This window comes from Hydrogenovibrio sp. JE_KL2 (assembly GCF_009296185.1).
GTDB lineage: Bacteria > Pseudomonadota > Gammaproteobacteria > Thiomicrospirales > Thiomicrospiraceae > Hydrogenovibrio.
Map to the genome: position 1 here is coordinate 1 of NZ_WBJR01000004.1, position 230,686 is coordinate 230,686.

Here is a 230,686-nt window from a genome sequence, read left to right on the forward strand (position 1 = left end):
TCGCGCTAAATGACCGGCGAAAAATCTAGCGCATTGAGGTGCATGGCAAAATCTGCCAGGTTGGGGTTATTGAGGTCGTTTGGAAAAGCTAAAGGCGGGAATAAAAAAAACGGCAAGCCATTTCTGGACAATGCCGTTAACACACAAGGGAAACCTTGAGAATAATGCTGTAAAGGTTACAGCTATCTTTTATTCAAAATCTTTCATCTGAATATTGAATGCATTTAAAAACACATTTACTTTACTTCTAAAGCAAAAGAACTAAGGTAGATATGTTTTATAAAGAGATAAGCCAAGGCTGTTGCCCTGGCTTAAGACTTCACTTATCGAAGTAAGCTTAGTACGTTTTGTTGCGATTGGTTCGCTTGAGACAACATACTCATACCTGCTTGTTGTAGGATCTGAGTTCTTGCCAAGTTCGCACTTTCAGTCGCAAAGTCTGCATCTTCAATTCGGCTTCTTGCCGCCATGATGTTTTCGTTTACGTTCTGCAAGTTAGATACGGTGTAGTCCAAACGGTTTTGTACCGCACCGTACTTCGCACGAATCTTCGCGATTGAGTTAAGAGCATCATCAACCTGAGACATTACACCTAGTGCAGATGCCGCTGTTTGAATTGTTCCTGTTACACCCAATGCAGATGCGTTCATAGTTTTAAGTGAGATTTTAACTGTGTTTTGAGAAGCAGTTTCCCAACCAGCTTGGATGGAAACAGTCTTACTAGACGCCATCAACTTAACACCGTTAAATTTAGTGGTTGAAGCGATACGGTTAATCTCGACTCTCAACTGAGAAACTTCGATGTTCATTTGTGAACGTTGTGCTGAACTGTAGGTATCGTTGGATGCCTGAACCGCTAGCTCACGAACACGATAAAGCATGTTTACCGTTTCTTCCGCTGCACCATCCACGGTTTGTACCAATGAGATACCGTCGTTCGCGTTACGAATGGCTTGAGTAGTACCTGTGATTTGTGATGTCATAGACATTACAACCGCTTTACCTGCCGCGTCATCCGCTGTTTTGTTGATACGTAGACCAGAAGTCAAACGTTCCATAGAGGTAGACATATCTTTTTGAGATTTGTCCAACAAACGTACCGCATTTTCAGCAGCGATATTTGTGTTGATTACCATAGCCATAATACTTACTCCCAAGTGGTTACTTTAGATATAGCTAAATTTGCTATGTTCTAAACACTTCACGCTAATTCAGTATTTAAAACATTTTCCTTTCAGTTTAGTTATCGGGTAAGAAATTAAAAACTTGAAGTAGAATTGAGAAAAAAACCGAAAAAAATATATTTATGTATAAATATCAACAACTTATATTTTATCTTTTTATTGCTAGTTTTAGCCTATCTTCTTTAAAATCAAGGTTTAAAGCAGCATAAATAACTATGGCACACTGGAAAAAAGGTCATCTATCATTGGTGTAACAAAGTGGTCAAGCACCATACTAGGGTCAAACAACCAAACGCCAGAAACAAAAAACGCAGAGAATTTTCGTTCTCTGCGTTCTTTAGTGAAAAGGACAAACTTATATAATCAAGCGGATTCGCTAATAATGTTCCCTATAGCGCTTGAAACACTACTCGAATCTGTTGCGCTACTTAAAGGCTTGGATGAATGCACGCGATCTAAGTATTCCGTCAAACGCCTTGCGACTTGCAAAAAGTCTTCAGACGGATACTGCTTGATGACTTTATGGGTCGTGGAATCAATCAGCGAAAAATAAGTTAATCCGCTCACTTTGTCCTTTTTAAATTGCATTTGGTTATTCAACTGCGACAACTTGTTGTTCAATATCTCCATTGCCAGCTTATTGTCCTCCTTATTAGAAGAACTGCTATTGGACGTAGGAGTCGACGAAGCCTGCGGCTGCTTTGAATGCGTAGAAGATATTGCCGCATTGATCGCTACCTGCTGCGCGCTGACAGACGTTGTCACGTTTTTAGTGCTAGCGCCACTAACTTTTGCGGCATCCTGGGTTGCACCAGAAGATGCTGCTGTTTGAGCACTAACATCAATACTTTTATATTGCGTATCCGCAGATATAGAGTTTTGTAGAGTGTTCATGACTCTCACCTTCACCTAGTAATGTAGCGACTTTCGTTAACATCTTTGACAATTATCTTAACAAAATCCATATGTTATGTCACAAATTCCATTTTTGGCTAACTGGCCGTTACGCTTAATTTATTTGTCCTCAACATCGTTAACGGCGGGTATTTATATATCTTTAGAAAAAAAACTTCATTTTTTTTCAATTATTTTTGGCATACTTCCTGTTATCACCGTGAAAGCCTTTAAATTAAAGGATTCTTACCCAAAAAATTTCATGGAAAATTTTTTAAAAAAAGAGCAAGTGATTTACATATGAATAGCATTGATACCTCAAAACTCTATACGAACGCTTTTGGAGACAACTATTTCCAGGAAATAAACCAAAACGCTTTTGATACAGTCGGTGCCACTTCGACCTTCAATAAGGTTTTCAGTAAAACCCTTGATGTGGACAATATGCTATTCATTGTCGTCGGCTCTGATTCGGGACTGCTTATTCCCTACCTCCAACAATTCCATAAAGACCGAGGCCGCCGTTACATTATTATGGAACGCCCGGAAATCATCGACTACATACAGGATCACTTTGAAATCGATGACGAGATGATTGACCTGCAACCAATGGATATGGATTTTGGTGAGCTGCACGACTTATACACAGATTACGTTTCCCACAACCGATATATGTTGTTACGTTCTCTTGCCGTTATTGATGGTAAGAATGAAACCTACACCACCCACTGGGATCAGGCATTAGATAGATACAACATTTTCGCATCTTCGGAAAGCGGTTATGCCATCAACAATATCTTCATCGACAGCCAACTCAGAAACCTAGCATCCAATAATATGCCGCTGGCCAACCTTGGTCGTGCATTGGAAGGCACCACCTCGGTTATCATGGGTGGCGGCCCCTCTTTGGATGACAGCATCAGCTGGATTAAGGAAAACCAAGACAGACTGGTTATTTTCGCCGCAGCCCGTATTGCCAACCGTTTGAAAAAAGAAGGCATTCAACCGGACTTTTTTGTATCGGTGGACCCGCATGACGTGAGCTACGACAATAGTAAACAAATTCTACAGTTTGGTGATACCGCGATATTGGTCCACTCCAACAACGTCAATAGCAAACTCGTTGCTGAATGGACAGGGCTTCATGCTTATTTGGGGCTGATGTTCCCTTGGCGAGATTCAGTGCATGAACAACCTGAAAACCTCACCACCGTTGGTCCCACCGTAACCAATACCATGGCGTCGGTTGCAGGGTATTTAGGGTCCGAGCAGATCATCTTCTCGGGTGTTGATTTCTGTTATGGCGAAAACGGCAAAAGCTACGAGTCCGAAAGTCTTGAGTCGAAAACCGGTAAATACCTAGATACGGCAACCAACCGCGTCAAGACCTATTCCGGACGCATTGCGGAAACCACGCCAAGCTTTGCCAACGCTCGACAAGGAATGGAAGAACTGGTTGCCCACGCCATTGAATTCTTCGGCAACAAGTTCTTTACGCTCAGCCCGGAAACGGCATTGATGGAAAATGTCGCCTATAGCCGTCCAGAAGAGATTGTGTTGCCAGAGACTCAAAAAGCCGATGCCGTTCAACAAATGAAAGACATTCTGAACTTTGATCTAAACGACTATAAAAAACACCTGGACCACGCCAAAGCCTATTGCCAAGAAATGCGCGATATTTGTAAAGATGCGGTCAAAGAAGCGAAAAACGGTAAGAAAATCGCGAAGAAACTGTTCGTCAATCTTGACGAAACTGACAAACTGACCCAAGAAATCATCTTGTCTCAGCAAAACACCACACACATTATGGGCGAGCATTCGGAGTTTATCTTCAACTACTCTATCAAAGCTTACAAAGAGTTTATGAACCCGAGTATCAAAGAAGACAATATGACTCGTGATGACATCAAAAACTCTTTCATCCATTATTTCAACGGCATCGTCAACTCTGCGATTCCGCTTCGTAAATCCATTGAAACGGCAATTACCCGCCTCAATCATCGCATCAACGAAACCAAAGGCACCAAATCTTTTGCCAAGTTGATTGAAAAATGGCAGGAATACCACGAAGAAGGTCGTCCGCTTGTTTGGTTGAAAATGAATGACCTTTCAATCGAGGATTTGACTGAAGAACAACAAAGCACACTCAAAGCGGTGTTGGATGCATTTAACGAAGAGCTGCATCGTACTGAAACCAAACTCAGCCAACAGTTAAAGTCTCAGGGTGACAATATCGGCGCGCTTTACGAGCGTATCAAACGTTACTTCTCGGAAAACAGACCTTATGAGTTGGAAGAGCTGATCAACTACATCGCGGAAAAAGACCTGCCCTACTCCGAAGACCTTTGTCATATCGGAACCGGTTATCTTTATGAGTTAAAAGATATGCCGGATGATGCCGTGGATCGCTTCATCCAAATCAAAGACAACAAGCTTTTGCTAGAAGGTCTGAAACGCGTCCTTAACATTCTGCTGATGAAGAAAGATTATGATAATGCGCTCAATACGTTGGAAGTGCTGACGCATTATTCCGACGAGTTCTTTGTCTCTTATGCCGATATGTTAGCGGCGATGGGTGACGGCGCCAGTGCTGTGGAAATCTATTTCCACTACTTGCAACAGCATGCAGAAGACACTGCTACCTGGATTAAGGTCGCCAAGCTGCTGATTCACTTGAATATTCAAGAAGAAGCAATTGCGGCCATCAATAAGATCAAAGCACTTGAACCGAACAATTCCGTTTCCGACGAATTGATGGCACTCGCCACTCAACCAAAACAGTAACACACAAAAAAGCCGACATAATGTCGGCTTTTTCTTTGCAATCACAACAGAACCTAACTATTTAAAATAGACCTCATAGTCTGCCTGGGCTTGTTCATAGTCAGGAATATGTCCGATGTCCATCCAATATTCAGTCAATGGGAATCCCCCTGAATTTTGACCGTCCGCAATCACGTCATCAACCAATGTCGGCATATCAAAAAACGCATTATCAGGAATTCTGCCCAACGCACCCGGAGACAAACAATAAATGCCGGCATTCACAAAATAACGGTAAACCGGTTTCTCGACCAGTTGATTGATATAGGGTCCATTCATTTCAATCACACCATAAGGCACTTGATGTGAGTACTCTCTGACACAAGTTGTGACCGTATTCTTATGCTCTTGGTGAAACTCCAGCAACGAACGGAAGTCCACCTTTGTCAGCAAGTCACCATTCATCACAATCAAAGGTTCATCTACGGACTTTGCTGTCTCTGGCAGTAAGCTCAATGCGCCTGCCGTGCCTAAAGGTTTGGTTTCCTCAATGTAGGTGATATGAATCCCCCACTGCTTTCCATCGCCAAAATATTGGCGAATCTTGTCACCCAGATAATTGATGCAGAAATAGAATTCGGTAAACCCTTGATCGGCAATGTGCTTGACGATGGTTTCCAAAATCGGTTGATTACCGACTGGCAACATCGGCTTTGGAATCGTCTCGGTTAAAGGTCTCAAGCGCATTCCCAAACCACCCAGCATCAACACCACCGGATTGTTGCGTCGTGGCGTAGATTGGGTTTTGTGATAATAAAGCGCAACAATTTGTTTGTTGTCATTCAAAATCGGCAAGTGTCGCAACGAACGACGTTTGATGTGCTGACGCCAGACAATCTCGGTTTCCGACTCATAACCTACTGTCGGATTCTTGTTCGCCACACTGGTGATCAGGCTGTCCAGCGTTTCACCACGTAGCAAACCACGGCGGATATCTCCATCCGTGACAGTCCCTTTCAATTGCTGGTGTTCGTCCACTACCAAAATAATTTGCATCGCTTGTTGGTCAAGCACGGTCAATGCTTCACGAACGGTTGCGTTTTCATCAACTGCAATCATCTGCCAATCAAACAAATCCATCGCACCGCCCTCTTATTTAAGCTGCATCTGACGCATTTTCAACAAGGCTTCAACTTGGAATACGTCTGTCAAATCGTCGATATCGACACCGGAAATACAATCCATCACAAACAGTTCAGACTCCCTTTCTCCGGTAAACTCACCTTTTTCCCGCAACCATTGCGGTGTCACGATATAAATAGCGCCGTTGATGACATAATAGTCATTGGTGTAATCCTGACGGCGAGAAACGAACTTCTCAGGCTTGGCAAGATATTGCCACTCACCATCTTGTTGCTGGATACATTTAAACGGATGCTCCTTCATCGGCTGAACACTGACCAACGATTGCTTGTCGCTCGCCAGAAACTGCTCAATGGCATCGTCCATTTCCTCTACGGTTCTCAATGGAGACGTCGGCTGAAGCAGGATGATCGCATCCGGCAACTCGTTTCTTTCTTCCAGCCAATCCAAGGCATGCAACACCGCTTCGGCGGTGGTGGTGTGGTCTTCCGCAAGTGATGCTGGGCGAACATAGTCTACCTTCACGCCAAGGCTTTCTGCATAACGGTTGATCTCCGCGTCTTCACTCGACATCATCAACTGAGTGATATGACGGCTTTTCTGTGCTTCATCAATGGTGTATTGCAATAGCGGTTTGTCTAAAATCGGATAAAGATTCTTTCCGATCAATCCTTTAGAGCCACCTCTTGCTGGAATCAAGGCTAAGATATTTGCCTGTTGTGTCATCCGTATTCCCTTAGTGTGTCATTGTTTTTTTATCTGTCTTGCTTTGAGCAAAAATCCGACCAAATCTTATTCACCAGAATATTTATCGACTCGCTTGCACTTGGTAAATGTGCTTTGGCTTGTCGCCACAATCGTTGCTGTACGGGTTGTGTCAGTCCTTGCTCAAAAACTTCTAGCATCTGCTCTTCTTTATCGACCGACAGCAGCAAATCTTCACTTATCAACGGCATTTCTTGCAGATGACTGTACTCCTGCCACCAAGCAATCAACTCCGGCTCAAACCAAAGATATACGCTGCTGTTAAAAGCTTGCGGCGCCATTTCATTCAAATACAAATTATCAAACCCGCACGTGGAGAACGCGCTCAATACCAAATCACATACCACCAGACTGTCTTTGATGTCATTGAAGTTGTCCAAGAACACATCGTCACCAAACGCTTCCTGAAACAAACTGAGGGTTTTGTGGCGTAGCTCGTCGGATTCTTTAGGGTGTGGGCGGTACATCAGTTTGAAAGGTCTTTGCCATTTGGACAGTTGACGGGTCAAGGCTTCAATCGTGGCGAAATAACCGGGAATCTCCAAAATCGGTTGTCCATAAAACCCTAAAACCACCGGTTCATTTCCAGTGTTCTTTTCATTTGAAAAATCTACCAGGTTGGGTCTATGGCTGGCTCGCGCCAATATTGGATCGTAATATTGATAGTCGATATGCTTGATGGAACCGATGGCTATGCTTTCCACTTGCGGATAGCGTCTTTGCGTGATTCTCATCGCTTCATCATCCAGCACAAAAGCGGTATCCGGTATCGCGCCGGAGGCTTGGTTCATATCGCCCCAAAAGCTTTGTAGTGCGTAGCTGTCGATGCCGTGTTCGCGTGCATAGTGCAAAACCGCCTCATCCACACCGGTATCTGGTCCGGAGATGCCGGTTAACACCGCATCAGGCGCAAACTCGGTAAACTGATTTCGGAGAAAATCATCTTCAATCACTTGTGTGAATTCATCTGCCGGCATTTCCACCAACGTCAAAGGCTTGGCGGCGGAAGCATAGGCTTCTACAAGTGGCGCAAAAATCTGGCAGGCTGGCGGTTGGCAAAGTACGCGGATGGTAAAACGGTCATCCGACATCAGGGTGGGAATCAATCTTTCAAAAGATACGGCGGTGGCTGGGTCTCTGGCTGTAATGAGTAGTTTCATAAACGTTGATGACAACCCAGTTCCATAACGCTTCAAGTTCGCGTCGTGTAGGGTTGCGTAATATTCTCAAGCTCCGTTCGGTGTCGTTCAGCTAGATTATATAGAAAAACAAACTTTTTCCACTCTGAATTTGTCACCGACTGCCGTTTCAACGTTAATTCCGCCAATAACAACATGGCACGTATCGCCAGTGCCTGTATCAAATCCACAAATCTTTGCGAGGAAACAACCCTTGAAGGGTAAGCTTCAAAATAGGCATCCAGCAAGGCATGCGTGTGCGACTTAAGTTGCTCTTCTTCATGCACGGTGAGCACAAAACGCTCAATGATAAACGCCAAATCCTTTAAAGGGTCGAACCATGCCGTCAAACTGTCTTCAAAATCCAGAAAGGCGACGTCCCCTGTTTCTAAAAACAGAATATTCCCCACATTCAAATCGCCATGTACCATCTGCGCCTGCTCGGTCAAATGCCACAACCACTCAGGATTGTGTGAAGACAAAATAGCTTGCGCTTCTTCCGGCAAAGAAGTCATTTGCTCCGCGTGCTGCTGCAAACTCTGCCAACGCGTCACCAGCATCTGATGGCGCTTCTCACCGGCTTGTTGAACAGAATCGCGCTGAGGATAACTCGCCAGCGTTTGATGCAGCTTACCAACCGCTCGCCCGAGTTGTTTTAAATCTGCCTCATCATAATTCGTCAAACGCCCTTGCCAAAAAGGATAAGCAAAAGCCGTCACATCGTCCGCCAACACCAAAGGAAACCCATCAATCAACGGTGGCGAAACAACGCCATGACGAGAAACATAGTCCGCGACACTTTGCGCCACCATTAATCTTTCAGCTTGAGAAGGCTCAACCAGTTTGACAAACCAATCTATCTGCTCAGTTTGTTGTGACGTGATAACACCTTGAAAACGATAAAAGCCATAAGGCTGAGGATGGTGTGTGTCCAACCGATGGACAGTCGGCATGCTCTCAAAAAGTGCCGTTAAAATCTGCCAGGTTGGGGATAGATAGGCTAGCGAGTGGTCATCTAAAAAGTAGGGCTTCCATTCCAATTCCGGTGGTCTCAGCCCCAGAAATGCAGGTTCAGAAGGTAGCCAAGTCATGCCTCAAACGCCTGCAATCAGTCGTCTTTGAATTCGACATCCGACCAACGGATGACTTGACCCGCGGCAATCGGATTTTTCAGCACGTGCCCTTCCACTTCTGACCAATATTCAGCTTTAATACCCTGCGCCGGAAAAGCGAAATGCACACTTTCCAAAGTCAAAGTGTCTTGTGCTTTCAAGTCGGTTTTCGCCACCATCCCCATGCGGGAAACATACTTGTCGCGCTGGCGAGGTAAAACACGAATGCCATCGCCCATGGCATCGGCAATGTTATGAATTTTCTGCAAGACTTCGGCAACTTGACCGATTGGCAAGGCATGACCACCATCCTGCTCATCCCCCATATCGTCGTGGCAAACGCCTTTCTCTAACACGACAGCACCCATCGCCGTTGCGGCATACAACATTTCTTCCCCGCCATGATGGTCAGACAAGCCATATGGCAACCCAACGGCATTGCCTAAAGTTTGCATGAATTTCAGGTTTTGTTGATTCACAGGGTTTGGCGGGCCTTTCGGGCTATGCTCCACCACCAAATCCGGCTTTTCATTGCCGGAAGCATCCTGAATCCAGTTAACCGTTCTCGCCATTTCTTCCAGCGTGGAGTGCCCTGTGTCGATAATCATCGGCACGCCCATACGCGCAACATATTCAATCAGCGGTTGATGGGTGATGTTTGAAGAAGCGATTTTAATGGCTTTGCAGCCAATTTCTTTGGCGAAATCCGCCCCCTCAAAATCATAGACGGAAACGATGACCTCCATGCCCTTTTGTTTGGCATAGTCGAACAGTTCTTCATAGGCACTTAATGGCAAGACTTTACGTTCAATCAAAGCGCGGTAGTTTTCTTCAACCACTTGACCTGTCTTGTGTCCCCAGAACTTTTCATTACCGGATAATTCGGCATCCAGACAGACATCGGCATTTTGCAGAATCTCACCCTTAACCGTGGTGACACCGGCTGCTGCCAAGGCATCAATCATACCTTTCGCTTCATCCATATTTTGGTTGAAGTAAGTGCCTATGTCGGGTAAAAACAATGGGCGCTTTGAGTCTTGAATCTGTTGCCAATAACCTGCCATCTGCTTCTCCAATAACGCCTTCAATTTGGACTCATACCTTCAAAAAGGCTTCAATTAATTTCAATCCCATCTCACCCGATTTTTCCGGGTGGAACTGGCAGCCCATGCGATTATCCTGCTGCACTGCCGCAGTAATGGCATGACCGCCGAAATCAAATACCGCCAACTGATCCGCTTCATTCGCCACTTCGGCAAAATAAGAGTGCACAAAATAGAAGGCATTGGCTTCCGGTACGGATGCCAATAAGCTGCTTTGCCAAGCAGTTTTGTTCGGTCTGATTTGCGCCCACCCCATGTGAGGAATTGTCATAACTTCGCCCGAAACACTGGTTTCCGGTAATTTTCTGACTTTACCGGGCAAAAGTTTTAAACCTTCGGTGGTACCGAATTCTTCACTTTCCTCCAGCATCATCTGCATGCCCAAGCAAATCCCCAAAAAGGGTTTTTGCTCGGCAGCGATCTGAATGGCTTCGACCAGATTTTGTGTTTTCAGTTGTTGCATGGCTTCAGGAAACGCCCCCACACCCGGGAATACCAAACGTTCGGCTTGCTCAACTTGCTCTGGAGTGGTGGCGATTTCGGTTTGCGCGCCTTGATGTTCAAATGCACGCTGCACATTCAGCAGGTTACCTGCACCGTAATCGATAATGGTGACCTTTGCACTCGTAGATTTGCTCATTATGATGCCGCCTCCAAAATCGCCTGTGGAGGACGTACCTCTAAACCATTGTCCAAACAGACCTGACGAATACCGCCTACCGTATCACGGTCATAATGCAGAATATCCGCCATCGCAATGGCATCCGCTCCAGCTTTCACCGCATCCACACCATGCATGGCTTCACCCATACCGCCGGATGCGATGACCGGTACATTCACCGCAGAGGTTACCGCCCTAACCAAATCCAAATCATAGCCTTTACGCCCGCCTTCGTGGTCAACAGAGGTCAGCAATATTTCACCCGCGCCTCTCTCCACCGCTTGCGTTACCCACTCGACCACATCCAATCCTGTGTGTTCACGACCGTTATCGGTAAACGCCAACCACTTGCCATCTGCTTGTTTGATAGCTTCTACCGACAGCACCACACATTGCTCACCAAAGGTTTTCGCCATCTCATTAATCAAATCAGGGCGTTGAACGGCTGCGGTATTGATGGCCACTTTATCCGCACCGGAACGCAGGATTTCACGGGCATCCGCCACCGAGCGAATCCCGCCACCAACAGTAATCGGAATAAACACCGACTTCACGGTTTCTTTGATGATTTCAGTCAAATTGTTACGACCATAAAGCGAAGCCACTGCATCCATATAAAGCAGTTCATCCGCTCCTTGCTCGTAATAGCGGCGGGCATATTCATTCGGGTTACCAATTTTACGCAACCCTTCCAACTTCACCCCTTTAATCAGGTGAGAGGATTTAATATCAAGACGGGGAATTAGACGGATCATATTCTTCGATGGTTCTTATAAGTTTTTTTGTGTATATATATTTATCCTGAGAAGTGCCTTTTATTCTATTTAATTCGTCTTCTAAGAAAGTCGAGTTATCACTCAACTCAATAAGTCCGGCATTAATCTCTAACCCACCTATATCCTTCAAAATCATCAACATAAGGTCAAAGGTACCATAGTAGTACGAATCAAATTCATCAAAGTTAATACCAACTTTTTTTTCTTTGTCCACAGTATCCCAAAAGTGCTTAGCTATAAGCCTATAAGCATCTCCGGCACCTATTTTTTTAACTCCTGCAAAAAAAAGACCCATAACTACCTTCAGAACATAAGGATTTTGTTCCATTAGTGCTAGAAGATACTCATTTTTAAACCTATGAAGCTTTGAAGAATTATTCCCGCCTTCTTCATTTGAAAGAAAAAGTGTTTGCAATGAATTTTGAGTATTACTATTTAGCTTCTCAAGTTTCTCCAAATGGTGACTTGTTTTTTGGGAATGAAAATCGAAACTTTCTGTTAAGGTTTCAATTTTTTGCGCTAAATTACTCAGACTTGTTAAATCACCACCTAGTGCACTTTTTGAAGCCCTCAGCTCATCAACAACTTCTTTAACCCTTCCCATTTGTTCAGAAACAAACTCAGACTTTCTTTCGTGAGAACCACTCTGTACAAAGCCATAAATTATTGCTAAAACAGCAAGAATAATTGAAGTTATCGTCCCTGCAAATGACACATATCCTAGGGCACTTAAACTATTTGAGTTTTCCAAAGCCGCATAGAATACAAATCCCTCAATAATCATTAAAATAGCAATTAGCATCCACCACTTGGTGGCGTCCCATGGTTGCTTGACGTTTTCTGACATTACTCACCCCAAACCGTATGACGTTGCACCCAAACCCCATTTTCTTTTTTCCATAAATGCGGTGAACGGAAGGTATCTGCCAATAGGTCAAAATACTCTCTGTCCATAATCGGTTGCTCGAACATTTTGGAGGCGATTGGGAATTCTTTTTCTGGAATGCTCAGGTATTGGAAAATCTCTTCGGCAAAACGTTCAGGGAATTCCATATCAAAACGTTTCACTAGCGCCACACCTTCTTCGCGGTCAATATCGCCGGAACGAATCTCTTGCGCGGCATCATAGGTTGCACGCCCGATACCGAACTTCACACCCGTTGTGTAGTAATGGAAGTCATCGATTTTGTCATCAATGGAGTTGTACTTGGAATAGGTGCCCGGCGTTCTCTCAGGAGAGGCTTCAAACCCACCATGCTCGTGGGCATAGTAATAGCAGCTTTGTGGATGCCATTTCAGGTAGTAACCCAAGTAATGGACTTCCACACCGGTTTCTTTCAACTTCTCAGGGTCTGCCGGCATATAAGGGTCTAGGTCGGACTTTTCCAACCCGAAATCTTCTTTTAGGGACTTGATAGACACACCGCCGATATTGATGTCCGCTTCATCGGTCATGGTGAAATATTGCCAGTCACGTTGTGCCTTGTCGGTATCGCCTTTTGGATTACCGTATTCGGCTTCGTTTTCTCCGAAGAATACCAAGGGGATATTCATCATCGCCGCCATTTTCGGTGCCAAGGCTTTTTGCCCGATCATAAAGGCTTGAAACGGGTGGAACAGCTTCTCTACCGACAAACGAGTCAACAAACGATGGACACGACCGTTTGGCGTCATCAGTTGGTTATCGAAACCAGCATGAATCCAACGTTGGAAGTTACGCCATCCCCATTCGGTATAGATATGCGGTGCCCAAGTCACGGTAAATGGGTGCATGCCGTATTTTTCTTTCAGGATATGCGAAGCGTAGAAACTGTCTTTTCCACCCGAACCCGGCAATAAACAATCGTAAGAACCGTCTTTAGAGCGGTGCTTGTCGCACAATGCCATCAACTCTTCTTCACGCATACCCCAGTCAATCGTATGTTCTTTTTCTTCCGCCACACGACACGCATCACACACACCCTCTTCATCAAAATTGATGGTGGCTTTTTTGGAGTCTTTGGTGTGCTTGTACTCGACTGCAGAGTTAGGTCGTTGGTTGGAAATGGTACATTTTTTACAGAACTTCACATCATGCGGCAGACCGTATTTGGTAGCGAGCTGGTCTTCTGGAAGTTCAAATTGAGAAAGATCGACAGGTGTTGGTTTTGGAATTAGAAATGACATTTAAACGTACTTCCCCTGATTGTTTTCATTGTTTTATGTTTTATCGGCAAGTTATAGCAAAAATCGACCCTAAATTGCACCTTTCATCTAATTTCTAGCCGGCAATTTATTTTTTTACCCTTTCATCCGCCAACCGTTTCGATTTTATGCGCATTTTTTGTGAAATAGGCGAAGGTGTTTTTCGATAATTCTTGCTGCCGTTTTTGCTGCTCTTCAATTGTGGTTTGCAACTGATTGTAACTTGCTGGTGCATCCTGCTGCGCTTGTGTTGCTAAGGTTGAATGCTTTAAACGCCAAGACAGAAAACGGTGCGGTTTATCATGCTGCAACCAAAGCCTTGCCAAGGCTTCAAAATCATTGTCAGCTTCCAGCTCTTGCAATAAAAACTGCCCTTTTTCCTGCGACTGCTGAACGATAGCAATCAACTGCTCCGCCGAATCACGATAAGCCTCAAACAACGTCTGAAAATACTGACTCGTCAAAGCTTGGTTGTTGGGTTCCTGATCCAGCTGTTCTGCCAACTGAATCAAGGATGTGAAAAACCTGAAACCGACTCGTTGGATAAAGGCATCTTCGCTGTGAGTTAACTTCTTCAGTTTTTTATCCGCTTTTGCATACTTTTGTATCAGAACCTCATCCAACTGATAAGACGAAGAAGCCGAAAGCGCCTTGATGCAAAGTTGTTTAATGTCTCGGTACTTTCTTTGCAAGGAGTGCAGTTCTGTCAGAAGGTGTTTGATAGCCGTTTTCACTGAAGCGCTTTCAACAGACAACTTTGTTTGCAGATCATTAATAGACGGCTTGTGGGCAGATGGTAGCTTAAGGTTTGTGATGTCTACCGACTTCACGCCATCAATTCTGGCGGCTTTAGGGTTAAGGTTCCACAACTCAAAATCATTTGGCAAACCATAGCGCTGAACAAGTGTCTGTAACTGCTCAGGCAAAGCCTCTATCGCACTTTTGAATTCTGGGGTTGTCTCACAAATTTCACCCAGATAGTTTTCTACCTGCTCACTTTGTTGATAGCGATGAGGTTGATTGGACTCAATGCTCCCCTTAAGGTGGGTTTCACCAGATGACGGAAAACAAAAGTCGAACCCAGCCAGGTAAACCCTTTTACACCCCATACCCAAAGCCGATACCACGGCAAGGTTGGCAACCGTACCACCTGAGACTTCCACATTCTTTTCTTGCCCGAAGTCTTTACTTTCCTGAGGCCACTTTGGCCCCCAATAAAGTGTGCTGCCGCCCCAACGTTCCAACATTGCTGGTTGGGTGTAGTGTTGTGCCACCAAAATACTCTTACCCTGCAATCGCTCCATGTCTTGTGCGTGCGCCAGGGAAGCATCGGTGGGATCTGATGCAACGAGAAAATCAGGATGAATCTCCTCTTCCAATAGTTTTTTCGCAAGCCTTGCGACAGCGAAAATAACTAACTTTTCCTGATGTTGCTTCACCCAAAGCAATCGCTTTTCAAGTGAAGGTGCTGCGCCAAGAACCACGGCAGTTTTGCCTTCATAAGCATCGGAAAACTCAATAATCGGATGATTGAGGTCATAAACATTCAGAAAGGCATTTTTGACGTAAAAAGGATAATCAGCCCGAAGCTTGAAATATCTCAGTGCTTCGAGCGCTTGAGGTAGTTGTTGCATCAAATCCAATGCCAAGGCATTCTGTTTCGACAAAACAATCGCTTCCAGTTCCCGCGCTTCTAACAACTCATAGAAAGGTAACAGCGTGGTTTGCAAATCGGTTTGATAGCCAATCCTGTGTAATTGCGCAGGTAATTTGCGACTAGCGGTCTTTGCGTTTTCGGTATCGATTAGAAGGTAATTATCAGATTCAGCGCTTTGAATTCGGGCATAAAGCTCAGCGTTCAGTTCGTCTAACGTGCCAATTAAAACGACAATGTGATGGGTACCTCCACTAGGATTGAACGTCATAAGGGATGTCGTAAAACCGCTTAGGCAGTAAGGTGTCAAAATCTGTTTTTTCAAGCGCTTGGAGTATCTGTTGCGCGGTGTCACCTTTACCATAAAGGCTGGTGACGTCGACTGTCGATAACTTCATGGCTTGTTGTATGGCCTTGATAATGGCATCTGCAGATTCATCACATTGGATAATGGAGTCCGCCATCAGCCTGCCTTTTTGACGCTCGCCGATGTTCACTGTCGGTGTGCCGACAGCAGGTGCTTCGATAATGCCGCTAGAGGAATTCCCAACAACGACATCGCACAAGCCCATCAAGCTCAAATACCGCTGTGAGCCTAGCGAAGTGACAAACTCGGCATTCACTTCCGTTTCCACCACCCATTGCTGGATACGCTGATTCAAAGCGTGTCCACCGACATCCGTGTTAGACGCCGTCCATATGATCGACATATCCGGATAATCTGTTTTCAGGGATTCAAAGGCATTAAACAAGTTTTCCAGTGCCTGTTGCCCTTGTGTCTCCCCCCAGGAAACCGGGTGATAGGTCACCAGAAAAACCGGGGAATGAATCGACATCTCCAAAAAGGTTTCAATCTCAGTCAGAGGCAGTTTGTCGATTTGATGAATCACATCCAAACCGGGTGCGCCAACATTGAACACCGTATCTGGTTGTTCTCCCATCTGAATCACTCTTTGGCGATAAGGTTCAGCGGCAACGAAATGTAAGGAGGCCATTTTGGTGACTGCATGGCGAATAGCGTCATCCACCGCACCTTCTGTCACCTCTCCACCATGGAGATGGAAAATAGGGATATTCGCCAACAAGGCTGCCGAACAGATACCGAGCAACTCATAACGGTCGCCCAATACAAAAACGGCATCAGGACGATGTTGTTCAAAAACCGAAGCGAACCCTTCCAGTGCTTTCGCAGTGGTTTTGGAAATACCGAATGGTGTGTCTAGCTCTGAATGGGTCAAAATGGGCACTTCTGCCGCAATGGGATGACCATCCTGACGGATACGTTCAACAGTATAGCCCTGCTCGTCAGACAAGTGTCCACCAGTAACATACAACTGCAACTCAAAATCAGGGTGTTTTTCCAACAAACCAATCAAATGCGACAGTAAGCCGTACTCGGCACGGGTTGCCGTCACCACAGCGATTTTGCGTCGATTTTGCGTTTGTTGAAATTGTTTAGTCGAGGCGGTCGTCAAGGCTATACTCCATCATCAACATCAATGCCTACATCCATGCCAATATCAATACCATCATCCACTTCGTAGTCCAACTGCGCCGTTTGCCCGATAATTCTATCCCACTCGGTCGCCAAGGCGCCTTTTTCCGAACGCTTGAGAGTGACATTGTCTTCACTCAAAATCATACCCGCTTCAATCGGCTGTTTGGCAACAATGCGCTTGCGCACCAAAGATTTGTGCCCGCTTTCAGAGGTTGAGGTAACTTTTTCACCCGACCCCAGAGCCAACTCGATATGGCGAATGGCGCTCACCATTGCCTTTAATTCCTGCGGTTCAAGACTGGCTTGATGGTCTGGCCCCGGTAGAGTTTTATCCAAGGTGAAGTGCTTTTCAATCACCGCAGCGCCTAACGCCACTGCTGCCGTTGGCACTTCAATGCCTAGAGAGTGATCCGACAAACCAACGGCCACCTGAAAAGTCTCCGCCAGTGTCAGCATGGCTCTTAAATTAACGTCTTCAAAAGGCGTGGGATAGGCCGTGTTTGCGTGCAGAATGGTTAAGTGTTGTTTACTCAAACCAGCTTTCAACAGGGTATCGACCGCTAAATGCACTTCGGCAAGATTGCCCATGCCGGTTGAGAGAATGGTTGGTTCATCAAACGCGGCGATTTTGCGTAAATAAGGAATGGACAGTAATTCGCCGGATGGAATTTTCCAACGGCGCATACCGAGAGTTTTCAAGAAGTCGATACTGTCATCGTCAAACGGCGTTGACATGAATTCGATATTTTTATCGTTACAGTAATCAAACAATTCTTTGTGTGCGGCATCAGAAAGCTCAAGTGATTTGAGCAGCTCATACTGGGTTTGCGTTTGCCCGGTATTTTTTTCCTGATAAGCCGCTTGCGCCAGACTTTTGGACACCAAGCTGTCCGCCTTGAAAGTCTGGAATTTGACGGCATCCGCGCCCGCCGCTACTGCGGCATCGACCAAGGCAAAGGCTCGCCCTAAATCGCCATTGTGGTTCACACCTGCTTCGGCAATAACAAAGACAGCAGACATCAGTTATCCCCCAAATGATCATCACGCGAAATCGCACGAGGCTTTTTCAACACAGCCGGACAACCGACGTAAACTCCGGGCGTTTGCAAGTGGTGTGTCACCACCGCACCGGCACCAATCAACGAGTTTTCAGGAATCATTACGCCTTGAACCAACACCGCGCCGCTGCCAATAAAGCAGTCGTCAGACACTTCAACATCGCCATTGAGCGTCGCATTGGTAGAAATATGACAATGTTTGCCTACCAAAGCGCCATGCTCAACCAGTGCTTTATGATTGATAATGCTGTTGTCTCCGATGCTGGCAAAGTGATTGACGATGGCGTGGTGCATCACCACAACCCCTTCCCCCAACCTGGCAGATCTTGCAACTCTCGCCAGCGGTGAAACAATGCACGGCATTTGGCCGCCCAGTTTTTTCACCTTGGCGAATAAAGACTTTCTGACAACCGCATGCTCAATTTGCCCGACAGTAATCACACAATTTGGTGTGGTTTTGAGTAGCTCGCTTAATTGGTCATCCGTGCCAATCACAGGATAATCCAGTAAAGAGCTGGTCTCCGCCCCCGGCGCTTCAACAATGCCGACAATCTCAAAACGGCCGTTGGCCTCAATAACATCAATGACCGATGCACAATGACCGCCGCCGCCAATCAAGAGCAAAGGCGTCTTCATAGCCCACTCTCCGTCACTGGCGGGCAAACCACACCACTTGGAACATTCACGACGCGCTCGGCAAAAAATTCGGTATGCGTCATATCACCACACAATTCATTTTGATAAATATCAAGACGATGCATCGGTGTCCACAAAGGTCTGGTTTGTAAATTAGCACCATTGAAATCGGATAAGAAGGCATCTCTGTCTTCACATGAATTCAGTACACAAGCGTTCAGCCAGTAGTTTGGTAGATTGTCAGGAAAGTTTTGACGATAATCCGCGCCAAAATCTACTAGGTTGGGGGTATCAGAAGTTTGTGTACCCTCAATCCACTCTTGATATTGCAACGCCAATTGATGTTTTTCAGCCAAGAAACTTGGCAGCTTTTTCATCTGTGCCACGCCCAGTGCGGCATTGAGGTTTGGCATACGCAGGTTGTAACCGATTTCATCATGCTCAAACAACCATTGATGCGGAATTTTTGCCGTGGTGCTGAGGTGCTTGGCGTGCGTGGCAACATCAGGTTTATTGGTCACCAGCATGCCACCACCACCAGTGGTAATGACTTTATTGCCGTTGAAGCTGAACACGCCGACATCGCCAAACGTGCCGGTATGCATGCCGTTGACGAATGAGCCCAGGCTTTCGGCAGCGTCTTCAACCACCTTAATGCCATGTTCGTGACAGAGCGAAACGACTTGCTCTATCTCCATGGGAAAGCCCAGGGTATGCATCGGCGCACAAGCGGAAATAAGGCGATGCGAAGCCTTATGAAAACATTTACCGTTTTTTTGGTAGGTTTGCGTGTTGAGAAACGCTGCCAGAGCGTCTGCGCTCAACCCCATGGTTTTGGGAGAAACATCGACAAACACAGGATCAGCGCCCAACATTTTAATGGCATTCGGCGTGGCGACAAAGGTCAGTGATTGCGTCAGCACCAAGTCTCCCGCTTTCACCCCTACTACTTTTAGACCAAGAAACAATCCCATGGTGCCATTAACGACAGCTACCGCATGTTTGGCACCAGTAAAGTCGGCAATCTGTTCTTCAAACGCACCGACAAACTCGCCCACCGACGATACAAAAGTGGAATCGATGCAGGCGTTGAGCAGTTCTTTTTCGGTTTTATCAAAGCACGGCGCGTGTAATGGAACGAAATCGGACTCGGCAACCTGATAATGGTTGCGAATGGCATTGGCAAGACTTTGCCAGGTGTCAGACTGAACTTCAGACCGAGCTTTTGAAGTGTCATTTTTCAAATTGTCCGCCGTCATAAATTTTGCCACTCACCTATTTCTAGTCTAAAACCAGAGTTAGACATTATAGATATCGGCTTTGTAGCGCTTAAGATTAGTTGGATCAGTGAACCAGTCGATGGTTTGCTGCAAGCCTGCACGAATATCCGTGACAGGTTCAAACCCTGTCAACTCGCGAATCATCGTGTTATCACACCAAAGACGGAAAACCTCCGAATCTTTGGGGCGGATACGTTGTTCGTCCTGCACAAACACCACATCACTGCCCATGAGTTCTTTAATCAACTCCAGCGTATCTTGAACCGAAATCTCGTAGTTGGAACCGATATTCACGGTTTCACCAATGGTTTTTTCAGATTGGGCAATCGCCATCATGCCACGGCAGGTATCGGTCACGAAGTTGAAATCACGTGTTGGAGACGTGTCGCCCAACTTGATTTCCTTCATGCCATTGGCAATTTGCGTGATGATGGTTGGAATCACCGCTCTCGCCGATTGTCTTGGTCCATAGGTGTTGAATGGACGGGCAATAGAAACGGGAAACTCAAAGGCATTGAAATAGGACATCACCATCGCATCTGCACCGATTTTACTGGCACTGTAAGGTGACTGAGGTTGTAACGGGTGCTTTTCATCAATCGGCACATACTGCGCTGTGCCGTAAACTTCCGAGGTAGAGGTATGCATAAAACGTTGCACGCCATTTTCCATGGCCGCCTGCACCATGTTCAAAGAGCCGTTGACATTGGTTTCGACATAAGAGTTTGGGGCGACATAAGAATACGGGATGGCAATCAAGGCTGCTAAGTGGAAAACTGTGTGGCAATCCTTGGTAATTTGCTTACACAGGAACGGATCACGGACATCGCCGCTCACCACTTCAACTTGGTTCAATACCGGAGATTGTTCGAGCCAACCCCAGTCGTTAAAAGAGTTGTATAGCGCCAGCGCTCTGACTTTAGCGCCTGCATTGACCAGTGCTTCCACCAAATGAGAACCGATAAACCCATCTGCTCCCGTTACCAAAACCTGTTTGCCCTGCCAATATGGCTGCATCTCGATATCCTTTTTGTCCTTAACGATTTGGAGATGACTTAAGCATCATCCAATAATGCTTTATAACGGCTTTCGGCACGCAAAACTTTATCCAAATAACGACGCGTTTCATCCGATTGATGTTGATAACGCAAGGTACGATAAACCTGTTTTGGATTCAGTCGATTCAAGCGTGCAATGGCTTTGTCCGGCGTTTTACCAAACAAACCGAGTACCGTCTTAATGCCCCCATTATAAGAAGAAATGGTGACCATTTGCTTGATTTTGTCATTGCGAATATCGGAAAGATAGTCGTGCTTCAACAAGCTGAGGTAAGCGATGCCCATGCGAATATTCTTTTCCGAGTCGAACAAATCCCACTTGGAAGGCTGCCCCGGTTTTTGGTCGATATACTGATAGACATCTTTTCCGGCAGTATCTGGCTTTAATTGCATCAAACCAATCGCGTTTGAAGAACTCACCGCTTTCGGGTTAAAGCCACTCTCGGTTTCCATCACTGCATAAACCAGTGCCGGGTTAATATCGAACTTACTGGCATAGGTATTCACGATGGCCCGGTACGTCTTCGCAGGGCCTTTCAGCCCGCTTTCGTGAAGCGGAATATGAACCTCAACAAACTCACCGTCTTCGTCTTTTACCTCTTCCACCGAAGCGTTCATCAGGTAGTTGATGTAATCGTATGCTTGTTTCGGATAACGGATGGGCTGTTTGTTTTCATCCAACACTTTACGGTAAAAATAGGGACGATTTGTATAATCAAGATGTTTGTCCGACAACAAATTGCCATCTCTGACCAAATGATGCGACAGCAAAAGTCTTGTCACTGCTTTTTTGATGTTTTGCGTGGTGGCAATTGCCTTTGGAAACTCTACAACCAATTCGTCCTGATAGATAACGAACGAAGGCGTGAGTTTTGACGCATGATTATGAGACAGTGTATTTTTCTGCGGTTTTTCAATTGTCAAAACCGCTGGCCTTGCCGAAAAGGAAGCTGGCGTATCTGAAGCTTGAACCAAATCTAATCTTTCAGGCTGAGGGGTACTGTATGTCTTGATGACAGGGTTCGGCATACTCGAAACCCGAGTGGCAACATTGGTGGTGATATGTGTTTTAACGACTTGTGGTGCCGGTGATTCTGAAGTCTCTACTGTATCCGCTTTGGTATTGGGTGATTTATTCTCGGCATCTTTATTGTCCCAAGCGGTACTCAACATGACACGATGCGATTGAACAGGCGCAGATGCGACTTGTAGGGTGTTTTGTGTTGAGGAGCGCGGGATGATGGATTCGATGACCGATACGGCATTTGGCGACTCTTTGACGACCCAATGCTGGAAAGACACGAACAGGCTACCACTCACCACCATCAACATGGTAGAGGCAATAATCAAATAGACCCAGATTCTCGTGTTCGACATGGCTTTCTCTGTCAAAGTTCCAACAAATTTCAATTAACGTCAAGAATACAGCAAAATAAAAGCCAACTTTCCATAATAAAAAAGCCGACATCTGTCGGCTTTCTGTTTGATAGATTGTGCATCACGCCAAGTTCGATATTGCCTAGCCGATACCCAATATTATTTGATGTAATCAAATAATGACATACCTTGCACTTTTGCAAACACTTGCTGTGCAATCTGCAAGGAGTTTTGCTTGGTCGTCAGATCCGTGACACCTTGAACCATATCCATGTCTTGAAGGTTGGACAAACGCTGCTTCAAAGCAATGGTGAAAGTATCGCCCGCAGTACTTTGCGCATCAATACGGTTTTGACGTCCACCAATTTCAGCAAGTGATGACCCCAGTTGCTTGATGCCTGTTTCCAAATCTGTCGCAATGCTTGCCGGTGGCGCCAAACCCTGGTCGAGGTTGTCTTTCAATGTCACCAAAACATTCAAAAGACTCGGGTCAACTCCAGCAGGCAAAGACGTTGCACCGCCCGACAAATTGAACACAGACGCACCATTATCAGTAATTCTCACGCGACTTGAATCCCCTTTGTCGTTGGGGTTCAGTGTATTGTCAGAATCAAAACCGATCTGAACGAATCTGGCACCATAGTTTGATTGGGAATCAACCGGGGTACCACCGTTTGAGTTGTTACTACCGATATAAGCATAGTATTGGTTGCCACGGGCAGTCATTGCCGCAGTAGTGTTACCATTTGCATCTGGAATGAAAGCAGCCGTCGCATTGACGCTGTTTCCAGCAAACAACAGCTCTCCTTGAGAGTTTTTGCTGTTCATCAAGCTTCTCATATGGTCAATAATCTGACCGATTTCTTTTGCTGTCGCTTGTCTATCGGTTGCCGAATAGGTTCCGTTACTCATTTGCAACGCCAACTCGCGTGCGCGCTGGATAGAGTTAGTGACTGAATCCAACTGCGTTTCTTCCAAAGACAATTGAGAAGACGCAAAATCGCCATTTTTCTTGAACTGCGCCAAACTGTTAATGGTTTTATTCAACAAGTTAATTTGCGGATTCGCAGAAGGATCATCACTCGGCTTGTTGACTCTTTTGCCTGAAGCAATCTGCTCTTGCAGGTTGAGAACCGCATTCTGATTATCCTGAATAGCAGAGTAACTTTTTGTGTAAAACTGCATTGTTGAGACTCGCATAACCTTCTCCTTCTATCCTATCGGATTGCGCCAATCAACGTATCAAACAAGGTTCTTGACGCCTGAATGATTTGAGCAGACGCTTGATAGGCTTGCTGAAATTTTATCAAGTTTGCCGCCTCTTCGTCCAAACTTACGCCAGACATACTTTCACGTCTGTCTGAAATCTGCTTATAAACGTTTGTTTGCGCCACCGATTGTGTTTGCGTTGCCTGAACATACGCTCCCACATGCGTAGACATAAGTGAATAACCACCCAAAAGTGTCTGAGCGGGGTTACCGGATGCATCATTGAACAATAATTTTTTATCTGACAAGCTCGCCAGGTTTGCAATATTGGTGTTGTCACCGATTGCTGCAGCGGTTGGTGCGACATCAGCCGGATCAGGACTTTGACCGCGAGTTGCCAACTTGTTAGGGTCAGAGATTTCCGTTTTGAAATTATCCAGCATCCCTTGGTTAGGCTGAATCAAAAACTTATCGCCTGCCTGAACCGTACCTGCTGCAACTGAAGAAAAATCAAAGTTCCATCCATCCACTTGCCCGGAAGAACCAAATGCAACCGTCCCCAAAACAGTGGTTGGATTGTTTCGATCATAAACTTCAAAGTTACCGCCAGAGTTAACCTTAACGATGTAATCTTTTGGTTGCAAGTTACCGATAGCCGCATTCGCTGTTGCCAAATCAGTTTGCTTTGCAGTATAAGTGGCAGGTTGAGTTGCTGGCGTGTATGGCGGCTGGTTACCCGCGATTGCCGGCTTGAAGCTGACAACGATGTTTGACCCATCTTCCGTTCCAACGTTTTTGACACTCTTATCCGCAGTCAAATTCAGCGGTGTGTAAACATTACCGCCAGCATCGCCATTCTCATCATAGCCTTGATAATGCTGCCAGTTCACACCGGCTACCAAACCATTCAACATCACACCCAAGTCATTGACGGTTTTGTCTAACATATTAGAACGAAAATCCAGTACCGCTCCCAGTTGCCCGCTCTTAATTTGGCTGGACACCATCGTTTTCTGACCACTAACGTCCATATAGACTTCTGTGCGACCTTCATCGGTAAACTCTGATGAGCTGGCTTGAAGGTGGTTAACGGTGTTGCTCGTTACCAATGGGTACTTACCATTCCCGGTATAAACAACCATTTCTCCATCAGACTGTGTATAGGTTTTGATGTCCATATACTTACTCAATTCAAGAATGGCTTGATCACGTTGATCCAACAATTCATTTGGCGACTGTGCACCACTACTTTGAGCAACCGACACCTGTTTGTTGATTTGATAAATCGTATCAAGACGGTTATTGATTTCAGTCGTCAGACCGCTGATTTGGTCATTCACTTGTTTTTGTGTATCTTTCAAAACACCAGAAAGGTTACCCACCATTGTTTGGAGGTTATTGGACTGATCAATGACTTGCTGACGACTACTGGTATCTGTTGGATTGTTTGCCAAGTTTTGGAAAGAGTCGAACAGGTTTTGCATGAAATTCTGGATACTGCCATCATTACTCGCAACCACCCCTTCCACTTGCTGTGCAAGCGAAAGCTGCTCATCATAACGAGACTTCAAACTGTTGGCACTGACCAGTTGGGTTTGGATATAACTCGCATAAATGCGCTGAACGGATTCAACAGTGGAGCCGCCGCCTGTATAAGCGTTTCCAACCAAACCTGCTGAATTACTGATGATTTCGGCTCTTTGACGGTTGTAGCCTGGGGTCGATACGTTGGCAGTGTTATTACCAGTTACCTCAATTGCTTTTTGGAAGGTACTGGCTGCACTAATGCCTATCGTAAGTAAGTTCGCCATAGTTTATTTCCTTTCTGGTCTTAGTCAGCACTAGCGCTATTTTTATTGATTGGTCTTGATGCCAAATTACTTGCTGTCGTCATTGTCTGAACAGCTTGTCCTTCTTTACCTGTCAACGCATTCAGTGCGTTCCCTTCCTGATGGAAGTTCGCTTTCAGGTCTGTTGGTTTCAGCGAAGGATTCTTTGGCGCCAGTTGCTTAACTATCATATCGGCCAAACCAAGACTTCCTTTAGTCGAAAGCTCTTGAGCAATTTGCTGGTTATACCAATCTTTATAAAAATCCGCTTGGCCACCGTCCAGCCAACCGTTATCAAATTTAACTTTACTCGCTTCTTTTAGGATTTGCGATAAAAACAGTGCTTCAAACTGCTGGGCGACAGGTTTCAACGCCGCCTGCTGGTTCTTTTTGGCTTCAAGCTTCAGCTCGTTTAAGTTATTCGGGCTCGAATAAATTTGCTGATAGGCTTTCAAATCTGAAGATGGTGCAATCATATCCGCCATAACACTGTCCTCTTATTCTTAAATAACCATCAAGTCGGCTTGCAAAGCACCGGCTTGTTTTAAGGCTTCCAAGATCGCAATCAAATCACTTGGCGCTGCGCCGACTTTGTTCACCGCTTGAACAATATCGTCCAAGGTTACACCTTTTGGAAACCTCATCATCTGATTGGTTCCTAGGTTTTGAATACTTAATTGCGAAGACTGTGTCACTGCCGTCTGACCACCCGCCAAAGCATTGGGTTGCGAGACCTTAGGTGCTTCGGACACCTTGACCACTAAATTACCGTGCGTCACTGCGGCGGCAGAGACTTTGACATCCGCACCGATAACAACCGTACCCGTACGGGAGTTGATAATCACTCGCGCCGCTTCAACGCCCGGCTTGACTTGAATGTTCTCAATCATGGACAGGAATGCAACACGTTGATTCGGCATTCTTGGTGCCATCACTTCAACGGAATCCCCATCCATTGCCGAAGCCGTTCCTGACCCAAGTTTTTGATTGATGGCATTCACCAAATTCGTCGCGGTGGTGAAATCTGAATTTTTCAGGTTAAGCGTAATGGTGTTGCCTAAATCAAACCCTGTGTTGACCGTTTTTTCAACCATGGCACCATTAGGGATACGACCGACACTTGGAATATTGATGGTGATTTTAGACCCGTCCGCTCCAGTTGCATTCAAACCACCTACCACCAAGCTGCCTTGCGCCAGTGCATAGACATTGCCGTCCACCCCTTTCAACGGGGTGAGCAATAGCGTTCCGCCACGTAAACTTTTGGCGTTACCCAGTGAGGAAACCGTCACGTCAATACGTTGTCCAGATTTGGCAAATGCAGGCAAATCAGCATGAACCGCAACCGCTGCAATGTTTTTTGAGTTGGTCTTTGTTCCTGCCGGCAAATTGATACCAAATTTATTCAACATGCTCATCAAGCTTTGGTCTGCATAAGCGGTTTTATCACCGGTACCGTCCAGGCCAACAACCAAGCCGTAACCGATTAATTGGTTGCTTCGCACGCCTGCAATATTAGCCAAATCTTTGACACGAGCCGCTTGCGCAAAGCTACTCCAAAGAATCATAGCCGTCATGAAAATGGCGATTTTTCTGGTAAACATGGTCAAACTCCTATCTTTCAGGATTTCTATTATTATCTTTAGAAAGAATTAAGCATCAGATATGCCATTTATACAAAAAAATGAGAAAAAAATTAAAGTTTTCGAGAATTTGCCGAACGACAATTTTCAGATAAAAAAATGGGGCGAATAATCGCCCCCAAAGACCAGAAAAAAACCGGTAGATATGTATTAAAAATCTGCCAGGTTGGGGTATCCCGCCCCGGCAGTAGACACTAAATTAAATTATTAAAATTGCTTTGTGACAGGCCTTATTAATCGCACCTTACAAAGGCCAGTATTTATGCAACCACTGCGTCACCGCACTTGGTTTTGTCATGTCGCCAGCGACGCCGGTATCTTTGTAGATCAGACGTACGTCTGCCACTTTGGTGGAGTCAATCGTATTGTCTGGGCGAATATCTTGCGGACGGATAATGCCGGCAAAACGAATCACTTCTTCTCCGTCATGAATCGTCAGCCATTTTTCGCCTCGAATCACGAGGTTTCCATTTGGAATCACCTCAACAACAGTAACGGCAATCGCCCCCGTCAAGCTCGAGTTTTGTTTTACATCAGACTTACCATTAAAAGCTCCGTCAGAGCCGTAGCCTATCCCCAACCCGGTTTTCCCACCTAAAGTACTACCAAATGCAGTTGCATTAGACCCCACGGTACCCGAACCGTTCAGACCGAAGTTTTGGGTATTGGTTTTATTGTATTTGGCTTCATCTTTTTTCTTGGCGTCAAACTTCTCATCCAACTGAATGGTGATAATATCCCCGACCTTATGGGCACGAGAATCATCAAATAGCGTCATGCTATCGCCAGTTTGATATAAGGAACCGTTTGTCGGTATACTTTTGGTCGGAATATTCGTTGGATAATTTGGCTCGTAGCTGAATTTATCCATACGTTCAGGCGTTGCTGAGCAACCGACTAATAGCGCCGGCATCACTGCCGCAGCAATGGCCAACTTCACAAGGGTATTCAACGATTTTTTTGTTTTTGTGTGTGTTTTTCTGGTCATGGTTCTACCCTCCTTATCGTTAGGAGCTTTCAGATGTTTAATTCATTAAACATTATTGTTCAGGTATTTCATCATGCCGTCAGCCGCACTTACGACTTTCGAGTTCATTTCATACGTTCGCTGAGCTTCAATCATGCTCACCAACTCTTCAACGGTATTAACGTTAGAAGACTCCAACGCACCTTGCAAAATGCTTCCAGCCTCATCGGTTTCAGGGTTTTTGTCTTGAGGCGTACCACTCGCCAGAGTTTCTTTGTAGAAGTTCTGACCGACTGACTCCAACCCGGCCGGATTGATGAAAGTAGACAATTCCAACTGACCCAAAACGGTTGGTTGAGTGTTGCCCGGCTCTTGCCCTGAAACCTGTCCATCACTGGAGATGGTGATCTCAGTGACGTTTTGTGGAATATTGATGTTCGGATCAATCAAATAGCCCGAAGAGGTCACCAAGTCACCGTTTTGGTTGACCTGTAGCGAACCGTCACGGGTATAAAGGACGTTTCCGTTTTGATCCAATGCTCTTAAAAAACCTTTCCCCTGAATCATCACATCCAGTTGGTTGTTGGTAATCATTGCATTACCTTCAGTAAAGATTTTTTGGACACCAATGGCTTTTACCCCTGTCCCCAGCTGTAAACCGGAAGGAAGCGTATTGGCTTCATCCTGCGTGGCTTGTGCGCCTGGTTGACGTACGTTTTGGTACATCAAGTCTTCAAATTCTGCACGGCCTGACTTAAAACCATAGGTGTTGGCGTTAGCAATGTTGTTAGAAATAGCAGCTAATCGGAATGACTGACCTTCTAACCCCGTTTTGGCGACATAAAGTGCTCTTTCCATTGTTCTCTCCTATTCCTAACTTAAGCTCAACAAGCTATCGGATTTTTGCGCATGCGCTTTTGATGTATTCATCATCTTCACTTGCATTTCATATTTTCTGGATAATTCGATCATGTTTGTCAGTGCTTCCACTGTATTCACGTTACTGCTTTCCAAAGCCCCACTGGTAACCTTGATAGTTGCTTGATCCAAATTACCACCCGTATTGCGGATATAACCATCCAACCCTTTTTGCAGGTTTTTGATATCCGGTTCCACCAGTCTTAATTGATCTGCAGTTACCATAATGTTGGTTTGAGAATCTGCCGGTAAAAACGAAATGGTTCCATCGGAAGCAATCGATATTTTTTTAGCAGGTGGAATATTGATTGGAGAGCCGCCTTCGTTAAGAACCGGATCACCCCTAACATCAACCAAATCTCCTTCTGGAGTAACATGCATGGATGCAGAGCGCACCAATGCCTCAGAACCGTCAGGTGCCTGAACAGCCATAAAGCCGTTATCCTTCGTTACGACATCCAGATCTCGCCCCGTGACCTTAATTGGTCCAGGAGTGAAATCGGTACCAGAACGTTCATCCAAAGCATAGGCTCTGGAGTCCCAACCAGGACCTTCCACATGCATGGCACGAAATTGGTTGAAGTCCTGTTTGAACCCATCTGTTGTCGCATTTGCCAAATTGTTTGCGTTGTTGGCTTGAGAAAGAGCAACTTCCTTCGCACCACTCATCGCAATATATAACATACGATCCATCTGACAGTTCCTTGCAATTTTTATCCAGTCAAAAAATCTGAACCAAGGCAGCAAACTCATGCTGCCCTAGTTCAAACGATGAAACACTTTTTAAATTGACTCTGACGGTCTCGGTTTCATTTCCTTGTGTGTTAACGTTCTATTGCCAAAAAGCTGACGTCTTTATTCATCAGTTTAGTAAAAGCATTCAACGTGCCAACATCGTATAAAATTTTAATTAAAGCTTTTAGAAAACGGCCGATAACCTGTTTAGCGGCAAAACAAACAAAAAAGCCGGCAAAAGTTGCCGGCTTTCCATGCAATGGACACAGCTTATAGCTGAAGGATTCTTTGCATCAACGTTTGAGAAGTTGACAATACCTGTGTACTCGCTTGATAAGTACGCTGGGTTTGAATCATCTTAACCAGCTCACCCGCAGTATCAACGTTTGAATACTCCAATGAACCGGCGTTAATTTTCCCAAATCCGTTATTGTTTGCAATCCCAATTTGGGCTGTACCTGAACCATAAGACTCTGCATAGGTTTGCCCCCCCAGCTTCGTCAGTGCATTCTTATCAGTAAAGTTCCCTAGAGCGATTTGTGCAATCGGTACTGCTCGTCCGTTTGAGTAGTTAGCCTGGATAACACCATCCAAACCGGTTTTCAAACCAACCAAGTCACCAATTGCATAACCGTTCTGAGAAACACCACGAAGGTTATTCGAGCCTGCAAACTGCGTCATATCCGTAAAATCAGCTGAAATATTAATGGATGCACTGGTTGGATTCCCAAGTGGATCGTTTGCACCTGTCAATGGTGAATCCACAACCCAGTTCAACGCCGCACTTTTGTTGGTTACTTGTGTCCAACTCGCTGCTGGCAGTTCACCATTGGTGGTGTTGGTTCCCACTGGCGCGTTTAGTGAGTTTGGCTGTTGAACATCAACCAAATTACCATCCGTATCAAATCGTAATTCGAAAATTTGACCATCCAACAAATCCGTACCCGCAGGGGCAGGAACAGTCGCTACCGCAGCACCCGTGCTATCGACAAGCTGACCCGCGGCGTTTGATACGTGACCACTTGTCACCCATTTACCGTTAGCGTCCTTGTCTTCCATAGTGTACTGAACGATCCAACTCGTGTATTTATCGTTAGTACCGTCACCATTGTAATCCTGTGTCGAGTTCGCAACCGACACCACATCACGTTTATAGTAGTTAGCGGTCAGACGGTGCTCACCCCCCAAAGAATCATAAACCGTTTTAGGATACGAAAAATCAGGAGAACCTGCATAAGGGTCTTTTGAACCACCGGTTGCATCGTTGAAATCCACCAGACGTTGAAAGTTTGTTCTTGCTGGCGCACCTGTCGTTGTGGTCGAACCAACGCCATTACCATTTGGGTCAACGTTATTAGCCGTATCACCGTTCACATTGATGTTGTAGGTCATTTCATCTGTTGCTTTCGGCGTTTTATTCAACTTATTCAGGTCAATTGAGTCCATCGTAGTTTCAAAAACAGGATTCGTTTCGGTTGAAAGCGTGGTGTTCAACAAATACCCTTGTAACTTGTTACCGTTCTGGTCAGTAATAAAACCGTCCTGATCCAGTTTGAATGAACCATTACGAGTATAAATATTAGGATATTTTCCTGTTTGATCATCTAGAACGAAAAAACCTTCACCATCGATTGCCATATCCAAGTCACGCCCCGTACTGTTTAGCGTTCCTTGTGTGAAATCCTGAGTGATTGCGTTAACACGGGTACCGCCACCAGGAGAGGTTTGCGCGCCAGTAAACATATCCGCAAACTCAGCACGTGAGCTTTTGAAACCAACGGTTTCTGAGTTAGCCAAGTTGTTGGAAATAACCGACAACCCTGTTGATGCTGCATTAATTCCACTTAACGCATTTAAATCATAAGACGACATAATCCACCTCTCTCTTATTGACCAATTTCACGAACCGCATCCATTGCAACCTGTTCACCGGTTGCAAGGGTCAGTTTCATTTTGCCATCCGTCCCGACGGCAACACTATTAACTTTAGTACCCACGACAGTGTTTATTTGTTGGATATCACCATTAGCATCCTTTCCATAAGCAGTCAATTTATAAGTACCACTCGCTAGGGCGTTGCCGTTATCATCGGTTCCGTCCCAGTTGATTGTTTGATCCGCGGCCAAATCGCCGACCGAAATATTTTTAACTGCCTCGCCATCTTTGGAGACAACCACCTTAACGTCCGTCAATGCTTGGTCAGTTTTCGCTGTCAAGCGGAACTGAGCATCCTGACCTTGGGTGTAAGCCAAGTCCTCGCCACTAGCTTGCACAGACTTACCAATAATGCTGGCTGCTTGCAGGGTTTGTAACCCTTGGAAGCCAGACAACATAGCCGTCATGGATGTATTCAAATCCTGAGTCGACTGCAACTGGCTCATTTGCGTCAAGTTTGTGACGAAATCTTTTGGATCCATCGGTTTGTTTGGGTCCTGATTTTGCAACTGAGTCGTTAACAATCTTAAGAAATCCGCTTGACCAAGCTGTTGATTCGGAGCAGATGCTGCCGTATCAGACGACTGCTGAAGCGCTTTAATATAATCACTAGAAGTTGATGATACTGTTGACATAACCTACTCCTTATTTACCCATCTGAATCGTTCTAAGCAGCAATTGCTTAGAGGTATTCATCACTTGGATATTGGTTTCATAAGAACGAGAGGCATCCAACATGTTTGCCATCTCTTCCACCGGATTAACATTTGGACGGAAAATATAACCATCTTTATTTGCCATCGGGTTATTCGGTGCATACTCCATTTTCAACGGAGCCTTGCTTTCAACGATTTTGTCAACTTCAACACCACCTTCCGGTAGCCCTGTTTCGTTATCCATAATCGTTTTGAAAACCGGTTGTTTGGAACGATACGTCTCAGCCGAGTTAGAGCTGATACTATCCGCATTCGCCATGTTCGAGGCAATCGTATTCAAACGAATCGTCTGCGCGCTCATGGCTGTCGCAGAAATATCTAGAGTCGGAAATACTGACATTTATCTTAGCCTCCACCTGTTAATGCGGTACGTATACCGGAAATCTTGCCATTAATAAATTCAAGCGATGCTTGGTACTGAATGGCGTTTTCCATAAATTTGGCTTTCTCAATATGCGCTTCAACCGTGTTGCCATCCAAAGAAGGCTGAGTCGGAACGCGATATTTCAAATAGTCATCGGTTGTCATATCACCAAAGGCTTCGATATGACGACTATTTGTCATCTCCAAGTCTGGGGCAAATTTTTTGGCATCCATTTGATCTTGAGCGTTTTTAATTTCTTTACGCCAGTCAATGTCTCTGGCCTTGAAATTTGGTGTATCCGCATTGGCAAGGTTATTTGCCAAAATACTTTCACGTTCTTTGCGAATCAGCAAAGCCTGCTCATGTATTCCAAAAATCGATTCCATAACCTAATTCCTTAATTTAATCTGGTCGTAACGGAACGCACTAAGTGTCAATTTTTTATTATGGTTTTTCCGTCATGTAGCTTTTAGCAACCAGAGTGCCAAAATTGAAAAAAATTTCTAAAGTTACGAAAAAACGGGCGTTTATCGGCAGGGCTTAAAAAAACTTGAGGGAGAAAAGTTAAAAAAACACAAAGTTTCGGCAAATATTGCCGATAGTGACAAAGCGTTGATTAATACAATCAAAATCTACCAGGTTGGGGGTGGAGAAAAGAAGATAGAAACAAGCCGCCTTTTTAGAAAAAGGCGACTTTAAAAATTACCAGGAACGGACTTCATCCCCTACTTGGATAAGTCCTTTTTCGGCTGTCACTTTTGCCACAGCGAATTTGGATTGAATACGCTCAATTTTCAAGAAACCGGCAGGTACCGAATCAAAGCCAAGGTTTTGCCCCTGATATTGAACACTGCTGCCAAACTGATGATAAACCGCTAGTTCATCCCCCACTTTGGCGCCGGACTCTTCAGAGAGGTAAAGAATATATTCACCGTTACGAATATCGATAATGCGTGTTTTTAAAGGCTGACAATGCAAGTAACGATAAGCATCTCGTGATTGTTGTTGCAACATGGCATGAAATGCCATCCCGGTATTGGTGGCAAAAAACGCATTGGTTCCGAAAGGTCTGTCACGCCCCACCGTTACCTTGCCCTTAATATCAAACCCATAACGCTTTTGGAAAACGATTTGGAAAGTCGTCAAGTCGATAATATAAGAATCCGCTTCGATATAACGCGCATTAGGCTTTACTTCTAAATCATAGTAGCCTTTGATTTTGTTCCAAACCGCAGGGTCGGTGTTATGTCTTGATAGCGAGCGCAACACCGTCATCATCAGATATTGCGCCCCCGTGGTTTCACGAATAGGCTGTAACACATCTCTTGAGAGGTTTGGGGCCACCATGCTTGGCGACTCCGTCAATTGACTACCGGTTTCCAGCATTGTCTCATTCAAATAGCCTAAATCACGAATTCGACGGTTTAATTCCAACTGGTAACCAGACAACAAATTAGAAATATCTCTAGCGCCGTAACCATCTGTTGTCACCACTTGGGCGATCGCCAGTTTTGGCTGATATTGGTTACCTGGATAATTGCTACATGCCAGTGGATCTTCAGTCAAACAGACTTTCAGTGTCACTTGATAGGTTTTGGAACGCGTGTCTTTTAAAGGTTTGCCGTCCTTATCGAACTGCTCATCAAAAGGCAATTCTTTAAAACCTTCTTTGACAACTTTAAATCCTGACACTTTAGAATGGGTTGTGAAACGCGTGACATCATTGGATAAGGCAAAGTCTTTGACTTCTTGCGCACTGGAGACCCGTAAATTGCTTTGCATGCTTGCCAACTTCAAAGCATCACGAATCGCCATTTTTCTGGCATAGGCTTCTGTCACACCATCAGTAGATGCCGTTCCGGTAGCGGTCACACATTTTGTAGGATAAGGGGTTGCAGAGTTGCTTTGAGGTGTCTGTTGAGATAAATCACGTTGTTGATAGGCAGCTTGTTCGGCAAAACTTTGAAAAGACGCTGTCAGACCAAAAGCCAGCCCCAAGGCCATTAACCAAAATTTTGTCATAGAAACAAACCCTGAACTTTGCAAAATCAACCGCCTTGTATCAACTCTTATCAACGCCAAACAAGTCAAACATTAAACTTAAATTTAAGCGGACTTTTCAATCTGAGACTTTACTTCATCAATGCGATCGATAATCGCTTGTGCCAACTCTTCAGGATGCCATTTCGACATAAACTTGTTTGCACCGACCTTCTCGGTCAAAGAAGCATTGAACCCACCACTCAAGGAAGAACTCAACACCACATAAATATCGTTCAAACGAGGGTCTTTGCGGATATTGGTGGTTAGGGTATAACCATCCATCTCCGGCATCTCAATATCTGAAATCACCATCAATACGCGTTGCCCTACAGGATCGGAAATACCTTTATCAGCGTCATCAGCCCACTTCTTCAAGAAGTCCAATGCAATACGACCATTGGTAACAATCTTATTGGCAATACCCAGCTTATCAAGCGTGACTTTCAACTGATTACGTGCCACCGCCGAGTCATCCGCCCCCAGTACGAAGAAGTTGTGCCCTGCGGTCTTATCTTGGTTAGCATGCAAGAACTCGTCTGACATTTCTTCTTGACGACCCGATACTTCTGCCAAGACTTTTTCAACATCGACAATTTCGACGATTCGATCTTGAGCACGGGTGATACCTGTCAGATAGTTGACGTTCTGTAAAGAGTCCGGCGGCGGCAAAATATCTTCCCAACGAAGATGCACAATACGGTCAACATCTTCCACCAAGAACCCCTGAACAGAGCTGTTAAACTCTGTCACAATGGTCAGGGAATCGCTGTATTTATCCTGCGGAATTGAAGGGAGATCCAAAGCTTTTGCCAGATCAATCATCGGCATTGTCTGCCCACGAATATCCGCTACGCCGACAACACGAGGGTCAGCTTTAGGAACAGGTGAAATAAAAGGTGTACGAATGACTTCGCGGACTTTAAACACGTTTATTCCAAATAACTGTTCACCTTGAATCTTAAACAACAACAACTCCATACGGTTCATCCCCGCAAGAGACGTTCTTTGGTCAACCCCTTTTAGAAAACTAGACATGTAAAGCCACCTTTATTATCTACCTTAGAAAGCAATCTCCCTTCTCACCGTGCCGCAACGGACAACAATGAAAAGCGAGAAAATTGATTTCAATTCAGTTAATATAACTGAAATTTTCTATGCAATCAAAACGAAACCCAACACTGGATTAGAGTGCATTTTGACACATTATCCCACTTATTATTTATTCAATCTGTTTTCCGGCTCTGCATTTAATCGGTTCTTCGCCATAATCCTATGGACAATTTTGCCGTTTTCCATCGCACATGCCGATTCAAGCACGGATAAAAGCGTTTATCAGTCGACGGAAAGCCTTGAAAAACAGGTTTACGACTTCGTAAAGCAAAAAGTCGACCAACATTTAAGAAATCCGAAAATCGACATCAGTCCAATCAGCTCTAGGCTTCAATTGGGTGTATGTAAACAAGCCGTCGATCTTGAAGATAAAACCCCCGATAAAGTCGCTGGGCGCATGAGTTTTCGTCTCAGTTGTGATGATCCTGACTGGACGTTATATGTCATTGCAGCCGTGGATGGCGAAGTGCCTGTCATTATTTCGACAAGAGGTATTCTAAGAGGCGCGACCATCAAACCATCCGATATTCAGCTCGCTTATGTACCTTATAGACAAGCTAAACGAAACTCGATGACTCATCTGAAGAACGTTACTGGCATGCGGGCAAAACAAGGGATTGGCCCTAACAGCATCATTACCGTAAAAATGTTGCAGCCCCCCTATTTAGTTTTCAAAAATCAGCCGATAAAGATTGTGACTTATGTCGGAAGCGTAAGAGTAGAAACTGAAGGCATTGCTCTGGAAAGCGGAACGGAACGGCAACAAATACCCGTCCGCAACGCCAATTCCAAAAAAGAGCTAAAAGGCATAGTTATTGCTCCGAACACTGTATTAGTACCATAAACATATATAAAAAGTGATATTTCTGCTTATTTTTTACTAAAGTTATTCTATGTCTGCCGATAAAAAGACTAGAAAACAGAATATTACTTCATTTAGAATGACACATACATCGGTAGGGAAAAGCCATGGATATTAAAAGATTAGCAACTGGAGGACTGGATAGTCGGCTGACAGATCCGTCTTCTGGCAACACAGCAGGAAAAGCATCAGCAAACAACGCAAAATCTGCGTCGACATCTGCTGATACTGTCACTTTGTCTTCACTAAAAGACATTAAATCACTAGAACAGAAAGCACAAACTTCTTCTGTAGATAACAGTGCGCGTATTGAAGAATTGAAGCAAAAAATTCAAGACGGTACTTACCGTGTGAACCCTGATCAAGTTGCAACGAAATTAATGGCAACTGAACTACTTCTATCAGGAAACAACGGGTAACGTGAGCCTATTGGAATGATGCTTAAAGCGGTTGATTTAGACAAACTTTCCCTACAGCTAAATCAACTGCTTGATTCCCTCAACGCCTTTGAAACCATCCTAGATAAAGAAGCTGAAACACTAAAAGCTTCTGATATATCCCCCCTGACCGATATTGTCGACCAAAAAAGAACTGCCTCCGAGAGCATCGCAATACAATACGATTCTCTAATGGAATCTCTATCTGATACCCCCGTTTCTCTCAAAGAATTTATGTTATTGGACGACTTTACTAGCTTACCAAAGCCTATCCAAAAGCAATTTGAAGAACTGACACAGCAAATCATAAGTTGTAATGAGAAAAACACGGCAAACGGTTTAAGCGTACAGGCACTTAACTCTTTGAATGAAACCTTGATTCAGATTTTCAAAGGTCAAGACCTACAAAGTAAAACCTACACAGCTTCCGGCAATGCTTCAACGCCGCCTACCCCGACCAATCCACTAGGCAAAGCCTAAGTAATTTTTTTGCACTACTCATAAAAATAAAAATGTTTGGCGTAATTAATGCTTTCATTTAGGCAATTAATTTGTAAACTTAGTAAATCTAATTTTAAGAGAATGTCGTATGAGCACGCAAAACAACCGCTCTTTTTTCCGAATTGATGTCATGCTACCTTGTAGTTATCACGTTATATCTGAAGAAGAAAGCATTGAAAACCCTTTACCGACGTCGCCTGATGTCAGTTATATTGAAAAATATTTCTTGCAGGACTTACAGGGTTTAGACGAGCAGATCACTGGTATTATCGAGCAGATCAACCAGAAAAGTAGTCTACTTGCTAGAGCACTGACTGCCATGAACAGCAAGATCAATTTCGTGCTACAAACAATTGATCAAAAACAACTGTCTCGTACTATTCCACAACGTATGGTAAACATCAGTGCTGGTGGATTAGCGTTTAAAGTACATGAGTCGGTCAATGATACCGATAAAGTCGATATTTTGATTCAACCTATTGCCGAAGAATCGCCAGTATTGGCGCGTTGTAACATCGTCAAAATCATTCCTGAATCAGATGGCAATACCACTATCGCCTTGGAGTACCAAGGACTGAATGAAGATGATCGTCGTAAGTTGGTTTATTTCATCCAGACCAAAGAAATCGAAGCGGCCAATCAACAACGTAACGAAGCGGCTAAACAGTAGCCCACCTAGAAAACCATCTCTCTCATATCAAAGAAGTGAGATGGTTGAAGTCACAACCCCCCAAATCACCACATCCGATTCTTCTCGAATCAATATCGGTGGATAATGATCATTTTCAGGCACCAACCAAGTTCCAGTAGACTTGATTGAAAGGCGTTTAACGGTCAGTTCACCGTCGACCGCAGCAATAACAATCTTGCCATCCGAAGGTGTCAAACTTTTATCGACTACCAGGATATCACCGTCCTTAATGCCGATTTTTTTCATCGAATCGCCCTGAACCGTCAATAAAAAAGTCGCTGCCTTATTGCGCACCAATTTTTCATTGAGATCCAACACCATTTCCACATAGTCGTCTGCCGGGCTTGGAAAGCCAGCAACCACTTTATGGCTGTATAGCGGTAACAGCACTTCGCTGCTTGCTGCGGGTATCTGAACCTTAGCCTTGCCCTTTGCGACACGTTGTAGCGCATCAAGTTCTGCTACTTGCTGTTCGCTACCTGAAACTTCTTCAAGCCAATCTTTTATCACACTGACCTTAGATTCGGGCACACGCATAACTTTGGTCGGTTCGCCGTAAGTACCGCTCCCTTTTTTTCTGCCTGCACCTTCACGTGCGCCGCCATGGGTATTGCTATTTTTTGACGTCGGCTTGGCCGACTTGATGGTTTTAGTTGTGCGTGTCGTCATATCAGACCTTTTTAAGCTTTTAAACGCCTATTTCAAAAAAATGATTTGCTCTTCGGTGAGTCTTATTCTTAAAATAGTGTAACACTTTTCAAGTTTCCTTCTTTTAAATTTTTGTGAAACCTAACGTTTGGAACCCCTATGTCAATGTTCGCCCTGATTGATGGCAATAACTTCTATGCTTCTTGTGAAATGGCATTCAACCCCGCGTTATGGAATCGCCCGGTTGTCGTACTCTCCAACAACGACGGCTGCATTGTCTCTGCCAATGCACTTGCCAAGAAAATTGATTTTTCCGAACACGCCCATCATCTACGCCTAGGGGTTCATGGGTTTCGTTCCGCCAAAGCCAACAGCATGATGTTTCAGCCTTACTTCAAGGTTAAAAGCCTGCTGGAAAAACATCATACTGCCGTTTTTAGCTCGAATTATGAACTTTATGCGGATATGTCCAACCGTATGCATGCAGTGACGGCGCAGTTTGCTCCCTATCAGGAAATCTATTCCATTGATGAAAGCTTTTTGAACCTCTCAGGCATGACCGACATCAACCTCAACGACTTGGCAAATGACATCCGACATACCGTATTTCAATGGCTACACCTGCCCGTTGCCGTGGGAATCGCGCCCACTAAAACCTTGGCAAAGCTGGCAAACCACTGGGCGAAGCAATATGCAGACAATCAGGGCGTTCTAAACCTTGCAGACTTATCAGAGGCGACCAAAACACATCTATTTCAAAAAACCGATGTCGGCAAAATATGGGGGGTTGGTAGCCGACTTGCCAATCAATTGAAGACGAAAGGCATTCATACTGTTGAAGACTTGAGAACCCTGCCACTCAGCCAAGTGCGAAAAAACTTTTCCATCACCTTGGAGCGTACGGTCAGAGAACTCAATGGCGAATCCTGTTTGAAAACCCGTGACAACGATGACAAAAAACAAATTATTTCCTCTCGTTCTTTCGGCAATCTTGTCACCAGCCCAAAGGATATGGAGCAAGCCTTGATTTCGCATGTTGCCATCGCTTCGCGTAAGTTACGCAAGCAGAAGTCTACTTGCCAATTACTCACCGTTTATTTTAAGACCAGTCCTTTTAACAAACCGAGCCATAGCTACTGTCCGGCCATGACAATACCGCTAGACTACCCAACTGATAACACGATTTTACTAGCAAAATCTGCCAGGTTGGGGCTCAAGAAAATATGGCGTGCCGGTTATGCTTACCATAAAGCCGGTATCGTCCTGTCTGAAATCACCAACAATCTGTCTTATCAGGCAGATTTATTCCTACCTCAGATTGATGAAGCCTATCAACAAAAAGTTACACGAATGGTCTCGCTTTCAGATGAGCTCAACCATAAACTCGGCAAAAACAGCCTTTATCTTCTCTCTGAAGGTATTAAAAACAAAACCGCCTGGCAAATGAAACGCCAACTAATGTCTTCGCGTTATACCACTCATTGGGACGAGCTTTTGACCCTTCATGTCTGAAAATTTTGTTCTCAATATGATAGTTTCGAGACAATCTGCTTTCCGTTCTTGATTTTTGCCTAGCAGTTGTTTAACTTAAAGGAGAATACTGCTGTTTCTGCCTTTTATAGCAGGCAATGGCATTGTGTGGACAACGAGGTTCACCCCGTTCATCAGCAATCAAAAAAATCATCACAACCTTTCAAAAAGACAGTTGAGAATTATGAAAATCGAACCTCCCGCTCGCCAGATCTATATCGAAAACCTTTGCTTTATCTTGCCTTTATCTCCGCTTAGAAATACGCCAAATGTCCAGTTCTTCAGCATCAACAACGTGCTGGAAGACCTCTCCGGTATTGACCTCGTCATACACGGCAAGGATGGTCGTAGCCCGCTAATTGACGGTGATGATACTTGGTACTGGTATATGCATACCGACCAGGAAGATAAGCTGGTGGTGCATCAAGGCAAACGCGTTGTCGAACTCTACTCGCAACAACACGGACAAGTGGAAACCTTTGAAGTCACCACCGATGCCATCTATCACAACGGCGAGAAAATTCATGATGGCGCGGCAATTCTAGGTTGGGATCCTTATGTCTTCCACCGAGTGCATTCTCCAGAAGGGAGTATTTCCACCAACTATGCCAGACGATTGAAACACTTTGATTTGGATACCAACTTCAATATCTATCAACTGGACACGGAAACGGGAAGCTATGAAGTCGCGCGTATTGGCTCATTGGATCAACCAAAAGCATCGTAACAAAACGTAATAACCACAGTTAACACCTGACTGGACTAGACGCGACATTCGAGTTGCACTAAACTTACTGCTCTTTTACCCTCGGCAATTGCCGGGGATGCCCACCACTAATCCGGGAAAATCCGAATGTCACACCTGACAGCAAAATACCTGGCACCACGATTGGGTGCATTGGTCGCTTTAACGCCTTTTTCGGTCGACACCTATCTGCCGGCCATGCCCGCCATTTCCTCACAAATGGAAGCGACGCTCAATCAAGTCAGCATTACCGTTCCCCTGTTTTTGATCGGCTTTGCTTTGGGTCAACTCCTAGGCGGTCCTTTATCCGATAGATTTGGCAGAAAACCCATTGCCATCATCGGTCTGAGCATATTTTTTGTCGCCTCAATCTTAATGACATTTGCCGATCACATCGACCAACTATACTGGATTCGTGCGCTACAGGCAGTCGGCGGCGGGTTTGCCACCGTTGTTGCCTCCGCAACGGTCAGAGATTTATTTTCCGGTAAAGACAGCGCTCGCGTATTTTCCATGATTGCGCTAGTGATGTTGATTGCCCCGTTAATTGCGCCCGGCATCGGTTCACTTATCTTGCATTTCAGTCACTGGCATAGCATCTTTTTGTTTTTGGCGTTTTACGCGGCCCTACTCTTTGCTCTTGTAAAATTCACCCTGCCGGAAACCATCACCCCGGAGCGTAAACAACAAACCCGACAACAACCTTTAAGTCGCTTGTTAAGCAACTACAAATCGGTTCTCACCCATAAACGCGCTATCGGATTTCTACTGGCACAAGGTTTTGCCAGCAGCATTCTGTTTATCTATATTTCCGAGTCGCCGTTTATCTATATGGAACTATTTAAGATTCGTCCAGAAAGCTTTCCATTTTATTTCGGGCTGGTCGTTTTGGGTGTCATCTTCTTTAATCGCGTCAATATCGGTTTGCTAAAACGTTATGAACCCAGACAAATCGTGCTTGGCGTCCTTATCGCTCAGTCATTTTTCTCTTTTGTACTCATCGGCTACGAATGGCTGTTCACCCCAAATGTCTTTGTCATCCTGCTATTGATGTTCTTCGTCATCGGATTATTGGGCGCGATCACCCCAAATATTCTGGCAAGTTACATGGACTTCTTCCCGCACATATCGGGCACCGCAAACGCGCTGATCGGTTCCAGTATTTTCGCTTTTGGCGGCGTGATGGGGGTTGTGATGAGTGAGTTGCATGACGGCACTTTGCAACGCGTTTCCAGCTTTACGCTATTGATGAGTTTAATCAGTCTGTTCAGTTTGTTATTGCTGGCAAAAGTTCGTCAGCCGATTAATATCCCGGATTAAACCAGATCGGTCTGATGGTTTAAGTTCAAGAACGGAGTTTCGCCACCTGCGTTGTCCTCATAGCGGCTCTGGCGGTAATCCGTCTTGTCCGAAAACTGCGCCAACCACCCCTTGATAGAACGCTCCCCGCTATTCAAATAGACGGTCATGTCCGACAACAGTTCTCCAGGTAATGACAGATTGGCAAAATGGTAGCGTTCATTGGCCTGCCAAACGCCTAAGCTGTCGGCTTCAACTGATGCCATTTGATACAAGTAATCGGAAGGCACTTCAGGCGAATCAACCGGATAGGTTATCCAACGTTCAATGTCAGGGTTATTGTATTTTGCAGCCAACATTACTGATTCAACACCAGACAAAGGCCCACAAAATCCTTGCCGTTTATCACTCACCACAGGGTAACCCAGCGTCAAATAATCCTCTAAATTGCGATTGGCGCTAATAAAAATATCTCGTCTGAACTGCCCAAATCGGCAAAGCTCACGATACTGTTCAGTCAAAGCGTCCAATACCTGACGTACAAACGGTTTTTGCTGATAAAGGCACCAACCTTTATCGACACCGTCCATACGCTTACCTTCTCCACCGGAAAGCAGGATGATCCCTATTCTTGGTAACTTACTTAGCGATTTACTTTGCACAATCGTATGCCCAGTATTCAACTGAGGTGCCCTCGTGATAATCGACATTCGGTAACAGTCGAATAAAACCACTCGCTCCGGACAAAACGCTTAACTGACTGGCAGATACATTTGGCATCGGCAATACCCCCAGTTCCGTTTTCATGACTTGAATCCACCTTGCCTTATCTAAATGAGTCGGCATCGCAGAGAGTAGTCTCTGACTGGTGGGTTTTCGCTGCCAAGGAACTTGACCAGACAGTTTTGCCAATGCCTCAAATGCAAATAACTGAAAACTCATAAACGCCGCCAACGGGTTTCCCGGCAATGCCAGAACCCATGCGCCCTTGTGCTGACGCGCCATTGCAAAAGGTTTTGCGGGTTTCATCGACAGCTTCCAAAACCAAGATTCTTCATAGGATGCCATCACTGTCTTGATAAAGTCCTTTTGTCCTGCCGATGCGCCGCCCAATGTCAGCACCACGTCTACTTGTTGCGACCAAGTATTCAAAGCGTTGGAAACACTTTCAACATCATCAAACAACCGCACACAAGCCACCACCTCGACCGGCAAAGTCGCACACAAAGCTGCAATCTGATAACTGTTGGCATCATAGGTTTTTCCCAGACGGTAAGCTTCACCCGGCACTAACAACTCATCTCCCGATGCCAAAATAGCCACTCTGACTTTACGAAACACCTTCACTTGATGAATGCCGACAGATGCGATCAAGCCAATATCTCTGGTAGATATCTTATGTCCTTTTGCCAACAAAACCTGTCCTTGCTGGACATCTGATCCAACTGGTTTAACATGCCACCCTACCGCCAAATGGGCTGGTTTCAGCAATTTTTCAGTATGCTCAAAGTTTGAGTCAGACTGAACCATTGCTTCTTCAAACGGCACCACCGTGTCTAAACCTTTGGGCAATAAAGCGCCTGTCATAATTCTCACGGCAACATTACCAGCCACTTGCTTAGGTGGTTCACCAGCATACAGACAATCGACTACTGGCAAAAAACCACCCTTTGCCTGACTGGAAAAGGCATAACCGTCCATCGCACTTTGCGGCCAACTCGGCAAACTCAAAGGAGATGCTATGTCTTCCGCCAATACACGCCCAACCAAATCCTGCAACGGCAACATTTCCGTTTCCTGCAACGCCAGGAACTGTGCGTGAACAAATGCCTTCACTTCCTCGTACTGACTCAAGTTGTTTGGATTTTTCTGCAACATACAAACACCTACATTAAATACTATTGAATACCGCTAAAAATCTGCCAGGTTGGGGTACGCATCAATGCACCACAACTTAGTCATTTCGCTTTTGCCAAAACTGTTTCGCTTGCACGACTGCTTCATCAATGGATACATCTTTCATCAACATCAATGCTGAAGCCGCGCTGGCAATCACCGCACCTTCGCCATAAACATCCTCGGCTTCCCCACGCCATAAACGCATCACATCATCCGGTTCCCAAGTTTTCGGGCGGGTTTGACGCTCAATAATGCCTTTAAACGCAATGGATTCAGGCACTTCGCTCGGATGCAAAGCTTGAGAAACAAACAAATTCGTCAATGCATCTGGACGAATTTCCGCCTCTCCGCCTTCCCCTTTGAAAACCAAATTTTTCGGCGTTGCCAACGCTTGCGCGGCGGCATGGTGTAAATTTTCCACACCCTTGTGGAAAATACCTTGGATTGCACAAGGCGCATTCAGTGGGTTCAACAACTTCACCGCCGTGTTGAATACGGTTCTCACCCCCAACTCCGACTTTAAATGCAAAATCTCACGCAACTGCGGGGCATAAGCCGATAAGGGTAAATACACCAACGCACCTTGTGCAATATGTTGCTTGGCATCCGCCACACTGGTCGCCTCGTAAGCTCCCAAATCTTCTAAAAACGCCTGTGCATAATGACGGTTGCTAAACTGACCGTCATCACCGTGCAAACAAACTCGAAAGCCGTTTTGCACCAACAGCTTCACACTCAACAGATAGTAAGGCGGATAACGCCATTTCCCTGCATAAGACGACCAATCCAAATCAGCACTCGGCGCATCACCTTCCAACCCCAAAGCACTTCTCAAGCCTTTGACGAACCCTATCAACTCCGATGGCGTTTCGCCGTTGGCACGCATCAGCAACAGAAATGCGCCCAGCTGTTTATCGGTCACCTCTCCTGCCAATATCATTGCCAAAGCCTCCACGGCCTCCTCTTCGGTCAAAGGACGACGACTTTTCGGGCCTTTGCCTAGAATACGAAGATAGTGACTGAATGGATGATCGCTTACTGTCATCTTTAAACCGCTATCTTATGAAGAGGCATGCTTTGCTCTGTCTGTTGCACAAAACGCTTAGCATTCTGGATGCGCTCACGCACCTTGACGACTTCCCCCACCACCAACAGTGCCGGTGGTTTAATCGCTTGCTTGGCGATGGTTTCCGTCAACTTACCAAGAGAACTCACCGTCACCTTCTGATCAACACGCGTACCACGTTCGATAATCGCTGCTGGCGTATCTGGATTCATGCCGTGCGCAATCAAACCTGCTTGGATTTTTGGTGCATTCTTGATTCCCATATAGAAAACCATGGTGTCACCAGAATGTGCCAATCGACCATAATCTATAGCACCTCCCCCTTCTTGCTGATGCCCGGTCACCAACGCCACTGACTGCGAAAACTCACGATGCGTCAAAGGGAAATCCGCATAGGCAGCACACCCTGCCGCCGCAGTAATGCCGGGCACCACTTGATAAGCCACCCCAGCTTTCGCCAAAACTTCGATCTCTTCTCCGCCGCGCCCGAAGATATAAGGGTCTCCCCCTTTCAAACGCGCCACCTTTTTGCCTTGCTTGGCATACTCAACCAACATGCGGCAAATGTCTTCTTGCGGTACTGCGTGATGTTTGGATTTTTTACCGACATAAACGCGCTCAGCTTCTCGACGCGCCATGTCAACAATCTCTGGAGAAACCAAACGGTCATACAACACCACATCCGCCTGTTGCAACAATCTCTGTGCCTTGAAGGTCATTAATTCAGGATCCCCCGGCCCTGCACCGATCACATAGACTTCACCCGCCGCAGCCTCTTCAAAGCTGTCTGCCTGCTCAAGTTTTTTCTCCAGCATAGCTTCTGCCTCACCGTCTAATCCATGCACGGCTTTATCGATAAACAAGCCATCCAGCAAACTTTCCCAAAATACCTTACGACCCTCAATGGAAGCTATCGCAGCTTTAACCTTGCCGCGATAACGTCCGACTAAATCTGTCAATCGACCAAACCCATGAGGAATCATCGCTTCCAATTTGGCTTTCATCACTCTCGCCAACACCGGAGAACGACCGCCGGTTGAAATCGCAATGGTCATCGGCGCTCTATCGACAATCGCCGGTAGAATGAAGTCGCAGTATTCAGTTTGATCCGCCACATTCACGGGAATACCGGTTGCCTGACAATACTCATAAACCGCAATATTCACCGCTTGATTATCGGTTGCGGAAATCACCAGTTTCGGCAACTGCGCACCGAACACTTCTGCCATCACCTTCGGACTAAAAACACCTTGATGCCAAGTCACTTTGTTTTGGTTCAAAAAAGACTGCATCTCAGACTTTAAGGTTGGCGCAATCACCGTTACCTGTGCACCGGATTGAATAAACAAATCCGCTTTGCGCGCTGCCACCACACCACCACCAACAATCAGGCAAGGCTGCTGTTTAATATTCATGAAAATCGGTAAGTAATCCATATCACACCTCCAACGACCGGTTAAACCAACTCGGTCACTTCCATTAAAGTTTCTTGTAAAATTTCTTGTAGTTCAGGCACACAACTGCCGCAGTTGGTTCCCGCTTTTAATGCCTGACCAATGGCTTCCACCGAGGTCAGATGATCGTTTTGTATGGCTTCGACAATGGTGTTGAAACCGACACTGAAGCAAGAGCAGATAATCTTGCCGACATCCTTCGCACCACTGGCTTTTCCTGCCAGTAGACTTCTTCTTGCCATTGATGCCAGTTCCTCCTGCTCGAACAACATGCCCAACCAATCGCGACTTAGCAACGGCCAAGGTTTACCCGTTGAGGCGCTTTCCTTATCCACCGGCGCAATAAACATCACCGCTTGCAGACGGTTGTCCGACAAACACGCCAGACGGATTTGCTTACGGTTGGCATCTTCATATTCCATCCAATCCAACTCGTCGATTTGTTTGTCATGGCTCAGTTCGGACTGCATCAAAAGAGCTTGAAAAGCCTGCAAATTACTTTGCAAATCAAAGTTACCCGCCAACTCGTAGCGATAGAATTCCTGCCCCTTGATCTTCACCCAGTAAAGTTCGTCACAAGCATTGGTTGCTCGCATCAACTGGGCAGTGATCTCTGACATATCCATGGCGACTCGGCTTAATACCACTGCCTGCCAACGGGTGTCGAACGCTTCAACTTTTACCACTGAATGCTTGGATTCAGGTTGGCCGGACATGGGGTCGACGTTCGGCGCCACCAGGATATCGACCTTGCCATGACTGGTGTATTGATTGGTCCAGTGCATTGGCGCAAACACTTCTTTTGGTCTTTGCGCATCGTTGATTTCTACACGCCCGATAAACACACCCAGCTCGTTGGATGCTCTTACCAGTCCATCCTTTTGCAAACCAAGTGCCTGTGCATCCATGGGGTTCAAAGACAAGTAGGGTTCATCTCGGTGAGCCATCAATTTTCCGGTTTTGGCGGTACGGGTCATGGTGTGCCATTGGTCACGAATACGCCCGGTATTGAAGACAAAAGGCTTGTCTTTAGTTGGCAGACTCTTTGGCGGCATTGGCGTAATCGGAATCAAGCGCGCTTTACGGTTTGGAGTAAAAAATAAACCGTCTTCAAACATTCTTTTGGTGCCTTGAGGATTGCCTTGTGCATCTTTCGTCACCACAGGCCACTGGATAGGATTCAAATCAAGGTAATCTTCTTCGCTTAAACCCACCAAAGCAGACAAGTTAAAATCACGTAAAGATTGTCCTGCACCAGACCCATTTTCAAAGGCCGATAAACGTGCATGCTCATCAAAGATGTCTGCCGGAGAGGCATAATCGAACGCTGAGGCGAAGCCCATACGTTTTGCCACTTCGCAAATCAACCACCAATCGGCTCTTGCCAAGTCTGGACCTTGCATGAATTGACGTTGAATAGAGATGGTACGGTCTGAGTTGGTAACGGAACCTGATGTTTCCCCCCAAGTCAGTGCCGGCAGCAGAATATCGGCAACCTCGGTGGTATCGGTACTTTGCATACAATCTGAGACCACCACCGTTTCGCAAGCTTGAAGTGCCGCCTTGACCGCATCGGCGTTCGGCATGGAAACGGCTGGGTTGGTGTTCATAATCCAAATCGCTTTAATCTTGCCGTCCGCCACGGCTTGGAACATATCCACCGCTTTCAGGCCTTCTCGCTTCGCCATGTTCGACGCCTGCCAAAACCGAGCAACACGGTCGGCGTTTTCAGCCTGAGTGAAATCCATATGCGCCGCCATCTGATTTGCCAAACCACCGACTTCACGCCCACCCATCGCATTCGGTTGCCCAGTAATGGAAAAAGGCCCTGCCCCTTCATAACCTATTTTGCCGCCCGCCAAATGACAGTTGATGATGGCATTGGATTTATCCACCCCACTGCTGGATTGATTCACGCCTTGCGAATAAAACGTCACCACCTTGCGATTCTCTGCAAACCAAACAAACCATTGCGCCAAATCCTGTTCACTGACATCACACTGCTCGGCAACTGAAGCAATACCGTTTTGTTCGCTGGCTGCCGCCAACGCCTCCTCAAAACCTTCTGTGAAGTGCTTGATATAATCGGCATCCACTGCGTCAGTGGACACCAGATAATTCAACAAACCATTGAACAAAGCGGCATCCGTCCCCGGACGTACAGCCAAGTGAATATCGGCAATGTCACAAGTCGCGGTACGACGTGGATCAACCACCACCACTTTCATATCTGGGTTGGCTTTTTTCGCCGCGGCGATGCGTTGATAGACAATGGGGTGCGCCCAAGCGGCATTGGAGCCGACCAGCGTAATCACATCTGCCTGCTCCAAATCTTCATAACTACATGGCACCGTATCCGAACCGAATGCACGCTTATAACCCACCACAGCAGACGCCATGCACAAGCGGGAATTGGTGTCGATGTTTGAGGTGCCGATAAAGCCTTTCATCAACTTATTGGCAACGTAGTAATCCTCGGTCAGCAACTGCCCTGAAACATAAAACGCCACGCTGTCAGGGCCATGCTCGGCAATTGTCTTTTGAAAACGTGAGGCCACTTCTGTCAAAGCGGTTTCCCAATCGACCACTTCACCGTTAATTTGCGGTGCCAGCATTCTGCCTTCAAAGTCCAGCGTTTCGCCCGTGGCCGAACCTTTGACACACAAGCGCCCAAAGTTGGCAGGGTGCAGCTTGTCGCCAACGACTTTCACTTTGCCCAGTGTCGATGTCGGCGTGACATCAATGCCGCAACCAACGCCACAATAAGGGCAGGTGGTTTTGATGGTGTTTGGCTTTTGTTCAGCGGATTGCATTGTTCAAATTTTCCTTTGGCATCCGTTCCGCGCCTCTTTTCAAAATTTCAGAAGCCCTAAAACGCAAAAAGGCCCACCTGGCCTTTCGACCAAGTGAGCCTCATAACTCAACTATTAACTATGTTTAATATTAGCTGGATGTATTCCAGTTACAGACAAACACTTTACTTTCAATAATTTAGCGTATTTTTCATACTAAATAGCGTTGCCTTTTTAAGTCGCAAAAATCCCCAAAATACAACTTTTGCACCAAGTCAGCGCTCATTTTGATAACAATCAACTGACGGCGACTTCTACTGTTTCACCCACCACTCTCGCAGGATAGACTGAAATCGCAATCCCTTCCTTGTCCAAACATTGACCGCTTATCAAGCTGTAATGCTCTTTGTGCAGGGGAGATGCTACCGTCAACTCGCCTTGGCGGTCACCTGTCATACCACGAGACATGACATTGGCTTGCCCCAAAGGGTCATAGTTATCAATGGCATAAACTTGCCCGTCGATATAGAACAATGCGACTTGCTTGTTATTCACCAATGCCGCAACACCGGCATCCTTCACCAAGTCGTTTACCGAACATACTTGTAAAAACTCGCTCATTTCTTATTCCTATACTTTGCTGTTTCGCACCCCCAACCTGGTAGATTTTGAGGCTTTGTCACAAAAATCTGCCAGGTTGGGTAATGGGTCTTAAACCAGTTCTTTGACTTGAACGGCGATACCTTCCAATTTGTCCGCTTCGTTTGCAGGGCGGATTTGGCCGCGCTCAAGGACAAACAACTGCTCCGCTTTCTCTTCACTATTGACGAAAGAACGGAATCGCTTGCGATACTCATCCGACTCAATGGCACGTTTCCAGTCACACTCATAGGTGTCTCTGATACCTGCCATTTGCGCTTCCAAAGCAGCCCCAATGCCCAATGAATCTTCAATCACCACTTTACGCAGATAATCCAAGCCACCTTCCAGATTTTCCATCCAAACTGAGGTACGTTGCAGTCTGTCCGCTGTTTTGACGTAGAACATCAATAAACGATCGACATACTTGAAGACGTCTTCTTTGCTCAAATCCGTTGCGAACAAGCCGGCGTGACGAGGTTTCATGCCGCCGTTTCCACAGACATACAGATTCCAACCATTTTCGGTCGCGATCACACCAATATCCTTCGCCTGAGCTTCGGCACACTCACGGGTACAGCCTGAAACGCCCATCTTGATTTTGTGCGGCGAGCGTAATCCTTTGTAACGATTTTCCATATCAATCGCCATGGTGACAGAATCATCCACCCCAAAACGACACCAAGTCGAACCGACACAAGACTTCACCGTACGCAAAGCTTTTGCATAGGCTTGCCCAGACTCGAATCCGGCATCTATCAGAGTTTTCCAGATATCCGGTAAATCGTTCATCTGCGCACCGAACAACACGATGCGCTGACCGCCGTTGACCTTGGTGTATAGCTTGTATTGCTTTGCAACTTCGCCCAACACAATCAATTTGTCAGGGGTGATTTCCCCGCCCGGTACACGCGGAATCACCGAGTAGGTACCGTCTTTTTGCATGTTGCCTAGGTAGTTGTCATTGGTATCCTGAAGAGGAATCTTGTCAGACTCCAATGCATAGCTGTTCCATAGCGAGGCAAAGATGCTACCCGCCGCTTGTTTACAAACCGGACAACCATGCCCTTTACCATGCTTTGTTAGCAAGGTATCGAAACTGTGGATTTCCTCTACCTGACACAAGTGATACAACTCTTGTCGGGTATAGGCAAAGTGCTCACAAATATCGGTATTCACTTCAACACCGCGTTTGGTCAATTCGGCATTCAAGACATTGGTGACCAACTGGGTACAACCGCCACACCCGGTACAGGCTTGGGTGGATGATTTGATATCTGCCAGCGTTTGACAACCGGCATCCACGGCTTGAATAACATCGCCTTTGCTGACGGCATAGCAGGAGCAAAGCTGTGCAGTTTCCGGCAAGGCATCCGGGCCAAACAGTTCAGAGGCACTGCCATCACGGTTCGGCAGTATCAATGCATCTGGGTGTTCGGGTAGCGCCATGTCGTTCAACATCAGCTGCAGCAGATTACCGAAGTCTTCAGCATCCCCTACCAACACCGCACCCAATAGTTTTTTGCCATCCGGCGTGACGACGATTTTCTTATAGATTTCTTCAGGTCCATTTTCGTAAAGATAAGACAAGGCATTTTCGTCATTACCATGCGGATCACCAATAGAAGCGACATCCACGCCCATCAATTTCAATTTGGTACTCATGTCCGCGCCGGTAAAGGCGTTTTGCTTGAGATTCAATTGATCGACCACCACTTGCGCCATGGCATAGCCCGGTGCCACCAAACCGTAAATCATGCCTTCGTGTAACGCGCATTCGCCAATGGCATAAATCAACGGGTCAGACGTCTGGCAAAGGTCATTGATGACAATCCCGCCGCGAGCGCCCATTTCCAAACCACATTGTTTCGCCAATTCATCACGTGGACGAATCCCAGCCGAGAACAACACAATATCCGTTTCCAAAGATTCGCCATCAGCGAACTCCATGCGGTTCAAAGCTTCTTCACCATCCACAATCTGCTGAGTCGCTTTACTGGTATGAACTTTCACACCCAGATTTTCAATCTTTCGCTTAAGTAATGCCGCGCCCCCTTCATCCAACTGCACTGGCATCAAACGAGGGGCGAACTCGACAACATGGGTTTCCAGTCCTAAATCTTTAAGTGCTTTAGCGGCTTCCAATCCAAGCAGACCACCGCCGACGACAACACCTGTTTTGCTCTTTGACGCCATGGATTGAATCGCATCCAAATCTTCAATGGTACGGTAGACCAGACAACCGTCGCGGTTATTGCCATCAATCGGCGGTACAAAAGGATAAGACCCGGTTGCCAATACCAAACGGTCATAAGACAGAGTTTGGCCTTTTTCAGAGGTCACCGTTTTCGCTTCTCTATCAATGCCGACAATCTTGTCGCCCAAGATGATGTTCACACCATGTTCTTCATAGAAACCGGCAGGTACCAAGCAAAGGTCTTCTGCCGTTTTGCCAGAAAAATAGGAAGACAAATAAACACGGTCATACGCCAATCGGCTCTCTTCACCAAACACCGTCACGTCGTAGTTTTGATAGGCTTCGCTTTTCACCAGTTTCTCTATGAAACTGTGGCCTACCATGCCGTTTCCGACCACGATTACTTTGGTTTTATTTGCATTATTCATCTCTACAACGCTCATCTGCACACCCCTTACTCATAGCCCTGACCGAAAATCAGGGTATCTCTTAAATTGCTAATATCCACTTGGGCTTTAAGTTTGTCGAATAGCCAGTTGGCATCCGTGACATCACCGAATAACAACGCCCCCACCAGCTTGTTGTTCTGTAATACGAGCTTCCGATAGATTTGCTGAGCTTTATCACGAAAAACGATAATCTCTTTTTCACTCTCACCATCTTTACTAGCTTGATCGGCAATCCCTTTGAAATCCCCTGCGGAAAACAGGTTAATCCCTGTCACCTTCAACATGGTTGAGGTCCGTGATCCTTGGTAGTCTGCCTGACAATCCATCAACACTTGCGCCAGTACTTCCGCCTGCTCGTAAAGTGGTGCCACCAACCCGTAAGTCTCGCCACGGTGCTCGTTACATTCCCCCAAGGCATAAACATTGCCATTGGACGTTTGTAACTGATCATTCACCAAAATGCCTTTATTCACATCCAAACCGGCTTTGCTTGCCAATTCGATGTTTGGGCGAATACCCACCGCCATCACCACCAAATCGGCAGAGATTTGCGTGCCGTCATCAAACTGAACCGCTTCGACTTTGCAATTACCCAAAATTGCTACCGTATTGGCACCCATCTTGAAATTCATTGCGGGAATCTCATCATTCCCCGTTTCGAGTTTTGCTCTGAGAAGCTCACCGGCTTCTTCATCCATCTGCATGTTCATCAACACCTGACTACGATGCACAACCGTGACCGTCATGCCACGTTTGAGTAGCCCGTAGGCAGCTTCCAATCCCAACAAACCACCACCAATCACCACCACATGCTGCTGGGTCTGTGCAACGGAAATCATGGCTTCCACATCACGAATATCGCGAAAGCTGACCACACCCGGCAACTCAGCTCCAGGAATCGGCAACATAAAAGGCTTTGACCCGGTGGCAATCACCAACTTGTCGTAAAAATAGGTTTCACCACAAAAGGTGGTCAGCCTTTTTGCACGAATATCTATCGCCGAAATTTGTTTACCGATATGGATATGAATGCCATGGGCTTCAAACCAATCTTCATCATGCGTCATGATGTCCGATACGGTTTTTTCACCCGCCAATACCGGTGACAGCATGATGCGGTTATAGCCGCCGACAGGTTCTTCATTGAACACTTCGATTTCGTAGGCAGGTGTTTTAATACCCTCTCTAGAGGTCTCTTGCTCTAGCTTGAGCAAATGCTCCAGAAAACGCGTTCCCGCCATACCTGCGCCGATTAAAATTAACTTCTGCGTCATTTCAACCCCCGGTTAATTCAATAGGTGAACCTTAGTGTTCAACCTTGCGTTGCTTCTCATACAAGAAGCGCAATACTTCCGAACGATAATGGTTATATTGCGGGTCATCCGCCAGCGCTAAGCGGTCACGAGGATGCTCCAACTCAACATGTAAAATCTCGCCGATGGTGGCTGCCGGCCCGTTGGTCATCATCACGATACGGTCAGACAGCAACACGGCTTCATCAACATCATGGGTAATCATGATGACGGTGTTGTTCAAATCCTTCTGGATCTCCATCAACGAATCCTGAAGATGCGCACGGGTCAAAGCATCCAACGCACCGAACGGTTCATCCATCAGCATGATTTTCGGTTGCATCGCCAAAGCACGCGCAATCCCCACACGTTGTTTCATCCCACCGGAAATCTCATCCGGGCGTTTGTGCATGGCGTGATCCATGTGCACCAACTTCAAATTGTGTTCGATCCATTCTTTCTTTTCCGCTGCAGACTTGGTTCTTTTGAATACCTGATCCACCGCCAACTCAACGTTTTCATACGCCGTTAACCAAGGTAATAACGAATGGTTTTGAAATACTACCGCTCTTTCCGGACCTGGAGAGTTGACTTCTTTACCGTCCAACAGCACGCCGCCCTCAGTCGCTTCATACAAACCGGCTACGATATTCAGTACCGTTGATTTACCGCATCCTGAGTGCCCGATAAGGGAAATAAACTCGCCTTGTTCAATTTTCAGGTTCACATCCTGCAAAGCTCTAAACGGCCCTTTCGGTGTGGGAAACTCGATGCCGACATTGGTGAGTTCTAAGTGAACTTCTGACATATTTTTCTCCTTTAAACTCTATGGACGCTTAACGCAACGCAACCGATTTATCCCAAGACACCGCACGCTGAATCATCAACATACCTCTGTCGAGAATAAACCCAACAATACCGATGACAATCACCGCCACCATGATGCGTCCTAAAGAGTTGGTGCTCCCGTTTTGGAACTCATCCCATACAAATTTGCCAAGCCCAGGGTTCTGCGCCAACATTTCCGCGGCAATCAATACCATCCAGGCAATCCCTAATGAAATACGAAGCCCTGTGAACATCATTGGAATCGAGCATGGCAACACGATTTTTCGAACATGCGTCCACCAGCTCAGTTGCAACACCTGACTGACGTTTTTCAAATCCTGCGTCACAGTCGCCACACCGGCTGCGGTGTTGATGATGGTCGGCCATAGACAACATAACAACACGGTAAACATCGAGTTTAAGAAGGCCTTGTCGAACATCGGATCGTTGGAGGTATAGACAGCGGAAACCACCATCGTCACCAAAGGTAACCATGCGAGAGGTGAAACAGGCTTGAAAATCTGAATCAACGGATTCATCGCCGAATAAGCGTTAGAACTCAGCCCGATGATGATACCGATAGGAATCGCAATCAAAGATGCCAAGATGAAACCGCTCATCACCGTAATCAAACTACGACCGATTTGATCAAAAAATGTTGGTGGACCGACATAATCACGGATGCGAACTTTCGCATCTGGATTCTTTTCCAGACGTTTGGCATTGCGTTCTTCTTGTCGCTGATAAAACGCTTTTTCTTTTTGCGCCTCAGCTTTTGCCTCGTCTTCCAACGCGACAAATTGTTGATAGGTTTGAACAGGTCCTGGGAACTGTCCTAATGAGGTGTGAATGTGGGAAGAGGCACCCTGCCAAAGCAGAAGGAAAACTAATATCCCGGCAAGCGGCAACCCGATGCTACGAATCATCGTGTTGATCTGACCTCTGCGGTCCTCTCCGATAATGAGCTTGTATAGCGGCTCAATAAAAGACCATTTAAGTGGATTCATAAGCATTCACCTTTGAATAAAAAGGACATTGACCGGTTCTTCGCGTTACGAGAGGTTAGCCGACAGTAGTAGCAATTAATCGGATCACCCAATCGATAAGGAAGCGAATGGCGTCTTCGCAACGCTCCCAGTCAATGTCAAAGTTGTTGTTAAAGTTAGTGTTATTAAGTTATTACGATTACGGTTGTTGCTTGTCTTTCAAACCGATTTTCAAGCTATCGATGTAGGCATTCGGTTTTTTCGCATCGTATGGGATGTGATCCATGAAATCGTCACGCACACCTCGGTAACCATCGGTTGTGAAAACCGCTGGATCGAAGTCAGACTTCTTCATTTCACCGTCAGCAATCAAAGACTCAACCGCTTTCTTGTAGATGTCAGGACGATAGACTTTTTTCGCCATGTCCTGATACCAGCTATCTGGTTTATAGGTCGGAATCTGTCCCCAACGACGCATTTGCGTCATGTACCAGATGGCATCCGAATAATAAGGATAGGTTGCGTTATAACGAAAGAACACGTTGAAATCCGGCTCTGAACGCTTATCCCCTTTTTCATACTCGAAAGTGCCGGTCATCGAGTTGGCAATAACCTTGTAATCCGCACCGACATAGTTCGGTTGAGATAGGATTTTCACCGCCGCAGGACGATTCTTGTTGTTCTGTTCATCCAACCAGTAAGCTGCACGAATCATTGCCTTCACGATACGGATGGTGGTGTTTGGATACTTTTCATAGAAGTCTTCTCTCAAACCGAAGACTTTTTCCGGGTTGTTGGTTTCGATGGAGTTATCGGAAATCACCGGCACCCCAATGCCTTTGAATACGGCTTGCTGGTTCCAAGGTTCACCCACACAGTAACCTTCAATGGTTCCGGCTTCCATGGTGGCTGGCATTTGAGGGGGTGGCGTAACCGATAGCAAAACATCCGCCCCGATGGTGCCCGAAGTATCACCTTTTTGTGGCGCATACAAACCTGGGTTTAAACCACCGGCTGCCAACCAATAACGCAACTCATAGTTATGCGTCGAGACCGGGAATACCATCCCCATCTTGAATGGTTTACCTGCGTCTTTATAGGATTTCACCACTGGCTTCAAGGCGGCGGCACTGATTGGATGAACTGGCTTACCGTCTTTCATTGGCACATACTTTTTCATCGCTGCCCAGGTTTTGTTGGAAACCGTAATCGCGTTTCCGTTCAAATCCATTGAGAGAGGCGTGATGATATGAGCTTTGGTTCCGTAACCGATAGTTGCAGCGATTGGTTGACCCGCCAACATATGCGCACCGTCCAACTCACCGTCAATCACGCGGTCCAACAATACTTTCCAGTTAGCTTGCGCTTCCAAGTTGACATAAAGCCCTTCATCTTCAAAGTAGCCTTTTTCATAAGCGATCGCCAAAGGCGCCATATCTGTCAGTTTGATAAATCCGAATTTCAAATCTTCTTTTTCCGGTGCGCCCAACTTATCCGCAGCATAAGAAAGCGGTGAGTAGGCAACTCCTGACAAAGACATTGCCGTTGCTACGGCAAGCGTTGTTCTCTTCAAAAAATTTCTGCGACTCAACTTTTTCGATGTCATGTTCATTTTTGTCATTTCCATTTCCTTTAGGGTTGTTCCACATGTCTTGCCTGATTCGCCTATAAGACGCCGCTGTCTTACGCTCGTCCGTTTTCATTAATTCAGAGCATTCAAACCATGAAAAAAAACCAAAAAAAAACGCCCACAGAATCCGTCAATGTTCCATAACGAGATTCTGTGAGCGTCTATACTCTAAATTAATTTTGATTCTTAATTAGAAAGCTTCAAGCCAAACTAAAATATTCACAACATTTACAACAACTTAACCAAAATTAACGCTAACATCCTGTGTGAATTTACTCCCCATATTTCAGCAATTGCACCTAAACATGCACCAAAATAAATCATGTCTATCGAGAGAAATAAGCGATGTTGATGCTGAGTCGATACTACTTAATCAACAAATACAGCGTTGATAAAAAGAGCACAAACGAAACCCCTTTCCAAAAAAGGACAGGGTTACGTTCCATTAAAGGTGCTCGCGTTTTGTTTAAAAATGCCAGGTTGGGGTGTCGTAAATCGAAGATGAATTCCGATATTTCACGGTATCTTTTCAATGGGTCTGGTTGTAGTGCTTTGCGCAAAGCTTCATCTATCCAAACAGGGGTATCACGATCTTCTTCCAGCACGGAACGATAGCTCAGTTTTCGCTGGTCAGCTCGAGTACGAATCTTCGCAACCTGCGTACCATAAGGCAAGCGCCCTGAAAGCAATTGATAAGCAATAACCGCCAGAGAAAATTGATCGGACCTTGTAGACCCCGTTTCACCAACAAAATATTCCGGCGCAGTGTATTGTGCAGTACCCAACAAATCTGGCTGATTCAAAGGGTTGGCAATTTCCGTTAGACCTGCGACACGTGTCGAACCAAAGTCGATGATTTTCACCGTACCACTTTGGTCAATCATGATGTTGTTGGGGCGAATATCCTGATGCAGCATTTCCAAACGATGAAATGCCCGCAATCCCTTAGCGATTTGTTCGATGATTTTGCGCACCGTTTCGACATCCGGCTTAGGGTTGTCCAACATCCACTGAGCAAGCGTTTGCCCTTCGATATACTCGGTGGTGATATAAAGGTAATGTCGTTTGCGGCTTTGAACACTGGGCTTTAAGACATTTGCATGGTCAATACGCCGCGCAATCCACTCTTCCAGCAAAAAACGTTGCAAGTAAGCGGCATCTTCACGCAAATCTATCGACGGGACTTTTAACACGACCTGTTGCTGAGTTTCCAAGTCTCGCGCCAGGTAAACATGGCTACGGCTGCTGTTATGAATATCGCGGAGGATTTCATAGCCGTCAAACTGCATTCTCGCTTCCAACCTTGGCGGAAACGGCAATGCCGTCATTTGCTGGTAGACTTCGCTCTCATCATAGTCCGGCAAGGTTTCTACTCGAAGCAGTTGCACCGTGAGATTGTCGTCACTGCCCTGATGGTAGGCTTCGTCTGCGATGGCTTTTGCGGCTATATCCAAGTCGGCGACATATTGTCGAATCAACTCGACCATCTTGGTTTCATTCACAAATTCGTAAATGCCGTCTGTCGCCAGCACAAAGACATCTCCAATATCCAAGCGATGGGTTTGATAATCGACTTCCAACTGGTCGTTCACACCCAATGCACGGCTGAGAAAACTTTCTTCTTTTGACAACCAAGTGCGATGGTCTTCGGTCAGTTGTTCGAGGCGGTTTTGTGATGCAGCAATGCGATAGATGCGGCTGTCTCCGGCATGAAAGAGATGAGCGGTCGTTGATTTGAGCACCACACTGCTGAAGGTGCAGACATAACCTTTATCTTTGTTGTAACGATATTGGCTACGGCGGGTTTGTGCAAACAGCCAGGAGTTGACCGCCAGCAAGACACTTTGCGCTGAGGTTTTCACACTCCAAGCTTCAGACGTACTGAAGTAATCGGTTAAAAATCCTTTAACAGCGGTCTCGCTCGCAACCTGGCTCACTTGACTGCTACTGATACCATCTGCCAAGGCAATGGCAATACCTTTGGAACTTAATAAGGGTTCTTCAGGAATCAAACTTCCATAAAAATCCTGATTAAGTGCCTTCCGACCTTTGTCAGAATATTGTCCGATAGAAACGTTTAGTTGCTTTGTCATACAAAAAGTAAGACCGCCCCTGTATGGGAGCGGCCATCCCGTCGCGTTAAAACGCTTAGCCTAGCTTACGCTCAGGGCTTGTTTTAACGTGTGTGTAGTACAAAGGTAGACCAACAAACAAGAAACCACCTACCAAGTTACCCAGTGCCGTTGGCAATTCGTTCCATAGTAGGTAATCAGTCACAGTGAACCCGCCACCCATAATCATTGAGAATGGGAACAAGAACATGTTTACGATTGAGTGCTCAAAGCCCATGAAAAAGAACAGCATGATAGGCATCCACATCGCAATGATCTTACTGGTTGCAGAAGTTGAAATCATCGCTGCGACAACCCCCATTGAAACCATCCAGTTACATAGCATGCCGCGCATGAAGATAGTCAACCAACCTTCAAGCCCATGCTCTTTGTAACCCAAGGTTCTGGCTTCACCGATATGTCCAACTTTTTGTCCAATCACACCTGGGTCAACGGAATAACCAAAAGTCAGTACAAACGACATGATAAATGCCACCGTCAACGCGCCCCCTAAGTTACCAAGAAAAACCAATCCCCAGTTGCGCAACAGTTGCGTCATGTCCGCCCCCGGACGTTTGTCGATAACCGCAAGCGGTACCAACATGAATACCCCTGTCAACAGGTCGAACTTCATCAGATAGAGCATGATGAAGCCCACCGGGAACAACAGCGCACCGATTAACGGCGAACCTGTTTTGGTGGCAACGGTAATGGCGAACATCGCCGCCAATGCCAAAATCGCACCCGCCATAAACGCACGGATCAATGTATCTTTTGTGGACATGAAAATCTTTGACTCACCGGAATCAACCATTTTTGTCACAAATTCACTCGGTTCTAAGTAAGACATAGAGAACTCCTCAATAAAACTATGTAATCATGAAATACACCTCAGTCTGTTGGTGTTAACGTCCTTGCTTTGCCCCAACATAACTAGAGAACCAGTTCGAGTGATGGATGTTCTAAAAAATCCAAAAAAAAACGCCCACAGAATCACCGCGGAAAACCCGAGGCGTTCTGTGAGCGTCTACACTCTAAACTAATTTCAAAGTATTAAGAAACTATTAAGCCAATGGAAATTTAGCTATACATTTCATCTACTTAGTACTTTTCCACCCCCCAACCTGGTAGATTTTGTGCGCTTTAGGCGAGCAAAGACTTTCAGTTCTGCACCAAAATAAAACGGTCTTCGCCAATCTCAACGCCATCCAGCAGCCAAGGTTCGGCATGCACCCCTTCTGCTTTGCGATTCACCGAAGGCAACGCCACGCCTAGCTTGGAGACCACCGAACGATAGACATCCGTGAGGTACACTTCTTCTGCCATAGCTTGAATATCCACCTCTTCGGGAATCTGATGCCAACGCTTCATCTGGGTCAGTATCCACTCGGCATGCGACTGCCAAGGAAAGTTGGCGAGATGTTTAAAAGGGGAAAAGAAATTCGGAATATTGCGGCAGGTCGAGCAACTTGGGTTACACACTTCACCGTAAAACGCATTTTTGATGGACTCTCTCGGCGCACCAACATATTGTGGTGATGACAGATAATCACTCAAGGTTTCGCGATTCTCGACCTGATCCAACCACTCGCTGGCGCGATACAAAGCGCGGATAATCTTTTCATGAGTTTCGGCATTTTGCTCTGCCCAGTCTTTACGAACACCCAGCACTTTGTCTGGCGCGTTGTTCCAAATCTCATAACCGGTAATCAGGGTCACACCTACTTTACGCTTTACGGCATGCGTGTTCCAAGGCTCGCCGACACAGTAGGCATCTATCAGATTCTCTTCCAACGCTTGCACCATGCTTGGTGGTGGCACTACGGTAAGATGAACATCTTTATCGGCATCAATGCCGCCTTCCGCAAGCCAATATCGCAACAGATATTGATGCATGGAAAACGGAAACACCACCGCAAAACGCAGTTTTGGCAATCCTTTCTCCGCTCTGGCATTAATCACCTTTTTCAAAACACAAGCGCTCTTCTCAGGCTTCAAGACCAGTTGAGATTCATATTCACTCATTTCATCATAGAGCGCATTGGAAACACTGATGGCGTTACCATTCACCGCAAAAGAATAGGCTGTTACCAACGGACGTTTGATGCCGCCCAACCCAAGCGTGGAAGACATGAGCATGGGGGCCAACATGTGCGCGGCATCGTACTCGCCAAACACCAGCTTGTCACGGATGTTCGACCAGGACACTTCCCGCTGTAGTTCAACGTTCAAGCCCTGTTCTTCAAAAAAACCTTGTTCCTTGGCAACAATCAATGAGGCACAATCATTCAGTGGTATAAATCCGATCTTTATCTTATCCATTCTTCTTCCTCATTCCCTATTCCAGCACACTGATAATCGTTTCAGCCACTTCATATAATTTCTGATTACTGTCCATTGAGCGTTTGCGTATCGCTTCATAAGCCTCTTGTTCGGTCACGCCTTTTTGCTGCATCAACAAGCGTTTCGCCTTGTCGATCAACTTGTTCTGTTCCAACTCGGACTTGGTTTGTTTCAACTCGTCTTTCAGCGCCTGATACTCTCTGAAACGTGCAATCGCCACACTCATGATTGGCTTTACACGCTCCATATCCACACCTTTGACGATGTAACCACTCACCCCTGACTTAATCGCTTCCTGAATGACGGTTTCATTGTCTTCGTCGGCGAACATTACCACCGGCAAGGGGTTGTGCTCATTGAGTAGATACATACTTTCGAGAATATCCCGATCCGGCGATTCGGTGTCAATCACAATCATATCCGGCATAATCTGCGCAACCTTCGCCAGCAGGCTTGGGCCGGGTTCGACACGAGCGATCACCTCATAGCCATGATCCAACAACGCCTGCGACAAGAGTGCAGAACGCCCAGAGTCGTTATCCACGAGCATCACTTTGATGGTTTCAAACTTGGTCTTAGGCATCTTCTCTTCGTCTGCTTAAATCGTTTTTCACGTTATTCATTTCCAATTCGGTTTTATCGTGTGCTGTTCACCAATAAAAAAAGCCCACCCATTTCCTCCATCATAAAGAAAACGGCATGAGCATCTCTACTAAATTATCTTGGAAATAGAAACAACCAAACCAACCGTAAAATTATGTTTCAAAAACAAACAATTATGTACATTTGTTTACTTTTTAAACGCCATAAAAGATGCCTGTATTCGAGGGCTTAGGTTTCATTTTGGTGCAAGCCAACACCATTTAGAAAATAAGCAATGCCTTATTTTCTACCCAAAAACCACTAAACGTTTGATTTATATAACGTTACCTATCTATGGTTTGGAAATTTCTTTAACTAATCTATGTTTGAGTAAAGACGCTCACAAAAAGCTCCCTCCTTTTTTAGCGAAACCGTAATGAACAGGGTCGATTTTTGTGGGCGTTTTTTATGGTCGTTCATTTGCACAATGATTGTGAAAATAAATCATCAAAGAAAGTTGATAGAACAAGGATTCAAGCGTTATGGATAAACACGAACAAGAAAAAGATTTCAAACACCTCGGCACACTTGTTATCAAAATGGACTTTTCAGGAGCCTTTCTGGAAATCAATGATGCTTTCGTAGAAGCAAGCGAGTTTACGCGCACTCAACTCGCTGGAGAAAATTTTTCTCAACTACTTCATGAAGACACGCCAACCAAGCTGACCAAAGATTTATGGCAAACGTTAAAATCTGGAAAGCCTTGGGTTCATATCCTGAAAATCAAATGTAACCATGACAAATACCTTTGGGCGGAAGCCAATATGGCGCCCGTACTGGAAAACAACAAAATCGTGGGGGCACTTGCCGTACTCAAACCGCTATCCAACCAAACGCTGGTAACCTCGGCACAAGACGCTGCCGCACACTATAAAAAGATACGCCGCAGTTCCGTGCGCAACGGTATTTTGCTGACGCCTGCGCAAAACCTATGCCTGTTCCACAGAATTCATCCTATCAACCTGATGGTCGCCAGTATTGCATTGATTGGCGTTTTGGCGACACTACAGCAGTTTCACATCATAAATCTACCAGGTTGGGGTATCCCGGCAATCAGCGCATTTCTGTTTTTCTACGCGCTTGCGGGGCGAAAATACGCCTTCAAACGTTTAGGCAAAGCAAAAGTGCTTATCGACAAGATGCGCCAAGCCGACTTTAACGGACAGGTGGATTTCTATGGTGACCATTCCCTCAGCCGTTTGGTCTCTGCCGTGAAAATGATGCAAGTACAACTGGGCGCCATGGTAGAAGACACCAAAGCGCAAATCAACCGCAGTACGCGCCTTAAGTCTGCCTTGGACAGTGCTTCGGCCAATATCATGATGGTCAGCAACAAAGGCAAGATACTGTACTTCAACGACGAGTTGAAACAGTTTTTCATCAAGCACGAAAACAGCTTGAAACAAGCTTACCCGAAATTCGCCATCGGCTCGCTTATCAGCCAGCCTCTGGCGGAGATTTTCCATACTGACAAATTCAACAACCTTCAAGAAAACAAACAGGAGATTGATGTAGAAGAGCCGTTTGCCGACCTTCTGATCAACCTCAAAATCAAACCCATATTCGATGCACAACAACACGTCATCGGCTCGGTGGTGCAGTGGGATGACCTGACACAACAACGTAAAATAGAAGAAAACCTCAAGTTCACCCTTGAGATGGCTTCTATGGGGCATACCGCATTGAAAATAGACACCCACAATCTGTCCGGCTTCTTCTTGGATACCTCCAACAACATCAACTCCTTGCTGAGTGAGCTGAACCAGATTATCGAAAACATGGTGTTCGTCATGACCAAACTCGCCACCGGCGACTTGCAGGGTCGTATCGAAAAGAGTTTGCAAGGTTCTTTGGCAGCGATGAAAGGCTCCACACACGTGTCTTTGGACAATCTGAGCGCCATCGTTTACTACATCAAACAATCTGCCGAAATGGTGAGTACCGCCGCAAGTGAATCCGCCAGTACCGCATTGGATTTATCCGACAGAACACAAAAAGCTGCCGCCACACTTGAACAAATCAACACCACCATGCAATCCGTGCATAGTGAACAAACGCAAAATACCCAAGAACTGATGAACATCAACCGACTGGCAAGTAACACCGTTGAAAAAAATTCCATGGCGAAATCCGCCCTAGAAGAAACCGTTGCCGCCATTGATGAAATGCAGTCCACCTCAGAAAAAATCGCCAGCATTATCGGCATGATTGACGGCATCTCCTTTCAAACCAACCTATTGGCGCTCAATGCCGCGGTAGAAGCCGCACGTGCTGGCGAACATGGACGAGGCTTTGCAGTTGTGGCCGGAGAAGTCCGCACCCTAGCTCAAAAATCTGCCGAAGCCTCTGCCGAAATACGTCAACTCATTGAAGAGTCTATCGACAAGGTTCAACAAGGTGTCAGTAAAGTGCAAGAAACCAATCAAGCGTTTGACGAGGTCAACCACAGCGTCACGCACATCGGCAACTCATTGTCAGAGGTGGTTTCTTCCATTGAACAGCAGCAGGTGGCCGTTTCCCGCATTGCCGAGTCCATCAACTCTCTGGACGACAACCTGCAAAGCAACGCCGCACTGGTTGAAGAGACCTCTGCCGCATCCGAATCCCTAAAAGACCAAGCCGTTCTGCTCAGACGCGAAACTGACAAATTCACCATTGACGAAACCAAAGCAAAATCACTGATCCAGACCACCCCAGATATCTCTGGCATCCGCATCTCAGATGTTCGTCAATCCATGCGCATCTGGAAAGCCAATACCCAAGCCTATCTCAATGGCGTTAATGTGCCTATTGACCTTGACAAGATTACTGATCACAACATATCTCAAGTCGGAAAAGCCGTGGCACAACTGCTGCAATTCCAGCCAAGTATTGCAAACTTGCCAGAGTATAAGAAAATGGAAGCGCTTCATATTCGCCAGCATCAATTGATTGACGACACCTTAAAACTGATGCAAAGCGGAAATAACAGCGGGGAAAACATTAAACAAAAAGACGCCCTATTAGATGACTTTGTCGACGTCTCCGACCAACTTGATGAAGCGTTGAAAGCACTCGATCTTGCCATTGCACACAACTTGGACACACCGGCTTCTGCGCCTGCGCCACTGCTACAGTAAACGCTCCGCCGCCAAGCTATCAATAGCATCGCCTATCCGCTAGGGTAAATGCATTGATAGCAAGTCTGTGATGCAAGGCTTAGCATGTTTCTTTACCTCAGCGCCCCCATTTGTGAAAAGCACAGTAATACTTGGGGCATCCCAAAAGCGGCGAGCGTATCATCCACATTGAACAAGCCCTTAAAGATACCGGCTTGATGCACTCGCTGCCTCTGCAGCAGTCCATGTAAAAGCCATGTTAAGACAATAAAATCTACCAGGTTGGGTTATTTAAATTTAACCACGACAGAGGCAATTGCATCGGCTATCTCTTTTTCAAAATACCGACTCTTTGCATTGATCATCACCAAAGGAATCTTGGCACTTGCAAATGCTTCCGTCACCAAAACATCTCGTTTTTGGCGCTCAGGAAGTTCATGGGTTGAGTCATTCAATTCCACCGCGCAAACCAGGTTGAATTGTTTATCCACTATGACAAAATCAACATGCTTTTGACTGATTTGGCTAAACAGCCAATGCCAGCCGCTGCCTTTTTCCCATTTGTTTACATCAGGTGTCAGAATATCCGAAATCCGCACCTTGCCATAAACTCTAAAGACATCACCGGCAATCGACTCTAACACCTCTAAGAAACGCTTTTCCGATGGCGTAAACAAACTCTTTTGAGGTCTGTAAGATAATTTTATTTGAGGGTGTTCAGACCTTTTACCTCCAAAAGAGACATTCTTCCCAAAAAATAAACGACGCAGTAAATTCAATAACCACTTCATATCAAAAATCTACCAGGTTGGGGGGAACACACTTAATGCGTCCAAGCGTTGGACAAAACTTCGACTTGTTTCAAGATGAATTTCACCACTTCTGGTACATCATCCGGTGGATATTTCCAACGTTGCAAAGTCTTTCTGACAATAATACGCAATATTAACAATCTACGCAAAAATGGCAAAATGAGCCCCGTGAGAAATGGGTGAAAATCTACCAGGTTGGGTAAAGAATTACACTTCGGTGAAATGATTATTTAGAATAGTGAAATCCGTCTGGTTCAACAGATAACTTCTTATAGTGGAGGGTTATGAAGGCTTTTTCAGTGCTGCTTACAAAATGGCGAATACAATTGGGGATGGTCTCGGTATGCGTAATGGCTGTGCCGCTAGATGCCTTTGCCCAGCAAACCCTACCTAAATGGGAACTGGGGTTGGGACCTGGAATCATTTCCTACCCAGACTACCCTGGCTCTAAAGAACAGAACAACTTAATCATTCCTTTTCCTTATATCACTTATCGCGGCAAGGATTTTGAGATAGACCAAAGTGAGGCGAAAAAGCCGCTCTTTGGTTATGGTGAATGGGAGCTTGACCTAAGTTTGGCTAGCAGTGTGCCAGTTTCGAGCAAAGACAATAAAATGCGACAAGGCATGGATGATCTGGATACCACGGTTGGGTTTGGTCCCGTGGTAAAGTATCGTCTGATTCATCGTCACCTGAATGAGTTGAAGTTTGAAATGCCGGTTTATTGGGCAATCGCCACCAATTTCCGTTCACTGCATGAAGAAGGTATCAAAACCACGCCAGGACTTTACTACTACTTCCGAAAAAGCTTTTCTACCGATCAGCGTATCAAAATCACGCTTTACACCAATGCCAATTTTGCAACGGCAAAAAACAATAATTATTTCTATGAGGTCAAAACTTATGAAGCGACTAGCTGGCGTCCTGACTATAGATCGAAAGATGGATTTGGCGGCTACAGCTATGGCGCGAGCGTGAACTGGCACTTTGGCAACTTTTGGCTGGGGGCTTTTTATAAATTGACGGACTTGTCCGAAGCCGTTTTCAGACACAGCCCTTTGGTTGAAACAACCCGTGCAGAAACCTTTGGAGCTGCTCTGACATGGAACTTTTATCAGTCATCCGAAACTGTCGAAGGATTGGAATAGTATCAATCAGTTTATCGAACTTGTATTGAGAGCTATACAGAAATTCTAGACACAAAAAAAACCAGACAAAAGTCTGGTTTTTGAATTTTGGTAGCGGGGGCTGGATTTGAACCAACGACCTTCGGGTTATGAGCCCGACGAGCTACCAAGCTGCTCCACCCCGCGTTAATGATGTGCGTATTATAGGGTGTTACAGAATTATTGCAAGTCGAATTTAGGATTAATTCAAAAAGAGCGTATTACGCGCTCTTTTTTGAGGAATGAATAAACTGTTTTAGGTTGTATCTGTAGATAAAACCTGGAAAGGCAAAAATTGCGAACATAAATAACGTGACAACATAAAACTGCCAATCCTGCTCTTTGACATGCCCCATGACTTTGTTTTGTAGCAGGTAACTAAACCCACCCATTACAATAAAGTAAAGGAACCACTCCGCTAGGTTAATCCAAATACTTTTGGTTGGTACTGTGATAAATATAAATAGCTTATTTTGCAAAATCCAAGGGACGTTTGCTAATACGATAGCTGTAGAAAGCAATATCCAAACAGCAGCATCTAATGTCATATTTCTACCCTTTTAACAAAAAGCCCTAAGGATGAGTTAGGGCTTTTAAAATCTTATAAGCTGTTATAGCACAGCGTAATCAACGATGATGGCATCAAACCAAGTATCAATAATGCAACCGATACAAAACTCACAGCCCAGTTCAACTGTCTGCTGACAGGCTCTGCCTTAGTATTCTCATCCGGCTCGTCAAAGTACATCGTCTTGACGACTTTCAAATAATAGAATGCGCTGATAACCGCTGTTACAACAGCATAAACCGCTAACCATACAAAGCCTGAGCGGACAGCTTCTTGAATAACCGTTACTTTTGCATAGAAGCCAATGAATGGTGGGATACCTGCCATAGAGAACATAACAAACAGCATCATTAGCGCCAGCCATGGGTTGCGTTTGTTCATACCTTTGAAGTCTGAAACCTTGTCAAAGGCATTACCTGTTCTCGCAAGTGCGACGATCATACCAAACCCGGCAACCCCGGTGATCGAATAAACAATAATGTAGAACATTGCGGCCGAATAACCATCCGGTGTCGCTGCCACAATACCTAACAACATGAATCCCACATGCCCGATACCAGAGTATGCCAGAAGTCGTTTTAAATTGTCTTGAACAAGTGTGACGATTGCACCGACTGCTAAAGATAGTACTGTGATGATGATAATCAGCGTTTGCCAGTCTTGAACCAAACCAGGAAGACCTTCAATCAAGACACGGTAAAGCATGGCAAATGCGGCAAGCTTAGGTGCGGTACCCATAAACAGGGTTACTGCAGTTGGCGCACCATGATAAACATCTGGCACCCACATGTGGAATGGCACAGCTCCCAGCTTGAAAGCCAAACCGATGACCACAAATACAACACCGAAAGAAAGCACAACATCATCAGCTTTGCCTGAAGCAATGACTTGAGCCATTTTCGAGAATTGGATTTCACCAGTTGCGCCGTAAAGCATCGAAAAACCATACAACAACATACCTGTTGCCAAAGCACCCAATACGAAGTACTTCATCGCAGCTTCAAGGGCAAACTGGTTGTCTTTACGCATGGCAACCATTGCGTAAATCGCCAATGACATGATTTCCAACCCTAAGTACATCGTAATTAGGTTGTAAGCCGAAACCATGACGAACATCCCTAGTACACCAAAAAGGCCTAGAGTAAAGTACTCACCTTTGTAGAACTTCTTCTGTAGCAAGTATTCCTTTGAGAATAAGAAAATGCCCAGTGAGATTAAAACGATAAAGAGTTTTAAGACATCACCAAAAGTGTCTCTGACAAAACTACCGCTAAATGTAATGACCTGTTCTGTTGCAAAGCTCTCGAAGATGAGATAGCCGACAACCACCAAAATAACTTGAGTTGCGTAGTAGGTTGCGAACTCATAACGTTTTGACCAAATCGTATCAGCAACGAGAAGCAATGACGCCAAAACCAGTAATACGATTTCCGGCATTGCGGGTGCGAAACTTGGGATTACGAAATTCATATGATTCACTCACCTATCCTTATAATTTTGACGTTGTCGCTTGAATCAAAAGATTCTCGACAGAAGTATGCATCACATCAATGACTGGCGCTGGGTAGATACCTAGCAAAATAACTGCAACAGCCAATGTTGCCATGATTGCAAATTCACGTGCATTTAAGTCTTTTAGCTGGGCAACATTGTCATTGGAAACCGGACCAAAGAAAACGCGTTTTACCATCCATAGCGTATAGGCTGCTCCGATAATCAAAGTGGACGCTGCAACAATACCGTACCAAGGATTCGCCTTGAAGGATGAAAGGATAACCATGAACTCACCCACGAAACCTGATGTACCTGGAAGACCGGCATTTGCCATTGCAAACAATACCGCAAAGAAACCAAACCATGGCATGGTGTTAACCACACCGCCATAAGCACTGATTTCACGCGTATGCATACGGTCATAAAGCACACCAATCATCAAGAACATCGCCCCTGAAATGAAACCATGCGAAATCATCTGGATCATGGCCCCTTCCATACCGATCATAGAGCCTTGTGTGGACTGAGTGTTTTGCAAGATATCGAATACCAAGAACATCCCAAGTGTGACGAAGCCCATGTGCGAGATTGAGGAGTAAGCAACCAGTTTTTTCATGTCTGATTGAACCATTGCAACCAAACCGATATAGAAAATAGCAATCAATGAAAGTGCAATCACTAACCAGTCAAGCGCCATAGATGCATCTGGCGTAATAGGTAAGCTGAAACGAACGAAACCATAGCCCCCCATTTTCAGCATGATAGCAGCCAGTACAACAGAACCTGCTGTAGGTGCCTGTACGTGAGCATCCGGCAACCAAGTATGCACGGGGAACATTGGCACTTTAACGGCGAATGCAATCAAGAACGCCAAGAAAATCAAAATCTGTGCTGTCATGCCTAGGTGCATGGCTTGGAAATCCAGAATAGAGAAGCTTCCTGACTGGAAATACATGTATAAGAAGCCGACCAACATGAATACCGAACCGAAGAAGGTATATAGGAAGAACTTGATCGTCGCGTAAACACGATTTGGTCCACCCCACTTACCGATAACGATAAACATCGGAATCAACAATGCTTCCCAGAACACATAGAACAAGATACCGTCAAGCGCAACAAACACACCAATCATCAGGCCTTGCATAATCATGAAAGCACCCATGTATTGCTCGACGCGCTCTTTAATCACTTCCCATGCGGAAGCAACAACCAAGATTTGAGTGAAGGTCGTCAACAACACCAATGGCATTGAAAGCCCGTCAACACCAAGGTAGTACTGGATGTTGAATTGAGAAATCCAACTGGTTCTTTCAACAAACTGCATTGCTGCCGTTGTTTTATCAAATTCCAACCAAAGTGGTAATGAAGCAAGAAAAGTCAGTACCGAAACGATTAATGCAATCCATTTTGCAAGTTGGTCTCTATCTCGACCAACAAACAAAACAATCAACCCACCAATAATAGGTAACCAAATCAGGGTACTTAAAATAGGAAAACCAAATATCATCTAAAAAATTCCCTTATCTTCTTATTCTTACCACAATACCCAAACGAGCATGCCTAGTAGGCCAAAAATCATTACAAACGCGTAATGGTACATATATCCAGTTTGTGCAGTTCTTAACGAAGCTGCCATACCTGCAATTGACGTAAATGTATTGGTAACAATACCGGTATCAATTGTCTTAACATCAATTCCTTTCCAGAAGAACTCACCCAATTTACGTGCACCGCCAACAAATACGATTTCATTGAAACGGTCAAACCCATACGCATGTCTCAAAACATAAGCGCCACGGAAACAGGTTGCTTTCAACTTGTCAGTCAATCCAGGCGCTCTTAGGTATAGGAACCAAGCCAGAACAACACCAGACAAAGCTAGAATCACAGGTAGCGTCGTCAAAGCATGGACAATCATGTCAAAAGGACCGTTGTAATGATGCGCATAGATTTCACCTAGTACATCATGCTGCGGCAACACATGAATTGCATCCGCAAAATAGCTGCCTGACAATACGCCACCAATCAATGGGAAACCGATCAAGACTGAAGGAATCGCCAGCATAATCAACGGTAGTGTCACAACCCAAGGAGATTCCTTGATTTGATGAGTCTTAACATACTCCGACTCTTCTCCGTGGAAGACAATAAAGAACATTCTGAAACTGTAGAACGCGGTTACGAATACACCGATATAAAGCAGCACTTGCGCATAGCCGGCACCGAACAGATGAGAATCACCCACTGCCATCAAAATACTGTCTTTCGAGAAGAAACCTGAAAAGCCTGGAAAACCAATTAGCGCCAAGTTACCAATCAAAAGCGATACATAAGTGATTGGCATATACTTGCGCAAGCCACCCATCTGACGGATATCTTGAATATGGTGCATCGCGATAATGACGGAACCTGCTGCCAAGAACAACAAGGCTTTAAAGAAAGCATGCGTCAATACATGGAACATCCCTGCCGCATAAGCAGACACACCCAATGCCGCCGTCATATAACCCAACTGAGAAAGTGTTGAATAGGCAACGACACGTTTAATGTCATTTTGAACCATACCCAATAGCCCCATCATAAAGGCTGTTGTCGCACCGACAATCAATACAAAACTCAACGCCACTTCAGATAACTCATAAGCTGGAGACAAACGTGCCACCATGAAAATACCTGCTGTTACCATCGTTGCCGCGTGAATCAAAGCAGAAATAGGTGTTGGACCTTCCATCGACTCTGGAAGCCACACGTGCAAAGGCATCTGTGCAGATTTACCCATGGCGCCGATGAACAACAAAATCGTCATGACAGTAATCATTGACCATTCTGTACCAGGGAATAGGCTCATGGTTGTATCTTTGTGCGCAGCAAGACCGTTGAAGAATTCAGTGTAATCCAAGGTATTGAAATACATCACAACAACCGCGATCCCTAAAATGAAACCGAAGTCTCCAACACGGTTCACAAGGAATGCCTTCAGGTTTGCTTGAATCGCAGACTCGCGCTTCATATAGAAACCGATCAAAAGGTAAGAAACCAAACCTACTGCTTCCCAACCGAAGAACAACTGCAAGAAGTTGTTTGCCATAACCAATGACAACATTGAGAAGGTAAATAGCGAAATGTAACTGAAGAAACGCTGATAGTAAGGATTATGATGATCATAGTCTTCATCGTGATCCATATAACCGATTGTATAAACATGAACCATCAAGGATACAAACGTCACAACCAACATCATGGTTGCCGATAGGCTATCAATCATATAACCGATTTCAAAGCGAATACCATCTGAAACCAACCACGTATAAAGTGAATCGTTATAAGGAGAGTGTCCTTGCCAAACAAATAGATAGAACACATAAAACGATAGAATCGTCGAGACAGCTACACCAAAAATCGTAATGGTATGCGCACCACGTCGGCCGATTCGACGGCCGAATAAACCGGCCATCAGGCCACCAAACAACGGTGACAAAAGAATAAGAGTTAAAATGAATTTTAATGCCATCTTTAAAATTATCCCTTCATTGAGCCAAGATCATCAACGTTGATGCTCTTACGATTACGGAAAACCAGCACGATAATGGCAAGGCCAATGGCCGCTTCAGCTGCTGCTACCGTCATAATGAAAAATACAAAAATTTGTCCAGTGACATCATTCAAATAATGTGAAAAGGCAACCAAGTTGGTGTTTACAGCTAACAACAACAACTCAATCGACATCAAAAGAATAATGATGTTTTTTCGGTTAAGGAAAATACCTGCCATGCTAATCATGAACAAGACAGCTCCAAAAACTAAGTAATCTGAAAGCGCTATCATTCGTCTTTTCCTTCTTCTTTTTTCACGTCTGCTTCAACCACCGCATCCATTTTGACCATACGGAAACGATCTTCAGCACGCACTTTAACCTGTTTATCAATATCCTGATACAAGACTTCTGTTGTAGGGCGACGACGAAGCGTTAATGTAATTGCCGCAATAATACCGACTAACAGCAAAACAGCGGCAAGGATGAATGCGTATGCATGTGTTGTATACAAAGGCACTGCGATAGCTTTGGTGTTGCTGTAATTTGCGCCAAACTCTTGTGGCGAAGGATAGTGCGACAAACCGAATCTGTCTGGCCCTAACACCAAGTACATCAAGGCGAAAATGGCAATCGATACTAACACACCCAAAGGTAAGTAACGCGTAAACCCTTCTTTAATTTGGGCTACGTTGATATCCAGCATCATCACCACAAATAGGAATAAAACCATTACCGCGCCGACGTAAACCAGGATCAAGACTAAACCAAGGAACTCCGCCTGTGCCGTCAACCAAACACCTGCCGTAGAGATGAAAGCCAACACCAGCCATAACGCTGCCTTAACAGGGTTTTTGACACTAATCATCATCAACCCTGAAATCGCCGCAATACCGGCCAATACATAAAAAATAAATTGTAAAAATGTCATCGAATGTCTCTCTTGGTCTACATTAACGGTACTTAGCGTCTGCTGCTCTATCAGCAGCAATTTGCGCTTCGTGCTTATCACCAAAAGCCAACAGCTTTTCTTTTGTCATAATATGAGGCCCTCTTTCGTGGAACTCATACTCAAAAACACGCGTTTCTACAATCGCATCTACTGGGCAGGCTTCTTCGCAGAAACCACAGTAAATACACTTAAACATATCAATGTCGTATTGCGTTGTACGACGTGAACCATCTTCTCTTTCTTCTGACTCGATGGTAATGGCATTCGCAGGGCAAACCGCTTCACACAATTTACACGCGATACAACGCTCTTCACCATTCTCATAACGTCGAAGCGCATGATGACCTCTAAAACGAGGAGAAAGTGGTGTTTTTTCTTCTGGGTAACGAACGGTAATTTTCTTTTTGAAAAGGTATTTACCTGTTACTGCCAAGCCTTTGAATAGTTCAATCAATCCAAAGGTTTTAACTTGATGTTTTAAAAATGCAATCATGATGAACCTCTATTAATTGAACCAAGGGCCAAGTTTGACGTATTCCATGATCATCACAACGAACACCCATACGATTGTCACTGGAATCAAAACTTTCCAGCCCAGACGCATGATTTGGTCGTAGCGATAACGTGGGAAAGTCGCACGGAACCACAAGAACAAGAATAATAAGAAGGCAACCTTAGCAAACAACCAGATAAATCCAGGAATCCAACCAAAAACTGCTTCCAACCCCGGAATACCATCAAATGGAGATAACCAACCACCAAGGAACATAATCGCCGTCATAAAGGAGATCAGAATCATCATCGAATATTCCGCTAGGAAGAATACGGCGAATGCCATACCAGAATATTCAACGTGGAAACCAGCAACGATTTCAGATTCCCCTTCCGCAACGTCAAACGGCGCACGGTTGGTTTCAGCCAAACCGGAAATGAAGTAAACGAAGAACATTGGTAGTAATGGAATCCAGTACCAATGCCAAATACCGCCCTTCTGTCCATTAACGATGTCTGTCAGGTTCATACTGTCAGCAACCATCAATACCGTTACCAACGCGAAGCCCATCGCGATTTCATAGGAAATCTTCTGTGCAGATGCACGAAGTGCACCAAGGAATGCATACTTAGAGTTGGATGCCCAACCAGAAATAACAATCCCGTAAACACCAATAGACGCCACGGCCAATACATAAAGTACCCCTGCGTTAATGTTAGCGACCACGACACCATTCGCATCAAACGGGATAACTGCCCAAGCGGCTACCGCAGGCGCAATTGCCAAAACTGGCGCGATAATAAACAGGTACTTGTTAGATTGGCTAGGGATAACCACTTCTTTAGTCAAGGCTTTAACCGCATCCGCAATCGGTTGCAACCAACCACCCGGACCGACTCGGTTTGGCCCCATACGAACTTGCATATAACCGATGACTTTACGCTCGGCATAAGTCAACCATGCAACCGTAATCATGACCGGCATGATAACAACGACAGCTTGGATCAATAGCGTAATCAAGACGGCTAGCCAGTCATACATGAAAGAAGATAGCCAAGCTTGTAATGAATCAAACATAATGACAAATCTCCTTAATTAGATGCTGAAGCATCAGGGGTTGCTTGCAAAGATGGCGAACGGCGCACCAATGCATCTACCGAATAAATCGAAACCAGCGGCGTAGGGATTAAGCTTGCTTCATCATTGTTCAACGACAATGCAGCATAATCGGCACTCGGCATTTCTGAATCCAGTACTTCAGCCAACACTTGATTAGAATGGGTTTGCTCAAAACCTTCCAACTCGAACATGTTGCCCAATACACGGAAGATTTTCCAAGCAGGCTTGGCTTCACCTTGAGGTTCAACTGCCATCTTGAATGACTGCTTCACGCCAGTAGCATTAACAAAAGTGCCAGCCGTTTCAGCAAATGTTGCGATCGGTAACATGACATCGGCATAACCACGCTGTGCTTCCGTATCGAAGGCTGTCAATGAAACTACAAAGTCCGCAGACTGCATCGCTTGAAGCGCCATGTTTCCATCTTGAACATCATGTTCAGGTTCAATGCCCAAATTGATGAAAGTCTTCAAGTTGTTTGACAACATTTCTACGGTGTTCAAACCACCTTCTTTTGGCATAAAACCAGTTAGCTGTGCACCCACATCGTTTGCAGCCATTGGCAAGATGCTGAAGGTTGCTTGAGTGGCTTTAGCGATATCATCACACAACTTAACGAGTTGTGAATAACGCGCGTCCATTTGCGCAATTTGTCCCAGCATAATTGCTGATGAGTTGTTGTGCAAATGCGTCGCAATGTCTTTATGTGCATCGGTTACTTCAACTGAAGAAAGATAATCTGGAACATTTCCTGCCATTGACGTCGCAGCTTTTGCAACAGCTTTCAACTCGGCTAGCAGATCTTCATTAGCCAACGTTTCAACATCATAGTTGAACTTAAAGTCTTGAGGGTTCACCGCAAATACCTTCGCGCCGGACAACTGAGCTTTACGCACACGGTGGTTCAGCATTGGCAATTCTTTTCTTAAGAAACTGCCAACCAGAAGCACAGATTTCAAAGACTCCACTTCTTCCAAAGAATGATTTAGCTTAGACCCAACCTGGCAGATTTTATCCATTGAGAAATCGATTTGTCTCAATCGGTGGTCTAGGTTACGAATACCTAATCCTCTCGCCAACTTTTGCAATAAGTGCAATTCTTCTAATGTAGAAGATGGAGAAGCCAATACACCAATGTCATTTGGTTCAGCCAAACGTGATTTTAGAGAATCAACGACAAATTCCAGTGCCGTTTCCCAGTCAACTTTCTTCCATTGACCGTTCTTTTTAATCATAGGAGTCGTTAGACGATCTTCACTATTAATCCCTTCATATGAGAAGCGATCACGGTCAGAAATCCACACTTCGTTGATAGCTTCGTTTTCATCAGGAACAACACGAAGCACTTTGTTGTTTTTAGAATGGATAATGATGTTAGAGCCGATACTGTCGTGAGGTGCAATAGACTTATGAGATTTCAACTCCCATGGTCTAGCAGAATAGCGGAATGGCTTAGAGGTCAATGCACCTACTGGACACAAATCAATCATGTTCCCGGACATTTCAGAAGAAACCGATTTCTCAATGTAGGTACCGATTTCCATCCACTCACTACGCCCGGTAGCCCCTAGTTCCATAATCCCGCCAATCTCTTGGCCGAAACGAACACAACGTGTGCAGTGAATACAACGTGTCATATCGGTATGGATAAGCGATCCAATATTTTTATCACCTAGAATACGCTTCGCTTCTGTATATTTAGAAACATCATCGCCATATTCCATTGCCACATCTTGTAGCTCACACTCACCACCTTGGTCACAGATCGGACAATCCAATGGGTGGTTGATCAACAAGAACTCCATGACTGATTTTTGTGCCGCAACTGCCTTAGAGGATTTGGTAAAAACCTTCATCCCATCCGTTACAGGGGTTGCACAAGCAGGCAAAGCCTTAGGCGCACCTTCAACTTCAACCAAACACATACGGCAGTTTGCCGCGATGGATAGCTTCTTGTGGTAACAAAAACGCGGAATAGAAATCTGAGCATCGTCAGCAACATCAATAAGCATGTCGCCTTCACGAGCTTCAACAACTTGTCCGTTTATCTCAATTTTAACCATAATTAAAACCTAAATTTGGAACCTGTATAAGGAGTCCTGTCACTGGTTGGCTTAAGCTCTATCAAAGATGCTGCAACCGTGCTCAATGTAATGACGGAACTCGTGTTCGTAATGATCTAAGAAGCTACCGACTGGTATCGCCGCAGCATCACCCAAACCACAAATTACGCGTCCCATAATTTTTCCTGAAACATCTTTTAATAATTCGATGTCCTCTGGTCTACCTTTGCCTTGTCTGATACGGTGAACGACTCGATACATCCAACCAGTACCTTCACGACATGGCGTACATTGCCCGCATGATTCTTCATAGTAGAACCATGTCAAACGCTCTAGTGCGCGAACCATATCTGTTTGATCATCCATAATGATCACAGACCCAGCCCCTAGGAAAGAACCTGCTTTCGCAATAGAGTCATAATCCATATTCATTTCCAGCGCTTTTTCTGCTGGAAGCACGGCAGTTGAAGAACCACCAGGAATCACTGCTTTCAGTTTGCGCCCTTTCCAAACACCACCCGCCAACGCTAACAAGTCTTTAAATGGTGTTCCCATTCGAACTTCAAAGTTTCCAGGGTTATTGATATGCCCAGAAACTGAATAACACTTGGTTCCACCTGCATTAGGTGCACCGATATCTGCAAACCAGTCACCACCTTTCGCTAAGATCATTGGGATCGAAGCCAGTGTCTCAGTATTGTTAATCGTGGTCGGCTTACCATACAAACCGTAGCTCGCTGGGAAAGGTGGCTTAAAGCGTGGCTGACCCTTCTTACCTTCAATAGACTCAATCAGAGCCGTTTCTTCACCACAAATATAAGCGCCAGCGCCCAAGTGTGTGTAAAGATCAAAATCAAAACCTGAACCGAGAATATTCTTGCCAAGTAGTCCTGCTTCTCTTGCTTGGTTTATAGCATTGTCAAAACGCTTGTATGGCTCCCAGAACTCACCACGGATATAGTTGTATCCAGCGCAGGCACCGATCACGTAACCGGCAATCATCATCCCTTCAACCAACTGGTGAGGGTTATAGCGCATAATGTCGCGGTCTTTAAAGGTTCCTGGCTCACCTTCATCCGAATTACATAGAATGTACTTAGGACCCGGTGCATTACGGTTCATAAAGCTCCACTTCAAACCTGTAGGAAAACCTGCACCACCACGCCCACGAATACCGGAAGTTTTCACTTCATCAATAATCTCTTGAGGAGTAATCTCACCTGCTAAGACTTTTTTCCATACCTCGTAACCACCATTGGCAACATAGGTATCAATATCCCATGAGTTTTCTAAATGATTTAAACGGTAACAATTTTCATTCTGTGGAATCATCACTTACTCCAATCCGTCTAAAATTTCATCAAGTGATTCTTCGGTAAGATTTTCATAATATTCTTTTCCGAGCATCATCATTGGAGCGCCTCCACAGGCACCTAAACACTCAACTTTTTTAATTGAGAATTTTCCGTCAGGTGTCACTTCTCCCACGCCAACACCTAACTTTTTCTCTAGGTGTTCTAGAATCTCATCACTTCCACGCAACATGCACGAAATGTTGGTACACAAACAAATCTTGTGTCTACCAACCGGCTTATGCTCATACATAGAGTAAAAAGTTGCTACTTCATAAACGGCAATTGGTGTCATTTCAAGATAGTCTGCAACTTGATCCATTAGTTCAGTGGTCAAGCTTCCGCCACTCACTTCTTGAACGATTCTCAGCGCAGGCATAACCGCAGACTGTTTTTGATCTTCTGGGTAATGTGAAACCCAGCGATCAATACGCTCTTTCACTTCACCTTGAATAACATTCGCTGTTGCGCTCATCGGTCAATCTCCCCAAATACGATATCTTGCGTTCCGATAATAGAAACGACATCGGCAATCATGTGGCCTTTTGCCATTTCATCAAGCGAAGCCAAGTGAGCAAACCCTGGTGCCTTAACTTTTAGTCGGTAAGGTTTGTTCGCACCATCGGACACCATGTAAATACCGAATTCACCTTTTGGGTGTTCTACAGCGGTATAACTTTCACCCGCTGGTACCGCATAACCTTCGGTAAACAACTTGAAGTGGTGAATCAATGCTTCCATATTGGACTTGGCTTCTTCACGAGAAGGTGGTGCAACTTTATGATCGCTAGTCATGACTGGGCCTGGATTCTTCTTCAACCAGTCAACACATTGCTTAATGATTTTGTTTGATTCACGCATTTCTGCAACGCGAACCAAATAGCGGTCATAACAATCTCCTGTCACGCCTACTGGGATGTCAAAATCCATTTTGTCATAGACTTCATATGGCTGTTTCTTACGCAAATCCCAAGCGATACCAGAACCGCGTAACATAGGTCCTGTAAACCCTAGTTGCAACGCTCTTTCTGGAGAAACGATTCCGATATCTACCGTTCTTTGTTTCCAGATACGGTTATCGGTCAATAATGTTTCATACTCGTCAACATAACCCGGAAAACGCTGTGTAAAGGCTTCAATAAAATCCAACAATGAACCTTCACGAGTTTCGTTCAACTTATCCAGCTTTTTGCCGGAATGCCATTTTGAAGCTTCATATTTAGCCATAGTATCCGGCAAGTCACGGTATACCCCACCTGGTCGATAATAGGTTGCGTGCATACGCGCACCGGAAACCGCTTCATAACAATCCATTAAGTCTTCACGCTCACGGAAGGCATAAAGGAAAACGGTCATCGCACCAATATCCAACGCGTGTGCACCCAACCACATAAGGTGGTTCAATATACGAGTGATTTCGTCGAACATCACACGGATGTATTGCGCACGCTCAGGCACTTCAACACCAATCATCTTTTCAATCGCCATCACATAAGCATGCTCATTGGACATCATAGAAACATAGTCCAAACGATCCATATATCCAATTGACTGATTGTAAGGTTTATATTCCGCTAACTTCTCAGTACCTCGATGTAGTAGGCCAATATGAGGATCAGAACGCACAATCGTTTCACCGTCCAGCTCAAGAACCAAGCGCAATACACCGTGCGCAGATGGATGCTGTGGACCGAAGTTAAGCGTATAGTTTCGAATTTCAGACATAATGCTTTCCTAATTTCCTCTAAGCCGTCTTATCTTCGCGAATTACGCGTGGAACATTAACACGGTTTTCAATTTCGACTGGTTCATAAACAACGCGCCCTTTTTCAGAGTCATAGCGCATTTCAACATGACCGGTAAGTGGGAAGTCTTTTCTCAAAGGGTGTCCCACAAAACCATAGTCAGTCAAAATTCTTCTTAAATCTGGATGGCCTTTAAAAACGATACCAAACATATCAAAGACTTCTCTTTCAAACCAGTTGGCTGAATTCCATACTTGCACAATAGAATCAACGATCGGCATTTGAGTGTCTTCTGGGAACACTTTCACTCGAATTCTATAATTGTGTTCAACCGACAAGAAGTGATAGACAACAGCAAAACGTCTAGACATAAACTGCCCTTCGTCGGAAGAATCTTCTTCATCAAAGTCAAACACACCGCGGCTAAACCCTTTATTTGGTGCCGCCATCGTTTCCCAGTTAGCTTCACCGTAGTGAAGATAGTCAACTGCTGTGACATCAATCAACTCGTCAAAGCCCAATTCGTCTCTTAAAGTCAAAAAAGCATCTAACGCTTTTTCTGGCGTCAACTCTATCGTCAGTTCATTAAATTGAACCTTCGAGTCAACAACAGCTCCTGCCAGCAATTTGCTGACCTGAGTTTGTAAATCCAGTACCGACTGTTTCATAGAAATTTCACTCTTTAAACTCGGGGGAAATTAACGAGCAATGGTATTTGTTCGTTTAATTTTCGCTTGAAGCTGGATAATCCCGTATAACAAAGCTTCTGCTGTTGGAGGACATCCAGGAACATAGACATCGACAGGCACAATCCTGTCACAACCGCGAACAACTGAATAAGAATAGTGGTAATAACCGCCACCGTTAGCACATGATCCCATAGAGATTACCCAACGAGGCTCTGCCATTTGGTCATAAACTTTACGCAATGCTGGTGCCATTTTATTTACCAACGTTCCAGCAACAATCATCACATCTGATTGGCGAGGACTTGGTCTAAAAATGATCCCAAAACGGTCCAAATCATAACGTGACGCACCGGCATGCATCATCTCAACCGCGCAACAGGCCAACCCAAAAGTCATTGGCCACAAGGAACCCGTTCTTGCCCAGTTAATCAGCTTATCTGCGGAAGTAGTAACTACCCCTTCCTTCAAAACGCCTTCTATTCCCATTCAAGCGCTCCCTTTTTCCACTCATAAATAAAGCCAACTACCAGAAGCGATAAAAACCCTGCCATCGCCAACAATCCAAACGTACCCACTTCTTTCAGCACAATTGCCCAAGGGAACAGAAATGCGATTTCCAAATCAAAAATAATGAAAAGGATCGCAACAAGATAGAAGCGAACATCAAACTTCATACGAGAATCTTCAAAGGCTTCAAATCCACACTCATATGGAGAAAGCTTCTCGGCATCAGGACGGTTTGGTCCAAGCAGATATCCCATTAGGATAGGCCCTACACCAAATAATATGCCTAGCACAACAAACACTATGATAGGTAAATAATTTTCAAGCATATTAAACCCTTCTAACTTAGTAAACTAAGCTTATGGTCATTCAAAAAAATGGTGCCGATGGCCGGATTTGAACCGGCACAGCTTGCGCCACTACCCCCTCAAGATAGCGTGTCTACCAATTCCACCACATCGGCTATGTGTCTTACTCTGGTACCACCGGAGCTTTTGTATCGTTATTATTCTTTTTCTCTGTTGTTACTACAGGCTTCTGAACAACACTTTGATATCCTTTCACTTGTTTGGCGCCCAAATAAGCCAACGTCAAACTTGTCATAAAGAAAATCGCCGCCACAACTGCAGTTACCTTCAACAAAAAACTACTTGAACCGCCGCCACCGAATACAGACTGGGAAGACCCACCTCCGAAATTCGCACCAGCGTCAGCACCTTTACCGTGCTGTAATAGCACAAGCACGATTAAAATAAATGCCACTACCAAATGAATGGTTAGTACAAATGAAAACATGATTACTCTCCTGCAGCCTCACAAATGGCCATAAAATCTTCAGCAACCAATGAAGCACCACCAATCAATCCACCATCAATATCAGGCTGACTGAACAATTCCTTTGCATTATCCGGTTTCACACTACCGCCGTACTGAATAATGATGCCACTTGCAACATCTTCATCATAGCTCGCCAATAGATTGCGAATAAATGCGTGAACTTCTTGTGCTTGCTCCGCAGTTGCCGTTTTACCAGTACCGATTGCCCAAACTGGTTCATAAGCAATCACTACGTTTTTAAAAGCATTAATACCAACTTTGGCTACGACTGCATTAATCTGTGTGGAGATAACTTCTTCCAACTGACCCGCTTCACGCTCTTCCAAAGTTTCTCCAATACACAATATTGGCGTCAAACCTGATCGAATCGCAGTATCGACTTTATTAGCGATTTCTGCATCCGTTTCTTTATAAATAGCACGTCTTTCCGAATGACCCAAAATAACGTACTGACATCCAAGATCTTTCACCATGCCCGCAGAAATCTCTCCAGTATACGCTCCCTGAACAGGTTCTTCCGCGATATTCTGGACACCCAATTCTATATTTGATGCAGACAAAGAACGATTTACATAATCCACATACAATGCTGGTGGACATATAGCTACTTTAGCGTTTCCTGCACGGTCAGACATTGCATTAAGCCCCGTTACAAGGCTCTTGATATCAGCCTTATTGCCATGCATTTTCCAATTACCTGCGACAAACATTTGTCTCATTTCTTAGTCTCCGACACAAAATTCCGCCTATATTAGCGATTTCTTTTTTGAATTACAATCTTGACAATCTTATGAAAATTCGCTTTCAACCACCTGCAACAGCGCATTTACTTCGGACTCAATCATCAACATGTCCTGCCCCTCAACCATTACTCGGATAAGCGGTTCTGTACCTGATGCTCTAATCAAAACCCTTCCTTTTCCAGCCATTCTTGCTTCAGAATCACTAATAGCAGCTTGTAATACCGCGCTTGAAGAAACATCCACCTTATCTGCTACACGTACGTTTTTCAGTAGTTGTGGCATCTTTTGCATTCCTGATGCTAACGCTTGAAGGGATTTTCCAGTCCTGGTGATTATTGACATAATTTGCAATGCAGCAACAATACCATCACCTGTTGACGTCTTATCCAAACACAAAACATGGCCTGAAGATTCCGCACCATAATCCCAGCCGTTTTCTTTCAGCGCTTCCATAACATAGCGATCACCCACTTTTGTGCGAATAAAGTCTATGCCCAATTCTTTTAGTGCAACCTCTAACCCCAAATTACTCATCAGGGTTCCGACCACACCTGAAACAGGCTTTTCTGAGTTAGACGCCAAGACATAAAGAATCTGATCCCCATCCACAATTTTACCGGTATGATCAATCATCATTACCCTATCGCCATCACCATCAAAAGCGATACCTATATCAGCAGACTCTGCCATCACTTTCTGCCTCAGGGCATCTAAATCTGTGGCTCCACACTTCAAATTAATATTAATCCCATCTGGTTCAACACCAATTGCTACAACATCCGCGCCCAACTCTTTGAAAACTGCGGGAGCAATGTGGTAAGTTGCGCCATTTGCACAATCCAAGACCACCTTAATGCCATCTAACTTTTTATTGGATTCATAAGTACTCTTACAAAACTCGGTATATCTACCGGCGGCATCATCAATACGTCTTGCTCTTCCCAAATTAAGTGAATCAACAGTTTCCAGAGCCTGGTCAAATGCCGCCTCTACTTCAAACTCAATTTGATCGGAAATTTTTTGGCCTTTAGCGGAGAAAAACTTGATGCCGTTATCGTGATGAGGATTATGAGAAGCGCTGATAACAATACCTGTATCAGCATGAAAAGTTCGAGTCAGGTAGGCTACTGCAGGGGTAGGCATAGGCCCCAGTAAAAGAACATCAATGCCAGCAGCAATAAATCCTGCTTCCAACGCCGACTCAAACATGTAGCCCGAAATACGAGTGTCTTTGCCGATCATTACAGTTTTTTCACCGTAATCTCGCATCACCTTGCCAGTTGCCCAGCCAAGTTTTAGGATTTGATCAGGACAAATCAGTCCTTTACCCACCTCATTGCGAATACCATCGGTTCCGAAATATTTTTTTGTTTGCGACATTGCAACTACCTAAAATTTATTACAGCAAAGTATGCATTACTTTGAATGCTTGAATCGTTTCTTCAAAATCATGAACACGAATAACCCTAGCGCCTTTCATCGCAGCAACAATTGCGGCCGAAACACTTCCTATCATTCGCTTTTCGACAGGCAAACCACCCAATATATCGCCAATCATTCTCTTTCGCGATACGCCCACCAATATTGGGTGACCTAAACTGGAAAACTGCTCTAGTTGTTCGAACAATTTTACATTATGCTCAAGACTTTTACCAAATCCAAAGCCTGGATCAATCAGTATATTTTCGTGTTTTATACCATTAGAAATGCACTCTTTCGCTCTTAACGTCAAAAAGTCCGACACCTCCTGAAAGACATTTTCATAAACAGGATTGTCCTGCATATTTCCAGGTTCTCCCTTCTTATGCATCAAACAAGCCATCACGCCCGAGACAGCAACAAGTTCTTCAGCTCCTTTTGACTGAAGCGCATTGATATCATTGATCAAATCAACCCCTAACTTGATGGACTCTTTCATCACTTCTGTTTTGTAGGTATCGATTGAAATAGACATATCTGTCATTTGCTTGATCCACTCTATAACAGGCAATACCCTTTCTAGCTCTTCATCCAAACTAACTGTAGCTGCTCCGGGACGAGTAGACTCTCCTCCTATATCGACGATATCGACACCAGCGGACTGCATACGCTCCAGCACAATTTTAATTTGATCTTCGGAGTTATGCACACCCCCATCCGAAAAAGAATCTGGGGTCACATTTAGAATCCCCATGACCAGAGGGATATCCAAACTAGTTGCATGGATTTTTTCAAAAAAAGTCATTCAGCACTCCATAAAAAAACCCCTAAAAAGGGGTTTTCGTAATTAATCAGCTACATTCTTCAATGTAATTTTGGCTCTGCATCATTAACTGAATCATCGTGTTTATCTGAAAGATCGGTCTTAGTTGTTTCCTGAGATTGTGAACTTGATAACTTCGAAGAACCATCATCCTTTCCATCATCACTTTCTTTCCAATCTTTAGGCTCACCAGGTTCCTTGCCTTCCATCAAGTTTTTCACCTGATCGGCATCAATCGTCTCATACTTCATCAAAGCATCAGCCATTGCGTGCAAGATAGAAATATTATCCGTCAGAAGCTTTTCAGCACGCTCATAGTTACGATCAATCAACTTACGAATCTCCAGATCAATTTCCTTCGAAATCTCACCAGAAACATTCGCATTTCGAGAGCTTCCCATCAAGGAGCCATTGTCTTCCTCTTCATACATAAGAGGTCCAAGCTTATCTGACAAGCCCCATTTCGTAACCATATTACGGGCAATTTGCGTTGCTCGCATAATGTCATTACTTGCACCGGTAGTCACCGCTTCTGAACCAAAAATCATCTCTTCAGCAATGCGTCCACCGTACAAACTAGACAACTGACTTTCTAACTTACGCTTAGAGTAACTATAAGAATCCTCTTCGGGCAGATACATGGTTACACCCAATGCTCGACCACGCGGCATAATACTAACTTTATAAACTGGATCATGCTCTGGTACCAGATACCCGACAATTGCGTGCCCTGCTTCATGGTAAGCAGTGAGTTTTTTCTCTTCTTCACTCATTACCATGCTCTTACGCTCAACACCCATCAGAATTTTATCTTTAGCTTTTTCAAAGTGTGCTTGGGTTACTAAGCGTTCATTGCCTCGCGCAGCAAACAGTGCAGCTTCATTAACCAAGTTTGCCAAGTCTGCGCCTGAAAATCCAGGCGTACCGCGAGCAATCAAAGCCGGCTTAACATCGTCCGACAAAGGAACTTTACGCATATGAACCTTAAGAATTTGTTCGCGTCCTCTAACATCTGGCAAACCTACCGTTACCTGACGGTCAAATCTTCCCGGTCTCAATAGCGCAGGGTCAAGAACGTCGGCACGGTTAGTCGCGGCAATTACAATCACCCCTTCATTCCCTTCAAAGCCATCCATTTCAACCAGCATTTGGTTCAATGTTTGTTCGCGTTCATCGTTTCCGCCACCCATTCCGGCACCACGGCTACGACCTACAGCATCAATTTCATCAATAAAGATAATACATGGCGCGTGCGCTTTTGCCTGCTCAAACATATCACGAACTCGTGAAGCACCGACACCTACAAACATCTCCACAAAGTCAGAACCAGAAATACTGAAAAAAGGTACTTTTGCTTCACCAGCAATTGCTTTTGCCAATAAAGTCTTACCTGTTCCAGGAGGCCCCACCATCAAAACACCACGCGGAATGTTTCCACCAAGATTTTGATACTTTTCTGGATCTCTTAAGAAATCAACGATTTCACCCACTTCTTCTTTGGCTTCATCTGCACCCGCAACATCCTCTAAAGTGACTTTAACTTGATCTTCTGTCATCATGCGGGCTTTTGATTTACCAAAAGACATAGGACCGCCTTTCCCGCCGATTCCACCCCCCATTGAACGCATGAAGAATATCCAGATAGCAATCAATAGCAACATTGGGAACCAAGAAATAAAGATTTGCATCAAAACGCTTTGTTTTTCAGGTAAATGCGCAATGACTTTGACATGATAGTGCAACAAGTCGCCCATCAACCCTACATCACCGGGGTTAATCGTCGTAAATGCCTGACCATTAGTGTAAACACCATGAATAGTTTGACCATCCATAGAAACTTGACTAACTTGCCCGTTATGCACTTGCTGGATGAAATCAGAGTAAGCTAGCTGAGAGCTTTTCCCCATCATTTGCTGCCCACTGAAGTGGTTGAATATCGACAACATGATGGTTGCCACCACTGTCCATATCAAGATGTTTTTTAACATGTCATTCTTCATAATTCACCTGTGAACCGTACCATGTACTTACAATTTCATAACTTTATAGTGATAACTCTACCACATTTTCTCATAAATATTATTTATATTATTTATGTAAAAGTACCCTTAATTCTTATTCCAAAAAACCTATAAAATTTAATGTTTTTTGCCTCTTGCCAAAAGATAGATTTCTTTACTTCTAGCTCTGGAAGCTTTAGGTTTACGCGTTAAAACCTTTTGATAATTTCCTTTCAAGGTCGTTAGCAACTGGTCATACCCCTCACCCTGAAATACCTTCATCAACAAGTCCCCACCGGGCTTCAAAACTTGTTCTGCTAGCTCAACACACAACTCAACCAAATACATCGACTTCGGAATATCCACCCCTTTGTTTCCGGTCATATTGGGTGCCATATCAGACATCACCAAATCGACGTCGCGTCCGTCTAGCGCATCCAGCAAATTTTGATAGACTTCATCCTCACGAAAGTCACCTTGGATAAAAGTCACACCTGCAAAGGGATCAACGGGCAAAATATCCAGCGCGAAAACACGCCCTTCCTCACCAATCTGCATTGATGTCCATTGAGACCAACCACCTGGCGCAGCCCCCAAGTCCACAACCGTCATACCTTTTTTGAAAAGCTGATCCTTTTCATCAATCTCTTGAAGCTTATAAATGGCACGTGAACGCCAGCCTTCTTGCTTCGCTTTATTGACATAATAATCGTCAAAATGCTCTTTTAACCATTCATTGCTTGATTTACTTCTTGCCATCGAGGTTTTTCTTATAAAATATGCAAATTAATCGCTTAGTCATTAATAATAATTAAAATCGGAAATTCAATGTCAAAAAACCAAAAACTTTCAATTCAACAAATTAAGTTCCTAAGAGGAATCGCTCACGGTCTAAACCCTGTAGTGACTATCGGCATCAATGGCGTCACTGATTCCTTAATGGAAGAAGTTGAAAGTTCCTTAGCCCATCATGAATTATTGAAAATCAAACTGGCTGCAGCGGAAAGGGATGATCGAAAAACGATCATCGATCATGTTGTGCAGCAAACGGGTTCACAATTGGTTCAATCCATTGGAAAAGTATTCGTTATTTTCCGTGCCAAAGAGAAAAGCGAAATCATTCTACCTAAGTAACATCAATAACGTGTAACGGTGTGCAGTACACACCGTTACACGTTACTTAGACAATCTTGTCTAAGCCTCGAGCCAAATCAACTTTCAAATCTTCAATAGACTCTAGCCCAACTGAAATCCTTAATAGATTATCGGTAATCCCTGTTGCTAACCTTTCACCCTCAGGGACTCGGCAATGCGTTGTAGTCGCTGGGTGCGTAATACTGGTTTTAACATCGCCCAAATTGGCGGTTATTGATACCATTTTCGTATTATCAATCACCGACCAGGCTTGTTCTCGCCCACCTTTAACTCTAAAAGTCACTAGTCCACCAGCCGCTTTTTGCTGTTTTTGTGCCAAGTCGTATTGAGGATGAGATTTCAAACCAGGATAAAACACTTTTTCCACTGCCGGATGCCCATCCAACCAAGTCGCAAGAGCCATCGCTCTCTGGCAGTGTGCTTCCATTCTCACAGAAAGGGTTTCGAGTCCTTTTAAAAATATCCATGCATTGAATGGACTCATTGAAGGCCCTGCCGTGCGCAAAAAGCCTCTAACCTCTTCTCCGACAAGTGTTTCGGAGCCCACAACAGCACCACCAATACCGCGACCCTGTCCATCCAAAAATTTTGTCGCGGAATGAATCACTATATCCGCGCCCAAAGCTAAGGGTTGTTGCAAAATGGGGGTACAGAAGCAATTATCGACAATCAGAATTGCACCACTACATTTTGCCAATGCACTCAAGGCAGCAATATCAGCAATTTGAGTTAGTGGATTAGAAGGACTTTCCAAGAAAAATGCTTTCGTATTCGGTTTAACCGCTTTTTCCCATTCATTAATATCCGTTTGCGAAACAAAGGTGACTTCCAAACCGAATTTCTTCAGGTATTTGTTAAACAATACCTTTGTTGTCCCGAAAATACTGCTTGAAGAAATAACATGGTCTCCCGACTCACATAGCGACATAAATGTCGTCAAAATAGCCGACATTCCAGAAGCCGTAGCAACACATGCCTCACCACCTTCCAGTGCGGCTAAGCGGTTTTCGAAAGCACTGACTGTGGGATTAGAAAAGCGCGAATAAACATTTCCTTTTTCTGCCCCACTAAAACGGTCAGCTGCCTGCTGCGCCGAATGGTAGCGAAAACTTGAAGTAGAGAAAATGGCTTCACTATTCTCTTGTTCTTCGGTTTGATTGTAGCCCGCACGAATCGCCAGCGTTTCCAAATCAAATTCTTTATCCATCACTCGCCTTGTCCATTATGAAGACCTACAGGCTCTTGCCCCACTTCCTTACGTTTCGACTGCGCAGAATCATTTCGTGCCAACCCAAGTGACTGCAAATACTCTTGCGTAATATCCCCAGTAACATAACAACCACTAAAACAGGAAGTATCGAACTCTTTAATATTTTTGTTACCTTGCCAAACTGCTTCGATAAGGTCATCTAAATCCTGATAGAACAAACGATCCGTTCCGATATACCCAGCCACTTCTTCGGTTGTACGGTTACTGGCAACCAGTTCATCAGTTGTTGGCATATCAATACCATAGACATAAGGATAACGAACCGCTGGAGCAGCTGATGCAAAGTAAACCTTTTTCGCCCCAGCTTCACGCGCCATTTGAACAATCTCACCGGAGGTTGTACCACGAACAATTGAGTCATCAACCAACAAGACATTCTTGCCTTCAAATTCCAACGGAATGGCATTTAGCTTTTGACGTACAGACTTCTTGCGAAGCTTTTGCCCAGGCATGATAAAGGTACGACCAATATAGCGGTTCTTAATAAATCCTTCACGATAAGGCTTACCTAAAACCTCTGCCAACTGTAACGCAGATGTTCTACTGGTATCTGGAATTGGCATAACGACATCAATATCGTTGTCCGGCCAATCTCTTAAAATCTGTTCCGCCAGCTTTTCTCCCATTCTCAAACGGGATTTATAAACAGAAATGTCATCAATCATTGAGTCTGGACGCGCAAAGTAAACAAACTCAAAAATACATGGACTGTATTGCGGATTTTCTGCGCACTGCTTAAATTCAATATCACCGCTTTCTGTAATAACAACGGCTTCGCCCGGAGCTAAGTCCTTTATCAACTGAAAACCAGCTGTATCAAGAGCCACACTCTCTGAGGCAATCATATAAGCATCACCATCATCATTAGTGCGCTTACCAACAACAATCGGTCTTAATGCAAAGGGATCACGAAACCCAATCAACCCAACACTAGGAATCACACCTACCGCCGCATAACCGCCACGAGCGCGCTTATGCACGCGTTCAATTGCCTTAAAGACATCCTGTGCATCGATAAATAACTTCTTCTGCTGCATCAGTTCATGCGCAAAGACATTCAACAAAACTTCAGAGTCCGAGTTGGTATTCAAGTGACGCAAATCCTGCTCATACAGTTCTTTGCCCAACTGTTCTGCATTGGTCAAATTACCGTTGTGAGCCATAGCAATACCATATGGCGAATTTACATAGAAAGGCTGTGCTTCTGCACTTGAAGCAGAACCTGCTGTTGGATAGCGCACATGACCAATCCCGATATTACCGTGCAAATCACGCATGTGACGGGTTCTGAAAACATCCTTCACCATGCCGTTATCTTTGCGCTGAAAAATTCTTCCATCCTGACAGGTCATAATGCCCGCGGCATCCTGACCACGATGCTGCAACACTGTAAGCGCATCGTAGATTTCTTGGTTGACAGGTGAATTAGAAACAATTCCAACTATGCCACACATGGTGTTTTCTCCGGATTTAACTTCATTAAACTGACGTTTTACTTTGTTTTTGCTAATTCCGAGCGTACTCGTAACACTCGGTTTAACTGCTGTTGATCTCTTAAAGCCAAGCTTTTATCGGTATAAGGTCCAATACGAACTGAATAGTATTTACTCTGTGGAAAATATTTAACAAAAACGTCATAGTCATATTTTAAATGTTCGTAGAGTAAATTTGCTTTTTCTTTTGAACGATAAGCCGCCACTCGGATAATCCATTTTTCTTTAGCAATCGGCGTTTTCGCTTTCTCAGCTGGATTTTCCGATGTTTTTACCGAGGATTTTTGTTCAACCTTACTTGTCGTAATATTTGCTGTGTTATTTGATCTACTTGTATCGGAAACTTTTTCAGTTGCCTTAGGCGTTGGCTCGCTTGCCACAACTTTCGCAGAAGCACTCTTTTGTGGAACAGGCTGTTCACTTTTAACTCCCGGCAGCACAAAAGGTTTATCAACCACTATTTCATCACTTTTGGGATGATTATCCGCCATCTCCATATCCGGTGAAAACCTGACTGGATCACTGTACCAACTTGGAACAATGGTAATGAGCAACAACAACCAAACAAGCGCGCCCGTCATACGAAATTTAAGAGATAAATCTTCCGAATCCATTTCCATAAACTTTCCTATGGGTTCTCTCTTCGTTTTACAAGGCTTTCAATGCCGTCAGACATTGAGAAACAGTATAAAAAGAACCCCAACACAAAACATCCACGCCTTCGTTAGCTTGATTATCTTCATAGGCTTTACGAGTAGCGGAAAGTATATCATCAGTCATGACAATTAATGACGGTTCAACCCCCACATCTGTTAGCGTCTGTTTTAATTGTGAGACAGAAGTGGCTCTTGGTACATCCAAGTCCGCAATATACCAACGATTCGTAAAAGGTATCATTTGACGAATCATCTCCGAATAATCCTTGTCTTTCAAAACTGAAAAGACAGCATCCCCCTTAAAGTCAGATTGTGCTAAAAAATTCGCCAATACTTTTGCCGACTGAGGGTTGTGCGCCACATCCAACAACCAGTTCTGATTACCCACTACCAAAGACTGCAATCGTCCAGGGTGCGTTACATGTGCCAGCCCTTGACGAATTGCAGCACCCTCTACAGGTAGTTTCGATTGACTTAATTGAATAATCGCAAGAACCCCTGAGGCATTCTGTAATTGAAACTCACCTTGCAATGCTGGAAATGGCAGATTATCCAGACTTGCTAGCTTATGCTCTGACTTAGCTAAAAACTGCCAGGTTGGGGGGCAACCATAGTCTGATAAATCACTGTTACATGCCTTCATCAAATAATCAAAATCTCGATTCAAGCACAGCAACTCAATATGATGCTCTTTTACATAATCAAATAGTGTCTGCGGGATATTATTATCAGAGCAAACCGCAAAATGCCTCTCTCGCATAATGCCCGCTTTTTCTAGCGCGATCAGATTACGATCATTACCAAGCCAGTCTGAGTGGTCAACATCAATTGCCGTGACTAATGCAATATCTGCATCCAACGCATTCACAGCATCCAGCCTACCGCCCAAGCCGACTTCTAAAATCCAGACATCCAATTCGGCTTTTTTAAAAATAATCCAGGCAGCAAGTGTAGCAAACTCAAAGTATGTAAGCTTTACATCGCCCCTAGCTTCTTCTATTGCAACGAACGCAGAGACAATGTCTTTATCAGAGACGGGATTAAGATCAATTTGGATACGTTCGTTGAACGTCAAAATATGAGGAGAGGTATAAGTTCCGACACGGTAACCTTCGGCCTTATAAATTGCGCTCAACATAGCAACACTGGAACCTTTTCCGTTTGTCCCAGCAACAGAAATAACATAAGGCGTATCTTGCAATACTCCCAATTTATGGGCAACTTGCGAGATACGCTCTAACCCAAGATCAATTTCTTGGGCATGAAGTGCCAACAACCAGTCTAACCATTCTGCTAAAGAACCTGAAATACCGGGGTTGTCAGCTGAGTCCATCACCTACGTTCTTGCTTAGAATGCTTGGTTACGCAGGCTTTTTTAAAAGCATACGACAAACACTGGCCAGTTCTTTAGAAAGCTGGTGTCTATGAATGATTCGATCAATTGCACCATGCTCTAGCAAGAACTCCGAACGCTGGAAGCCTTCAGGCAATTTCTCACGAACGGTTTGTTCAATAACGCGTGGGCCAGCAAAACCAATCAATGCCTTAGGTTCAGCGACATTCAAGTCACCCAACATGGCAAAGCTGGCAGATACACCGCCCATGGTTGGATCCGTCAACACAGAAATAAATGGTAGCCCCTTAGCACGTAAACGCCCTAGAGCCGCACTGGTTTTTGCCATTTGCATAAGAGAGAATAATGCTTCTTGCATACGCGCACCACCAGAAGCTGAAAATACAATCAACGGCATCTGATGCTCAATCGCGAAACCTACAGCGCGAACAAATTTCTCACCCATAACAGAGCCCATAGACCCTCCCATAAAGCGGAAGTCAAATGCACCTGCAACCACATCCAACCCTTCGATTTTGCCGCTCATGGTGATAAAGGTATCTTTTTCACCTGTAGTTTTTTGAGCCTGAGCCAAACGTGATTTATAGGTTTTCAAATCCTTAAATTTCAACGCATCAACAGGAGAAACATTTGCCGAAATTTCAACGCCAGTCCCCTCATCGAAGAAGGCTTCTAAGCGCTCACGTCCACCTAAACGCATGTGATGATCACACTTAGGGCAAACCTCTTGGTTACGCTTCACTTCAGCGCGGTATAGTGTACTTTCACATTTAGGACACTTCGTCCACAAGCCTTCAGGAACGTTCTTCTTGCGCTCTGCCACTTGTTTAATACTTGGCAAAATCTTTTCAAACCAACTCATTCTTTACTCCAAATGCTTTAAAGAAAGCTTAGGGGGATGCATTATTTTATGCGCGCATTATACAGACATTAACTTCGAGAATACACCTCGAACTTAATACAACAGCATCAAACCTTTTCAGCATCCGCCTGATCAATCCCACGTCTAAACTCACACATTTTTTCTGAAATAGCGTCCATGATGACCGCTTGATCCGCTGATGCATTTTGTTCAATCAATGAAACCAAAGCTGAACCTACAATGATTGCATCCCCCACTTTTGCCATCTCATATGCCATATCGCCATTGCGAATACCGAAACCAATCCCAACAGGCAATTTCATAATCGTTTTTAGATGATTAACTTGTTGGGTGACTTCCTCAGTATTTAGCGCGCTCGATCCTGTCACACCTTTCAAGGAAACATAGTAAACAAATCCACTACCTTGTTCGTTGACAGCTTGTAAACGGGAGTCAGGTGTCGTTGGAGAGACTAAAAAGATTCGATCCAAGCCAGCAGACTGCATCACAGTCAAATAACCTGAAGTTTCCTCCGGCGGCATATCCACAGTCAATACAGCATCCACACCAACCGACTTTGCTTCATCAGCAAATACCTGATAACCCATCGCCTCGATAGGGTTCAAATACCCCATCAAAATAATCGGGGTTTTATCATCTTTCTGTCTGAACTGCGCCACCATTTGCAGCACATCCCTCAAGCTGACGTTATGCTCTAACGCACGTTCAACAGCTTTTTGGATAACAGGACCATCCGCCATCGGATCCGAAAAAGGAACCCCTAATTCCAAAATATCCGCACCCTCTTCAACCAACGCGTGCATCAATTCCACGGTCATGCCTGGGTTAGGGTCACCTGCGGTGATATAAGGTATCAAAGCGGTTTTTCCCTGGGATTGCAGGTTCGTTAATAAACTTTTAATTCTGCTCATAACTTAAAACTCAAACCCTTCGATTTTTGCAATGGTGTTCATGTCTTTATCACCACGACCGGATAAATTCACAATAATAATTTGATCTTTAGACATGGTGGGCGCTAATTTTGTCACATAGGCTAACGCATGACTGGACTCTAACGCAGGCAAAATACCTTCATAACGAGTTAAATCTCTAAAGCCCTGCAGAGCTTCTTGATCATCAACCGCCACATAATCTACACGACCGATATCTTTCAGCCACGCATGCTCAGGCCCAACACCCGGATAATCGAGCCCTGCAGAAATGGAATGCGTTCCCATGATTTGACCATTCTCATCTTCTAGTAAATAGGTACGGTTACCGTGCAATACGCCGGGTTTACCTTTACACAAAGACGCTGCATGACGGCCTGTTTCTAGACCATCACCCGCTGGCTCAACCCCAAAGATTTTGACTGATTCGTCACCCAGGAATTCATGGAATAGACCAATCGCGTTTGACCCACCTCCTACACAGGCAACCAACGCATCAGGAAGGCGCCCTTCTTTTTGCAGAATTTGTTGCTTCGCTTCACGACCAATAATCGCTTGAAAGTCTCTAACCATCGCAGGATAAGGGTGCGGACCGGCAACAGTTCCAATAATGTAAAAGGTATTGTCGACATTCGTTACCCAGTCACGCATGGCTTCATTCAATGCGTCTTTCAAGGTACGTGTACCTGACTCCACTGCAACCACTTGCGCGCCCAGCATTTTCATACGCGTAACGTTTGGTGCCTGACGAACCACATCGTCGGCTCCCATATACACAACACACTCAAGCCCCAATCTAGCTGCAACGGTCGCACTTGCCACACCATGCTGGCCTGCGCCTGTTTCAGCGATAATACGAGTTTTTCCTAGGCGTTTTGCCAATAGAGCCTGGCCGATCGTGTTATTGATCTTGTGCGCGCCAGTATGATTCAAGTCTTCGCGTTTGAGATAGATTTTGGCGCCGCCCAGTGCTTCTGACCAACGCTCAGCATAATAAAGTGCACTTGGACGCCCAACATAATCTTGGAAATCCTTTGTCAATTCATCCAAAAATACTGGATCATTTTTGACCGACTCATATTGCTGATTCAGTTCTTCCAAAGCAGCCATCAGTGTTTCAGGGGCAAAAATACCACCATAAACACCGAAATGGCCATGCTTATCTGGAAACTGAGAAAAATCGATTGCCATCTTATCTCCTGACTTTTTCATTTACAGCTTTAATAAACTGCTCAATTTTCGTTTCTGACTTCTTACCGGGCATCAACTCGACGCCACCACTCACATCAACAGCCCAAGGCTCGACAATCTCAATTGCCCGCTCAACATTCCCGGCGTGTAATCCACCTGCCAAAATAACAGGCATGTTCAAACTGGTTTGCTTGTCTTTGGACACCCAATCCCAATTAAAAGCTTCGCCTGTACCACCTGGAATACCTTTGACATACGTATCCAAAAGCATCCCTTTTGCGGTTGCATATTCTTTGGCCAAAGTAGACAAATTAGAGTCATGCTTCATTCTCACCGCTTTAATATAGGGGCGAGAAAACCCACTACAAAATGCTTCTGCCTCTTCGCCATGAAACTGCAGCAAATCAACCTTGGTTGCAGAGATAACTTCTTCAACTTCCTCAACTGTCGGGTCAACAAAAAGCGCTGTGATAGCGACAAATGCGGGAACAACCTCAACAATATGCCTAGCTTGTTCAAGTGTCACATAACGAGGGCTTTTGCGGTAGAACACCAAACCTATCGCATCGGCACCATTTGCAACCGCAACCTTGGCGTCTTCACCGTTGGTGATACCACATATTTTGACCCTTGTTCGCATCAGCTCTTTCATAAAACCTTATCCTTGCCAGAGCACTGCATCGAGTTCTGTCTTTGGCATATCAAACTTTTCTGGGTAAATCGCATTGACAAAATATAACCCCTCAGCGGGAGCAGTGATGCCAGCTTGTGTCCGATCTTGTTTATCAAGCAAGGTTTTCAACCATTCTTCCGGCTTCTCACCTCGACCCACTTCCAGCAAGGTGCCTACAATATTACGTACCATATGGTGCAAAAACGCATTCGCTTGAATATCGACAAAAACAAAATCATCATGCCGACTTACTTGGACAGACTGCACCTCTCGAATGGCATGATTTGCCTGACAGCCCGCGGCTCGAAATGAAGAAAAATCATACTCTCCAACTAATGTTTGAGCAGCTCTGTGCATAGCCATCTCATCCAATGACTGCCTTTCCCAGGTCACTCGACCGGACAAGACTGCTGAATGGACTGGACGATTAAAGATGACATAACGATATTGTCTTGCCACGGCGCTAAAGCGGGCATGAAAGTCATCCGAAACAGTACGAGCCCAAGCAACGCGAATGTCATAAGGCAACTTGGTATTGGTACCTTGAACCCATGCACGCCCCAACCTGGTAGATTTTGTCTCGAAATGCACCACCTGCCCTATCGCATGAACCCCCGTATCTGTTCTGCCTGCGCAATGAACTTCAATAGGTTCGTCTGCGATAAAGCTTAAAGCGGACTGCAAATGTTTTTGTACCGAGTCGCAATGATCTTGATACTGCCAACCGCAATAGGCACCGCCTTGATATTCAATCCCTAAAGCGATTCGCATTCAAGTTATAGGTAATCTTTAATCAGCAACTCTGCGATTTGAACGGTGTTTGTTGCAGCGCCTTTACGCACATTATCTGCAACTACCCATAAGTTCAAACCTTTCTCGCAAGAGATGTCTTCACGAACACGCCCAACATAAACAGGGTTAGTATCGGCTGCATCTGTTACCGCAGTTGGGTAACCGCCATCGACATGCTCATCAATCAAGACTATACCGTCCGCCTTACCAAGAATTTCTTTGGCTTTTTCTGCCGTTATTTTTTCTTTGGTTTCGATATGAACCGCTTCACTGTGACCATAAAATACTGGCACACGAACCGCTGTCGGGTTAACCAAAATCGAGTCGTCGCCCATGATCTTTTTGGTTTCCCACACCATTTTCATTTCTTCTTTGGTGTAGCCATTGTCTTGGAACACATCAATTTGCGGAATGCAGTTAAACGCAATCTGTTTAGGATAAACATTCGTTTCAACAGGCTTCAAGTTCAACAAGTTTGCCGTTTGTGTCGCAAGCTCTTCAATCGCTTCTTTACCTGAACCTGACACCGCCTGATAGGTTGCCACGTTAATACGCTCAATACCCACTGCATCATAAATTGGCTTTAGTGCCACCAACATTTGAATGGTTGAGCAGTTTGGGTTGGCGATGATTCCGTGTTTTGTATAGCCAGCGACCGCTTGGGGATTCACCTCTGGGACAACCAGCGGGATATCATCGACATAACGGAACTCAGAGGTGTTGTCGACAACAACACACCCAGCTGCCGCAGCTTTAGGTGCATACTCTCGTGAAATAGATGCCCCTGGTGAAAACAGGCCGATTTGAACCTTAGAAAAGTCAAACGTAGCCAAATCTTCAATTTCTACCCAGCCACCGCGAAACTCAAGTTTTTTACCTGCCGAACGGCTACTTGCTAGTGGGTAAAGTTTACCTACCGGAAAATCTCTTTCTTCCAGTACTTTTAAAATGGTTTCTCCTACTGCGCCAGTAGCGCCAACGACAGCAATGTCATATTTTTTTGTCATGTAAGTTCTCTTAATAGCCTTTAACTTTTGTTGTTAGAGATTAAAACTAAACGTTATCTTTTTCAGCATTCGCTTTGCTGACTTTTTCTTCAATTTTTACTTCTGTTTGAGTGTTTCCCGTCAACTTTTCACCACTACTTGCAAACTGACTGGCAAGTTGGTTCGCCAAACGCATTCTTTCGGCTTCGGGAAAACTCACAATTAATCCACCCTCTGTCAGTTCACGACTTTCCCCGATGAACTTTCCACCGGCTTCAATCATCAACTCACCACAAATCACTTCTCCAAGAAGTTTACCTGTCGACAGGATATCTATGGATTCACAAGCAACTTTGCCTTCCAAAACACCGCTTACTACAACGTTTTTTGCTTTGATTAGGCCCTTGAGAATGCCTTTATCACCAATAGAAACATCGTATTCCGTTTCAACAATACCATCAACACGACCATCTATATGTAAAGGCCCATCAAGATCTTTGATTTCGCCGCTTATTTTACATCCCGTAGCGATAATTGTTTTTCCACTTCCTGTACGCGTTTTTGCACCGCCTGACTTAAAGATCCCCATGGTACTCCCTTCACACGTGTAAATATAAGATCATAGTTTTGTAGCCTCCAATCAACAAAAGGCGCCGGATTAAGCTTTCTTTGCACAAATGAAACCTCGTAATGAAGATGTGGCCCAGAAGACAATCCCGTTGAACCGATTTCTCCAATACGCTCACCTTTGTGAACATACTCACCTGTTTTCACCAGCAACTTACTCATATGCCCATAAAGCGTTCTAAAACCGTCCTTATGATCCAATATGATTAGGTTGCCATAACCACTTTTCTTATGGTAACCGGCATATTCAACCGTCCCATTTGCTGTCGCGACTACAGGATCACCAATTTTCCCCCTGTAATCGATTCCTCGGTGAAACTCTCTTTGCCCGGTAACTGGGTGAATCCGCCATCCAAATGAACTAGAAACGCCTTGAAATTTACCCACAGGACGCCCATTCGGAATATCTTCCAGCATGATTTGCTTTTCCAGAGTGGTTAACTGAACAATCTTAACGCGATCCTGAACAGGCAATTCTTCATCAGGCTTAACGCCAATCAAATCCTCCAACCCCTGCAAGGTTTGGTCTAAAAATTGGATTTGTTTGGACTTGTTATCTAAATCTCCTTGTAGACGATGCTTTTCAGACTTTAACAAAGCATAGTCCTGCTTGTTTTTTTCCAGCATCGACAAGTATTTGTCTTGTGCTTGAATCCTTCTATGTTCGATCTTAACGGTCTCTTGGTTTAACCACCAAATAACGCCCGCACCGCCAGCCAATAGCACAAAAATAAACAGAATAAAAAAGAGTGCAAATTTTCTGACTAACTGATTAAAAGAAAAATTACGGGAACCATGAACATCACTTATCGTTATTGTAAACTGATCCTTCATCCTTGAACGTTCCTTAACTTTTTCTTATATCCGAACATCAAAGTCCTCCTGAATAGGCCTTAAATAGCCGAAGACTTAAAACTTACAGTGCTGCTACAACTGCATCTCCCATTTGAGATGTAGAGACTTTGGTCATCCCTTCCGACCAAATATCACCCGTTCGCAGACCTTGATCCAACACTGCACTCACAGCATTTTCAATTTTCACTGCCAAGTCTTCACGACCTAAACTATAACGCAACATCATAGCTGCTGACAAAATTGTCGCCAAAGGGTTCGCAATATTTTGTCCGGCGATATCCGGTGCAGAACCATGACTTGGCTCATACATTCCCTTATTATTCGCATCAAGTGATGCCGATGCCAACATACCAATTGAGCCTGTCAACATGGACGCTTCATCCGACAAGATGTCTCCAAACATGTTGCCCGTTACCATAACATCAAACTGTTTCGGGTTAAGTACCAACTGCATAGCCGCGTTATCAACATACATATGGTTTACAGTGACTTCTGGATACTCTTTAGCGACTTCATCAATCACTTCACGCCACAACTCGGTGACTTCCAACACGTTTGCCTTATCAACTGAAGTCAGCTTCTTATTACGCTTCATTGCCGCTTGGAAAGCAACATGAGCGATGCGTTTGATTTCTGACTCAGAATAGACATAAGTATTGAACCCTTGTCTTTCACCATTTTCAAGTGTTCTGACGCCGCGTGGTTGACCGAAATAGATCCCCCCCGTCAATTCACGGACAATCAAAATATCCAATCCAGCAACAATTTCAGGCTTCAATGTTGAAGCATCCGCCAGCTGTTTAAATAAGTAAGCAGGACGTAAATTCGCAAACAACTCCATCTCAGAACGCAAACGAAGCAAGCCTTTTTCAGGACGAACAGAGATATCCAACGACTCCCACTTATAGCCACCGACAGCTCCCAGAAGCACCGCATCCGCAGCTTTTGCCTTTACCATTGTCTCATCTGCTAAAGGCACACCGTGCACGTCATACGCGGCACCACCAACCAAATCTTCCGTCATGGCAATATCCAGACCATCAGATTGTTTTAGCGCTTCCAATACCTTAACAGCTTCTGCAGTAATCTCAGGACCAATACCATCACCTGGCAAAATCAATACTTCTTTAGTCATTTTTTTCTCTTAATACTTTTATTTTTAATTAGTTAAACAACCATGGGTTCTTTACTTTATAGTTTTGTTCAAATGCCTCAATTTCACTTTGGTGTTGTAGCGTCAGACCAATATCATCCAAGCCATTCAGCAAGCAGTGGCGACGGAATTCATCAACATCGAATGCAATTTGCTCACCATTTGGACGAATGATTTTTTTAGCAACCAAGTCCACCGTCAACTGATACCCTTCTTCCGCATAGGTTTCCTGAAACAGCTTATCAACGATTACTTCATCCAAAACTATCGGCAAAATACCATTTTTGAAACAGTTATTAAAGAAGATATCCGCAAAACTTGGCGCAATAACAACATCAAAACCATAATCTTTCAACGCCCAAGGTGCATGCTCACGGCTTGAACCGCAACCGAAGTTTTCACGTGCCAGCAATATTTTCGCACCTTGATATCTTGGCTGATTCAAAACAAAATCTTTTCTCAATGGTCGATTGGTGTTATCCATACCGGGCTCACCCACATCTTCATAGCGCCACTCATCAAAAAGATTCGGACCAAAACCGGTACGCTTAATCGATTTCAAAAACTGTTTTGGAATAATCGCATCGGTATCGACGTTCGCGCGATCCATTGGAGCAACAACTGCCGTTAATTCAGTAAATTTATCCATCATTAAACTCCCACTTCCAACATGGTTCTCACATCGACAAAATGTCCCACCACTGCAGCGGCAGCCGCCATTTCAGGGCTAACCAAATGTGTGCGTCCACCTGCACCTTGTCTACCTTCAAAGTTTCTGTTTGAAGTAGAGGCGCAGTGCTTACCAGAAGGCAATCTATCCGCATTCATCGCCAAACACATTGAACAGCCTGGGTTTCTCCACTCAAAACCAGCTTCAATGAAAATTTTATCCAACCCTTCTTCTTCAGCTTGCTTCTTGACCAAGCCGGAACCTGGAACGATCAATGCCTGTTCAACACTAGCAGCGACCTTGCGCCCCTTCAACACCTTAGCTGCCGCACGAATATCTTCTATACGAGAGTTGGTACAAGAACCAATAAATACATAATCGACTGGAATATCAGTAATACTCATGCCCGCATCCAACCCCATATACTCAAGCGCACGACGAATACCGCCCGCTTTCACTGGATCAGCCTCGGCATCAGGGTTAGGCACTTTGCCGTTTACATCCGTCACCATTTCAGGAGAAGTTCCCCAAGAAACCTGGGGTTCAATTTCAGCACCGTTCATTTCCACAACCGTGTCAAATACGGCATCGGCATCAGAATGCAAATCTGACCAGGCGGCAACAGCTTTATCCCAATCTTCAGATTTTGGCGCATAAGGACGACCTTTGACATACTCAATCGTTTTATCGTCAACCGCAACCAAACCAACGCGAGCACCAGCTTCAATCGCCATATTACAGACCGTCATACGTCCTTCAACAGTCATATCTTTAAAGACCTGACCACCGAACTCAATCGCGTGTCCGTTACCACCGGCAGTTCCGATTTTGCCGATAATCGCCAAAATAACATCCTTTGGCGTCACGCCTGGGCGAAGTCGACCATCTACTTTCACCAACATGTTTTTCATTTTTTTCTGCAACAAACACTGTGTTGCCAAAACATGCTCAACCTCCGAAGTACCGACACCATGTGCCAACGCACCTAATGCACCATGCGTTGCAGTATGGGAATCCCCACAAACCAACGTCATACCCGGCAACGTCACCCCTTCTTCAGGACCGACAACATGAACGATCCCCTGACGAACATCACCAATACCAAATTCCGTGATTCCAAAATATTTCGTGTTAGCGTCCAGAGTTTGAACTTGAATACGAGAAATAGGATCTTCAATATCTTCCGCAGAGGTATAAGCCGTCGTTGGAACATTATGGTCAGGTGTTGCCACATTGGCATCAATACGCCATGGCTTGCGCCCCGAGATCTTCAGCCCTTCAAACGCCTGCGGTGACGTTACTTCATGCAGAAGTTGTCGATCGATATAAATTAACGCTGTGCCGTCCTCTTCCTGACGAACAACATGACTATCCCATAATTTATCGTATAAAGTCTTTCCCATCGGCTCACTAGACATTGTTATAATCTCGCCCTACGAAATAATTTAAAAAAATAGTGTCAAATTATAGCACTTTACACCTAGGCTAAGAACAAAAATCACCGCGTAAAACACAAGAGTTTGAGACCTTATGAACTACAGAATTAAAGAAGCATTTTACTCTTTACAAGGTGAAGGTTTTCACACAGGAAGACCGGCTATTTTTTGTCGATTCAGTCATTGCAACTTATGGACTGGAAAAGAAGCTGATCGCGAAACTGCCGTGTGCAAATTCTGTGACACCGACTTTATTGGCGAAGATGGTCAAAATGGCGGGCGCTTCAAAGATGCTGACACGCTTTTAAAACACTTACTACAACTCTGGCCGACAAATACTGACGTACACCCATTCGTTGTATTAACAGGTGGCGAACCGTTACTACAAGTCGACACCGCCCTTATTGACACCTTCCATGCGCAACAAGTTGAAATCGCAGTGGAAACCAATGGCACACTCAAAGCGCCGGAAGGGCTAGACTGGATATGCGTCAGCCCGAAAGCCAATGCCCCTATCATTCAAGACAGTGGAGATGAAATGAAGCTGGTGTATCCACAGCAAGAAAGGTCACCCGAAGATGTCGAGAACCTCGACTTCAAGCACTTTTATCTGCAACCAATGGCGGATGTAGACCCGGTAATAACCGAAAACAACATGCGTGCCGCCGTTGACTATTGCCTACACCACCCCCAGTGGAAGCTAAGTCTGCAAACACACAAAATATTAAACATTGACTGAGCGCCACTCATTTCAAACGCCAAGTCTTTTTTTGCTAAAATAAAAAATACATTTTTTACAATTCAACATTCAAAAACACACAAAATCTGCCAGGTTGGGTCATTATGCAAGTTCAAGATATGGAAAAGTTCTCTCAAATCCTGAAGTGGGTATTTGCATATTATGAAAAAGAACTAACTGACCTGACATTTGAAATGTACTGGAATGGTTTAAAAGACTATTCGATTGATGAAGTTCAAGCCGCTTTCAACGCCCATCTGCAACACCCGGAAGATGGCAAATGGTGGCCAAAAGTCTCGGACATCATCAAAAACTGTAAAGGCGGCACGCAGGACAATGCACTAAGAGCTTGGAATGAAGTGGAAACCGCCATTCGCCGTGTAGGTGGCTATCAAGATGTGGTTTTCCATGATCCGCTAATCCACCAAATCATTCATAAAATGGGCGGTTGGATTGCACTGTGTGACATCCCGGATGAAAAATCTCTGGTGTTCAAAGCGAATGAGTTTAAAAACGCTTATCGTGCGCTTTATGCAACTCCGCAACAGTTACAACCGCCAGTTGAGTTGACAGGTATTATCAATGCCCAAAATGCCAAAATCAAAGGCGCTAAAAAACAACCGCCTGTTTTGATTGGCGATCCTGAAAGAGCAAAAGAAGTCTTGAGTCAGCTCCAAGCACCGGAAAATCTGGTCACTATCAGCCATGCCGCCGTTAAGGCAGCAAAGAGTCTTGACGCCAAGTTGAACGCCAACCAAGACCAGCCGGCTTAATTTTGATGAAGTTACATTTTGACGCCAACATTGCCGCAAAGATAGGCTTAAACGAAGCCATTTTCATTGGCTGGCTGCTCGAAGAATACGACGAAACGCCGACACGCACTGAGAGACTGCTTGAAACCTTTAAATTCTGGTCAGATGAAGTCCTATACCAATGCCTTGCAGGCTTGGAATCCAGAAAACTGATCGTGGTTCAGAGAACACCGCAAGGGGATTGTATCTTTGCCATCAACCACCCTCAACTGCAAGCGCAATTCGGCATCGAAATCCAACCTGTCAAGGCGCCATCGACAGGTGTCGTGCTGGATAATAATTTAAAAAAACACCTACTCAGATTTCAGTCTACAGACACGCTTTTGAACAAGAAGCTCACTCAATTACTGCAACAAGACACTCAAGAGTTATTGGACTATGCCATTTCCGAAGGGCTGTCTCATGAAATTGCCGCCATGTCCTTTGACAAGTTCTTACACTATGTTTCAGCCAACCCGGATCGCTTCTGGAACACTGATCTCACTTCTTACTGGCGCTTCTGGGTCAGCAACAGCAAGGAGAAACAGGGAATTTCAAATACAGGCGGCATAGCACAAACGGGCAAACGTTCAGCTATAGAAAGAAGCAATGATCATGCGGCATCCAACTGGTTAAAGAAAAAATCTCAGCCTAACCAGACACAACTACATACCGCCGTCCAAATCTCTCATTCCCAACCTTCAGACACAAAAAAACCGACTTAAACATACGCCTAAGTCGGTAACTTTTTGAATAAAACAGTTTCTTAATTGCTACGGAAAAGAATAGCTATTTTGAGGATTATCCGCTTTATGCTGACGCTTTGATTCATCCGACATAAACTGTTCAACTTTTTTCTTAAGTCGATGAATCTCCTGCAATCCTTGATCTAGCCTTTCTGATTGCGCAGCATTCTCACTTTTTTGCTGCTTGATCTCTTTACCTAGTTTATAGGTTTTGCTCTCAAGGATGCGGACCCGAGTACTGATACTCGCAGCTTCCGCAACACCCTGCACAATCATTAGACCAGCAAGCAACAAGACTATTAGGGTTGGTTTTTTCATGTAACCCATCTCCCTGAGTTTGTTGTTATTCGCTATTATCGACCGTCAACAGTTTGGCAGTTATAACCATTACCACATAAGTTACTTGCTTCTACGGGCTCTTGGTTACAGCTTCCATTTGGACAATTGGTGTAAACAAAGTGGTTGTTGAAGAATCCACGATCTACATACACTTCCAAAATGGTTTCATAGTTATTGTCTGGCATTGGGGTCACGCTAACAACACGCGCGCCTTTGACAATTGCATTCACTCTCGCACGGAAGTTGTCGTTTCTTGCCGTCAAAGTAGACAGTTGCGTGTTACTGTCAATTTTCACACCATATAACTGTTCAGCAAGTGAACGGTAAGCATCCAACTTAGAAGCACGGATTGCCATCAAGCGTCTTTGACCAGGCGTATAACCTTCATAAGAACTTTCTGAACCAAACCCTGTACCTGTGATTTTAATCAACTGAGGCTGACGCGGTGGCTGAGGTTGTTGATTAGGCTGTGCCTGCTTCATTTGATCATTTTGAGCTTTATCATCTGATTTAGCAACATCATCCGCCTTAGCCGCATCATCTGGAGTGACCGCATCCGCTTTTGCTGGCATTGGAGCCTGCGCCACTGCTGGCGCTACCGGTGCCATCGCAGGCTGCGACGGTTCGACCGTTGGCTGGCTTGAACAGCCGGCAAGTAATGCCGCACCAAGCAAACCAATAAACATAATTAGAGTTTGTTTTTTCATGACATTTTCTCCGTTTTATTCAAAAAGTGTTTGTTTTTTATATGTTCTATGAGTAATCCAACCTTGGGACAACTCTTGTGCTTTCTTGTCTTCAAGTCGTTTACTCGCTTTTAGCTCATCAATAGACCTAACATTACCAGGCTGATAATGATAAGGAACCAGCTTGGTTTCATAATAATCAGGCACTTGATAAGTTGCTGTTGTGCTGCACCCACTACCTAACAGAACCACCAAAGCTAAAACCGTGCCGAACGACCATTTCATGCTTCTCTCCCAACCTAGTATGTATAGGCGTCATTATCCTTATAACCGCCACTTGGTGGATATTGATAAGGGCTGCTATGAGCCGGGGTATTCGGCGTAGGCGCTGATTGATGAGGTTTCACCGCTCCCGGGACATTCGGGTTGTGCGAACCTGTCGTAACACCTTTTTTACCAACGACAGCCGGCGCCTTTTCAACTTTTTCCGAAACCAACTGTTTCTCAACGGACTTAATACTCTTCAGCAGTAACTTATAATCAGATTGCAATTTTTTCACACGCTGATTGATTTCGTAGATACGTCTCTGCGCACTTGTCATCTGAGCGCCAACGCGATCTAGCTTAGCTGCCAACTCAGGAGCCACCTTCACTTCTTGAACTGGTGCAGCAACAGGCTCAGCAGGTTTAACGGCAGCTTGCGCTTTTTCATGACTATCTTTTGCATCAGCTGTCTTTTGTAAATCGCCTGCTTCAATCTTAGCGATATCACCGTTAAGCTGTTCTAATTGGAAGCTAATCGCGTCCAACTTCTTATCAAGCGTCTTCAGTGTTTTTTCCGATGCATTGGTATGCATTAGCGATTGCATTGAGTTCGCTTCAATACCATTGATCTTATCCATGGTGTCTTTGCTTAACTCGTTTCCTGACGATAGTGCCGCCCAAATGCCAACCCCTATCGTCACAACTACTAAAAAGATGATGATTGAACTGAAGGTAATAATTAATTTCTTTATCGCATCCATGTCAGGGCCTTTAATTGCGTTATTTGCCTTTTGAGCCTGTGCAGCTTGCGCACGTTTCTCTAGAATATCTTCTGCTTTATGCTCCATCGCACTCGAAGCATCTTTTCCTTGAATTGCACTCAACGTATCGACTGGTGGCTGTTCTGGAGCTGGTTCTGGCGACGGTGGCGCCGCAGGAGGTTCCGCTACCGGCTCAGGCTCCGGTGTTGCAGTCTCTTCTGCCTGAATACCTGATGCACCGATATCCTCATCCAACTCATCAAGTAATCCAGCAGTTGGATCTTCTTCAGTAGTTTCATCCACTGCCCAATCTTCTGGAACTTCTTCTGCATCAGGCAAATCATCACCCTCAACAGCAGATGTCGCAGGTGCTGCTTCCGGCTCGGCCTTGGGCTCTTCCGCAATAGATTCCAACTCTGCTTCGTCAAGCAAAGCGTCAATACTGTCCAAGTCGTTAGGATCAACGGTATTGTTTATTTGTGCCACTTGCTAACCTCTAGCATTCCAAAAAAATAGCTGCTTCTCTGATTATGGAAATTGAACAACAGAGAAGCTACCTTTGTTCAACCAAAATTCTTCTGGCAAAATAGTGGGAGCTCTATGCTCATCCAACATCACTTCACCCAGTTCAGAAGGCAAACTTCTCACGCTTGAGTCATTTATCGACTGAGCAACTTTTGCCGCTAAGCTTCCAAAAGCATGAAAAATGCCAACTTGTTGATCATCTTCCAAACCTCCCTTGGCATAAGCCCGAACCTGATCGACAAAATATTTCGGTAGCAGTGCATAGGTATTACGCCAATACGACATACTTTTGTTAAAGTCTTTCACTGCTGGCAGTTTGCTTGGCAACCAATAATGCTGAACGGTACCTAAATGGTAGAAGTTAAGTAAAGGCGACACCTGAACCGCTTGACGAGCGGAAACAAAAGAAACAACGGCATCCAAATCCTGTCTTGAACGCTCATCGAAGTGAAGCTTGTGCTTAATAACTGTTTGCAGCCAGTTTTTGCGGATATTCGACTGGCTAGCATTAACCAAGTCCCCTACAGCCTGGTCCATGCTGTGGTCAACTTGCTGAATGTGAACTCTAAAGCTTTTTGTCGTATCAGGATGTTTCTCAGCATAATCCGCCCAAACGGTCTCAAAAGACTGCAACAAATCCTGAGAAGCCTTTGAAGAATCAACAATCACAGAAATTCCTTTAAATTGGTGTTCCACCAATTGCTTTACCAAAACAGGAACATACCCTTCTCTGCTTAAACTCAGACAACGAACATAACTCTTAGGCTTATCAATTTGATTCAGCAGTAATGTTGGTACTTTGGTATCAAGATCATTGAGTACTTGTGCCTTGCCCTGCCTTAAGGGTCCGATAATAAAGGTGGGCTGACTCAGCTTCATCAGGTTCCACAGCTCCAACATAGAGTCGAAGACCTCTGTATCGTAGAACTTCAGCTCGGCGTTCGGAAAGGCTTCCTGAATTCCTTTCTGAATAGCCAAACCGATTTGACTGTAGTCGCCCGTCAGAGGCAATAATACCGCGATGTTTTGTGCATCGAACTTATAAGGCAAAGCATCACTGTTATCTTGAGTGGAAGTAGAAGCGGTCTGCTGGAGATATTGCTGCAAACTCTCAATGCGCAACTGCATTTCGGGGGAAATCGCAGCTTTATCAACAGCACCAAGCGAGTCCAGATAAGCTCTTACATGAGACGGAATGCCATTTTTTCTCGCCAACTCGGCTTTTAGCAAAAGTATTTCAGCATCTATACGCTTGATTTGCAGATCTAACGGAAGCTTTGTACTATCAGAGCTTTCCTTTGGTAAATCACCAGATAAAGCTCCTGAGGCTTCTCCCGCTTTCTTTCCCTCTGCATTAGCGCTTTCACTGGATGTAGATGGTTTCTCTGAAGAATCCGCCGGCGAGAGATGTATAGAGTCGTTGTAGATTCGTACCTGAGGATTGGCAAGAATTGCCGCTGAAAACAACAGTGTCAACAGCAGACTAAGCCATTTCATCACAAACAAACTGTATGTTTTGAAGAATCCCTTCAATGGTACCAACCTTCTATGATTTCCGTCCCCCTACTTTAAAGACTTGGAAACGATTTCATAAACATCTTTAGACAAGCTCCCACTCTCAACCAGCTTTGTTAGCTGACTTTTCATTTTTGTCTGTCTGTCAATATCATAACGTTTCCACTGGGTAAACGGACTGACTATACGTGCAGCGACTTGTGGGTTTATTTTATCCAGTTTCAGCACTTCTGATGCCAAAAAGGCATAACCTTCTCCCGAGGCATGATGAAAACCTTGCATATTCATACGCCCAAAAACTCCCAGTACACTTCTTACCCGATTCGGATTGGTATAATGAAAGTCAGGATGCTCGACTAAAGACTTCACCACCTCCAACGCACTGTCAAACTGATCAGATGCCTGAAGTGCAAACCATTTATCCAAAACCAAATCATCCTGTTTCCATTTTTGATAAAAATCTGCCAGGTTGGCCTGTTTCTGTTCAGAATCATAAGGCTTCATTGCCTCCAAGGAAGCAAACACGTCCGTCATATTTGACTGCTTATCAAACTGAGTTTGCATCCAAGCTTTCTGGGATGGTAATTTTGATAAATAGTTCAGACAACGGTTCTTGAGCATTCTGCGAGCAATCGCATCTTTATCATAACGATAAGCCTCTGAACTTTCCATTTGCTGATAGGTTTCCAACAATAATGATTCAAACTTTTCCGCAATTGCCTTTTTCATATAGCTATAAACGGCCAGAATACTATCAGTATTGATCAGCATGCCTTTATTTGACAAGGTTTCCTGCAAATAGCTTTCATCCGGCAAGGTAATGGCAAGAGACTTTAACGCTAGATCAAGTGACGTATCCCCAAGATTGCTTTCCAAAGCTTTGGCATAGTATTCTGACAAGGTCAACTCTCGGCTGTCTTCAACGGCTTGCACGTTTTTAACCAAGTTCATCAACGCCAAACTTTGAATCGACTCCCAACGCACGAAACTATCAGCATCATAAGACGCCAGCGCCACCAACTCATCCTGAGTGCAGGCATAATCCAATAAAATCGGGGCGGAGAAGCCTCGAAACAACGAAAGATACCCTTCCTCTTCAACATCCTGTAGAACCAGTGTTTCATCATGCCGGGTCAACTCAAATAACCAACCGTTGTCAGCTCGCGAACAACGCGACTGATCCGCTTCAGCAAATGAAAAAGACAATGCCGTTTCGCGAGTTGGCGACAATACGTCAAACACCACAGGAATCAACAAAGGCAGGTGCGCTTGCTTTCCGTTCAGGGTTTGTTTGAATGACAACGATAAGGTTTTATTGACAGCATCATACTGCTTAGTCACCGTTACCTTTGGCGTGCCCGACTGAATGTACCAGTGATGCATTTGCGACAAATCACGCTGATTGGCATCCGCCATCGCATTACGGAAATCTTCCACCGTAACCGCTTGCCCATCAAAGCGGTCAAAATACAAATCCATCCCTTTTCTGAAACCATCTCTTCCCAATAAGGTTTGGTAAAGGCGAACCACTTCGGCACCTTTTTCATAAACTGTCATGGTGTAGAAGTTGTTCATTTCAATGTAGGATTGAGGTTGAATCGGGTGTGACATAGGCCCCGCATCTTCCGGGAATTGGAAGCTACGCAAACGTTTAACATCTTCTATTCGCTTCACCGCAGGAGACAGCATATCCGAAGTGAACTCCTGATCTCTGAAAACAGTCAACCCTTCTTTTAGCGTTAGCTGAAACCAATCCCGACAAGTAACACGATTACCCGTCCAGTTGTGGAAGTACTCATGGGCGATAACCGATTCAATACCCTCGAAGTCGACATCGGTTGCCGTTTCTGGCTTCGCAAGTACAAACTTGGAGTTGAAGACATTCAACCCTTTATTCTCCATGGCGCCCATATTGAAATCATCAACGGCAACAATCATGTATACATCAAGGTCGTAAATCAATCCAAAACGCTCTTCATCCCATTTCATCGATTTCTTTAGCGATGCCATGGCATGATCACACTTGTCCAGATTGTTTTCCTGCACATACAAGCGCAAATCAACACGCCTTGAATCCTTGGTTTCAAAGTGATCTTCAACCACTTCTAGATTACCCGCAACCAGCGCAAAGAGGTAACAAGGCTTTTTATGAGGGTCTTCCCATACGGCAAAATGTTTGCCGCCTTCAAGCTCTCCAAACTCGACCAGATTTCCGTTAGATAACAAAACTTTATTTTCTCGCTCATCACCAATAATCTTGGTCGTAAAGTAACTCAAACAATCGGGTCTATCCAAATAATAGGTAATAGTTCTAAAGCCCTCTGCTTCGCACTGGGTACAATAGTTACCACTGGAGCGATACAAGCCTTCCAAACGCGTATTTGCTTCTGGATTGATTTTGGTTTTCACCACTAACTCAAAGTGTTCTTCGGGGCAGTTCAGCGTCAAATCGGTGTCTGTCAGTTGAAAATCTTCTTGGCCTAATACCTTTCCATTCTTTTCCACCGATACCAGTACCAGATGTTCACCATCCAGCTTTAAGGTTGTTTGACCGGTTTTGCGAACGACCTTCATCCTATTGGTCACTAGAGTTTCAGAAGGGTCGAGTTCAAATGTTAAATCAACAGATTCGATTTCAAAGTCGAGCGGACGGTAATCTTTTAGGAAAATTTCTTTTGGTTGCTGTGTAGACATGTTCAGATGAGACTTATGTGAATGTTGTTAAAAAAAAAAGCCTTCCTACCACTGCTGCAGTAGAAAGGCTTTTCAGCTTGTTTAGCTAGGATTCAATTAATATGAAAACGCAGCTCTACGGTTTTTAGCCCACGCAGCTTCAGTGTGCGCTGGATCTACTGGGTTTTCTTCACCGTAGCTGATAACATTGATTCGGCTTGGGCTAACGCCTTCAGCGATCAAAGCATTTTTAACGGCGTTAGCACGTCTTTCACCTAGAGCCAAATTGTACTCAGGTGTTCCACGCTCATCACAATAACCTTTGATGGTGACTTTAGCTTCAGTGTTCAAAGCCATATAATCAGCATTCATTTTGATGATGCTATAGAAATCAGGTTTGATTTCAGAGCGATCAAAGTCGAAGTGAACCACTTGACCTTGTAAAGCTGCAAACAACTGAGAAGCTGTTTTGCCATCTGCGTTAGTTGGCTCAGAAGCTTTTTCGCTAGTTGCTGCACTTGCCGTTGCTTGATCAGAAGTTGCAGATGAAGCTGCACCATCGCCAGAAGCTGCCGCTGCAGTTGAAGCTGTTGAATCGTCGTCTTTAGATGGCGTTGAAGAACACCCTACTAAAGTTAACCCTAAGAACGCGACCAAAAACAGTTGTTTAAGTGATGATGCAGACATTGTCCTTCCTCTCTAGAATTTGAATAAAATATGCAAAAACATAAGTAGTTGTTATCTTACCCAAAAACAAATGTATTTAACAAGAAAATCCTTACAAATTTAAGACTTTCTTACTAAACACCAAAAAGACAGCTATTTTTTGCTTCCGTAGTTCTCATAACTTGGGTTGGTGTTTGAGATGTCAGCATTGGAAACATCATCTGAAGAGGGTCCATAAATCACATGCTGCTGTTGTGCATCACCGGATGCTGGTTTGGTTTCAGCATTTGAACACCCGACTAAGGATGCTGTTAAAAACAAAGAAGCCAAACTCACTTTAAGAAACGAACGTAACATAAACAATCTCCTTATTGTCGTATCATAAAAAAGGCAAGTCCATATTAACGCTGTGCCTGACGACAAGATTGGAGATAGCTTCAATAAAACCTTAAGGAATTCTGCTAACAGACGGAAAACCTATTCGGAACAGATCATTGCCTCTTCACCAGCGAACTCTTTTAAGAGTTCTTCATTCAAAATCGAGATTTCTTTCTTTTTCCAGTTCAGCACATTTAGCTTATTGAACTTCGCCAAAATACGGGATACGGTCTCTGGTGTCAGATTCAAATAGCTTGCCACATCCCGATGCAGGATATTTAAGCGGAATTTGGTGTGGAGATAGCCTCGAGACTTATATTTCAAAGACATCGACCATATAAAATAAGCCAAACGCTGTTCAGCAGTTTTTTGTGTCAGCAGTGAAGTGTACATGCGACTGCCGACAATTTCCTGACTCATCAAACTGAATATCTGACTATATAGATTAGGGACCTGCGCAGCCAGATCGGACAGTTGTCCATAAGGAATTTCGCACACCGTGGTCACATCCAAGGCTACCGCGTAAAACTGATATTCCTGATAAGCAATTGAATCCATCCCAACAATATCGCCAGGCAAATAGAAACCATGAATCACTTCTAGATTATTATGATCGTAAGAAAACAGCTTCACCGCCCCTGCTCTTACTGCAAACAAGGAAGTAAATTTCTCACCTTCTTTGAACAGGTATTCTCCTTTTGATAGAGAAGGTTTACGATTCACCAACTCATCCAACTGAGACAAATCCGTATCATGAAGTCCGTTTGCAAAACAGATGCGCTGTAACCCGCAGTTCGCACAATTAGCAGTGTAATGAATGGCAATATTTCCCATAAGCGAATTCTTAACCTAAATCAATTTTTCTTAAAAACTTTCGTTATTTTAGCAAAATCAAAATTATCCAGATTACTTAGTTCACAAAAAACAGCATGCACCATTATATTTTGATAGAAAAACTCTCTTTTTTGATTAAGAAATTTAATTGTAAAAACTATCCCCACAGCAAACCTTCTTCCTCAAGCTAACTGGCTGATTAATTTTTAATCACTTTAAAAAAGATTAACTAATTTTAGGCACTTACCAATCAACCGGGTAATTTTAACCACAAAGTTATCCACAGGTTTTGTGGATGAAAAAACATAAGTATTTTCAACACACAAAACATTACAAATAATGCAAATATAAATATATATCAAAGGGTTACGGTATTTTTCTAGAATACAATAGCAATAAAAAAACTAATTTTCAAAAAACACTGTCAAGCATTTTCTTAAATTTATTCACCGCTTCGTTTTGGTGCGTATTCTCGTTCCAAGAAAAGTGGGTTGTGTTAAAATTCGTGCCAAATTTGAATTTTCTCGAGGTATTTATGGCAAAAATTTTAGGTATAGGAAATGCAATTCTTGACGTCATCCTGACCACAGCGCATTACCCAAGGGAAGATGAAGAACTTAGAGCCACTGAACGTCAGTTTCAAGTGGGGGGTAATGTCTGTAATTCTCTTTATGTTTTGAGCCAACTTGGACACGAAACCACTATCGCAACCACCATTGCCAGTGACGATGCTTCAAAACAGTTGTTAAATGGCTTAAAAGCCCGACAAATTCAAACTGAACACACTCAGAGATTCATTCAAGGGCAAACCCCTACTTCCTATGTCATTTTGAATAACGAGAATGGCAGCAGAACCATTACCCACTTTCGTGACTTACCAGAGTTGAGTTTTGACTTCTTCGCCAAAATCGAAATCGAAGAATATGACTGGTTACATTTTGAAGGACGTAACCTAGAGCATCTTCCTGGCATGATGAATATTGCCAAGACCTTTTTGACCCACCAACCCATTTCGCTGGAAGTTGAAAAAGCAAGAGACGGCATTGAGCAGCTCTTCTCTCAAGCAAACCTACTCATCTTTTCTCACCACTATGCTGGTCAAAAAGGTTATCAAGATGCCACGAGCCTGTTAAAAGACATCAAAACGCAAGCACCAAACAGTCACTTAGTATGTACTTGGGGTAAAGACGGCGCATGGTTCTGCCCGGCGGGCGGCAATATCTCCCACCAGCCAATCCATGAAATTCCACAAACGATTGATACCCTTGGCGCCGGAGATACCTTCAATGCCGCATTGATTGACGCATTGATTCAAAAGCAAGATTTAGCAACTGCAGTAGATACCGCATCCAAACTTGCTGCAAGGAAATGCCAGCAATTCGGGTTCGATAACCTCTTGACAGAAATCAAAGAAAAACAGCCTTTGGCAAATGTTAACCAAGTCAACAACTCGAAAGTGCTGATTGTGCCTTGTGCAGATTTGCCGCACTCGGTTATTTTGATTAAGCATGAAGATCAGGTTAAGGCGTATCAGAACAACTGCCCTCATCAAGATGTTCCGCTAAATGAAGCCTATAAGGTAGACGTTAATCCCTTTGAGAAAACGATGAAGTGCTCTGTGCATGACGCTTTCTTCTCAATTGAAGATGGTGTGTGTATTGAAGGTCCGTGCATCAATGACGAGCTAGAAATCGTCGCTATTGAAATAGATGATAAAGGCGATATTTACCTCGCCTAAAATAGATTGAAATTGGGGTGACTCATACACCCCAACCTGGTAGATTTTTATCGAATGAATTTTAATTATTTTGCTAAATGACGTTGTCTATAGACTTCGTACAAAGTTACACCCGTTGCAACGGAAACATTCAAACTTTCCACACTTCCTACCATCGGAATGGCTGCAAGATGGTCACAGTTTTCACGAGTCAGCTTTCTCAAGCCGGTGCCTTCAGCTCCCATCACCAAACCAACAGAACCCTTAAAGTCCATATCGTAAATGGTTTGATCCGTTTCACCTGCTAGCCCCGTCATCCACATACCTTTTTGCTGCAAGTCTTTCAAGGTTCTTGCAAGGTTAGAGACAACAACCAACTTGACCGTCTCTGCGGCGCCACAAGCAACTTTACGAACGGTTGCATTCAACCCAACAGAGTTATGCTTTGGAATCACCACAGCATCCACACCTGTCGCGTCTGCCGTACGCAGAATAGCACCAAGGTTATGCGGATCTTGCACTTCATCCAAAAATAGAAATAACGGATTGTTGATTTCTTCAACCATTTTGACAAGGTCAGACTCAGTTAGGTCTGCTTGCTTGGCAACCAAAGCGATGACGCCCTGATGAACGCCTTCCACTTGATTGAAAAAAGATTTGGCCTCTGTATTAACCGTCACGTCCAAACGCTTGGCTTGATCCACCAATGCTTGCACGCGCTTGTTTAGAGGCCCTTTTTGCACCGACAACGCATAAATAAGATGCGGTGATTGCTTCAGCAACTTTTCAATGGCATGAATACCAAATAACTGTTCTTGCTTCATCTTAAGTCAGACTCAAGCTTATCAAGACTGAGCCGGTTTCTTACCGCCTTTTTTACGGTAATAACGTTTCTTCTTGCGTTTTTTAGGCTGCTCTTCATCGTTCTGATCTTCAGAAACGGTATCCACATCTTCGCCTTCCGTCAGACTGGTAATGAATCGTAAATCTACTTTACGCTCATCCAAATCTACTTTAGCGACCTGTACGCGAATACGATCTCCTAAGCGATACACCTTTCCTGTACGCTCACCTTTCAGGCAATGACGAGACTGATCGTAATGGAAATAGTCTTCTCCTAACTCGGTGATATGTACCAAACCTTCAACATACAAAGAATCCAGCTCTACGAACAAACCAAAGTTGGTTGCTGCAGAAATGGTTGCATCATACTCTTCTCCCAAACGGTGAGATAAGAACTCACATTTCAGGAAGGTAACGGCATCACGCGTTGCTTCATCAGCTCGACGTTCCGTGCCCGAGCAATGCTCACCAAAGGTTTTCATATCCGCTTCGGAATATTCATAAGTTTCAAGAGGCTTTTTCTGCCAAGCAAAACGAATTGCGCGGTGAATCAACAAGTCCGGGTAACGACGAATTGGCGACGTAAAGTGCGCATAGTTCTCGTAGTTCAAACCAAAGTGACCTAGATTGTCAGGTTGGTAAACCGCTTGGTTCATGCTACGCAACAACACGGTTTCAACAATGTGACTGTAAGGTTTGCCCTGAACTTTCTCAGCAATTGCAGCAAAGTCTTCAGCACTTGGGTTATCCCCCCCTTCCAGGAACAACCCAAAGTCACCTAAGAAAGTTCTTAAGTTATTCAGTTTTTCTTCAGAAGGTTTATCGTGTACACGATAAAGAATTGGAATCTTATGCCACTTAAGGTAACGAGCAGTCGCCACGTTAGCCATCAGCATACATTCTTCAATCAATTTATGCGCATCGTTACGATGAACTGGAACGATTTCTTTAATCTTACGAGCATCATCGAACACAATTCTTGTTTCGACAGTATCAAACTCTAAGGCGCCGCGGCTTTCACGCGCTGTCTTCAATATTTGATAAAGATCGTTCAAATCTACCAGGTTGGGTACCAAGTCTTTGAAAGTATTTCGATGCTCACTCTGCTCATTGGTCAGAATGTCATGAACCTGATTGTAGGTCAATCGGGCTTTCGAGTGCATCACAGCATCATAAAACTGTGTGCGTTCAAGCTTGCCTTCATCGTCAATCGACATGTCGCAAACCATACACAAACGGTCTACTTTCGGGTTCAAAGAACACATTTCGTTAGACAGTTTTTCCGGCAACATCGGAATAACTTTTTGCGGGAAATACACTGAGTTACCACGTTCAAAGGCTTCTTTATCCAGCACGCTGCCTGATTTGACGTAATGGGAAACATCGGCAATGGCTACCACCAGACGCCACCCTTTTTTGCGACGCTTGGCAAAAACGGCATCATCGAAGTCTTTAGAATCTTCACCATCAATCGTCACCAAAGGCAGATTACGAAGGTCTTTTCTGCCTTCAATTTCCGCTTCTGTTACTTCGTTTGGAATATCATCCAACTCAGCTAGCAACTCAGGTGACCATTCGTTTGGAATACCATGCGCATAAATCGCAGAATCGATTTCCATCCCCGGCGCCATATAGTCACCGACAACTTCAATGATTTTACCGATGGCACTTGAACGCTTGGTTGGCTGGTGAATGATTTCCACCATAACAATTTGGCCTTCCGCTGCATCAATCAAACCATCTTGAGGAATGAAAATATCCTGGGCAATTTTACTGTTGCTAGGCTGAACCCAAGCCAGTCCGTCCTCATAATGAAGACGTCCCAAGACTTTTTCATTGGTGTGTTTTACCACCTCAACGATCATCCCTTCGCGTCGACCTTTACGATCAACTCCGACAACCGATGCGATGACGATATCGCCATGAAATACTTTGTGCATTTCCTTTTCAGACAGGAACAGGTCTGAACCACCATCTTCCGGCTCAACGAAGCCAAAACCATTCGGATGTCCCAAGACTTTCCCTTTGATCAAATCCATTTTTTGGATCAGACCAAACGCACCACGACGGTTTCTTAAAAGCTGTCCATCTCGAACCATGGCTTTTAAGCGTCGGGACAAAGCTTCGAATCGCTCTTCGTCGTCAATTTCCAAGCTGTCGGCGATCTGCTTGATGCGCATTGGCTTTTGCTCTTTTTCAAGCATTTCGATAATGAATTCACGACTCGGAATTGGGTTGTCGTATTTTGACGCTTCCCTATCTGCATGAGGGTCGACGGTAGAATTGTTTGATGTTTCTGTTGTAGCAGTCTCTTCGTTCACTACTGATTGCATATTTGAAGATTCCTCTGAAGAAAGCTCCAAGGCATTTTGTTTTGTTTCTGACACACTTACTCAACTTTTATCTTTACGTAGGAAGTTTGTTAAGACAACTCTAAAACATTCCAATCGTTGTCTTGGCTCTCTAATTACTATTCCAAAAAAGAAAGGGGCTTCCAGTTAAAAAAAAGCCTAGCAACGTGCTAGGCCGCGCCTATTATATAACAATTTGTTTTAATTGTAATCTTGATGATTTTTAAACATTTTTGACAAAAAAACTTAAGCCTTCTTTAAGCGCTTTTTGCCATCGCCGAAATCTCTTCCGTCGTATACAACTGCTTTGCCAATAATCTCAGTGTCGACTCTAACGCCTCTTCTAAAACTGGGTGATAGAACGGCATATCCAGCAGTTCCTTGACCGTCAATTTCTGCGCTACCGCCCAAGCTAACAAGTGCGTTAAATGCTCTGCGTTATGCATCACCAACTCACCGCCCAGCAAGCATTTACTTGATTTGTCAGCATAAAGGACAATGCTGCCTTTGTCTTCATCCATGACAATCGCTCGCCCATTATTTCTTTCCAGATCAAACTCCGCCAACACACAGTTTGACAATTCCAAATCAGAAAAAGAAGTTCCGAACACCCCCACCTGCGGGTCGGTAAATGCTACAGCTAAAGACGTTTTTCTTTCATACTCCGTTATGTTTGGATAAGCCATTGCATTTTCAGCTGCAATCGCACCTTCATGTCCGGCTTCATGCAAAATCGGTCGATAAGTGTTAACGTCTCCGGCAATAAAAATCGGTTTATCGCCAATTTGCATTGAGTGGATATTAAAAGGTGGCATCCCTCGTTCATTCAACTCAACACCGATATTCTCTATGCCGATTTGATCAATATTCGGTCGTCTTCCCAAGGAAGCGACTACCGCATCGACTTCAAATGTCTTGTCACCTAAAATCACCTGAACACCAGATTCCATTTTCTCCAGTTGCGCTGCCTGCCCGAGATAAATTGGGAACTCTTTGGAAATGCATTCATATAATTTCGCAGCGGCTTGAGGGGACTTCACACAAGTCAAAGACGGTGCCATCTCAATTCCGATGACTTCAACCCCTATTCGTGACAAAGCCTGCCCTAACTCCAACCCGATAATACCTAAGCCGATTACCGCCATTTTTTTAGGCAAGGCTTCCAACTCAAATAAGGTATCACTCGTCAATAGTCTATCACCCAGTTCTAACCACGGTTGAGGCACAGCAGGTCTTGATCCGGTTGCAATAATGATTCTTTCTGCCTGAATCACCTCACCATTGACCTCAACCTGATTATCGGAAACAAACTTTGCATAACCTGTTATTAACTGTTCGGGGGTTAATGTGTCGGTACTGCCTGCAATCACGCCGCCAGTAAAACGATCTCTAAAAGCTCTTACGCGCTTCAACACCGCCGCATCATCTATGGAAAGCGCCTCTGCACCGTTAATACCAAAGGCTGCAAATTTTTTTCTAGCATAAAAGTGATCTGCACAATGAATCATCGCTTTTGAGGGCATACACCCCACTCTGGCACAAGTGGTTCCGTAATGGCCTCCATTAACCATCAAGAAATCATCTGTCTCTTTACGAATCTTGCCAAGTGCCGTCAATCCAGCTGAACCAGCCCCTATAATCAAATACTTTACTTGCTTCATCGTTCAGACCTCTCCATTCGCAACTCCATCGAAAGTTGAATCCATTGAATATATTCTATTCACCCGAAATATAAAAAACGGCTAAAAGCTCATTTCATCTTACCAATAGCCGATATTTTGTTCATTGCATTTTTGTGATTTTTAGTAATATGGTGCTTATTGCTTTACAAGGGAAATGGATATCTATGCGATTGACGCTTAAGTCTGCGCAGCAAGCCTCACCAAAGCTGCCTAACAGCGCCAAAAAATCGAACAAGCTGAGGCTTGTGATATCCATCTGCATACTATTTGGACTATTGCTCGGCAATACCAATTTGATAGAAGCCGATACCACCACTCCCAAAATAAAACCTGCCAACCCGAAATCCTCGATTATCGATAGAATCCAAAAGCCCTTCACCGGTGATTTGGATGCGATACGAAAGCGGCGAATCATCCGGGTACTGGTTAGTCGAACCAAAACCAATTTCTTCTTAACATCCAAAGGATTCAGAGGGCTAGAACATGACCTGCTGGTCGCATACGAATCCTACCTGAACCGCGGTCTGCGAAAGCAACGCTACGAAACCCATCTGACATTCATCCCGCTTCCTTTCAGCGAAATCCTGACCAAACTTCAACAAGGCTACGGCGATATTGCCGCCTCTGGTCTCACCATCACCCCCGAACGACAAAAACTGGTGGACTTCACCAAACCCTATATTACCAATGTTGAAGAAATTCTGATTTCTAACAAACACGCCCCGCCAATCAAACGTTTGCAAGACTTGGCCGGTAAACAAGTCATTGTGGTGGGAGACAGCAGCTATATCATCCACCTGGAAAAACTTAACCAAACACTTGGAGTAATGGGACGCCCCCCTATTGAAATCGTACGAGCTGCGCCTCTATTGGAAGCCGAAGATTTGCTGGAATTGGTCAATGAAGGGATTTATGACTACACCGTTGTAGACAGCCACATTGGCGAAATCTGGAGCAAAGTACTTGGTAACATCCAACTGCACCCTGACTTCGTGCTTTACCACAATGGGCAGATCGCTTGGGCGATTCAGAAAAACCACCCCAAATTAAAAGCCTCTCTCGACCGATTTATTCAAGTCTATGCCAAACCTGGACGCTTTCTAGGCAATGCCGTTTACAAGAAATATTTTGAAGATACCTATTGGATTAAAAGACCTTTAACTCACGATCTACTCAAAAAGGTGAGGTGCCTGCAATATTATTTCGAACTCTATGCCGAATACTACGGATTTGATTGGAGACTTATCGCCGCGCTGGCATATCAGGAATCTCGCTTCAATCAGAGCAAAAAAAGCCACATGGGGGCTATCGGCATCATGCAAATCAAGCCCTCAACCGCCAGGGATAAAAATGTAGATATCCACCACATCAACAAACTCGAAAACAATATTGAGGCCGGCGTGAAGTACCTCGCATTTTTAAGAGAACGCTACTTCTCAGACCCCCAGTACTCACCTGAAGACCGTGATAACTTCGCATTAGCCGCCTACAATGCAGGGCCGGCAAGAATACTGCAGCTACAAGAAGACGCTCAAAAACATGGCTTGAATCCATATAAATGGTTTTACAACGTTGAGACATTAGCCAGAAACGAGATTGGCAGGGAAACCGTGAACTATGTCACCAGCATTCAGAAAATGAAGCTGTTCCTAACGGCATCAAAAAGGCTGGAAGAAAACAAACGACTGCTTTTAGAGAAAACCTCTCAAAGCAATCTTGATGTAAACCCTTTGCCCAAAAAGAAAGTGATTAAGAAGAAGCCGGGCGATAAACCTTAACTTTGTCAAAGCCGTTATCTTTAAGATATTGTGCATGAAGTTGACTCATCACGCCTTTTTCACAATAAAGCAGATAGCTTTTCGATTGATCCAAACCTTTAAACTTCTGATTCAGTTCAAAAAATGGAATATGAACCACGCCTTCCAGAGATAATGGGCGTGCTGCAACTTCTTCAGGGCGACGGATATCTATAACCGTTTCATCACCGACCTGATTGACGATTTCAATATTCGCCTGTGCATTTACATCAGCAATGATTTCATGGACTGGTAAAAATACCGCTTCAGAAACCGCTTGGTCAAGCACAGTATAGTCGAATCGAACCTGTTCTCTTTCCATGCGTTTGAATGAACCATGAATAACAGGATTCTTTGAAATCACGCCACAATACTCCGGCATGCTTTCAGCGAAATGACGCGTCCCGATTTCATCGGCTATACGCATAATGTCCGGTTTGTCCATCACAGCTAGAGGTCTAAGCACCAGTTTATCGGTCGCTTTATCAATCAATGCCAGGTTTCTCAACGTTTGGCTTGAAACCTGGGCAACACTTTCACCCGTCACCAACGCATCGATTCCCATTTGATCTGCAATTTTTTCCGATGCCTGTAGCATCAAACGCTTCAACATGACGCCCATATAACCTTCATGGGAAGAACGGAAAATTTCTTCCACCACACCTTCAAACGGAATGGAGACAAACTGAACACGATGGGACGAGGCGTATTGCCCCCACAAATAAAGCGCAACCTGCTTAACGCCAATCTCATGCGCAGCACCGCCTAGATTGAAGAAAATGAAATGTGTCTTAATGCCTCGTTTAATGGTGAGATAACTGGCAACAGTAGAATCAAAACCACCCGACATCAACGACAGGATTTCACCCTGCGTTCCAAGCGGGAAGCCACCCAACCCTCTATGACGCGCGGCAATGACATTGACTTGGTTTTGCTGATATTCCAACTCCACTTTATAATCAGGATGATGAAGATCGACCCCTTTCGCATTACCCTGCTCCAGCAAATAACCGCCGATATAACGCTCCATATCAAAGGACGAAAAGTCATGTGTGCCACTGCGTTTAACACGTACCACAAAAGTTTTGCCTTCAATTTTCGGCAATGCAAAGTCTGCGACACGTTTTGCGACCTCATCCAAAGTGTCCGCCTCGGATTGAGAGACTTCCAACACTTGCTCAACACCAGGCGTTTGCGTCAACACTTTCAACACAGGGGTTCTTTTGTCTTCTGGCGCAAAAACTTCAATTTTGTCCCAAAAACGTTTTAACGCAATACTGTCATCAAGTCTTAAAAGTTGTGTTCGCAAATTATCATGAAGCTGGCTCACCATCTTTTTCTTGACGGAAGTGCCTTTCACCATAATTTCGGGGAAGAGTTTAATAATAAATTTCATATGTTTTGGAAGGGATATTTGTTTGGAATCAGACTAAGCTGTTACTCATCAATGAGATGCGGATTTCATCAACAATCTCATCTTCAATCATTAACTCGGTCTGTGCATTCTTTCGCATTAATTTGATTTCATCACCATTATACTGGTCAAAACTAGATTCGCCCACAATCGCATTCGCCAGCTGCACTATCGCAACCAAAGATTTTGCTCTGGGTTCTTTGATGATACTAAAGTCTTTTTGATGATGCATTAACATCACCTGAGCATACATCGAGGCCAACTGCCATTTTTTAGCAACTAACAAACCATACACACCGTGATGCGCACCAAATAGCTCTATTTCTTTTAGGATACCGGTATAGCAGTTTGTCAAAGTGTTAAAGAATATCTGGGAATAGCCATCAAACTTCATCGACATGATAATAGCCCCAGCATTATGAAACAGGCCGGCCATATAAGCTTCTTCCGGCACAATGCCATCAACCCAACGGCTAAGTTCCGCAGAAACATTCGACACATCCATAGTGTGTTCCAACACTTCATCGAAGACCTTATCGGAGACCAATGTTTTAAAGGCCAGCCCAGTAATGACTGTTTTGAGTCGCAATAACCCCAAAGACTCAATCGCACCTCTAATGGTAGTGATTTCATCAGCATCTTTACGCTTGAATTGAGCTTGGTTCGCCAAGCGAATCAGCTCACCGGAAAGCACCGTATTACGCGCGATAATATCGGCAATATCAGCGGTATCAGGAAACTCGGTTTTTTGGAATAATGCCTGCAATTGCATGACTTCAGCAGGCATCGCGGGAATTTCAAACCCTTGCATCTGCTTTGTGGCGGTTTCAAGTTGCTCTTTTAAAGCCATTTTTATTTTTTTGTCCTTACTAACTGCGCCATACATTTAATGATTTTGTCGTATATTCTACTGTAAACAAGGTGTAAGGCTAAAAATTTAATCACTTAAACTTTTTTCATCCCTATTCAATTTTTTTCAGTTAATCAGCTAGTGACTAAATAAAAATAGCACCAGACCATTCAAAAACAGAATAAATCATTGAAATAATTTAACTTTCATTCATTCTAAAAATCAAACACACACCGGTACCGCCGCCTAGGAAAACTTGAATTTTTGCCTTGTCACTGGTATGCTTACGCGAATTTTTAAACCTTAAGAGAGAACTTCCATGCAAAGACTTCATGAAATTCTAGTTAGAGACGGTGTTGAGCGTGAACTACGTCAAGTTTTAGGTCACGTAATGATCGCCTGTAAAGAGATTGCCCACAAACTGGGTCAAGGTGAGCTAGCGGGCATCCTAGGATCAACCGAAGCTGAAAACGTTCAAGGCGAAACACAAAAAATGTTGGACGTTATTTCAAACGATGTTTTGAAAAACATCCTTATCAACGACGAATATGTTCGTGGTATCGGTTCTGAAGAAGAAGACTACACAGTTGCTGGCAGCAAAGATGGGAAATTCCTTGTGACTTTCGACCCTCTAGACGGTTCTTCAAACATCGACGTTAACCTATCTGTTGGTACCATCTTCTCAATTCTTGAAGCGCCTGAGAACGGTTCTGGTGACGACCAATCTATCTTCCTACAAGACGGTCGCAAGCAAGTTGCTGCTGGTTACGTTCTTTACGGACCATCTGCATTATTGGTGTTAACCACTGGTAAAGGCGTTAACTTCTTTACACTTGATCGTCATATCGGTGAATTCGTTCTAACCAAAGAACAAGTTAAGATTCCTGAAGACACTAAAGAATTTGCAATCAACATGTCTAACCAACGTTTCTGGGAACCTGGCATGCAACAATACATTGCAGACTGCCTACAAGGTGAAGAAGGTCCTCTTGGTAAGCGTTACAACATGCGTTGGGTTGCATCAATGGTGGCAGAAGTTCACCGTATTTTGGTTCGTGGTGGTATCTTCATGTACCCATGGGATAACCGTGAGCCAGGTAAGCCAGGCAAATTACGTTTGATGTATGAAGGTAACCCAATGTCTATGTTGGTTGAGCAAGCTGGTGGTCTATCAACGACTGCTCGTGAGAACATCATGGACGTTCAGCCTGAAGGCATCCACCAACGTGTTCCGGTTGTTCTAGGTTCTAAGAATGAAGTATTGAAAGTGATGGAATACCACAAGTAAGCTTAGGCTTAACTTTCAACATTTCGTTATGTTATGCACCCGCCAAGGCGGGTGCTTTAGTTTTAAAAAGGCATTTATAAGAAGGAAAACAAAATGGGTTACGCTCAAGTACCAGTTGGTAAAGATGTGCCAAATGACGTTAACGTCATTATCGAAATTCCTGCATTTGCACCACCAATCAAATATGAAGTCGACAAAGACACCGATTTGGTTTGGGTAGACCGTTTACAGGGTGCAACCATGCAATACCCTGCAAACTACGGTTACATCAACAATACGTTGTCTGATGACGGCGATCCGGTTGACGTATTGGTTGTAACACCCCATCCATTATTGGTAGGTTCAGTCATTCGTTGTCGCCCTATCGGCATCTTCAAGATGACGGATGACGGTGGTCAAGACGCGAAAGTTATTGCCGTGCCTGTTGATAAATTGAGCCCGATTTATTCAAACATTCAGAAAGTGGAAGACATTCCATTACTGAAAGAACAAGTCGAACATTTCTTTAGCCATTACAAAGACTTAGAGCCAGGAAAATGGGTAAAAGTCGATGGTTGGGGAGACGTTGAAGAAGCGCGTCAAGAAATCCTAAACGGCGTTAAGCAATACAACGAAAAATAATCTGACCCAATAGTTTGGGTTACCCCAACCTGGCAGATTTTTACAAAAAAGCGGTTCAAATTGAACCGCTTTTTTTATTCCATTCAAACTATTTATTCTTACTTCTACTTATATCTTGTCGCGAAAAATCATAGCGTCTCTTGACGCAACCGATAAACCTCAAGTCTTGTAAAAACTTCGTTCATCTTCTAAGGGAAAGTCTGAATATTTTCTATAAGAAAGTTTGATTTAACTTTCATTTTGTTCGAAAAGTTTTTCGCTAGAATGAAATCTCCAGCTCACAAATGAAAGAGGTGAACATTATGTCATTTATGCTCACTTTTGTAACGGTCGCTCTGGTCGCAATCGCTCTCGGGTTTCTAACGCAGGGACTTAAGCATTACAACCAACGGCGTTCCAAAAAAACACTGAATGCCTTTGCATCCTACATTTCGGAAACATCGCAGTTGTCCGATCACTTGAAATAAACCCTAGAAAGTTAACCTCCCAAGCAGCACTTAGCATTGGCCTTAATCATTTCACTCCGAAAAGATTAAGGCCAAACTTTTTATCGATAAAGCCGCTGGTAAGTGCCACCGGCAACCACCAAATCTTCATGACTGCCCGATTCGATAATATGACCATCTTCAAACACCAGAATGCGGTCTGCCTGTTTGATAGAACTTAAACGGTGAGCAACAATCAACGTGGTTCGACCTTGCAGGAAAGGCGCTAAATCTTCATACAGTTTTCTTTCGGTTTCCATATCCAGCGCTGAGGTGGCTTCATCCATAATTACCACCTTAGGATCTTGCAAAATCATACGGGCAATCGCCAAACGCTGTCTTTGCCCGCCAGACAATTTAATACCGTTACGTCCCACAACTGAATCCAGTTGATCATCCAGCGCAGCAATCGTTTCTTTCAACTGCGCTTGTTCTAATGCTTTCCATAATTGTTCATCAGACAAGTCTCTTCCCAGAGACAAGTTAAAACGCACCGTATGATGGAATAGTACAGGGTGTTGCAATACCGTTGCCACCTGCGATCTCACCAAATCCTGCCCTATCTCTTCCAGAGGAATGCCGTTATAACAAATCTGCCCAGAGTCCTGTTGATAGAACCCTAACAGCAACTGAACCAAGGTCGTCTTACCACCACCGCTGGCACCTACAAACGCCAATTTCTCACCCGGCATAATCTTGAATGACAAGTTATGCAATACAGGACTCTGTTTGCCCGGATAGGTAAAGAAGACATTCTTCACTTCAACCGACACCTCATTGGCATCAAATGGATTTTTACCCGATAGCTTGTAGACTGGCTCCTGTTTTAGATCCAACACATTATTGATACGCTGCAACGCACCGCTACCGGCGCTGTAACTGTATTGAATGGCTAAAATCTCCTGAACCGGCCCCATCATAAACCACAGATAACCGAACACCGCCATCATCTCACCAATGGTTAAACCGGAAAACAACACCATCAACATGCTGACACCACGGAAGACATCAAAGCCGACCAAGAAAATCAAAAACGAGACTCGGCTCGCTGCATCAGAGCGCCAAGTAAAGGCCTCGGAGTAGGTTTTCAGCTCTAATGCTTTGCCACGAATCCGGTCAAAAAATGGACGATCCTGATTCGCCGCCCTAACTTGTTGCAAAGCATCTAAGGTTTCGGATAACGCTTGCTGAAAGGCATCGACCGCATTGTTCTCGTTTTTCTTTAATTGCTTAACTTGACGCCCCATTCTCATGGTGAAGTACACCACCAACGGGTTCAAAAACAGGATGAACAAGGCTAACTGCCAATTTAACCAAAGCAGTACCAGTGTTACACCCACCAAAGAAAAAATGGCAATAATCAACTTGCCAACGGTTGTTCCCAGGAAGGTATCAATGGTGTTGACGTCATTTACCATGGTCGCGGTAACACTACCACTGCCCATGGTTTCGTATTGCGTCATGGCAACCCCCTGCACTCTTGCCAGCAAATCACGGCGGATTTTATAGGTCACATCCTTGGCAATCACCGTAAACTGCTGCATTTGCCAAACCCCGAAAATCACACCAAAGAAACGCAGCAAAATAGTCACAACAGAAACAATCGCAATATAACCAATGGCTGTCTGCCAAGCCTGTGGAATCATCGTGTTTAATGTATTAACAATGAAACCGGGCTTATGGAGCAGCACTTCATCAACCAACAATGGCAGTAATAATGGCAAAGGAACCGTCACCAGCATGGCAAGCAGAGCAATAATATGCGCCTTAATCAGGTTCGGCTTGTGGGCAACCACCAGCTCGAAAATGCGCTTCCAGCTGTATTCACCGGAAATCGCTTGGTTGGAAGAGGTTTGTTGAGAATCTTGCATCATAATTTGAATAGTCGATTAAAGTTATCAGTAGTTTGTTGTGCCATCTCTTCAAAGCTGACATCACGTAGTTTCGCCAGTTCTTCGACGACATAACGCGTGTACCCAGGCTGATTGGCTTTACCTCTATAGGGTACTGGTGCGAGATAGGGCGAATCTGTCTCGGCAAGAATTCGGTCTGCAGGCACCACTTTGGCAACCTCTTTCAGTTCTACAGCATTCTTGAAAGTGACAATCCCTGAAAAGGAAATATAGAATCCTAACGCCATCGCTTGTTTTGCAGTTTCCATATCTTCCACAAAGCAGTGCATGATACCGCCCACTTCATTCGCACCCTCTTCTTCAAGAATTCGCAAACAATCCGGCGTGGAATGACGTGTGTGAATAATGAGTGGTTTAGACAGCTGCTTCGCAAGGCGAATCATTTGTCTAAAGCGATCTTGCTGCCAAGACATATCTTCCTGCTCGGCATCAAAATGATAATAGTCCAACCCTACCTCACCAATCGCAATCACTTTCGGGTGACTGGCGGCGGCAATCAACGCTTCATCGCTGATCATTACCTCTTTCTCTTCACATGGGTGAATACCGATAGCAACATACACTTCTTCATATCGGTCAGCGATATCCAACAAGTCTTGCCATTGGTCAGGATGAATCGCAATGCAGAGCATTTTATCCACGCCCAGTTCATGTGCGGTTTTGATAACTTGGTCAAGGTCGCCAACCTTGTCTTCCGGCAAAATATTCAGGTGGCAATGAGAATCAATAATCATAATAAAATGGTATTTTCTATAAAGTTACTTGTCTAAAAAGGTATCGACAATTTTAGGGAAATTAGCTTGGTACTATTTTAACTGAAGTGATTCAGCACTTCAGTCTAAGGTATGGCAAACCGGGTTTAAATGAGATTAAACCCAATCACCACGAATCAAATCGCCTTTCATCACTGAAAACAGCGGCTGATTTGCATTGAAATCGGGTTGCTGATGTGACAACCAAGCCAAACAGAGGCTTTCCAACAGCAGCTCTTTATTCGCATTGTGATGCCAAGTTTGTTTGGCTTGCAATACCCACTTCTGGAACACGACCCAATTGGGATTAAAAGGCAAAGCATTATTATAGCTTGCCGAACGAATTGCATTCACCGTCCACAGATAGAACCAGTCAAAGACCTGTTCAGGTTGCTCGAATTTCAACCACTTCTCAACCACTTGAGAAACCGCTAGCTTGCCACTTCTAATGGCTTTCATGTCCGACTGCCATTCCGCCTCCAGTTCAAAGCCCTTATTCTCAATCCATTGCTTCGCATTAAGAGGCGTGCCCCAGTTGATTTTAAGTGCCTTTTTTAGCAAAGCACCATCCGCTTGTGGCAGACTTTTCGCCAGCCATTCATAAGCTTGATCGAAACTCGGTGTTGAAAAACTTATCTGGCGGCAACGACTAACAATGGTCGCCGGTAAACGTCCAACATGATAAGTCGTCAGTAACAGAACAGTACGAGCCGGTGGCTCTTCCAATGTTTTTAATAGCGCATTAAATGCTGAACGATTGAGGTATTCCACTGCTTCAATCAAGGCAACCTTATATCCACCTTGATGCGACGTGCTGTAAATCTTATCGGTCAGCAGACGAATCTGCTCGACGGAAATTTCTTTCTTGTCTTCCGGAACGCTCACCTGAAAAAAATCAGGATGCGTCTGTTGAGAGAATTGATGGCATTGCGTGCATTGCCCGCAAGGTTCCAATACCGATTGTCTGTCAGGCTGCTGACAAAGTAGCCCTTGCGAAAGGTGACGAGCAAAATCGCTAATGCCGATACCTTGGGTTCCTGCCAAAAGATAAGCGTGTCCAATGCCATAGTCCTGTCCACCGGACTGCGATTGCATTGTTTGCGCCAGCCATTCTTGCCAAACCGGTTGTAACCAAGGGTACACGTAAACTCCTATCCCGCCATACAGTTGCTCATATGGCAACTTATCTGACAATCATTAACGGTCAATTATGCAACGACCTTTTTGCCCGCTGCCAAACATAACTGCTTCAACTTTTTCTCGACCTGTTCTTGTACTCGAACCAGAGCTTGCCCTGCATCAATGACTTCGTAACGCTGTGGCGCCTGTTTGGCACGATTCAAATAGGCTGATCGAACCTTCTCAAAAAATTCTTGCTGCTCTTCTTCGAAGCGATCGGCTTCACCCCGCGCTTTAACACGCCTCATACCTTCTTCTATCGACAAATCGAAGACAAAGGTCAGATTAGGGAAAAACCCTTGTTGAACCCATTGTTCCAACTCAAGGATACGCCCGTAAGGCAAGCCTCTCGCCGCACCTTGGTAAGCGTAGGACGCGTCGGTAAAACGATCCGACACCACCCACTTACCGGCTTCCAAAGCAGGAATAATTTTTTCCTGAAGGTGCTGGTTGCGAGCGGCAAACATCAGCAACAACTCGGTTTCCGGCGTCATTTCAGTATAACGTTTGTCGAGCAAAATTTCTCTGGCTGCTTCACTGATAGGCGTACCGCCAGGCTCACGCGTCACGACAACATCAATCCCCTGAGCCGTCAGCCAGGTTTCGATAAATTTCAGATTGGTTGACTTGCCGGCACCTTCCGTACCTTCAAGTGTGATGAATTTCCCAGGGTATTTGTTTTTCATTCAGTGAACTGTGACCTTTAAGCTTACCCAACCTGGCAGATTTTCGACTAAAAACTGCCAGGTTGGGGGAATTTATTATTTAGAACCAGTCGGCTTTGCGACTTCTTTTTCCTTTATCAAATATTCTCTCACGGCACGATTGTGTTCCGCCAAAGTATTTGAAAAACGATGCTGCCCATCTCCGTTGGCAACAAAATACAATGCCTTCGTTTGCGCAGGATGAAACACCGCTCGAATGGCATCTGCACTCGCCAGTGCGATTGGCGTAGGCGGCAATCCGTTGATGCGATAGGTATTATAAGGGGTTTTGGTTAACAAATCTTTTTTGCGGATGTCGCCATCGTAACGCGATCCCATTCCGTAAATGATGGTCGGGTCGGACTGTAGACGCATACGCTTTTTCAAACGATTAATGAATACCGCTGCAATCTTCGCTCTTTCCGGTGCATAGCCGGTCTCTTTTTCAACAATAGACGCCAGGATTAGCGCTTGATAAGGCGTTTTAAAGGGTAAATCAGCGGATCGAGCCTGCCACTCTTTTTCTAAAATGGCCTGTAAATCTTCATGCGCACGCTTTAGAACCGACAAGTCCGTGTCACCTGCGACATAGAAATAGGTTTCCGGCAAAATCATCCCTTCCAACGACCCCTTAACCCCTAATGCTACTTGCAAAGCCGCTGGAGTCAAATCGGTATGCTGCATTTTCGGCATAGCGGACAATTTTTCGATAGATTGCGCAAACGTCTCGCCAGCGATAAACGTCATCGGATAAGCGACATTCTTGCCTTTGGTGAGCTGCTCCATCAATTGCTCAACGGTCCAATTAGGGTGTATCTCGAACTCGCCGGTTTGAATCTTGTGGGCGTTGCCTGTCAGCCTGAAATACCAACGCAACCATGATGGATGACGAACCAATCGTTCACTGTACAAAAGCTGCGCGACGGCTTTACTCGATGCCCCTTTAGGAATATCTATCACTTTGGCTTGGGTCAGGGAAGAGATTGGCGCCGTCAAAAATTGCTTGAGTGCCCAGCCCTCGACTGAGAGCCAAATCACCAAAAAACAGATTCCAATGACTTTAAGTAAAAAAACGCTTTTCTTCATAGTTACAATTCGTTTGCCAAGTCCAGGTAGCCGGTTTGATTGTCGCTTGCCCAACTCAACCAATGATAGGCGAGTTTGGCGGTTTTTTCAGTAGAGAATTGAAGTGTTTCCCCATCATTTTGCCACTCTGTCGCTGGCATCACGCCACGCAAAGCATTGCAGAAAAACACTTCATCCGCTTTAGTCACTTCTGCCAAAGCAAAACTACCGACTTCAACTTCGTAACCTAAACGCTCTGCCAACTTTAAAATCACAGGCAAGGTGGTACCACTGACGCCACTTTGTGATAAGTCAGGGGTAAATATCTGACGACCTTTCAGCCAAAGTAAATTGGATTGCGTACCAGAAATACAATTGCCTGCTGTGTCGCACATAATCGCTTCATCAAATGCTGTGCCGATCAGTGCCTGACGCGCCAATACATTTTCCAGACGGTTCAAATGCTTTAAACCCGCCAACAAAGGTTGTTGCGCGCAACGCATATCACTGGTCGTCACGCGTTGAGGGAAAATCTGCCAGGTTGGGGGTACCGCCTCTTTTTCAAAATTCGATAAAGCCACACCACCCGCTTGCGGAAACGGCATGGACTGAAACACCCAGTTAGCCTGTTGTTCCTCATCCGGCAACGGCTGATATCCCTTGCCGCCAAAACCTCGTGTTACCAGAATTTTAACGGCGATACTTTCAGCAGATTGACCCTCAAGACTTTGCACAAAACGCGAAAAGTCTTCCACCAAAGTTTCCAGCCTAAAGTTGCAAAACTTTAACCGCTCTGCGCTGTGCTTAATGCGCTGTAAGTGTGCAGGCCAATTAACGACCTTCCCCTGTTGCAGCAACAAAGTCGTGAAAAAACCATCACCATATTGCAGCCCTCTATCCAACATTTCTTCTTCAAAGCAAAGTTGGTTGTCTTGAAGCGGAGCGCCCTTGTACCAAATAGTCATAGGGTTTCTCCCGCTTCCAGTGCACGAATCAACCCTTTCGCTTTATGTCGCGACTCCATCAATTCCCGCTCAGCAATCGAGTCAGCCACAATGCCAGCACCGGCACGGAATTGCACATCAGAACCTTGCTTCAACATGGTACGAATCAAAATATTGAAATCCAGGCTTCCATCTCGATTGATATACCCCAAAGAACCGGTATAGGCTAAACGTGGCATTTGCTCAAGCTCTCCGATAATTTCCATACAGCGAACTTTTGGACAGCCAGTAATCGTTCCGCCTGGGAAAGTTGCGTGAATCACCTCCAGAGGAGAAATTTCCTGTTTCAAATGACCTCGCACATTGGAAACGATATGATGCACATGCTCATAGGTTTCGATCACCATCAGCTCATTGACTTCAACAGAACCAGGCTGACAGATTCTGCCCAAATCATTTCGCTCCAGGTCAATCAACATAATATGCTCAGCAATTTCTTTGGGATGCTCACGCAGCTCTTCAATCAAAGCACGATCCTGCTCTAAATCATCACTACGTTTTCTTGTACCGGCAATGGGTCGGGTTTCAACCCAAGGCGCTCTATAACGGACAAGGCGCTCAGGCGACGAACTAATAACTTGCCAATCTCCAAAATCCACCAATGCGGCAAAGGGCGCCGGATTGTTCTTTCTTAGCGAAGCGTAAACCGAGACGGCATCATCATTGGAAAGCGCAACATCCCATTGTCGAGATAAATTCACCTGAAAGATATCCCCCGACAGAATATATTCTTTAATATCGGCAATGCCATCCAGATACTTGTTCTCAGGTTCTTCAGACTGGGAAACGATATGGAATGCCGTTAGAGAAAGTGCCTTAGCTTTGCATTGCTCAAAAGCCTCTTTCATAACGACAAGATGTTGTTCAAAGCCGACCTCTGTAACCATGTACAGTGCTTTGTCAGCCTTGTCGAAAACAAAGGCGGACGGCACTCTGACAACCATTGCCAATGGCAAACTTGAAGTCTGCTGAACAGGTAGCTTCAAAGTAGGTTCAACAACTTGTGCGTAGTCGTAACTGAAGTAGGCAAACCAGCCGCCAGTGAAAGGCAAAAAGTGATTCGTCAAACTGACAGATTGCGATGCAAAATCACGTTCAAAGCTTTGCACAAATTGCGCTGCTTCCTGCTCGCTGTTTAAGTGTGTTGTCTTTTGGGGAAATGCAAAAAGAATATCGAATCGTGCGGAGTCGATTGAGGCATCAACCGTTGATGCAATGCCTTGCACATGCTGAGATTGTGCAACGCTTTCAAGTAAAAACGGGAAGGCAACCGGATCAAGCTGATGAAGTTTTAATAAATCAAACTCGCCAACGAACAGCTTTTCTACAAGAGTGTTGCTGTCCGTTGCTGTGCTTGTTGCCGACTCACTTGCCGAACCTGGCGCCATCAAAGCCAATCCTAGATTTTGGCAAAGACCAGCGTTGCGTTGGTTCCACCAAAACCTAGAGAGTTTGAAACCGCATAGTTAAGCTTGGATTGTCTGGCTTCGCCAGCTACAAAGTCCAAATCACAACCTTCATCCGGATTCTCTAAGTTCATGGTAGGAGGTAAGACTTGTTCTTCAATTGCTTTAGCAACAAAAACAGCTTCCATCGCACCTGCTGCTCCTAACGCATGACCAGTCATAGATTTAGTCGAGCTCATTGTCAGGTTATAAGCGTGTTGCCCAAATACAGATTTGACCGCGCCAACTTCACAAACATCACCAGCCGGTGTGGATGTACCATGCGCATTGATGTAATCGACTTGCTCTGGGTTTAGCTTAGCGTTGTTAATAGCGTTTTGAATAGCACGCGCACCACCTGCTCCCCCTTCTGCCGGTTTGGTCATGTGATAAGCGTCACCACTCATACCGAAACCAATGACTTCACAGTAGATTTTTGCACCACGAGCTTTGGCATGCTCGTATTCTTCAAGTACCACAACACCTGCACCATCACTTAAGACAAAACCATCACGATCTTTATCCCATGGACGACTCGCCGTTTTAGGGTCATCATTTCGCGTTGAAAGCGCTTTGGCCGCTGCAAACCCAGCAAGACCTAGAGGGGTTGCTGCATGCTCGGCACCACCAGCCAGCATGACGTCTGCATCTCCCATTTGAATCATACGGAAAGAGTCACCAATAGAGTGTGTTCCTGTAGCACAAGCCGTTGCAATCGCCATATTCGGACCTTTCAAACCATGCATGATCGAAAAGTTACCCGATACCATGTTAACGATGGCACTCGGCACAAAAAATGGAGATACACGACGCGGACCAGAAGCCGACAAGGTTTCATGTTGCTTTTCAATAGAACCGATACCACCGATACCGGAACCGATAGAAACACCAATTCTATGAGCATTTTCTTCGGTAACTTCCAAACCAGAGTCTTTTAGCGCTTCTGTTCCAGCTACCATGCCGTAATGGATGAAAGGATCCATTTTTTTAGCATCTTTGGCTGAAATAACCTGCGTGACATCAAAGTCTTTGACTTCACCACCGAAGGTCACCGCAAACCCTTCCGTATCGAATGATTTTAGATAGTCAATTCCGCTTTTTCCTGCTAGAACAGCAGCCCATGAATCCGCAGTATTATTTCCCATTGGTGTCACACAACCAACACCTGTAATCACGACTCTGCGCATCTAATGTATTTTCCTTATATTCAAATCAGCTTCATAAAAACAAAAAAAGCCGTAAAAACGGCCTTTTTTGAATAGAAAAGCTATTACTTAGTCTAGGTTAGCTTCAATGTAAGATGTAGCTTGTGCCAAAGTAGCGATTTTTTCTGCTTCTTCGTCAGGAATTTCGCAATCAAACTCTTCTTCAAGAGCCATTACTAACTCAACTGTGTCTAGAGAGTCTGCGCCCAAATCATCGATGAAAGAAGCATCAGGAGTAACTTGATCTTCTTCAACACCTAGTTGTTCAACAACGATTTTCTTTACGCGCTCTTCAATACTGCTCATGGAATATTCTCCGGTTTTTGTTTAAGTTAAATTAAATGCGGTCATTTTCGCCTTAACCCTCTCAATTTTCAAGCTTTTTATTGCATCTATTTTGAAAAATTGAGGAAAATCAAAGGCTAATTAAATCATGTACATACCGCCGTTGACATTTAATGTTTGGCCGGTAATATAACTTCCGCCTTCAGACGCTAAGAAGGTTACTGATTTAGCGATGTCTTCGGGTGAGCCTAAACGTTTCAAAGGAATTTGTTGGGTTAAAGATTCACGCTGCTCTTCTGACAAAGCACGAGTCATATCGGTATCGATAAAACCTGGCGCAATCGTATTAACGGTAATGTTTTTAGACCCCACTTCTCTTGCCAAAGATTTGCTGAAACCAATAATCCCGGCTTTCGCAGCTGCATAGTTGGTTTGGCCTGCATTCCCCATCACACCGACAACAGATGCGATGTTGATGATAGCACCACCTTTTGCCTTCATCATGCCACGAAGACAAGCTTTAGACATACGATAAACTGAGCTCAGATTGGTTTGAATAATGTCATCCCATTCTTCATCTTTCATGCGCATCAACAGATTGTCTCTTGTGATTCCCGCATTGTTTACCAGAATGGTCGGCACACCAAACTTTTCTGTAACTTCTGACAGTACATTCGCAATCATATCAGGCTCAGTCACATTCAAACATTTTCCCACACCTGTCGCACCGGCTTCTTTCAAATATTCTGAAATAGCATTTGCGCCAGATTCAGAAGTCGCTGTACCGATAACTGTTGCACCATTTGCTGCTAAGTCCAATGCAATGGCTTTTCCAATCCCTCGGCTTGCACCCGTTACAAAAGCAATCTTTCCAGTTAACATACCCTTTCCTCAGTTCAAATTTGATATCGCAATTTTAATGTATTGACAGTGAAATGAATCAAATTTTTTAATTTATCTATTCTCTTAAAAATGAAACGTCTTATTTACAACGCTTCTAATGCTTTGGCAACTGAATCCGCATCATAAACAGCCATGATTCCCATGCCCTTATCAATGCGACGATTTAATCCCATCAAAACTTTACCAGGCCCTAATTCAAATAGTTTTTCAACACCATTGGCTTTCATCGTCTCGACTGTTTTAACCCACTGAACCGGGCGATATAACTGCTCGACCAATGCTTGCTTAATAGCCGCAGCATCTGTAAAAGACTGTACACTGGCGTTGTGAATAACAGGAACTGATGGTGCATTAAACTCCATTGCCGCCAAAGTTTCACTTAGCGCATCTGCGGCAGGCTTCATCAAAGAGCAATGAGAAGGTACACTAACTGCCAAAGGAACAACTCGTTTTGCTCCAGCTTCTTCAAACAGAGGCAAAGCCGCATCAACCGCAGCCTTAGCACCGGCAATCACCACTTGACCAGGGGAGTTAAAGTTAACCGCTTCAACCACGCCATCAACCTTAGCGCAGATATCAACAAGCTGCTGATCTTCCAAGCCCAATATAGCTGCCATTGCACCTTCACCGGCTGGTACCGCAGACTGCATCAAACGACCACGTGTTTCAACTAACTTCACGCCCTGAGCCAGGTCCAGCACACCTGCTGCCACTAGAGCTGTATATTCCCCTAGAGAGTGTCCTGCCATATAGGCAGGTGCAAGGCTTTTTTCGGCTTTCAAAACACGATAAGTCGCAATCCCTGCCGTCAACATAGCAGGCTGAGTAACATCAGTCTGATTCAACTTTTCTTCAGGGCCACCTTGTGTTACTTTCCACAAGTCATAGCCAAGCGCATCTGACGCTTCTTCAAATGTTGACTTCACCATAGGATACTGAGCGGCCATATCGGCCATCATTCCGATCGATTGAGATCCTTGCCCAGGAAACACAAATGCATATGACATAATGAATTAAACCTTTAAACGTTAAATTAGTTTCGCGCGAATTATATTTGGAATATTAATATTTGATTAGTGCAGAGCCCCAGGTAAACCCACCGCCAAACGCTTCTAACAAAAGTGTTTGCCCACGCTGAATTCTTCCATCTCTGACCGCTTCGTTTAACGCCAGCGGAATGGAAGCTCCTGAGGTATTTGCATGCTTATTAACTGTAATTACCGTTTGATCATCGCCTAAGCTTAGCTTTTTCGCTGTCGCTTTAATAATGCGTAGGTTCGCTTGATGCGGAACCAACCAATCCAAATCGGTTTTTGAAATATTATTGGCCTCTAAGGTCTCTTTAGCGATGCTGCTTAACGTATTGACCGCGATCTTAAAGACTTCATTACCCTTCATATGCATCGTACGCTCGGAAATATCATCCGTAGCAGGCTTCTTAGAAGGTCCAGACGGCACATGAAGCAATTCTTCATATTGGCCATCAGCATAAATATGAGTAGAAAGAATGCCTGGCTCACTAGAAGCTTCAAGCACCACTGCGCCGGCACCATCTCCGAATAACACACAGGTATTGCGATCTTCCCAATTGGTAATACGAGATAAAGTTTCTGCACCAACAACCAAGGCTTTTTTGGACATACCCGTTTGCATGAACTGATCAGCAATACTTAATGCATAAACGAATCCAGTACACACTGCCTGAACGTCAAATGCTGGCGCACCATGATTGTTTAAACGCTGTTGAAGTAGTGTTGCGGTACTAGGAAAGATTTTGTCTGGGGTTGTGGTGGCGACGATGATTAAGTCAAGTTCTGAAGCTTGAACACCAGCCATCTCCATCGCCTGAATAGAGGCTTCATAGGCTAAATCGCAAGTAGTTTGATTGTCGGCAGCAATACGTCTTTGCTCAATTCCTGTGCGTTCTCTAATCCACTCATCACTGGTATCAACGATCTTCTCCAAATCTGCATTCGTCATTACTTTTTCAGGAAGGTACCCCCCTGTTCCAATAATACGACTATAGATTCTTTGACTCATTGATACCTGCTTTGGCTTTTTAGCCCGCTGAATTGTTTATATATTATTTACGCCTGCTGCTCCGTGCTGGCTTCAGAAGCTTCTTCCACAGCCGACTGCGTTTCCAGAAGTGCCTTCACCTCATGAGCAATCAAATCTGGAACATTCTTAATCACTTCAAGCCGAGCTTCCGCTATAGCATGATAAAAAGAAAACGCGTCCGCACCACCATGACTTTTAATGACAATCTTGCGCAACCCCAAAAATGATGCACCATTATAACGTCTTGGATCGACTTTTTCTTTAAAAGCTTTAAGCACAGGGTAAGAAATTAGAGCGACCAACTTGGTCAGCAAATTTTTATTGAAAGCTTCTTTCAAGTAGAAAGAGATCATTTTGGCAACCCCTTCGCTGGCTTTCAATGCAACATTCCCATCAAAACCATCGCAAGACACTATATCGACGTCACCTTTATAGATTTCATCACCTTCTACATAGCCAATGTAGTTGATCTTGCTACTCTTCAGGATTTCATTCGCATCTTTGATGCGCTGATGACCTTTAATCTCTTCCTCTCCGATATTCAACAGCCCCACTCGCGGGTTAGCGTTGCTATCTACTGCTTTAGCCAGAACAGAACCCATGATGGCAAATTGCGCTAAACTCTCGCCATCCGCGCCGACATTTGCGCCCAAGTCCAAAACATGAACATGCCCTTTCATGGTCGGCATGGAGGTACAAATAGCAGGACGATCAATCCCAGGCAAAGTCTTTAGTACAAACTTGGAAACCGCCATCAGAGCACCGGTATTGCCCGCGCTCACACAAGCTTTCGCCTCGTCATCTTTGACAAGATTTAAAGCCAAACGCATTGACGATTGACGCTTATTTCTCAGTGCTTTAGATGGTAATTCATCCATCTCAACAACTTGCTCAGCATGATGGACTTTGATACGACTTGCATCATATTGATGCTTGGCCAGTTCTTTTTCAATCAGCGCTTGCTGACCCACTAGCACAATAGAAATATCTGAAAATTTGGATAGGGCTTTTAAGGAAGCGGGAACGGTTACTGATACACCGTGATCGCCACCCATCGCATCTACTGCAATTGAAATACTCAAGATAGGTTCCTAAACACGTTAAGACAATTTAAAACAGGAAGAAATTGGAAAGGAGACCCTGCCGAAAGCAGGGTCTTAAGACTTTAAAGACAATTATTTGTCTTGAATAACTTTTTTACCTTTGTAGTACCCATCGGCAGTCACGTGGTGACGACGATGAATTTCACCTGTTGTTTGATCAACAGTCAACGTTGGCGCGCTCAAAGAATCATGAGAACGACGCATTCCACGTCTTGAAGGGGTTTTACGATTTTGCTGAACAGCCATTATAGTTCTCCTAAAATCAATCTAATCCGAATCTTTCTGCAAACTTTTCAAAACTGCAAACGGATTCTTTTTGGGTTCCGTTTCTTCGGAAATCTCATCTTGGATTTCCGGAGGGTTTTCATATGCCATTTCCCTTGTCTCATCAATAGGTGACAATGGCACATTTAATATCACTTCATCTTCAATCAATTCGATCAACGATAACTTGTCTTCAGGAAGCTCATAGACTTCAATATCATTTGGCAGATCATCGGCAAGCGATAGTGACTCTACAAAAACACCGGTAACATCGGATTTAACAGGATAGTCAAATGCTTCTAAGGAGCGCTGACATCTTAAACTCAAAACCGTTTCAAGGTGCATATCAAACGCAATCATTTTATGCTCCGGATGCTTATAAAACTGAACATCCACAACAACATCATGATTGGCTTCTACCAAATGCTCTACCAAGCGGGGAAATTTCCCCTGATTGACTCTGGCAACAAATCGTTTATGATGTTGTGCAGAGTAAATCGGATCAATCAAATCTGGAAGCTTGTCAAACATGGCGCGAATCATACTCTTATTGAATCGCAAAGTCAAAATTAATATCACATATTTTTTAATTGAGAATTTGCGCTAAATTTCAATTAAAACAACAACTAAACAACCATAACACCATGAACATGCAACCACTATCCGAGCTACCCCCTATCATCCTTGCATCCACTTCGGCTTTTCGTAAACAATTGCTTGAAAAACTCTGCCTGCCTTTCACAACAGCCAAACCGGACATCGATGAAACTCCTCTCGCGCAGGAGTCCGTTGAAGAAATGGTCAACCGCCTTTCCTTGGCAAAAGCAAATGAAGTGGCAAACACAGTGAAGAATGCCATCATTATTGCCTCAGATCAAAGTGCGGTTTTTGAAGAAAAACCCATCGGTAAGCCCCATAATTATGAGAACGCATTCAATCAACTAAAAGGGTTTAGCGGTCAATCCATAGCGTTTTTGACGGGATTGGTGGTAATTGATCAAACTCGCCAAAAGACATATCAGTCACTGGATATCACTAAGGTTTTTTTCAGAAATCTATCGGATGACGATATTCACAACTATTTGATGCTGGAACAGCCATTTGAATGTGCAGGTAGTTTTAAATCCGAAGGACTCGGGATTACCCTGTTTGAAAAAATTGAATCCTCTGACCCCAACGCCTTGATTGGCCTGCCTTTGATTCAACTCACCACCCACCTCAAAGCCTGTGGCATTCAACTCCCCTACCTAAAAACTTAATCAGAATAAGGGGTGATACGATGCTTAAGCCAGTCTGCCATAGCAAATAAATCATCAAAATAAGACACGGGCTCATAAGTCATCAACACATCCAAGTCATGAACACCATGACTTAATGCAATGACATCCATATTAATATTTTTTGCCATCTGCATATCAAACTCAGTATCGCCCACCATAACCGCATCACTTGCTGACAAGCCAAACGCATCAATAATTTGCTGCAACATTAAAGGACTCGGCTTTGACTCTGCCTCAACAGGCGTTCTGGTCATATCAAAATAACCTTCAAATCCGACTTCTGCCAAAACCTGATTCAATCCTTTTCGACTCTTACCTGTCGCAATCGCCACCTTAACGCCCGATTGCTTCAACATCGACAAAAGGGCTTCAGCCCCCTCAAAAGGCTTCATATCGATATCAGCATGATTCAAAAAGTATTCTGTATAACCTTGTGCCATCATTTCGATTCCCGACGCATCAGCATCCGGATATAGCGTATAGATAGCCTTATCCAAACTCAATCCAATAATACGCTTGGATTCGTCATAAGATAAAACCGGATAACCCGCATGCTTTGCTGCATATTGAATCGAAGCGACTATTCTCGCCTCGGAATCCATTAACGTCCCATCCCAGTCAAAAATAACACATTGATACTTTTTCTGATTCATTCAAAACCTTTCATTCAGGTGGCTGATATTACATCGCCTTCGTTCGATAAATATTCAATAATAGCTTGAAAATCATGATGTAGCGGCGCCTCCACTTTCATCAAACCTTCATCCTCTTTTCCTGGATGCCTAAATGACAAAAATTGTGCGTGCAGAGCTAATCGCTTCATGCCAAGCTTCGAAAAACGCTTATTAACTTGCTTGTCGCCATATTTGTCATCACCGACAATGGGGCACCCTTGAGATTGCGCATGCACACGAATTTGATGTGTACGTCCTGTTTTTAAACGCACACTAACCAGATCAACTTCCTTAAAATGTTGCTCAATCTTGAAATAGCTAATTGAAGGTTTGCCTGTGGGATCAACCACCACCATTCTTTCACCCGACTGCAGCGTATTTTTCAACAGCGGCAAATCAATTTTTTGCTTTCCTTTTGGCCAATGCGCGGACAACAATGCCAAATACTCTTTCACCATTTTGTCTTCACGAATCTGCTCGTGAAGCACTTTTAAGATAGAAGCTTTTTTAGCTAAAAGAATACAACCGGATGTTTCCCGATCCAGACGATGCACCAACTCTACACGCTTCGCCAAGGGTCTTAACTCACGCACCACTTCAATCAGACCGAATTGCACGCCACTACCGCCATGCACCGCCACACCGGAAGGTTTGTTAATCACCATCAAATCTGCATCTTCATACAAAATAGACTGTTCAATGCGTTCCAATTGCGCCGCCGGAATTTTGACTTCCATTTTTTCCGCAGTCTTAATGGGGGGAATACGAATCAAATCGCCTTCTTGAACACGGGTGGTTTGCTTGACGCGCCCTTTGTTAACACGAACTTCACCCTTTCTGATAATGCGATAAATAAGTGTTTTTGGTACATCTCGATACTGCCGCATCAGAAAGTTATCAATTCTTTGACCCGCATCTTCCGAGGTTGCAGTAATAAACTTTACAGACATGTTTTTTCTCTTAAAAACAGAATTTGCGCTAGTTTACAAGATAATCACGATAGATGCATTGCATCACTGAAAAATGAGTGATATATTTAGCGCGAACCTAGAAATCTAACGTAATATAAAATTATGTTGTAAATCTAAGTAATTACAGAATTTTTTAACAGTTTTAAAGCTTCGGTTTTAAAACAATTTTAAGTACCACGAGAAACAGACAAACAGACAAAAAATAGAAGAAGTTATAGATTGCAACCGCCAACAAGCGATGAACGTAAGACGATACTATAACCATACGGGATGATTTTCTCACTATTGAGCAAAAATACCGAGTAACAAAATAAAAACAGATGTTTCTTTTAAGATTTACTAACGAAACATCCGGTTTGGCTAAGAGCTTTTATGGCACAAAAATAAGAGCTCGAAAACAACGCGAGAGACTTTTACTTGCCCCTCACAGCAGACACTGTGTTGTAACGTTTGAAAAGAAATTAAGAAGTAAAAGATTTAGTTGAGGCTCACCCGTGCGAAACAGGCACAGGGTTATGAAGCACTCAAACTCCCAGCAGCTCCGCAAAGAAGCCTACTCATTTTCCGTTTTTCATTTTTGACATGTTTTGACTCGTTTCTCTTTAACATAATAAAAGAGAATCGCATGAAAAGAATGCTGATTAACGCGACGCAACCCGAAGAGGTTCGCATTGCATTAGTCGATGGGCAGAAACTCTATGATTTAGACGTTGAAACCCCTCACCATCAAAAGAAAAAAGCCAATATCTACAAAGGCACAATTACTCGAATCGAACCTAGCTTAGAAGCTGCTTTCGTCGACTATGGTTCCGAAAGACATGGCTTTCTTCCCTTCAAAGAAGTCGCAGAAGAATATTATCCAGAAAACCACTCCGGCGACAAACTAACCATCAAAGACGTTCTTAAAGAAGGTCAAGAGATTATCGTTCAAGTTCAAAAAGAAGAACGTGGTAATAAAGGCGCAGCCCTTTCTACCCAAATCACACTTGCTGGCCCATACGTTGTCATGATGCCGAACAACCCGAAAGCCGGTGGGATTTCACGCCGCATTGAGGGAGATGACCGTTCAGACACTCGTGATGCACTTCGTGACATCGACATTCCCGATGGAATGGGATTAATCATTCGTACAGCAGGTGTTGGAAAATCAACAGAAGAGTTGCAATGGGGCATCAACTATCTTATCCAGCTTTGGGATGCCATCCAAAATGCTTCTAAAGAAAAATCTGCACCTTTCTTGATTCATCAAGAGTCAGACATCGTCATTTTGGCAATCCGTGATTATTTGCGCCAAGACATCGGTGAAATCATTATCGACGACATGGACACCTTCCATAAAGCTCGTGATTTTATCCAACACGTCATGCCGCACCAGGTTTACAAAGTAAAACCTTATCAAGACAGCATCCCACTGTTTACTCGTTTCCAAGTTGAATCACAAATTGAATCAGCTTATATGCGAGAAGTGAAGCTACCTTCCGGTGGTGAAATCGTTATTGATATCACGGAAGCAATGACCTCTATCGACATCAACTCCAGCCGTTCTACAAAGGGCGGTGACATTGAAGAAACGGCATACCACACGAACTTGGAAGCCGCTTGTGAGATTGCTCGCCAACTACGCCTGAGAGACATTGGTGGTCTGGTTGTTATCGACTTCATTGATATGCACTCAAGCCGTCACCAACGAGATATTGAAAACAAAATGCGCGAAGCCGTTAAATCAGACCGTGCTCGTGTTCAGATTGGCAAAATATCTCGCTTTGGCTTACTTGAAATGTCACGCCAGCGTTTGCGTCCATCAATTGAAGAATCAACTCAAATGGTGTGCCCTCGCTGTAAAGGTGTTGGGGTGATTCGTGGCGTTGAGTCTTTGGCGCTTTCCATTCTTCGTTTAATCGAAGAAGAGGCAATGAAAGAAAATACTCGTCGCATCACAGTTCAACTGCCTGTAGATGTTGCTACTTTCTTGCTAAACGAAAAGCGTCATCAGATCATCCATATCGAAGATCACCACAAGTTGCATATTCTGATCATTCCGAATGAGCACCTGGAAACACCTCATTACCAAATGGAACGCACTCGCCACGGCGAAGAAGTTTCAAATGATTCCAGCTATAAGATCAAAGACGTGATTACACATCATCACATGGATGAAATCATTGAACCGCCTCAAATTATCAAAGAAGAGCCGGCGATTAAAAACATGCAACCAAGCGCACCGCCTCCTCCGCCACCGCAAAAGGTTGAAGAAGCGAAACCTGGGTTGTTCAGCCGTTTATGGCAAGCATTGTTTGCCGCTCCTGAAGAAAAAGAGGAAGAAACCGCTAAACCTAAGCGTCGTCAAAACAACCGCAACGGAAACAGTAACGGAAGAAATCGCAACAATAACCGTAACCGTAACAACAGACGTCGTCAAACAACTACTGAGCGCACTGATGCTGAAACCCCAGCGTTAGAAGCAGCTGATAGCAACACTGAGACGAGTTCTGAACAAACAGAACAGTCTAGTGGAAAACGCAGAGATGGACGCCGTAATGGTAGAAACCGTTCTCGCCGTCGTAAACCAGAAAATGAAGGTCAGAACGACACTCAAAACAATACGACAGACGACGCAAGCTTAGACGCCGATACGCAAACTGGCCCAGCAGACCAGAATGCAACTGCGAATACTGAACAAACTCGCAGCAAGAAAGAGGCTGCATCGTCGGAAGAAAACGCAAATGAAAAACCTGCACCGAGACGCGGTCGCCGTAGCCAGAAAAAAGTTACGGAAGAACAATCTCAGAATGAAGGTGATGTGAATGCATCTGCGAATGATTCAGGCGACAATGATGATGACTCGTCATCAGATCGTCGTCCAAGACGTCGCAGCCGCTATAGCACAAGAAGCTACAATGGCAGACGTCGTAAACCTGAAGGTGCGGAATCCTTATCGATTCATTCGCCTGCTCCTGGTTCAGATGTCGATGCAGAAGTTGCAAAACCTGCGGAAACTGCTTCAGAAAAAATAGCTGACGTGGCTGAAACAGCGGAAGCTAAGTAAGACCAAGCAGAAAAACTAACCTAAGCATTAGCTTTACTTCACTAAAAAAGCGCCTATCAGGCGCTTTTTTTATTTATCAAGATCACCATCTCTCAAAGCGTCTTAGCGCTCCAGCATCAAGCTATTCCATATTCTCGTCACTTCTTTTCTTTCATCTTGGAATTCAGTAACTGGAACAATTGCTTTTACATTTTGCAACGCTAGACGATGATAGGCTTTTCGGTAAGCCCGATATGCATCCTCAAGCAATTGAACATCACCATCGTCCAATACTTTCGCCGTTCTTACCGCTTCAAGCAGGCGGACATTATCTGACCAAACCGTGAGTTCTTCATGTTGACATGCAAAACCAAGCACTAGGTATTGCACCATAAACTCAATATCAACAATGCCCCCTCTACCTTGCTTAAGATCAAAGGTTTCATCGGATGATTTATCCAGAGACTGTTGCATCTTCTGACGCATATCAACCACTTCTTTTTTGAGCACACCCAAATCTCTTTGCTTGGCAATAAATGCTCGTTTGAATGCCTCAAAACCTTGTTTCGCTTGCTGAGACCCCACAACAGGTCGCACACGAACCAATGCCTGATGCTCCCAAACCCAAGCTTTCGATTCTTCATAAGTCATGAAATTCTCAAATGAAGTCACCAACAAGCCGCTCGCGCCATTCGGTCGCAAACGTGTATCTACCTCATATAACGTCCCAGTTGGCATCATGGTTGTCATCAGTGAAATAATTTTTTGACCCATGCGGATAAAGTAAACATTATTTTCCAACCCTCTCTCGCCATCGGATTTATCTGAAGAATTCAGCCCGTAGTAAAGAAAAACCATATCCAAATCCGAACCATACCCCAGTTCAATTCCCCCCAGTTTGCCATAACCCAAAATCAAAAAGGGCATGCCTTGTGTCGAATCATAACCACCAGGAAAACCATTACGTTTTTGCATATGTCGCCATGCATACTCGGTTACAACTTCTACAGCGGCTTCGGCAATCCACGTTAGGTAGTCACTGACCTTCATCACAGGCACCTGCCCTGTCACATCCGCCGCCGCAACACGGAATACTTTTTCATGACGCCACTGACGCATTTGATTCATGAACATTTCTTCATCATCCTGAGACTGTTCCAGCAGGTGATAAGCTTCCTTTTTCAGCTCTTCTAGCTCCAATGGCTCATAAAGCACTCTAGGGTCAAGCAATTGATCCAGCAAGGCTGGATAACGTGACAACATATCCGTCATCCACTCACTTAAAGAACAAAGCTTCAATAGGTTATCAATGACCCCGACATTCTCTTTCAAAAGCACGAAATAGACGCTACGCTTCATAATGCTTTCCACCACTTTCAGCACTCTTTCCAAAGTGATCTCAGGGTTATCGACCTGTTTTAAGCCATTTAGGATTCTCGGTAAGACTTTCTGAAAACGCTGCAAGGACTCGCTGCTTGCATGAATATAGGATCGCTCTTTTTTGAACTGCTCTAAAATATGCGAAAGGCTTTCTTCCAGTGATGGGTTAGCTTGCTGATGACCTTCTTCACCGCCTACGCTCTCGATTGACTCTTCCCCTTCAGCATCCTGATCCGCAAACAACAAATCAAACTCCTGCTGAACAAAGCTCAATTGTTCTTCAAGAGCACTCATGAATTCAACATAGGTTGGATACCCCATGGCTTCAGCCAAGGCTAATTGCTGCGACACCTCTTGCGGAAGGTCATGTGTTTGCTGGTCGTTCCATTCCTGAAGACGGTTTTCAGCTTTACGCAAAAACAGATAAGCCTGTTTCAAACCGCTTGCTGTGGCACTATCGATAAACTGGTTGCCAGTCAATTGATCCAACATCGGCAAAAGCTCTCTGCCTTGTAAATCCAAGTTTTTTCCACCGTGCACCAGCTGGAAGGCTTGCACAATAAATTCGACCTCTCGAATACCGCCCCGCCCCAATTTGATATTTTGCTGCTTATCTTTCTTTTGAACTTCGGCGTTAATCATTGCCTTAAGCTCTCTAAGCGACTCTATTGCCGTGAAATCAACATACTTGCGGAAAACAAATGGTCGCAGGATATCAAATAGCTCTTTTCCTTTTGCCTGATCTCCTGCAATGATTCTTGCCTTGACCAAAGCATAACGCTCCCATGCCCGCCCGTGGATTTCGTAATAATTTTCCAGCTCATTAAAACTCACCGCCAAAGGCCCAGAATCTCCAAATGGTCTAAGACGCATATCAACCCGATAGACCATGCCTAAATCGGTGTATTCTGTCAGCGATTTATTCAATGCTTGCCCTAGGCGGATAAAGAATTGGTCATTTGACGTCTCTTTACCTCTTTCATTAACCGCTTGCCCCTTCTCCGGGTAGGCAAAAATCAAGTCAATGTCTGATGAGAAATTCAGCTCTCTTCCGCCCAGTTTTCCCATACCGATCACCAACATTTTTTGAGGTTCGCCAGAGAACTGACCGATAGGCGTTCCATATCGCTTACAAGCATCTTCATAGTGCCAATCCAAGGTGCCAGAGACAAGTCCATCCGCCAATGAAGACAAGTCCTTCAAAGTCTCTTCTACCGGTGCCAACCCTCCGAGATCCCTCACCGCAATGCGCAGCATCTCTTGCAGGCGATGTTGTCTCAATGTCTGATTCAATGCCGTCAAATCTGCACTGGCAACAAGACTTTGGTGCAATTTACTAACAAGCCCACCTTCCCCATAAGAAGATTCAAAATTCACTAAATCTATCCACTCGGGGAATCTAGATAAAGTCCGCTCAACAAAAAGGCTCCAACTTTTAACTTGGTTCATCATTTCCTGTTTGTTTTGAGCATTCAACATACTTCTTCCTCTTAAAAATGAAACCGGTTGGTACCCCAACCTGGTAGATTTTGGCTATTTTTATTGAATATGATAGATATAAAGCTTGGTTTTTCGCGAGTCGTTTAGTTCCCAAACTTCAAATGGTTCAACATCGGGCACGGCAAAACTGTTCGTGACAAACACGGAGCCGCTCGTCATTTCATTGGAAAGCTTTTGCCATAACTTCTCCATCGGCTCCGGTGACAAGAAAGCATAAACAACGTCATAGTATTCAACTTTCGTTTTCCAAAGATCCATCGCATAGATATGCCCGCCACGAAATAAGGTGAATAGTCTTGCTATCAAATACGGAATTGGCGCGGTTTCCACGCCATCAGAACGTTGCACGTTCGGCAACTGGGACATGTAAACTACATTGCCTCCCAGGCCTGCTCCCAAATCGAGAAACCTAACGTTGCGACGCCTTTTGATAAGTTTTTTCAGTGCTTCTCTTGTGGTGTTATTCGTTAAGTAAAGTGGCACCCGCTCTTTGATTGCATTAAAGAACACCAACCACAACACAACAAAAATGCCTAACGCCACCCAAGGATTCACTTTATAACTTAATCCTAAGTAAAGCCCTATAGGCAAAGCTATTTGAATGATACGCCACCAACAGGGCAAACCAATACGGCAACTGATGAATGCAGCCAGCACCCCTTGTAATATGACCAATACCCACAAAGGGTAAGGAGGCGTAACAATATGGCTCGCCAATAAAACCAAACCTGCCAAGATAATCAGGGCGATTCCTTGCGCTATTAATGCCACAACGATCTTCGGAAAGCGGCTAAAAAAAGTTTTCATTTAGAATGCACCATAAAAAACAAAATTGCACCAAACGGTTCAAATAACTTTCTAAAATAAAGTCAAAAATTAATATATCTTGTTGTTATAAAAGAGTTTTTAGTACATGGCACAGCCAGAGCTATCTAGGACAACGAAATACTCTTTTTTTATTCATTACAAATCAGAGGTTAGTATGAAACTAGTAGTAGCAATTATCAAACCTTTTAAGCTTGATGATGTTCGCGAATCTCTGCACGAAATTGATGTGCACGGGATGACTGTAACAGAAGCCAAAGGTTTTGGACGCCAGAAAGGTCACACGGAAATCTATCGTGGGGCGGAATATGCCATCGAATTTCTTCCAAAAGTTCGTCTTGAAATCGCAGTTGCCGATGACAAGGTGGACAGCGTGATTGAAGCAATCGGAAATGCAGCCAGAACCGGAAAAATCGGTGACGGAAAAATTTTCGTAAGCCCATTAGAAAACGCAGTGCGTATTCGTACTGAAGAAACCGGGGATGTTGCCCTTTAAATAGTTCTTTTATTCATTAACGAAGTGAAATCAAACCAGGATACTCATTCACACAATGATTTCTCTTCAAAGTTGATAACAAACTATTTGAAATTTAGTCATAAGGAAATTTAGGTATGGAACAATTAATTCAAACAAATTATGCACTAGATACCTTTTACTTTTTGGTAACTGGTGCATTAGTTATGTGGATGGCAGCAGGTTTTGCCATGCTCGAAGCCGGTCTTGTTCGCGCTAAGAACACGACTGAAATCCTAGCGAAGAACGTAGGTCTTTTCGCTATCGCTTGTATTATGTACATGCTTGTTGGTTACAACATCATGTATCCTAGTGATGCTATCAATAGCTTCATTCCTGGTATCAGCTTCTTGTTGAGCCCAGATCACACTGTTGCTGACGTGTTGAAAGGTGGTGATGGTGCGCCTTACTACTCAGGTATGTCAGACTTCTTCTTCCAAGTTGTGTTCGTTGCAACTGCAATGTCTGTCGTATCGGGTGCTGTAGCTGAGCGTATGAAGCTTATGTCTTTCTTCGTTTTCGCTATCGTTTTCACAGCGTTCATCTACCCAATGCAAGGTTACTGGAAATGGGGTGGTGGTTTCCTAGATGGTTTAGGATTCCTTGACTTCGCTGGTTCTGGTATCGTTCACATGGCTGGTGGTGCAGCAGCACTTGCAGGTGTTCTACTACTAGGTGCTCGTAAAGGTAAATACACTCCTGAAGGTGAATCAAAAGCGATTCCTGGTGCAAACCTACCTCTAGCAACGCTAGGTACATTCATCCTATGGTTGGGTTGGTTCGGTTTCAACGGTGGTTCAGAGCTTAAAGTATCTAACGTTGAGGAAGCAAACGCAGTAGCAATGGTATTCGTTAACACGCTAATGGCTGCGGCTGGTGGTGTTATCGGTTCACTTATCGCTTCTAAGTTGAAGTTCGGTAAAGCTGACTTAACTATGATGTTGAACGGTGCATTGGCTGGTTTGGTTGCAATCACAGCAGAACCTCTAACGCCAACCGCTCTTGAAGCAACTTTGATCGGTCTTGTTGGTGGTATCATCGTAGTATTCGCAATCATCATCATGGATACTAAGTTCAAAATCGACGATCCAGTCGGTGCGATCTCTGTTCACGGTATCGTAGGTATCTTCGGTCTAATCGCTGTTACCTTCACTAACCCTGATGCAACTATCGTAGCTCAGCTAACGGGTATTGCAGTGATCTTCGCTTGGGTATTCATTACAAGCTTGATCGTCTGGTCTATCATCAAAGCAGTTATGGGCATCCGCGTCTCTGAAGAAGAAGAGTTCGAAGGTGTTGACCAAGCTGAATGTGGTATGGAAGCATACCCAGAGTTCACTAAGTAATCTTAGAAGACTCAACACAAAAAACCCCGGTCTCCGGGGTTTTTTTATGCCCAAAATTTAACATTAACCCATTGAGTCAAAAGACAATTTTCATTCTTTGCCGAATAAGCGTAAAATAGAAATATAAAGTACGCAACCGGAGGAAGTTAGCCATGTCTATTGATTCCATATCCAATTACAACGCAACCACCTATACAAGCCTTCAACAAAGCCTAGCATCAGGTAGTCGTATCAATACCTCAGCAGATGACGCCGCAGGAAAAGCCGTTGTGACATCACTGACAACCCAAATCGGTCAACAAGACATTGCCACGCGTAATGCCAATGATGGTATTTCCGCTCTGCAGATTGCTGACAGCACCGGAGAGAATATCGGTAATCAACTCCTTCGTTTGGGGGAACTGGCAACACAAGCTCAAAACGGCACTTACAGCGATGCCCAACGCCAGACATTGAACCAAGAGTTCCAACAAGGCCTACAGGCAATCAATCAATATGTCGGTCAAACCAGCTTTAACGGCATAAACCTACTTGACGGCTCTCAGAACACACTCAGTATTGGCTTGGGAGACTCAACCAATGCTTTGACTTTTCCAAACCTGACAACCAACGCGCAAGGCTTAAACGGCTTAGATATTACCTCTGCTACAAATGCAAGTAATGCCTACTCATCCATTACGACAGCATTAGAGAATCTGTCAACCAGCCGTAGTCAGCTCGGTGCACAACAAAACGGATTGGCCAGTAGCGTTGAAAACCTGGCAACCCAAAACGTCAATGCGCAAAGTAGCCGAAGCCAGATTAATGACACCGACTATGCAAAAGCGCTCGCACAATTAAGCAAACAGCAAGTTCTTGAACAAAGCAGTGTCGCCATGCAGGCACAAAGTAATCAAAATCGTTCCAACGTATTACAGTTACTTCAATCGTAACCCCAATCAGCAGCCTTCCCCTCAAATATAGGGGAAGGCTGCGCATCAACTTTCCTTCTCTTTCAGCCAAAAACGCCTCAAACGATAGTTAGGCTTTTACCGAGCATCCAACCCTAAACTTTCACCTGCATAAATGCTATAATCCGACCTATTTTTAGAAACAAAATCGTTTTATTTTTAAAGGCAACAATGGAAAAGCATTTCGACCCCGCATCAATTGAAAAAAAATGGTACTCAAATTGGGAAGATAAAGGTTTCTTTAAACCTCAAGAAAGTACAACTGGTCAGAACTACAGCATTATGATCCCTCCGCCGAATGTCACCGGTAGCCTACATATGGGTCATGCATTCCAAGACACGATTATGGATACCCTCATTCGCTACAATCGAATGAAAGGTCACTCCACACTTTGGCAGCCAGGTACTGACCACGCAGGGATTGCAACACAAATGGTCGTTGAACGCCAATTAGCTGCTAAAGGCCTTAGTCGCCATGATGTTGGCCGCGATGCCTTTATCGATAAGATTTGGGAATGGAAAGCGGAATCCGGCGGAACCATCACCAAACAGCTTCGTCGTCTGGGTGCATCGCCTGACTGGAGCCGTGAACGCTTCACGATGGATGATGGACTGTCAAATGCCGTTAAAGAAGTTTTTGTTCGCCTTTATGAAGAAGGATTGATTTACCGAGGCAAACGCCTCGTAAACTGGGACCCGGTTCTTCATACAGCGGTTTCCGATTTGGAAGTCATTTCTGAAGAAGAACAAGGTAACCTATGGCACATGCGTTACCCACTAACAGACGGCTCAGACCATTTGGTGGTTGCCACTACCCGCCCAGAAACAATGCTTGGGGATACTGCTGTAGCCGTCCACCCGGAGGATGCTCGTTATCAAAATCTAATTGGTAAAACTCTTACCCTTCCATTGGTGGGCCGCGAAATTCCAATTATCGCGGACGATTACGTCGATATGGAATTCGGTACCGGTTGTGTAAAAATCACCCCTGCCCATGACTTCAATGACTATGAAATGGGTAAACGTCATGGGCTAGATTTTATATCCATATTAACCGTAGATGCTAATATCCGAGATGAAGCGGAAGTATGGAAAACCACCAAGTCTGGTTCTATTCTTGATAGTGAGAAACTTCCTGCCAAATACCAAGGTTTAGATCGATACGAGGCTCGCAAAGCCATCGTTGAAGACTTAGATAAGCTTGAATTATTAGAAAGCATAAAGCCTCACAAACTAATGGTTCCTCGTGGCGACCGTTCTCATGCCGTTATCGAGCCTTATCTGACTGACCAATGGTATGTTGCGGTAGAACAATTGGCAAAGCCAGCTATTGATGCTGTTAAAAACGGCGATATCGAATTTGTACCTAAAAACTGGGAAAACACCTACTTTGAATGGATGAACAACATCCAAGACTGGTGTATCTCTCGTCAAATCTGGTGGGGACACCGGATTCCAGCATGGTATTTTCAATTAGAAGACACCCTTAACCTTCCTGTAATTCAATCTTCTATATTTGTTGCCAGATCCGAAAGTGAAGCCAAAAAGCAAGCTATGCAGCTAATTGAAACACAAATAATGCGCATTCAAGAAGAGTTGGACAACTCCCCGGAAAATGCAGATTTTTATGAAAAAGAAATAATCAAATATAAAGAACTTTCTCAAAATTTAACATTAGTCCAAGACAACGATGTTCTTGACACATGGTTTAGTTCTGCATTATGGACATTCTCTACATTGGGTTGGCCGGAGCAGACGCCTGAGTTGGAAAAATTCCACCCGACTTCGGTTTTGGTCACCGGTTTTGACATCATCTTCTTCTGGGTTGCCAGAATGATTATGATGACCTTGAAGTTCACTGGTCAAGTTCCTTTCAAACAAGTTTATGTACATGGTTTGGTACGTGATGGTGAAGGACAGAAAATGTCCAAATCCAAAGGTAACGTGCTCGACCCGATTGACCTGATTGACGGTATTGACTTGGAAAGCTTAGTTTCTAAGCGTACTTACGGCATGATGCAACCTGAAAAAGCGGCGAAAATCGAAAAAGCCACCCGCAAACAGTTTGCAGACGGTATTGATGCCTATGGTACAGACGCCCTCCGCTTTACCTTCGCTTCTCTCGCCTCAACGGGGCGTGATATTCGTTTCGACCTAAATCGCTGCGAGGGTTACCGTAACTTTTGTAATAAACTGTGGAACGCCGCGCGTTATGTTCTTATGAACACCGAAGGTTATGACACGGGTGTGGACGAAAAGGCTGCTTATGAGCTATCCCTAGCGGACAAATGGATTGTTTCACGTTTACAGGAAGTGGAAGCAGAGGTTGCTAGACATATTGAATCTTACCGCTTTGACCTTGCTGCAACCGCGCTTTACGAATTCACATGGAATGAATATTGCGACTGGTATCTGGAGCTATCGAAACCAATTCTAAATAGTGATGACAGCTCTGATGAAGCCAAGCGCGGAACGCGTCGCACATTGGTTCGCGTACTTGAAACCCTGCTACGCATGCTGCACCCTATCATTCCGTTTATTACCGAAGAAATTTGGCAAACCGTTGCACCACTTGCCGCGAAAGATGGTCAAACCATTATGCTGCAACCTTACCCATTAAGTGACAGCAGCAAAATTGATGCGGCTGCCGTGGCAGAATTGGAATGGGTGAAACATTTCATCATGGGCGTTCGTCGCATTCGTTCTGAAATGAACATTGCGCCAAGCAAACAGCTACCGGTTATCTTGACCAAGCTAAGTGCGACCGATGAACAATGGCTGGAAAATAACCACCTTTACCTGTCGACACTTGCGAAATTGGAATCAATCACGGTATTATCTGACTCTGAGGAGGCGCCAGAATCAGCAGTTGCATTGGTTGGAGAAATGAACATTCTTATTCCAATGGCAGGTTTGATTGACAAAGAAGCCGAGTTAGAGCGTCTAAACAAGGAAATCAATCGTCTAGAGAGCGATATTCAACGCTTGGAAGGAAAGCTGTCCAACGACAGTTTTGTTGCCAAAGCGCCTGAAGCAGTTGTTGCCAAAGAAAGACAAAAATTGGATGAGCACAAAACTGCATTAAAAAACTTGAAGGATCAACATGAAAAAATCAGTCAAATCTAACCTGCAAATCATTTCATCCTTAGTGCTTGTCGGTGGCTTGACCATCGGTCAAACAGCTGTGGCAGCGGATTCAGGGCAACCTCAATCCGATTACACGCATTATGTGACCGATTCTGTACAAATTCCACTTAGAAGCCAACCTGGCTATAAATACAAAATTTTAAGGTTGTTAAAGTCGGGCACACCAGTAACCATTCTGGAAGTGAACGATGATGGTTGGACAAAACTGTCTTACCGCTACAAGGATGAAGATATAATCGGTTGGATGCCTTCAAGCGTACTGTTAAACCAGCCTATCGCTCGCGTTAGATTGGCTCAGCAAATTGATAAGACATCTCGTATCGAGAAGAAACTGAACCAGGCACTTCAAGAGAAATCTACTCTGGATTCTCGTTTCAACGACGTCAGCAACGAATTGAAAAAAACCAAAGAAGACAACTTCAAGCTTCAAAAGCAATTGGCTGAGATTAAATCTATTTCCGGCAAAAGCATTGAGCTAAACGAACAAAACCAACAATACAGTCAAGAAATCGAGAAAATCAAATCTGACAATGCTATTTTGAAAGAACAAATCAGTCAGGCGGGTGATGTTGTTCAACGCCAATGGTTCCTGACAGGTGGTGGTGTTCTGCTTCTAGGGCTATTGATCGGTCGCTTTTTCAGAGTACCGAACAGACGTAACAAATGGGATTCGTTATAACAGAACTCCCTTTACGGAAATAAAAAACGCGCCTTCTGGCGCGTTTTTTATGGTGAATTCCAGAACTGGGTCAGTCCATTATTGTGATCCAACCAACTTCTGAATCAAATCTTTTGACTCAACATAGCCTGGAATCAACTCACCATCGTCCAGCAAGATATTCGGCGTGCCATTCACCCCAAACAGCTCAGCAAGTTTCATATCGTTCATCACCGGGTTCGCACAAGTCTTCATATCGACTGCTCCGCCAGTCATGACTTTGTCCAAAGCCTTTCTTCTGTCCGCAGAACACCAAACCGCGACCGCCTTCTTATAAGAGCCAGAGCCGACACCCGCACGAGGGAAAGACAAATAACGCACCTTGATGCCTGCTGCCGTCAGCTTAGGAATGTCATCATGCAGTTTTTTACAATATGGACAATCAATGTCAGAAAAAACCGTAATCGTACGCTTGGTGGCGCCTTTTGCAGGATAAACAATCATCTTCGATTCATCCAAGCTATCCAGAATAGTTTTTCGCTGCTTGTTCTCTGCTGCCGTTGTTAGGTTCTTACGTGTTTTCAGATCAATCAAATCGCCTGAAAAAACATAACGTGCCTTATCATCCATCAACAACACTCGCGTCCCTAAAACCACCTGATAAAGCCCCGGAATCACACTCGGGGTAATCTTGGCCTCAGCCGCATTTGGCGTGATCTCTTTCAAGGTATTTCGAATCGCTTGCTCATCGGCCTGTGCCGTCGCCATAAACGCTGTCGACAGCATCATCGCCAAAAGCGACTTCTTCAAAAATTGTTTTTTCATAGCACCTATCTTCTTTAAAAACTATTGATAGGATTTTAACGGTTTCCAGCTGAATTCGCACCTTGAAAACCTTAAAGAAAGCTGACTAGTAGCGAAAATCGCGATTATGCGCGAGGATGGTGCTTGTGATGAAGTGCCTGCAGACGTTGCTTGGCAACGTGCGTATAGATTTGGGTTGTCGACAGATCAGAATGCCCCAAGAGTAATTGAACGGTTCTCAAGTCTGCTCCATGATTGATTAAATGCGTTGCAAAGGCGTGGCGAAGACCGTGCGGTGATAATTGAACCCGTATATCCGCTTCAAACGCCAAATTCTTAATTCTATGCCATAGCGTTTGACGAGTCATGGGGCGACCCAAGCGTGAAACGAACAGCGTATCGACCCAACGCTTGGCAGCTAATTGTGGTCTTGAGCTTTCAATGTATGCTTTTAGTGCATCAATCGCCAGCTCTCCTATCGGCACAATCCGCTCTTTATTGCCCTTCCCCACTACGCGTACCAAGCCCGCCGAAAGATTGAGCTGCTCATAAGGTAGCGTCACCACCTCAGACACCCTTAAACCAGAGGCATACATCAACTCCAAAATCGCCTTGTCACGCAACCCTAATGCTGTTGTCAGATCTGGTGCTGCAAGCAAGTCTTCAACCTGTTTTTCAGAAATGACTTTGGGGATTGAACGTGGAATGGAGGGGGATTTCAGTTTGGCGGTAGGGTCAACACTGGTGACATGCTGAGCCAACAAGTACTGTGCAAAGCGCTTAAGCGATGAGATTAACCTAGCAATGGATTTGGCACTCTTGCCCTGCTCAAATTGCTGGTAGATAAAATCTTCCAACTGCTGATTGGAAACGGTTTTGAAATCTGAAAACGCAACCCCAACCTGGCAGATTTTTAAATCTCTGCGGTAAGCGGCAAGCGTGTTTTCGCTCAACCCTTCGTTGAACCTGAGAAACTGTAGAAAAGATTTTAATTGAGATTGGAATACTGTATCGGATGTCATAGCGATGAGTTTACACTGCTACAAACAAAAAAGGCACTCAAATGAGTGCCTTTCATAAAAAGTCTTATTTAACTTTTTCTTTGATTCTTGCTGCTCTACCAGATAGGTTACGTAGGTAGTAAAGCTTAGCACGACGAACCGCACCACGACGCTTAACTTCAACAGAATCAACCAATGGGCTGTAAGTTTGGAAAGTACGCTCAACACCTACGCCATGAGAAATCTTACGAACGGTGAATGAAGAGTTCAAACCACGGTTTTTCTTAGCGATAACAACACCTTCATAAGCCTGAAGACGTTCGTTAGTCCCTTCTTTTACTTTTACTTGAACAACAACAGTATCACCAGCTGAAAAGTCTGGAAGTTGCTTGCTCATTTGCTCTTCTTCAATACGCGCAATAATTGGGTTTTTCATTTTTATGCTCTCTTAATCTATCAAAGTCTTTTGCTATGACTTTGAAATGCATTTTATCCAACAATACACAGACAAGCTGTCAGAGGTTGAATCCAAATTGTCATGCGATTACTTAGTTTGTTGAGCCAAGTAAGCCGCATATAGGTCCGGACGCTTTTGCGCCGTCCTTTCGAGTTTCTGCTCCATTCGCCATGCATCAATTTTTGCATGATTTCCTTGTTGCAGGACCTCTGGCACTTTCATGCCGTTGACCTCTACAGGTCTTGTGTAATGCGGACAATCCAATAGACCATCCGAAAACGAATCTTGCTCAGCTGACTGGTTATGGCCTAAAGCCCCCGGTAGCAAACGAATCAAACCATCCATCAACATCATGGCGGGTAACTCCCCGCCACTGACGACAAAATCCCCTACGCAAATCTCTTCATCCACTTCAGATAAGATGAAACGCTCATCCAATCCTTCATAACGCCCACAAACCAAAGTGAGATTCGGCTTTTCAACCAAAGTTTGCAGCTTTGCCTGAGTCAGCGGCGTTCCTTGTGGAGAAAGATAAACCACATAAGGTTTCTCTCCAATAGTGGTTTCAATCGCATCGACTGAATCCTTAAGAGGCTGATATTTCATCAACATCCCAGGGCCACCACCATAAGGTCTATCGTCTACCGTTTGATGGACATCCGTCGTAAACTGCCGCGGATTCCAACTATGGAAGCTATACAGGCCTTGTTGTAACGCTCTGCTTGAAACCCCCGAAGCATTGATTGCCTCGAACATTTCAGGGAAAAGCGTAATGACATCAAAGCGCATAACTCGCTCCATTAAATGGGATGCTTATTCTTCGCTACCATCCCAGGCAACTTGGATATGTTTGTTTTCAACATCCACATCCAAAATAAACGTACCTTCGACAAATGGGATCAATGTGGAATGACCCTCCTTTTCTACTCTAAGTACGTCATGTGCGCCCGTTTCGATCAATGCAGTCACAACACCTAGGTCGTTATCTTCTTGATCCGTTACCGAACAACCAATCAGTTCTCGCCAGTAGTAGCCATCTTCCGCTTCGGGAAGTTGCTCAGGATTGATTGCGATTTCGCAACCCATATAGAGACGCGCTTCATCACGATCATCAATTCCTTCCAGTTTGGCAACAATTCCTTTGCCACCCTGAATTTCTTGCCCATCTTCTAAATCGAAGGTTCGCCACTCACCTTTAACTTTAATCAGCCAAGGTGAATAGCTCAAAATATTGTCGCGTGGCTCGGTGTGGGAAAAAATCTTCAACCAACCTTTTACGCCGAAAATACCACTGATTTTGCCCAGAATAAGTTTTTCGCCGTCAGCCACGCTCATACCAAAAGTTCTAAGGGTTAATTACTTAGCGTCTTTAACCAATTTTGCAACTCTTGGGCTCATTTGAGCGCCTTGAGATACCCAGTGCTCAACTCTCGCAGTATCAAGACGAATCATTTCTTCTGCACCTTTAGCAGTTGGGTTATAGAAACCAACTTGCTCAATGAAGCGACCAGTTGCTTTGTTACGCTGATCCGCAACCATTACACGATAATAAGGGTTCTTTTTTGCACCACCGCGTGCTAAACGAATAACGACCATGACTTTCTCCTATCTTGATCTGCGAAGGCAGGAAATCCTACCTACAATTTCTTCTATTTTTATGCATCTAACTCATTGATACATAAAAGCTATGTGTATTCCTTTTCGGAAAGCGGGGATTATAAATACTTTCCCAATTAAAATCAAACACTTTGAATAAAACAAAGCTTAATTATGTGCTTTTATTTACGAACACCAAATGCTGCCGCAAAATGACGTATCAATGTGCAAGCTTTGCTAGAATAGAATGAAGTCTTAGAGGAATAAGTTATGGCGCATATTTTAGCGGTCGATGACTCCAACGTAACCCGGTCGCTGATTCAATTAACCTTGGAAACGCTAGACAATATAAAGGTCGATACCGCAAACGATGTCGAGCGTGGTCTCAAACTGTGCCAGCAAAACCGCTACGATATTATAATTCTAGATTACATGATGCCGGATAAAACCGGATTAGACATGATCGACATCTTGAACGAACAACACTTGCAAACAGATGTTCCCATATTCATCTTATCTTCTGAAATCGACCATACAACAAAGGAAATGGCACAAATCAGACAAGTAAGGGCTTGGCTAAAAAAACCCTTCCGCCCTCAAATGCTTTTAGAACTGATTACAGAAACATTGAAAGACGTTGCAAAAAAGCGAACTGGCTCAAACTAGTCTTTATCCAACTCTGGCAAACCACTATCGGCTTCATCCACAAGGTGTTTAGGAAGGTCCTTCTTGGTTTTACCTGCCAAATCCTTAAGCATTTGCGCTTGGTTAATTAAATTCCCCTTCCCGCTCATCATGCGTTTTTTAGCTTGATCGTAACTGGAAAGCGCATTCTCTAATTGGCTACCCACCTTCTCAAAACTCTCAACGAAACCAACAAACTTGTCATAAACATCTGCAGCTTTCTTAATCAGGCTTGAAGTATTTTCCGAGCGTCTTTCATAACGCCAAAGCTGTTCAATGGTCTTTAGAGTGGTAAACAAGGTAGTCGGTGTCACCACCGCGATATTCTTCTCAAATGCCGATTCAAACAACGCGGGGTTCTGTTCAATCGCCATTAAATACGCCCCCTCGATGGGAATGAACATCAAGACAAAGTCCGGGGCATTTAAAGACTCAATATGGTCGTAACGTTTGGTGCTAAGCGCTTCGATATGCTTTTGCAAACTCACCAAGTGGGCTTTAACCTGCTCGGCTCTCGTCTTATCATCCTCTGCATTTAGCGCCGATTCATAGGCATTTAATGACACCTTTGAGTCGATAATAATGTGTTTATCATCCGGCAAATTCACAATTACATCCGGACGAAGGCGCTTGTTATCATCAGAGTACAACGACTTCTCTCTTTCGTACTCAATGCCAAGTCTCAAACCTGAGCTTTCCAGCATTTTTTCCAAAATCATCTCACCCCAGTTTCCTTGGAGCTTGTTATCGCCTTTTAAAGCTTGCGTTAAACTTTTTGCCTCATTCGACATGGTTTGATTGAGTTCTTTCAACTGCTTGAGCTGCTCAACTAAGGTCGCTCGCCCTTCAATATCCGCCTTATGCGTTTGGTCAATCTTGTTCTTAAACTCCGTCAAACTTTGTTGCAGAGGGTTCAACACTGCGCCCAAAGCCTCTTTGTTCTGAGTATTTATTTGCGCTTGCTTCTCTTCAAATATCTGCGTTGATAGCAACTTAAACTCTTGCGTCAGGGCTTGCTTTGCATTCTCAAGCAATGCCAACTTTTCCTCAAAACTCGCTCTGTCTGACTTCTGCTGCGTTTCCAACCGTGTAATCTGAGAAACATAGTCCTTTTCATCTTCTGTCATTTTTTCGAGCTTCGCCTGCAAAGCACTTAGGCTATTCTCTGCCGTCATTGCTACTTGCTCAATCTGAGCATAGCGACTACTCAGGGTTTGATAGTCTTGCTGAAGCTGTTCTACCTTGTCTTTTTCCTGTTTTAAAGCACGTGTCGCGGTATAGCCGATAAACAACCCACCTGCCGCAATCATCGCCAATACGGGTAAAAGATATGCACTCTCAATGCCAAACATATTTATTTCACTAACTCCGTTAAACGCTGCAAATTTTCAATTTGCGAACTCAAGTCCATTTGTTGTTCCTCAGATGAAGCTGGTGAAGCTCCCTTGACCGAACTCAACTTAATCTTTTCTTGTTTCGGTTTCGGTGCCATCAAGTAGCTTTTAATCTTTTTACCCTTCCCCGGGACGTAAGTTTCGCCGACCTTAAGGTTAATTTCTTTGCCTTTGAGAATCACTTGCGCCGAATGAAGCTCTTGCGGATTTTGCTGCACCCGATAACCTGACTTATCGTGCTTAACATACTTGCCGTTCAAACGAAACAACTGACCATCGGGCGTTGTAATGATAGACGACAGCGTTAATGGTGGAGACCCCAACCTGGTAGATTTTGATGATTTTACGGCAACTTTTTGCTGCGATGCGTCGGGCTTAATTCCCTGCTCCTTATGCAAAAAAGCTTGGCGCTGCTGATTAATCTGTTCGCGTTGTTGCGGGGTCAGAAACAGCTTTCCATAGGTTTCGCCTGCATACACCGGTATTCTCACCAAAACCAGTGCAGTGAAACAAACAACAGACAGCAAACTCATTTTCAATGGCATTTCCTGCGAAGGTATTCAAACGTATAAATCAGCTCAGTCCAACTTAAAAGGCGTGGGTTTGGCTTGGAACAAAATCAAAGTACATTTTGCATCAAACAACGAATGATTTGGGGTAAATTTCGGTTTTTGGATGGCCTCACTATGTGCGGACATTTCACAACCCTTCACCAAAAACAGTGGCGTGATGTTCTCTCTAATCTTATCCAAGACCGTCAATAAGTCCAAATCCGACATCAGTCCCATATCAAGATGTAACTGTGTGTAATAAAAAATGTTCTTATCTAACTGAAGATGGGCAACACTCTTTCTGGTCAACTGCTGTTCGGCATCAAACTGGAAATTGAATGGTACAAGGTTGAGTTGCGCCTTTATCTTTAGTAATTCGTCAGTCCACTTCACTCGATCTTGTTGGTAAACCAAACCTTCATTCAAATATGCCTGATATTTTTCACCATACACCTGAAACAATTGTTCCTGCGTTCTTAAAAAACGAACTTGCTTGAGCAGGTTTCTCAGTTGATGTTCTGTCACTTGGTTGTCTTGTTCTAGGCTTTCCTGGTAATTCAACAAACCAAAAGCCAAACCACCAAACGCCAATAAAAGCACCAACAGGATTAATGCAGGCTTTTGTACATATTGTCTGATAAAACTGTCCGCCCAGTTGAGTTTCACTTGCCGCCTCCAATAACCAACTTCACCTCAAAAGGCAGTGCGTTAATGGCTTCATCAGATGCGCTGGAAATGACCAAAGATTTTTTCAGACTACGGTCCAAGGGCTCCTTGGTTAAAGTGACGCTTTCAACGTTTGGCTGAGATCGAAAATCTTGTACTAAGTCATCGACCCATTTCACAGGCATTTCATAGGCATCGTGAAATGGATAAACCCACCCTTTAAGCGTCACCGAAATAGAGGACGAATCAAATGTATCCAGTTTTTGCCACGCGACCGACGACAGCGCAATATGATTGTGGCGGCTCAAAACTTGAGATAACGCCGCCATGTCAAAACCGGCAATGCCTCTCAACTTAAGTTTCAACAGCGACTCTGAGAAATTTACCGATGCCTTGATGTCTTCTGCGTCGTATTGCAAATCAACCGACCGTTGCAATCTGCTCTTTTCCTCATTCAACTGCTGGATTTTTACCTCCATCAGCTGTCTTTTATGACTCAACATGTAATCATCAACACCCAAGGTCAAAAGATAATAACTTGCCGACAGGAAAAACAAAACTGACAAACCCAACAACCATTTTTGCAATCTGGAGAACAGTAAAATCTTGTCAACGAAGTGGTTTTTATAAAAGGTCTGTAAATTTGATTTATGCAAAAAGGCTGTAAGGAAATCCAGCGTGTTATACAAAGAGTCGTCCCAGCGACGTGTATTGGTGATAGTGTAAAGATCAGAAGCCACTACAAAAAATGCTTCCGGCTTCCAGTTAGTTAAGGCAACCTTTTCCAGATACTCTGTCGCAACTTCGCTTTCATCATGCCCATGGGAGTTGATATAGATAAAGCTCACTTCGGAATTTAGCGGGATGAGCTTTTGGTTGTAAAGATATTTAACAGCAATCTGCGTCTCGTGGATTAACGCTGAGTTGATTGCATGATCACTTTCCAGCTCGTCATCCAACTCAATATGACGGCTGATATTTAAGCGCCCGAAGTTAAAAAATATCTGACGAAAATGTACTCTGGACTCTCTAAAAACAAGCATCAAGGGTCGAGACAAATCTTTTTTCGTCAAGCTCAATGCCGGCGCAAGTTTGGTGAGGAAGTAGCTTTCAAGAAGAAATGAATAGGAGTAAATTGCCTTAACAGAAATCTGCGCCTCTTCAAACAAGTTGAACAAAGCTTCAAGCTGAGTATTGCTGAACACACTGGAAATCATCAATGCCTGTTCATTACGCCCTTCATCGGTTTGGCGATAGTGAGCGAACCAACTTAGACGAACCAACATGGCGCCCTCGGAACGTGTTTTCTCTTCCAAGCGTTTTTCGTAAGCTTGTTTTTCCCAAGGAAACAACCTTGCAACCCAGTGCATCTGGTGGGAGTCATCTACGAAGTCTAATATGACCGCAACACTTTTATCGGAAGGTAGCCCACCGACAACCGTTTCGATCCGCTCCCAATCTCTCCAAGAAAACCTGGTTTCAGACAATTTATGCTGCATTGCGCTATTCACATCAATTAACGTCAGACCCGATTCATTGAGATATAACAGCTTATCCATCATTGCACCTTGGAAATGGTGTCATAAATTGGCCCCAACACCGCCATCATTACCCAACCGACGATAAATGCCATGACAACTGTCAAAGCAGGCTCTACCGCTGGTTCAATCTTTTCAATAGTTTCTTTCGCTTCATTGTCGTAAAACTCACTGACATTTCTGAGTGCCTGATCCATATTACCGCTAAGCTCTCCCACCTTTACCATACGAATCGCCATTGATGGGAAAACTTCTGCTTCAGTAAAAGCTTCATTGATGGGTAAACCCTCTTCAATCAAACGGATGGCTCTCTCTACTTTTTGTTCAAGATAGGCATTGTTGGCAACATTCACCGACATACGCAAAGCATTGGTAAAACTCATGCCTGCGGCATACATAATGGCAAGTGAATTGGCGATTCTGGCAATCTTTAGCTTATAAAGCACAGGGCCAATCACTTTGATTTTAAAGATAGAGGCATCGAATTTAACCTTGAAGCGTGTTGATTTTTTCAGAAAATACTTGATTCCGAACCACGCCGCAAAAGGAAACAGCAAGATCAAAATAATATTCTCGCGAACAAAATCCGAGGTGACAACGAGTGCTTGCGTTGCAAACCCCAATTCTCCCCCCATCTCTTTAACGAACTTCATCACTTCCGGCACCACAAAAATCATCATCAGTAACACGACGGCTATAACAACGGTTCCGACAATGGAGGGGTAAATCATCACTTTCTTGGCTTTCGAAGCTAAGCTTTCTTCCCATTTCAGCATCTGTTCCAGGTTCTCCAAAATGGTTTCCAGTTGCCCCGTCTGCTCACCAATAGCGACCAGCGGAATATACACCTTGCCGAATTCTTTTTCATATCCCGACAAGGCACCAGAAAAGCTCTCTCCCCCTTCCATTGCCTCATAGATAGAAGACAACATTTCTTTTACCGCGTCGTTTTCATAAGACTGTCTCAGGTCATCAATAATATCCATTAAAGAGACGCCAGCCTTGAGCAGTTGCCGAAACTGCATGGTGATAGTGATAACATCCCTACGCAATATGCGTTTTTTACCAACTTTTGAAAAAAGCCCGGGAGAACGCGTTTTATAAGAAATTAACTCCACTTTCGCGAGTTTTAAACGTTGCTCCAAATCCTGAGCATTTGCTGCCTGCATTTCACCGTTGACGCGCTTGCCAAAGCGATTGACACCGTTATAACGATAATCGTGCATGGCTAAATCAACTCCGTCAGATCAACCACGCGGCTAATTTCTTCTAAGGTTGTATCACCTGAACGAACCCATTTCAAAGCATTTTGCAATATAGGACGAAACCCTTGCGAAACAGCCATTTCTAAAATCTGATGCTGTGAAGCACGTTGCAAAATCAATTCATCCAGCTCATCGGTAAACCTCAAGGTTTCGGTAATGGCAATCCTCCCTTTGTAGCCGATGTCATTACAATGCTTACAGCCCTGCGCGTGATAAAGGGTAATGTCCTCTTCCGGCTTAATCCCCAAGATTTCTTTTTCAAAAGGCTCGGGTTGATAAGGCACCTTACAATTCGGACAAAGCCTACGTACCAAGCGCTGTGCGAGAATACCAATGATATTACCGGAAAGTATTGAAGGCTGAACGCCAATATCAAATAACCTTGGAATAGAGCCAATGGCAGAGTTGGTATGCAAAGTCGCAAAAACTTGATGCCCTGTCATGGCTGCTCTTAAGGCCATTTCTGCCGTTTCACCATCTCGGATCTCACCAATCAAAATAATATCCGGATCTTGTCTCAACAAGGCTCTTACACCCGCTGCAAATGTCATCCCGATATCTTCATTGATAGATGTCTGGCGAATCATCGACATGGGGTATTCAACAGGATCTTCCAACGTCATGATGTTTACGCCTTCATGGTTGAGTTCATTCAACATTGAATAAAGCGTAGTGGTTTTCCCTGAGCCAGTCGGCCCCGTCACCAAAAGGATACCTGTAGGACGAGACATCATCAGTTTCAGGTCTTGGTAACTGCCAGCATCTAAGCCTAATTGTTCTAAAGGAACAATGCCTTTCTCCCGATCTAAAATTCTCAATACAAAGTTTTCGCCATCGGTTCCTGGCAAAGACGAAACCCTAAAATCAATTTTGCGTCCGTGGACAATCAAATCCATATGGCCGTCCTGTGGCATTCTTTGATCGGTCAAATCCAATTTGGCCATGACTTTCAAACGCACCACTAAGCTTGACCAAATAGACTTATGGAACAACCGTATCGTGACCAACACTCCATCTATACGATATCGAACACGAATGTAATGCTGTTCTGGTTCAAAGTGAATGTCCGAAGCGCCATTCTTGACCGCATCGGTCAAAATAGCATCAACCAACCGCACCATGGGCTGAGAATATTCGTCTTTCTCTGCGACGGAATAAAGATCCACTTGTCCCGTTTCCAGTTCCCTGAGTATGCCGTCGATTGACAACTCATAACCGTAGTAATGATCTATGGCATGCTGAATATCCGTTTCCGAAACCAGTACTGGCTCAATGCGAATGTCTTTTTTTATGTGGCGCTTTAGTTTGTCCAGCAACAAAATATCATCCGGACTCGCCATTGCAATTTTTAAGCGGTCGTCCGTCACGCTAATCGGCATCACTAAATGACTTCTAGCAAAAGACTCTGAAACCAATGTTAGTGCATTGGAGTCTGGCACCACTCCTTTTAAGGTCATCGAACGATACCCAACGACCTCACCTAAGATTTCTCGTGAATCTTCTTCCGAAAGGAACCCAAGTGATACCAGAATTTCACCCAGCTTCTTTCCTGTCAACTTTTGTTCGGTCAAAGCAATACGGAGCTGATCGGCGGTAATCACCCCTTCTAAAACAAGCTTGTCACCTAAACGTATCACCTGAGCCAACGTTAGTGCTCCCCACTGAGAAATTGATTTAGCACCACCAGCCGCTTTTTAATACTATCGGTATTAAACGCAAGTGAGCTTTCTGATGCCTTTGACAGTGCTTCGTCATAATATTGTTTTGCAAGTCGATATTCGCCAAGTTGATCCAAGCTAACCGCTAAATTTAATACATAAATCGGTTGACTTGAATTGTGTTGATAAGCTTTAAAGTAGTAAGACTGTGCAGTGACCCAATCCTTTCTCTTGGCATAGGCATTCCCCAGCGCAAACGTGATTTCAGGATCATTTGGACTCGCTTCTTCCATACTTTTCAGTTCATCAATTGTTTGCTGATTGCTGTTCTCCAACGATTGGATACTCAAAATCGCCTTTTGAGCGAGTTGATTGCCCGGCTCCAATACCAAAACTTTTTGGTAATAGCCTACAGCCTTATTTTGTTCTCCCAATTGCACAGCAACTGCACCCAACCCAAAAAGAGCAGGCAGGCTGTTTGGTTCTTCTTCATAAGCCTGCTGGTAATAACGCCTTGCCGTCTGCCAGTCAGAACGTTGATATGCCTTGAATGCCATGGAAACCGTACTCTCTTGCTCACGGCTAACGATGGTCATTTTGGGCGCCACCTGTTTAGTTAACTTTTGGTCAACCAATTCCGTTTTCTTATGACCAACTTGCTTTTGAGTGTTTAAAGGCGCTTTATCAGCTTTAGGTTCAACACCTTCTTTCAAAACGCTACTTTCAATGGCTTTGTTTGGAGCCGTCTCCGTTAGGGCAGAATCCCTTTGTTTTAGTTCCTGCGGCGATGATGACAACGTGGTTTTTGCCTGTAACTCAGTATGTGAAGGCACTTTCTGTTCAGCAATTCTTGGTTTACTCAAAACTTGATAGCGTTGCAAATCTGAATCTACCTCCAAGGACTGCTGATCGAAGTAAAACATTGCATAATAAGCCAGCCCCAACAGCACCAAAATACCGCTGAAAAAGTAGAGTCGCCATTTGCTTGGAAGGTGAGATTTCTTGTTGATTAAGTGTGGCAAAATCAGTCTGGTTTTCTTTTGCTGACTTTCAGTGGAGCCGTAACGTTGGTAACCGGGAATCTGTTCAAGACTCCAATCATGCTCTTGACTCTCATTTGTTGATACCGGCTTCTCTTGTGAACCAATAACCTTAACTGAAGCCTCGGGCTCGCTATCTTTATCTACTTTATCTCCAGGCAAACTTTGGGAACGTAGCGCTTCCCATGAATCGGGGATGGCGTCCTCATACTCGTCTTTAAGTGAAGATTCTGTGGTGTTGCTGACATCGGTCTCATCATAACTTATGTCAATAGCACTTGAGGGGGTATTGGAATCAAATTCAGATACTGCCAAACGCGTTTCCAAATCATCTGAAACTGCCGGCTTAGTTTGAGTAGCACCCTGTAATCGAAATGCTTCCCATTCGTTTGCTGTTGCCTGATTATGAGTTTCTTGCTGAACCGTATCTTCAATTTCGTCTGAATCGGTAGAAATGGGATTCTCAGCAATTTCAGTTGATGCTACAAAATCAGCATCATCAACATTTATCGCTTCCTGCGAAACTATTGCGTCTTGCGTAGCATGGATACTATCTAGCTGCTTCGGCTGGTCCACTTCAAAATTGAATTTTAAAGACAGAGGTTCTTCAAAACCGCCATCGTTATCCTTGTTATCAGTCATTTCAGACAAAGAACCCGAAACATTGGCATCAACATTTTCTGTGCTTGAAGACATCAAAACTATCGGTTCGACAACTTCATTATGTGCCGATTGGCTAGCCTGCTTCTTTTTCTCTTCAGCGGCTTTCTTTAATGCTTCAAGCAGGACACTCATCTAACTCGACTTCGTCTTAAGAAATTTTCTGACTGATTTCAGGTCCCCATTATCAATATCAGGATTATTCACGATAATGGGACGAATAAAGATAATAAGCTCGGTCTTTTTCACCGTATCATCTCTATAGGTAAACAAATCCCCTAACCACGGAATTGAACTCAAAAATGGTACACCTTGTTTTTGATTGTCATGCGTGTCCTGGATCAATCCACCAATGATCGCTGTTTGCTTATCTCTAAGTTTCAGAACGGAATCCATTTCTCGCTCCTGAACGATAGGAATTTCGCTTTTTACATTTTGCTTGGCAAGTTCAGGATTAGGATCATTCACATAACCCACAATTCGTGAAAGTGTAGGTCTCACATTAATCGAAATTTTGCCGTCATCTGAAATAAACGGGGTCATGTTCATCATGAAGCCCACAGGAACAGTATGCACCGTCGTTTCAAAAGTGGTGCTCTGAAGACCATTACTGATTTGTGAGTCTACTTCAACCGTGAAATACACTTGGTTTTTAACCACTTTCAACATGGCTGATTGATTATTCATTGCCATAATTTTCGGACTTGAAAGCACCTTGGTATTACCAAACTGCTGCAACATCTTCAGGTCAAACATCCCATTGGACAATGAGAGATTAAAGAAAGGAGCATTAGACAGGTTCAACCCCAATAATTTCTGTGATGCGGAATTGCTGCCACTCACTGCCGACCAGTCAACACCCGCCTGATATTGATCGTTTAACTCAACCTCAACAACAGTCGCTTCAATCAACACTTGTTTGGATGTGCGATGCATCACTTTATCCAGATAACGTGAGATTCTTTGTTGGCGATTTCTCATGGTATAAACCGATACTAGCCCGGCTTCTTTGTTAACAACAACGTTATCTGGGTTCTTAACTTTAATATCGGTTACAGAATCAGTGGTCGCGCCCGAAGCACTTGTATTTTTAGTCAACGAGCTACCATCTATGCCCGCGGCAGATTCCTCATTTCGGTTGCTATTATGTACTCGAATATTTTTAGAAACTTCAGGCCCCAACTGCGCCATCGAAGCAATATTGTTTACCAACGCGCCCCAAAAATCATTAGTCGTTTCAACATTCATACGAAATTCACTGGCTTTTGCCTCGCCAGAACTGGAGCCGTTACCAATATCACCTACCGACATTTTCATCACGGTCGAATCCTTGACCTGTTTGCTGACGTTAACATAATCAACACGGTAAGTATGCCAATACGGCGTGTCGGGGCGAATACTAATGGTTCCATTCGACAACTCATAAACAGCCCCAACCTGCTCGGTAATTCTTTTTAAAATCTCATCCAAAGGTTGGTTAAGCGCATTGATCGTAACCTCCCCTTTTACATCCTCAGACAAATCGAGTTGTTTCTTAGCATCCACCGATAAGTTATAGAGCAGATCATTCACAGGAACCTTTACCGCAGACACGCTGTAAAGCTTTTTAACAACACCAGTATCTGGATTAATATTAATTGCCTGCACGCCAACCAAATTTGGAATCGGCGCATCCATTTTGCCACCTTCATTCCCCTTTAATGTTGGCTTAGTCGTCAAGTGCCCTTCAAGATCAAAGTCTTTAGACAATGGCGGTGCAACCGGATCCCGCTTGACAGTTTGGGATGTACTGCATGACTGCAATCCAAAAATTAGAATGGATAGCGTAAAGATTTTCGTTTTCATCATTAATTTCATAGTGCAGCCTTTAACTGCTGGACAGTTAGTACGCGTGAAGCCAATTGCGGCATTTCCTTGGAGAATTTTTCTTGTAGCGTCTTAACCGCTTTTTGTGAGAGGTTGCTAATATCAAAAAATGTCAGGGTTTCAAAATGATTCTTACTCAGATCAAGGTTCAACAACACATACACCTTGGATTGCTGGCCTTGAGGCACTTTTGACATAACTTCTTTGTACACGGATTGAAAACCATGAATATGGTCTCGTGACAACAGAAGCAACTCGCCACTATTGGGCAACTGTTGCAGGTATTGGAATGCCGACATATTGAGTCGATAGAGCTCTTTAATGGTTTTGGCATTAGTATCGGTCTTCTCGGACAACTCTTTGATTGATAAGATTTTTGAAGTCACGGGCATTTGACTGACGTTTTTCGGAACATCAACTGTACCGTACCCTTTTTGCCATACAAATGCCATCACGCTTAATGAAACCAACAAGCCTCCAAAAACAACCGCGTATCTTAGCCAGATGCCTGTACCTTTATTAGAGGTAGACGAATAACCTAGTGTTCTAAGGTGTTTTTTATTAACTTGTATAGCACCGTCACTAAACGCCGCCATCAGAAGTTTATCCGCTAACAAATTGATCGCTCTTGGAAAGCCCCCCGATATTTTCCACACCTGCTTCGCAATCTGGTTGGTAAAGACATCTTGATCCAATCGCCCGGCAACACGCATTCGATAGTTCAGATACATCAGCACTTCATTACCATTCAATGGCGGAAGGGTTAACTCCGCTGCGATACGGTCTTTTAGAGGTTTGACTCGTACATCATGAAGGGTCGCATCCAATTCAGGCTGACCAAACAAAACCATCTGCAAAAGTTTGTCGGTTTCTGTTTCCAAGTTTCCAAGCAAGCGCACTTCTTCCAATGCATCTAAAGTCATTGACTGAGCTTCATCAACCAACATGACAACACGCTTACCTTGAGCATAAGCTTCAATCAAACGCGTCTGCAAACGTTTAACAAGATCATGCTTGGTATCTGTGGAGTCATAAGAAATTTGTAATTCACTACAAATGAACTTTAAGAAATCGATTGGAGATAAATTAGGAGAAGAAATATAGATATTTTGATAGTGCTTGGGAAGTTTTTCGACCAACATGCGCAACATCATTGTTTTGCCGATGCCGACTTCACCCACCACCTTAACAATGCCATCCCCTCTGAGAATCGAATACAACAAAGCTTCAACCATTTCTTCTCGGGAGGCTTGCTTGTAAAAATACGACAAATCTGGGGAAATTTTAAAGGGAAGTTCTTTTAAACCGAAAAAGGATCGATACATGCGCTCATTTACATCTAGATATCAGGCCTTGGAAATTAAACCCGGCCCAAAATAATTATAATTTTATACGTCAATTTACCCTAAAGTGTTGGTGCTTTCAATCCTTCTTTATGAGCAATGCTAAATTAACTTCATAAACGCCAGACATAAAAAAACCGCCCGTAGGCGGTTTTTCACAAAGCATTGATAAGAAATTAGTTTTTCTCTTGGTCAACGATTTTGTTAGCTGCGATCCAAGGCATCATCGCACGTAGTTTGTTACCCACTACTTCGATACCATGTTCTGCATTCAAACGACGCATTGCAGTCATTGAAGGATAGTTTGATTGACCTTCCAAGATGAATTTCTTAGCGTATTCACCAGTCTGGATGTCTTTCAACGCAGCGCGCATTGCAGCACGAGACTCGTCGTTGATAACGCGAGGACCAGTCACATACTCACCATACTCAGCATTGTTAGAGATAGAGTAGTTCATGTTCGCGATACCACCTTCGAACATCAAGTCAACGATTAGCTTCAACTCGTGCAAACATTCGAAGTATGCCATTTCAGGTGCATAACCAGCTTCAACCAAAGTATCGAAACCTGCTTTAACAAGCTCAACCGCACCACCACAAAGAACCGCTTGTTCACCGAACAAGTCAGTTTCACACTCGTCACGGAAAGTTGTTTCGATGATACCGGTACGACCACCACCAACACCGCTAGCGTAAGAAAGAGCGATGTCTTTTGCACGACCAGAAGCGTCTTGCTCTACAGCGATCAAGTCAGGAATACCACCACCACGAACGAATTCAGAACGTACAGTGTGACCAGGTGCTTTAGGTGCAATCATGATAACGTCCAAATCTTTGCGAGGCTCGATTTGGTTGTAGATGATAGCGAAACCGTGAGCAAATGCTAGAACAGCACCTTGCTTGATGTTTGGTTCGATTTCTTCTTTGTACAACTTAGATTGGAATTCGTCAGGCGTCAAAATCATAACCAAGTCAGCATTTGCAACCGCTGTTGCAACATCAGCAGTTTTCAAACCGTAACCTTCTGCTTTCTTGATAGATGAAGAACCTGCACGTAAACCAACAGTTACGTCAACACCAGAATCTTTCAAGTTCGCTGCATGAGCATGACCTTGAGAACCAAAACCGATAATCGCAACTTTCATGCCTTGGATAATGGACAAATCACAATCTTTATCGTAATAAACTTGCATTGTTTTTCCTTAACTTACTCAATTGTTAAAATTTATAAATGTAATGATTTTTCACCACGCATCAGACCAACGACGCCGGAACGAACTGTCTCGACAATCACACCTTGATCCAACGCTTCGATAAACGCGTCTAGTTTTTGGCTTTCACCGACCAACTGAACCGAATAAATACTGGCTGTAACATCCACAATGGTGCCACGGAAAATATCCGCCAAGCGTTTTACTTCTTCACGCATTGCACCTGTTGCTTTGACTTTCACCAACATCAACTCTCTTTCAATATGAGAACCTTCGGTAATATCGACAACTTTGATAACGTCGACCAAGCGATTCAAATGCTTGACGATTTGCTCAATCTGGTAGTCGTTACCGTAAGAAACCAGCGTTAAACGCGAAATGGTTTCATCTTCTGTCGGTGCCACAGTCAAAGTCTGGATATTGTATCCACGAGCAGAAAACAACCCGGCAACACGAGATAGTGCGCCAGATTCGTTTTCCATTAACATCGAAATAATATGCTTCATCTTATCACCCCTACACCAAGATCATTTCATCTAGCCCAGCACCAGCAGGAACCATTGGATAAACGTTTTCCTGTTGATCGGTGATAATGTCGACAAATACAAATTTATCTTTGTTTTTATCTGAGAATACTTCTTCCAATTGCGCTTTCATGGTGTCAGGATTATCGATGCGAACACCGACATGCCCATAAGCCTCTGTCAGCTTCACAAAGTCAGGCAACGAATCCATGTAAGACATCGAATAGCGTCTGTCATAGAAGAATTCCTGCCATTGTCTAACCATTCCCAAGAAGCCGTTATTTAAACAGATGACCTTGATAGGCAAACCATATTGCATACAGGTAGAAAGCTCTTGAATATTCATTTGAATAGAGCCTTCACCTGTCACACAGATAACCGTTTCATCTGGGAAAGCAGCTTGCACGCCCATTGCAGCAGGCAAACCGAATCCCATTGTTCCCAATCCACCGGAGTTAATCCAACGTCTTGGTTTATTGAAGCGGTAATACTGAGCGGCAAACATTTGGTGCTGACCAACATCAGAGGTAACGTAGGCATCACCTTTCGTCACTTCCCACACGGTTTGCATAGCTGCTTGAGGCTTGATCTTGTTACCAATTTGTTCGTAACGTAAGCAATCCGTTGAACGCCAAGTGTTGATCTGCTCCCACCAAGATGCCAATGCTTCAGCATTAGCTTCAACTGGATGCTTGCTCAACAAGTTCAACATTTCGCCTAACACCTGTTTAACAGGCCCAACAATTGGAATATCTACAGCAACGTTTTTTGAAATAGAAGCCGGATCGATATCAATATGAATAACTTTAGCATCAGGACAGAACTTCTCAAGATTGCCTGTCACTCGGTCATCAAAACGCGCGCCAATCGCAATAATCAAATCAGAGTTATGCATGGCCAAATTGGCTTCATAAGTACCATGCATTCCCAACATTCCGACAAATTGAGAATCATCTGCAGGAAAAGACCCTAACCCCATCAAGGTATTGGTTACAGGGAAGTTCAACTTACGAGCCAACTCAGTCAACTCATAGGAAGCATCCCCCAAAACGACGCCACCACCGGTGTATAAAATCGGTCTTTCTGCCGACATCATCATCTCGATGGCTTTTTTAATCTGTCCACTATGGCCTTTCGTCACAGGTACGTAGGAGCGCAAACTAACTTCTTGTGGATATTCATAGTTGCTTTTGGCGTTTTGTACATCTTTCGGGATGTCAACGACAACAGGGCCAGGTCGGCCTGTCGTGGCGATGTAAAAGGCTTTTTTGAGCGTCATCGCAAGATCATTAACATCCTTGACCAAGAAGTTGTGTTTGACAATCGGTCTTGTGATCCCAACGGTATCGATTTCCTGGAATGCATCCAGACCAATCAACGCAGTCGGCACTTGCCCGGTAATAACAACCAACGGAATCGAATCCATAAATGCCGTTGCGATTCCCGTAACGGTATTGGTTGCTCCCGGACCTGAAGTCACAAGCGTCACTCCTGGTTTACCTGTAGAACGAGCAAAGCCATCCGCAGCATGTACGGCAGCTTGTTCGTGACGCACCAAAACATGTTTCAGTTTTTTAGCGTCAGTATCAAGAGCATCATAGATCGGCAAAGCAGCTCCACCAGGATACCCCCAAATATACTCTACTCCCTCATCTTCTAGGTAATGTACTAGAATCTGAGCACCAGTTAATTCCACAACAACGGTCCTCCATATAAAAGCATCCGAGCCTGACTTTTAAATGCTTGTTTTGCAAAGCAAGCCGAATGCTTCCAACTAAAAAATTTTTCAAACAATTTCTTACAAAAATTTGTGTAAGAAAAGTGAACAATTATATAACAAAACCTTATGACAGTGAACGGCAAATTGGACAGGAATGTGCTTAACCAAGCATTTTTCAATACTCAGATCAAAATTCCCAACGCCAATGACTGCCGGAAGTGAAAATAACAAGATAGGTTTTCGTAGCAAAGAGGCATTATTTTCTCTTGGGTACGAGATTATTCAACACCTCGCGCCTCTTCGATAAACATATGTTTACGATAATGCTTTAACTCATCAATCGACTCATAAATATCGTCCAAAGCCAAATGTGCACCTTTCTTTTTGTGCGACGAGTAAACTTGTGGAATCCATCGTCTGGCAAGTTCCTTCAGCGTTGAAACATCCAGGTTTCGATAATGGAAGAAACTTTCCAATTCAGGCATCTGCTCAATCATAAAGCGACGATCCTGGCAGATGCTGTTTCCGCACATCGGTGACTTTCCTTTTGGCACCCAGTCTTTAAGAAACGCCATTGTCATTTGCTCTGCTTGCGCCATGGAAATCGTGCTGTCTTGCACACGCTTGGTCAACCCTGAATTTCCGTGGTGAGTCGTACACCACTCGTCCATACCATCCAAATAATGTTGCTCGGTTTGAATAGCGATAACAGGCCCTTCTGCCAGAACTTTGAGTTCAGCATCTGTCACAACCGACGCAATCTCCAGAATTTGATCTGTTTTGTGATCCAACCCTGTCATTTCTAAATCTATCCATATCAGGTTGCTTTCAGACTTCATGATCCACCATCCACTTTTGAGCCCCTATTTTCTTCACGCTCACAGGGCTTTTAAACTAAAATAAGTCAAATATTAAACGCTATTGCACTTTCTCTCAAGGAAGCATTAGCCTTATAAAACGAAATCTCCAGTCAATCTGAAGGTTATCTTGAAAAACTTTTTCTTGTCACTATAAGAAAATAGTCTTTAAAACTAAACAATTAAACGATCATTATGACCACTTGGATAACAATCGCTTTTCTACTCACGCTCGCTCTGAATTTTTTAATTGAGCTTTGGCTGAACATTAAAAATCAGTTTTATATTTCTTCTCATAGTTCAACCGTGCCAGAAGAATTCAACGAAGTTGTCAATCTTGAAGCACATCAAAAAGCGGCCAATTACTCAAGAGCCAAGCTACAGCTTAGTCGATTCATCTTATTTTTTGACGCTGCCGTGCTGCTTTTCATGACATTGGGCGGCGGATTCCAGGAAATATATAACTATTGGCTTGGAACAGAGCTTTCCCCGATTTGGCGCGACACTGCCTTCTTGCTTTCCACCTTCTGGTTTTTATCTTTGCTGCATTTGCCTTTCAGCTGGATTTCAACTTTCAAAATCGAGCAGGAATTCGGGTTCAATAAAATGACACCAATTAAGTTCGTCAGCGACCTTCTCAAACAATGGGCATTAATGCTGGCACTAGGTATTCCACTTATCTGGGTAATCTTAACCGTCATGACGGCTTATTTTAATGAAGCATGGTGGCTATACACTTGGGTTATCTGGATTGCCTTCAACCTTACCCTGATGTGGGCTTACCCTAAATGGATTGCGCCTATTTTCAACAAATTCACCCCTCTTGAAGAAGGTGAAATGAAACAGCGCATTGAAGCCTTGTTGCAAAAAACTGGTTTTGAATCCAACGGCATTTTCGTAATGGACGGTTCATCCCGTTCCGGGCACGGCAACGCTTACTTCACCGGCTTTGGCAAAAACAAACGTATCGTTTTTTTCGACACCTTATTAGAAAAGTTGTCGCCTGATGAAGTGGAAGCCGTACTTGCCCATGAACTTGGGCACTTCAAACACGGTCACATCAAAAAAATGATGGCAGAATCCTTCATTCTTAGCCTTGTCGGCTTGGCGTTACTGGGTTGGTTAGTACAGCAATCCGTTTTCTACACCGGCTTGGGAATGACATCACAAACACCAGCCGCTGCTTTGCTGTTGTTTGCGACAGTGGTACCAACTCTATTCTTCTTTTTAGGGCCAATCAGTGCCATCAGAAGTCGTAAAAACGAATTTGAAGCCGATGCTTTTGCAGCCCAACACGTTGGCGCAGAACATCTAATTTCCGCTTTATTAAAAATGTACCGTGACAACGCCAGCAGCTTGACACCTGATCCAAGCTATTCGGCTTATCACGACAGTCATCCACCGGCTAAAATCCGTATTGATCACTTAAAATCTTTACAAAAATAAAAACTATAAACCCTACACAATAGGAATTTGAACGCGATGCAAAACGATATCCCATTAAAAGACCAATCTTGTGAAACCATTGCACCAGGTAGCAAAGCGCTAATCATCCCAACCATTGAAAGCCTAGTTGCTCAAATGGAAGGTTGGGAAGTTCCTTTGAACTACATCACGCTTGAAAAAACCTTTAAATTCAAGAACTACCACCAAACCGTTTCTTTTGTGAATGCCGTCACTTGGATTGCACATAAAGAAGACCATCACCCTGAGATTTGTTTTGGCTACAATGAATGCAAAATTGTACTGACGACACACACAGTAAAAGGCCTTAGCCAAAACGATTTCATTGTTGCCGCCAAAATTGACGCCCTATTGGATTAATTCTTTTGTCAAAACGTAAACTGACTAAACAACAACAAAAACGAGTCAATGAAAAACGGCTTGATCCTGTAAACGACTCGCAAATTGTTGTGTCTGATTCACCCCACAATGAAAGCAATGCACTACTCGGGGCACCGGAACAAGGGTTAGTCATCACCAATTTTGGTAAACGCATATTGGTGGAAGCCAATGATGGTAGCCTCGTCAACTGCGCAGTGCGCCAACACCTTGGCAAACTGGTCGCAGGAGACATAGTGACTTGGCAAACGGATATTGAAGAAAACACAGGGGTTGTCACTTCTCTCAACCCAAGAAAACAAGAACTCAGTCGTCCGGGTTTTCGTGGTCAAACACGAATGGTTGCATCCAACATTGATCTATTAGTGATTGTCGCCCCCATCACCCCAGGAATTCACCCTGACATGATAGACCGTTATCTGGTCGTTGCTCATCAACTTCAACTTCCTACAATTCTTGTCATTAATAAAACAGATTTAATCCAATCGGATGAACAATGGGAGCTGATTGCCGAAACCCTGATTCCTTATGATGAGTTGGGCATTGAAATCTATCCGGTTTCAAGCGAAACACAAGACGGCCTAGAAGATTTAAGAGAAGCATTAATTGCCAAAAACAGCGTATTTGTGGGCCCTTCCGGTGCAGGAAAGTCTTCTTTGATTCAAACCCTGATTCCAGACATTGAAATCAAGATCAACAACTTGTCGGAATCGACCGGACTTGGTAAACACACGACCACCAATAGCATCCTGTATCACTTGCCGTCAGTGCATGGCGAAGAGAATGCCGGCAACATCATAGACTCCCCTGGGGTCAGACTCTTTAGCCCTGCTCCTTGTGAGTTACATGAATTGGAACAGGCTTATCCTGATTTCCAACCATTCCTAGGTAAATGCAAGTTCAACAACTGCACCCATCAGAACGAACCGCAATGCGCTATTCGTGATGCCGTTGAAAACGGCGATATTCACTATAGCCGATACCACAGTTTTCAGCGTTTGCTAGAGGAGTTTTCCAATAGCAACACCCCAGGTCGATAAACTCCATTAAAGCCACCTTCAAAAGGTTTTATAGCCTTAAAAGTTGTTCGAATTTGCTACCAGAATTGAGACACCGTAAAAAGCGAACATTACCCCTAAAATGCCTAAAATCCAGCCTAGAAGCACTATTCCAAAGTTAAATTGCTTGCCTTGAATACGTAGAACCAGCCAAGTTATCAACGATAAAACCAAGGCCAGCGCCAAAAACCTAAAAACCATCATCTTGTCTCCCCTTTGCTTATGGGTATAATCAAGCTTTTCATAATATTCTTGCTCACTAATAAAAGAATATACTTAATAAAAACTATAATTGATATTATTTAAAAGGGTTCTCATAATGATTCGACCTGGTGAATTTACCTGGCTAAAAGGCGGGATCGCACTTGCGCTTGTTGCTGCTATTGCGACCATTCTAGTCAAACCAATCGGCGTTTCCACTCAATTCGTTGTTACCGACACCATCATCTGGAAAACATTTGACAAAGACATTGTTCAAGTGACGGAAAAAGACGGCAAACAACACTATTCAAGTCCGAACGACTATATCAATAAAGCGAGAGGAAGTTACGGACACAGTGCCAGCAATCCTATCAATTATAGCTTCGTCTTTGTTCTATCAATGATGTTGGGCGCAATGCTTTCATCGGTATTTGGTGGCCCTAAAGCATCCAAAGAAGAAAAACAAGTTCCTGAAGCCTTTCAAAAGCGCTATGGATTCAACCCCAAAAAGCGTTATGTCTTTGCGTTTATCGGCGGAGTATTTACCCTGTTCGGTGCCCGTATGGCGGGCGGCTGTACTTCCGGCCACATGATTAGCGGCATGTTGCAAACCGCAGTAAGTGGTTATGTCTTTGCCTTTGGTGTCTTCCTCGTTGCTATCCCGACTGCACTGTTGGTTTATGGCATTAAGAAGAAAGCTTAAGGAGAAGCAGCAATGGAAATTTTACTAGCAATTATTCTAGGAGCTGCTTTTGGAGCAGTACTTCAACGCATTGGGGCAACAAACCCGAATCACATTATCGATATGTTAAAACTGACCGATATGAAGCTGGCCAAAACCATTCTTATGGCAATTGGTCTTGCCTCTATTATCGTATTCACGGTTAATGCAATTGCACCACAAACCGTTCATTTCAGTGTTAAAGCAGCCTATTTGGGTGTATTAGTCGGTGGTATGATTTTCGGTATCGGTTTTGCCGTAGGTGGACTTTGCCCAGGAACATCTCTGGCTTCAGCAGCTGAAGGTCGTAAAGACGCAATGTTCTTCGTTCTTGGCGGACTTTTGGGTTCATGGTTATTTGCCATCGCTTACGAGCACATCAAAACCACAGACATCTATCGCACCAGCTTAGGCGGTAAGTCTGCATTGGCGGAAGGCGTATTCCGCCACGGACATGAATACCATGCCATCATCGGCTTCATGTCTGGAACAGTTACAGCAGTTGTAATCGGCATCATCTTCATCATTATTGCCGCCAAAATGCCTAACGCGCTACGTAAAGAAGACTAGTCTCCAACCTCAACTAAACCCATGCCGGTTCAAGCATGGGTTTAGCACAAACCCTCGATATTCCCTCTTTCACCCTATATTAAAGATTGCTTAATACTTCAATCTTGACTAGAATCCCGTTTTCGTATGTAATTACGGTCAGGGTAAAACCCGAATACTTTTTAAGTGCTTAGGAGAGTACAATTATGAAAAAACTATTGGTTGCTTTAGCTACTACTGGTGTAGTAATGTTCGGCGCCACTGCACAAGCTGCTGGTAACGCTGCAGCTGGCGAAGGTACTTTTGGTACTTGTGCTGGTTGTCACGGTGCTGACGCTCATGGTGGTGTAGGTCCAAAATTGGCTGGTTTGAAAGCTGATGAAATCGTTAAATTGCTTCACAAGTACAAGTCTGGTGAGCAAATGGGTCCTATGACTTCTATGATGGCTCCAATGGCTGCTGGTCTTTCTGACGCAGACATCGAGAACGTAGCTGCTTACATCGCAACTCTAAAATAATATCTTTGTTTTAGATGCTACGAGAAAGCCGCTTTTTAGCGGCTTTTTTATTACCTGAATTTTTGGAAACCCCATGCTTCAGAAACTTGCGCACCCTTTTATTTCCTACACTTTGGTTCTCGGTCAATTTGCATGCATTTTTGTATTACTTATACTGGCTCCCTTATTTAGCACGAGCCTATGGCTACTTGTGCAATTAAGTGCTATTGGTTTAGGACTTTGGGCAGTCGCTACCATGCACTTAGGACGGTTCAACATCGTTCCCGATCCAATGCCAAATGCCCAACTGGTGATGAAAGGACCTTATCGTTGGATTCGCCACCCTATGTATTCGTCTCTGCTGGTTTTCTTTTTCCCAATGGCAATACAAACCCAGAATCCCATCACATGGTTATGCTACGGTCTGTTGCTTATAGACCTTTTGCTTAAACTCCATTATGAAGAACGGCTTCTCATACAAACATTTGCAAACTATCCTGATTATCAAACCAAGAGCAAAAAGTTAATCCCCTACCTTTTTTAGCCCTGCTTGTTTTTCACACCTAACGACAAGCTCAACATGCTTTCAAAAACCCTGTAAACATGCGAAAATAGCCGCTTTATTTTTGTAGCATTTGACCAAAATAAGTGAGATAAATCATGAGCAAACCTATTTTATTTAGTGGAATCCAGCCTTCAGGCGATTTAATGATCGGTAACTACATCGGTTCCATTAAAAATTGGGTAAAAATGCAGGATGATTACAACTGCCTTTTCTCTCTGGTCAACATGCATGCCATTACGGTTGAGCAAGACCCTGCCGTGTTGGCAAAACGTACGTTGGACTTTGTCGCGCTTTACTTGGCTTCGGGCATCGACCCAAACAAGAGCACCGTTTTTATCCAATCTCACGTGCCTGAACATGCCGAACTGGCTTGGGTATTGAACTGCTCAACCTACATGGGTGAGTTGAACCGCATGACGCAGTTTAAGGACAAGTCTCAAAAACATGCCCAAAACATCAATGTAGGATTGTTCGATTACCCGGTATTAATGGCGGCTGACATCCTACTTTACCAAACAGAAATGGTTCCGGTAGGCGCAGACCAAAAGCAGCATTTAGAACTGACACGCGATTTGGCGGTGCGTTACAACAACCGTTTTGAAAGAGAAATCTTCAAGGTGCCTGAGCCATTTATTCCACCTGCAACTTCCGGCGGGCGCATCATGAGCTTGCAGGATCCGACCTCTAAGATGTCTAAATCTGATGAGAACAAAAACAACTTCATCGCACTACTGGACGACCCAAAAACCATCGTCAAAAAGTTCAAGAAAGCACAAACGGACTCTGGATCAGAAATCACCTATGACGTTGAAAACAAGCCAGGTGTATCAAACCTACTAACAATCTACTCCGTTATCAGTGGCAAGACCATTGATGAAGTGATTCAGCACTTTGACGGCAAGATGTACGGTCATTTGAAAGTAGAGTTGGGTGAGTTGGTGGCAGAATACCTAAAACCAATTCAAGACGAGTTCTACCATTTACGTAACCATGAAGATGAGCTGAGAAACATCCTGCGCAAGGGAGCTGAGCAAGCACGAGAACAAGCACAACAGACGTTGAAAGCTGTTCATGAAGCCATCGGTTTCGTATTACCGTAACAACTCGCTAATACCTTAAAATATGCCAGGTTGGGGTACGAAACACTCCAGTCAGACTATTTAGAAACGAATATCGGGAGACAATATGGGCTGGTCTGCTTGGGCTTTAGATCATATCTGGTTGGTTGCCGGCGGCAGCTTGGCGATTAGTATCGCGCTACATTTCGCCATTGTTTGGTTTTTCAAACGCTCCGGTGTGAAATCTCCTACCTCAGATAAATAAAAAGCGGGCATTGCCCGCTTTTTTAATGTCTTTTCAAATCCTTATTTACCAAGTGATACATGGTAATGCGGGTCTTCAGACACATTCACTTCAATCAGCTCTTGCGCATCTGACAACAGCACCTGGCACTCTGGACTCAAGTGCTTCAACACCAATTTCTTGTTGGCTTCCTGATAGCGCTTCGTCAAGCTATCAATCGCTTCCACACCCGTGTGGTCGTAAACACGAGAATGCTGGAAATCAATCTGCACGCATTCAGGATCGTTGTTCACATCAAACATCTCAACAAAGTTTTGTGCGGATGCAAAGAACAGCGGACCATGAACCTTGTAGATTTTAGCGATCTTACCGTCTTTCTCGACAATAGAACTTTCCAACATGATACGTTGCGCGTGTTGCCAAGCAAACACCAACGCAGACACAATCACCCCGGCAATCACCGCCACAGCCAAATCGAAGATAACCGTCAATGCCGTTACCAAAACCATCACGAACGCATCGGCTTTGCTCATGCCGCGCATGATATTCCAACTTGACCAGTTGAAAGTCGCTATCACCACAAAGAACATCAAACCAACCAATGCACCAATCGGCACATCTTCAATCAATGGTGATGCCACCAGTACGATTATCAGCAAACCTAACGCCGCAGAGATACCCGACAAGCGTCCAATACCACCGGAGTTGACGTTGATCATAGACTGACCAATCAACGCACAGCCCCCCATCGTACCGACTGCACCAGACACGCAGTTTGCCGCACCCAGCGCAACACACTCTTTGTTACCTTGGCCGCGCGTTTGGGTAATGTCGTCAATCAATGTCATTGTCAGCAAAGACTCGGTGGTTCCGACGATGGTTAAAATCACCGCATACGGCAAGACAATCCAAAGCGTATGCAAACTAAAGAAGTCTGCAGGTAATAAGCCCCACCAGCTCGCACCTTGGAAACCACCCTCAATACCATCACCAAAAATCAACGACTCCAATGTCCCGTGTACAGAAGCTTTATCCCCTACAGTAACGGTATTGATGTCAAACAACATCACCACCACTGTTACCAGAACAATTGCCGCCAATGCCGATGGCACCGCCTTGGTTAAACGTGGTAGCAAATAAATAATTGCCATGGTTGCCGCGATGATTGCAATCATCGCATAGAGTGCATCGCCATTTAACCAGTGACCCGATGCATCTTTAAATTGCGTGAATTGCGCCATGAGAATGACCAATGCCAGCCCGTTGACAAACCCGAGCATAACCGGACTTGGCACCATTCGGATAAAGCGCCCCCACTTCATCACCCCGATAATGATTTGGAAAACCCCCATCAGAATAACCGCGGCAAACAAATAATGTGCGCCATGTTCCATGACCAGATGCATCATGACTACCGCAAGTGAACCGGCAGCGGCAGAAATCATCCCTGGACGACCGCCGAACATTGAGGTGATAAACCCGACGATAATCGCAGCAAAAAGCCCTACCAATGGATGCACGCCGGCCACAAAAGCAAATGCCACCGCTTCCGGCACCAATGCCAGAGAAACGGTTATCCCGGATAAGGTATCGGCTTTATACTTACGCCAGTCAAAGCCATTCGCGACTGCATCACTCATTAAAGTCATCCTTTTTTAAATTTTATTGGGTGCAAATTCTAACAGAAAGCAGGTAGACTAGCGAATCAAGAGGGAAATAAGCCTGTAAATTCGATAGGTGAAGAGACTTTTTATGGAATACATCAATGAGATTGCAATCGGTGCTGTCGTGGTACTGTTAGGCGCGCATTTCGGCCTGCACTTTTACTTCAAGGCCATCAAGAAAAAACAAGATAAACAACGTGCTGCAAAGCGAGCTGCCCAATCGAGAGAACCCCACGTAGAAAAGTCTGAGTAATCTCATACCCAACCTGGCAGATTTTCACTGCCAAAAACAAAAAAGGCGAATCAACCGATTCGCCCTTTAAACATTTGAAACCTGTCGGCTTACACGGCTTACAAATAAGAACAGCAATAATCCGCAACTGTCTTCACTTTAATGCCGAATTTCGAGTTTCCAGGCACTTCAAAAGTTTCGCCCGCTGGAATCGCCTTCCACTCAGTTTCACCTGGCAACAGCACTTCAACATCGCCTGCCAACATTTCCATAATTTCAGGCGCTTCAGTACCGAACTCATAATCACCCGGTAGCAAAATACCCAAGGTCTTCTTCGAACCGTCAGCAAACAATAACGTGCGACTGGTGACCTTACCATCATAATAGATATTTGCCGCTTTAACGGCCGTGACATTATCAAATTGAGACATTGTTTTTCCTTAGTGTCTTAAAGCACCTGAAAGGTACCCTGTTGAAATTGGAGCGAATTATAACGAAATCAACTTTTACTAGCCATAAAGATTTCTGCCAGAAATAAAAGCAACGAAACAATCAGGCAAAACATGGCGAAGACAAACAGAATTGAAATCAATGCCGCCGCATGGAAGGAAAACAGCGTGCTTAAAAACATCACCATAATCACCAACGCCACCCACAAACCTGTCATGGTGCAAAATAAAATCGATAAATTCACGTTTCGAGAGCGTTTGTGCAAACGGTTTTGCTTGCGTCTGACTGCATCCGAACGGCGATCAATCGGGCTTTCGGCGCGATGGGCAATTAGAAAGTTTTCCAAACTTTCCACCTTGTCTTTGATGCGGTTCAACCGATTAACCAGAACGTTCAACAACCCACTAACCCCCGCCAAAAGAAATACGGGCGCAACCGAGAGTTGAATGAAATGTGAAACGACATTGACAGAATCGCCTGTCATAATTTGATCAATCATCCTAAACCGTCCTCAACTTAGTGAACCTTAACTGAGTAACCTTAACCGCGAACGTGATTTTCGCCAATGAACTCTATCTGATAACCGTCAGGATCTTCAATAAAGGCAATAATCGTAGTACCTGCATTCATCGGCCCTGCTTCGCGGATCACCTTTCCGCCTGCCGCTTTTACCGCCTCTGTCGTTTTGTAAACATCCGGTACTTCTATCGCGATGTGACCATAACCGCTTCCCAAATCGTAAGATTCGACGCCCCAGTTATACGTCAGTTCAAGCACGGTATTGCTGTCTTCATCGCCATAACCCAAAAATGCCAAAGTGAACTCTCCAGCAGGGTAATCTTTCTGACGCAACAGCTTCATGCCCAATACATTAGTATAGAAATCAATCGACTTCTGTAAATCACCCACTCGTAACATTGTATGTAGCAATCGCATTGAATTTTCTCCTTACTAAAGGGCGGCTTACGGCATAAACCACCCAATGAAACTTAATTAAACCGCTGCCTTAGCCAACTTTAGCCAACGCCTGCTCGATATCCGCAATAATATCATCGATATGCTCGATACCGATCGACAAGCGAATCAAATCTTCAGAAACACCCGCTTTTGCTAATTCTTCTGGATTCAATTGACGGTGAGTCGTCGTTGCCGGGTGGCATGCTAAAGATTTCGCATCCCCAATGTTTACCAGACGCAGAATCATCTGCAATGCATCAATAAACTGACCACCTGCTTCACGCCCGCCTTTGATACCGAAACTTAAAATACCTGACGCACGCCCTTTAGTGATTTTTTGACAAACGGCATGATATTTATCATTACTAAGTGCTGCATAGTTCACCCAAGAGACTTTTGGATGTTGTTGTAGATATTCAGCGACCTTTAAGGAATTATCACAGTGACGTTCCATGCGTAAGCCTAAAGTCTCCAATCCTTGCAACAACAAGAACGCGCTATGCGCAGACAAGGCCGCACCGGTATTACGCAAAGGTACAACTCGGCTACGCGCGATAAAAGCCGCCGCACCAAACTGCTCGGTGTAAACCACGCCATGATAAGAAGGGTCAGGCTCATTCAGCATCGGGAAACGTTCTTTGTGAGCGACCCAATCAAACTTACCGGAGTCAACAATCATCCCACCGATAGTCGTACCGTGACCACCGATAAACTTGGTCAATGCATGAACAACAATGTCCGCTCCAAAATCAATTGGACGACACAAGTAAGGCGTTGCTACCGTGTTATCAACAATCAACGGAATACCATGTTTATGCGCAATATCGGCCAGCTTGGCAATATCGACCACATTGCCGGCTGGATTACCGATAGATTCACAGAAAATCGCGCGAGTCTTATCGTCAACCGCCGCCTCAAATCCTTCATAATCGTCTGCCTTAATCATGCGAACTTCCAAACCTTGGCGAGGTAAGGTATGCGCAAATAGATTATAGGTTCCACCATAGAGCTGGCTAGTGCTGAGAATATTGTCTCCCGCCTGCGCAATGGTTTGAATTGCATAAAGAATTGATGACATCCCTGAAGCAACAGCCAATCCCGCAATACCGCCTTCCATTGCCGCTACACGCTTTTCAAGCACATCACAGGTCGGGTTCATCATACGGCTGTAAATATTACCCGGCACTTTCAGGTCAAATAAGTCGGCACCGTGCTGCGTATCATCAAACGTATAGGAAGTGGTTTGATAAATCGGTACTGCCGCCGATTTAGTGGTACTTTCCGATTCATAACCGTGGTGCAATGCAATAGATTCCAGTTTCATAGCTATCCTTCTCTTCGTTAAGTTGAGCCGCACCAGTACAAACCTGGAAAATTCCAACCAGATTTAGTGCGTTGTATTTATTATGTTTTTACCAAAAAACACTTCAAATGAATTTTTTTCATCTAAGTATGTAGAAAATTAATACTTATTTTTCAATAACATAGATTAAATCAGAACCGTCATAGTAAAGAGATTTAGAGTGACTGTCAAACCTCTTCTCACCATGAACATACGGAGCTCAAATACCGACCTTCATCTATTTATTGACCCACTTCCAAGTAATCACCAACGCAATCAAAATGGCAAAAGCACTAATACCAAATGCCAAGTTCGCTCCGCCGCTTTGCCAAGCGTACCCTGCAACCAGCATACCTACACCACCACCAAAACCATGGCTTGCCGAAGCATAGATTGCCTGCCCTCTGCTCTGATTGGCGCCATGAAAGTGTTCATCTATCAAATGTATTGCCGCCGCATGTAGCAAACCGTAGCTGGCAGCATGAAAAGTCTGAGCCAAAATTAACAGACTCAGCCAATCCACAACCCATGGAATCATCAGCCAGCGAGCCAACGTCAGCATAAGACTGATAATCAGTAGCAACTTAACGCTGAAAGAGCGGAACAACCAAGGCATGAAAAAGAACACGCCTATCTCCGCAATCACCCCCACCGACCACAACCAGGCGATAGCCGTTTGGTCATAGCCATGCGCTTCGAGAAAAATACTATAGAAGCTGTAGTAAGCACCGTGGGAGAACTGCACCAGTACCGTCACCAACAATAAACTGATAACCCAAGGACGCTGTAAAATCGTCAAAAAGCTTAACGCATGATCGGTTGTTTCTTCAACAGGTTTGGAGACCTTAAAATCTTGAACACTGAACATGGTGAAAAACACCACCAGCGAAATTCCCCAAAGTACAAACGGGTAAATTTGATAAGCACTATCCGCGGTAGTTTGTAACTGCCATCCAACGCCCATAACGGCAACAATAAACCCAACCGAGCCCCAAAGCCGGATTTGCCCATAGCGCTCTTTTAAACCCGCCAGATTTGAAAAGGTATAAGATTCAAACAACGGCAACGCTGCATGGAAGAAGAAACTGAAAAAGAACACCGTCAACAACAGGCCGGAAAAACTATTTAGAAACAAAAACCCGGTTGCAGACAATAGCGTAAGAAAACCCATCCAACGCAGCCAGTAAACAGGTTCCCCGCTTCTATCTGCCAGCCAGCCGAGCAGGTTAGGCGCAATAATTTTGGTACCAACAAATACCGCCATCAACTGCCCTATTTGAATCGCGTCCAATCCCAAGGATTGATAGTACAAGCTGATATACGGAATCACAGCACCAAATAAGGTGAAATAAAAGAAATAGAATCCCGACAGTTTAGGATAGGCTTGTTTATAGGCGGTTTGCGGCATGAGCTAAAACCTTAAAAACAGACAAAGAAGGGCAGATCAAATTGCCGACAATTTTTAGAAATTTGCCGGCTTGAGTTTCAGTTGATTTCTAATGGCTTTAACGCTCTGCGTTGGCTAAATCCATAATCGGCGGCACCACATCGCCGTTCTGGGCGCGGTTACGCATAAAATGATCCATCAACACCAATGCAACCTTTGCCTCGGCGATAGGCGTCGCGCGAATTCCCACGCAAGGGTCATGACGCCCCTTAGTCACCATCTCAATCGCCTCGCCATCACGGTTGACGCTCTTGCCCGGCGTCATAATGCTGGAAGTCGGTTTCAATGCGATGTGAGCAACAATATCTTGCCCGGTTGAAATTCCGCCCAAAATCCCACCAGAGTGGTTGGACAAGAAACCTTCCGGTGACATCTCATCTCTGTGCTCAGTGCCACGCTGTGCCGCTACCGCGAAGCCATCGCCTATCTCAACACCCTTCACGGCATTAATGCTCATTAAAGCATGTGCCAAATCGGCATCCAAGCGATCAAAAACCGGCTCGCCCAATCCAACCGGAACATTTCTGGCAACAATCGTAATCTTTGCACCCACAGAGTCTTTTTGCTTCAGCAGGTTGTCCATATATTCACGGATTTCTTCGCGCTTTTCCGAGCTTGGACAAAAGTATTCGTTGTCATTATCAAACGGCCAGCTGACCTCTTCGATCTTGATAGGACCTAATTGAGACAAATAGCCTTTGATTTCAATCCCTAAACGTTCTTTCAGATACTTTTTCGCAATCGCGCCTGCGGCGACACGCATCGCCGTTTCACGCGCAGATGAACGCCCGCCACCACGGTAATCGCGAATGCCATACTTTTGCGTGTAGGTGTAGTCAGCATGAGAAGGACGGAAAGTTTCCGCCACTTTGGCATAATCTTTTGAACGTTGGTCGGTGTTGTGGATGATCAATCCAATCGGCGTACCGGTGGTTTTACCTTCAAACACACCTGACAAAATCTGCACCTTGTCGTCTTCACGGCGCGCCGTAGCATGCTTTGAGGTACCCGGTTTACGACGATCCAGTTCGATTTGAATATCTTCTTCCGTCAGTTCCATGCCTGGAGGGCAACCGTCGATGATCGCACCCAATGCAATACCGTGGCTTTCTCCAAAAGTGGTGACACGAAAATTTTGTCCTAATGTATTACCCGACATAGATTTGCTTCTCAAAACCTTGATTAAATCAGCCTATTATACAAGAGGCTCGAAAATGGCGCGACTTGAAATTCCTTGAAGAACCCTGTTAGACTTAGTCGTCATCAATCAACAGAACACTCCCATCAAAACAAAGGCGATATGATGACAGACAAGAGACCAAACCTATCAAGTAAACATATTTACATTTCTTTTTTGTCTGTAAATGTCACTCTAAGCGCGCTCTTCCTACCCTCAATCTCCTACGCCAGTCCTCAAATCTCAGGGGGCGTCTGGTTCAATTACAACCAAAACCTAACCAAGGGCGCTAAGAATCCGAACAACGGCAACTTTGGAGATGAAGCACTGATTCTTTATGCTGACGACAAGGCAAAACCCGGCAAAGGAAACTGGTCCTACTCAATGGAATGGCGAATGGGACCTGGGAGTTTCACCGACCCCAAACACAACTCAACCGGAAGTGAAATGACCATGCACAAAGCTTGGCTTGGGTTTGATCTGACTAAGAACAGTATCTTACGTATTGGTAAAAGCCAAGTTCCTTTTGGCTGGAAAACCTATAATTTCTGGCCCGGAGATATGTTACTCGGTGCTTATGGCGACCAAATGGATGTCGGGCTAAAACTCAGCGGACAGCAATCTAAGTGGCATTATGACTTGGCTTACTTCCACCAGGACGATTGGGGAACAACCAGTAGTGATACCACTGACGACAACAATCATTGGGGTTCCCGTTCCGGCGGCGCTTCTCAATACCGCAAAGTACAGACTTTTGTTGGGAATGCCGGTTACGAATTTTTACCGGGCCAAACGCTCGGCGTATCGTTGCAAAGCGGTAAACTACAAGACTTAACCGTCACCCAGAAACCGTTGAGTGGAGACCACTATGCCGGCGTCATTTACTATAAAGGTAAATTCGACAATACCTTCTTCAACGCCCAAATTCTCGATACTCACAGAAACCTCCCAAAAAGCTTTGCGGCAACCAATAGCTTGACCAGAAAAACCGCGACCAATCGCTACGCATTGGAACTAGGGCAAAGCCATAACCAATGGACCTACTACATTGATGCCAGCTGGGCAAATAGCAAAACCAGCGGCCACAACCACGATATGGTCTCGGCTTATGCTCCCGGCATCAAATACAAATACGGTCCAGGCTGGATTTATGCCGAGTACTTAACCCAAAGTGGCGATATTGACATGAATGGCGACGTCACCAAGGGAGACTTCTCCGCCATTTATTTAACCCTCGACTATTACTTCTGATGATTGACGTTTTCAGGAAGACTTTCACTATGACATAACGCATCCATTTAATATTCAAGACCCAAAGGTTCTAGCATGCAGAAATCAGATACAAATGAAACCGCTCGACTTAACCCGCCTGTATTTTTTACATCTGCAGGTCTTATCATTGCCTTGTTGATTTTTGCGGTTATCAGCCCCAAAACCGCCGACACCTCGTTCAAAGCCCTTCAAGACGCCATCGTTGATAATGGCAGTTGGTTTTATGTTCTCGCCGTCGCCATCATGTTGATTACCGTCCTCTTCTTGGGGCTGTCTCGCTATGGTGACATCAAGTTAGGGCCGGACCATGCCACGCCTGATTATTCCAAAATAACTTGGTTTTCCATGCTGTTTTCCGCCGGTATGGGAATCGGGCTGATGTTTTTCGGTGTTGCCGAGCCCGTCATGCATTATGTGAACCCGCCTACCGGCACGCCTGAAACCATCGCTGCCGCGAAAGAGTCGATGAACATTACCTTCTTCCACTGGGGACTACATGCCTGGGGCATTTACGCCATTGTTGCACTAATCTTAGCTTTTTTCAGCTATCGTCATGGACTACCTTTGACCTTAAGATCCGCCCTTTACCCCATTATCGGCGAGCGTATCTATGGTCCCATCGGCCATGCCGTTGATGTGTTTGCAGTCATAGGTACTGTTTTCGGGGTCGCCACTTCCCTTGGCTACGGGGTCTTGCAAGTCAACTCGGGGCTTAATTACCTATTTGGCACCACCGTCAGCGTCAGCACCCAAGTCACTCTTATTATCTTTGTCAGCGCATTGGCGGTGATCTCCGTCACCACCGGCCTGGACAAAGGGATTCGCCGCTTATCCGAATTGAACATGGGATTGGCAATTATCCTGTTACTTCTCGTACTTGCATTAGGGCCAACCGTCTATTTGTTACAAGACTTTGTACAAAATGTAGGGTCTTACGCTTCCGGCCTTGTGCAAAAAACCTTCAACCTCTATGCCTACAAAAAAACCGACTGGATAGGTGGCTGGACCATTTTCTACTGGGGCTGGTGGATTGCATGGGCTCCTTTTGTAGGATTGTTTATCGCGCGTATATCCCGTGGCAGAACCATCCGTGACTTTACCATGGGCGTGCTTCTAGTCCCTGCGGGCTTCACTCTGATGTGGATGAGTTTCTTCGGTAACTCCGCCCTGCATATGATTATCAACGAACATATGGTGAGCTTGACGCAAGCCGTCTCTAAAGATGCATCCACCGCATTGTTTGCTTTCTTACAGCACCTCCCGATGGGCGGTTTTCTATCGATTATTGCTATGATTATGGTAGTGGTCTTTTTTGTCACCTCCGCAGACTCGGGCGCAATGGTGGTGGATATGCTGTGCTCAAACGGTAACAACAACACCCCTTTATGGCAGCGTATCTTCTGGGCAAGTGGGGTCGGCGTTGTTGCTGCCATTCTATTGCTTGCCGGCGGGCTGAAAGCCTTGCAAACCATGACCATTGCCAGTGCGCTTCCCTTTTCGATCATACTGCTTATCGCCACCTATGGGCTCATCAAAGCGCTGCGCGTCGACTTGGTAAAAAGAGATAGTCTGCAAATGAATGTCATGCCAACCTCTCCGGCCATCAACAATACCGGGTGGAAAGACAGATTGAGCAACATTGTGGACTACCCGAGCGAAGAAGTGGTGAACCGCTTTATTGAGAAAACAGCCAAACCGGCATTTGAAGAAGTGTGCCAAGAGCTACAAAATCACAACTTACAAACCAATGTGCAGCGTATAGACAAAAACCGTATTCAGCTCGTCGTAGAACATGGTGAGGAAATTGATTTTCTATATGAAATCCGTAATCGCTCCCATGTAAAACCGGAGTTTATCAACCCGGAAGCATCAACTGAAGATGTTGGAGAGGATATGCGGTACCACCGTGCTGAAGTGCATCTGGCAGAAGGCGGTCAGGATTATGATGTTATGGGTTGGTCCAAAGAAGCGCTTATCCATGATATTATCGACCACTACCACAAACATATGCACTTCCTGCATGTGCTGAGATAAGAGCTCAAATGCATGAACGATAGGTTGCCAAGCTGGCCGCACCCCAACCCTTTTATTCTGGAACACCGGGTCAAGTCCGATGAGTTGGACTTCCTCAATCACGTCAATAACAAGGTGTATCTGGCTTGGATGGAGCATATCGCCTGGCAACACAGTCTATCTGTCGGCATCGACTACGATCAACAGAAAGAACAAGGCAAGATTATGGTGGTGAAGCAACACGAGCTGAATTATCTCGCCCCCTGCTTTCTTGACGACAAACTCTTGATGGGGACTTGGATAGGCGAACGCATTGGCTGTTGCCAACGCAAACGCCATTATGAAATCTATCGTGAGGCGGATGGGAAAAAAATCTTTTCAGGCCATACTATTTGGGTCTGCATGGATCTGCACACCCAAAAAGCCTGTAAAATCCCAGACCTGTTTATTGACGCTTATCAGCAATAACCGCACAAAAATCTGCCAGGTTGGGGTAACGCAACTGAGCCTTAACTGTGATGTGGGTGCTCAACCGCACGGACAAGTTTATTGACGATGCGTCTAACCATCGGTGCCACAAACAGCACGATAGGAAACGCAATCACAAAGGCTGTCCACCAAGCATGAAACCACACCATCAGAAAGTTCTCAGGCAGACCGACGTTCATATAACTGATAACGCCTGACATCAAAAACGACATGAAAAGCGCCATAAAAAAAGCAAACAAAATATGTTGGTGTCTTGGGTGAAACATAACACTCCTAACTCATAATTTTTATTCAAGTGGGGCTGAGCTTCAGCCCCCTACCATCGCATACTATCTGGAAAACGGCACAAAAGCCGCAAAACACTTAGGGCGCAGGAATGGTGTATTGTGCATGAATCCGTTCGATTTGATAAAGCGTCTCCTCATCCAAGGTGATATTGATGGAGTCGATATTCTCCTTCAACTGTTCCATGGAGGTCGCGCCAATGATATTCGCTGATAAAAACGGACGAGAGTTCACAAACGCCAGCGCCAATTGAGTTGGCGTCAAGCCATTGCCTTTCGCCAACGCTGCGTAAAGCTCGGTCGCTTTGACTGCATTGGCTCCCATATAACGGTCGTAATTTGGGAACAACGCCAAACGTGAATTTTCCGGCTTGGCACCATTCAAATACTTACCTGACAATACCCCAAAGCCAAGCGGCGAGTAAGCCAACAACCCAATGCCCTCATGACGGGAAACTTCCGCCAAACCAACTTCATAACTGCGGTTCAACAGACTGTAGGGGTTTTGCACGGTGACGATTTTTTGCAGGCCTTTCGCTTCGGCAATTTGCAAAAACTTCATCGCGCCCCAAGCCGTTTCATTCGACAACCCGATCTGACGGATTTTGCCTTGCTTCACGAACTCGGTCAACACTTCCAACGTTTCTTCAAAAGGCGTTAAATCTTGCGGTTCATCTGTCCACTCATAATTCAATTTACCAAAATAGTTAGTTGGTCTTTCCGGCCAATGCAGTTGATACAAATCCAAGTAATCGGTTTGTAAACGCTTAAGAGATGCTTCTAATGCTTGGGTGATCTGCTCTCGGTTAAAGCGCCCTTTGCCATCGCGAATGTGCGAAGCCGGTCCCATCGGTCCGGCAATTTTCGATGTCAGCACTACGTCGGAGCGACGACCGTTCTTGGCGAACCAATTACCAATTATGGTTTCGGTTGCCCCGTAAGTTTCCGCACGAGGCGGTACGGAATACAGCTCTGCCGTATCCCAGAAGTTAACGCCTTGATCCAGCGCATAATCCATTTGCTCAAAAGCCTCTGACTGGGTGTTTTGTTCTCCCCAAGTCATGGTGCCTAAACAAATACGACTGACTTGAATATCGGTATTTCCAAGACTGTTGTATATCATTTGAATTCCTTTTGAATCAGTTGGTAAAATCGAAAGCCCATTTATTCAGATACTTATTCCATGACTTTCGGTTCTTTTTCTCGCCATTTTCTCATCAAGCCGTGAATGTAAATAATCAACGCAAAGAAGACCGCTGAGATGCCGCCCAAAATCAACAGGGTGCCGTTTTCATCCGGCGTCGTATCCAAAAGGATCAACTTTCGGATGACCACAACAAAAGCGATTTCCAAGAAGGTCAAGGCATAATCGAAGCTGTTTCTAATGAATAGTGCATTAACGATTGCCAGCACGATCAGGGTGAAAAGCGCATCGGTCAACAAAACCTTCATTGACGGAAAGTTCAAAGCACCTTGATGCATCAAGAAATCAAACAACTTGTTGGAAATACTGAACAAGCACGCCGCCAAATAAACAATCATAAACACAACCAAAACAACCCTCAGCATCTTCACGAGATTGATGAGTCTTTTATCCAGATCATAATCTAGGATTTGAGAGATTTTTTTGGATAAATGATTTGAAGTCGACATAAAACATCACGCCTTTACGAGAAAATAGAAAAAATTAACGAGTCATGACAATCCAAGTTACACCCCAACCTGGTAGATTTTTATCGCTTGTCTGCGTTTGGTGCTTTGCGCACTCTTTTTGAATTTCAGTCGGTAAGAATAGCACTAAATCCTACAATTTAGGCAGCTGATTTAATCCCATTTTGAAATGACTGAAAGCTTGTTGCAGTACCCTAGGCGGAACGGCTAGGTTCATTCGCATGAAACAGGTTCCTGCATTGGGTTTGTTGGTTTTTACATCAAACGATTCGCCATCGTTCAATCCCAACTTTGCATCGTTGACAATCCAACTTTTCAAGGCGGCATGATCCGAGCATAAGGATGAGAAATCCAGCCAGACTAGATAGGATGCCTCCGGGCGCATAACCGTCACTTGCGGAAAATGCGTTTGGAAAAAGTCGACCGTCTTGTCGATATTCTGTTGCAGGAACTGGTTTAACTCCTGCACATAGCGTCTACCCTTTTCGCTGTATGCGGCTTCAAGCGCAACGGTAGCAAATAAGTTCAACTCTTTTACACTCACCGATTGGCTCACCTTTAAATACGCCGCTTTCAATTTGGGGTTGGCGATGATGGCATAGCCTATTTGCAGCCCGCCAAGATTGAAGGTTTTTCCCGGCGAACTCAAGGTAATCGTTTGTTGTCGAATGGCATCCGAAATCGTCGCCAGAGGGATATGTTTGCCGGCAAAAATCATGTCAGAGTGAATCTCATCGGAAACGATGGTCACTTTGTGCGTCACACAAATCTCCGCCAATTTTTTCAACTCGTTTTCTGTCCACACTCTACCGGATGGATTTTGCGGATGACAAAACAAAATCAGCTGAACCTTGTTCTCAACAATTTTAGTTTCCAACAAATCAAAGTCGATTTCATAACGCCCGTTTTTCAGTACCAACGGTGCTGTCACCAGCTTTCTGCCATTGGCTTCAGGTGCCGTTAAAAAAGGAGGATAAATCGGCGGCATCGCCAAAACAGTGCCTCCCGGCTTGGTAAACGCTTGCACCGCCATGAAAAAACCATTGGCAACATTATGGGTGAAAACGATTTCTTCGGACGTCACGTCATATTCATGAAACGCTTGCCAATCAATAATGGCTTGGTAAACCGCTTCGGACATATGGGTATAACCCAAAATCGGGTGCTCCAAACGCGTCTTGATGGCTTGCATAATGAAATTCGGCGTGGGTAAATCCATATCCGCCACCCACATGGGAAGAACATCTTCTCGACCGAACAACGCCTTTCGCAACGCATACTTTTCTGCGTCTGTATCCTCTCGAGGAAACACTCGATTAAAATCTGCCATCATCCATTAGCCTTGTTTAAATTCTTTCAACACCCTAACGTTTTTTCCATAACGTGACTTGAGACAACGTATGTTGGTATTTACGCTGCGTCTCACGAATCACAAACGGAATATCGAAAGGTTCACGAATCATTGTAAACTCATCCTGCAACAAGGCGGTAATGCCTTCTAGCGTGGTGACGTTTTCACCACTTTGATCATCTTTATACCCACCCAGCCAATTGGCCTTTTCGGTAAACTCTTCCAGCCAAGTATAAGGCGAAGCCAACATCAGCAACCCGCCTTCATTCAAACGATGCGCCAAGTCTTTCAAGAACTTGGCAGGGTCATACAGGCGATCAACCAAATTCACCGCCACCACCATGTCATAGCCGCTGAATATCGGTTTCAGGTTACTGGCATCCTGTTGCAGGAACTCACACTTATGGGCGACATCGGCCAAACCATATTCCGCCAAGGTCTTTTCCTTGAAGTCGACAATTTCACCTTCTATCGGCAAGGTGTATAGTACCGACCCCGTTGTTTTGAGTTGATTGGCAATCTGAATGAATCTAGCCGAAAAATCCAAGCCCGTCACCTGTTCAAACCCTAGCGCCAATTCAAAGCTGGCTCGTCCGACTGAACAGCCTACTTCAAGAACAGACAAATCATCACGACCCGCAAAATCCTTATCTTCCCGAATGGCTTCTATCGCTGTACGCGCATAGCGTTGTGCGAAATTCTCTACACCGAAATAGTTTTCACCATAGTGAAACTCACAGTATTGCGCCACCGCGGCATCGGTTTCATAGGTAGAAAATTGTGTTTGCACCTCATGATTCGACTCGATATAACGAAATCCTGCATGTTGGAAAAAATGTCGGCGGAAGGCATAACGCGAATGTCCATTGATTTCATTTCCGGTCGATATCCAGCAACCACCCTTAAAAAGGTTATGCTTATTATCGAAAGTCGGCGTGGTGAAATCATCATACAAAGGGTGCACCTTGAAGCCTTCAAACGGGTAGATCGGGGTTTGTGTCCATTGCCAGACATTACCGATCACATCGAAAAAGTCTCCCGTTTGGTTCCAATTCACCGGCATCGAAGAGGCAAAACGTTCCAGATTGATGTTGGCAATACCCGGATGTTTCTCATGCTGTGTCAAAGCATCAGAATAATCTCTCAAACGTAGATACTCATCTTCACTCGGCAAACGAATCGGTTTACCTGTTTCATGAGATTTCCAACGACAGAACGCACTGGCTTCCAGATAATTGACTTCTACCGGCCAATCCCAAGGCATCTGAATCTCTTCCGCCATGCAACGCAGCCACCAATCATCGCCTTTTTTCACCCAAAACGTCGGATGCTTGTCCGGCGTAAACTGTCGCCAGCGATTGCCTTCTTCATCCCAGTAGACAGGGTTGTCATAGCCGCCGGCTTCGACAAAAGCCAAGAACTCTTTGTTGGAGCACAAAAAGGCCGCCGCCTTGAAGTCCGCCACCTCAGCTCTGTGCGTGCCATACTCATTGTCCCAACCATAAAAGTCTGCAGGGGCATGATGATCGATAGATACCTCTCCCGCCGCCACCGGAAACAGCAGATTCTCAGGCGCTTCATCACTCTCGCGACAAACCGGAAACACTGGATGCGGCTTCACTTGCTCTAAAGGCAGCTGGCGAATCAAAACGGATGAGGTTTCCAAATGAATGCGTTCATGTTCGATCCCCATCATCACCGGCCACATCGGGCTTTGCCAATCAATCGGCAAATGGAACTCTACGGTATCAATCAAATGATTGACCGCTTCTCTGACTTGTTGGCGATACTCTCGCACCGCATCGACGCTGGGCCAATCGTAATGTTCGTCATTGAGGTCATCCCATGACATTTCGTCGACACCAATCGCGCACATGGATTCGATTTTTGCATTGATGCGGTTCGGTAACAACTTCGCCAATACCAGCTTATTGGTGAAAAACGTGGCGGTATGGCCGAAATAGAAAATCAACGGGTGGCGTAGAGAGCAAGGTCGCAGGTAAAAAGCATCATCCGACACAAGCGTTTCGAACAGAGTTTCATTGAGCGTATAGGTTTGGTTGAAGTAAGCCTTGATCTCGGCACGCTTCTCCTCTACTTCTCCACTGTTCAAGACGATATTGTGCGATACGATAGTTTCCAAATCCTGCATTTCTTCCCTCTTTACTCACTTAATTCTCATTACATGCCTAACGACTACATAGATAAGGAGACGCCCGTCACGGTTTGTTGCTGCTGTTCTGGATGACAGGTCGTCAACCTAGATGGATCAATGCCACCCTTCTCCACCAACCAGTCTTTCACCAGTCTTTGTCTGGATTTTGCCAACTCATACAACTGTTGATTCAATTGCATTTTCGCCTGCTCACTGAGCGCCTGTTGCCCTGTCTGCTTTTGTTGTTGAGATTGACCCTTCTCTTCGTCATCCGTTTTGCTGGTGTCATTGGATCTTATCTCCGCTGTTAAAAGATCAACATCCTGTTGAGTATAGTAGCCACAGACCTTCAAGGTGATTTGCTTTTTCTCTTTCAGCAGTTTACCCATTTTGTCGAGATATTCCGACATCCCTTTAGACAGTTCATTTTTCCCGGCAACAAAAGATACCGATTGGAATTGAATCTTATTGACTTGGTTATAGGCATAGCTGGTAGCCATCGCAATCGCACCATAAGGTTGCAGAGCCAAGGTCAGTGCCAGCTTGGTCCCGCCCGTCAATGCATTTCTCAACGCGACATTGATGGCACTGGTGGCATCAAAACCTGGGTCGGACAAGTCACCATTGACCGGCAAATCCAAGTCGATATTGTCTCGACTATCCCGCAACATATTCAAACCGAACTTCAAAGCGGTCGCGCTCATCAGACCACCCGCTTCATTTGCGGTTTTTGCCACCGCATTCTCGCTGCTCTGAGCTTTTGTTTGTGTTTGGCCACTGTCATCCGCTTCCATCTCGAAGCCCACCAACAGGACATGGTTTTTCGAGGTCAACACATCATTCTTGACCTTCACATCAGAAGTCAGGTTCAATGAACCGCTCTGAATTCGATAGCCCAATTCCCGTTTAATCAACGGGGAAAACGAATACAAATCCATATCATGGATACGGGTCGCCAGATCCATGTTCAGTTTTTTCGTCAGCGGCTTTGCCGTCCCTTTGATATCGACCTTGGTGTACTTGTCGACGGTTGCGAGCAGTCTGATTGGCGTACTTCTATTGGGGCGTTGATAACTCAATTTACCAATGGATAAGGTCTGGATATTGATGTTTTTATGCATCGCCGGCTGGGTGGCGTGCGTCAGCAACTCAATGCGATTTTGACCTTTGAAGTCCAAGCCGTCAAAGGCCAACTGCAATGCAGCCGGTTTGGCTTTTTGGTCTGCTTTGGATTGCTTCACAGCCTGTTTCTTCGTAGATGTTTTTTGATCTATCGGCAAAGAGGCCATCACAGCATCAAGCTGATGAATGTGTCTGTTCTCATCAAAATCCAAGTTTACCTTCAAACTATCGACATCAACCTTCCCAACATTGATTTTATCGGTTCCTTTAATATTGAAGTCTTTCAGGTTAAAGCTTTTCAACTGCGCTAACGGCAAACGTGCTTGTTCGGTTTTGCCCTGCTTGAATTGCGCCACGATAATTTTATTCAAATTGAAATCTTTCAGCGACACCGACAGCGGCAATGCAAAACCAACTTGAGAATTCAAACTCTCAAAGCTCGACATCAAAAGCTCTTTTTGGGTATTCGCCAACGCCCACTCGTCCATGGCAATCTTACCCTGAGTTTTCAATTTCAGGCTTTGCTTCGATTCAGAAGGAATATCAAGGTGAGTATTTCCCTGCCAAGCCAGAGCCTTTCCATGAAGCACCAAGGCTTTTTGAGACAAATTAATACCTACCAACTGCAAGGCACCATCAACATTTAACGCGGTGTTTGTCTCTTTTTGCGTCTCGACCTGCCCCTTCCATTGCAAGTCATCAATCGCTAATTGATTATCTTTTTGCTTTAATGCCGTATTTTGGATGGCTAGACTTTCATCCGCTTTAACTTGTAACGACTGGTCTTTATGCACCAATGTTCTGGTGCCTTCCAAAGTCAGTCCACCGACTTTCAACGACACATCTGAAGTGTTTAGATTGGCATTCTCTATAGACAGCTTGGCATTGTTTTGAAGCTTGAGTTCGCCTGAATGCAAAGAGACTTCGGACTCGCCATTAAATACAATTTCCTTCACACTCGCCTGCAAATCCTTTGTTTGGACGGCACCCTTTTCCAACGTCAAATCACTGTTAATCTTGGCTTGTATATCACCGTATTTATTGTCCGCTGAAAGATTGATCTTACCGCCGATTTTGGCTGCCAGTTGCTCAATTTCTGGTGGTAAAAATTTTTCATAGGCTTGTAGCAACAAGTTATTGATTGCGACCTTTCCAACAACCTTCTGCGTCTCTGAAAAGGCATTGACTTTCAAATCCCCCTTGAAACCACCGTATTCCTTACCATTACCAACTTCAACTTTAAAGTTCACATTAGCAGGAGAAGTCGGTGCCCAGTTTTGTAAGTCATTCAACGATACTTCATCAAAACGCACGTTTTTATCGAGATTAGGCGCAATGACACTCACCACAGTATTTTTCAACACCAGACTATTGAGTCCCAGCTTCCAGGTTAGTCCACCACTGGGTTGTTCCTCTTTTGGCGTTTGCTTATTCAGCGGAATGATAATGCCAGCGACATCCAAAAACTTGTCTGGTTGGAAATCGACATACACATGGGTTTTCTGCAAAATGACTTTATCGATGACTAAGCGTTTTTTAAATAGAGACATCCAGTCAAAATCAACAAAAAACTCTCCTAAAGTCAACGGCGCTTTTCCCGCCTTTTTCAGCAGCATATTTTCGACTTTGAATTGCCCGGTAAACAAGTTGAACGACACATCTTCGATATGAACTTGCTCCAATCCTTGCTTAAGCAGGGCTTCTTTCATCGCCCACTTGATGCCATAAGGTAAAACGCTAAGGAAAATGCCAACAAACAGTAAGGTGATCATGAGAACCCGCATCTTTAACGAAAAAGATTGCCAATAGCTAAGGGCTTTTGTCGCTTTTTCACTAAGAGGTTTCAAGCTTGACTTAAAACGTGATTTGAAATCCATACACTTCCTGATGCTAAACATCTTTCTACTTTGATAAGGCTTTAAGGAACCTCTGATTGAATCAGAGGTTCCTTAACTATCGGAAAATGCGGCAAATAAGTCAAGTAAAGTTCTATGACAAAACCGTGATTATTGCGAGATTCAGCGCTATTAGCGGTAAATCTTATGCCAGATTTTACGCAAAGCTTTATCGGTAAAAAGCTGTAGCAACAAAAAAGCACCTCAAGGTTGCCTTGAAGTGCTTTTAATTTTGATGCATTAGATAATTTTAGTAGTATTGATAGTAACGGTTATCCTGACCATCATTTTTAGGGTTGCTCCAGGATTTCAGCAAAGAACGCGCCTCCAAGTCCTGAACAGGACGAGCATTCGACCCCATCAGTTCGTTCATCTTTTCAAGTTGCTCTGCCGATGCCTCTATTGGCTGCTTGAACACCATCCAATAAACGCCTTCAGTACAAGGTGGCGTGGTTAAAGAACCGCTGTATTTGAAAAACTTTTTACTTTCAGGGAAGAAGACATTCGGGTTGAACTCAATACCATTGAAAATTTCCTGTTTACCAACTTTTTTAGGCAAGTGATTTAGGATAGTTTGCAACGCATCATTTTCTTTACCTTCTCTGAACAAAATGCCAATGACCAGATAATGCCCACGACCATCTCTATGCACCAGATGCAACTCCATCGGGTAGTTAAAACCATTCAACTGATGCTCTGAAGGCGTATGGAAATGATATTGCAACAACTCATAGCGTTGATTCTTGATTTTGATATAGCTACCCAAAGGCACATTGACTTGCAGGGTGTGGCCGTTGTTGATGACTTTAAGAACCGTATCACGGTAATGCACATCAAAGCCCGGTAGTGAAGTGGTGCCAACGGCATCATCTGCCATCAGATTAATCGGTGACTGATTCTTACCGGTTTTACAGGTTGCATAGTCAGGTGACAAATCTCCCCAGTGGTCAGGACCTTCTTCGCCCGAGTAAGACCAATGTGGATTATGAACCACAGGTTTAGGTTTAGGGGCTTCTTCTTTTTTGGCTTCCGCAGCATGTTCCGTGCCTTGAGTTGGCGCAACGCCTTGAGGAGCAGCTTCCAAGTGCTGCTTCTTCATTTCCGCACCCAAGTCAATCAATGGCGCATTGCTATGCTGAACTGCAGCAGACCAACCTTGTGGTGCCACCAAACATACGCCAAACGAAATGAATGCTATCAACAACCTTTTTAACGCTTTCATAAAAGTTTTCCTAACGTCTTGACTGTTTCGGCTCCGCTATTAAACATAGCCTATGATGTCAAAAAACAGACAGTTTCCTTCTTGAATGTTTCGATTTTACAGGTCTTTCAACCCAGGATTTGCTCATCCTTTACTGAATAGTCAGCTTAAAGCAAATAATCAACCAACTTTTAAAATTAAACGTTTATAGCAAAGTTAAACGCCCCACCTAGGAGCGGAGCAATGCGATTAAACCCGGTTGAGCAGTGTTCGACATTAAATCGACGCCGCAGCGGCATCAAACACTTCTTGAAAAACATCCAGCTCTGATTTCTGGAGGGCGAACACTCCTTCCCCGCCGTTATCGAACTCAAACCAGTAAAAAGGCACTTCAGGATAGACCTGTTCCATGTAGTATTGCGATACACCGACCTCAACAATCAAGGTACCATCTTCATTCAGGTGTTGAGAGGCTTGAGCAAGAATCTTGCGAACCAAATCCAAACCATCTTCTCCTGCCGCCAGACCAAGCTCAGGCTCACGCCGGAACTCTTCCGGCAAAGCATCCATCTCAATTTGATCGACATAAGGCGGGTTAGAAACAATCAGGTCATATTTACGGCCTTCCAACGCTGAAAACAGATCCGACTGAATGGCAACGGCAGAATCTTCCAAACCATACAAAGCAATATTTTTCTCAGCAACCGCCAAGGCATCCGTGGAAATATCCACCAAATCAACCGTTGCATTCGGGCAGGCTTGCAAACTGGCAATACCGATACAACCGGAACCGGTACACATATCTAAAATACGTTCGACGTTTCCCGGTTCAACCCAAGGGCGATATTCTTTTTGGATCAACTCGGCAATCGGTGAGCGTGGCACCAAGGTTGACTCGTTGACGATAAAACGCAGCCCGGCAAACCAGGCTTCACCCGTTAGGTAAGCAGAAGGTTTTCGGGTTTCGACGCGTTGGCGGAACAACTCGGTGACCTGCTGTTTTTCCGCTTGCGTCAATCTCGCCAGCAAGTAAGATTCGGGCAATTCCCAAGGCAACTTCAATGCATAGAATACCAATACCTTGGCATCGTCAAAGGCATTGTCCGTGCCATGACCAAAAAACAAATCCGCTTTCTGAAACAACGTACCGCCCCAGCGGATAAAGTCTCTAATCGTTTCCAAGCCATCGTATTGATAATTGAAGTTACTCATAAATATCGCCTTTGTATTCAGAGTCTAAACTAAGACTTACGTACCGCATGTTTTGGGCGGAATCCTTTGATGAAATCTTCATTGGTTTCCAGATAAGGACCATCAATCAAATCGACACAGTAAGGCACCGCAGGAAACACCGCTTCCAAACACTCACTGATGGCCGATGGTTTACCCGGTAAATTGATAATCAAACAACTGCCACGGGTACCGGCGATCTGGCGTGACAAAATCGCTGTCGGCACATATTGCAAAGACACCGCGCGCATTTGCTCGGCAAAGCCGTCCAAAATCTTATCGCAAACCGCTTCTGTGGCCTCCGGCGTGACATCGCGTTTCGCAGGCCCCGTTCCACCGGTCGTCACCACCAGACAACAACCTTCTTCATCCACCAATTCCTTCAAGGTAGATTCTATGACAGGCTGTTCATCTTCAATCAAACGTACCACCGGCTCCCATTCAGAGCTAAGAGCTTTCGTCATCCACTCGCGCATGGCTGGCCCGCCTAAATCTTCATATTCTCCACGACTGGCTCGGTCGGAAACGGTGACAAATCCTATTTTTATTTTTTGCATTTTTTACTTCTCAATTCTTGAAAACCGCTAAAACAATCCCCATATGATAACTCAAATAGACCTCAAAATATTAGCAACCATGAGCGACACATGAGCGAAAAAACAGAATTAGACCCTATCACTGAAATTCTTGAGAATGAAATCTCGGATCAAACGCCAGCCGATCACGAAGCGGAGAGTCAGGCTCAACCCGATGATCACCAAGAAATCGAATTCGTTGCGTTTGAAGACCATATCGACGACTACGCCGAAGATTCGTTGCAAGCAACCGAAATAGAAGATGCGGATGCCGATGAAAAATTGATTCTGGAACATGGCGAATTGATTACTGACGAAGATGACGATGTCAAAATGTCCGAAGTCGAAGATGCCGTCAAAAAAGTCACGCAAGGCTTTGCCAACCTGATTAAGGTCAACAGCAGTAAACCGAATCACCTATACCTGCTTCCGGTGAAAGAACGTCCATTCTTTCCGGGACAAACCCTGCCTGTTTTGCTGAACAAAGACCTTTGGGAAAAGACCATCGAACGTGTTATTGATGACAAGCAACGTTACATCGGTATCATTTTTGTCGATAGTGAAGAGCACAACAAAGCCAAGCCTGAAGAGTTTGCCAAGACAGGTACGCTTATTCGTATCCACGATCCAAAAATCAAGGACGACTATATCCAATTGGTCGCAGAAGGGATTTGTCGTTTCCAAATCAGTGACTGGATTTCCTCAGAAGAGCCGTACCACGCCAGTGTGGTCTATCCAAAAGACATTCAACGCGGGTCTGAAACCGAGCTGAAAGCTTATGGTTTGGCAATCATGAATGCCTTCAAGGAACTTTTGCCACTAAACCCACTGTACAGCGAAGAGTTGAAATACTTCCTCAACCGTTACAGTGTAACTGACTCTGCCCAACTGGCGGATTTTGCCGCGAGCATGACCTCTGCCAGCAATGACAAGTTGCAAGACATTCTCGATACGCTAGATTTAGTTGATCGTCTGGAAAAAGTGCAAACCCTATTCAAACACGAAATTGAAGTCACCAAACTTCAATTCAATATCCGCGAGCGTGTTGAAGAAAGCATCAGCGACCAACAACGAGATTTCTTCCTGCGTCAGCAGTTGAAGGAAATACAAAAAGAACTGGGCATGGTCAAAGACGACCGCGATGCCGACGCCGACTTGTTCCTGGATCGTATCGAAAAACTCTCTTTGACCGAAGAGGCCGAAAACAAGGCCGAAGAAGAGTTGAACAAAATCACCACGCTTGACCCTCAGTCGGCGGAGTATGGTGTCTCCCGCAACTGGCTGGATTGGTTGACACAATTGCCTTGGGGACAACACTCCACTGACATTCTCGACTTGAAGCGTGCGCAAAAGATTCTCGACAAAGGGCATGACGGCCTGGACGATGTCAAAGACCGTATTCTCGAATTCCTGGCGGTCGGCGCTTTGAAAGGCGAAGTGTCCGGTTCCATCATCTGTCTGGTCGGGCCTCCGGGAGTGGGTAAAACCTCTATCGGGCGCTCCATTGCCGACACGCTTGGGCGTAAATTCTACCGCTTCTCGGTCGGTGGTATGCGTGATGAAGCCGAAATCAAAGGGCATAGACGCACTTACATCGGTGCCATGCCGGGTAAATTCATCCAAGCCTTGAAGGATTGCGGCACCGCAAACCCGGTGATTATGCTCGATGAAATCGACAAGATTGGTTCTTCCTACCAAGGTGATCCTGCGTCTGCGTTGCTGGAAGTGCTTGATCCCGAACAAAACCACGAGTTCATGGACCATTACATGGATGTACGCTTTGACTTATCCAAAGCCGTATTTATCTGCACCGCCAACACGCTAGACACTATTCCGGGGCCTTTGCTTGACCGTATGGAAGTGATTCGCCTCTCCGGTTATATCACCGAAGAGAAAATGCAAATCGCCAAGCATCATTTGTGGCCTGCACTTTTGGAAGAAGCCGGCATGAACAAGAAACAGGTGCAAATCACCCTGCCCGCTATCCGTCATGTCATTGACGGCTATGCGCGTGAAGCCGGTGTGCGTAACCTGAAAAAACAACTGGCAAAAATTGTCCGTAAGCTGGCGATTCGCTTTGTGCGGGAAGATATTAATGAAGCCAACATCCACGTGCAGGATTTGGAAGACATGCTCGGTCAACCACGTTTCACCGAGGAAAAAACCAACTTGCAGATCGGTACCGTGACTGGACTTGCCTGGACATCCATGGGTGGTGCGACCCTCACCATTGAGGCCAGCCGCGTGCATACGCACAATCGAGGATTCAAACTTTCCGGTCAGTTGGGCGAAGTCATGCAGGAATCAGCGGGGATTGCTTACAGCTATATTTCCTCTAATCTGGAGAAATACAAAGCCGATCCTGAGTTTTTTGACAAGGCATTCGTCCACTTGCATGTACCGGATGGTGCGACACCAAAAGACGGGCCAAGTGCCGGTGTCACCATGGCAACCGCATTGCTGTCTTTGGCACGCAATGAACCGATTAAAACGCAACTGGCAATGACCGGAGAGCTAAGTCTGACGGGCTTGGTGTTACCTGTCGGCGGTATTCGCGAGAAAGTCATCGCGGCAAAACGTATCGGCATTAAAACCCTGATTTTGCCGGATGAAAACCGTAAAGACTTTAACGAACTGCCGGATTATCTGAAAGAAGGTGTTGAGATCCACTTTGCCAAACATTTTGATGATGTGGCAAAACTGACATTCAATATCCGCAGCAAATCCAAGGCGTTGAAAGACTACCTTGATCGCCAGGTCTCCAACATCAACGAAGCTTGATGTCCTACTAAAATCTGCCAGGTTGGGTTCTCTCCTATTTACCCCAACCTGGTAGATTTTTATCGTCACCCAGTCTTGTTCAAGCTTGTAATCAAGCTCCTAATCAAGCATTAAGCAATTCATTCAAACCGCTTTGAAAGGTGGTGGAATCCTTAATTTCTTTTCAGTCTTACTCAAGGTTTCGACGCAGTCTGACTGCATATTGACCGTATCAACAATCACTAATTTGGTTGTGCTAGAGTAATTACTCGACAGGCTTTAGCTTAACATTCAGCGACAGGCCTTTCGCAAATCAAAAACCATTTGGAGGTTAGTTATGTCTCATACGAATACACCCCATGTCTTGATTCTAGGTGGCAATTTTGCCGGACTTGGTTCTGCTCAGGCAGTTCGAAAATATGCTGGTAAAGATGTCAATATCACGGTGATAGACCGCAAAAACTATCTGCTTTATGTTCCCAACATTTCGACTGAAATTTTCGAGTCTGATCATCCTGAACTCGAAAAAAACCTGACGATGGATCTACCCTCGACCCTTGCCAAAGACAATGTGAATTTTATCCAAGGCGAAGTGACCGGCATAGACGTCAACCGTCAGCGAGTGAAGTTTAACCCCGCCGAACGCCCGGGAGCCGAACCACAAACCATCGAATATGATTTTCTGGTCGTTTCGGTCGGTTGCGAACTGGCCTATGAAGATATTGAAGGATTCGCCGAATACGGTGACACGGTTTCGGACTTTTATCACGCAAAAAAACTATTCAAAAAACTAACCGAAGACTATCATGGCGGCAACATTGTGGTCGGCTCGGCACTGTTCAAACAGGGAGACGGCGCGATTGGTCTGCAACCTTATCCCGGCGGTTCTATTCCAAGTGCCAAAGCTGCCTGTGAAGGCCCTCCTGTCGAAGTTTCGTTATCCTTGGCCAACTGGCTTAACCAGCATGGTAAGGGCGGACCGGACGATATCACCATCACCACGCCAGCTGAAATGATTGCAGAAGACGCCGGTGAAGACGTCGTTACCCAACTACTGGAAGCCGCATCAAGCATGGGATTCAAATATGTCAACAATACCGGTGACATCAAACGATTGACTGAACACACCATTGAGTATGAAAACGGCCAAGTCATTAATGCGGAAATCAAAATCCTTTTCCCCAACTGGAAAGCCTATGACTTTTTGAAAAATCTGCCCATTGCCGACAATGAAGGATTTATTGTCACTGACCTCTATATGAGAAACCCGACTTATCGAAACGTTTTTGCCGCAGGTGACTGTGCAGCGGTAACGGTTCCGAAACTCGGCGCTATCGGACATCAGGAGTGTGACATCGTCGGCAGACAAATCGCTAAAGACCTTCACCAATTGTCAGCGGAAAAAGCCGATGTCTCTTTGCAACCTGTGGTTTTCTGTATCGGCGATATGGGGGATGGAAAAGCTTTCTACATCCATTCCAATTCTTGGTTTGGCGGACCGGAGCAGAAACTGGTGATGGGACATGTGCCGCATTTTCTCAAAATGCAGTACAAACGTATGTTCATGAACAACGACGGAAAAGTGCCGCCTTGGGGCTTGGATGTTGCGGAAGTATTGGCTGAAAAAATTGCTGTTTAGCGGCTTTGTCTGCCAAAACTTTTCTGCTAGGCTAATGTGCTAACGCTGTGTAACCTTTAACATCCGAACACTTAGCCGATGCCATTTGCCCCCACTATGTCATAGTAGGGGCAAGACTGGAAGGCTTCGTAAAACAAGAGGAGAGCCATAAGTGACGATGGAAAGTTTACTTGATCCTACTCTGTTGGCTCGTGCTCAATTCGCTTTTACGATTGCCTTCCATATCATTTTTCCTGCCCTTTCCATCGGCCTAGGAAGCTATCTGCTCGTCCTAGAAGGACTGGCATTATGGAAAAAGAATCCCGTTTATTTCGCCCTTTTCGACTATTGGAAACGCATTTTTGCGGTGACCTTCGTACTCGGCACCGTCACAGGACTCACCATGTCGTTTCAGTTCGGTACCAATTGGAGCGTGTTTGCCGAAAAGACAGGCCCTATCCTTGGCCCGCTAATCGCCTACGAAACCCAAACTGCATTTTTTCTGGAAGCGATTTTTCTTAGCGTTTTATTGTTTGGGCGAAAACGCGTCAGTCCAAAAATTCATTTATTCGCAACCGCTATGGTTGCGTTGGGTTCGCTGATTTCCGCCTTTTGGATACTCACCACCAACTCTTGGATGCAAACCCCCGCAGGATTTAGCATCAATGCCGCAGGGCAATTTGTTCCGGCCGATTGGTGGCAAATCATTTTCAACCCTTCCATGCCTTACCGTTTCGTACACATGGTTTTGGCAGCTTTCCTATCCACCGCTTTCTTTGTTGGCGGTGTGGGTGCCTGGCAATTATTGAAAGATGCCAATCACCCCGTAGCACGAAAAATGTTTTCCATGTCAATGTGGATGATTCTGTTCACTGCTCCACTGCAAATCATTGCCGGCGACCAGCAAGGGCTTAATACTGAGCAATATCAACCTGCTAAAATCGCTGCCATAGAAGGTCATTACCAAGCGCAAAAAGGCGCACCTTTAATTCTCTTCGGTCTGCCTGACGACAAAGATCAGACCGTCAAATATGCCGTTGAAATCCCCAAACTTGGTTCATTAATCCTGACTCATTCTTTAAACGGAAAGGTTGACGGGCTAGATGAATTTCCCGCTGACAAACGACCACCGACTCCTATTGTATTCTGGTCATTCAGAATCATGGTCGGGCTAGGATTTTTGATGCTGGGATTGGCACTCTGGGGACTTTGGGCACGCAAAAAACATCATTTCTACGACAACAAAAGATTGTTAAAACTCAGTGTTCTGATGGCTCCAACGGGCTTAATGGCGATTTTGGCTGGCTGGGTAACCACTGAAGTCGGCCGCCAACCTTACTTGGTGTACGGCCATCTGCTGACCTCAGAATCCGTTTCTAAAACACCTGTGGCTTTTCTCACAACCTCCTTTACTGCCTATGTCATCAGTTACATTGCAATCCTACTTTTTGCGGTTTACTTCATGTTCAAACTACTGAAAAAACTTCCTGATACGCAAGAGGTATCTCATGACTATTATTGATATCTGGATCGGTATACTGGCGTTCTCCATTTTCCTCTATGTCGTACTGGATGGATTTGATTTAGGCGTCGGAATTTTATTTCCAATGACTAAAAATGCCGCCCAACGTGATGAGATGATTGCCAGCATCGCCCCTGTTTGGGACGGTAACGAGACCTGGCTAATTTTTACCGGTGTCTGCCTATTTGGGGTGTTTCCGAAAGCCTACGCGATTTTATTATCCGCATTATATTTACCCGTTATTGCCATGCTCATCGGACTGGTTTTTCGAGGCGTTGCTTTTGAGTTTCGCCAAGCAGACGGACACTGGAAAACCTTTTGGGATGCAGGTTTTCATATCGGTTCGGTGGTGGTTGGTTTTATGCAGGGGGTCATCCTGGGTAGCTTGATTCAAGGGTTACCAATAGCTGACGGACACTATGCCGGAACTGCTTTTGGCTGGATAACGCCTTTTTCGCTCATGACGGGGTTAGGTGTTGTCACCGGCTATGCCTTGATGGGAGCCGCTTGGCTATGGATTAAAACGCATAATGAGATTCACGACATGGCCGAAACCGCAGTCAAAGTCTCTTTGACCTTGACCTTCTTTTCGCTTGGAATCATTAGCCTATGGACACCTTTTCTCAACCCCGATTATCTCCACAAATGGTTTGACTCATCGACCATCAGCAACCATTTGATGCTGGGAATTCCTGTGCTGTCGGTTTTATCGGCATTGCTAATTCTCTATGGTCTGAATAAGTCGCGTACCGCTTTGCCGTTTTTCGGTTCAATCCTATTGTTTGCCTCCGGATATATTGGGGTTCTTTACAATCTCTACCCGCATATCATTCCACCCAATTTAACTTTTGCCGATGCCGCGTCACCTGAAAGCAGTTTAACGTTTCTGCTACCGGGAACGCTGGTATTACTACCCCTAGTCTTGGGCTACTTTATTTACAGCCACTGGGTGTTCAGAGGTAAAGTCACTACCCTGCATGACTAACCCAACCTGGTAGATTTTCCCTTTCATTTCCGCAAATCGCTTCACAAGATATATTTCGTTCCCATTCTTTGCTATGCTAATGGCACGATTCTTTGAAGGGATGGTTATGAAGTCGAAAAGTCTATACATTGCTTCCCGCGAGCGTCATGCCGGGAGTTTAGCGATTTCTTTCGGATTGATGACCTTGCTCCACCAAAAATTCGAAAAAGTGGCTTTTTTCCGCCCGGTGGTGGAAGAGACACAAGACGCCGACTGCCTCTTTATGCAATCCGTCTTTGACCTCCCGCAATCAATGGATGAAATGGTCGGTTTCACGCTTGATAAAGTGATTCGGCTATTGAGCGAAGGTCATAAACACGAACTGTACGAAAAGCTCATCGCTCAGTACCAAAAACTGTTGCAACAATACGACTTTGTTTTGGTACAAGGCATGGAATTGAGCCGAATGGCTTCAACGATCGACTTCGACCTGAACCTGAACCTTTCCAAACACTTCAACGCGCCTTTTGTGCCGGTGCTCAACGGCAAAGACAAAACCCTGCAAGAGGTCGAAAGCGACATAGAGATGGAAATCCATGCAGCCCATGATGAAGGCATCACGCCATTTGCCGTCTTTGCCAACCAAGTGAAACACTCTGAAGATGCTGAGGCGAAAAAGATATTTAGTTGCGACAGCCCGCAACGCCTCACCAGAAACGGTGAGGACTCACTCATCTTCTATTTACCTTACCTTCCGGACTTGGACACCCCCACCGTCAAGGAGACTTACGAGGCGTTGAACGGTCGCTTATTGCTCAACGACAAAGTGCCATTGACCCGTCTTGTGAAACGCCCGGTGGTGGCCGCGATGACGGCAGAAAATTATCTAAGCCGTGTTCAAGAAGGCGATTTGATTATCGTTCCCGGTGACCGGACAGATATTTTAACGGTGTCGGTCATGAGTCTGTACTCAAGAAGCTTGCCGAATATCTCCGGTATTATGTTGACTGGTGGGTTAATCCCATCGCCGATCATCATGGCGCTGCTATCCGGTTATCGCGGGTTGGAAATCCCGTTGATTTCGGTAGCCACCGACACTTACCCAACGGCGATGAAAGCCCATGAGGTACGCGCACGACTTTATGCGGATAACGAACAAAAGAACCATTTGGTGCTGAGTCTATTCGACCAATACGTTCACAAGGATTGTCTGTTGGAGAAGTTTGTACAACCGACTGCAGATGTCACCACGCCGATGATGTTTGAGTACCGTTTGTTTGAAAAGGCGAAGCAATCTTTACAAACCATCGTACTCCCCGAAGCGAATGATGAACGCATACTCAAAGCTTGCGAGATTTTGCTTCAACGTAAGGTGGTACGCCCGGTGTTACTCGGTAAACCTGAAGAAATCCATTACCACTGCAATCTGCTCGGTATCAATCTGGACGGCGTGGAAATCATCGACCACGAAGAAAGCGAATGGAAATCCGAGTTCATCCAAACCCTTTATGAGCTGCGTAAACACAAGGGCATGACCCTTGATTTAGCAAGAGACTCCATCAGTCACGTCAGCTACTTTGCGACCATGATGGTACATCTCGGCTATGCCGATGGCATGGTTTCCGGTGCGACCCATACCACCGCCGATACGGTACGCCCGGCGCTACAGATTATCAAAACCAAACCCGGAACCGCTTTGGTTTCGAGTGTGTTTTTTATGTGCTTTGATACACGTGTATTGGTGTATGGTGATTGCGCCGTTAACCAACACCCGGATGCCGACCAACTGGCGGAAATCGCCATCAGTTCGGCAGACACAGCCGCTCGCTTCGACATTCAACCCAAAGTCGCTCTCCTGTCATATTCTACTGGCGACTCAGGACAAGGTGACGAGGTGGACAAAGTTCGCCAAGCCGCCAAAATGGCAAAGCAGAGACGACCAGACCTGACGCTTGAAGGCCCACTACAGTATGATGCCGCCATCGACCCAGAGGTCGCCCGTCAAAAAATGCCTGACAGCGATGTGGCCGGGCAAGCAACAGTATTTATCTTTCCAGACTTGAACACTGGAAACAACACCTACAAAGCGGTGCAAAGAGCATCAGGTGCGATTGCTATCGGTCCGGTATTACAAGGACTGAACAAACCCGTTAATGATTTAAGTCGTGGTTGCACGGTGGATGACGTGGTCAACACCGTCGCTATCACGGCCATTCAAGCCCAACAAATGCATGCACAACAGGAGATGCCTCATGAAGATACTGGTGCTTAACGCGGGGAGTTCCTCTCTCAAATACAGCCTGTATATCGGCGCAGACACCCATCTGGCATTGCACGGCAATATCGATAATCTGACTGAAGACCCAGAACAAGAGCTGGGCAAGAAAACCCACGAAGAAGCGCTACTGGAAGTCGAGGCGAAGCTTAAATCCGCCGGCTACTGTGAGCATTTGGGAGACTGTGATGTCATCGGGCATCGAGTGGTACAAGGAGGCGAAGCCTTCCATGAAGCGACCATTATTGATAAAGAAGTGATAGAAACGCTGGAGGAGTTGTGTCAATTGGCGCCTTTACACAACCCCATCAACCTGATTCCGATTTACCATATTACCGAACGTTTCCCGAACCTGACGCAGGTAGCGGTTTTTGATACATCCTTTCACCTGACAATGCCGGATTACGCCTACCGCTATGCCATTCCGAATGAGTTGTATCACGAACATCACATCCGCCGTTACGGTTTTCACGGCACCTCTCATTTACATATCGCCAAGCAGCTTGCCGAAACACTGGAAATGGATTTGGAGAGCGTCAGCTTAATCTCCATGCACCTTGGCAATGGCGCCAGCGCTTGTGCGATTGAGTACGGCGAAAGTATCGACACCAGTATGGGCTTCACGCCACTGGAAGGACTGATTATGGGTACTCGATCCGGTAACTGTGATCCGGCGATTCCCTTGTACTTGATTCGGGAATTAGGTTACACCGCCGATGAAGCTGATTATCTGCTCAATCATGAAAGCGGCTTGAAAGGACTTTGCGGCATCGGTGATATGCGCAGCTTGGTGGAAGCTGCCGCATCCGGTCACCATGAAGCCGAGGTCGCTTTGGATATGTTTACCTACCGCCTGAACAAGGTGGTGGGCAGTTATCTTGCGGTGATGGATGAAGTCGATGCCTTGGTCTTCACCGGCGGCATTGGGGAAAACTCAGCGTTGGTTCGCGAACGTGTTTTAGATGGTTTCTCTACCCGTTTCGGCATTGAAATCGACTATGCCGCCAATGAGGAAGTGGATGGCATTTCTTTGATTACGACCGAAAACAGTGAGATCGCTGTTTGGGTGATTCCGACAGATGAAGAGTTGGAAATCGCTCAACAGGTCATCGAGACTTTAATCCCGGATATTGTTGACTGATGACAGGCGTGCTTTAGGTATTGTTGTAGCCTAGCACTTTGACAAACTCATCGATATGGAACTCATATCGATCTTTTAGCCCTTTGCGATCATCGAAAATCTCGTGATTGTTGTCTACCAACAAGAAAAAAGACAAATCCAAATGCCCCGCGCTCAAGCTTGGCAATAGCTGCATCAGATTTTGCACATCCGCTTGGGTTAGGAAAACCTCTGCCTTCAAGAGTTTGCTCGCGGCATCCAACTCACCACGCCCTAAAATATCTGAACGGCTGTTCTTTACCTGAATCACCAAATGAAAATTCTGTATTTCATCAAAGCGCTCTTGCGGTGACACCACGCGCCCTGAAAACTCTAGAATACGTTCTACGCCAAGTGTATCGAAAGTTTCAAAAAACTCTCCCGCACCCACAACCAATTCAAATCTAAGCATCCTTACCTCCCTAAATCAGTCTATATCGCCCCAAAAAGCTTCATACGCCTGTACATGATAACGCTCACAGCGCATATTTTCGCTCCATTGAGTCATCCCCGCCTTGAGCATGAGATTATCGACAAATGCATTCTTGTCAGGCAACTGTTTCCAAACCGAGGGCAAATAGGTCGCACGATGGCGTTCATCTGAAATCACCAATCCATCCTCAAAAGGTGTCAGTTGTGCCAGTAGTGCTTCTTTGCTACTACAGCCCGCGATGATTTCCGGCGCCGTCAAAATCGAAACTTCTATATCAATCTCTTCCACTTCACTTTCCGTCAATGGCGGAAACCTTGGGTCTTGAAAAGCCGCTTTATAAGCATTGTTGGCAATATCCTGCATCAGAGGCAAATGCGCTTGCAAGCTCCCTATACAGCCGCGAAGCTGCTTATTGATCGTCAAGGTAACAAAGCAGGCACCTAATTGATTCAGAGCCTCGTCGTCGCTCATCACTTCTGGTGGCGTTACCCCTTTGAGTCCATCCAAAATCGTCTGTTTAACAAGAGAAAACACTTCACTTTTCTGGTCGGTATTCAATTTCATAGCACACCTTTGCTCGTCGCTAAAATTCGATTATTGCAATTCATACATCGCCCAAGTGCCATAGCCGACAACCCGGTCTTTGGTTCCGGCAGTATCCCCGGAATTGATTAACGCGATTTGCTCAATCATCATCGGGTGATCTCGCATCACGCCGAGAACCCCTTGGATTCCCTTATAACCACAAGCCATTTCACCGTTCAAGGCTTGCCAATTTCCCTGACGAATTGCCTTGGCGGTTTCTCCATCCAGTTTTTGCGCTTCTTCATATGGACGAAAATGGCTCAAGTCACTACTAATAACGAAATACACGCCCTCTTCATTCCATAAATGCTGAATAACATCCAGCACCTCGGAAGCAGTGACTTGGCCGTTCAACAAAGGCAAAACCTTAACACCCGGCAACAGGTTTTTGATAAACGGGAAATGCACTTCAAGACTATGCTCCGGCGCATTCGCCATATCGGAAACCCCCACCTGCGAACAAGCTTCAATCAACTTGTCTCGTAACTGAACATCAACTTGCAAATTCCCCAAAGGCGTGGCGACCTCATCCGCACTGATGGTGGCAACCCCAACAAAAGACACTCGATGAGCAGGCCCCATAACAACAACGGTTTTGATTTGAGAAGAACTGTCTTGCCATAGCCGATAGCCTTTGGCAGCCGCTTCGCCAGAATAGACATAGCCGGCATGCGGCACAATCAAGACTCTAGGAACCGGCTTGATGGAAGGTTTGGCGAGTTTCTCATTTCGAGGCATCCACTGAGAAAACACAGCCTTGATCGTTTGAGGATCATCTGGATAAAACGCGCCTGCTACCGCCGTTGGTCTAACATGACTCATATCACAACTCTCTTGTCGGCTTTGCCGATGTCATGACTCATTGAACCCAACACCTTGAATTCGTCGTTTTCATTAATATATATACGAATAAGTCATCAAGATTCAAGACAAAACAATGAAAAACGTCAATTTAAGCGATGCCTCAGTTATCCCGGTCGATTTCTGGCATCGCCTCGACAATGGTTTAATTCAGTGTGATTTATGTCCGCGTGAATGTCAACTCCACGAAGGTCAGCGAGGCTTTTGTTTCGTGCAAGGCCGCATGAATGACAAAATGTGGCTCACCTCCTATGGGCGTTCCAGCGGATTCTGCATTGATCCTATTGAGAAAAAACCATTGAATCACTTTCTGCCGGGTTCTGCTGTGCTGTCCTTTGGAACGGCAGGGTGTAACCTTGCCTGTAAGTTTTGTCAAAACTGGGATATGTCTAAAGCCCGCGACATGGACAGACTGCTCGATCAAGCCGCACCAGAAGCTTTGGCACAAGCTGCCAAACAAAATGGCTGTGCATCGGTTGCCTATACCTACAACGACCCGGTGATTTTTTATGAATATGCCATCGACACGGCACAGGCTTGTCATGAACAAGGTATCAAAAACGTCGCCGTGACCGCGGGTTACATCAGCCCTGAACCACGCGAGACATTTTTCAAACACATGGATGCCGCCAATATCGACTTAAAGGCGTTCAACGAACACTTCTATAAGAAATTGACTGGCTCATCTCTTGCGCCAGTGTTGGAGACTATCGATTATGCGGTGAATGAAGCGGACACCTGGGTTGAGTTGACCACCTTGTTGATTCCCGGTGAAAACGACTCGGAAAAAGAAATCGCCGAGATGGCGGAATGGATATTGGAACACTGCGGGCCGGATGTCCCTCTGCATTTCACCAAATATCACCCTGACTACCGCATGATGAACAACCCGGCGACACCACAACAAACGTTGGAAACGGCAAGAGATATTGCGATGAAAACGGGGTTGAATTACGTCTATACCGGCAATGTCATCCACCCGGAAGGTCAGGCGACCTATTGCCCGCATTGCGGTAAAAAAGTGATTGGGCGTGCTTACTACGAAATTACCGACTGGCATTTGCATAATGGCAGTTGTGAGCACTGTGGCACGCCGATTGCCGGTGTGTTTGACAGTCACCCCGGAACTTGGGGTAATAAGCGCCAACCCGTCCATTTGAATGGACAGATCTGACACCCCCAACCTGGCAGATTTTAGCTAGTCGTTTTTGTTGAGCGGTGTTGCAAATAAAGCAGCACCAAACCAAAAGTAGGCATAAGAATGTCTGTCCAAAATACGGTGCCGGCATTGCCCGGTGCAAAGTTATGATTGGTCAGCATTTGATAAACATGCCCGCCTGCCGCGCCCCAGCTAAAAAAAGCAGGGGCGATAACGGCAGCCGCTCTAAACCCCCAACTTGATCTGAAAGCCAACACACCAACAACCCCAAAGCCAAGGCTGGCAAAGCCAACTTCGTATTGGAATGGACTGTTGGCCCAACCGATAAAATGTGCCGCCATCTCAGCAAAAAAGACATGGATGATGAAGTTATAGAGATAACCGATACCGATGCTGAACAGCAAAAAATAAGCAAAGAGCTTTTCTACCACCAACGCCTGCGTCAAAGGCTCGACGCGCGAATGCTTCATCAATGAAATTGCCGTCGCAACGAAGCCAAAAATCAGCATTGTGACGGTAAAGTTTTTCAACGCCAAACCAATTAGCTCATCCATGACCGCCTTCCTGATTATATTTTATAAATATTTGCCTTTAGTACTTGGCGCGTTTGGCACCAGCGGGCGATTGCTTGGCTTGTCGTCCGGCTCGATACTGGGAGGTTTGGCATTCTGCTTGGCATAGCTGCGCATCATCTTGATGGCCTCTTTCGAACCGAGCAAACTGAAGTGCACCACCTTAAACTTACCATTGCGCAATGCGACGGCAAATCCGATATGCTTGTTGTGAGTAACTAGACTGTCTATCGAACGGAAAGGTTTGATAATCAAGGCATTGGAATCATGCAAACGTCGCCCGCAAATCAAATCGAATTTACGCGCACCGGCGTCGGTATTCACCAGACTGGGAAAAACATCCGACTTCTTGCAAGTGATACCCAAATCGACAATATAGGCGCACAGTCCTGTCTTGTAATAACAAAACTGCCCGAAAATACGTTTCTGTTCATTATTGGTGGCGGCAAATGCATAGTCCTGCTCCACCGACCATACCCAGTTTTGCGAAATCTGTTCTGCGCTTGCCATCCTTGGCAATAGCAGTAACCAAAACACAGCAAACAGTGTTAAAAGTGAGTAGCCAAATGTTCTTTCCATAAACTTGTCTCTTATATTATGGAAACTATGATATGCGAAAAAACGACCTCCGTCATCCCGACATTATCATCCTCAAACCTTTTCAAAAATCACACTACTCGGAAAATTTCACGTAAGCATAGCCTTGCATCTGCAAATCGATGATACGGGTATAGGCATCATAAACAATCTTCACGCCTGGCAAGATGTCTTCCGGTTTCCAACGATGCGCCTTCATGGTGACATGGCAGATTTCAACGCTCACACCATGAGCAATCAACTCCTTCACCACTTTCTCATTCGGGTTCACATCAAACGGATTTCCGACAAAATCCTGATACTTTGGATCTTTCAGCAACCAATAGCCTGCCGCGCCATGCACCACCACGCTGATATGTAGTTGCTCCATCGGGATGCCTTGCCCTTTGTAAGCCTCAAGCAACCCACGTACGTAATACAATGCTTGGCCAATGCCCGCTTCTATATTGTTTTGGTTCACATCGTAAACCACTTTGATATCGTGCTTGTGTTGAACCTTGAGGATTGTCGAATCAGCGGCCGAAGCGCTGGTGATAAAAGCGAATGTAAACAGACAAGCAACGAACCATTGATAGAATATTCTAAACATGACGGCCTCCTGAATAGGAATCATGGAATCTCACCTTAGAGATTTCATCATACGCTCATTTTGGATAAATCACATTCCTGGCAGATGGTTTGGAAAATCTTGCAGACATAAAAAAAGCGCCTAACCATCTGCAAGATAGCGGCGCTTCTTTTTAAGAAAAGAAAGTTTTAACGCAGGTTCAACACATCCTGCATGTCATACAAGCCAGTGTCTTTCTGGGCAACCCACAAGCACGAACGCGCAGCCCCTTTGGCAAAGGTCATACGGCTTGATGCCTTATGGGTGATTTCAACACGCTCGCCTTCAGTTGCGAACAAAACAGTGTGGTCGCCCACGATGTCGCCGGCACGCACCGTTGCGAAACCGATGGTATTCGGATCACGCGCACCAGTAATACCTTCACGACCATAAACTGCGCAGGCTTTCAAGTCACGCCCTAGTGTATCGGCAACCACTTCACCCATACGCAATGCTGTTCCTGAAGGGGCATCGACCTTATGGCGATGATGTCCTTCGATAATCTCGATGTCATAGCCTTCATTCAAGACTTCTGCCGCTTGTTTCAACAGCTTCAAACAAAGGTTCACACCAACACTGAAGTTTGCCGCGAAGATGATCGCCATGCGTTCAGACGCTTCACGCAAAACCGCCAAGCCAGCCTCATCAAAACCGGTAGTACCGATGACCATTTTCTTGTTTTGAGCCAAGCAGACCTTGATGTTATGCAAAGTGGCTTCCGGCGTGGTGAAATCGATAATCACATCGAAATCGTCAACCACCTGTTCGATTTGGTCGACGACCTTCACACCCAACGTACCGACACCCGCTAACTCACCGGCATCCGCCCCCACCAAAGAAGAGCCAGGACGCGCAATCGCCGCCGATACCATCAACCCTTCGGTTTGATGCACCGCATCGATTAAGTTTTTACCCATTCGACCTGCTGCGCCGGTAATCGCTACTCTCAATTGCTTGTCCATTCTGCTATCCCTTTATCTTGTTCCTAGTTCCACGGGCCGTCTTTATCTTTTTTTTCGGCATCGTCATCGCCCGTAAAGAAAGATTTTACCGTATCGAAAAATCCATGCTCTTTCGGACTATGCTGTTTGTGGTGTTTGCCCTTCAAACTCGCATCGAACTGCGCCAACAAATCTTTTTGTTCTTGCGTCAACTTCACTGGTGTCTCGATATGGATTTGTACAATCATATCACCGACATGTGACGAACGAACCGACTTGACCCCTTTTCCGCCCAACTTAAATCTTTGGCCGGACTGCGTACCCGCAGGGATTTTCAAACTGGCTTTACCGTTCAAGGTCGGCACATCGATTGAACCACCTAATGCTGCCGTCGCGAACGACAAAGGCAAATCACAGAACAACGTATTGCCGTCACGTTGGAAAATCGCATGATCTCTCACGCGAATACGCACGTACAAATCGCCGTGTGGTGCGCCGCGATCACCCGCTTCACCTTCACCTTGCAAGCGGATACGATCACCGTTATCAACACCGGCAGGAATCTTAACATTAAGGGTTTTATGGCTGTGTTTGTAACCTTCACCACGACAAGACTTACAAGGAGACTTGATGATTTTCCCTGTGCCGTGGCAGGTCGGGCAAGAGCGAGATACCGCAAAGAAACCTTGTTGTACGCGTACTTGACCACTACCGTGGCAGGTCGGACAGGTTTCCACCTCAGAGCCAGGTTCTGCACCTGTGCCATCACAAGCCTCGCAGAACTCTTTGGTTGGGATACGGATATCAACCGTTGTGCCTGCCACCGCTTCCTCAAGGGAAATCTCTAACTCATACTGTAGGTCATTACCCGGTTGAGGGCCTGCTTGACGGAAACCGCCCCCGAAAATATCACCAAAGATATCGCCAAAGTCAGCAAATCCGCCGCCACCGAAGCCGCCAAATCCACCGCCTGCACTGCCATCAACACCCGCATGACCAAACTGGTCATAGGCTTGACGTTTTTGAGGGTCGGAAAGGATTTCATAAGCTTCAGAAGCTTCTTTGAACTTATCTTCCGCGTCTTTGTTATCCGGGTTACGGTCTGGGTGATAACGCATCGCCAGTTTGCGATACGCTTTTTTGATTTCGCCATCGGAAGCGGTTTTCACAACTTCCAGAATTTCGTAGTAATCTCTTTTGCTCATAATGTCAGTGATTAGATTCAATTTAAGTTTTTATTCAAAAACTGCCAGGTTGGGGATGCCTGCGTTGGCATTTTTCAAATAAAAACTGGGGTTAAAATAATAAAACGGGCAATCTAAGAGAGTTTCACACGAACCAGAAACAAATAAAAACGGCTATAACCATCCATCTTATAACCAAAAAACTTACCCAATAGCTAAGGCTATTAGGTGCATCTTTTGGTCACAACCTGAAAAATTCTATCTCGTTTTTCTTTGCTCCTGATTCGTGAGAACCTCTCAAAATCGCCCGAATTATACAGAAGTTTGAAGCGCTAAATTTGAATTCTCAGTTTAGCCAAACTCCTTTACATCCATAAAAGGAGATATTTAAACATCTCCCTATGCATCTGATGTTTTAGAGCCGCTCCGAGTGAGGCGAATTCGAGGCTAGGAATGTGAGGCTACAAATAGTAGCTGACCATTCCTGAACGAAGAAGTCGCCCGCTCGGGGCGAGCTATCAAACAATCAGATTACTTTTTATCGTCATTTACTTCTTCAAACTCCGCATCAACGATATCGTCATCTGCCGAAGAAGAACCTTGCTGGCTTGCACCCGCATCACCTTCTGGCGCTTGCTGAGCGTAAGCTTTCTCTGCTAGTTTTTGGCTAGCGGCTGCCAAGGCTTGAGATTTCTCTTCAATCGCTTCTTTGCTATCACCTTTGATGGCTTCTTCCAAATCGGCAATCGCTTTTTCGATTGCTTCTTTTTCTGCTGTATCAACGGCATCACCTTGCTCAGACAATAGTTTCTTCGTACCGTGAATCATCGCATCCGCTTGGTTACGAGACTCAACTAGTTCTTTCAACTTAGCGTCTTCAGCAGCATGTGCTTCAGCATCTTTCACCATCGCTTCGATTTCTTCTTCAGATAGACCAGAAGAAGCCTGAATCGTGATGTGTTGCTCTTTGTTGGTTGCCTTATCTTTCGCAGAAACGTTTAGGATACCGTTAGCGTCGATATCGAACGTTACTTCGATTTGAGGCGTACCACGTGGTGCTGGTGGGATTTCATCCAGATTGAATTGACCTAGAGATTTGTTCCCAGAAGCCATTTCACGCTCACCTTGAAGCACGTGAATCGTTACTGCAGCTTGGTTGTCTTCCGCTGTTGAGAAAGTTTGCGACTTACGTGTTGGGATCGTCGTGTTTTTCTCGATCAACTTGGTCATCACACCACCCATCGTCTCAATACCTAGAGATAGAGGCGTTACGTCTAGAAGAAGAACGTCGTTTACGTCACCAGACAATACACCCCCTTGAATCGCAGCACCCATTGCTACCGCTTCATCAGGGTTAACGTCTTTACGTGGCTCTTTACCGAAGAACTCTTTAACTTTCGCTTGAACCATTGGCACACGAGTCGAACCACCCACCAAGATAACATCGTCGATTTCAGATGCAGATAGACCTGCATCCGCCAACGCTGTTTTACAGGGTGCGATAGAACGCGCAACCAAATCTTCAATCAAAGATTCAAACTTGGCACGAGTGATTTTCATGTTCAAGTGCTTAGGACCCGTCGCATCCGCAGTGACGTATGGCAAGTTGATGTCAGTCTGCTCACGAGAAGACAGTTCAATCTTCGCTTTTTCCGCTGCTTCACGAACACGTTGTAGTGCTAGCTTGTCTAGTTTCAAATCAACGTTTTGGTCTTTCTTGAACTCAGTCGCGATGTAATCAACGATCACGTTATCGAAGTCTTCACCACCAAGGAAAGTGTCACCGTTAGTCGACAATACTTCGACTTGTTTCTCACCGTCCAGATCAGCTACTTCAATGATAGAGATATCGAAAGTACCACCACCCAAGTCATAAACCGCGATTTTGCTATCGGTCTTAACTTTGTCCATACCGTAAGCCAAAGCAGCCGCAGTTGGTTCGTTGATAATACGTTTTACATCAAGACCTGCAATTTTACCGGCATCTTTGGTCGCTTGACGTTGTGCATCGTTAAAGTAAGCAGGAACCGTTACCACCGCCTCAGTGATTTCGTGACCAAGGTAATCTTCTGCTGTTTTCTTCATCTTCATCAGAGTACGTGCAGACACTTCTTGAGGAGACAGTTTCTTACCGTCAACTTCTACCCACGCATCCCCATTGTCAGCTGCAATGATTTTGTAAGGAACCATGTCCTTATCTTTCGCCACAACTGCATCGTCAGCACGACGACCGATCAAACGCTTAATCGCGAACAAAGTATTTTCTGGGTTAGTGACCGCTTGACGTTTTGCAGAATCCCCAACCAATACTTCACCGTCTTGCGTATAAGCAACGATAGATGGTGTGGTACGTGCACCTTCCGCGTTAGGGATAACCTTAACGTCTTTACCTTCCATGACCGCCACACAAGAGTTGGTGGTACCCAAGTCAATCCCGATGATTTTTGCCATAATGTTTCTCCAAATTTGAGTTCCGAATCCTGTTCGGAGCACATGATTTTTAAATCTAAATTTTTAAAGGTTTTTCAAAGTTATCTTGTATATAAGGTAGGGTTTTTCGTTTTCAAGGCAATCACTCAAAAAATGTGAATTTTCTTTGCCTATTTCAAACCCTCTGCCCTAAATTACTGTGCAACGATGACGCGAGCTGGACGTACCAAACGCTCGTTCAACACATAGCCTTTCTGAATAACGTCCATGACCGTATTGGAATCATGCTCAGGTGACGGCACCATTGTCATAGCTTCATGGTGTTGCGGGTTGAACTTCTCACCTTTCGGATCAATGCGTTCTACGTTGAAATCCGCCAATACATCCAATGTTTGTTTGAAGGTCATTTCAAGCCCTTCGCGAATGCTTTCCAAAGTGGCTTCTTCCATCTTCGCGGCATCCATTCCCATTTCCATCGAATCCAAAACCGGAATCAAAGCGTTCACAAATTTTTCCAATGCAAACTTATGGGCATTTTCAACGTCAATACGTGTACGACGTTTTAGGTTTTCCATATCCGCAAGGGTTCTTAGCGCCAAGTCTTTTTGTGCTTCGACTTCTTTCTGCGCTTCTTGAAGCATGGCATTCAAGTCGTTTGAAACCGCTTGTTCGGCATCTTGCGTTTCTTCAGAAATTTCTGAATCAACAGTTGGAATTTGATCTTCAGCTGCTTGAGCCTGTTCTTTCTTCGACATGCATTTCTCCGCATAAAAAATAACTTAAATCGGCAGATTTATGGGGGCGTAATTTCAGGATTCAAGACAAAAACAGAATTTTTTTTCAAAAAAAACATTTTAAGGACACTTATTTAAGGCCGTTATGGATCACTCGGGCGGGTTTTTATAAGCCTGATATAATACGAGTACTGATGAAAAGGAACTTAATATGGCAAAACCAGACGTTTACAACTTTGAAATTTCCGACCAGGACTTTGACGATATCGTGCTCACCAACTCTCATAAACTGCCAGTATTCGTCCTGTTTTTAAGTCCCGCCATCGGTAGCTGTATTTCGCTGGAAAATATCCTCATCGACTATGCACACAAATTCGCTGGTCAATTTATCTTGGCAAGACTGGACATCGACATGTATGCTGATGCACGCGAAAAATTCAACATTCAAAACGTCCCGACACTCATGGTATTCAAAGACGGTGAAGCCGTTCATGAAGAAGTCGGTGTCATGACCTATGAGAGCCTTGCTGCGCTATTCAAACAATTCGGCATCTATAATCTTGCTGACGAACTGCGCGAGCAGGCAAAAGCCAAGCATAGCGAAGGCAACACACCGGAAGCGGTGCAACTGTTATCTCAAGCCGCCAAAGAAGATGCCGGCAATGTCGATATTGCCATGGACATGTGCCAGATTTTCCTGGACATCAACCTGCTTGCTGAAGCCGCGGAATTATTCACTCGCCTACCGGATAACATCAAAGAAGAGAAACGCCCCCGCTTTTTGATCGGTCAAATCACCTTCAAAAAACTGGCGTTGGACACTGCTGGCAAAGCCGCTTTATCTGAAAAACTGGCGTCACAACCAGAAGACGAAGACTCTTTGTTTGATTTAGCGGTTTGCTATATTGCTGAACAAGACTATGACACCGGAATGGCGCATCTTTTCAAACTGCTACAAAATAATCCTAACGCCAAAGGTGGCGGTGCTAAAGAACTGGCACTGGCAACCATCAATATGCTTGAAAACATGACACCGGAAACCGCAAATGAGTTCCGCCGCAGGCTCAATAGCGTTCTTTCCTAAAACGTCAAAATCTGCCAGGTTGGGGTACCACTTATCCTTCTATAGAAAATATGAAATTGTGGGCGTTTAACAGGTCTTCTAGAATGTCCATTTTCGTTAATACAAGGAAATGGAATGCCCTACGAAGTGAGCTCTAACCGGGTAGATATTGTCTACGACTTCAATGACGGCAAACCTCAAGCCACCCTCAAAGTTAACGACAAAACGCTCCTGAATAATCATGCTCGACTGACTGTCATCAGTCGCTTTTACGAAACTCAAGAGACATTTGTTGGACACCCTAAAAAATCGAAAGAATGGTGCAATGTCGAACTCTTTTCTGCAAACATTGAGCTGATAAATGAAATGGTTGTAGACCTGAATTTTTCGAGCTTCATTCCTTATGACTATGACCATAATCTGTCATCGCCTGGATTTTTTGCCGGAAATTTTATCTGTAAGACAGAATTCAAACTTGAAGTGGGCTCTCCTTGGCAACCGGACATCATAAAGCTCTACCCGATTCCTAGTGTATTGACGACAAAACCTCACCCGTCTCACCTTACGCCTCAAGATAAATTTGATTTCTGGCTTAATGTACGAAAATTGCAGCCAACCGCCAAAAGGCTCGCCTATTTA

General features: G+C 44.7%; 212 protein-coding genes and 2 tRNA genes (1 of these 214 cut by a window edge). 49 read left to right on the plus strand and 165 right to left on the minus strand.

The annotated features are described in order from the left end of the window. Nucleotides 1–323 precede the first annotated feature (323 nt). Nucleotides 324–1,142 (minus strand): flagellin, encoded by an 819-nt coding sequence (locus tag F8R13_RS07775; RefSeq protein ID WP_152833314.1) that lies wholly within the window; start codon nucleotides 1,140–1,142, stop codon nucleotides 324–326. Nucleotides 1,143–1,547: 405 nt separating this feature from the next. Further along, nucleotides 1,548–2,078 carry a flagellar protein FlaG gene (locus F8R13_RS07780; protein WP_152833316.1) on the minus strand — a complete coding sequence of 177 codons (531 nt, stop codon included), beginning with the start codon at nucleotides 2,076–2,078 and terminating at the stop codon, nucleotides 1,548–1,550. 300 nt (nucleotides 2,079–2,378) lie between these two features. On the opposite strand from F8R13_RS07780, the gene F8R13_RS07785 reads away from it, so the two are divergent. Further along, the gene (locus F8R13_RS07785; RefSeq protein ID WP_152833318.1) at nucleotides 2,379–4,862 is read left to right on the plus strand and encodes a 6-hydroxymethylpterin diphosphokinase MptE-like protein; all 2,484 of its coding nucleotides are present in this window, start codon (nucleotides 2,379–2,381) and stop codon (nucleotides 4,860–4,862) included. 57 nt (nucleotides 4,863–4,919) lie between these two features. Here the strand turns inward: F8R13_RS07785 and F8R13_RS07790 are convergent, their stop codons facing one another. The 29 genes from F8R13_RS07790 to F8R13_RS07930 all read right to left on the minus strand — a co-directional run bounded on the left by F8R13_RS07790 (nucleotide 4,920) and on the right by F8R13_RS07930 (nucleotide 35,718). Further along, nucleotides 4,920–5,981 (minus strand): nucleotidyltransferase family protein, encoded by a 1,062-nt coding sequence (locus tag F8R13_RS07790; RefSeq protein ID WP_152833319.1) that lies wholly within the window; start codon nucleotides 5,979–5,981, stop codon nucleotides 4,920–4,922. Between the two features lie 12 nt (nucleotides 5,982–5,993). Further along, nucleotides 5,994–6,710, minus strand: a complete 717-nt coding sequence (locus F8R13_RS07795) for a cytidylyltransferase domain-containing protein (protein WP_152833321.1) — start codon at nucleotides 6,708–6,710, stop codon at nucleotides 5,994–5,996. A 29-nt stretch (nucleotides 6,711–6,739) separates the two neighbouring features. Further along, nucleotides 6,740–7,924: a hypothetical protein gene (locus F8R13_RS07800; RefSeq protein ID WP_152833323.1), complete on the minus strand. Its 1,185-nt coding sequence runs from the start codon at nucleotides 7,922–7,924 to the stop codon at nucleotides 6,740–6,742. Nucleotides 7,925–7,941: 17 nt separating this feature from the next. Continuing rightward, complete coding sequence (locus F8R13_RS07805) at nucleotides 7,942–9,018, minus strand: phosphotransferase enzyme family protein (RefSeq protein ID WP_152833325.1); 1,077 nt, start codon at nucleotides 9,016–9,018, stop codon at nucleotides 7,942–7,944. 17 nt (nucleotides 9,019–9,035) lie between these two features. Beyond that, entirely contained in the window at nucleotides 9,036–10,103 is a 1,068-nt protein-coding gene (locus F8R13_RS07810; protein ID WP_152833335.1) for an N-acetylneuraminate synthase family protein, read from the minus strand. A 31-nt stretch (nucleotides 10,104–10,134) separates the two neighbouring features. Then, nucleotides 10,135–10,782: an imidazole glycerol phosphate synthase subunit HisH gene (gene hisH / locus F8R13_RS07815; protein WP_152833337.1), complete on the minus strand. Its 648-nt coding sequence runs from the start codon at nucleotides 10,780–10,782 to the stop codon at nucleotides 10,135–10,137. Next, complete coding sequence (hisF, locus tag F8R13_RS07820; RefSeq protein WP_152833339.1) at nucleotides 10,782–11,558, minus strand: imidazole glycerol phosphate synthase subunit HisF; 777 nt, start codon at nucleotides 11,556–11,558, stop codon at nucleotides 10,782–10,784. Before hisF ends, hisH begins: the two co-directional genes overlap by 1 nt. Beyond that, the gene (locus tag F8R13_RS07825) at nucleotides 11,533–12,426 is read right to left on the minus strand and encodes a hypothetical protein (protein WP_152833341.1); all 894 of its coding nucleotides are present in this window, start codon (nucleotides 12,424–12,426) and stop codon (nucleotides 11,533–11,535) included. Before F8R13_RS07825 ends, hisF begins: the two co-directional genes overlap by 26 nt. Continuing rightward, nucleotides 12,426–13,745 (minus strand): N-acetyl sugar amidotransferase, encoded by a 1,320-nt coding sequence (locus F8R13_RS07830; RefSeq protein ID WP_152833349.1) that lies wholly within the window; start codon nucleotides 13,743–13,745, stop codon nucleotides 12,426–12,428. Before F8R13_RS07830 ends, F8R13_RS07825 begins: the two co-directional genes overlap by 1 nt. A 122-nt stretch (nucleotides 13,746–13,867) precedes the next feature. Then, nucleotides 13,868–15,688 (minus strand): 6-hydroxymethylpterin diphosphokinase MptE-like protein, encoded by a 1,821-nt coding sequence (locus tag F8R13_RS07835; protein WP_172967734.1) that lies wholly within the window; start codon nucleotides 15,686–15,688, stop codon nucleotides 13,868–13,870. Then, entirely contained in the window at nucleotides 15,672–16,892 is a 1,221-nt protein-coding gene (gene neuC, locus F8R13_RS07840; RefSeq protein ID WP_152833353.1) for a UDP-N-acetylglucosamine 2-epimerase, read from the minus strand. The genes F8R13_RS07835 and neuC overlap by 17 nt, the downstream gene beginning before the upstream one ends. A 2-nt stretch (nucleotides 16,893–16,894) precedes the next feature. Beyond that, a complete protein-coding gene (gene neuB / locus F8R13_RS07845) occupies nucleotides 16,895–17,935 on the minus strand; it encodes an N-acetylneuraminate synthase (protein WP_152833355.1) in 1,041 nt (346 codons plus the stop codon). Then, nucleotides 17,935–18,609, minus strand: coding sequence for an acetyltransferase (locus F8R13_RS07850; protein WP_152833357.1), 675 nt, complete (start codon nucleotides 18,607–18,609; stop codon nucleotides 17,935–17,937). Before F8R13_RS07850 ends, neuB begins: the two co-directional genes overlap by 1 nt. Then, nucleotides 18,606–19,868: a LegC family aminotransferase gene (locus F8R13_RS07855; RefSeq protein WP_152833359.1), complete on the minus strand. Its 1,263-nt coding sequence runs from the start codon at nucleotides 19,866–19,868 to the stop codon at nucleotides 18,606–18,608. Before F8R13_RS07855 ends, F8R13_RS07850 begins: the two co-directional genes overlap by 4 nt. A 39-nt stretch (nucleotides 19,869–19,907) precedes the next feature. Further along, complete coding sequence (locus F8R13_RS07860; protein WP_152833361.1) at nucleotides 19,908–20,906, minus strand: NAD-dependent 4,6-dehydratase LegB; 999 nt, start codon at nucleotides 20,904–20,906, stop codon at nucleotides 19,908–19,910. 38 nt (nucleotides 20,907–20,944) lie between these two features. After that, nucleotides 20,945–22,324, minus strand: a complete 1,380-nt coding sequence (locus F8R13_RS07865; protein ID WP_152833363.1) for a murein transglycosylase domain-containing protein — start codon at nucleotides 22,322–22,324, stop codon at nucleotides 20,945–20,947. 159 nt (nucleotides 22,325–22,483) lie between these two features. Beyond that, entirely contained in the window at nucleotides 22,484–23,524 is a 1,041-nt protein-coding gene (gene flgL / locus F8R13_RS07870; protein ID WP_152833365.1) for a flagellar hook-associated protein FlgL, read from the minus strand. A 17-nt stretch (nucleotides 23,525–23,541) separates the two neighbouring features. Further along, on the minus strand, nucleotides 23,542–25,344 hold the full coding sequence (gene flgK, locus F8R13_RS07875) for a flagellar hook-associated protein FlgK (protein ID WP_152833367.1): 1,803 nt from the start codon (nucleotides 25,342–25,344) through the stop codon (nucleotides 23,542–23,544). A 20-nt stretch (nucleotides 25,345–25,364) separates the two neighbouring features. After that, nucleotides 25,365–25,847, minus strand: a complete 483-nt coding sequence (locus tag F8R13_RS07880; RefSeq protein WP_152833369.1) for a rod-binding protein — start codon at nucleotides 25,845–25,847, stop codon at nucleotides 25,365–25,367. Nucleotides 25,848–25,865: 18 nt separating this feature from the next. Beyond that, complete coding sequence (locus F8R13_RS07885) at nucleotides 25,866–26,966, minus strand: flagellar basal body P-ring protein FlgI (protein ID WP_152833371.1); 1,101 nt, start codon at nucleotides 26,964–26,966, stop codon at nucleotides 25,866–25,868. Between the two features lie 283 nt (nucleotides 26,967–27,249). Beyond that, the gene (locus F8R13_RS07890) at nucleotides 27,250–27,993 is read right to left on the minus strand and encodes a flagellar basal body L-ring protein FlgH (protein ID WP_152833373.1); all 744 of its coding nucleotides are present in this window, start codon (nucleotides 27,991–27,993) and stop codon (nucleotides 27,250–27,252) included. A gap of 45 nt (nucleotides 27,994–28,038) precedes the next feature. Beyond that, nucleotides 28,039–28,830 carry a flagellar basal-body rod protein FlgG gene (flgG, locus tag F8R13_RS07895; protein WP_152833376.1) on the minus strand — a complete coding sequence of 264 codons (792 nt, stop codon included), beginning with the start codon at nucleotides 28,828–28,830 and terminating at the stop codon, nucleotides 28,039–28,041. A 15-nt stretch (nucleotides 28,831–28,845) separates the two neighbouring features. Next, nucleotides 28,846–29,583 carry a flagellar basal body rod protein FlgF gene (locus F8R13_RS07900; protein WP_152833378.1) on the minus strand — a complete coding sequence of 246 codons (738 nt, stop codon included), beginning with the start codon at nucleotides 29,581–29,583 and terminating at the stop codon, nucleotides 28,846–28,848. 312 nt (nucleotides 29,584–29,895) lie between these two features. After that, a complete protein-coding gene (locus tag F8R13_RS07905) occupies nucleotides 29,896–31,497 on the minus strand; it encodes a flagellar hook protein FlgE (RefSeq protein ID WP_152833380.1) in 1,602 nt (533 codons plus the stop codon). Between the two features lie 14 nt (nucleotides 31,498–31,511). Then, the gene (locus F8R13_RS07910; protein WP_152833382.1) at nucleotides 31,512–32,195 is read right to left on the minus strand and encodes a flagellar hook assembly protein FlgD; all 684 of its coding nucleotides are present in this window, start codon (nucleotides 32,193–32,195) and stop codon (nucleotides 31,512–31,514) included. 10 nt (nucleotides 32,196–32,205) lie between these two features. After that, nucleotides 32,206–32,616 carry a flagellar basal body rod protein FlgC gene (gene flgC, locus F8R13_RS07915; RefSeq protein ID WP_152833384.1) on the minus strand — a complete coding sequence of 137 codons (411 nt, stop codon included), beginning with the start codon at nucleotides 32,614–32,616 and terminating at the stop codon, nucleotides 32,206–32,208. A gap of 5 nt (nucleotides 32,617–32,621) precedes the next feature. Further along, nucleotides 32,622–33,026 carry a flagellar basal body rod protein FlgB gene (flgB, locus tag F8R13_RS07920; RefSeq protein WP_152833386.1) on the minus strand — a complete coding sequence of 135 codons (405 nt, stop codon included), beginning with the start codon at nucleotides 33,024–33,026 and terminating at the stop codon, nucleotides 32,622–32,624. A gap of 316 nt (nucleotides 33,027–33,342) precedes the next feature. Continuing rightward, nucleotides 33,343–34,662 carry a hypothetical protein gene (locus tag F8R13_RS07925; protein WP_152833388.1) on the minus strand — a complete coding sequence of 440 codons (1,320 nt, stop codon included), beginning with the start codon at nucleotides 34,660–34,662 and terminating at the stop codon, nucleotides 33,343–33,345. A gap of 84 nt (nucleotides 34,663–34,746) precedes the next feature. Further along, nucleotides 34,747–35,718 (minus strand): chemotaxis protein, encoded by a 972-nt coding sequence (locus F8R13_RS07930; protein WP_152833390.1) that lies wholly within the window; start codon nucleotides 35,716–35,718, stop codon nucleotides 34,747–34,749. Nucleotides 35,719–35,878: 160 nt separating this feature from the next. Between F8R13_RS07930 and flgA the strand changes: the two genes are divergently transcribed. The 4 genes from flgA (at nucleotide 35,879) to F8R13_RS07950 (ending at nucleotide 38,263) form a co-directional block, all read left to right on the plus strand. After that, a complete protein-coding gene (gene flgA, locus F8R13_RS07935; RefSeq protein ID WP_172967735.1) occupies nucleotides 35,879–36,637 on the plus strand; it encodes a flagellar basal body P-ring formation chaperone FlgA in 759 nt (252 codons plus the stop codon). Nucleotides 36,638–36,762: 125 nt separating this feature from the next. After that, nucleotides 36,763–37,074, plus strand: a complete 312-nt coding sequence (gene flgM, locus F8R13_RS07940) for a flagellar biosynthesis anti-sigma factor FlgM (protein ID WP_152833394.1) — start codon at nucleotides 36,763–36,765, stop codon at nucleotides 37,072–37,074. A gap of 15 nt (nucleotides 37,075–37,089) precedes the next feature. Beyond that, nucleotides 37,090–37,572 carry a flagella synthesis protein FlgN gene (locus F8R13_RS07945; RefSeq protein WP_152833396.1) on the plus strand — a complete coding sequence of 161 codons (483 nt, stop codon included), beginning with the start codon at nucleotides 37,090–37,092 and terminating at the stop codon, nucleotides 37,570–37,572. Nucleotides 37,573–37,681: 109 nt separating this feature from the next. Then, nucleotides 37,682–38,263, plus strand: coding sequence for a PilZ domain-containing protein (locus tag F8R13_RS07950; RefSeq protein WP_152833398.1), 582 nt, complete (start codon nucleotides 37,682–37,684; stop codon nucleotides 38,261–38,263). Nucleotides 38,264–38,290: 27 nt separating this feature from the next. Here F8R13_RS07950 and F8R13_RS07955 read toward each other — a convergent pair whose 3' ends face one another. Continuing rightward, entirely contained in the window at nucleotides 38,291–38,953 is a 663-nt protein-coding gene (locus F8R13_RS07955; RefSeq protein WP_152833400.1) for a LexA family transcriptional regulator, read from the minus strand. Nucleotides 38,954–39,091: 138 nt separating this feature from the next. Here F8R13_RS07955 and F8R13_RS07960 point away from each other — a divergent pair, with 138 nt between their 5' ends. The 3 genes from F8R13_RS07960 (at nucleotide 39,092) to F8R13_RS07970 (ending at nucleotide 42,527) form a co-directional block, all read left to right on the plus strand. Continuing rightward, the gene (locus tag F8R13_RS07960) at nucleotides 39,092–40,444 is read left to right on the plus strand and encodes a Y-family DNA polymerase (RefSeq protein ID WP_152833402.1); all 1,353 of its coding nucleotides are present in this window, start codon (nucleotides 39,092–39,094) and stop codon (nucleotides 40,442–40,444) included. 202 nt (nucleotides 40,445–40,646) lie between these two features. Continuing rightward, nucleotides 40,647–41,189 (plus strand): hypothetical protein, encoded by a 543-nt coding sequence (locus F8R13_RS07965; RefSeq protein ID WP_152833404.1) that lies wholly within the window; start codon nucleotides 40,647–40,649, stop codon nucleotides 41,187–41,189. A gap of 126 nt (nucleotides 41,190–41,315) precedes the next feature. Continuing rightward, a complete protein-coding gene (locus tag F8R13_RS07970; protein WP_152833406.1) occupies nucleotides 41,316–42,527 on the plus strand; it encodes a multidrug effflux MFS transporter in 1,212 nt (403 codons plus the stop codon). Here F8R13_RS07970 and F8R13_RS07975 read toward each other — a convergent pair. The 15 genes from F8R13_RS07975 to F8R13_RS08045 form a co-directional block, all read right to left on the minus strand. Continuing rightward, entirely contained in the window at nucleotides 42,524–43,168 is a 645-nt protein-coding gene (locus tag F8R13_RS07975) for an NTP transferase domain-containing protein (RefSeq protein WP_172967736.1), read from the minus strand. The two genes, F8R13_RS07970 and F8R13_RS07975, sit on opposite strands and share 4 nt — an antisense overlap. Continuing rightward, complete coding sequence (locus F8R13_RS07980; RefSeq protein WP_152833410.1) at nucleotides 43,158–44,384, minus strand: molybdopterin molybdotransferase MoeA; 1,227 nt, start codon at nucleotides 44,382–44,384, stop codon at nucleotides 43,158–43,160. The genes F8R13_RS07975 and F8R13_RS07980 overlap by 11 nt, the downstream gene beginning before the upstream one ends. 76 nt (nucleotides 44,385–44,460) lie before the next feature. Continuing rightward, nucleotides 44,461–45,450: a glycosyl transferase family protein gene (locus F8R13_RS07985; RefSeq protein ID WP_152833412.1), complete on the minus strand. Its 990-nt coding sequence runs from the start codon at nucleotides 45,448–45,450 to the stop codon at nucleotides 44,461–44,463. 2 nt (nucleotides 45,451–45,452) lie between these two features. Beyond that, nucleotides 45,453–46,907, minus strand: coding sequence for a siroheme synthase CysG (cysG, locus tag F8R13_RS07990; protein WP_152833414.1), 1,455 nt, complete (start codon nucleotides 46,905–46,907; stop codon nucleotides 45,453–45,455). 20 nt (nucleotides 46,908–46,927) lie between these two features. After that, nucleotides 46,928–49,738 (minus strand): nitrate reductase, encoded by a 2,811-nt coding sequence (locus tag F8R13_RS07995; RefSeq protein WP_152833416.1) that lies wholly within the window; start codon nucleotides 49,736–49,738, stop codon nucleotides 46,928–46,930. A 276-nt stretch (nucleotides 49,739–50,014) separates the two neighbouring features. Then, complete coding sequence (gene nirD, locus F8R13_RS08000) at nucleotides 50,015–50,338, minus strand: nitrite reductase small subunit NirD (protein ID WP_152833418.1); 324 nt, start codon at nucleotides 50,336–50,338, stop codon at nucleotides 50,015–50,017. Between the two features lie 90 nt (nucleotides 50,339–50,428). Then, nucleotides 50,429–52,996: a nitrite reductase large subunit NirB gene (nirB, locus tag F8R13_RS08005; protein ID WP_253806399.1), complete on the minus strand. Its 2,568-nt coding sequence runs from the start codon at nucleotides 52,994–52,996 to the stop codon at nucleotides 50,429–50,431. Nucleotides 52,997–53,007: 11 nt separating this feature from the next. Then, nucleotides 53,008–54,276, minus strand: coding sequence for an NAD(P)/FAD-dependent oxidoreductase (locus F8R13_RS08010; protein WP_152833420.1), 1,269 nt, complete (start codon nucleotides 54,274–54,276; stop codon nucleotides 53,008–53,010). Nucleotides 54,277–54,307: 31 nt separating this feature from the next. Beyond that, nucleotides 54,308–55,102, minus strand: a complete 795-nt coding sequence (locus F8R13_RS08015) for an ABC transporter ATP-binding protein (RefSeq protein ID WP_029909657.1) — start codon at nucleotides 55,100–55,102, stop codon at nucleotides 54,308–54,310. A gap of 28 nt (nucleotides 55,103–55,130) precedes the next feature. Then, complete coding sequence (locus tag F8R13_RS08020) at nucleotides 55,131–56,129, minus strand: ABC transporter permease (RefSeq protein WP_152833422.1); 999 nt, start codon at nucleotides 56,127–56,129, stop codon at nucleotides 55,131–55,133. 178 nt (nucleotides 56,130–56,307) lie between these two features. Then, entirely contained in the window at nucleotides 56,308–57,714 is a 1,407-nt protein-coding gene (locus tag F8R13_RS08025) for an ABC transporter substrate-binding protein (protein ID WP_152833782.1), read from the minus strand. Between the two features lie 389 nt (nucleotides 57,715–58,103). Then, entirely contained in the window at nucleotides 58,104–59,831 is a 1,728-nt protein-coding gene (locus F8R13_RS08030; protein WP_152833424.1) for a bifunctional protein-serine/threonine kinase/phosphatase, read from the minus strand. A 55-nt stretch (nucleotides 59,832–59,886) separates the two neighbouring features. Further along, entirely contained in the window at nucleotides 59,887–60,699 is an 813-nt protein-coding gene (locus F8R13_RS08035) for a formate/nitrite transporter family protein (protein WP_029909671.1), read from the minus strand. A 311-nt stretch (nucleotides 60,700–61,010) separates the two neighbouring features. Next, nucleotides 61,011–62,171: a CmpA/NrtA family ABC transporter substrate-binding protein gene (locus tag F8R13_RS08040; RefSeq protein WP_152833426.1), complete on the minus strand. Its 1,161-nt coding sequence runs from the start codon at nucleotides 62,169–62,171 to the stop codon at nucleotides 61,011–61,013. A gap of 16 nt (nucleotides 62,172–62,187) precedes the next feature. After that, complete coding sequence (locus F8R13_RS08045; protein WP_152833428.1) at nucleotides 62,188–62,775, minus strand: ANTAR domain-containing response regulator; 588 nt, start codon at nucleotides 62,773–62,775, stop codon at nucleotides 62,188–62,190. Between the two features lie 541 nt (nucleotides 62,776–63,316). Here F8R13_RS08045 and F8R13_RS08050 point away from each other — a divergent pair. Continuing rightward, the gene (locus tag F8R13_RS08050; RefSeq protein ID WP_152833430.1) at nucleotides 63,317–65,953 is read left to right on the plus strand and encodes a methyl-accepting chemotaxis protein; all 2,637 of its coding nucleotides are present in this window, start codon (nucleotides 63,317–63,319) and stop codon (nucleotides 65,951–65,953) included. Between the two features lie 266 nt (nucleotides 65,954–66,219). On the opposite strand, the gene F8R13_RS08055 is transcribed toward F8R13_RS08050, so the two are convergent. Next, nucleotides 66,220–66,723, minus strand: a complete 504-nt coding sequence (locus F8R13_RS08055) for a DUF2726 domain-containing protein (protein WP_152833432.1) — start codon at nucleotides 66,721–66,723, stop codon at nucleotides 66,220–66,222. A gap of 32 nt (nucleotides 66,724–66,755) precedes the next feature. Continuing rightward, nucleotides 66,756–66,902: a type I restriction enzyme endonuclease domain-containing protein gene (locus F8R13_RS11485; protein ID WP_371414930.1), complete on the minus strand. Its 147-nt coding sequence runs from the start codon at nucleotides 66,900–66,902 to the stop codon at nucleotides 66,756–66,758. A gap of 192 nt (nucleotides 66,903–67,094) precedes the next feature. Between F8R13_RS11485 and F8R13_RS08065 the strand changes: the two genes are divergently transcribed. Next, nucleotides 67,095–67,892: a MipA/OmpV family protein gene (locus F8R13_RS08065; RefSeq protein ID WP_172967738.1), complete on the plus strand. Its 798-nt coding sequence runs from the start codon at nucleotides 67,095–67,097 to the stop codon at nucleotides 67,890–67,892. 88 nt (nucleotides 67,893–67,980) lie between these two features. Here F8R13_RS08065 and F8R13_RS08070 read toward each other — a convergent pair. The 23 genes from F8R13_RS08070 to rlmE all read right to left on the minus strand — a co-directional run bounded on the left by F8R13_RS08070 (nucleotide 67,981) and on the right by rlmE (nucleotide 89,005). Further along, nucleotides 67,981–68,057 (minus strand) — tRNA-Met (locus F8R13_RS08070). A 74-nt stretch (nucleotides 68,058–68,131) separates the two neighbouring features. Beyond that, entirely contained in the window at nucleotides 68,132–68,458 is a 327-nt protein-coding gene (locus tag F8R13_RS08075; RefSeq protein WP_152833436.1) for a DUF2818 family protein, read from the minus strand. A 53-nt stretch (nucleotides 68,459–68,511) separates the two neighbouring features. Then, nucleotides 68,512–69,948: an NADH-quinone oxidoreductase subunit NuoN gene (gene nuoN / locus F8R13_RS08080; RefSeq protein ID WP_152833438.1), complete on the minus strand. Its 1,437-nt coding sequence runs from the start codon at nucleotides 69,946–69,948 to the stop codon at nucleotides 68,512–68,514. Nucleotides 69,949–69,967: 19 nt separating this feature from the next. After that, the gene (locus F8R13_RS08085) at nucleotides 69,968–71,482 is read right to left on the minus strand and encodes an NADH-quinone oxidoreductase subunit M (protein WP_152833448.1); all 1,515 of its coding nucleotides are present in this window, start codon (nucleotides 71,480–71,482) and stop codon (nucleotides 69,968–69,970) included. A gap of 27 nt (nucleotides 71,483–71,509) precedes the next feature. After that, nucleotides 71,510–73,486 carry an NADH-quinone oxidoreductase subunit L gene (nuoL, locus tag F8R13_RS08090; RefSeq protein ID WP_152833456.1) on the minus strand — a complete coding sequence of 659 codons (1,977 nt, stop codon included), beginning with the start codon at nucleotides 73,484–73,486 and terminating at the stop codon, nucleotides 71,510–71,512. 8 nt (nucleotides 73,487–73,494) lie between these two features. Then, nucleotides 73,495–73,800 (minus strand): NADH-quinone oxidoreductase subunit NuoK, encoded by a 306-nt coding sequence (gene nuoK / locus F8R13_RS08095; RefSeq protein WP_152833458.1) that lies wholly within the window; start codon nucleotides 73,798–73,800, stop codon nucleotides 73,495–73,497. Beyond that, nucleotides 73,797–74,438 (minus strand): NADH-quinone oxidoreductase subunit J, encoded by a 642-nt coding sequence (locus tag F8R13_RS08100; protein WP_029909715.1) that lies wholly within the window; start codon nucleotides 74,436–74,438, stop codon nucleotides 73,797–73,799. Before F8R13_RS08100 ends, nuoK begins: the two co-directional genes overlap by 4 nt. A 22-nt stretch (nucleotides 74,439–74,460) precedes the next feature. Beyond that, entirely contained in the window at nucleotides 74,461–74,952 is a 492-nt protein-coding gene (gene nuoI, locus F8R13_RS08105; RefSeq protein ID WP_029909716.1) for an NADH-quinone oxidoreductase subunit NuoI, read from the minus strand. 12 nt (nucleotides 74,953–74,964) lie between these two features. Continuing rightward, nucleotides 74,965–76,029 (minus strand): NADH-quinone oxidoreductase subunit NuoH, encoded by a 1,065-nt coding sequence (gene nuoH / locus F8R13_RS08110; protein ID WP_152833461.1) that lies wholly within the window; start codon nucleotides 76,027–76,029, stop codon nucleotides 74,965–74,967. 14 nt (nucleotides 76,030–76,043) lie between these two features. After that, entirely contained in the window at nucleotides 76,044–78,134 is a 2,091-nt protein-coding gene (gene nuoG / locus F8R13_RS08115; protein WP_152833463.1) for an NADH-quinone oxidoreductase subunit NuoG, read from the minus strand. A gap of 51 nt (nucleotides 78,135–78,185) precedes the next feature. After that, a complete protein-coding gene (nuoF, locus tag F8R13_RS08120) occupies nucleotides 78,186–79,466 on the minus strand; it encodes an NADH-quinone oxidoreductase subunit NuoF (RefSeq protein ID WP_152833465.1) in 1,281 nt (426 codons plus the stop codon). Nucleotides 79,467–79,469: 3 nt separating this feature from the next. Beyond that, nucleotides 79,470–79,961 (minus strand): NAD(P)H-dependent oxidoreductase subunit E, encoded by a 492-nt coding sequence (nuoE, locus tag F8R13_RS08125; RefSeq protein WP_152833467.1) that lies wholly within the window; start codon nucleotides 79,959–79,961, stop codon nucleotides 79,470–79,472. Next, on the minus strand, nucleotides 79,958–81,211 hold the full coding sequence (locus F8R13_RS08130) for an NADH-quinone oxidoreductase subunit D (protein ID WP_152833469.1): 1,254 nt from the start codon (nucleotides 81,209–81,211) through the stop codon (nucleotides 79,958–79,960). The genes nuoE and F8R13_RS08130 overlap by 4 nt, the downstream gene beginning before the upstream one ends. Nucleotides 81,212–81,230: 19 nt before the next feature. Beyond that, a complete protein-coding gene (locus F8R13_RS08135) occupies nucleotides 81,231–81,899 on the minus strand; it encodes an NADH-quinone oxidoreductase subunit C (protein ID WP_152833471.1) in 669 nt (222 codons plus the stop codon). Nucleotides 81,900–81,929: 30 nt separating this feature from the next. Beyond that, complete coding sequence (locus tag F8R13_RS08140; RefSeq protein ID WP_024851441.1) at nucleotides 81,930–82,406, minus strand: NADH-quinone oxidoreductase subunit B family protein; 477 nt, start codon at nucleotides 82,404–82,406, stop codon at nucleotides 81,930–81,932. Continuing rightward, nucleotides 82,397–82,753 (minus strand): NADH-quinone oxidoreductase subunit A, encoded by a 357-nt coding sequence (locus F8R13_RS08145; RefSeq protein WP_152833473.1) that lies wholly within the window; start codon nucleotides 82,751–82,753, stop codon nucleotides 82,397–82,399. The genes F8R13_RS08140 and F8R13_RS08145 overlap by 10 nt, the downstream gene beginning before the upstream one ends. A gap of 49 nt (nucleotides 82,754–82,802) precedes the next feature. After that, a tRNA-Leu gene (locus F8R13_RS08150) sits at nucleotides 82,803–82,887 on the minus strand. Between the two features lie 8 nt (nucleotides 82,888–82,895). Beyond that, the gene (gene secG / locus F8R13_RS08155) at nucleotides 82,896–83,219 is read right to left on the minus strand and encodes a preprotein translocase subunit SecG (protein ID WP_029909736.1); all 324 of its coding nucleotides are present in this window, start codon (nucleotides 83,217–83,219) and stop codon (nucleotides 82,896–82,898) included. A gap of 2 nt (nucleotides 83,220–83,221) precedes the next feature. Further along, nucleotides 83,222–83,980 carry a triose-phosphate isomerase gene (gene tpiA, locus F8R13_RS08160; RefSeq protein ID WP_152833475.1) on the minus strand — a complete coding sequence of 253 codons (759 nt, stop codon included), beginning with the start codon at nucleotides 83,978–83,980 and terminating at the stop codon, nucleotides 83,222–83,224. A gap of 69 nt (nucleotides 83,981–84,049) precedes the next feature. Then, entirely contained in the window at nucleotides 84,050–85,384 is a 1,335-nt protein-coding gene (gene glmM / locus F8R13_RS08165) for a phosphoglucosamine mutase (protein WP_152833477.1), read from the minus strand. Nucleotides 85,385–85,403: 19 nt separating this feature from the next. Then, a complete protein-coding gene (folP, locus tag F8R13_RS08170; RefSeq protein WP_152833479.1) occupies nucleotides 85,404–86,228 on the minus strand; it encodes a dihydropteroate synthase in 825 nt (274 codons plus the stop codon). A gap of 59 nt (nucleotides 86,229–86,287) precedes the next feature. Continuing rightward, nucleotides 86,288–88,234 carry an ATP-dependent zinc metalloprotease FtsH gene (gene ftsH, locus F8R13_RS08175; RefSeq protein ID WP_253806400.1) on the minus strand — a complete coding sequence of 649 codons (1,947 nt, stop codon included), beginning with the start codon at nucleotides 88,232–88,234 and terminating at the stop codon, nucleotides 86,288–86,290. A 150-nt stretch (nucleotides 88,235–88,384) separates the two neighbouring features. After that, the gene (gene rlmE / locus F8R13_RS08180) at nucleotides 88,385–89,005 is read right to left on the minus strand and encodes a 23S rRNA (uridine(2552)-2'-O)-methyltransferase RlmE (protein ID WP_152833483.1); all 621 of its coding nucleotides are present in this window, start codon (nucleotides 89,003–89,005) and stop codon (nucleotides 88,385–88,387) included. 69 nt (nucleotides 89,006–89,074) lie between these two features. Between rlmE and yhbY the strand changes: the two genes are divergently transcribed. Continuing rightward, entirely contained in the window at nucleotides 89,075–89,380 is a 306-nt protein-coding gene (gene yhbY / locus F8R13_RS08185) for a ribosome assembly RNA-binding protein YhbY (protein WP_152833485.1), read from the plus strand. Between the two features lie 46 nt (nucleotides 89,381–89,426). On the opposite strand, the gene F8R13_RS08190 is transcribed toward yhbY, so the two are convergent. The 15 genes from F8R13_RS08190 to leuC form a co-directional block, all read right to left on the minus strand. Next, entirely contained in the window at nucleotides 89,427–90,608 is a 1,182-nt protein-coding gene (locus F8R13_RS08190; RefSeq protein WP_152833486.1) for an O-succinylhomoserine sulfhydrylase, read from the minus strand. Further along, nucleotides 90,608–92,125 carry an amidophosphoribosyltransferase gene (purF, locus tag F8R13_RS08195; RefSeq protein ID WP_152833489.1) on the minus strand — a complete coding sequence of 506 codons (1,518 nt, stop codon included), beginning with the start codon at nucleotides 92,123–92,125 and terminating at the stop codon, nucleotides 90,608–90,610. Before purF ends, F8R13_RS08190 begins: the two co-directional genes overlap by 1 nt. A gap of 38 nt (nucleotides 92,126–92,163) precedes the next feature. Then, a complete protein-coding gene (locus tag F8R13_RS08200; protein ID WP_152833490.1) occupies nucleotides 92,164–92,784 on the minus strand; it encodes an SPOR domain-containing protein in 621 nt (206 codons plus the stop codon). A gap of 28 nt (nucleotides 92,785–92,812) precedes the next feature. Next, a complete protein-coding gene (gene folC / locus F8R13_RS08205; RefSeq protein WP_152833786.1) occupies nucleotides 92,813–94,153 on the minus strand; it encodes a bifunctional tetrahydrofolate synthase/dihydrofolate synthase in 1,341 nt (446 codons plus the stop codon). Between the two features lie 28 nt (nucleotides 94,154–94,181). Continuing rightward, nucleotides 94,182–95,036 (minus strand): acetyl-CoA carboxylase, carboxyltransferase subunit beta, encoded by an 855-nt coding sequence (accD, locus tag F8R13_RS08210; RefSeq protein WP_152833491.1) that lies wholly within the window; start codon nucleotides 95,034–95,036, stop codon nucleotides 94,182–94,184. A 107-nt stretch (nucleotides 95,037–95,143) separates the two neighbouring features. After that, entirely contained in the window at nucleotides 95,144–95,968 is an 825-nt protein-coding gene (trpA, locus tag F8R13_RS08215) for a tryptophan synthase subunit alpha (protein ID WP_152833492.1), read from the minus strand. Nucleotides 95,969–95,971: 3 nt separating this feature from the next. Beyond that, nucleotides 95,972–97,177, minus strand: coding sequence for a tryptophan synthase subunit beta (gene trpB, locus F8R13_RS08220; RefSeq protein ID WP_216642613.1), 1,206 nt, complete (start codon nucleotides 97,175–97,177; stop codon nucleotides 95,972–95,974). Between the two features lies 1 nt (nucleotide 97,178). Then, nucleotides 97,179–97,829, minus strand: coding sequence for a phosphoribosylanthranilate isomerase (locus F8R13_RS08225; protein ID WP_253806401.1), 651 nt, complete (start codon nucleotides 97,827–97,829; stop codon nucleotides 97,179–97,181). A gap of 6 nt (nucleotides 97,830–97,835) precedes the next feature. Beyond that, the gene (gene truA / locus F8R13_RS08230; protein WP_152833494.1) at nucleotides 97,836–98,621 is read right to left on the minus strand and encodes a tRNA pseudouridine(38-40) synthase TruA; all 786 of its coding nucleotides are present in this window, start codon (nucleotides 98,619–98,621) and stop codon (nucleotides 97,836–97,838) included. A gap of 5 nt (nucleotides 98,622–98,626) precedes the next feature. Then, entirely contained in the window at nucleotides 98,627–99,649 is a 1,023-nt protein-coding gene (locus F8R13_RS08235; RefSeq protein ID WP_152833495.1) for an aspartate-semialdehyde dehydrogenase, read from the minus strand. Nucleotides 99,650–99,695: 46 nt separating this feature from the next. Continuing rightward, complete coding sequence (locus F8R13_RS08240) at nucleotides 99,696–100,217, minus strand: polymer-forming cytoskeletal protein (protein WP_152833497.1); 522 nt, start codon at nucleotides 100,215–100,217, stop codon at nucleotides 99,696–99,698. After that, nucleotides 100,139–101,089, minus strand: a complete 951-nt coding sequence (locus F8R13_RS08245; RefSeq protein ID WP_152833499.1) for a M23 family metallopeptidase — start codon at nucleotides 101,087–101,089, stop codon at nucleotides 100,139–100,141. Before F8R13_RS08245 ends, F8R13_RS08240 begins: the two co-directional genes overlap by 79 nt. A gap of 82 nt (nucleotides 101,090–101,171) precedes the next feature. Then, complete coding sequence (gene leuB / locus F8R13_RS08250; protein WP_152833501.1) at nucleotides 101,172–102,245, minus strand: 3-isopropylmalate dehydrogenase; 1,074 nt, start codon at nucleotides 102,243–102,245, stop codon at nucleotides 101,172–101,174. 28 nt (nucleotides 102,246–102,273) lie between these two features. Beyond that, nucleotides 102,274–102,912: a 3-isopropylmalate dehydratase small subunit gene (leuD, locus tag F8R13_RS08255; RefSeq protein WP_152833790.1), complete on the minus strand. Its 639-nt coding sequence runs from the start codon at nucleotides 102,910–102,912 to the stop codon at nucleotides 102,274–102,276. A 2-nt stretch (nucleotides 102,913–102,914) separates the two neighbouring features. After that, a complete protein-coding gene (gene leuC, locus F8R13_RS08260; protein ID WP_216642614.1) occupies nucleotides 102,915–104,336 on the minus strand; it encodes a 3-isopropylmalate dehydratase large subunit in 1,422 nt (473 codons plus the stop codon). Nucleotides 104,337–104,463: 127 nt separating this feature from the next. On the opposite strand from leuC, the gene queE reads away from it, so the two are divergent. The 3 genes from queE to F8R13_RS08275 all read left to right on the plus strand — a co-directional run bounded on the left by queE (nucleotide 104,464) and on the right by F8R13_RS08275 (nucleotide 106,624). After that, the gene (gene queE, locus F8R13_RS08265; protein ID WP_152833505.1) at nucleotides 104,464–105,108 is read left to right on the plus strand and encodes a 7-carboxy-7-deazaguanine synthase; all 645 of its coding nucleotides are present in this window, start codon (nucleotides 104,464–104,466) and stop codon (nucleotides 105,106–105,108) included. Nucleotides 105,109–105,212: 104 nt separating this feature from the next. After that, nucleotides 105,213–105,881, plus strand: coding sequence for a DUF6475 domain-containing protein (locus F8R13_RS08270; RefSeq protein ID WP_253806402.1), 669 nt, complete (start codon nucleotides 105,213–105,215; stop codon nucleotides 105,879–105,881). A 5-nt stretch (nucleotides 105,882–105,886) separates the two neighbouring features. Next, nucleotides 105,887–106,624, plus strand: a complete 738-nt coding sequence (locus F8R13_RS08275) for a hypothetical protein (protein ID WP_152833507.1) — start codon at nucleotides 105,887–105,889, stop codon at nucleotides 106,622–106,624. Between the two features lie 48 nt (nucleotides 106,625–106,672). On the opposite strand, the gene F8R13_RS08280 is transcribed toward F8R13_RS08275, so the two are convergent. From F8R13_RS08280 to F8R13_RS08320, 9 genes are all read right to left on the minus strand, one after another. Then, the gene (locus tag F8R13_RS08280; RefSeq protein ID WP_152833509.1) at nucleotides 106,673–106,963 is read right to left on the minus strand and encodes a hypothetical protein; all 291 of its coding nucleotides are present in this window, start codon (nucleotides 106,961–106,963) and stop codon (nucleotides 106,673–106,675) included. Between the two features lie 35 nt (nucleotides 106,964–106,998). Next, on the minus strand, nucleotides 106,999–107,691 hold the full coding sequence (locus F8R13_RS08285; RefSeq protein WP_253806403.1) for an LPP20 family lipoprotein: 693 nt from the start codon (nucleotides 107,689–107,691) through the stop codon (nucleotides 106,999–107,001). A 15-nt stretch (nucleotides 107,692–107,706) separates the two neighbouring features. Then, complete coding sequence (locus F8R13_RS08290) at nucleotides 107,707–107,955, minus strand: hypothetical protein (protein WP_152833511.1); 249 nt, start codon at nucleotides 107,953–107,955, stop codon at nucleotides 107,707–107,709. Between the two features lie 14 nt (nucleotides 107,956–107,969). Continuing rightward, a complete protein-coding gene (locus F8R13_RS08295) occupies nucleotides 107,970–109,181 on the minus strand; it encodes a hypothetical protein (protein WP_152833513.1) in 1,212 nt (403 codons plus the stop codon). Nucleotides 109,182–109,223: 42 nt separating this feature from the next. Then, nucleotides 109,224–110,717, minus strand: a complete 1,494-nt coding sequence (locus F8R13_RS08300) for a penicillin-binding protein activator (RefSeq protein ID WP_152833515.1) — start codon at nucleotides 110,715–110,717, stop codon at nucleotides 109,224–109,226. A 66-nt stretch (nucleotides 110,718–110,783) separates the two neighbouring features. Next, on the minus strand, nucleotides 110,784–113,429 hold the full coding sequence (pepN, locus tag F8R13_RS08305) for an aminopeptidase N (RefSeq protein WP_152833517.1): 2,646 nt from the start codon (nucleotides 113,427–113,429) through the stop codon (nucleotides 110,784–110,786). A gap of 96 nt (nucleotides 113,430–113,525) precedes the next feature. Further along, the gene (gene pal / locus F8R13_RS08310) at nucleotides 113,526–114,095 is read right to left on the minus strand and encodes a peptidoglycan-associated lipoprotein Pal (protein WP_152833519.1); all 570 of its coding nucleotides are present in this window, start codon (nucleotides 114,093–114,095) and stop codon (nucleotides 113,526–113,528) included. 132 nt (nucleotides 114,096–114,227) lie between these two features. Further along, a complete protein-coding gene (locus F8R13_RS08315; RefSeq protein WP_152833521.1) occupies nucleotides 114,228–114,431 on the minus strand; it encodes a hypothetical protein in 204 nt (67 codons plus the stop codon). Nucleotides 114,432–114,551: 120 nt separating this feature from the next. Next, nucleotides 114,552–115,286, minus strand: coding sequence for a cyclic nucleotide-binding domain-containing protein (locus F8R13_RS08320; RefSeq protein WP_152833523.1), 735 nt, complete (start codon nucleotides 115,284–115,286; stop codon nucleotides 114,552–114,554). A 535-nt stretch (nucleotides 115,287–115,821) separates the two neighbouring features. Between F8R13_RS08320 and F8R13_RS08325 the strand changes: the two genes are divergently transcribed. Continuing rightward, complete coding sequence (locus tag F8R13_RS08325) at nucleotides 115,822–117,024, plus strand: PfkB family carbohydrate kinase (RefSeq protein ID WP_152833525.1); 1,203 nt, start codon at nucleotides 115,822–115,824, stop codon at nucleotides 117,022–117,024. Nucleotides 117,025–117,089: 65 nt separating this feature from the next. On the opposite strand, the gene rlmB is transcribed toward F8R13_RS08325, so the two are convergent. From rlmB to F8R13_RS08340, 3 genes are all read right to left on the minus strand, one after another. Further along, nucleotides 117,090–117,827: a 23S rRNA (guanosine(2251)-2'-O)-methyltransferase RlmB gene (gene rlmB, locus F8R13_RS08330; RefSeq protein ID WP_152833527.1), complete on the minus strand. Its 738-nt coding sequence runs from the start codon at nucleotides 117,825–117,827 to the stop codon at nucleotides 117,090–117,092. 21 nt (nucleotides 117,828–117,848) lie between these two features. Then, the gene (rnr, locus tag F8R13_RS08335; protein WP_152833529.1) at nucleotides 117,849–120,179 is read right to left on the minus strand and encodes a ribonuclease R; all 2,331 of its coding nucleotides are present in this window, start codon (nucleotides 120,177–120,179) and stop codon (nucleotides 117,849–117,851) included. 275 nt (nucleotides 120,180–120,454) lie between these two features. Then, nucleotides 120,455–121,858 carry a dihydrolipoyl dehydrogenase gene (locus F8R13_RS08340; protein ID WP_152833531.1) on the minus strand — a complete coding sequence of 468 codons (1,404 nt, stop codon included), beginning with the start codon at nucleotides 121,856–121,858 and terminating at the stop codon, nucleotides 120,455–120,457. Between the two features lie 185 nt (nucleotides 121,859–122,043). Here F8R13_RS08340 and F8R13_RS08345 point away from each other — a divergent pair, with 185 nt between their 5' ends. Further along, a complete protein-coding gene (locus F8R13_RS08345) occupies nucleotides 122,044–123,657 on the plus strand; it encodes a lytic transglycosylase F (protein ID WP_152833533.1) in 1,614 nt (537 codons plus the stop codon). Here F8R13_RS08345 and thiI read toward each other — a convergent pair. Next, nucleotides 123,629–125,071 carry a tRNA uracil 4-sulfurtransferase ThiI gene (gene thiI, locus F8R13_RS08350; protein ID WP_152833536.1) on the minus strand — a complete coding sequence of 481 codons (1,443 nt, stop codon included), beginning with the start codon at nucleotides 125,069–125,071 and terminating at the stop codon, nucleotides 123,629–123,631. The two genes, F8R13_RS08345 and thiI, sit on opposite strands and share 29 nt — an antisense overlap. A gap of 28 nt (nucleotides 125,072–125,099) precedes the next feature. After that, nucleotides 125,100–125,939 carry an HDOD domain-containing protein gene (locus tag F8R13_RS08355; RefSeq protein ID WP_172967739.1) on the minus strand — a complete coding sequence of 280 codons (840 nt, stop codon included), beginning with the start codon at nucleotides 125,937–125,939 and terminating at the stop codon, nucleotides 125,100–125,102. A gap of 319 nt (nucleotides 125,940–126,258) precedes the next feature. Between F8R13_RS08355 and F8R13_RS08360 the strand changes: the two genes are divergently transcribed. The 3 genes from F8R13_RS08360 to F8R13_RS11490 all read left to right on the plus strand — a co-directional run bounded on the left by F8R13_RS08360 (nucleotide 126,259) and on the right by F8R13_RS11490 (nucleotide 128,315). Beyond that, nucleotides 126,259–127,227 (plus strand): class 1 fructose-bisphosphatase, encoded by a 969-nt coding sequence (locus tag F8R13_RS08360; RefSeq protein ID WP_152833539.1) that lies wholly within the window; start codon nucleotides 126,259–126,261, stop codon nucleotides 127,225–127,227. A gap of 93 nt (nucleotides 127,228–127,320) precedes the next feature. Beyond that, nucleotides 127,321–127,848: an inorganic diphosphatase gene (ppa, locus tag F8R13_RS08365; protein ID WP_152833541.1), complete on the plus strand. Its 528-nt coding sequence runs from the start codon at nucleotides 127,321–127,323 to the stop codon at nucleotides 127,846–127,848. 302 nt (nucleotides 127,849–128,150) lie between these two features. Further along, nucleotides 128,151–128,315, plus strand: a complete 165-nt coding sequence (locus F8R13_RS11490; RefSeq protein WP_155837662.1) for a hypothetical protein — start codon at nucleotides 128,151–128,153, stop codon at nucleotides 128,313–128,315. Nucleotides 128,316–128,395: 80 nt separating this feature from the next. Here the strand turns inward: F8R13_RS11490 and F8R13_RS08370 are convergent, their stop codons facing one another. From F8R13_RS08370 to F8R13_RS08440, 15 genes are all read right to left on the minus strand, one after another. Further along, entirely contained in the window at nucleotides 128,396–130,204 is a 1,809-nt protein-coding gene (locus F8R13_RS08370; RefSeq protein ID WP_216642617.1) for an ABC transporter ATP-binding protein, read from the minus strand. Then, on the minus strand, nucleotides 130,204–130,980 hold the full coding sequence (locus tag F8R13_RS08375; RefSeq protein WP_152833545.1) for a TatD family hydrolase: 777 nt from the start codon (nucleotides 130,978–130,980) through the stop codon (nucleotides 130,204–130,206). Before F8R13_RS08375 ends, F8R13_RS08370 begins: the two co-directional genes overlap by 1 nt. Before the next feature lie 135 nt (nucleotides 130,981–131,115). Then, the gene (gene holB / locus F8R13_RS08380) at nucleotides 131,116–132,141 is read right to left on the minus strand and encodes a DNA polymerase III subunit delta' (protein ID WP_371414931.1); all 1,026 of its coding nucleotides are present in this window, start codon (nucleotides 132,139–132,141) and stop codon (nucleotides 131,116–131,118) included. A 65-nt stretch (nucleotides 132,142–132,206) separates the two neighbouring features. Continuing rightward, nucleotides 132,207–132,863: a dTMP kinase gene (tmk, locus tag F8R13_RS08385; protein ID WP_152833547.1), complete on the minus strand. Its 657-nt coding sequence runs from the start codon at nucleotides 132,861–132,863 to the stop codon at nucleotides 132,207–132,209. A 75-nt stretch (nucleotides 132,864–132,938) separates the two neighbouring features. Continuing rightward, a complete protein-coding gene (gene mltG / locus F8R13_RS08390) occupies nucleotides 132,939–133,967 on the minus strand; it encodes an endolytic transglycosylase MltG (RefSeq protein ID WP_152833549.1) in 1,029 nt (342 codons plus the stop codon). Nucleotides 133,968–133,969: 2 nt separating this feature from the next. Continuing rightward, nucleotides 133,970–134,911, minus strand: a complete 942-nt coding sequence (pabC, locus tag F8R13_RS08395; RefSeq protein WP_152833551.1) for an aminodeoxychorismate lyase — start codon at nucleotides 134,909–134,911, stop codon at nucleotides 133,970–133,972. Beyond that, the gene (locus F8R13_RS08400) at nucleotides 134,908–136,338 is read right to left on the minus strand and encodes an aminodeoxychorismate synthase component I (RefSeq protein WP_152833553.1); all 1,431 of its coding nucleotides are present in this window, start codon (nucleotides 136,336–136,338) and stop codon (nucleotides 134,908–134,910) included. Before F8R13_RS08400 ends, pabC begins: the two co-directional genes overlap by 4 nt. A gap of 11 nt (nucleotides 136,339–136,349) precedes the next feature. Then, nucleotides 136,350–137,582 (minus strand): beta-ketoacyl-ACP synthase II, encoded by a 1,233-nt coding sequence (gene fabF / locus F8R13_RS08405; RefSeq protein ID WP_152833555.1) that lies wholly within the window; start codon nucleotides 137,580–137,582, stop codon nucleotides 136,350–136,352. Nucleotides 137,583–137,669: 87 nt separating this feature from the next. Next, nucleotides 137,670–137,906 carry an acyl carrier protein gene (acpP, locus tag F8R13_RS08410; RefSeq protein WP_152833557.1) on the minus strand — a complete coding sequence of 79 codons (237 nt, stop codon included), beginning with the start codon at nucleotides 137,904–137,906 and terminating at the stop codon, nucleotides 137,670–137,672. Nucleotides 137,907–138,026: 120 nt separating this feature from the next. Then, nucleotides 138,027–138,767, minus strand: a complete 741-nt coding sequence (fabG, locus tag F8R13_RS08415; protein WP_152833559.1) for a 3-oxoacyl-ACP reductase FabG — start codon at nucleotides 138,765–138,767, stop codon at nucleotides 138,027–138,029. Between the two features lie 104 nt (nucleotides 138,768–138,871). Next, nucleotides 138,872–139,795: an ACP S-malonyltransferase gene (gene fabD, locus F8R13_RS08420; RefSeq protein ID WP_152833561.1), complete on the minus strand. Its 924-nt coding sequence runs from the start codon at nucleotides 139,793–139,795 to the stop codon at nucleotides 138,872–138,874. Between the two features lie 55 nt (nucleotides 139,796–139,850). Then, on the minus strand, nucleotides 139,851–140,828 hold the full coding sequence (locus F8R13_RS08425) for a beta-ketoacyl-ACP synthase III (RefSeq protein WP_152833563.1): 978 nt from the start codon (nucleotides 140,826–140,828) through the stop codon (nucleotides 139,851–139,853). A gap of 47 nt (nucleotides 140,829–140,875) precedes the next feature. After that, complete coding sequence (gene plsX, locus F8R13_RS08430; protein ID WP_152833565.1) at nucleotides 140,876–141,931, minus strand: phosphate acyltransferase PlsX; 1,056 nt, start codon at nucleotides 141,929–141,931, stop codon at nucleotides 140,876–140,878. A gap of 93 nt (nucleotides 141,932–142,024) precedes the next feature. Beyond that, nucleotides 142,025–142,198, minus strand: a complete 174-nt coding sequence (gene rpmF, locus F8R13_RS08435; protein ID WP_029909883.1) for a 50S ribosomal protein L32 — start codon at nucleotides 142,196–142,198, stop codon at nucleotides 142,025–142,027. A 21-nt stretch (nucleotides 142,199–142,219) separates the two neighbouring features. Continuing rightward, nucleotides 142,220–142,747, minus strand: coding sequence for a DUF177 domain-containing protein (locus F8R13_RS08440; protein ID WP_172967740.1), 528 nt, complete (start codon nucleotides 142,745–142,747; stop codon nucleotides 142,220–142,222). A 113-nt stretch (nucleotides 142,748–142,860) separates the two neighbouring features. On the opposite strand from F8R13_RS08440, the gene F8R13_RS08445 reads away from it, so the two are divergent. After that, nucleotides 142,861–143,475, plus strand: coding sequence for a nucleoside triphosphate pyrophosphatase (locus tag F8R13_RS08445; protein WP_371414932.1), 615 nt, complete (start codon nucleotides 142,861–142,863; stop codon nucleotides 143,473–143,475). Here F8R13_RS08445 and F8R13_RS08450 read toward each other — a convergent pair. Next, nucleotides 143,472–144,149, minus strand: coding sequence for an HAD family hydrolase (locus F8R13_RS08450; protein ID WP_152833569.1), 678 nt, complete (start codon nucleotides 144,147–144,149; stop codon nucleotides 143,472–143,474). The genes F8R13_RS08445 and F8R13_RS08450 overlap by 4 nt on opposite strands. 14 nt (nucleotides 144,150–144,163) lie before the next feature. Beyond that, a complete protein-coding gene (rluC, locus tag F8R13_RS08455; RefSeq protein ID WP_152833571.1) occupies nucleotides 144,164–145,120 on the minus strand; it encodes a 23S rRNA pseudouridine(955/2504/2580) synthase RluC in 957 nt (318 codons plus the stop codon). Nucleotides 145,121–145,766: 646 nt separating this feature from the next. Here rluC and F8R13_RS08460 point away from each other — a divergent pair. Next, nucleotides 145,767–148,187, plus strand: coding sequence for an Rne/Rng family ribonuclease (locus tag F8R13_RS08460; protein ID WP_152833573.1), 2,421 nt, complete (start codon nucleotides 145,767–145,769; stop codon nucleotides 148,185–148,187). A gap of 102 nt (nucleotides 148,188–148,289) precedes the next feature. On the opposite strand, the gene glnE is transcribed toward F8R13_RS08460, so the two are convergent. After that, nucleotides 148,290–151,025, minus strand: a complete 2,736-nt coding sequence (gene glnE, locus F8R13_RS08465) for a bifunctional [glutamate--ammonia ligase]-adenylyl-L-tyrosine phosphorylase/[glutamate--ammonia-ligase] adenylyltransferase (protein ID WP_152833575.1) — start codon at nucleotides 151,023–151,025, stop codon at nucleotides 148,290–148,292. Nucleotides 151,026–151,085: 60 nt separating this feature from the next. Further along, nucleotides 151,086–151,853: a hypothetical protein gene (locus tag F8R13_RS08470; RefSeq protein ID WP_152833577.1), complete on the minus strand. Its 768-nt coding sequence runs from the start codon at nucleotides 151,851–151,853 to the stop codon at nucleotides 151,086–151,088. Nucleotides 151,854–152,028: 175 nt separating this feature from the next. Between F8R13_RS08470 and F8R13_RS08475 the strand changes: the two genes are divergently transcribed. From F8R13_RS08475 to F8R13_RS08495, 5 genes are all read left to right on the plus strand, one after another. Further along, the gene (locus F8R13_RS08475; protein WP_029909906.1) at nucleotides 152,029–152,367 is read left to right on the plus strand and encodes a P-II family nitrogen regulator; all 339 of its coding nucleotides are present in this window, start codon (nucleotides 152,029–152,031) and stop codon (nucleotides 152,365–152,367) included. Between the two features lie 116 nt (nucleotides 152,368–152,483). Beyond that, entirely contained in the window at nucleotides 152,484–153,731 is a 1,248-nt protein-coding gene (locus F8R13_RS08480; RefSeq protein ID WP_152833580.1) for an ammonium transporter, read from the plus strand. A 152-nt stretch (nucleotides 153,732–153,883) separates the two neighbouring features. Further along, on the plus strand, nucleotides 153,884–154,663 hold the full coding sequence (locus F8R13_RS08485; protein ID WP_152833582.1) for a flagellin: 780 nt from the start codon (nucleotides 153,884–153,886) through the stop codon (nucleotides 154,661–154,663). A gap of 189 nt (nucleotides 154,664–154,852) precedes the next feature. Further along, nucleotides 154,853–157,807, plus strand: coding sequence for a valine--tRNA ligase (locus tag F8R13_RS08490; RefSeq protein WP_152833584.1), 2,955 nt, complete (start codon nucleotides 154,853–154,855; stop codon nucleotides 157,805–157,807). Then, nucleotides 157,785–158,507, plus strand: a complete 723-nt coding sequence (locus F8R13_RS08495; RefSeq protein ID WP_152833586.1) for a TIGR04211 family SH3 domain-containing protein — start codon at nucleotides 157,785–157,787, stop codon at nucleotides 158,505–158,507. The genes F8R13_RS08490 and F8R13_RS08495 overlap by 23 nt, the downstream gene beginning before the upstream one ends. A 78-nt stretch (nucleotides 158,508–158,585) precedes the next feature. Here the strand turns inward: F8R13_RS08495 and F8R13_RS08500 are convergent, their stop codons facing one another. From F8R13_RS08500 to rpsP, 6 genes are all read right to left on the minus strand, one after another. After that, nucleotides 158,586–159,311, minus strand: coding sequence for a DsbC family protein (locus tag F8R13_RS08500; protein WP_152833588.1), 726 nt, complete (start codon nucleotides 159,309–159,311; stop codon nucleotides 158,586–158,588). Nucleotides 159,312–159,415: 104 nt separating this feature from the next. Continuing rightward, a complete protein-coding gene (xerD, locus tag F8R13_RS08505; RefSeq protein ID WP_152833590.1) occupies nucleotides 159,416–160,312 on the minus strand; it encodes a site-specific tyrosine recombinase XerD in 897 nt (298 codons plus the stop codon). A gap of 64 nt (nucleotides 160,313–160,376) precedes the next feature. Beyond that, nucleotides 160,377–160,727: a 50S ribosomal protein L19 gene (gene rplS, locus F8R13_RS08510; protein WP_029909925.1), complete on the minus strand. Its 351-nt coding sequence runs from the start codon at nucleotides 160,725–160,727 to the stop codon at nucleotides 160,377–160,379. A 108-nt stretch (nucleotides 160,728–160,835) separates the two neighbouring features. Further along, nucleotides 160,836–161,537, minus strand: a complete 702-nt coding sequence (trmD, locus tag F8R13_RS08515; protein WP_152833592.1) for a tRNA (guanosine(37)-N1)-methyltransferase TrmD — start codon at nucleotides 161,535–161,537, stop codon at nucleotides 160,836–160,838. A 24-nt stretch (nucleotides 161,538–161,561) separates the two neighbouring features. Then, nucleotides 161,562–162,083, minus strand: a complete 522-nt coding sequence (rimM, locus tag F8R13_RS08520; RefSeq protein WP_152833594.1) for a ribosome maturation factor RimM — start codon at nucleotides 162,081–162,083, stop codon at nucleotides 161,562–161,564. Between the two features lie 21 nt (nucleotides 162,084–162,104). Next, nucleotides 162,105–162,344: a 30S ribosomal protein S16 gene (rpsP, locus tag F8R13_RS08525; RefSeq protein WP_152833596.1), complete on the minus strand. Its 240-nt coding sequence runs from the start codon at nucleotides 162,342–162,344 to the stop codon at nucleotides 162,105–162,107. Nucleotides 162,345–162,614: 270 nt separating this feature from the next. On the opposite strand from rpsP, the gene F8R13_RS08530 reads away from it, so the two are divergent. After that, nucleotides 162,615–163,010 carry a response regulator gene (locus F8R13_RS08530; protein WP_152833598.1) on the plus strand — a complete coding sequence of 132 codons (396 nt, stop codon included), beginning with the start codon at nucleotides 162,615–162,617 and terminating at the stop codon, nucleotides 163,008–163,010. On the opposite strand, the gene rmuC is transcribed toward F8R13_RS08530, so the two are convergent. The 13 genes from rmuC to orn all read right to left on the minus strand — a co-directional run bounded on the left by rmuC (nucleotide 163,007) and on the right by orn (nucleotide 179,303). Beyond that, entirely contained in the window at nucleotides 163,007–164,380 is a 1,374-nt protein-coding gene (rmuC, locus tag F8R13_RS08535; RefSeq protein ID WP_152833600.1) for a DNA recombination protein RmuC, read from the minus strand. The two genes, F8R13_RS08530 and rmuC, sit on opposite strands and share 4 nt — an antisense overlap. 2 nt (nucleotides 164,381–164,382) lie before the next feature. Further along, nucleotides 164,383–164,955 (minus strand): hypothetical protein, encoded by a 573-nt coding sequence (locus F8R13_RS08540; RefSeq protein WP_152833602.1) that lies wholly within the window; start codon nucleotides 164,953–164,955, stop codon nucleotides 164,383–164,385. Between the two features lie 45 nt (nucleotides 164,956–165,000). Then, nucleotides 165,001–165,639 carry a hypothetical protein gene (locus F8R13_RS08545; protein ID WP_152833604.1) on the minus strand — a complete coding sequence of 213 codons (639 nt, stop codon included), beginning with the start codon at nucleotides 165,637–165,639 and terminating at the stop codon, nucleotides 165,001–165,003. Beyond that, nucleotides 165,636–167,198, minus strand: coding sequence for a hypothetical protein (locus F8R13_RS08550; RefSeq protein ID WP_152833606.1), 1,563 nt, complete (start codon nucleotides 167,196–167,198; stop codon nucleotides 165,636–165,638). The genes F8R13_RS08545 and F8R13_RS08550 overlap by 4 nt, the downstream gene beginning before the upstream one ends. Continuing rightward, nucleotides 167,198–168,403 carry a type II secretion system F family protein gene (locus F8R13_RS08555; RefSeq protein ID WP_152833609.1) on the minus strand — a complete coding sequence of 402 codons (1,206 nt, stop codon included), beginning with the start codon at nucleotides 168,401–168,403 and terminating at the stop codon, nucleotides 167,198–167,200. The genes F8R13_RS08550 and F8R13_RS08555 overlap by 1 nt, the downstream gene beginning before the upstream one ends. Nucleotides 168,404–168,405: 2 nt before the next feature. Then, nucleotides 168,406–170,079 carry a GspE/PulE family protein gene (locus F8R13_RS08560; RefSeq protein WP_371414935.1) on the minus strand — a complete coding sequence of 558 codons (1,674 nt, stop codon included), beginning with the start codon at nucleotides 170,077–170,079 and terminating at the stop codon, nucleotides 168,406–168,408. Nucleotides 170,080–170,090: 11 nt separating this feature from the next. Further along, nucleotides 170,091–171,935: a lipopolysaccharide assembly protein LapB gene (locus F8R13_RS08565; protein WP_152833613.1), complete on the minus strand. Its 1,845-nt coding sequence runs from the start codon at nucleotides 171,933–171,935 to the stop codon at nucleotides 170,091–170,093. After that, nucleotides 171,936–173,657 (minus strand): type II secretion system protein GspD, encoded by a 1,722-nt coding sequence (locus F8R13_RS08570; protein WP_152833615.1) that lies wholly within the window; start codon nucleotides 173,655–173,657, stop codon nucleotides 171,936–171,938. Continuing rightward, on the minus strand, nucleotides 173,654–174,991 hold the full coding sequence (locus F8R13_RS08575) for an ExeA family protein (RefSeq protein WP_152833617.1): 1,338 nt from the start codon (nucleotides 174,989–174,991) through the stop codon (nucleotides 173,654–173,656). The genes F8R13_RS08570 and F8R13_RS08575 overlap by 4 nt, the downstream gene beginning before the upstream one ends. Before the next feature lie 194 nt (nucleotides 174,992–175,185). Next, entirely contained in the window at nucleotides 175,186–176,202 is a 1,017-nt protein-coding gene (ilvC, locus tag F8R13_RS08580) for a ketol-acid reductoisomerase (protein WP_152833619.1), read from the minus strand. Between the two features lie 32 nt (nucleotides 176,203–176,234). Beyond that, nucleotides 176,235–176,726, minus strand: coding sequence for an acetolactate synthase small subunit (gene ilvN, locus F8R13_RS08585; RefSeq protein WP_152833621.1), 492 nt, complete (start codon nucleotides 176,724–176,726; stop codon nucleotides 176,235–176,237). Between the two features lie 10 nt (nucleotides 176,727–176,736). Then, entirely contained in the window at nucleotides 176,737–178,440 is a 1,704-nt protein-coding gene (locus F8R13_RS08590) for an acetolactate synthase 3 large subunit (RefSeq protein ID WP_371414933.1), read from the minus strand. Between the two features lie 302 nt (nucleotides 178,441–178,742). Then, on the minus strand, nucleotides 178,743–179,303 hold the full coding sequence (gene orn / locus F8R13_RS08595) for an oligoribonuclease (RefSeq protein WP_152833623.1): 561 nt from the start codon (nucleotides 179,301–179,303) through the stop codon (nucleotides 178,743–178,745). A gap of 213 nt (nucleotides 179,304–179,516) precedes the next feature. Here orn and F8R13_RS08600 point away from each other — a divergent pair, with 213 nt between their 5' ends. The 9 genes from F8R13_RS08600 to F8R13_RS11495 all read left to right on the plus strand — a co-directional run bounded on the left by F8R13_RS08600 (nucleotide 179,517) and on the right by F8R13_RS11495 (nucleotide 186,077). Further along, complete coding sequence (locus tag F8R13_RS08600) at nucleotides 179,517–180,767, plus strand: M48 family metallopeptidase (RefSeq protein ID WP_152833625.1); 1,251 nt, start codon at nucleotides 179,517–179,519, stop codon at nucleotides 180,765–180,767. A gap of 36 nt (nucleotides 180,768–180,803) precedes the next feature. Next, nucleotides 180,804–181,145, plus strand: coding sequence for a 4a-hydroxytetrahydrobiopterin dehydratase (locus F8R13_RS08605; RefSeq protein ID WP_152833627.1), 342 nt, complete (start codon nucleotides 180,804–180,806; stop codon nucleotides 181,143–181,145). Nucleotides 181,146–181,150: 5 nt separating this feature from the next. Next, on the plus strand, nucleotides 181,151–182,203 hold the full coding sequence (gene rsgA, locus F8R13_RS08610) for a ribosome small subunit-dependent GTPase A (protein ID WP_152833629.1): 1,053 nt from the start codon (nucleotides 181,151–181,153) through the stop codon (nucleotides 182,201–182,203). A gap of 337 nt (nucleotides 182,204–182,540) precedes the next feature. Then, complete coding sequence (locus tag F8R13_RS08615) at nucleotides 182,541–183,125, plus strand: YeeE/YedE thiosulfate transporter family protein (protein WP_152833631.1); 585 nt, start codon at nucleotides 182,541–182,543, stop codon at nucleotides 183,123–183,125. Between the two features lie 12 nt (nucleotides 183,126–183,137). Beyond that, a complete protein-coding gene (locus tag F8R13_RS08620) occupies nucleotides 183,138–183,713 on the plus strand; it encodes a DUF6691 family protein (protein WP_152833633.1) in 576 nt (191 codons plus the stop codon). A 227-nt stretch (nucleotides 183,714–183,940) separates the two neighbouring features. Further along, nucleotides 183,941–184,210 (plus strand): c-type cytochrome, encoded by a 270-nt coding sequence (locus tag F8R13_RS08625; protein WP_253806404.1) that lies wholly within the window; start codon nucleotides 183,941–183,943, stop codon nucleotides 184,208–184,210. Between the two features lie 73 nt (nucleotides 184,211–184,283). Next, complete coding sequence (locus F8R13_RS08630) at nucleotides 184,284–184,733, plus strand: isoprenylcysteine carboxylmethyltransferase family protein (RefSeq protein WP_152833637.1); 450 nt, start codon at nucleotides 184,284–184,286, stop codon at nucleotides 184,731–184,733. Between the two features lie 116 nt (nucleotides 184,734–184,849). Next, entirely contained in the window at nucleotides 184,850–185,854 is a 1,005-nt protein-coding gene (gene trpS / locus F8R13_RS08635) for a tryptophan--tRNA ligase (RefSeq protein WP_152833640.1), read from the plus strand. A gap of 85 nt (nucleotides 185,855–185,939) precedes the next feature. Further along, nucleotides 185,940–186,077: a hypothetical protein gene (locus F8R13_RS11495; protein ID WP_172967741.1), complete on the plus strand. Its 138-nt coding sequence runs from the start codon at nucleotides 185,940–185,942 to the stop codon at nucleotides 186,075–186,077. A 41-nt stretch (nucleotides 186,078–186,118) separates the two neighbouring features. On the opposite strand, the gene F8R13_RS08640 is transcribed toward F8R13_RS11495, so the two are convergent. Next, complete coding sequence (locus tag F8R13_RS08640; protein WP_152833642.1) at nucleotides 186,119–187,696, minus strand: SulP family inorganic anion transporter; 1,578 nt, start codon at nucleotides 187,694–187,696, stop codon at nucleotides 186,119–186,121. Between the two features lie 112 nt (nucleotides 187,697–187,808). On the opposite strand from F8R13_RS08640, the gene F8R13_RS11500 reads away from it, so the two are divergent. Continuing rightward, a complete protein-coding gene (locus F8R13_RS11500; protein WP_172967742.1) occupies nucleotides 187,809–187,973 on the plus strand; it encodes a hypothetical protein in 165 nt (54 codons plus the stop codon). Between the two features lie 98 nt (nucleotides 187,974–188,071). On the opposite strand, the gene F8R13_RS08645 is transcribed toward F8R13_RS11500, so the two are convergent. The 6 genes from F8R13_RS08645 to aroC form a co-directional block, all read right to left on the minus strand. After that, nucleotides 188,072–188,383: a pyrimidine/purine nucleoside phosphorylase gene (locus F8R13_RS08645; protein WP_152833644.1), complete on the minus strand. Its 312-nt coding sequence runs from the start codon at nucleotides 188,381–188,383 to the stop codon at nucleotides 188,072–188,074. Between the two features lie 68 nt (nucleotides 188,384–188,451). After that, the gene (locus F8R13_RS08650) at nucleotides 188,452–188,901 is read right to left on the minus strand and encodes a DUF2721 domain-containing protein (RefSeq protein WP_152833646.1); all 450 of its coding nucleotides are present in this window, start codon (nucleotides 188,899–188,901) and stop codon (nucleotides 188,452–188,454) included. 41 nt (nucleotides 188,902–188,942) lie between these two features. Next, entirely contained in the window at nucleotides 188,943–189,338 is a 396-nt protein-coding gene (gene gloA, locus F8R13_RS08655; protein ID WP_152833648.1) for a lactoylglutathione lyase, read from the minus strand. A 70-nt stretch (nucleotides 189,339–189,408) separates the two neighbouring features. Further along, nucleotides 189,409–190,683, minus strand: coding sequence for an O-acetylhomoserine aminocarboxypropyltransferase/cysteine synthase family protein (locus tag F8R13_RS08660; protein WP_152833650.1), 1,275 nt, complete (start codon nucleotides 190,681–190,683; stop codon nucleotides 189,409–189,411). A 256-nt stretch (nucleotides 190,684–190,939) separates the two neighbouring features. Beyond that, nucleotides 190,940–192,109 carry an MFS transporter gene (locus F8R13_RS08665; protein ID WP_152833652.1) on the minus strand — a complete coding sequence of 390 codons (1,170 nt, stop codon included), beginning with the start codon at nucleotides 192,107–192,109 and terminating at the stop codon, nucleotides 190,940–190,942. A gap of 97 nt (nucleotides 192,110–192,206) precedes the next feature. Continuing rightward, nucleotides 192,207–193,307: a chorismate synthase gene (gene aroC / locus F8R13_RS08670; protein WP_152833654.1), complete on the minus strand. Its 1,101-nt coding sequence runs from the start codon at nucleotides 193,305–193,307 to the stop codon at nucleotides 192,207–192,209. 144 nt (nucleotides 193,308–193,451) lie between these two features. Between aroC and F8R13_RS08675 the strand changes: the two genes are divergently transcribed. The 3 genes from F8R13_RS08675 to F8R13_RS08685 all read left to right on the plus strand — a co-directional run bounded on the left by F8R13_RS08675 (nucleotide 193,452) and on the right by F8R13_RS08685 (nucleotide 197,078). Continuing rightward, nucleotides 193,452–194,576: a hypothetical protein gene (locus tag F8R13_RS08675; RefSeq protein WP_152833656.1), complete on the plus strand. Its 1,125-nt coding sequence runs from the start codon at nucleotides 193,452–193,454 to the stop codon at nucleotides 194,574–194,576. Nucleotides 194,577–194,651: 75 nt separating this feature from the next. Beyond that, the gene (locus F8R13_RS08680; RefSeq protein ID WP_152833658.1) at nucleotides 194,652–196,631 is read left to right on the plus strand and encodes a choline BCCT transporter BetT; all 1,980 of its coding nucleotides are present in this window, start codon (nucleotides 194,652–194,654) and stop codon (nucleotides 196,629–196,631) included. A 12-nt stretch (nucleotides 196,632–196,643) separates the two neighbouring features. Next, nucleotides 196,644–197,078 carry a thioesterase family protein gene (locus tag F8R13_RS08685; RefSeq protein WP_152833660.1) on the plus strand — a complete coding sequence of 145 codons (435 nt, stop codon included), beginning with the start codon at nucleotides 196,644–196,646 and terminating at the stop codon, nucleotides 197,076–197,078. 41 nt (nucleotides 197,079–197,119) lie between these two features. Here F8R13_RS08685 and F8R13_RS08690 read toward each other — a convergent pair whose 3' ends face one another. The 9 genes from F8R13_RS08690 to mog form a co-directional block, all read right to left on the minus strand. Next, the gene (locus tag F8R13_RS08690; RefSeq protein WP_152833662.1) at nucleotides 197,120–197,365 is read right to left on the minus strand and encodes a DUF2798 domain-containing protein; all 246 of its coding nucleotides are present in this window, start codon (nucleotides 197,363–197,365) and stop codon (nucleotides 197,120–197,122) included. Nucleotides 197,366–197,462: 97 nt separating this feature from the next. Continuing rightward, complete coding sequence (locus tag F8R13_RS08695; RefSeq protein ID WP_152833664.1) at nucleotides 197,463–198,506, minus strand: NADP(H)-dependent aldo-keto reductase; 1,044 nt, start codon at nucleotides 198,504–198,506, stop codon at nucleotides 197,463–197,465. 53 nt (nucleotides 198,507–198,559) lie between these two features. Next, nucleotides 198,560–199,036, minus strand: coding sequence for a phosphate-starvation-inducible PsiE family protein (locus tag F8R13_RS08700; RefSeq protein WP_152833666.1), 477 nt, complete (start codon nucleotides 199,034–199,036; stop codon nucleotides 198,560–198,562). Between the two features lie 151 nt (nucleotides 199,037–199,187). Continuing rightward, nucleotides 199,188–200,387, minus strand: a complete 1,200-nt coding sequence (locus tag F8R13_RS08705; protein WP_152833668.1) for a MalY/PatB family protein — start codon at nucleotides 200,385–200,387, stop codon at nucleotides 199,188–199,190. A gap of 31 nt (nucleotides 200,388–200,418) precedes the next feature. Then, nucleotides 200,419–202,557: a 5-histidylcysteine sulfoxide synthase gene (gene ovoA, locus F8R13_RS08710; RefSeq protein ID WP_152833670.1), complete on the minus strand. Its 2,139-nt coding sequence runs from the start codon at nucleotides 202,555–202,557 to the stop codon at nucleotides 200,419–200,421. 44 nt (nucleotides 202,558–202,601) lie between these two features. Then, nucleotides 202,602–205,454 carry a DUF748 domain-containing protein gene (locus tag F8R13_RS08715; protein ID WP_172967744.1) on the minus strand — a complete coding sequence of 951 codons (2,853 nt, stop codon included), beginning with the start codon at nucleotides 205,452–205,454 and terminating at the stop codon, nucleotides 202,602–202,604. 373 nt (nucleotides 205,455–205,827) lie between these two features. After that, the gene (locus F8R13_RS08720; RefSeq protein WP_152833674.1) at nucleotides 205,828–206,799 is read right to left on the minus strand and encodes a carbonic anhydrase; all 972 of its coding nucleotides are present in this window, start codon (nucleotides 206,797–206,799) and stop codon (nucleotides 205,828–205,830) included. A 255-nt stretch (nucleotides 206,800–207,054) separates the two neighbouring features. Then, complete coding sequence (gene prmB, locus F8R13_RS08725; RefSeq protein WP_152833675.1) at nucleotides 207,055–207,990, minus strand: 50S ribosomal protein L3 N(5)-glutamine methyltransferase; 936 nt, start codon at nucleotides 207,988–207,990, stop codon at nucleotides 207,055–207,057. A 29-nt stretch (nucleotides 207,991–208,019) separates the two neighbouring features. Further along, nucleotides 208,020–208,565 (minus strand): molybdopterin adenylyltransferase, encoded by a 546-nt coding sequence (gene mog, locus F8R13_RS08730; protein ID WP_152833677.1) that lies wholly within the window; start codon nucleotides 208,563–208,565, stop codon nucleotides 208,020–208,022. 90 nt (nucleotides 208,566–208,655) lie between these two features. Between mog and lon the strand changes: the two genes are divergently transcribed. From lon to F8R13_RS08760, 6 genes are all read left to right on the plus strand, one after another. Then, nucleotides 208,656–211,364 carry an endopeptidase La gene (gene lon / locus F8R13_RS08735; RefSeq protein WP_253806405.1) on the plus strand — a complete coding sequence of 903 codons (2,709 nt, stop codon included), beginning with the start codon at nucleotides 208,656–208,658 and terminating at the stop codon, nucleotides 211,362–211,364. Between the two features lie 316 nt (nucleotides 211,365–211,680). Continuing rightward, nucleotides 211,681–212,982, plus strand: a complete 1,302-nt coding sequence (locus F8R13_RS08740; RefSeq protein ID WP_152833680.1) for an NAD(P)/FAD-dependent oxidoreductase — start codon at nucleotides 211,681–211,683, stop codon at nucleotides 212,980–212,982. 157 nt (nucleotides 212,983–213,139) lie between these two features. Then, on the plus strand, nucleotides 213,140–214,483 hold the full coding sequence (locus F8R13_RS08745) for a cytochrome ubiquinol oxidase subunit I (RefSeq protein ID WP_152833682.1): 1,344 nt from the start codon (nucleotides 213,140–213,142) through the stop codon (nucleotides 214,481–214,483). Then, entirely contained in the window at nucleotides 214,470–215,468 is a 999-nt protein-coding gene (gene cydB, locus F8R13_RS08750; RefSeq protein ID WP_152833684.1) for a cytochrome d ubiquinol oxidase subunit II, read from the plus strand. Before F8R13_RS08745 ends, cydB begins: the two co-directional genes overlap by 14 nt. Nucleotides 215,469–215,574: 106 nt before the next feature. Beyond that, nucleotides 215,575–217,719 (plus strand): phosphate acetyltransferase, encoded by a 2,145-nt coding sequence (pta, locus tag F8R13_RS08755; RefSeq protein ID WP_152833686.1) that lies wholly within the window; start codon nucleotides 215,575–215,577, stop codon nucleotides 217,717–217,719. After that, nucleotides 217,700–218,863: an acetate/propionate family kinase gene (locus F8R13_RS08760; RefSeq protein WP_152833688.1), complete on the plus strand. Its 1,164-nt coding sequence runs from the start codon at nucleotides 217,700–217,702 to the stop codon at nucleotides 218,861–218,863. The genes pta and F8R13_RS08760 overlap by 20 nt, the downstream gene beginning before the upstream one ends. A gap of 13 nt (nucleotides 218,864–218,876) precedes the next feature. On the opposite strand, the gene F8R13_RS08765 is transcribed toward F8R13_RS08760, so the two are convergent. The 3 genes from F8R13_RS08765 to amrB are packed head-to-tail and all read right to left on the minus strand — an operon-like array spanning nucleotide 218,877 to nucleotide 220,721. Next, entirely contained in the window at nucleotides 218,877–219,293 is a 417-nt protein-coding gene (locus F8R13_RS08765) for a hypothetical protein (RefSeq protein ID WP_152833690.1), read from the minus strand. Nucleotides 219,294–219,308: 15 nt separating this feature from the next. Further along, nucleotides 219,309–219,878 (minus strand): AmmeMemoRadiSam system protein A, encoded by a 570-nt coding sequence (gene amrA, locus F8R13_RS08770; RefSeq protein WP_152833692.1) that lies wholly within the window; start codon nucleotides 219,876–219,878, stop codon nucleotides 219,309–219,311. A 30-nt stretch (nucleotides 219,879–219,908) separates the two neighbouring features. Continuing rightward, nucleotides 219,909–220,721: an AmmeMemoRadiSam system protein B gene (gene amrB / locus F8R13_RS08775; protein ID WP_152833694.1), complete on the minus strand. Its 813-nt coding sequence runs from the start codon at nucleotides 220,719–220,721 to the stop codon at nucleotides 219,909–219,911. Nucleotides 220,722–220,836: 115 nt separating this feature from the next. Here amrB and amrS point away from each other — a divergent pair, with 115 nt between their 5' ends. Continuing rightward, nucleotides 220,837–221,934 (plus strand): AmmeMemoRadiSam system radical SAM enzyme, encoded by a 1,098-nt coding sequence (gene amrS / locus F8R13_RS08780; protein WP_152833696.1) that lies wholly within the window; start codon nucleotides 220,837–220,839, stop codon nucleotides 221,932–221,934. A gap of 20 nt (nucleotides 221,935–221,954) precedes the next feature. On the opposite strand, the gene F8R13_RS08785 is transcribed toward amrS, so the two are convergent. The 7 genes from F8R13_RS08785 to grpE form a co-directional block, all read right to left on the minus strand. After that, complete coding sequence (locus F8R13_RS08785; protein WP_152833698.1) at nucleotides 221,955–222,473, minus strand: DUF6790 family protein; 519 nt, start codon at nucleotides 222,471–222,473, stop codon at nucleotides 221,955–221,957. Nucleotides 222,474–222,494: 21 nt separating this feature from the next. Next, nucleotides 222,495–223,070, minus strand: a complete 576-nt coding sequence (locus F8R13_RS08790) for a hypothetical protein (protein WP_152833701.1) — start codon at nucleotides 223,068–223,070, stop codon at nucleotides 222,495–222,497. A 94-nt stretch (nucleotides 223,071–223,164) separates the two neighbouring features. Next, nucleotides 223,165–223,677, minus strand: a complete 513-nt coding sequence (locus F8R13_RS08795; protein WP_152833703.1) for a DsrE family protein — start codon at nucleotides 223,675–223,677, stop codon at nucleotides 223,165–223,167. 167 nt (nucleotides 223,678–223,844) lie between these two features. Beyond that, a complete protein-coding gene (gene dapB / locus F8R13_RS08800) occupies nucleotides 223,845–224,657 on the minus strand; it encodes a 4-hydroxy-tetrahydrodipicolinate reductase (RefSeq protein ID WP_172967745.1) in 813 nt (270 codons plus the stop codon). Nucleotides 224,658–224,680: 23 nt separating this feature from the next. Then, entirely contained in the window at nucleotides 224,681–225,841 is a 1,161-nt protein-coding gene (gene dnaJ, locus F8R13_RS08805) for a molecular chaperone DnaJ (RefSeq protein ID WP_152833706.1), read from the minus strand. 510 nt (nucleotides 225,842–226,351) lie between these two features. Then, the gene (gene dnaK / locus F8R13_RS08810) at nucleotides 226,352–228,271 is read right to left on the minus strand and encodes a molecular chaperone DnaK (protein WP_152833708.1); all 1,920 of its coding nucleotides are present in this window, start codon (nucleotides 228,269–228,271) and stop codon (nucleotides 226,352–226,354) included. A gap of 173 nt (nucleotides 228,272–228,444) precedes the next feature. Beyond that, nucleotides 228,445–229,005: a nucleotide exchange factor GrpE gene (grpE, locus tag F8R13_RS08815; RefSeq protein ID WP_152833710.1), complete on the minus strand. Its 561-nt coding sequence runs from the start codon at nucleotides 229,003–229,005 to the stop codon at nucleotides 228,445–228,447. Nucleotides 229,006–229,195: 190 nt separating this feature from the next. Here grpE and F8R13_RS08820 point away from each other — a divergent pair, with 190 nt between their 5' ends. Both F8R13_RS08820 and F8R13_RS08825 read left to right on the plus strand, forming a co-directional pair. Continuing rightward, complete coding sequence (locus tag F8R13_RS08820; RefSeq protein WP_152833712.1) at nucleotides 229,196–230,068, plus strand: tetratricopeptide repeat protein; 873 nt, start codon at nucleotides 229,196–229,198, stop codon at nucleotides 230,066–230,068. A 114-nt stretch (nucleotides 230,069–230,182) separates the two neighbouring features. Continuing rightward, nucleotides 230,183–230,686 carry the start of a hypothetical protein gene (locus tag F8R13_RS08825; protein WP_152833714.1) on the plus strand. The gene runs 696 nt beyond the window's last position, so the window shows 504 of its 1,200 coding nt (coding positions 1–504); the start codon lies at nucleotides 230,183–230,185; the stop codon falls past the right edge of the window.

Bases quoted from the DNA above. Each gene is read 5' to 3' on its own strand.
- F8R13_RS07775 (WP_152833314.1), bottom strand. From the start codon at position 1,142: ATGGCTATGGTAATCAACACAAATATCGCTGCTGAAAATGCGGTACGT.
- F8R13_RS07780 (WP_152833316.1), bottom strand. From the start codon at position 2,078: ATGAACACTCTACAAAACTCTATATCTGCGGATACGCAATATAAAAGT.
- F8R13_RS07785 (WP_152833318.1), top strand. From the start codon at position 2,379: ATGAATAGCATTGATACCTCAAAACTCTATACGAACGCTTTTGGAGAC.
- F8R13_RS07790 (WP_152833319.1), bottom strand. From the start codon at position 5,981: ATGGATTTGTTTGATTGGCAGATGATTGCAGTTGATGAAAACGCAACC.
- F8R13_RS07795 (WP_152833321.1), bottom strand. From the start codon at position 6,710: ATGACACAACAGGCAAATATCTTAGCCTTGATTCCAGCAAGAGGTGGC.
- F8R13_RS07805 (WP_152833325.1), bottom strand. From the start codon at position 9,018: ATGACTTGGCTACCTTCTGAACCTGCATTTCTGGGGCTGAGACCACCG.
- F8R13_RS07810 (WP_152833335.1), bottom strand. From the start codon at position 10,103: ATGGCAGGTTATTGGCAACAGATTCAAGACTCAAAGCGCCCATTGTTT.
- hisH (WP_152833337.1), bottom strand. From the start codon at position 10,782: ATGAGCAAATCTACGAGTGCAAAGGTCACCATTATCGATTACGGTGCA.
- hisF (WP_152833339.1), bottom strand. From the start codon at position 11,558: ATGATCCGTCTAATTCCCCGTCTTGATATTAAATCCTCTCACCTGATT.
- F8R13_RS07825 (WP_152833341.1), bottom strand. From the start codon at position 12,426: ATGTCAGAAAACGTCAAGCAACCATGGGACGCCACCAAGTGGTGGATG.
- F8R13_RS07830 (WP_152833349.1), bottom strand. From the start codon at position 13,745: ATGTCATTTCTAATTCCAAAACCAACACCTGTCGATCTTTCTCAATTT.
- F8R13_RS07835 (WP_172967734.1), bottom strand. From the start codon at position 15,688: ATGACGTTCAATCCTAGTGGAGGTACCCATCACATTGTCGTTTTAATT.
- neuB (WP_152833355.1), bottom strand. From the start codon at position 17,935: ATGTCTGCTGTCTTTGTTATTGCCGAAGCAGGTGTGAACCACAATGGC.
- F8R13_RS07850 (WP_152833357.1), bottom strand. From the start codon at position 18,609: ATGAAGACGCCTTTGCTCTTGATTGGCGGCGGCGGTCATTGTGCATCG.
- F8R13_RS07855 (WP_152833359.1), bottom strand. From the start codon at position 19,868: ATGACGGCGGACAATTTGAAAAATGACACTTCAAAAGCTCGGTCTGAA.
- F8R13_RS07860 (WP_152833361.1), bottom strand. From the start codon at position 20,906: ATGCAGCCATATTGGCAGGGCAAACAGGTTTTGGTAACGGGAGCAGAT.
- F8R13_RS07865 (WP_152833363.1), bottom strand. From the start codon at position 22,324: ATGTCGAACACGAGAATCTGGGTCTATTTGATTATTGCCTCTACCATG.
- flgL (WP_152833365.1), bottom strand. From the start codon at position 23,524: ATGCGAGTCTCAACAATGCAGTTTTACACAAAAAGTTACTCTGCTATT.
- flgK (WP_152833367.1), bottom strand. From the start codon at position 25,344: ATGGCGAACTTACTTACGATAGGCATTAGTGCAGCCAGTACCTTCCAA.
- F8R13_RS07880 (WP_152833369.1), bottom strand. From the start codon at position 25,847: ATGGCGGATATGATTGCACCATCTTCAGATTTGAAAGCCTATCAGCAA.
- F8R13_RS07885 (WP_152833371.1), bottom strand. From the start codon at position 26,966: ATGTTTACCAGAAAAATCGCCATTTTCATGACGGCTATGATTCTTTGG.
- F8R13_RS07890 (WP_152833373.1), bottom strand. From the start codon at position 27,993: ATGACCAGAAAAACACACACAAAAACAAAAAAATCGTTGAATACCCTT.
- flgG (WP_152833376.1), bottom strand. From the start codon at position 28,830: ATGGAAAGAGCACTTTATGTCGCCAAAACGGGGTTAGAAGGTCAGTCA.
- F8R13_RS07900 (WP_152833378.1), bottom strand. From the start codon at position 29,583: ATGGATCGTATGTTATATATTGCGATGAGTGGTGCGAAGGAAGTTGCT.
- F8R13_RS07905 (WP_152833380.1), bottom strand. From the start codon at position 31,497: ATGTCGTCTTATGATTTAAATGCGTTAAGTGGAATTAATGCAGCATCA.
- F8R13_RS07910 (WP_152833382.1), bottom strand. From the start codon at position 32,195: ATGTCAACAGTATCATCAACTTCTAGTGATTATATTAAAGCGCTTCAG.
- flgC (WP_152833384.1), bottom strand. From the start codon at position 32,616: ATGTCAGTATTTCCGACTCTAGATATTTCTGCGACAGCCATGAGCGCG.
- flgB (WP_152833386.1), bottom strand. From the start codon at position 33,026: ATGGAATCGATTTTTGGAATACATGAGCAGGCTTTGCTGATTCGCAAA.
- F8R13_RS07925 (WP_152833388.1), bottom strand. From the start codon at position 34,662: ATGACAAAATTTTGGTTAATGGCCTTGGGGCTGGCTTTTGGTCTGACA.
- F8R13_RS07930 (WP_152833390.1), bottom strand. From the start codon at position 35,718: ATGTCTAGTTTTCTAAAAGGGGTTGACCAAAGAACGTCTCTTGCGGGG.
- flgM (WP_152833394.1), top strand. From the start codon at position 36,763: ATGGATATTAAAAGATTAGCAACTGGAGGACTGGATAGTCGGCTGACA.
- F8R13_RS07945 (WP_152833396.1), top strand. From the start codon at position 37,090: ATGATGCTTAAAGCGGTTGATTTAGACAAACTTTCCCTACAGCTAAAT.
- F8R13_RS07950 (WP_152833398.1), top strand. From the start codon at position 37,682: ATGAGCACGCAAAACAACCGCTCTTTTTTCCGAATTGATGTCATGCTA.
- F8R13_RS07955 (WP_152833400.1), bottom strand. From the start codon at position 38,953: ATGACGACACGCACAACTAAAACCATCAAGTCGGCCAAGCCGACGTCA.
- F8R13_RS07960 (WP_152833402.1), top strand. From the start codon at position 39,092: ATGTCAATGTTCGCCCTGATTGATGGCAATAACTTCTATGCTTCTTGT.
- F8R13_RS07965 (WP_152833404.1), top strand. From the start codon at position 40,647: ATGAAAATCGAACCTCCCGCTCGCCAGATCTATATCGAAAACCTTTGC.
- F8R13_RS07970 (WP_152833406.1), top strand. From the start codon at position 41,316: ATGTCACACCTGACAGCAAAATACCTGGCACCACGATTGGGTGCATTG.
- F8R13_RS07980 (WP_152833410.1), bottom strand. From the start codon at position 44,384: ATGTTGCAGAAAAATCCAAACAACTTGAGTCAGTACGAGGAAGTGAAG.
- F8R13_RS07985 (WP_152833412.1), bottom strand. From the start codon at position 45,450: ATGACAGTAAGCGATCATCCATTCAGTCACTATCTTCGTATTCTAGGC.
- cysG (WP_152833414.1), bottom strand. From the start codon at position 46,907: ATGGATTACTTACCGATTTTCATGAATATTAAACAGCAGCCTTGCCTG.
- F8R13_RS07995 (WP_152833416.1), bottom strand. From the start codon at position 49,738: ATGCAATCCGCTGAACAAAAGCCAAACACCATCAAAACCACCTGCCCT.
- nirD (WP_152833418.1), bottom strand. From the start codon at position 50,338: ATGAGCGAGTTTTTACAAGTATGTTCGGTAAACGACTTGGTGAAGGAT.
- nirB (WP_253806399.1), bottom strand. From the start codon at position 52,996: ATGAGCGTTGTAGAGATGAATAATGCAAATAAAACCAAAGTAATCGTG.
- F8R13_RS08010 (WP_152833420.1), bottom strand. From the start codon at position 54,276: ATGACGCAGAAGTTAATTTTAATCGGCGCAGGTATGGCGGGAACGCGT.
- F8R13_RS08015 (WP_029909657.1), bottom strand. From the start codon at position 55,102: ATGTCAGAAGTTCACTTAGAACTCACCAATGTCGGCATCGAGTTTCCC.
- F8R13_RS08020 (WP_152833422.1), bottom strand. From the start codon at position 56,129: ATGAATCCACTTAAATGGTCTTTTATTGAGCCGCTATACAAGCTCATT.
- F8R13_RS08025 (WP_152833782.1), bottom strand. From the start codon at position 57,714: ATGACATCGAAAAAGTTGAGTCGCAGAAATTTTTTGAAGAGAACAACG.
- F8R13_RS08030 (WP_152833424.1), bottom strand. From the start codon at position 59,831: ATGACAAAGCAACTAAACGTTTCTATCGGACAATATTCTGACAAAGGT.
- F8R13_RS08035 (WP_029909671.1), bottom strand. From the start codon at position 60,699: ATGTCTTACTTAGAACCGAGTGAATTTGTGACAAAAATGGTTGATTCC.
- F8R13_RS08040 (WP_152833426.1), bottom strand. From the start codon at position 62,171: ATGGATAAGATAAAGATCGGATTTATACCACTGAATGATTGTGCCTCA.
- F8R13_RS08045 (WP_152833428.1), bottom strand. From the start codon at position 62,775: ATGCCTAAGACCAAGTTTGAAACCATCAAAGTGATGCTCGTGGATAAC.
- F8R13_RS08050 (WP_152833430.1), top strand. From the start codon at position 63,317: ATGGATAAACACGAACAAGAAAAAGATTTCAAACACCTCGGCACACTT.
- F8R13_RS08055 (WP_152833432.1), bottom strand. From the start codon at position 66,723: ATGAAGTGGTTATTGAATTTACTGCGTCGTTTATTTTTTGGGAAGAAT.
- F8R13_RS08065 (WP_172967738.1), top strand. From the start codon at position 67,095: ATGGCTGTGCCGCTAGATGCCTTTGCCCAGCAAACCCTACCTAAATGG.
- F8R13_RS08075 (WP_152833436.1), bottom strand. From the start codon at position 68,458: ATGACATTAGATGCTGCTGTTTGGATATTGCTTTCTACAGCTATCGTA.
- nuoN (WP_152833438.1), bottom strand. From the start codon at position 69,948: ATGAATTTCGTAATCCCAAGTTTCGCACCCGCAATGCCGGAAATCGTA.
- F8R13_RS08085 (WP_152833448.1), bottom strand. From the start codon at position 71,482: ATGATATTTGGTTTTCCTATTTTAAGTACCCTGATTTGGTTACCTATT.
- nuoL (WP_152833456.1), bottom strand. From the start codon at position 73,486: ATGGCATTAAAATTCATTTTAACTCTTATTCTTTTGTCACCGTTGTTT.
- nuoK (WP_152833458.1), bottom strand. From the start codon at position 73,800: ATGATAGCGCTTTCAGATTACTTAGTTTTTGGAGCTGTCTTGTTCATG.
- F8R13_RS08100 (WP_029909715.1), bottom strand. From the start codon at position 74,438: ATGACATTTTTACAATTTATTTTTTATGTATTGGCCGGTATTGCGGCG.
- nuoI (WP_029909716.1), bottom strand. From the start codon at position 74,952: ATGATTGCATTTTTAAAACATCAAGTTAAAACCTTTGGATTGATTGAA.
- nuoH (WP_152833461.1), bottom strand. From the start codon at position 76,029: ATGTTTGATTCATTACAAGCTTGGCTATCTTCTTTCATGTATGACTGG.
- nuoG (WP_152833463.1), bottom strand. From the start codon at position 78,134: ATGGTTAAAATTGAGATAAACGGACAAGTTGTTGAAGCTCGTGAAGGC.
- nuoF (WP_152833465.1), bottom strand. From the start codon at position 79,466: ATGATTCCACAGAATGAAAATTGTTACCGTTTAAATCATTTAGAAAAC.
- nuoE (WP_152833467.1), bottom strand. From the start codon at position 79,961: ATGAGCGCAACAGCGAATGTTATTCAAGGTGAAGTGAAAGAGCGTATT.
- F8R13_RS08130 (WP_152833469.1), bottom strand. From the start codon at position 81,211: ATGTCTGAAATTCGAAACTATACGCTTAACTTCGGTCCACAGCATCCA.
- F8R13_RS08135 (WP_152833471.1), bottom strand. From the start codon at position 81,899: ATGAAACAGTCGGTACTGGATTTACAAACTCAGGTCAGCAAATTGCTG.
- F8R13_RS08140 (WP_024851441.1), bottom strand. From the start codon at position 82,406: ATGGGAATAGAAGGCGTTTTGAAGGAAGGGGTAGTTACTACTTCCGCA.
- F8R13_RS08145 (WP_152833473.1), bottom strand. From the start codon at position 82,753: ATGCTTGAAAATTATTTACCTATCATAGTGTTTGTTGTGCTAGGCATA.
- secG (WP_029909736.1), bottom strand. From the start codon at position 83,219: ATGTTTTCATTTGTACTAACCATTCATTTGGTAGTGGCATTTATTTTA.
- tpiA (WP_152833475.1), bottom strand. From the start codon at position 83,980: ATGAGACAAATGTTTGTCGCAGGTAATTGGAAAATGCATGGCAATAAG.
- glmM (WP_152833477.1), bottom strand. From the start codon at position 85,384: ATGTCGCAAACAAAAAAATATTTCGGAACCGATGGTATTCGCAATGAG.
- folP (WP_152833479.1), bottom strand. From the start codon at position 86,228: ATGACTTTTTTTGAAAAAATCCATGCAACTAGTTTGGATATCCCTCTG.
- ftsH (WP_253806400.1), bottom strand. From the start codon at position 88,234: ATGTTAAAAAACATCTTGATATGGACAGTGGTGGCAACCATCATGTTG.
- rlmE (WP_152833483.1), bottom strand. From the start codon at position 89,005: ATGGCAAGAAGTAAATCAAGCAATGAATGGTTAAAAGAGCATTTTGAC.
- yhbY (WP_152833485.1), top strand. From the start codon at position 89,075: ATGTCAAAAAACCAAAAACTTTCAATTCAACAAATTAAGTTCCTAAGA.
- F8R13_RS08190 (WP_152833486.1), bottom strand. From the start codon at position 90,608: ATGGATAAAGAATTTGATTTGGAAACGCTGGCGATTCGTGCGGGCTAC.
- purF (WP_152833489.1), bottom strand. From the start codon at position 92,125: ATGTGTGGCATAGTTGGAATTGTTTCTAATTCACCTGTCAACCAAGAA.
- F8R13_RS08200 (WP_152833490.1), bottom strand. From the start codon at position 92,784: ATGGAAATGGATTCGGAAGATTTATCTCTTAAATTTCGTATGACGGGC.
- folC (WP_152833786.1), bottom strand. From the start codon at position 94,153: ATGGACTCAGCTGACAACCCCGGTATTTCAGGTTCTTTAGCAGAATGG.
- accD (WP_152833491.1), bottom strand. From the start codon at position 95,036: ATGAGTTGGTTTGAAAAGATTTTGCCAAGTATTAAACAAGTGGCAGAG.
- trpA (WP_152833492.1), bottom strand. From the start codon at position 95,968: ATGAGCAGAATTAAAAGTTTATTAACGAACCTGCAATCCCAGGGAAAA.
- trpB (WP_216642613.1), bottom strand. From the start codon at position 97,177: ATGGCAATCGATTTTTCTCAGTTTCCAGATAAGCATGGCCATTTCGGT.
- F8R13_RS08225 (WP_253806401.1), bottom strand. From the start codon at position 97,829: ATGAAAGAGCTGATGCGAACAAGGGTCAAAATATGTGGTATCACCAAC.
- truA (WP_152833494.1), bottom strand. From the start codon at position 98,621: ATGCGAATCGCTTTAGGGATTGAATATCAAGGCGGTGCCTATTGCGGT.
- F8R13_RS08235 (WP_152833495.1), bottom strand. From the start codon at position 99,649: ATGACAAAAAAATATGACATTGCTGTCGTTGGCGCTACTGGCGCAGTA.
- F8R13_RS08240 (WP_152833497.1), bottom strand. From the start codon at position 100,217: ATGGGGATCTTTAAGTCAGGCGGTGCAAAAACGCGTACAGGAAGTGGA.
- F8R13_RS08245 (WP_152833499.1), bottom strand. From the start codon at position 101,089: ATGAAGGATCAGTTTACAATAACGATAAGTGATGTTCATGGTTCCCGT.
- leuB (WP_152833501.1), bottom strand. From the start codon at position 102,245: ATGACTAAAGAAGTATTGATTTTGCCAGGTGATGGTATTGGTCCTGAG.
- leuD (WP_152833790.1), bottom strand. From the start codon at position 102,912: ATGGATAAATTTACTGAATTAACGGCAGTTGTTGCTCCAATGGATCGC.
- leuC (WP_216642614.1), bottom strand. From the start codon at position 104,336: ATGGGAAAGACTTTATACGATAAATTATGGGATAGTCATGTTGTTCGT.
- queE (WP_152833505.1), top strand. From the start codon at position 104,464: ATGAACTACAGAATTAAAGAAGCATTTTACTCTTTACAAGGTGAAGGT.
- F8R13_RS08270 (WP_253806402.1), top strand. From the start codon at position 105,213: ATGCAAGTTCAAGATATGGAAAAGTTCTCTCAAATCCTGAAGTGGGTA.
- F8R13_RS08275 (WP_152833507.1), top strand. From the start codon at position 105,887: ATGAAGTTACATTTTGACGCCAACATTGCCGCAAAGATAGGCTTAAAC.
- F8R13_RS08280 (WP_152833509.1), bottom strand. From the start codon at position 106,963: ATGAAAAAACCAACCCTAATAGTCTTGTTGCTTGCTGGTCTAATGATT.
- F8R13_RS08285 (WP_253806403.1), bottom strand. From the start codon at position 107,691: ATGAAAAAACAAACTCTAATTATGTTTATTGGTTTGCTTGGTGCGGCA.
- F8R13_RS08290 (WP_152833511.1), bottom strand. From the start codon at position 107,955: ATGAAATGGTCGTTCGGCACGGTTTTAGCTTTGGTGGTTCTGTTAGGT.
- F8R13_RS08300 (WP_152833515.1), bottom strand. From the start codon at position 110,717: ATGAAATGGCTTAGTCTGCTGTTGACACTGTTGTTTTCAGCGGCAATT.
- pepN (WP_152833517.1), bottom strand. From the start codon at position 113,429: ATGTCTACACAGCAACCAAAAGAAATTTTCCTAAAAGATTACCGTCCG.
- pal (WP_152833519.1), bottom strand. From the start codon at position 114,095: ATGTCTGCATCATCACTTAAACAACTGTTTTTGGTCGCGTTCTTAGGG.
- F8R13_RS08315 (WP_152833521.1), bottom strand. From the start codon at position 114,431: ATGTTACGTTCGTTTCTTAAAGTGAGTTTGGCTTCTTTGTTTTTAACA.
- F8R13_RS08320 (WP_152833523.1), bottom strand. From the start codon at position 115,286: ATGGGAAATATTGCCATTCATTACACTGCTAATTGTGCGAACTGCGGG.
- F8R13_RS08325 (WP_152833525.1), top strand. From the start codon at position 115,822: ATGGCAAAAATTTTAGGTATAGGAAATGCAATTCTTGACGTCATCCTG.
- rlmB (WP_152833527.1), bottom strand. From the start codon at position 117,827: ATGAAGCAAGAACAGTTATTTGGTATTCATGCCATTGAAAAGTTGCTG.
- rnr (WP_152833529.1), bottom strand. From the start codon at position 120,179: ATGCAATCAGTAGTGAACGAAGAGACTGCTACAACAGAAACATCAAAC.
- F8R13_RS08340 (WP_152833531.1), bottom strand. From the start codon at position 121,858: ATGAAGCAAGTAAAGTATTTGATTATAGGGGCTGGTTCAGCTGGATTG.
- F8R13_RS08345 (WP_152833533.1), top strand. From the start codon at position 122,044: ATGCGATTGACGCTTAAGTCTGCGCAGCAAGCCTCACCAAAGCTGCCT.
- thiI (WP_152833536.1), bottom strand. From the start codon at position 125,071: ATGAAATTTATTATTAAACTCTTCCCCGAAATTATGGTGAAAGGCACT.
- F8R13_RS08355 (WP_172967739.1), bottom strand. From the start codon at position 125,939: ATGGCTTTAAAAGAGCAACTTGAAACCGCCACAAAGCAGATGCAAGGG.
- F8R13_RS08360 (WP_152833539.1), top strand. From the start codon at position 126,259: ATGCAAAGACTTCATGAAATTCTAGTTAGAGACGGTGTTGAGCGTGAA.
- ppa (WP_152833541.1), top strand. From the start codon at position 127,321: ATGGGTTACGCTCAAGTACCAGTTGGTAAAGATGTGCCAAATGACGTT.
- F8R13_RS11490 (WP_155837662.1), top strand. From the start codon at position 128,151: ATGTCATTTATGCTCACTTTTGTAACGGTCGCTCTGGTCGCAATCGCT.
- F8R13_RS08370 (WP_216642617.1), bottom strand. From the start codon at position 130,204: ATGCAAGATTCTCAACAAACCTCTTCCAACCAAGCGATTTCCGGTGAA.
- F8R13_RS08375 (WP_152833545.1), bottom strand. From the start codon at position 130,980: ATGATTATTGATTCTCATTGCCACCTGAATATTTTGCCGGAAGACAAG.
- tmk (WP_152833547.1), bottom strand. From the start codon at position 132,863: ATGAAAAACAAATACCCTGGGAAATTCATCACACTTGAAGGTACGGAA.
- mltG (WP_152833549.1), bottom strand. From the start codon at position 133,967: ATGAAGAAAAGCGTTTTTTTACTTAAAGTCATTGGAATCTGTTTTTTG.
- pabC (WP_152833551.1), bottom strand. From the start codon at position 134,911: ATGACTATTTGGTACAAGGGCGCTCCGCTTCAAGACAACCAACTTTGC.
- F8R13_RS08400 (WP_152833553.1), bottom strand. From the start codon at position 136,338: ATGGCGCCAGGTTCGGCAAGTGAGTCGGCAACAAGCACAGCAACGGAC.
- fabF (WP_152833555.1), bottom strand. From the start codon at position 137,582: ATGCGCAGAGTCGTGATTACAGGTGTTGGTTGTGTGACACCAATGGGA.
- acpP (WP_152833557.1), bottom strand. From the start codon at position 137,906: ATGAGCAGTATTGAAGAGCGCGTAAAGAAAATCGTTGTTGAACAACTA.
- fabG (WP_152833559.1), bottom strand. From the start codon at position 138,767: ATGTTAACTGGAAAGATTGCTTTTGTAACGGGTGCAAGCCGAGGGATT.
- fabD (WP_152833561.1), bottom strand. From the start codon at position 139,795: ATGTCATATGCATTTGTGTTTCCTGGGCAAGGATCTCAATCGATCGGA.
- F8R13_RS08425 (WP_152833563.1), bottom strand. From the start codon at position 140,828: ATGAGTCAAAGAATCTATAGTCGTATTATTGGAACAGGGGGGTACCTT.
- rpmF (WP_029909883.1), bottom strand. From the start codon at position 142,198: ATGGCTGTTCAGCAAAATCGTAAAACCCCTTCAAGACGTGGAATGCGT.
- F8R13_RS08440 (WP_172967740.1), bottom strand. From the start codon at position 142,747: ATGTTTGACAAGCTTCCAGATTTGATTGATCCGATTTACTCTGCACAA.
- F8R13_RS08445 (WP_371414932.1), top strand. From the start codon at position 142,861: ATGAACATGCAACCACTATCCGAGCTACCCCCTATCATCCTTGCATCC.
- F8R13_RS08450 (WP_152833569.1), bottom strand. From the start codon at position 144,149: ATGAATCAGAAAAAGTATCAATGTGTTATTTTTGACTGGGATGGGACG.
- rluC (WP_152833571.1), bottom strand. From the start codon at position 145,120: ATGTCTGTAAAGTTTATTACTGCAACCTCGGAAGATGCGGGTCAAAGA.
- F8R13_RS08460 (WP_152833573.1), top strand. From the start codon at position 145,767: ATGAAAAGAATGCTGATTAACGCGACGCAACCCGAAGAGGTTCGCATT.
- glnE (WP_152833575.1), bottom strand. From the start codon at position 151,025: ATGTTGAATGCTCAAAACAAACAGGAAATGATGAACCAAGTTAAAAGT.
- F8R13_RS08470 (WP_152833577.1), bottom strand. From the start codon at position 151,853: ATGAAAACTTTTTTTAGCCGCTTTCCGAAGATCGTTGTGGCATTAATA.
- F8R13_RS08475 (WP_029909906.1), top strand. From the start codon at position 152,029: ATGAAACTAGTAGTAGCAATTATCAAACCTTTTAAGCTTGATGATGTT.
- F8R13_RS08480 (WP_152833580.1), top strand. From the start codon at position 152,484: ATGGAACAATTAATTCAAACAAATTATGCACTAGATACCTTTTACTTT.
- F8R13_RS08485 (WP_152833582.1), top strand. From the start codon at position 153,884: ATGTCTATTGATTCCATATCCAATTACAACGCAACCACCTATACAAGC.
- F8R13_RS08490 (WP_152833584.1), top strand. From the start codon at position 154,853: ATGGAAAAGCATTTCGACCCCGCATCAATTGAAAAAAAATGGTACTCA.
- F8R13_RS08495 (WP_152833586.1), top strand. From the start codon at position 157,785: ATGAAAAAATCAGTCAAATCTAACCTGCAAATCATTTCATCCTTAGTG.
- F8R13_RS08500 (WP_152833588.1), bottom strand. From the start codon at position 159,311: ATGAAAAAACAATTTTTGAAGAAGTCGCTTTTGGCGATGATGCTGTCG.
- xerD (WP_152833590.1), bottom strand. From the start codon at position 160,312: ATGACATCCGATACAGTATTCCAATCTCAATTAAAATCTTTTCTACAG.
- rplS (WP_029909925.1), bottom strand. From the start codon at position 160,727: ATGAAAAACCCAATTATTGCGCGTATTGAAGAAGAGCAAATGAGCAAG.
- trmD (WP_152833592.1), bottom strand. From the start codon at position 161,537: ATGCGCTTTGATGTCATTACGCTTTTCCCTGAAATGTTCGAGGCAATC.
- rimM (WP_152833594.1), bottom strand. From the start codon at position 162,083: ATGAGCGTGGCTGACGGCGAAAAACTTATTCTGGGCAAAATCAGTGGT.
- rpsP (WP_152833596.1), bottom strand. From the start codon at position 162,344: ATGGTCGTTATTCGTTTAGCACGCGGTGGTGCAAAAAAGAACCCTTAT.
- F8R13_RS08530 (WP_152833598.1), top strand. From the start codon at position 162,615: ATGGCGCATATTTTAGCGGTCGATGACTCCAACGTAACCCGGTCGCTG.
- rmuC (WP_152833600.1), bottom strand. From the start codon at position 164,380: ATGTTTGGCATTGAGAGTGCATATCTTTTACCCGTATTGGCGATGATT.
- F8R13_RS08540 (WP_152833602.1), bottom strand. From the start codon at position 164,955: ATGAGTTTGCTGTCTGTTGTTTGTTTCACTGCACTGGTTTTGGTGAGA.
- F8R13_RS08550 (WP_152833606.1), bottom strand. From the start codon at position 167,198: ATGGATAAGCTGTTATATCTCAATGAATCGGGTCTGACGTTAATTGAT.
- F8R13_RS08555 (WP_152833609.1), bottom strand. From the start codon at position 168,403: ATGCACGATTATCGTTATAACGGTGTCAATCGCTTTGGCAAGCGCGTC.
- F8R13_RS08565 (WP_152833613.1), bottom strand. From the start codon at position 171,935: ATGAGTGTCCTGCTTGAAGCATTAAAGAAAGCCGCTGAAGAGAAAAAG.
- F8R13_RS08570 (WP_152833615.1), bottom strand. From the start codon at position 173,657: ATGAAATTAATGATGAAAACGAAAATCTTTACGCTATCCATTCTAATT.
- F8R13_RS08575 (WP_152833617.1), bottom strand. From the start codon at position 174,991: ATGTATCGATCCTTTTTCGGTTTAAAAGAACTTCCCTTTAAAATTTCC.
- ilvC (WP_152833619.1), bottom strand. From the start codon at position 176,202: ATGCAAGTTTATTACGATAAAGATTGTGATTTGTCCATTATCCAAGGC.
- ilvN (WP_152833621.1), bottom strand. From the start codon at position 176,726: ATGAAGCATATTATTTCGATGTTAATGGAAAACGAATCTGGCGCACTA.
- orn (WP_152833623.1), bottom strand. From the start codon at position 179,303: ATGAAGTCTGAAAGCAACCTGATATGGATAGATTTAGAAATGACAGGG.
- F8R13_RS08600 (WP_152833625.1), top strand. From the start codon at position 179,517: ATGACCACTTGGATAACAATCGCTTTTCTACTCACGCTCGCTCTGAAT.
- F8R13_RS08605 (WP_152833627.1), top strand. From the start codon at position 180,804: ATGCAAAACGATATCCCATTAAAAGACCAATCTTGTGAAACCATTGCA.
- F8R13_RS08615 (WP_152833631.1), top strand. From the start codon at position 182,541: ATGATTCGACCTGGTGAATTTACCTGGCTAAAAGGCGGGATCGCACTT.
- F8R13_RS08620 (WP_152833633.1), top strand. From the start codon at position 183,138: ATGGAAATTTTACTAGCAATTATTCTAGGAGCTGCTTTTGGAGCAGTA.
- F8R13_RS08625 (WP_253806404.1), top strand. From the start codon at position 183,941: ATGTTCGGCGCCACTGCACAAGCTGCTGGTAACGCTGCAGCTGGCGAA.
- F8R13_RS08630 (WP_152833637.1), top strand. From the start codon at position 184,284: ATGCTTCAGAAACTTGCGCACCCTTTTATTTCCTACACTTTGGTTCTC.
- trpS (WP_152833640.1), top strand. From the start codon at position 184,850: ATGAGCAAACCTATTTTATTTAGTGGAATCCAGCCTTCAGGCGATTTA.
- F8R13_RS11495 (WP_172967741.1), top strand. From the start codon at position 185,940: ATGGGCTGGTCTGCTTGGGCTTTAGATCATATCTGGTTGGTTGCCGGC.
- F8R13_RS08640 (WP_152833642.1), bottom strand. From the start codon at position 187,696: ATGAGTGATGCAGTCGCGAATGGCTTTGACTGGCGTAAGTATAAAGCC.
- F8R13_RS11500 (WP_172967742.1), top strand. From the start codon at position 187,809: ATGGAATACATCAATGAGATTGCAATCGGTGCTGTCGTGGTACTGTTA.
- F8R13_RS08645 (WP_152833644.1), bottom strand. From the start codon at position 188,383: ATGTCTCAATTTGATAATGTCACGGCCGTTAAAGCGGCAAATATCTAT.
- F8R13_RS08650 (WP_152833646.1), bottom strand. From the start codon at position 188,901: ATGATTGATCAAATTATGACAGGCGATTCTGTCAATGTCGTTTCACAT.
- gloA (WP_152833648.1), bottom strand. From the start codon at position 189,338: ATGCGATTGCTACATACAATGTTACGAGTGGGTGATTTACAGAAGTCG.
- F8R13_RS08660 (WP_152833650.1), bottom strand. From the start codon at position 190,683: ATGAAACTGGAATCTATTGCATTGCACCACGGTTATGAATCGGAAAGT.
- F8R13_RS08665 (WP_152833652.1), bottom strand. From the start codon at position 192,109: ATGCCGCAAACCGCCTATAAACAAGCCTATCCTAAACTGTCGGGATTC.
- aroC (WP_152833654.1), bottom strand. From the start codon at position 193,307: ATGTCGGGTAATACATTAGGACAAAATTTTCGTGTCACCACTTTTGGA.
- F8R13_RS08675 (WP_152833656.1), top strand. From the start codon at position 193,452: ATGACAGACAAGAGACCAAACCTATCAAGTAAACATATTTACATTTCT.
- F8R13_RS08680 (WP_152833658.1), top strand. From the start codon at position 194,652: ATGCAGAAATCAGATACAAATGAAACCGCTCGACTTAACCCGCCTGTA.
- F8R13_RS08685 (WP_152833660.1), top strand. From the start codon at position 196,644: ATGAACGATAGGTTGCCAAGCTGGCCGCACCCCAACCCTTTTATTCTG.
- F8R13_RS08690 (WP_152833662.1), bottom strand. From the start codon at position 197,365: ATGTTTCACCCAAGACACCAACATATTTTGTTTGCTTTTTTTATGGCG.
- F8R13_RS08695 (WP_152833664.1), bottom strand. From the start codon at position 198,506: ATGATATACAACAGTCTTGGAAATACCGATATTCAAGTCAGTCGTATT.
- F8R13_RS08700 (WP_152833666.1), bottom strand. From the start codon at position 199,036: ATGTCGACTTCAAATCATTTATCCAAAAAAATCTCTCAAATCCTAGAT.
- F8R13_RS08705 (WP_152833668.1), bottom strand. From the start codon at position 200,387: ATGATGGCAGATTTTAATCGAGTGTTTCCTCGAGAGGATACAGACGCA.
- ovoA (WP_152833670.1), bottom strand. From the start codon at position 202,557: ATGCAGGATTTGGAAACTATCGTATCGCACAATATCGTCTTGAACAGT.
- F8R13_RS08715 (WP_172967744.1), bottom strand. From the start codon at position 205,454: ATGATCACCTTACTGTTTGTTGGCATTTTCCTTAGCGTTTTACCTTAT.
- F8R13_RS08720 (WP_152833674.1), bottom strand. From the start codon at position 206,799: ATGAAAGCGTTAAAAAGGTTGTTGATAGCATTCATTTCGTTTGGCGTA.
- prmB (WP_152833675.1), bottom strand. From the start codon at position 207,990: ATGAGTAACTTCAATTATCAATACGATGGCTTGGAAACGATTAGAGAC.
- mog (WP_152833677.1), bottom strand. From the start codon at position 208,565: ATGCAAAAAATAAAAATAGGATTTGTCACCGTTTCCGACCGAGCCAGT.
- lon (WP_253806405.1), top strand. From the start codon at position 208,656: ATGAGCGAAAAAACAGAATTAGACCCTATCACTGAAATTCTTGAGAAT.
- F8R13_RS08740 (WP_152833680.1), top strand. From the start codon at position 211,681: ATGTCTCATACGAATACACCCCATGTCTTGATTCTAGGTGGCAATTTT.
- F8R13_RS08745 (WP_152833682.1), top strand. From the start codon at position 213,140: ATGGAAAGTTTACTTGATCCTACTCTGTTGGCTCGTGCTCAATTCGCT.
- cydB (WP_152833684.1), top strand. From the start codon at position 214,470: ATGACTATTATTGATATCTGGATCGGTATACTGGCGTTCTCCATTTTC.
- pta (WP_152833686.1), top strand. From the start codon at position 215,575: ATGAAGTCGAAAAGTCTATACATTGCTTCCCGCGAGCGTCATGCCGGG.
- F8R13_RS08760 (WP_152833688.1), top strand. From the start codon at position 217,700: ATGAAGATACTGGTGCTTAACGCGGGGAGTTCCTCTCTCAAATACAGC.
- F8R13_RS08765 (WP_152833690.1), bottom strand. From the start codon at position 219,293: ATGCTTAGATTTGAATTGGTTGTGGGTGCGGGAGAGTTTTTTGAAACT.
- amrA (WP_152833692.1), bottom strand. From the start codon at position 219,878: ATGAAATTGAATACCGACCAGAAAAGTGAAGTGTTTTCTCTTGTTAAA.
- amrB (WP_152833694.1), bottom strand. From the start codon at position 220,721: ATGAGTCATGTTAGACCAACGGCGGTAGCAGGCGCGTTTTATCCAGAT.
- amrS (WP_152833696.1), top strand. From the start codon at position 220,837: ATGAAAAACGTCAATTTAAGCGATGCCTCAGTTATCCCGGTCGATTTC.
- F8R13_RS08785 (WP_152833698.1), bottom strand. From the start codon at position 222,473: ATGGATGAGCTAATTGGTTTGGCGTTGAAAAACTTTACCGTCACAATG.
- F8R13_RS08790 (WP_152833701.1), bottom strand. From the start codon at position 223,070: ATGGAAAGAACATTTGGCTACTCACTTTTAACACTGTTTGCTGTGTTT.
- F8R13_RS08795 (WP_152833703.1), bottom strand. From the start codon at position 223,677: ATGTTTAGAATATTCTATCAATGGTTCGTTGCTTGTCTGTTTACATTC.
- dapB (WP_172967745.1), bottom strand. From the start codon at position 224,657: ATGGACAAGCAATTGAGAGTAGCGATTACCGGCGCAGCAGGTCGAATG.
- dnaJ (WP_152833706.1), bottom strand. From the start codon at position 225,841: ATGAGCAAAAGAGATTACTACGAAATTCTGGAAGTTGTGAAAACCGCT.
- dnaK (WP_152833708.1), bottom strand. From the start codon at position 228,271: ATGGCAAAAATCATCGGGATTGACTTGGGTACCACCAACTCTTGTGTG.
- grpE (WP_152833710.1), bottom strand. From the start codon at position 229,005: ATGTCGAAGAAAGAACAGGCTCAAGCAGCTGAAGATCAAATTCCAACT.
- F8R13_RS08820 (WP_152833712.1), top strand. From the start codon at position 229,196: ATGGCAAAACCAGACGTTTACAACTTTGAAATTTCCGACCAGGACTTT.